Raw genomic sequence first — 225,882 nt, forward strand, 5'->3', positions numbered from 1 at the left:
TGCTGGCGACGTTCAAGACTCTCGAGGACATCGACAAGCAGCGCGGCAAGCTTGCCGGCAAGATCGTGCTGCTGGATGAGGCGCGCGCCTACAAGCCGGCCGACAAGCCCGATTTCCGCCGCTACACCGAGGAAGACCTCGGCGAGCTACAGACCTTCCCCGTGCCGCAGGACCCGGCCGGCGACGCGCAGGACAAGCGCCTGGAGGAGTACCGCAAGCGCCAGGTGCTCAACCGGGCGCTCAACACGTTCTTCGCCGAGGAAGGGGTGCTGGCGACACTGTCGATCAGCTCCTGGGACAACGGCATCGTCCGGGTGATGGGCGGTGGTGCGCGCAAGGCCGGCGAGCCGGTTGGCGTGCCGGATCTGGTCGTCGCTGCCGAGCACTACAACCAGTTGGTGCGCGCGGTCGAGCGCGGACAGGCGCCGCGGTTGCGGATCGATGTCGATGCGCGCTTCACCAGCGACGGTGACCTGCCGGCCAGCAACACCTTCGCCGACCTGCCGGGCACGTCGAAAGCCGATGAACTGGTGGTCATCGGCGCGCACCTCGACTCCTGGCACACCGGGACTGGCGCGGCCGACAACGGCGCCGGCGTGGTCGTGATGATGGAGGCGATGCGCATCCTCAAGGCGATCGGCGTCCAGCCCCGGCGCACCATCCGGATCGCACTGTGGGGCGGCGAGGAGCAGGGCTTGCACGGCTCGGCCGGTTACGTTTCCAGGCACCTGGCGGCCTATCCCGAGCCGACCGATCCCGAACAGCGGGCGCTGCCGCGGTCATTCCAGCGCGGTACCGGTCCGCTGCAGCGCCAGCGCGGCTATGACCGCTTCTCCACGTACTTCAATTTCGATAACGGCACCGGTCGCATCCGCGGCATCTATGCGCAGGAGAACCACGCCGCGGTGCCGATCTTCCAGGCATGGTTGGCGCCGTTCGCCGATCTGGGCGCAAGTATCGTTACCACGCGTAACACTGGCGGTACCGACCATCTGTCCTTCGATCGCGTCGGCTTGCCGGGCTTCCAGTTCGTGCAGGACCCCGCCGACTACTTCAGCCATGTCCACCACACCCATCTGGACACCTACGACCACGTGGTGCCCGAGGACCTGAAACAGGCGGCGGCGATCATCGCCTCGTTCGCCTATCACGCCGCGATGCGCGAGCAGCGGTTGCCGCGCAAGCCGTTCGTGGAACGCGACGAGTGATGCGGCGACGCGGGCCGGCGTGTGCGCCAGCCCGCGTCTTCGGTCGATCGCGCGGCCGGTCTCTCCCGTCATCCTGCTTTCCGTCATGTCCGTCGGGGCGGACGCCACCGGCGATCGTGGAGGACGCGCGCTTGGCGAGGGCGGCGCAGTCAGTCCGGCGTGCCCGGTGTCTTGTCCTTGAACCGGCACAGATCGCGGATCACGCACTTCGGACAGTCGGGCTTGCGCGCCTTGCAGGTGTAGCGGCCGTGCAGGATCAGCCAGTGGTGCGCACCGAGCAGAAATTCTTCGGGCACCACCCGCAGCAGCCGGTCCTCGACCGCGCGCACGTCCTTGCCCGGCGCCAGGCCCGTGCGGTTGGACACGCGGAAGATGTGCGTGTCGACGGCGATCGCCGGTTCGCCGAACACGGTGTTGAGCACGACGTTGGCGGTCTTGCGGCCGACACCGGGCAAGGCCTCGAGCGCCGCGCGATCGTGCGGGACCTCGCCGCCGTGCTGCTCGACGAGGATCCGGCAGGCGGCGATGACGTTCTTGGCCTTAGCGTTGAACAGCCCGATCGTCGCAATGTGGCGCTTGAGGCCGTCTTCGCCCAGGTCGAGGATCGCCTGGGGGGTGTTAGCGACCGGATACAGCCGCCGCGTGGCCTTGTTGACGCCGACGTCGGTGGCCTGCGCCGACAGGATCACCGCGATCAGCAGCTCGAACGGCGTGGTGTATTCCAGCTCGGTCTTCGGCTCGGGATCGAGCGCGCGCAGGCGCGAGAACAGCTCGTGGATCTCGGCCCGGGTCAGGGTCGGTCCGCGGCGCCGGGACGGGGAGGGCTGGGCGCCGTCGCTCATGCGTTGCCGCCTGCGCGCGCCTTGGCGCGGGCCAGGATGGCCGCGGCGCTGGCCGGCAGCGCCGGCCGTGGCGGGGCGGCTTCCGTTTCAGTGGCAGGCGTGGCAACGGGCGCCGGCGCGCGTGCCGCCTCTCTTGCAGCCGCGCGCCGTGCGCGCCGCGCCTCGCGGTCGCGGTAGCGCGCGCGTGCGTCCCAGGCGATCTGCAGCCGGGCGCGCGTATCGAGCAGTAGCCGGCGCGCCTCGTCGTCGAGCGCGGTCAGCGCCGCGTCCGGCCAAGCGGCCATCAGGCCGGCCTCGATCGCGCCGTCGACATCGTCGCGGCGCAGCAGCGCGACCAGGTGGTGCACAGGGACCGGGCTGGCGATGGGCTGGCCGGGCATCAATGGTTTCCGAACGTGGGCTTGCGTCGTTCCAGGAACGCGCGTGTCCCTTCGCGCATGTCCTGCGTCGAGAACGCCAGGCCGAACTGCGCGGCCTCATAGGCCAGGCCCTCGTCGAGCGCGCTCTCGCCGCCGACGTGGACGCAGTCGAGGATGCCCCGCAGCGCCAGCGGCGCTGCCTGTGCCAGTTGCGTGGCCAGCGCCATCGTCTCGGTTTCCAGCGCATCGGCCGGCACCACACGGTTGACCAGGCCCAGCGCCTGCGCACGGGTCGCGTCGATCGGTGTGCCGGTCAGGCACAGCTCGAGGGTCGCCGCGCGGCCGGCCAGGCGCAGCAGGCGCTGGCTGCCGCCGAAGCCCGGAATCAGGCCGAGATTGATCTCCGGCTGGCCAAGCTTGGCGGTGTCGGCGGCCAGGCGCAGATGACAGGCCATCGCCAGTTCCAACCCGCCGCCGAGTGCGAAACCGTTGACCATCGCGATCACCGGCTTGGGCATCGTTTCGATCCGGCGCATGGTGCGCTGACCGCGCAAGGCGAAATCGCGCCCCTCGACCGGGCGCAGGTCGGCCATCTCGGCGATGTCGGCGCCGGCGACGAAGGCCTTCGGGCCGGCCCCGGTCAGCACCACCACGCGTACTTCGGGCGCCTGCGCGGCGGCCTCGAAGGCCTCGAACAGCGCGTCGAGCGTCGCCGAGTTCAGCGCATTCAGTTTTTCCGGGCGGTGGACGGTGACGACGCGGATGGCGTCGCGATCGTCTATCAGTAGCGGGGAGTCGGACATAGGGGCTCCTGGCGCGGAACGCGGCGCCTGGAACTCGCCGGACCGCGCGCGGTCGAATAAGGAGGTCGTCAGTGGCGGTTAAGCCCTGCGACCGCTATCCTAGCGCGTCAAGAGGGGCGGTTCGACCGCCCTTTCTCGTACAGGCGATATCGAAAAATCTGACCTAGCGGAGAACCAGGGAATGAAGTTGCGTTTTATTGCGGCCGCCGTGGCGGCCATCACGTTCAGCGGTTCCGCGTTCGCACAGCAGCAGGCCGCAGCTCCCGCAGCTCCCGCGGCATCGGCGACCGACAGGACCACGCTGAGCTATGCGCTGGGGTTCGATCTGGGCAATCGCCTGGCCGAGACCGGTGAGTCGGTCGACGTCAACACGATCATCAAGGGTCTGCAGGACGGTCACGGCAAGCGCCAGCCGACCTACACCCCCGAGCAGATGGGCGCGGCCTACAACGCCTTCCAGCAGCGCATGCAGCAGAAGATCGTCGCTGAGCGTCGCGCGGCGCTGACCGAGAACGAAGGCAAGGCCTCGGCGTTCCTGGCCGAGTACAAGGCGCGCGAAGGCGTGGTGTCGCTGCCCAGCGGCGTGATGTACCGCGTCGTCGAGGCCGGCTCGGGCGCCAAGCCGACCGCGTCGAGCCAGGTCGAGATCGCCTACCAGGCGCTGATCGTGCCGGTCGGTATCGGCGTCAGCGCCGAGGACAAGACCGCGCCGTTCCGCGTGTCGGAGGCTCAGATCACCGGTCTGCGCGAAGTGCTGCCGCTGATGCCGCTCAATGCGGTCTACGAGATCGTGCTGCCGCCGGGCAAGTTCGTCACCGGGCAGAACGCGCAGGAGATCGCCAAGCAGCCGGTCGGCGTGATGGTGAAACTGCTCAGCGTTCGCTGATCGTCTCGCAAGCGTGTCCCACGACGCCGACGTGCTCCGCACGTCGGCGTTGTCGTGTCCGGGCTCCGCCTCGCCGAGCACACGCTGCGCGCGCGCCACGTCGCTAGAATGGGGCGATGGATGCTTCCTTCCGCGCCGTGCCGACGCCGTGCACCGGCGTGTGCACGCTCGACGACCAGGGCCGTTGCTACGGCTGCCTGCGCAGCACCGAGGAGATCGGATGCTGGCTGCAGATGAGCGACGACCAGCGCCGGCATCTGATGGAGGTGGTTCTGCCCGCCCGCCAGGCCGCGCGCGCATGACGCCGCCTGTCCTCGCAGCACGCCTGCGCCGGGTCTTGCACCCACTTGATGGCGCGCCGACCGCACGCGGCTGGAACGTCGACGAGCTCGACGGCCTGCTTGGACCGGACGCGACCTTGCGCGAGGCCGCGGTGCTGGTCGGGCTGGTCGAGCGCAAGCACGGCCTGCAGGCGCTGCTGACGCGGCGGACCGACACCCTGCGCCATCACGCCGGCCAGGTCAGCTTCCCCGGCGGGCGGCTCGAGCTCGAGGACCGCGGGCCGCTGCAGGCCGCCCTGCGCGAGGCGAACGAGGAAATCGGACTTGCGCCCACCCAGGCCGTGCCGCTGGGCTTTCTCGATCCGCTGGCGACTGTCACTGGTTACCGCGTGGTGCCGGTGGTGGCGATGCTCGATCCCGACTTTGCGCCCGTGCCCGATCCGGGCGAGGTCGCCGAGGTGTTCGAGGTGCCGCTGGATTTCCTGATGTCGCCGGCGAAGCTACGCCGGGTCGACATCGCGTTCGCCGGACGCACGCGCCATGTGCTCGAGTACGAGACGCTGCCCGATGCGCCGACCCATCGCATCTGGGGCGTGACCGCATCGATCCTGCTGAACCTGCGTCGTCATCTGGAGCGCGCATGAGCACGGACTGGCGCACGCTGGTGTCCGCCGAAGCGCTGGCCGCGGCGCTCGGAGGCGAGGATCTCGTGGTGGTCGATTGCCGGTTCTCGCTCGCGGCCTCGGCCGGGGCCCTCGATGCCGGCGAACGCGCCTGGCGTGCCGGGCACGTGCCCGGCGCGGTGTACGCGCATCTCGATCGCGACCTGTCGGGGCCGCACGGTCCCGGCCGCGGGCGCCATCCCTGGCCGATGGCAGCCGCATTCGCGCAGGTGCTGGGGCGTTGGGGGATCGATGCGGCCACCCAGGTCGTGGCCTACGACGACGGCGACGGCGCATTCGCCGCGCGGCTGTGGTGGCTGCTGCGCAGCTTCGGTCATCGCCAGGTCGCGGTGCTCGACGGCGGCTGGGCACGCTGGATCGCGCTGGGACTGCCGGTCGAGGCGCAGGCGCCGGTGCATCTGCCGCGCGAAGTAGCCGGCGCCTTCGACACCGAAGCGCTGCTGCACGCGGCCGACGACGTCCAGCGCCATGTCGCCGCAGGCGGCCTGCTGGTCGATGCCCGCGCGGCGCCCCGGTTCCGCGGCGAGGTCGAACCAATCGACCCGCGTGCCGGTCATGTGCCCGGTGCGATCAACCGGCCGTACACGGACAACCTGCTCGACGGCCGGTTCAAGGCCGCCGATGTGCTGGCGCGCGAGTTCGGCGCGCTGCTCGACGGTCGTCCGCCGTCGGCGCTGGTTGCGATGTGCGGGTCGGGCGTGACCGCCTGCCATCACCTGTTGGCGATGGCGCATGCCGGGCTCGATGGCGGGCGCCTGTACAGCGGTTCGTGGAGCGGCTGGATCGACGATCCCGCGCGTCCGGTGGCGACCGGGCCGTAGATCATGCAGTCGCGCGATCGCGCGATTCATGCCGTCTGCTGGGCGACCCGTCAGCGCCCCAGCCGCGCCACCAGGGCGCGCAGCCCGGCCTGGGTGTCGGGCGCCTGCCAGGCGGCGAGCTGGCGGTCGAGATCGAGCTGATCGGGTTGCAGGGCGTCGACGAGATCGGCGCGTGCGATCCGCCGCGTCTCGCGCATCGGCGCCTGCGGCAATGCCAGCAGCGAGCGCAGCCAGCCGCAGGCGGCCGGCACTGTCTCCTCGGGCTCGGCCAGGGCGTCGACCAGCCCGAGCCGCAGAGCCTCGTCCGGATCGACCTGTAGGCCGGCGACCAGCAGGCGCTCGGCCTGGCGCTGGCCCACGGTGCGCCGCATCAACTGCTGGATGCCGATGGGCGCGACCAGCCCGACCTGGGTCTCGTTGAGGCCGATCCCGAACGCGCCGCGCGTCATCACCCGGTAGTCGCAGGCCAGCGCCAGCACGCAGCCGCCGGCCGGCGCGTGGCCGGTGATCGCCGCCGCGACCGGGATGGGCGAGGCCGCGACCGCGCGCACGGCATCGAAGAAACCGTCCCAGGCCGCGCGCAGCGCGGCCGCATCGAGCGTCAGCAGATACGGCACGTCGAGCCCCGCGGAGAAGAACCGCGGCTGGCCCGACAGCACCAGGCCGGCGACGCCGTCGTCGGCCGCCACTTCGACGGCCTCGCGCAGCGCCCGGCACAGCGTCGGGTCAAGCGCATTGACCGGCGCGCGTGCGAGCCGCAGCTCGCGAATCGGGCCATGGGCGAGGATCTCGATCAGGGGCGGCATCGCGGACCTTCCGGCGGAACGGGAGCGGCGATGGTAGCCGATGCCGCCTGAGCGGCCGTCTGCGGCACCTCAGCCCGTGCTTGCGTGCTCGGCGTCGGGCGCGCTGGGGCGGCGGCCCCGATCCCCAGGTGGACGCGGCGTTCGACTTAGGCCAGCGCCTTGGCCCGCACCGGTTCGGGCAGCGCCGTCGGCCGTCCGGTCGCGCGGTCGATCCAGACCACGACCACGTGGCCGTCGGCATGCAGCGTGGCGCCGTCTTCGGACACGATGCGGTGGCCGACGGTGACGCTGGTCGTGCCCACGCGCTGCGCCGACAGTTCGACGACGATGCGCGAGGGGTAGGGGATCGGCAGCCGGTAATTCATCTGCACGGCCGCCAGCAGCGGCGCGGTGGCGTCGGTGACCCAGGGCTCGCCGACCGAGTCGAACCAGCGGATGCGTGCTTCCTCCAGGTAGGTCATGAAGGTCGCGTTGTTGACGTGGTCGAACGCGTCGAGGTCGCGCCAGCGCAACTCGATCGGCACGCGGATCAGCACCTTCCCCTCGCTCATGCCTTGGCTCCCTTCGCCTTGCTCGTCTTGCCGGCCCGCTTGGCCGCCGGCTTCGCCTTGGGCTTGGTGTCGGTCTTGCGCAATTCCGCGCGGACCGCAGCATCCGCCTCGGCGGCCTTGGTCGAAGCGCCCTTGCGCGGCAGTGGCTTGGGCAGGTGCGCGGTCGACTTGCGCGCCAGCTTGCGCGCCGCCCGCGGCTCGGCGGCCTCGGCCGGCACGGTCTGCAGCAGGCGCGCGAGGAACTGGCCGGTGTGCGACTGCGGCATCGCGGCGACCTGCTCGGGCGTGCCTTCGGCGATGATCTGCCCGCCGCGGTGGCCGCCCTCCGGGCCGAGATCGATGACCCAGTCGGCGGTCTTGATGACATCGAGGTTGTGCTCGATCACCACGACCGTATTGCCGTCGTCGCGCAGCTTGTGCAGCACGCTGAGCAGGTGCTCGATGTCGTGGAAGTGCAGGCCGGTCGTGGGCTCGTCGAGGATGTAGAGCGTGCGCCCGGTGTCGCGGCGCGAGAGCTCCTTCGACAGTTTGACGCGCTGTGCCTCACCGCCCGACAGCGTGGTCGCGCTCTGTCCGAGCTTCACGTAGCTCAGGCCGACGTCGACCAGCGTCTCGAGCTTGCGCGCGATCGGCGGCAGATGCTCGAACAGTGTCAGGGCGTCCTCGACCGTCATCTCCAGGACGTCGTGGATGCTGTGGCCCTTGTAGAGGATCTCCAGCGTCTCGCGGTTGTAGCGCTTGCCCTGGCACACGTCGCAAGGCACGTAGACGTCGGGCAGGAAGTGCATCTCGACCTTCAGCAGGCCGTCGCCCTGGCAGGCCTCGCAGCGACCGCCGCGCACGTTGAAGCTGAAGCGGCCCGGTGAGTAGCCGCGTGCGCGCGCCTCGGGCACCTGGGCGAACAGTTCGCGCAGTGGCGTGAACAGGCCGGTGTAGGTCGCCGGGTTGGAGCGCGGCGTACGCCCGATCGGCGACTGGTCGATGTCGACGACCTTGTCGAACAGGTCCAGACCCTCGATCTCGCGATAGGGCGCGGCCTTGTGCGAAGCGCCGTTGATCTCGTTGGCGGCCAGCGAGTGCAGGGTGTCGTTGATCAGCGTCGACTTGCCCGAGCCCGAGACGCCGGTGATCGCGGTGAACAGCCCCGAGTGGATCGTCAGGTCGACGTTCTTGAGGTTGTTGCCCGAGGCGCCCAGCAACCGCAGCCGCATCTTCGGGTTGGGCGTGTGGCGCTTGGCCGGGATCTCGATCCGGCGCTTGCCCGACAGGTACTGGCCGGTCAGCGAGCGCGGGGCCTTGAGCACATCGTCGTAGTTGCCTTGGGCGACGACCTCGCCACCGTGCACGCCGGCGCCCGGACCGATGTCGACGATATGGTCGGCCAGGCGGATCGCGTCCTCGTCGTGCTCGACGACGATCACCGTGTTGCCCAGGTCGCGCAGCCGGGTCAGCGTGCCGAGCAGGCGCTCGTTGTCGCGCTGGTGCAGGCCGATCGACGGCTCGTCGAGCACGTACATCACGCCGACCAGACCGGCGCCGATCTGCGAGGCCAGCCGGATGCGCTGCGCCTCGCCGCCCGACAGCGTGTCGGCCTTGCGTTCGAGGGTCAGGTAGTCGAGGCCGACGTCGACCAGGAAGCTCAGCCGCTCGCCGATCTCCTTGACGATCTTGGCGGCGATCTCGCCGCGCCAGCCCGGCAGCTCCAGACTCTCGAAGAACGCCAGCGCCTCGTCGATAGGCAGCACCACCAGCGATTGCAGCGGGCGGTCGGCGACGAACACGTTGCGCGCCGAGCGGTTGAGCCGCGCGCCGCCGCAGTCGGGGCAGGGCCGCTCGCTGATGAACTTGGCCAGCTCCTCGCGCACCGCGGCCGACTCGGTCTCGCGATAGCGCCGCTCCAGGTTCGGCACGATGCCCTCGAACCGGTGCTTGCGCTGGGTGCGCGCCCCCGAGTCGGTGATGTAGGTGAAGGTGATCGTCTCCTCGCCGCTGCCCAGCAGCACCGCATCGCGCGAGACCTGCGGCAGGTCCTGCCACGGCGCGTCGACGTCGAACTTGTAGTGGCGGGCCAGCGACTGGATCAGCTGGAAGTAGTAGGCGTTGCGACGGTCCCAGCCGCGCACCGCGCCGGCGGCCAGCGACAGTTCGGGATGCACGACCACGCGGTCGGGATCGAAGAACTCGCTCATGCCCAGGCCGTCGCAGGTCTGGCAGGCGCCCATCGGCGCGTTGAACGAGAACAGCCGCGGCTCGAGCTCGGGCAGCGCGTAGTCGCAGACCGGGCAGCTGTACTTGGACGAGAACAGCTGCGGCGGGATCGACGCATCGTCGATCGCCTGCACCGAGGCCATGCCCTCGCCGAGCTTGAGCGCGGTCTCGAAGGATTCGGCCAGCCGCTGCTTCATGTCCTCGCGCACTTTGAAGCGGTCGATGACCGCCTCGATGGTGTGCTTCTGGCGCAGCGCCAGCGTCGGCAGCGCGTCGATCTCGTACAGCTCGCCGTCCACGCGCACGCGCACATAGCCCTGGGCACGCAGTTGCTCGAAGACCTGCGCATGCTCGCCCTTGCGGTCGCGCACGACCGGCGCCAGCAGCATCCAGCGCTGCTCCGGGTCCAGGCCCAGCACCTGGTCGACCATCTGGCTGACGGTCTGCGCCTCGAGCGGGTAGCCGTGGTCGGGACAGCGCGGGCTGCCGACGCGCGCATAGAGCAGGCGCAGGTAGTCGTAGATCTCGGTGATCGTGCCGACGGTCGAGCGCGGGTTGTGCGAGGTCGACTTCTGCTCGATCGAGATCGCCGGGCTCAGGCCCTCGATGTGGTCGAGATCGGGCTTCTCCATCACGCTGAGGAACTGCCGCGCGTAGGACGACAGCGACTCGACGTAGCGGCGCTGGCCTTCGGCGTAGATCGTGTCGAACGCCAGCGACGACTTGCCCGAGCCCGACAGGCCGGTGATGACGATCAGCTGGTCGCGCGGCAGGTCGAGATCGATGTTCTTGAGATTGTGGGTACGGGCACCGCGAATGCGGATGGTGTCCATCGCCATCGACGTCAGGTCCGGTTGGAGGGCGGGGGAGGCACGCACGCACCCTTGGGGGTGCGGGAACGGGCAATCGGTCAGACTACCGAGCCGGTCATTTGGGGGCAAATCGGCCGAACGCCAGTGTGACGGGGGCTGGTCGCAGACCGTGAGACGAGGCGGTTCAGGCGTCCGGGGCGGCGGCTTGCCCTGCCGGACGGCCCTCCGGCCGTCCGGTCTGCGGTGGTTTGACCGCAAGCTGCTGATCGCATTACAATTCCGCTTCTGTCCGCCCTCGATGGCGGCAGCGACCACAATAACTACAGAGGAAGTCTGGTCATGAGTTATGCAGTCCTGGTGACGGGCGGCAAGCAGTACCGCGTGATGGCGGGCGAGACGCTGCGCGTCGAGAAGCTCGACGGCGACGTCGGCAGCGAGATCAAGTTCGACAACGTACTGCTGCTCGGCGACGCCGACGGCGTGAAGCTCGGCGATGCGCTCGCCGGCGCCAGCGTCAGCGCGACGATCAAGTCGCACGGCCGCGCCGAGAAGATCCGCATCATCAAGTTCCGCCGCCGCAAGCACCACATGAAGCGGCAGGGGCACCGTCAGTACTACACCGAAATCGAGATCACCGGCATCGCCGGTGGCAGCAAGTAAGGAGCAGCAGGCATGGCACACAAAAAGGGCGTAGGTTCCTCGCGCAACGGCCGCGACTCCAACCCGAAGTACCTCGGCGTCAAGATCTATGGTGGCCAGGCCATCGAAGCCGGCAACATCATCGTGCGTCAGCGCGGCACCCAGTTCCATCCGGGTAGCGGCGTCGGCCTGGGTCGCGACCACACGCTGTACGCGCTGGTCGACGGCAAGGTCGAGTTCACGACCAAGGGTCCGAAGAACCGCCGCACCGTCAACGTCGTCGCTGCGCAGTAATCTCGCGCGACGTTCGTCCGGCACGAAGCCCCGCTCCGGCGGGGTTTCGTCTTTCTGGTGGGCGCTGCCGGCCAGAAAGACGGGATTCGGGAATGGAGATGCGGGCGTCGCATACGCGCGCCGCATGTCCAGGGCCGGTCCACGAGGACGAGGCAGGTAGACTGCCGTCGCCCCGCATTTCCCAATCCCACTTCCGAATTCCCAATCCCATGAAGTTAGTCGACGAAGTCGAAATCACCGTCACTGCCGGCAACGGCGGCAATGGCTGCGTCGGGTTCCGGCGTGAGAAGTTCATTCCGCTCGGCGGCCCGGACGGCGGCGATGGCGGTGACGGCGGCAGCGTCTGGCTGGTTGCTGACGAGAACCTCAATACCCTGGTCGATTTCCGCCACCAGACGATGTACCGCGCGCAGCGCGGCGAGAACGGCATGGGCCGGCAGATGTACGGCAAGGGCGGCGACGATCTGGTGATCGTGGTGCCGGTGGGCACTGTTGTGCACAACGTCACCACCGACGAGGTCATCGGCGATCTGACCGCGCACGGCCAGCGGCTGCTGGTGGCGCGCGGCGGCAAGGGCGGCCTGGGCAACATGCACTTCAAGAGTTCGACCAACCGCTCGCCGCGCCAGTCGACGCCGGGCGAGGGCGGCGAGGAGCGCACGCTGCGGCTCGAGCTCAAACTGCTGGCCGATGTCGGTCTGCTGGGCTTTCCGAACGCCGGCAAGAGCACGCTGATCCGCGCGGTCTCGGCGGCGACGCCGAAGGTGGCCGACTATCCGTTCACCACGCTGTATCCGAACCTGGGCGTGGTCAGCGTCGAGCCGGCGCGCAGCTTCGTGATCGCCGACATCCCGGGCCTGATCGAGGGCGCGGCCGACGGTGCGGGCCTGGGGGCGCTGTTCCTGCGCCACATCCAGCGCACCCGGCTGTTGCTGCATCTGGTGGAGATCGCGCCGCTCGACGGCAGCGATGCGGTCGATCAGGTGCGCGCGATCGAGCACGAGCTCGGCAAGTTCGACGCGGCATTGCTCGACAAGCCGCGCTGGCTGCTGATCAACAAGGCCGACACGCTGCTGCCCGATGAGGCGCAGGCCGAGGCGGCGCGGATCGTCGAAGCGCTGGCGTGGACGGGCCCGTGGTTCCTGATCTCGGGTCTGGCGCACGAGGGCACGCGCGAGGTGATGCTCAAGGTGCAGGCCGCGCTCGACGAGCTCGATCGGCAGGCGCGCGAAGCGGCCGACGCGGTCTGACGATGCGGGGCGCCTTGGCGTGATCACCGGAGCCCGGCCGCAGGCCGGGTTCCGTATTTCTGATGCCCGTACTTCTGATGAGGGGCCCTGGCGCTACAGAAAGTCCACCATCGAGGTGAGGGGTGGGAGTTCCATTTTCGATAGGCAGCGGCCTGCCAGCCGGAAGCCGCTCTCCCCTCGGTCAGGACATCCTGTCCTGACTCGGGCGCGCGCCATCCATGGCGCGCTTGGCGCGGCCACCGACTGTCAGTCCGCTGTCGCAGGTGTCGGCAACTCGGCTTCGGTTGGCTGCAGGGTCGCCCGTAGGTAGAAGCCGGGGGCTGTCGGCCTCAGGGCGTCGTGCTGGTCGGGGTTGCGATGGCGGGCCATGGTGAGCGAAGTCGCCTGCGCGGCACTGCGCGCGATTTCGCAAACGCCCGGCGTGCGTTGCCGTGCTTGCCGAGCCGGGGGAATGGTCCCTGGCCGGCGCGACGTGGGCTCCGACGTGCGCTCCGAAGAAGAGCGCCGTGATGGAGCGAGCAGAAGCAGGATTCTCTGACTTGGCGAAGACCAACAAAAAACCCGGCCGGAGCCGGGTTTTTTTTCGCATCGACCGCCGGGGCGGCCGGGCAGGGCTCAGGCAGCGGCCTTGAGTGCCTTGATGCGGGCCGACAGGCGGCTCTTGTGGCGGGCCGCCTTGTTCTTGTGGATCAGGCCGCGCGAGCTGAAACGGTCGAGGATCGGCTGGGCGACATTGAATGCCTCCTGCGCGCCGGCGGCGTCGTTGGCGTCGAGCGCCTTGAGCACCTTCTTGACGGCGGTGCGGAGCTGCGAGCGCTGGGCGGAGTTGCGCGCGTTGCGCACGACGGTCTGCTTGGCGCGCTTCTTGGCGGACTTGATGTTTGCCACGATGGATTCCTGGAAGCTGGACGTGTGAAAATCCGGCTTGGCCGGACCAATGGAAATTTGAGCAGGAAATTATGGTGCTTTCATATACTTGCGTCAACAGGCCCGGCCTGAACGGACTGCGACGGTGACCGCGCCCGATCCGGCGGCCGTCGCGCCCAAGGCCCGAGGCGGGCTGCTGCGCTCGAGCGCGGTGTTCAGCGCGATGACCCTGCTGTCGCGCATCGCCGGCTTCGCGCGCGACATGCTGCAGGCGACGCTGTTCGGGACCGGCGGAGCGATGAGCGCCTTCATTGTCGCCTATCGCATCCCCAATTTCCTGCGCCGGGTGTTCGCCGAGGGCTCGATGGCGATGGCCTTCGTGCCGGTGCTCAACGAGATCAAGGAGCGCGGCGACCGGGCGGCGCTCAAGTCCTTCGTCGACCACATGGCCGGCGCGTTGTGCGCAGTGGTGCTGGTGGTCTGCGCGGCGGGCATGTTGCTGGCGCCGTTGGTCGCGCGGCTGTTCGCGCCGGGGTGGGCCGACCAGCCTGAACTGCTGGCGCAGACCGCGCAGATGCTGCGGATCACCTTCCCGTACCTGTTGTTCATCTCGCTGATGTCGCTGGCCGCGTCCATCCTCAACAGTCACGGCCGCTTCGGCTTGCCGGCGTTCACGCCGGTGCTGCACAACCTGACGATGATCGCCGCGATGCTGTGGCTGGCGCCGCGCTTCGCGCTGCCGCCGCAGGGCCTGGCCTGGGGCGTGCTGATCGCCGGTTTCCTGCAGTTGGCGCTGCTGTGGCCGGCGTTGGGCCGGCTGGGCCTGCGGCCGCGGCTGCGTCCCGGCTTCGGCCATGCCGAGGTGCGCAAGGTCGGGCGGCTGATGCTGCCGACGCTGTTCTCCTCGTCGGTCGCCCAGGTCAACCTGATCGTGGGCACCGCGTTCGCCTCGCTGCTGGCCAGCGGCAGCGTCGACTGGCTGTACTACTCGGATCGGCTGATCGAGTTCCCGCTCGGCCTGTTCGGCGTCGCGCTGGGCACGGTGATCCTGCCGCACCTCTCGCGTCGGCATGCGGCCCAGGACGCGCAGGGCTACAGCCAGTCGCTGGACTGGGGCCTGCGCATGGCATTGCTGGCTGGCGTGCCGGCTGGTCTGGGCCTGCTGCTGCTGGCCGAGCCGATCACTGCGACCGTCTACAACTACGGCGCATTCGGCGCCTACGACACGCGAATGGCCGCGGTCAGTCTGACCGCGATGAGTCTGGGCGTGCCGGCTTTCATGCTCAGCAAGGTGCTGGCCCCGGCGTTCTACGCCCGCCAGGACACCAGGACGCCGATGCGCGCGGCGATCTGGACGGTCGCGGCCAATGTCGCACTCACCGTCGCGCTGACCACGCCGCTGTGGTTCTACGCGGTGCCCGGCGCGCACGGTGGCATCGCGCTGGCAACAGCGCTGGCGGGCGTGGTCAATGCGGCGCTGCTGTGGCGCTACCTGCGCCAGCGCGCGATCTTCGTGCCCGAGCCGGGTTGGGGGCGCTACCTGCTGCGGCTGGCCGGCGCCTGCGTGGCGATGGCTGCGGCGGTGCTCGCACTGCGCGGCTGGATCGGCGAATGGACCGCGATCAGCGGCTGGCAGCACCGGATCGCCTGGCTGGCGCTGGTGATCGGCGCCGGTGCGGCCGCCTACGGCCTCGCGATGGTGGCGTTGGGGTTGCGGCCGCGGCACCTGCGGCACTGACTGTCGCAGCGGGCGGGTCCTTGCGGTCTGCGGCGTGGCGGCCGCGCCCGCTATAATCTCCGGTCACCTTCCGGAAGGCGGCGCCCGACGCCGCTTCCGCCCCGACGAGACGCCATGAGCAGGCTGTTCCGCGACATCGCCGGCGGGTCCGAGTGTGCCGACGGCAGCGTGGTCTGCATCGGGGCGTTCGACGGCCTGCACCTCGGGCACCAGGCGCTGGTGCGCCACGCGGTGGCGCGCGCGCAGGCCCTGGGCGTCGCGGTCGCGGCATTGAGCTTCGAACCGCTGCCGCGTGAGTTCTTCGCCGCAGACGCACCGCCGCCGCGGTTGGGGCCGGTGCGGGCGAAGATCGAGGGCCTACGCGCACTCGGTGCAGACGTCGTCGGCCTGCTGCGCTTCGATGCGCGGATGGCGGCGATGTCGCCCGAGGCCTTCGTCGAGCAGGTGCTGCTGGCGCGGTTGGGCGCACGCGAGGTCTGGGTCGGGCCGGGCTTCCGGTTCGGGCACCGGCGCGCCGGCGATCTGGCGACGCTGCAGGCGCTGGGGCGCGAGGCCGGCTTCGTCGCCGGCGAGATCGCGCCGCTGGCGATCGACGGCGAGCGGGTGTCGAGCACGCATATCCGGGCCGCGCTCGTGGCCGGCGATTTCATCCACGCTGCCCGCTTGCTCGGACGCCCGTACGCGGTCTCCGGCCGGGTGGTGCGCGGCCAGCAACTCGGCCGCACGCTCGGTTACCCGACCGCGAACCTGCGCTTCGGCGGCAAGGTGCCGGCCCTGCGCGGCATCTACGCCACGCGCGTGCACGGCGTCGGCGATGCCCCGTGGCCTTCGGTCTCGAGTTTCGGCACCCGGCCCACGGTCGGTGGCGTCGAGCCGCTGCTCGAGGCCCATCTGTTCGATTTCGACGGCGACCTGTACGGGCGCAGGATCGAGGTCGAGTTCGTCGCGCGACTGCGCGACGAGGAAAAGTTCGACGACCTGCCCGCCCTGGTCGCGCAGATGGATCTGGACGCCGTGCGCGCCCGGACCCTGCTCGCCGAGGCGACCGCCGGCGCCCCTCCACGACAAGAACCGCAACGACAGGACGACGCGTGAGCGCCCAGGCCGACAACTCTCCAAACCCCTACAAGTCGACGATCCACCTGCCGGCGACCGACTTTCCGATGCGCGGCGACCTGCCCAAGCGCGAGCCGGCGATGCTGGCGCGCTGGGAGGAGACCGACCTGTACGCACAGTTGCGCGAGCATGCGCGCGGCCGTCCGCTGTTCATGCTGCACGACGGCCCGCCGTACGCGAACGGCGCGATCCACCTCGGCCACGCGGTCAACAAGATCCTCAAGGACATCATCGTCAAGTCAAAGGGCATGGCCGGCTTCGATGCGCCCTACATCCCGGGCTGGGACTGCCACGGCCTGCCGATCGAGATCGCGATCGAGAAGAAGTGGGGCAAGGTCGGGGTCAAGCTCGATGCGGTCGAGTTCCGGCGCAAATGCCGCGAGTACGCCAACGAGCAGATCGACATCCAGCGCCGCGACTTCAAGCGCCTTGGCGTGATCGGCGACTGGGACAATCCCTATCGCACGCTGGACTTCCGCTTCGAGGCCGATGAGATCCGCGCATTGGCGAAGATCGTCGACAACGGCCATCTGACCCGCGGGGTCAAGCCGGTGCACTGGTGCTTCGACTGCGGTTCGGCGCTGGCCGAGGCCGAGATCGAATACGCCGACAAGGTCTCGCCGGCGCTCGACGTCGCCTATGTCGCCCGCGATGCCGCGGCGTTCGCGCGCGCGTTCGGCGCCACGCTGCCGGCCGGTGTCGAGGTCGCGCTGCCGATCTGGACCACGACGCCGTGGACACTGCCGGCGTCGCTGGCGGTGTCGCTGGGCGCCGAGCTCGAGTACGCGCTGGTCGAAGGCCCGCCGGCGCAGGATGGTCACCGCCGCTGGCTGGTGCTGGCCGATGCGCTGGCCGAGAACGCGCTGCGCCGCTACGGCATCGAAGGCGACATCGTCGTGCACGGCCGCGTGGCCGGCAGCGCGCTCGAGCACCTGGTGCTTGGCCATCCCTTCTATGCCGAGCGCGATATCCCGGTGATCCTCGGCGATCACGTCTCGGCCGAGGACGGCACCGGCGCGGTCCACACCGCGCCCGGCCACGGCCAGGAGGACTACCTCGTCGGCAAGGCCTACGGCCTGCTCGAGCGCTACAGCGCCGCGCAGCTCAACCCGGTCGACGGCCGCGGCGTCTACCTGCCGTCGACGCCGCCGATCGGCGACACCGCACTGGCCGGCCTGCACATCTGGAAGGCCAACGACATCATCGTCGACGCGCTGCGCGCGCAGGGCAGCCTGCTGGCGTTCGCGAAGCTCGAACACAGCTATCCGCACTGCTGGCGCCACAAGACGCCGATCGCGTTCCGCGCCACGCCGCAGTGGTTCATCTCGATGGAGCAGGGCGGGCTGCGCGCCGATGCGCTCGCCGCGATCGAGGGCGTGACCTGGTACCCGGCCTGGGGGCAGGCGCGCATCGCCGGCATGGTCGAGGGCCGCCCGGACTGGACGATCTCGCGCCAGCGCACCTGGGGCGTGCCGATCGCGCTGTTCGTGCACCGCGAAACCGGCGAGCCGCATCCGCGCACGGTCGAACTGATGCGCGCGGTCGCCGACCGCGTCGAACAGCACGGCGTCGACATCTGGTACACGCTCGATGCGACCGAGCTGCTCGGCAGTGATGCGGCCGACTACGACAGGATCACCGACATCCTCGATGTCTGGTTCGACTCGGGCGTCACCCACGAAGCGGTGCTGCGCGCGCGCGGGTACCCGAAGCCGGCCGACCTCTACCTCGAGGGCTCCGACCAGCACCGCGGCTGGTTCCAGTCCTCGCTGCTGACCGGCGTGGCGATCGACAAAGCGGCGCCGTACCGGCAGTGCCTGACGCACGGCTTCACCGTCGATGAGCACGGCCGCAAGATGTCCAAGTCGCTGGGCAACGGCATCGAGCCCCAGGACATCATGAAGACGCTGGGCGCCGACATCCTGCGCCTGTGGATCGCCTCGGCCGACTACAGCAACGAGATGTCGCTGTCGCAGGAGATCCTCAAGCGCACCGCCGACGCCTACCGCCGCATCCGCAACACCGCGCGCTTCCTGCTCGGCAACCTCGCCGGGTTCACGCCGGCGAGCGATCTCGTCGCGCCGCAGGACATGGTCGCGCTCGACCGCTGGATCGTGCATCGCGCCGCCCAGTTGCAGGCGCGCGTCGAGGACGCGTACGCGCGCTACGACTTCGCCGAGATCGTCCAGGCGCTGTCGAACTTCTGCAGCGTCGACCTGGGCTCGCTGTACCTCGACGTGACCAAGGACCGCCTGTACACGATGCCCGAGCATTCGGTCGGGCGGCGCAGCGCGCAGACCGCGATGTACCACATCGCCGAAGCCTTCGTGCGCTGGGTCGCGCCGGTGCTCAGCTTCACCGCCGATGAGATGTGGGGCTATCTGCCCGCACCGGCGCAGGGCACGCGCGAGGCCAATGTGCAGTTCGCGACCTGGTATACCGGACTGACCTTGCTCGATGGCGACGCCGATTGGGGGCCGCAGGATTTCGAGCGCGTGCTGGAGCTGCGCGAGCGTGTGGCCAAGGTGCTCGAACCGATGCGCGCCAGCGGCGAGATCGGCGCCGCACTCGATGCCGAGATCGAACTGCGCTGCGGCGTTGCCGACGCCAACTGGCTCTCGCCGGTGGTCGACGAATTGCGTTTCCTGCTGATCAGCGGCGACGTGACCCTGGTCGACGACCCCAGCGCGACGGCGATCGGCGTGTCCGCACGCGCCACCGACAAGCCCAAGTGCGTGCGCTGCTGGCAGCGCCGCGCCGATGTCGGCGCGCACGCCGAGCACGCGGGGCTGTGCGGCCGTTGCGTGGAGAACATCGCGAGCGACGGCCGCGATGGCGGCGGCGAGACCCGGAGGTGGTTCTGATGGCCCGTCCCGTCCCCAACGCGCTGCCGTGGCTGACGCTCTCGGTGGTGGTGATCGCGCTCGACCAGCTGACCAAGTGGTGGGTGCTGACCTCGCTGCCCGAATACACCGCGATCCCGGTCATTGAAGGATTCTGGAACTGGTACCGCACCTACAACACCGGCGCGGCGTTCAGCTTCCTGGCCGATGCTGGCGGCTGGCAGAAGTGGTTCTTCACGATCCTGGCGATCGTCATCAGCGGGGTCCTGGCCGTCTGGCTGGCCAGGACCCCGCGGCGCGACTGGCGCACCGCGCTGCCGTTCGCGCTGGTGATCGGCGGCGCACTGGGCAATGTCATCGACCGTCAGATCCACGGCCACGTCGTCGATTTCATCCAGTGGCACTGGCGCGACCACTACTGGCCGGCGTTCAACCTCGCTGATGCGGCGATCGTCGGCGGCGCGATCGGGATCGCCCTGTTCGGCTTCTTCCCGGCGAAAAAGAAGTAGCTTCCGCCGCCAAGCCATGTGATCAGCGCTCTTACGCGGGATCTGACAGGCCGCGATTGCCGCCCCTTCTCCCGCAGGCGGGGCATTGCACCCGTTACGGGTGGAAGGCTGGGATGGGGGCGCGCTTGGTTCGCATCGCTCCGGGAGGTCGCCAGCGCAGCCAACCGCCCGGGCGGGGGGAGGCGCTAACCGCGTCACGCGAGCGTTCAGCGTCGCGCAGAAGACACGCCGTCCTGCCGCCGTTCCGCTTCGGAACCGCCGCCTCCGGTAGACTGCGCATCTCATGGATATCGTCCTCGCCAACCCCCGCGGCTTCTGCGCCGGCGTCGACCGCGCGATCGAGATCGTCAAGCGCGCGATCGAGACGCTGGGCGCGCCGATCTACGTGCGCCACGAAGTCGTGCACAACCGGTTCGTGGTCGAGGACCTCAAGCGCCGCGGCGCGATCTTCGTCGAGGAGCTCGATGAAGTGCCCGACGGCGTGACCGTGATCTTCAGCGCACACGGCGTCTCGCAGGCCGTGCGCGAGGAAGCCGCTCGGCGCCGACTCAAGGTCTTCGACGCGACCTGTCCGCTGGTGACCAAGGTGCACTTCGAGGTCGCGCGCCATTGCCGCGCCGGCCGCGACGTGGTGCTGATCGGCCACCAGGGCCATCCCGAAGTCGAAGGCACGATGGGCCAGTGGCGCGCCGAGGCCGGCGCCGGCAGCATCTACCTCGTCGAGGATGAGGCCGATGTGGTCGCACTCGACGTCGGCCAGCCCGAGAACCTGGCCTACACGACCCAGACCACGCTGTCGGTCGACGACACCCGCGGCGTCATCGCCGCGCTGCGCGAGAAGTACCCGGCGATCCAGGGCCCGAAGAACGATGACATCTGCTACGCCACCCAGAACCGCCAGGACGCCGTGCGCGACCTGGCGAAGGAATGCGACCTGGTGCTGGTCGTCGGCTCGCCCAACAGCTCCAACTCCAACCGCCTGCGCGAACTTGCCGAGCGCGACGGGGTGGAGGCCTACCTGATCGACGGCGCCGACGAGATCGACCCGCGCTGGGTCGAAGGCCGCCACCACATCGGTGTGACCGCCGGCGCCTCGGCCCCGGACGTACTGGTGCAGGGCGTGCTCGACCGACTGCGCGAACTGGGCGCCAACGGCATGCGCGAGCTCGCCGGCGAGCCCGAGAGCATGGTCTTCGCCCTGCCCAAGGAACTGCGCCTGCGCCTGGTCGATTGACGGCCGGTCCCCCGCTCCCTAGAATTCGCGTCCCATGCCGGAATAGCTCAGTTGGTAGAGCGGCGCATTCGTAATGCGTAGGTCGTAGGTTCGATTCCTATTTCCGGCACCATGTTTATCAAGCACTTAGGCCGCCTTCGGGCGGCCTAAGTGCTTTTCGGGAAGGCGTCCGAACACGGTTCGAACACGAACCGTCAGTGCCTTGAGCATTCATGCGGTTTGAATCGGAAAGATGGCAGCGCCGCCTCGCGAGACTTGGCCAACCCAGAGTGGTCCTTTCCGAGCCCTTCCGTCTCACCTCGCGAGAGAGCGACCCATCACAGTAGACAACCTAGACCTGCACGAGGCTTCCCTCCCGAGCTGCAATGGATACAATCTGGATACACGCTGTGTATCCAGGTGCGGCAATGCACAATCCATCAAGTGGTCTAAGGATTCGGGTCGATCTGAAGCTGAGGCAGGAGTTCCTAGATGCCTGTCGTAGCCAGGATCGAGTCGCCGCTCAGGTCCTCAGAGACTTCATGAGGAGCTATGTGGCCGAGTACTACGAGGGCGCGCAGGCAACTCTCTTTGAAATCGCAGCAAATAAGAATGGAAAGAAGGCTCTATGAGTGCCCATAAGAAAATTAAGACGCTTAGCTTGTTCTCCGGCGCGGGTGGCTTGGACATTGGCTTCCACAACGCCGGGTTTGAGATCGTCGGCTGCGTTGAGCTTGAGTCTGCTTACTGCAAGACGCTCGAGGCGAACTCGGGGACGGGCAAGTTCTTCGGTGGTCAGACGAAGGTGTATTGCACTGACATTCGCGAGTTCGATCCAAAGCCTTACGCGAACTCGGATATCGAATGCGTCATCGGTGGCCCTCCTTGTCAGACCTTCTCAGCGGCGGGGCGTAGGTCCGGAGGAGTGTTGGGTACCATTGATGCACGCGGACGCCTCTTCGAGTCCTACTGCCGCATCTTGCGAGTGATAAAACCGAAAGTCTTCGTTTTCGAGAACGTTTACGGTCTGCCGGGCGCCAATGGTGGTGGTCCCTGGCGGGAGATCTGCAAGGCATTCTCTGCGCTTGGTTATGAGCTGAAGGCCGAAGTTGTCGACTCGGCAGACTATGGCGTGCCACAGCATCGAGAGCGCCTAATCATCGTCGGCTACAAGCATGATGAGTTGGATTTCGCTTTCCCTGAGCCGACGCACGGACCCGATTCCAGTTCTGGAAAGGGGCTTATCACTGTGCTGGATGCAATCTCTGATCTGCAAGATGATGACGAGCCATATCACGAGTTCGATGGCTTGTATGGCCATCTTTTGCCTCTTGTGCCTGAGGGGTTGAACTACTCATTCTTCACGCGGGAGATGGGGTACCCGAAGCCATTCTTTGCGTGGCGCTCCAAGTTCCATGATTTTTTGTACAAGGTTGACCGTGGTTCTCCCTCACGCACCATAAAAGCCCAGCCCGGGAAGTTCACTGGTCCGTTCCATTGGAAAAACCGACATTTCAATGTCGCCGAGCTAAAGCGGCTGCAGTCGTTCCCGGACAACTACGAGATTGCTGGCTCCTACGGAAAGGTAGTGGAGCAGATCGGAAATTCCGTGCCTCCGAAGCTAGCGGAAGTGGTGGCGATTTCGGTGCGTGAGCAGCTGCTGCGGCCACGCCGTACTCTCACTTACCCAGTGAGGACGCCTGGTTTTGAGTCAACTTTCAGGCAGCGACAGCGAGAGAGGACTAACCATTTCAAGAAGGTCGCCGCAGACGAGATTGCTAAGCGGTTCCCGAATGTTTTGAAGTTCGAAACGCCAAAAGCGGAAGCTATCGAGAATTACTTCGTGGGTTATGAGAACAACTTCACGAAGCACACGCTTCCGGCCATGCAGGACATGGAGTTGGGACGAACATACTACTGTGTCAACGAGCGGCGTAATGGCGAATTAATTACGCTGGACGTGAGTCCAGTGGGCGGACAGAAGCGTGGCGCCAAGAAGGTCACTATCGAGATTTTGGGGCTTTCAAAGTACTTGCTTGATGTGGATAGGCTTGAGTGTACGGCTCAGCTCAATAGTTTCGAGGACCTCTTTAGGGTTTGGAGCATTGTTGAGGGAGCGCTAACAAAGGGGAGTCAGTTCTACACGCTGATTGACATTTACGGGCACTACGCAAACCGCGGAGACACAGTCAGGGTGAAGACCGCCTTTGCAGGTCGAAAGAAATCGCTGCTAGAAAGCGCCATCGAGTTCTTTGGCTGTTCGGAGAACTCGGGAGCCTTCATGACTCAGAAGGCCGTTGCGGACATTCTTGGGGCCAAGAAATCTGAGATGTCGGACTTGATTTCTCAACTCCGTGCCATGCGCTGGGATGTGCGGTCTCCAAAAACTCATCCAACCATCCAGCATGATTCCATTCTTTGCACCTACCCGTTCCCCCTCCTATCGGGGAAGGCTCAGCTTGAAAGAAAGGTCAGCTTGAGCTAGTTCATCGGCGCCGGATGGGAGTTTCCGCCGGCGCCTATTCTGCCCATGCGTATTTGCCTTCATAGTGCGCATAGCGGTTTTCGAACATTTCACGCCGAGGCCTATGGGTCGGTTGCGTGGGAGGCTCCAGTCGCTCGCGGGTTGACTCGACGAAATGCCTCGTGCCCACGTTCGTGCGGGCCTCCTCCAGAAGCGAGGGGTGAAGTCGAATCGCCTTTGTTGCAGGATCAACCCAGATAAGGTGCTGGTCGAAGGCGCCGTGATGGTTGTGGCATAAGCTCAGGCCGTTCCAGACCTCATCCGTGGAACCAGGCGCTTCCACCGGGAAGATGTGCGCTCCTTCGAGCAGGTTGGAACCAATGCCGCACATCGCGCAGGTGTAGGCATAGGCTGAACGGATCTTTCGCCCAGCACCTGCTTTCCGGACCAGGATCTTGACTGCCTTCGTAGCGCGCGCCGCAGCGGCAGCCATTGCCGCCGGTTGATCCTGTGGTGTGTCTGCTGCACCGGATGCAGATGCGGCTTCAACCATCTGCACAACAGACAGCATCTCGCCTGCACGAACCTGTTCTATAAATGCAGGGAACAGAGCTGGAAGGAAGGCGTATATCTTTTCGCCAGTGTTGGACTCGTATACGGCCCAGCCGTTCGCCCTAGCCTCTGCAAGAATTCTCTCGTGAAACAGAATCGAGAAACGAGTAGTTCTACCTAGACGGGTACCCCCATCTATGGCGACAAACACACTTGGCTGAGCTGAGTGGTCTAGTCCGAGCAGGATGGGAGTTGCTGTTCCATTGAGGTCTGAGACAGCGGGGCGCGGCTCGCTGGCGGGGTTCTGAAACCTCTTCTCGTATGGCTTTCTAGCGTGCGAAGAGACGCTAGATACATGCAGGGCGACGTTTACGTTGCCAGCTTGCGTCTGAATAATCAGGCTGCCAGGCCAGCCGTTGCCGGGGTCTGCATTGCCAATGACAAGCGGGCCAAGCAGGTCGGCAGCCGTTCGGAATTTCTTAGTTCGTTGGGTCATTCCCAAAGAATGAACCACGAATAGGGAGGCACACAAGTAGCGCTTCGAGGTGGGTCACACGGCCTCGCCAGGCAGCCCGTGTCGCGTCCGGGTCCGCACGGCCTGATACCGAGCAGCCCGGACGAAACCGGACGACCCGGACTCATCGGGGAGTCCGGGTGCAATGCTGGTATCAACGCGCAAGCACCTCTGGCAGTTTTGATTCGTCGGCGCCACCAGCCGCCGACGCCAGGCTTTCGGCGGCCTACATGAGTCGAGACCCGCCCCCGACTGAGGGGAGCAAACGGGCCCATCTCTGCGACGCAAAGCAGGTAGTCCCCGCACGGCACGTCGCCGGGCGGGGATCGCACCTGCACGGAGTCCAGAAGATGTCCTACGAACCGAAGAAGTTCTCCCACGCTGAACTCGCCGAGCTGCACGCACTCCCCGACGACTTGCTGCTGACCGCCCAGGAGGCGGCGGCCTTGTTGCGCCTGAAGTACGGCACGTTGGCCTGGTATCGCTGCCAGGGCGGCGGCCCGGCGTTCACCCGAGTCGCGACGTACCCACGCTTTCAGTAGCGGAGCTGTTTGGAGTCCGTGTTCATCGTAGCGGCTTTGCCGCAAGTTGTTTCGCATAGGCGGCGGGCGTCAGCCCGCCGATGCCTTTCTTGGGTCGCTCCTCGTTGTACTCCCGGCGCCAGCGCTCGATCTCCGTGCGGGCATGTAGCAGCGTCGGGAACCAGTGTTCGTTGAGGCACTCGTCTCGCAGACGCCCATTGAGCGATTCGACGTAGGCATTCTGGTTCGGCTTGCCTGGCTGGATCAACCGCAGCGTCACGCCTCGTTCGTGCACCCACGCCACCATCGCCCTGCCGCAGAACTCCTTGCCGTTGTCGGTCCGGATCACTTGCGCGAGACCATGGTTGAGCGCCAGACGGTCAAGGCATGCCCACGCCGTAGCGTTTGTGACGGTGCGCCAGCGCCTGGATCTGTTCCCGCAACTCGACGTTACGATCCGCACGCGGTGTGTAGCGAAGCGCGCTCGCACTCATGCCAACGACCCGCAAGGCGCGCCGCTCGCACAATCCCTTGCTTGCCGTGTAGCGCACCTGCTCGCGGCGGGCCGGTGCGCTCACCATTTTTTTTGCAGCACGTCCTTGATCACTTCGTTTTCAAGCACCTGCTCGGCCAACAGCTTCTTCAGCCGGGAATTCTCCGTCTCCAGCTCCTTCAACCGTTTGGCCCCGGACACGTTCATGCCGCCGAACTTGCTGCGCCACAGGTAGTACGACGCCTCGCTGAAGCCATGCCGACGGCGCAGCTCCTAGACCGGCAGGCCGGCCTCGGCCTCACGCAGGAAGCCGATGATCTGTTCTTCGCTGAAACGCTTCTTCATGTCCAATCTCCGGATCGTTGGGGATTGGACTCCAAACCAGGCTGCTACTCAATTGCGGGGGACGTCGGTCGTCCCCGCCCGAGATGCCCCCACAATGATCCGCTCCCCTATACTTCGCCGGACCCGATGTGTTCCGGCCCGATGCCCGCGCGAGCGACCGCGACGATCAAGTAGCAACGCACGGACGCGCTAGGCACGCCCGTTGCGGTGACCAACGCATCCAACGCCTTGTCGAGAGCAGCGAGTACGAGCCCTATGAGCAGCTAGTGGAGCTGCTAGTTTTGGTCTAACACCCAGCTTGCACTAGTGGTCAAATCCCGCCGGCAGGCCGTGATCTCCGCGAGTCAGGGCTCTTCCAAAGTCACCGCCAGCCCGTCATCAGTGCCACCAGCGGCATGCCGGCACGCTTTGGACCCCTCGAATGCGGAGACGCTGGGTGCTAACGTCGGTCAGGTGCTTGCTCAGATCAACACTGCAGTAAATGCTCTTTGCGCGGCAGCATTTGGTTTGTCGCGCGTATGGAAGGCGAGGGCAGGCTTGGATTGTAGGAGGTAGGCTTGGAGACAGACGATGGGCGCGGTGCGCGCCGTGACGATGCCGCCGCGGGCACGCGACGTGTGCTGATCCACACCGTGGAAGGCGATTTCCATGCGGCCGTGACCGGGCATGCGCTGCGGTTGCGAGGGCATGAGGTGGTGCGCTGGCGCGGTGATCACTATCCCGAGTTCAGCGCCAGCACGGTGCGCTTCGGACGCGACGGCATGCAGGGAACGCTGGTCTGCGACGGGCGCACGGTGTCGTCGGATGCGGTCGATGTGGTCTGGTATCGCCGGCGGCGTCTGGTGTCGTCGCCGGATTACGTGGATCCGCGCGACCAGGCGTTCTGCACCGAGGAGCTGCGGATGGCGGAGCGCTCGCATCCCGAGGCCTTCGCCGATGCCTTCTGGATCAACCCGCCGGCCGCGTCCCTGCTGTGCGAGGTCAAGGCGCACCAGTTCCGTCATGCGCTGGCGGCCGGGCTCGCGGTGCCGCGCACATTGATCAGCAACGACCCGGCGACGATCCGGAACTTCATCCTCGAGGTCGAGGACTGCATCTACAAGCCGCTCGGCGGCTATATCTGGAAGGAAGACGGGGCGAGCCTGAAGACTTACACCGCGAAGGTTGCGATGGACGATCTCCCGTCCGACGCGCTGTTGCGCGCGACGCCGGGCATCTTCCAGGAGAAGGTCGCCAAGGCGTACGAGGTGCGGGCGCAGTTCTTCGGGCACAGTTGCTTCGCGATCAGGATCGACTCCAACACGCTCGAAGGCGGCGATCTGGACTGGCGGCTCGACCAGAGATCGATCCGGCGTTGCGAGCCGGCGCCGTTGCCGGCCAAGGTCGAGGCGGCCTGCATCGCGCTGATGGCGCGGCTGGGGATCGTGAGCGGGGGATTCGATTTCATCGTGACCCCGGAGGGCAACTGGCAGTTCCTGGAGGTCAACGAGGCGGGCCAGTTCTTCTTCATCGAGTCCTGGTGCCCGGACCTGCCGGTACTCGATGCGTTCTGCCAATTCATCGAAGCCGCGCGTGCGGATTTCAGGTATTCGGCGCCCGGGACGCCGATAACTTTGACGCAGGCCACGGTTTCGGCCTATGAGCACGGGCTAATCTCGAAGTGATGCGCGAAGTGCAAGGAATCGCAAGGGCCGCCGAGCGCGGCATCTTTCGACGTCGCGGCGGTGTGCCGCGATCGTGATGTGGTGGTGTCCCATCCAACCAGAGGAGTGGTTATGTCCATCAAGTCTGAAGCTCGTACGGCGGTGGCTGCGGAAGGCCGGGTGTTGGCGCGTGTGCTGTCCCGCGAGGAGATCGCGCACGTCAGTGGCGGGGCTGGTGCGTTGGCCGAACCGACCGATTCGTGGGTCGACAACGGCACCTGCACGCCCAAGAGCGATCCGCCGCTCGTGTCGGATCCGCATCTCTGAACCATCGTGCGTCCGCGTCTGACGATCACGCGGGCGCCGATCCTGGCGGCGATTCCATCGCCGCCAGGACGTCTTCGTTGGGAGTGATCGCATGCAGGCGCGTCTTGCGGGGGCGTTGCTGGTGCTGGTCTGCGATGCCGCACTGGCCGTGACGGGGACGCCATCCCCGTCCGATCCCTATATCGAATTTCTGTGGTCCAAGACGCCCGAGGGCGCGTTGGCCAGACAGGAGACGCGGTCGTTCGTGCTCGGCGAGCGCTTCGGGCATCAGGTCTGCGTCGCGGTACTCGATGCAGACGCCACAACATCGGGGCTGACGATCGAGATGCGTGACACGGCGGGGCGGGTGGTCGCGCAGCAGGCGCATCCGGATTTCGATGGCAGCAAACGCTGCTTTCCCGCGCAACTGCCCGCGGACGCGACGCCGGGGACCTGGCGCGTGGTCGTCTATCTGGATGGCGCAGCGGCGCCGGCCGGCAGCCGCGAGGTCGAGGTGTATCCGACACTCGATGCGCTGATCGCCGCCACGCCACAGGACATGCCCTATGTGCTGGGGCGTCCGAACTACGACGCGGCAATCGCGCCCGAAGCGTTTGTCGGTGAGCTGGCCTGGGTCATGCACATCGCACCCGACGGCAGCGTGGATCGGGTGGAGATCGAACGTGCCGAGGGCATCGGCCTGAAGATTCAGGACCGCGCGATTCGCGCCGGTGAGATTTCGCTGTTCCCGCCGCGCTCGGGACCCGAATCGACCTCCACCTTCCGCCGGCAGCTGTCGTTCCGGAACGACGAGTAGCCACGGCATCACGGGCACCTGGCAGGTGCCTGGGCGGCCTCGCCGCGTCTGCCATCTGTTCGCGAAGCGCGACAGCTGCAGCGGTCCCGCCGTCAGCCAACACCAGCCCAAAGACAGCGGCATCGGGTCGCATTCCCGGTGTCGGCCGGCGCCGCGACAATGCGGTCCCTGCCGTCGTACTCGCCGCGATGATCCGTTCCCTGTACCTCGCCGGACCCGATGTGTTCCGGCCCGATGCCCGCGCGCGCGGGACTGAGTTCAAAGCGCTGTGCGCGCGCTTCGGGATCGAGGGCTTGTATCCGCTCGACCAGGACGTGCCGTCGGCGCTCGTCGATCCGGGCGATCAGGCGCGGTGGATCTACCGCGCCAACATCGGCCTGATCGAGCGCGCCGACGCGGTGCTCGCCAATCTGGATTTCTTCCGCGGGCCGGAGCCAGACAGCGGCACCTGTTTCGAGGTCGGCTATGCGGTCGCGCGCGGCAAACCGGTGTACGGCTACATCCCCGAGGGCGGCACGCTGGCCCAGCGCATCCGCCAGCGACATCCGCACGCGATCGGCCCCGACGGCGTGCTCGACGCGCACGGCTGGAACATCGAGGCGTTCGGCTTGCCGCTGAACCTGATGCTGTCGGTGCCGGCACCGCTGGTGGTCGGCGATGCAGCGATGGTATTGGTGCAGTTGATGCGTTGCGGCGAGACGCCGCTGCCGGCGGAGATGCCTCGCGCGTCCGAATGTCGGATTGACGTCGCAGGTGTCTAGGCGAGTGCGCCGGGCTCAGGCCACCGCCACGCAATTGCGCCCGGCGGCCTTGGCGCGGTAGAGCGCGCCGTCGGCATCGCGCAGCCAATCCGCTGGCGAGACGAACTCCGGACGGGTCGTCGAGACGCCGATGCTGGCCGTGCACGCCAGCGTTGGATGGCCGTCGAAGGACAGTGCGGCGATGCCGGCGCGGACGTATTCGGCAACCGCGCACGCGCGCGCCGGCCCGGCAGGGGCGAGCAGGATCGCGAATTCGTCGCCGCCGATCCGGGCCGGCGTGTCGGTGGCGCCGGCGGCGGTCCGCAGCACATCGGCCACCCGTCGCAGCACGAGATCGCCGACGCCGTGGCCATAGTGGTCGTTGATCGATTTGAAGGCGTCGATGTCGATCATCAGCAGTGTGGCTGGATCGCCGTTGTGATCGAAGCGCGACAAGGCGTCGCGCACCCGGATATCGAAATGCCGCCGGTTGGGCAGGTCGCTGCCCGAATCCGTCCGGCTGCTGCGTTCGAGCTCGCGGTTCTGCCGGGCAATCGTTCTGCCCAGGCGATAGGTCACCAGGCTCAGCGCGATGTGGTAGCCGAACATCAGCGGCAGGCAGGCGAGCAGGGTGCGTGTCGAGGTCGATGGCGCGAACGGAAAGCCGGCAAGTGCCCAGCCGGCCGCGAAGGCGAGTACGAACAGGGCGGCCGCGCGCCGGAACAGGCGCCAGCCGCCGGCGGCGAGCCGGTCGGAGGCCAGCACCGTCGCCATGACCGTGGTCGGCAGCAGGCTGAGTGCGATCGCCGCGACCCACAGGCCGCCGGCCACCGCGTCGACGAGCAGGTTGCGATATTCGGTGGCTACCGGATCGCGTGCGCGTCGCGACAGCATCCAGGCGACCTGCGGCCACACCAAGGCATTGACCGCGAGTGCGGCCCAGAGCCAGGCCGGGGCCCCGCGCTCGGCCAGCACCGATGCGATCGGCAGCGCGCACAGCGCCGCGCCGAGCATCCGCATCCGGAGGATGCGCGACGGGAACAACAGGGCGGCAAGACGGGCCCGGTCGTGGTGGTCGTCGCGGTCGGGCATCGGGGGCGACCCTCCGGGCCGGTCTGTCCGAAGCGATTGTAACGGTGCCTCGTGGGGACGCGCGTGCATGGGCACCACGCGGCAACCGCGTCTCCTTGGGTGCGACTGCTCTCGGCTATCCTGCCGATCCCTGCAACGGACCGATCGTCGATGGCCAAGCCCGCCGCCAAAGCCCGAACCGCCTTCGTGTGCAGCGAGTGCGGCGCCGACTACAACAAGTGGCAGGGGCAGTGCAGCGCCTGCGGTGCCTGGGACACGATCGCCGAGATCGTGCTTGAGAGCGCGGCGTCGGTCCGCTCGCCCGCGGCGCGCCGATCGGGCTGGGCCGGCAAGGTCGATGCGCCCAAGGTCATGGCGCTCAAGGATGTGCAGCAGGGCGAGGACGTGCGGGTGTCGACCGGCATCGGCGAGTTCGACCGGGTGCTGGGCGGCGGTCTGGTCGAAGGCGCGGTGGTGCTGGTCGGCGGCGATCCTGGCATCGGCAAATCCACGCTGCTGCTGCAGGCGCTGGCACGGATGGCGCACACGTTGCCGGGGCTGTACGTCACCGGCGAGGAATCGCTGGCCCAAGTCGCCGGGCGCGCGGTCCGGTTGGGCCTGTCGCTCGACGGTCTGCACGCGCTGGCCGAGACCGGGATCGAGCGCATTCTCGAGCACGCCTCCAAACTCAAGCCCGGGCTGATCATCGCCGACTCGATCCAGACCCTGTGGACCGAGTCGCTGACCGCGGCACCCGGCTCGGTGAGCCAGGTCCGCGAGTCGGCCGCGCGGCTGGTGCGCTATGCCAAGGAGACCGGCACCGCGGTGTTCCTGGTCGGCCACGTCACCAAGGAGGGCGGCATCGCCGGCCCGCGCGTGCTCGAGCACATGGTCGACGCGGTGCTGTATTTCGAGGGCGACAGCGGCAGCCGCTTCCGGGTGATGCGCGCATTCAAGAACCGCTTCGGCGCGGTCAACGAACTGGGCGTGTTCGCGATGGGTGAAAAAGGCCTCAAGGAGGTCGCCAACCCGTCGGCGATCTTCCTGTCGGGGGCGGGCGCGCAGCAGCCGGGCAGTTGCATCATGGTCACCCGCGAGGGCACCCGGCCGTTGCTGGTCGAGGTGCAGGCGCTGGTCGACGCCTCGCCGCTCTCGAACCCGCGACGCGTCGCGGTCGGCATGGAGGGCAACCGGCTGGCGATGCTGCTGGCGGTGCTGCATCGGCACGGTGGCATCATGACCGGGGACCAGGACGTGTTCGTCAACGTCGTCGGCGGCATCCGCGTGCAGGAGACCGCGGCCGACCTGCCGGTGCTGCTGTCGGTGCTGTCGTCGTTGCGCGACATCCCGCTGCCGGACAAGACCATCGCCTTCGGCGAGGTCGGCCTGGCCGGCGAGATCCGGCCGGTGCCCAACGGCGAGGAGCGCCTGAAGGAGGCCGCCACGCACGGCTTCGTGCGCGCGATCGTGCCGCGCGCCAACGCGCCCAAGGCCGGTGCCTACAAGGGCATGGAGGTCATCGCGGTCGAACGGCTGGCCGAGGCGCTCGAGCATGTCTGAGTGCCGGGCTGTTCGCCCGGACAAGCCGGCCTGAGCGGTGATGCCGATCGCACGCATCGTCTCGATCGCGCTGCATCCATTCGTCGTGTTCGCGGCGCTCGCGTTGCTGGCCGCCTGGCGTGTCGACCCCGCCTCGCTCGGGCGGACCGTGCTGGGGCTCGTCGCGGGGGTCGCGATCGTCGCGGTCTTCATCTGGCAGCGGCGTCGGGGTGGGCACTGGGAAACAGTCGATGCGTCGCGACGGCAGGAGCGGCCGCTGCTCTATGCGCTGCTGTTGGTCATCGCCGGTGGCTACTGGCTGTGGATGGGCGGAAGCGGCTCGGCGACCTCCACCGGCGTGCTCGCGGGCGCGCTGATGCTGTGCGCGGCCGGCCTCGCCAACCGCTGGATCAAGCTGTCGCTGCACATGGCGAGCCTGGCGTTTGCGGGTGTGGCGATCTGGCCGTTGTCGCCCGTGGCTTCGGTCGCAGCGCTGCTGGCCCTGCCGGTGCTGGGCTGGTCACGGCTGCGTCTGGCGCGGCATACGTGGCCCGAGACGATCGCCGGCACCGCGCTCGGGCTGGTCACGGGCCTGGTGCTGCTGGCCGTGGGCTGACAACGCGCGCCCAGACGGCGCGCGTCGCCGCTCAGTGGCCGCCGGAAGCCGCGCCCCCGATTTTCGCCGCGAACGGGGGCCGCGCCATCCAGACGAACGCGATCACCAGCAGGAACAGGAGGCCCAGCAGATGGAAGATCTCGTTGAAGCCGATCTGGGTCGCCTGCTGGGCGATCATCTGATCGAGCACCATCGCGCCGCGTTGCACATCGCCCTGGCCGAGCGCGGCGACCGTCTGCTGGATCGCAGGATCGTGCGCGGGGATATGCTCGGTCAGCTGCGCATGGTGGATCGTGCTGCGCTGGTTCCAGGCCCAGGTGGTCAAGGATGCGGCGAAGCTGCCGCCGAGCGTGCGTACGAAGGTTGCCAGGCCTGAGCCGGCGGCGATCTCGTGCGGTTCGAGATCCGATAGCAGGATGGTGAGCACCGGCATGAAGAACAACGCCACGCCCAGGCCCTGCCACAGCTGCACCATCGCGACATGCTGGAAGTCGACCTCGAGATTGAAGCCCGAGCGGATGAAGCTGGTGAAGGCCATCACCATGAACGCGAACGTCGCCAGGATGCGCAGGTCGAAGCGGGTGGCGTACTTGCCCACCAGCGGGGTGAGCAGCACCGGCAGGATGCCGATCGGCGCGGTCGCAAAGCCCGCCCAGATCGGCGTGTAGCCCAGGTTGCGCTGCAGCCACAGCGGCACCAGCAGGCCGACCGCGAAGAACGCCGAGTAGCCGAGCACCATCGCGAGCGTGCCGAAGGCGAAGTTGCGATGGCGGAATAGCCGCAGGTTGACGATCGGGTCTTTCTCGGTGAGCTCCCAGATCAGGAACACCGCCAGGCCCAGTACCGAGGTGATCGCCAGCCACACGATCTTGTTCGACTCGAACCAGTCTTCCTCGTTGCCCAGGTCGAGCAGCGTCTGCAGTGCGCCGACGCCGATGATCAGCGTGATCAGACCGACGTAGTCCATCTTCGGTTTCTCGAGCTTCTCCGGGCGCCCGCGCAACTGGCTGGCGACGACGAGGCTGGCGAAGATGCCGATCGGCACGTTGATGAAGAAGATCCATTCCCAGCTGTAGTTGTCGGTGATCCAGCCGCCGAGGATCGGGCCGCAGATCGGTGCGACCACGGTGACCATCGCCAGCAGCGCGATCGCCTGCCCGCGTTTGGCCGGGGGATAGATCGAGATCAGCAGGGCCTGGGTCACCGGATACATCGGGCCGGCGACGAAGCCCTGCAGCGCGCGGGCAGCGACCAGGAACCCCATGCTCGACGCCAGGCCGCACAGCAGCGAGGCGATCACGAACGCGAAGGTCGCCCACACGAACAGCTTGCGCTCGCCGAAGCGGCGGGTCATGAAGCCGGTCAACGGCAGCGCGATCGCATTGCTGACCGCGAACGAGGTGATGACCCAGGTCGCCTGGTTCGAGCTCGCGCCGAGGTTGCCGGCGATCGTCGGCAACGAGACGTTGGCGATCGTGATGTCGAGCACCTGCATGAACGACGCCAGCGCAAGGCCGATCGTCGTCAGCGCCAGATTCGGCGGACGGAAGGCGGATGCAGCGGCCGGGGCGGGGGCGCCCGGCGCGTCGGCGGTGGTCGTGGACATGGCGGGCTCGATGCCGGAAGGCGGCTCAGCGGCGGGCGGTGATCTGGGGCAGGTTGGCCTCGATCGTGCGCGTGATCAGCGCATCGGCCTGGGCCTGCTGCTCGGCGTAGGCATCGGTCGACAGCAGCGGCGCGGCGCGCTTGGCCTGCGAGGTGGCCAGCACCGGGCCGTCCTGGTCGCGCACCGCGACATCGACGTGCATGCTCAGGCCCAGACGCAGCGGATGCTCGGCCAGCTGCGCGGGATCGAGTTCGATGCGCACCGGCACGCGCTGGACGATCTTGATCCAGTTGCCGCTGGCGTTCTGCGCCGGCAGCAGCGAAAACGCGCTGCCGGTGCCCATGCCGAGGCTGGCGACCTTGCCGTTGTACCGCACCTTGCCGCCGTAGAGGTCGGCGCGCACGTCGACCGGCTGGCCGATGCGCATGCCGGTGAGCTGGGTCTCCTTGAAGTTGGCCTCCACCCAGACCTGCTCCAGCGGCACGATCGTCATCAGCGTGTTGCCCGGCTGCACCCGTTGGCCGAGCTGCACCTCGCGGCGGGCGACGTAGCCCGACACCGGCGCGACGATGGCCATGCGCTGCAGGTCGAGCCAGGCCTGGCGCAGCTGCGCGGCGGCGGCCTGGACCTGCGGCTGGCTCGCGACCTCGGTCGCGTCGACCAGCGCGCGACTGCGAGAGAGTTGACCTTGCGAGGCCGACAGCGCGGCCTCGGCGCCGGCCAGCACGTCGCGGGCGTGCGCCAGTTCCTCGCGCGAGACCGCACCGCTGGCGACCAGGCCTTCGCGGCGCCGCACGTCTTCGCGGGCCTGACGCACGGCGACCTGTCGCGCCGCCAGTTCGGCCTGGCCGGATTCGACGCTGCTGTAGAGGCCGCGCACCTCGCGGACCGTGCCAGCCAGATTCGCGGCCGCCTGGTCGTAGGCGACCTGCGCGTCGTTGGGGTCGAGATGCACCAGCGCCTGACCGGCCTCGACGCGCATGCCTTCGTCGGCATCGATCGAGACCACCGTGCCCATGGTCTGCGGGACGATGCTCACGACATTGCCCTGCACATAGGCATCATCGGTGTCCTGGTGCCAACGCGCGACGAGCAGATACCAGGCCGCCCAGCCGACGCCGGCCAGGATGGCGACGGTGGCGAGGATCGTGAGGGCGCGGCGGCGCTTGCCATTCTTCTGCGGCGGGGTGGCGGTGTTGGATTCGGAGGTCATGGCGTGGTCGCCCCGGCTTGGGTCTGCGTGAAAGGGATGGGCGCGGCGAGGGTCAGGCCACCGCCGAGCGCGCGGTCGAGATCGACCGCGGCGCCGAAGCGTTGCGCGCGCAGCGTCGCGAGTTGCTGTTCGAGCTGGAACAGTGGTCGCTGCGCGGCGAGGACATCGAGCTGGTTGCCGATCCCGGCGCGGTAGCGGGTGTCGGCGAGCACGAACGCCTGGCGGGCGGCCTCGGTCGCGCCGGCGACGGTGTCGATCTGCGCGTCGAGCGCGCGCGCCGCCTGCAAGGCGTCGGTGACCTCGCGCAGCGCGCCGACCAGCGTCTGGTCATAGCTGGCGACCGCGGTGTCGTAGTCGGCATCGCGCTGGGCCAGGCCGGCGCGCAGCCGGCCGCCGTCGAAGATCGGCAGGCTCAGCGCCGGGCCGCCGAAGCCGAGCACCGCGTCGCTGCCGAACAGGTCCGAGAGGCTGCCCGCCGCCAGGCCGACGAGGGCGCTGAGGTTGACGCTGGGCTTGAAGGCAGCCTTGCCGGCGTCGACGCCGCGGGCGGCGGCCTCGACGCGCCAACGCGCGGCGACGACATCGGCGCGATGGCCCAGCAGTTCGCTCGGCAGCACCGTGGGCACCGCTGGCGGCGGTGCTTGCAGCAGCTGCGGGCGGGCGATGTCGAGGCCGCGGTCGGGTCCCTTGCCCAGCAACGCGGCCAGCGCATTGCGCGCCGCATCGATCTGCTGTTGCGCGGCCTGCGCCTGCTGGCGCGCGATGCCGATCGCGGTGTCGGCATTGCGCAGCTGCAACTGGTTGTCCAGACCGGCCTCCACGCGCTGCTGCGCAAGGTCGCGCAACCGGCTGGCGCGGTCGATCTCGCGCTGCGCCACGTCCTGCGCGTCGAAGGCCTGCGCCAGCGCGATATAGCCGCGGGCGACATTCGATGACAGTGTCAGGCGCGCGGCCTGGGCGTCGACCTCGGCGGCGCGCGCCTGCCCGGCTGCCGCCTCGAAAGCCGCGCGCTGGCCGCCCCACAGGTCGGGCGCCCACGCGAAGTCGAGCATCAGCACGTCGCTGGCCTTGAAGTCGCCGCCGATCGGGTCGGGCGCCAGGGTCTCCGGCAACTGCACGCCGCTGACGCGCGCGCTGGCGCCGAGGGTCGGCCGACGCTGCGCATCGGCGAGCCCGGCCTGCGCCTGCGCGCTGCGGGTGCGGGCGTCGGCGGCGGCCAAGGACGGGCTGTCGCGCAGCGCCTCTTGGATCAGCGCGTCGAGTTGAGGGTCGCCGAACGCGGTCCACCAGTCGCTGCGCGGAAAGTCGGCAGCGCTGAGCGGGGCGCCGGCCAGGCTGCGGCCTGCGGCGAGCGTGTCGGCATCGCTGGGCGTGAGTTGCGGTGCCAGGCCGCGACTGCTGGCGCAACCCGCCAGCAGCAGCGCGGCGACGATCGGCAACACCGCAGCCGGCACCCGTTGCCGGGCGCGTGTCGTGGGAGAAGGCATGGTCACTGTCCCGGGAAGGAGAGGTTATCGCGAACCTGTTCGAGAAGCTGGATCAACTGCTGTCGCTGGGCGTCGTCAATGCCCGACATCGCACGCTCGCGCACGCGGTTGCCGCATTGGTCGATGTCGCGCCAGATCGCCTCGCCTTGTGCGCTGAGCCGGATGCGCACCACGCGGCGGTCATCGGGATCGGCGTGGCGTTCGACCAGGCCGCGGTCGATCAGCTTGTCGATCAGACGGGTCATGGCGCCGGGGTTGAGTTCGGCCGCGCGGGCCAGATCGGTGGCGTTGCTGGTGCCCATCGCCAGCTTCTTGATGGTGATGTACTGGCTGAAGCTCAGGTCATGCCCGGCCTGGGCGAGCTCGTCGGCCATGCGCGCCCACATCCCGTCGCGGACCTGCCGGAAGAGCAGACCCAGCGACGAACCGCTGGCGGAGGCACAAGGGCGGGGAGGCGACGACATGGCGGCGCATATTCCCCGCCTCTGCAATTGTTGTCAATGCAAGTATTGCCGCGACAAACGCCGTTCAGGCAGGCGGCTGGGATCGGTTCAGGCGCCGGCCCGACCGTTCAGGGAACAGGTCGGATGTCGTAAGGCTGCCGGAACTGGCGCAGCGGCTTGGCCGGGTCGGGTCCGATGCGGTAGAGCCGGGCGGCCGCTTGGCCCGCGGTCCGCAACCGCGTCGCGGCCAGTCCTTCTGCGACTTCGGTCTGGACGTCCACGACGTGGCCGTCCGGCCCGAAGCCCAGAACCCAGACGAGCCGGCCCACATAGTCGACCGGCGCGAGGTCGTCTGGATAATTGGTACGTCCGTGGACGTACATGCGGTCGCCTCGTGCGAACGCAGCCGAGGCCAGGGACTCGGCCACCTCGATCGTCGTCTGCGCCGCGATCTGCCCATCGAAACGCAGGACGATGCGACGCAGGCCGGGTGTCACGCCCAGCGCGGCGAGGTCGATCGTGCCGCAGCGGACGAACTTCGATTCGGTTCCAGGTTCGGTGCCTGACCACAGCGTGTGGCGGCCGGCGCTGTCGTCGATCTCCAGCCGAATATCGACCGCGCGCTGCGGGAAGCCCTGCGTCTTCCAGCAGGCCAGGTGCGGTGTCTCGGGATGGCGCAACAGGCCCTGGGCGACCGGGCGGGCGCCGGACCCCGCCACCGGCGCGTTCCAGAGAAACTCGATGTGGCCGAAGATCGGCGACTGCGCCTCGTCGTCCGCGGTGGCGTTCGACATCGACGCGGCGAGTACCAGGGCGAACATCCATGCGCGCATGCGGATCGTCCCGATCAGCGAGATTAGCTCGGGCGCTTGAGCACCAGCTCAAGCACGAACTTGCTGCCGAAGAACGCCAGCACCAGCAGCGCCATCGCCGCCAGTGTCCAGCCGACCGCGCGGGGGCCACGCCAGCCGTGGCGCCAGCGGCCCAGCAGCAGGGCGCCGAAGGCCAGCCACGACAGCACGCTCAGCACGGTCTTGTGGATCAGGTGCTGGGCGAAGAAGTCGTCGACGAACAACACGCCGGTGACCAGCGTCGCGGTCAGCAGCGCGAACCCGACCCCGATCGTGCGAAACAGCAGCGATTCGAGTTCGGTCAGCGGCGGCAGTGCGCGCAGCCAGCGATGGAACTCGCGTCGGCGCAGCGCGCGTTCCTGCGCCCACAGCAGCAGCGCGAGCAGCGCGGCGATCGCGAGCGTGGCGTAGGACAGCAAGGCGCATGCGGCATGCAGCTGCAGGCGCCAGTCCGGCACGCTGGACGCGACATGCGCGCCCCGGCCGTAGGAGATCAGCGCCGCGGCGGCGATTGGAAACACGATCACGCCCAGCGCGGCGACGCGCCCGCGGATGTCGTAGAGCATGGTCAGCACCGCCATTCCCAGGCCGACCAGCGACAGCGCGGCGTAGAAATGCAGCTCGGTGCCCACGTCGCGCCAGACCAGCATGTGCGCGGCGGCATGCAGCGCGACGGCCGCGCCGGCCGGCACCGCCCACCACGCGTTGCCGGGCGCAGGGTCGCGCCCGACGCCGTGCACAAGCGCCACGGCCGCGGCTACGTAGAGCAGGGCTGCGATGAGAACCATTGTCATCGCGGAAGTGTCGCACAGGAACGCCCTGAACGCGCCTGTCGCCCATTGGCGTGGGCCGGAGCGCCGGGGCGTGCGGGCTATAATCGTCGACCGTTTGCAAGCCAGCCCGAGTCCCGCATGTTCGAGTCCCTGACCCAGCGCCTGTCCGGCACCATCGAGCGCCTGCGCGGGCGCGGCCGTCTGACCGAGGAGAACATCCGCGAGGCGACCCGCGAGGTGCGCATCGCGCTGCTCGAAGCCGATGTCGCGCTGCCGGTGGTGCAGGCGTTGATCGAGCGGATCAAGGTCCGCGCGGTCGGCCAGGAAGTGCTCAAGTCGCTGACCCCGGGCCAGGCGCTGATCAAGGTCGTGCGCGATGAGCTGACCGCGGTCATGGGCGCGCAGGCGACCGAGCTCAATCTCGCCGTGCCGGCGCCGGCGGTCGTGCTGATGGCCGGCCTGCAGGGCGCGGGCAAGACGACCACCGTCGGCAAGCTTGCCAAGCTGCTGAAGGAAAAGCGCAAGAAGAAGGTCATGGTCGTCAGCGCCGACGTCTACCGTCCGGCCGCGATCGAGCAGCTGCGCACGCTGGCCGAGCAGGTCGATGTGCGGTTCTTTCCGTCCGAGGCTTCGCAGCAGCCGGTCGACATCGTGCGCGCGGCGATCGCCGATGCGCGCAAGTCGTTCATCGACGTGCTGCTGGTCGACACCGCCGGCCGTCTGGCGATCGACGAGGCCATGATGGCCGAGATCAAGGCGCTGCATGCCGCGGTCAATCCGGTCGAGACGCTGTTCGTCGTCGACTCGATGACCGGCCAGGACGCGGCCAACACCGCCAAGGCCTTCGGCGAGGCGCTGCCATTGACCGGCGTGGTGCTGACCAAGACCGACGGCGATGCCCGCGGCGGCGCGGCGCTGAGCGTGCGCTACATCACCGGCAAGCCGATCAAGTTCGTCGGTACCGGCGAGAAGGTCGACGGCCTCGATGTCTTCCATCCCGAACGCGTTGCCAGCCGCATCCTCGACATGGGCGACGTGCTGTCGCTGGTCGAGCAGGTCGAGCACCAGGTCGACAAGGACAAGGCGGCCAAGCTCGCGCAGAAGGTCGCCAAGGGCAAGAAGTTCGACCTCAACGACATGAAGGACCAGCTCGAACAGATGCAGAACATGGGCGGCATCGGCAGCCTGATGGAGAAGCTGCCGGGCCTGGGCCAGGTGCCCGAGCACCTCAAGCAGCAGGTCCAGCAGAACAAGGAAGTGCCGCGGATGATCGCGATCATCGACTCGATGACCAAGAAGGAACGGCGCAATCCGACCCTGCTCAACGGCTCGCGCCGCGCGCGCATCGCCGCCGGCTCGGGCACCACGCCAGCCGACGTCAACAAGTTGATGAAGCAGTACATGCAGATGGAAAAGATGATGGGCAAGATGGCCCGCGGCGGCATGAAGGGCATGATGCGCGGCCTGCAGGGCATGATGGGCGGCATGGGCCGCATGCCGTTCCGGTGAGCGTGGGCGCGCACCCGGCGCGCCAGCGGGCCGACGCGTTCTGTGCGCGTTTCGGCCTGCGGATTCCGGTCCTGATGGGGCCCATGGCCGGCGCCTGTCCGCCGGCGCTGGCGGCGGCGGTCGCCGAGGCGGGCGGCCTGGGGGCGATGGGCGCGGTGCTGTCGCAGCCGGCCGATATCGACACGTGGATGCGTGCGTTCCGTGATCGCACCGCGGGCCCGGCGCAGATCAACCTGTGGATTCCAGATCCGCCGCCGTCGCGCGACGCAGACGCCGAAGCGGCGACCCGGGTGTTCCTCGAGCGCTGGGGGCCGGCGGTGCCGGCGTCCGCCAGCGACGCCACGCCGGCCGATTTCGATGCCCAGTTCGACGCCTTGCTGGCGGCGCGGCCGACCGTGGCCTCGAGCATCATGGGGGTGTTTTCTGCGGTGCAGGTCGAACGCCTGAAGACGGCCGGCATCGCCTGGTTCGCGACCGTCACCACGCTCGATGAGGCGCGCCAGGCGCAGGCCGCGGGCGCCGATGCGGTGGTCGCACAGGGCGCCGAGGCGGGTGGACACCGCGGCGCCTTCGAGGCCGCCGAGGCCGAACACCGAATCGTCGGGCTGTTCTCGCTGCTGCCACGGCTTGTCGACGCCCTCGAGGTGCCGGTGATCGCCGCCGGCGGCATCGCCGATGGGCGCGGCATCGCGGCGGCCTTGTTGCTGGGGGCGAGCGCGGTGCAGGTCGGCACCGGCCTGTTGCGCACGCCCGAGGCGGCCATCACGCCGGTCTGGGCGGACGCGTTGGCGACCGCCGAGCCGGAGGCCTGCTGGCCGACCCGGGCGTTCAGTGGCCGGCTCGGCCGCGCGCTGGCGACCGACTACGTGCGCGCAGCCGCGGCCGACGACGCGCCACCGCCGCGGCCGTACCCGGTCCAGCGCGGACTCACCGCGCCGATGCGCGCGGCCGCGGTCCGCGAGGGCCGGCTCGACGCGATGCAGGCCTGGGCGGGCCAATCGGCCTGGCAGGCGCAGGCACGGCCGGCGGGTGAGCTCGTGCAGGACTGGTGGCGCGACGCGCAGGCGTTGCTGTGACACGCGCTGCGCTTGCTCTCAGTCACTGGATCGACGGCCGGCCGGCCGAGGCGGTCGACCTTGCCGCCGCCCTGGTCAACTACGGGCATTTCTCGACATTGCAGGTGCGCGGACGCGCGGTGCAGGGGCTGGACTTGCATGTGGCGCGGTTGCAGGCCGCCAATCTGGAATTGTTCGACAGCCCGCTGGCATCGGATGCCCTCCTGGCTGCGATGGCCTCGGCCCTCGCGGCTGCTGGCGTCGACGATGCGACGTTGCGCATCGCGGCGTTCGCGCGCGATGTGCCGGCGGTCGAGCGCGGCGAGGCGGTGCCGGTGGTCCTGCTGGTCGCGTTGTCGCCCCCGCGCGAGCCACCGGCCGCGCCATTGCGGCTGGCCTCGCATGTCCACGTCCGCGCGCTGGCCCATCTCAAGCACGCCGCGACGTTGCCGCTGCTGCATGCGCGCCGGCAGGCGGCGCTGGCCGGCTACGACGATGCGCTGCTGGTCGATGCCGATGGCACGATCGGCGAGGGTGCGCTGTGGAACGTCGGCTTCGTCACTGGCGATGCGGTGGTGTGGCCGATCGCGCCGGCGTTGCGGGGGACGAGCGAGCGGCTGCTGCAGCGCGCGCTCGAGGCGGCGGGCATCGCGCAGCGCCACGCCCGTGTCGGCTTGGCCGATTGCGCGGACTTCGATGCCGCATTCGCCTGCAACAGCGGCGGGCTGCGTGCGGTGGCCTCGATCGACGGCTGGCGCTTTGCGGCCGACGCGGCGATGCCCGGGCGCTTGCGCGCGCTGCTCGCCGCCCAGCCCTGGATGCCGCTCGCGGGCGCGCGCTGACCGGTGCTTGCGCCGGCGGCCGCCGCTTCCGCTATAATCGCCGGCTTACCTCGCCACCCTGGCGACTGGGCAACACAGGAAGCAAAGCAATGGTCAAGATCCGACTGACGCGCGGCGGCGCCAAGAAGCGTCCGTTCTACCACATCATCGTGACCGACTCGCGCAGCGCGCGCGACGGCCGCAACATCGAGCGCGTGGGGTACTACAACCCGGTCGCGACCGGCGGTGAGCAGCGTGTCGTCCTCGACACCGAGCGCGTCGACCACTGGGTCAAGAACGGCGCCCAGATGAGCGACAAGGTCCGCGCCCTGTACAAGGAAGCGGGCAAGGCTGCGGTCGCCGCTGCCTGATCCATGGGCCGCGCCTGCGGGCGCGGCCATGCCGATATGAACGACCCGACGCGCCAGCCTCCCCAGCGGATGATCCAGCTGGGCAAGGTCCATGGCGCGTTCGGCGTGCGCGGCGAAGTGAAACTCGAATCGTTCACCGATCCGCGCAGCGCGATCTTCCGCTACCAGCCCTGGGTGCTGCGCGATGGCCGCGGGGGCGAGCGCATGCTGTCGGGCGCGCGCGGTCGCGAGACGCCCAAGGGCGTGGTCGCCACGCTGCCCGACATCGCCGACCGCGATGCCGCCGAGGCCGCACGCGGGCTCGAGGTCTGGGTGCCGCGCGAGGCGCTGCCGCCGCCCGCGCCGGGCGAGTACTACTGGGTCGACCTCGAGGGCCTGCGCGTGCGCAATCTCGACGGCGTGGACCTGGGGACGGTGTCCCATCTGTTTTCGACCGGCGCCAATGACGTGCTGGTCGCCCAGGGCGAACGCGAACGCATGATCCCGTTCGTCGTGCCCGACTATGTCGTCTCGATCGACTTCGACGCCGGCCTGGTGACGGTCGATTGGGATGCGGACTTTTGAACGCCGCGAGACGCGATTGCTGATCGGACGCTGCGGGTCGTGGCCTGCGAAGCTGCGCCACCCCCGGGATCGGCCATCGCAGCCGTCTCGTCGTTCGTGACCGGGAAGGACCGCCATGTCGTCCGAAGCTCAAACGCAGCACGCATCCCAAACCGGCGATCACGCTGCCATCCGCATCGATGTCGTCAGCCTGTTTCCCGAGTTCATCGACCAGGCGGCCGCGGTCGGGGTGGTCGGGCGTGCGCGTGAGCGCGGACTCGTCGCGCTGCAGGGCTGGAATCCGCGCGACTACGCGCAGGGCAATTACCGCCGGGTCGACGACCGGCCGTTCGGTGGCGGGCCGGGCATGGTGATGCTGATTGAGCCGCTGCGGGCCGCGCTCGCCGCTGCGCGTGCGGCCGATCCGGCACCGGCGCGGACGATCTACATGAGCCCCCAGGGGCGGCCGCTGAGCCAGGCCAAGGTGCGCGAGCTGGCCGCGCTGCCGCGGCTGATCCTGCTGTGCGGCCGCTACGAGGGCGTCGACGAGCGGCTGCTCGAGGCCGAGGTCGATGAGGAGCTGTCGATCGGCGACTACGTGCTGTCGGGCGGGGAACTGGCCGCGGCGGTCGTCGTCGACGCGGTGGCCCGGTTGCAGGATGGCGCGTTGAACGACGCCGATTCGGCGGTCCAGGACAGCTTCGAGGGCGATGGCCTGCTCGATTGCCCGCACTACACGCGGCCGGTCGACCATGCGCTGGGACGGGTGCCCGATGTGCTGTTGTCGGGCAATCACGCCCAGATCGCGGCCTGGCGCCGGCAGCAGTCGCTGGGCCGTACTGCCGAGCGGCGCCCGGATCTGCTCGACGAGTCCGCGCTGGGCAAGGTCGACCGGCGGCTGCTCGCGGCCTGGCGGGCCGAGCGAGGCGAGGATTCAGACGCCTGAGCGCCGCCGCGCCGGCAGTGGCATTCGCCGGGCGGCTGGGCCTATAATGCGCGGCTAACCAAAACAACGGGCCATCGCGCCCGCCATGCCAGAGCGTGCGTCCACGTGCACCACGCCTACAACGACTCCAACAGGCCAAGACCATGACCACCAAGCCCTCCCTGAACACCCTGCTGCAGGAATTCGAAAGCGCCCAGACCGCGCGCGAGCTTCCCGACTTCGGCCCCGGCGACACCGTCGTCGTCAACGTCAAGGTCAAGGAAGGCAACCGCGAGCGCGTGCAGGCCTACGAAGGCGTGGTCATCGGCAAGAAGAACGCCGGTCTGAACTCCGCGTTCACCGTCCGCAAGATCTCGCACGGCTACGGCGTCGAGCGCGTGTTCCAGAGCCACAGCGCGCAGATCGAGTCGGTCGAAGTCAAGCGCCGCGGCAAGGTCCGCGCCGGCAAGCTGTACTACCTGCGCGGCCTGGAAGGCAAGAAGGCGCGCATCAAGGAAGACCTGTCGGCTTCGGCGAAGGCCAAGAACGAGAAGGCACGTGCCGACAAGGCTGCTGCCGCCGCCGCACCGGCGCCGGCTGCCGAGTAATCGGCCCCCGGTTCCGTAGTCGCACGACGGCCGCCGCAAGGCGGCCGTCTGCGTTTAGGCGTCGTGGGACCGGGATGTCCCGACATGCCGCCCGCTCCCTGATCGCCGCGCTTGATTTGCCGGCCGGCGCACCGATATCGGACCAATGAACCAAGCCCCTGGCGCCCATGCCGCCGACGGCGTCCGCCTCGACCTCTGGTTGTGGGCGGCGCGCTTCTTCAAGACCCGCGCATTGGCCAAGCAGGCGATCGAGACCGGCAAGGTCGACGTCGGCGGCCAGCGGGCCAAGCCCGCGCGTGCGGTGCGCCTGGGCGATGCGTTGCGTGTGGCCCGGGGCGAGGAAGTGTTCGAGGTCGTCGTGGCCGGGCTGTCCGACAAGCGCGGATCGGCCAGCGTGGCGCAAGGGCTGTACACCGAATCCGAGGACTCGCGCGCTGCACGCCTGGCGCGTGTCGCCGAGCAGCGCGCGCAGCGCGCCGGTTATCGCGCGCCCGAGCATAAGCCCGACAAGCGCGCCCGGCGGTTGATCCGGGCCCTGGGCGATATCGACGCGCTGTAGCATCAGCGCAGTTGGAGGGCTGGAATCATGTCCGAACGCGCGACACGGCTGCTGCGCCTGCTCGATGACCTGCGCCGCCGGCGCCGGCCTGTCCCCGGCCGCGAACTGGCCGACCGGTTGGGCATCAGCCTGCGCACCCTGTATCGCGACATCGAGGCCTTGCGCGGGCAGGGCGCCGAGATCCAGGGCGATCCCGGGCTGGGCTATCTGCTGCGCCCCGGATTCCTGCTGCCCGCGATGATGTTCTCCGATGAGGAGCTCGAAGCGTTGGTGCTCGGCGCGCGCTGGGTCGGGAGCCACGCCGATCCGGAACTGGCGGCCGCGGCCACCCGTGCACTCGACCGCCTGGTCGGCGTCCTGCCTGGTGCATTGCGCTTGCAGGTCGAGACCAGCGGTCTGTTCGCCCCACACTGGGCGCCATCGGAGCCCGAGCCCTGGCTGCCGATCCTGCGGCGCGCGATCCGGGGCGAACGTGCGCTGCGCATGCAGTATGCCGACGCCGCGGGGCGCGGCAGCGAGCGCACGATCTGGCCGTTCGCGATGGCCTTCCTGTCCGATACCCGCCTGCTCGCCGCCTGGTGCGAGGCGCGCGGCGATTTCCGTCATTTCCGTGCCGACCGGGTCGTGGCGTTGGAGGACACCGGGGTGCGGTATACCGTGCGTCGCCACGAACTGCTGCGCAGGTGGCACGCGCAGCGACGGACCGAGCAACATGCGGCGCTGGCCGGCGACGACGCTGCTGACAGCCACTGACAGCGGGGCCGCGGAGACTGGGCGCTCCTTCCTGACCGAGCAAGCCCGATGACCGAGACGCTGACCTTCTACACCCATCCGATGTCCCGTGGCCGGGTGGCCCGCTGGATGCTGGAGGAAACGGGATTGCCCTACGAGGAAGTGCTGCTGAGCTACGACGGCAGCATGAAGTCGCCGGCGTACCTGGCGATCAATCCGATGGGCAAGGTGCCGGCGATCCGCCATGGCGATACGGTCGTGACCGAGAATGCGGCGGTGTGCGCCTACCTCGCCGAACTGGTCCCCGACAGGCAACTGGCGCCCCCGCCCGGTTCGCCCGAGCGGGGCAGTTACTACCGGTGGCTGTTCTTTCTGGCCGGGCCGCTCGAATCGCTGCTCACCGCGCAAGAAACCGGCGCCCTCGCGCCGGCGCGTACGGCCGGCTACGGCAATGCGGACGATGTGATGCGGACCTTGGAGCAGGCGGTGACGGGCAGAACGTTCCTGGCCGGCGAGCGGTTCAGTGCGGCGGATCTGTACATGGCCGCGGTGCTGGGCTACTACATGCAGATCGGCGCGCTCCAAGCGCGGCCGGCCTTCGTCGAGTTCGCGCGCATCCACGCCGCACGCCCGGCGGCGCGGGCGGCTGCGAAGCGTGACGATGCCCTGGCTGCGCAGGCCTCGGCAGGCAGCTGACGTCCGATCGCGGACGGCGCATTGCGCAGCCGTCCGCGTTGCCTGCAGTGAGACAGCTCAGCGCAGGTCGAACCGGTCGAGCTGCATCACCTTCGCCCAGGCCGCGACGAAGTCATCGACGAATTTGTCCTGGGCATCGTCGCTGGCATAGACCTCGGCCAGTGCGCGCAGCACGGCATTGGACCCGAACACCAGGTCGACGCGGGTGCCGGTCCACTTCACCGCACCGCTTCGACGATCGCGTCCCTCGAACACGTCGCGCGCCTTGGAGCGGGGCGACCAGGCGGTGTCCATGTCGAGCAGGTGGACGAAGAAGTCGTTGCTCAGCACGCCGGGGCGGTCGGTGAACACGCCGTGCCGGGCATCGTCGACGCCGATGTCGAGCACACGCAGGCCGCCGATGAGCACGGTCAGTTCGGGCGCGGTCAGCGTCAGCAGTTGCGCCCGGTCGATCAGCAGCGCTTCGGAGGGAATCGCTGAAGCGCCGGCCAGATAATTGCGGAAGCCGTCGGCGTGCGGCTCGAGCACCGAGAATGCGTCGACATCGGTCTGCGCCTGGGACGCGTCGGTGCGACCGGGCGAGAACGGCACGGTCACCTCGTGCCCACCGGCCTTCGCTGCCTCCTCGATGCCGGCATTGCCTGCGAGCACGATCAGATCGGCGAGCGAGATCTGCTTGCCGCCCGGCGCGTCGAGATTGAACGCGCGCTGGAGGCGCTGCAGCACGTCGAGCACCCGCGCCAGTTGGTCGGGGCGATTGACCGGCCAGTCCTTCTGCGGCGCCAGGCGGATGCGTGCACCATTGGCGCCGCCGCGCTTGTCGCTGCCCCGGAACGTGGACGCCGAGGCCCACGCAGTGCCGACCAGCTCGGACACCGTCAAGCCAGACGCCAGCACCTGGGCCTTGAGCGTGGCGACGTCGGCCGCGTCGATCAACGGGTGCTCGGCCTCGGGCAGCGGGTCCTGCCAGAGCAGCGTTTCCTTCGGGACCTCGGGGCCGAGGTAGCGCGCGCGCGGGCCCATGTCGCGGTGGGTCAGCTTGAACCAGGCGCGGGCGAAGGCGTCGGCGAACGCCTGTGGGTTCTCGAGAAAGCGGCGCGAGATCTTGCCGTACGCGGGATCGAAGCGCAGTGCAAGGTCGGTGGTCAGCATGCGCGGCCGGTGCTTCTTCACTGGGTCATGCGCATCGGGGACGATGTCGCCAGCATCGCGGGCCACCCACTGGTGCGCACCGGCGGGGGATTTCTCCAGTTCCCATTCGAAGCCGAAGAGGTTTTCGAAGAAGTTGTTGCTCCACAGTGCCGGCGTCGTCGTCCAGGTCACTTCCAGGCCACTGGTGATCGTGTCGCCGCCCTTGCCCGAGCCGAAGCTGCTGCGCCAACCCAGCCCCTGTTCCTCCAGCTCGGCCGCTTCGGTTTCCGCGCCGACATGCTCGGCGGGGCCCGCGCCGTGGGTCTTGCCGAAGGTGTGGCCGCCGGCGATCAATGCGACCGTCTCCTCATCGTCCATCGCCATGCGGCCGAAGGTGTCGCGGATATCTTGCGCGGCGAGCAGCGGGTCGGGGTTGCCGTCCGGACCTTCGGGATTGACGTAGATCAGGCCCATCTGCACCGCGGCCAGCGGGCGTTCGAGCCGGCGGGTGTGGACGTCGCCGTCGGCATCGTCGTCGGACACCAGGACCGCCGTGTCGCCCGGCTTCTCGACGCCTTCCGAACCATGCGCGTAGCGCACGTCGCCGGCGAGCCAGGTCGTTTCGCGGCCCCAGTACACGTCCTGGTCGGGTTCCCAGGTGTCCTCGCGCCCGGCGGCGAAGCCGAAGGTGCGAAAGCCCATCGTCTCTAGCGCCACGTTGCCGGTGAGGATCAGCAGGTCCGCCCACGAGATCCGCCGACCGTACTTGCGCTTGATCGGCCACAGCAGGCGGCGGGCCTTGTCGAGATTGACGTTGTCGGGCCAGCTGTTGAGCGGGGCGAAGCGCTGTTGGCCCCGGCCGCCGCCGCCGCGGCCGTCGCCGGTGCGGTAAGTCCCGGCTGCGTGCCAGGCCATGCGGATGAACAAGGGGCCGTAGTGGCCGAAATCGGCCGGCCACCAGTCCTGGGAGTCGGTCATCAGTGCGCGCAGGTCGCGCTTGAGGCCGTGGTAGTCGAGTTTTTCGAACTCGGCCGCGTAATCGAAATCCGGGCCCATGGGGTCGGACTTGGCGGAGTGCTGGCTGAGCAGATCGACACGCAACTGGTTGGGCCACCAGTCGCGGTTGCTCGTGCCCTGGACCGCGGCGTCGTGATGGAAGGGGCATTTCGCTTCGGTGGACATGCGGGCGTTCTCCTCGGGTCGTCGGCTGGAGATCGCGACGGATCCACGGGCCGGTGCAACGGTGGGCATCGACGACGCACGGCCGGGGCGGGCGTCGGGTGCAGGCAGTGGCAATGCCGGCGACGCATCCACAGCGGCGATGTGTGCTGGCGTCGACGAGATTGGCGCCACCGTGCATGAAAGGGAAATTGATTGTTCGCCCCTATTCGATAGGGCATTGCTATCGGCGTGTCCTTGCGCTCGATCGCCTGCGGCGAGCCGGCGAGGCGACATGTCGATACCCGCGGTGGTGGAAGATCGATGGCGCACACGAAAATCTTAGATAAGTAATTGATATTGAAGGAATAGCCTGCAATCAAAAGATACTCACATTCTAGTGAGTGAGTATTGACGGCGGCTGTCGGCGGGCGTACTGTCGGCTCGGAAACAACGTGCTGATAGCAGTATCTCTTGGGAGGGAGAGCCTGTATGAGAAGTCGTTTGTTCGCTGCCGCGTCCGTGGCGGCATTTTTGGCTGTACCCGTCTCCGCGCTGGCACAAGCCACCGCCGATGCGCTCGAGGTCGACAATTCCCGGCGCGATGCCCGGGATCCGGCCAAGCAACTGGACACGGTTGTCGTCACCGCCACGCGCCGCAGCGAACCGCTGCAGGACGTGCCGATCAGCGTCACCGCAATGTCGCAGGACGAACTGGATGCGAAGGGCATCGTCGGCTACGAGGGGCTGGCGCATGAAACGCCCGGCGTGGTGTTGAACCGGGCCAGTGCGAACTTCAACAACTTCACCGCGCGCGGTATCGCCACCAACGGCTACAACGCCAACTTGCAGAGCACGGTGGCGATCTATGTCGACGAGCTGCCGATTTCGGCCAACGGCAACTCGACCATCCTCGATCCGAGCCTGTACGACGTGGAGCGCGTCGAATTCCTGCGCGGGCCACAGGGCACGCTGTTCGGGTCGGGCTCGCTGGCAGGCGCACTGCGCATCCTGACCCACGCGCCGGATCCCAACGTGTTCGAGGGCTCGGTCCTGGCCGACGTCGGCATCACCGGCTCGAGCTCGCTGCGCCAGCGCTACAACGCGATGCTGAACGTGCCGCTGGTCGAGGACCGGCTGGCCCTGCGCGTCGTTGGTTTCTCGCGCGACGAGGAAGGCTACATCGACAACGCGGGCACCGGGATCGACAAGGCCAATGCGCTGGAGAGCTGGGGCGGCCGGGCCACGCTGCTATGGGAACCCACCGACCGCATGTCGTTGCAGTTCCGGCTCTCGCGCGAGGAGAGCACGCCGAAGGATTCGTCACTGGTCAATCCCGATCGCGGCGAAGACACGCGCTATTCCGATCGTCCGGATCTGTTCTCGGGGGTGATGACGACCCAGAACGTGACGCTCGGCTACCAGTTCGACAGCGCGAAGCTGACCAGTTCGTCGACATGGTCCGACTACAAGGCGCTGTTCAACGTCGATCTGGCCGGCACCTACGGTCAGGCGTTCGCCTTCGCATTGGACGCCCCTGGCGAGGTCGAGACCTTCGTGCAGGAAGTGCGCCTGGTGTCGGACACCAGCGGACCGCTCGACTGGGTGCTGGGCGGCTTCTACTACAAGCGCGACCGCGATGTGCATTACGGCTACCGCTCCAACGAAGCGTATCTGGCCGAAAGTGGCATCACCGGCCTGTCCGACGTGTACTACCTGCGCTACGACACCTTCGACCGGTTGACCGAACGTGCGCTGTTCGGCCAGTTGACCTATCGCTTCACCGACGATGTCTGGACGACGGTCGGCCTGCGCTACGGCAGCACCGAGGCGCAGGGCTTCACGCGGGCGGGCGGCTACGGCAGCGACTACCTGACGCTGGCCTACGCCTGCAGCTTTCTCGGCGTCTGCGGCCAACCGGTGACGATCGCGCCCGTCCCGGCGGCCGAGGGTGCCAAGGCCAAGGAAAGCGGTCCGTCCTATCGAGTGAGTGCGTCGTGGCGGCCGACGCCGTCGATCACCACGTACGCCGCGGTAGCGACCGGCTTCCGCGCACCGGTGGTCAATGCTCGCGCCGGCAGCATCAGCGTGCTCGATCCAGGTGATCTGGTGATTCCGGCCGGTGCCGATTCCGACGAGCTGATCAGCTACGAGCTGGGCATGAAGGGACGCTGGCTGGGCGGTCGCCTGACGGCGAACCTCGCGCTGTTCCAGATCGACTGGAACGATATCCAGGTCCAAGCCAACCGCGTCTCCGATCAGGTGCAGTTCGCCACCAACATCGGCGGTGCCTACAGTCGTGGACTCGAGTTCGAGTTCATGACGATGCCGAACGCGAACTGGACGATCGCGCTCAACGGAGCGTTCAACCGGGCCCGGGTGGACACGCTGTCGAGCGAAGAAGCGGCGGTCTCGGGTGCGGTGATGGGGGCGCGTCTGTCGGGTCCCGAATTCAGCGGATCATTGACGGTCAACTATGGATTCGACGCCTTCGGCGGTGCGGCCGGCAACGCCTCGCTGGCCGTGGTGCACGTGGGCGGCTTTCCCGCGTCGTTCCCGAACGTGCCCGGCCGGCCCGGCGTGATCAGCCCCACGTTCGACAGCACCGATGACTACACCCTGGTCAACGCCAGCGTGGCCGCGGCGTTCGACCGCATCACCATCGGGCTCTACGCGGAGAACCTGTTCGACGACCGCTCGGTCACCTACGTGCACCCCGAGGCCTTCATCGACAGCCGCTACGGTGTGGTCCGGCCGCGGACGGTCGGCGTGCGGCTGGGGTACCGGTTCTGATGGCCGGCATTCCGCTGTCACCGGTGGTGCCGGCGTCCGCTGTGACGCGTCCGGGCGCGCGCGCCTGGGCCGTTCTGGCGATCCTGTGCTTCGTCTACGTGCTGAACTTCCTCGATCGCCAGTTGCTGTCGATCCTGGCCAAGCCGATCCAGGACGAGTTGGGCGTCACCGACGGCCAGCTCGGGCTGCTGGGCGGGCTGTACTTCGCGATGTTCTACTGCATCCTCGCGATCCCGGTCGGCTGGCTGGCCGACCGCACCAACCGGGTCAAGGTGCTGGCGTTGTCGTGCGGGCTGTGGAGCGCGGCCACCGCCGCCTGCGGTGTGGCGGCGAGCTATCCGCAGCTTGCCGCGGCGCGCATGGCCGTGGGGGTCGGGGAGGCGGGCGGCGTCCCGCCGTCGTACGCGATCATCTCGGACTATTTCCCCTCTGGCACGCGCGGCATGGCGTTGAGCCTATTCAACCTGGGGCCGCCGATCGGGCAGGCGTTGGGCGTGGCCTTCGGCGCGTCGATCGCGGCGGCGTACTCGTGGCGATCGGCGTTCGTCTGGGTCGGTGTGGTCGGCGTGGTCACCGCGCTGATCATCTGGTGCTTCGTGCGCGAGCCCAGGCGCGGCGGCCTCGACGCCAAACCCGCGGCACCGGTCGTTCCCCGGGCGGCCGCTGCGAACGCACCGGGCAAGCCGGGCTTCTGGGGCACCTGCCGGATGTTCTTCACCCATCCGGTGCTGCTGCGGGTCGCCCTGGCCTGCGCGGCGACCCAGTTCATCACCTACGGCTCGATGAACTTCACCGTGCTGTTCCTGATGCGCGAGAAGGGCATGGCGCTGGGCGACGTGGCGGTCTGGTACGCGCTGCTGGTGCTGCTGGGCGTCAGCGCGGGCATGCTGACGTCCGGGCGCCTGATCGATCGCCTGGTGCCGCGCAACAAGGCGGCCTACGCCTATGTGCCGGCCGCCGGTCTGGCGCTGGCGGTGCCGTTGTTCGTCGGCTTTGTCTGGGCACCGGGCTGGCCGTTGGCACTGGTGTTTCTGCTGCTGCCGATGGGGCTGAACTACTTCTACCTGTCGCCGGCGGTCACGCTGGTCCAGGAGGAGGTGCGGCCCGACCAGCGCGTGCTCGCGGGCGCGCTGCTGCTGCTGGTGATGAATCTGGTCGGGCTCGGTCTGGGGCCGACCTATCTGGGCTTTGCCAGCGACCACTTCCGCGCGACTCATCCCGACAATTCGCTGCAGATGGCCTTCTACACGCTGGCGCCGTTCTACGGCGTGGCGATCGGCCTGTTCCTGTGGCTGGCCCGGGCGCTGAAACAGCAATCCAAGGAGGCTGCATCATGATCCGATCGATCTTGTCCATGCTCGTGGGCGCGGCTGCGCTGTGGCTGGCCGCGCCGGTGACCGCTGCGCAGGCGCCGGTTGCCAGGACGCCGGATGGCGCCCTGCGCGGCGAGGCTCTGGAGACGGTGGATGTTTACCGGGGCATCCGCTATGCGCAGGCGCCGACCGGTCGCCTGCGCTGGCGGCCGCCGGTGGCGGCGACGCCGTGGCGCGACACGCGCGATGCGACCCGCTTCGGGCCGGCATGCCACCAGCCGCCCTCGATGCCGGGCAGCCTCTACGCACCGGCGGCGCCACCGGCCATGAGCGAGGACTGCTTGTCGCTGAACATCTGGGCGCCGCGTGATGCCGGCAAAGCACCGGTGTTCGTCTGGATTCACGGCGGGTCGCTGACCGGCGGGGCAGGCAGCGAACCGATGTACGACGGCGCGCGCCTGGCCGCGCACGGTGTGGTGGTCGTGACGTTCAACTACCGGCTCGGCGCGCTGGGCTACCTGGCCCATCCGCAGCTCAGTGAAGAATCGCCGGACGGCGTGTCGGGCAACTACGGTCTGCTGGATCAGATCGAGGCGTTGCGCTGGGTCGAACGCAATATCGCGGCGTTCGGGGGCGATCCGGGCAACGTCACCATCGCCGGCGAATCGGCCGGTGCGCTCAGCGTGATGTACCTGATGGCCGCACCCGCCGCGCGAGGGCTGTTCCACAAAGCAATTGCGCAGAGCGCCTACATGATTTCGACCCCGGCCTTGCGCGAGACCGCGCACGGCACGCCGTCGGCCGAGGACGCCGGATTGGCGCTCAGCCGCAAGATCGGGGTGCGCGGGCTCGCACGCCTGCGCGGCATGGACGCGCAGGCGCTGACCGTGCAGGCGGCGCTGGCCGGCTTCCTCCCGCTGGGCACGGTCGATGGCAACGTCCTGCCCGACCAGATCGTCGACATCTTCGACAGCGGCCGGCAGGCACCGGTGCCGATCCTGGCTGGGTTCAACGCGGGCGAGATCCGCTCGCTGCGCTTCCTGTTGCCGCCCAAACCGGCCGACGCCGCCGCCTATGAGAAGACGATCCGCGCCAGCTACGGCGATCTGGCCGACGCGATGCTCGCACGCTACCCGGCCTCGGATCTGGAGGAGGCCATGCTGGCGACGACCCGCGACGCGATGTACGGCTGGACCGCCGAACGTCTGGTGCGCAAGCAGACGGCGCTCGGCCAGTCGGGGTTCCTGTACTTCTACGACCACGGATATCCCGCGACCGATACCGCCGGGCTGCACGCGTTCCACGCCAGCGAACTGCCGTATGTCTTCGGCACCCTGGATCGCACTTCGCCCAATTGGCCCCGGATTCCCGACACCGCGGGCGAGCGCGCGCTGTCGGACGCGATGGTGGGGTACTGGGCCGCCTTCGCGCGCGACGGCCGGCCGGCCGCCGACGGTGCGCCGGCGTGGCGGGCCTACGGCGACGCGCGCGCCTACATGGCCTTCAAGGCCGAGCCGCGTCCGGGCGAACACCTCATGCCGGGCATGTACGAGCTGGTCGAAACCGTCGTGTGCCGGCGCCGCGCCAAGGGTGATCTGCCCTGGCACTGGAACGTCGGCCTGGCCGCGCCGCCGTTGCCCGCCGGAGTGACTGGATGTCCGTGATCCACGGGGAGATGCAGCGCTATGCGCTGACCCTCGACAAGTTCCTGGCGCATGCGGCCAAGTGGCATCCCGACGCGGAGGTGGTCAGTGCCCGCGATGGTGATGGCGCCGATCGGATCGGCTATGCGCAGTTGCAGCAGCGCAGCCAACAGGTGTCGGCGGTACTGGCCGGTCTGGGCGTGGGCCACGGCGACGTGGTCGCGACCCTGGCATGGAACACGCGCGCTCATGTCGAGGTTTGGTATGCGGTGATGGGCATGGGGGCGGTCTGCCACACCCTCAATCCGCGCCTGGGCGACGCGCAGCTGGTCGAAATGCTGGACAAATCCCAGGCACGGGTGCTGATCGTCGCCCACGATCTCGCACCGGTGGCGCATCGCCTCGCCGCGCAGGCGCGTGCGATCGAGCGCGTGCTGTCGATCGACGGCGCGGCGGGCGAGGGCGGCGATGCGCCGGCGATCACGCCGCTGTACGCGCTGCTCGAGGCGGCGGGCGGGGCGTACGCATGGGGCAATTTCGACGAGCACGCGCCCTGCGGCCTGTGCTTCACCTCGGGCACGACCGGTGCCCCCAAAGGCGTCACCTACACCCATCGCGGCAATTTCCTGCATACGCTGCGCACGCTGCAGGCCGATGCGATGGCGCTTTCGAACCGGGACAGTGTGCTGCTCGCGGTGCCGATGTTCCATGCCAATGGTTGGGGCGTGCCATTCGCCACGCCTGCTGTGGGCGCGCGCTTGGTCCTGCCCGGGCGGCATCTGGATGGCGCCCGCCTGGCCGCGCTGATCAACGCCGAGTCGGTGACCGTGGCGGTGGGGATCGCCACGGTCTGGCTGGCGCTGGTCGAGCACCTGGAAGCGACCGGTGGGCAGACGCCTTCGCTGCAGCGGGTCGTCGTCGGGGGGGCGCCCTTGGCGCCGGCGCTGATGCAGCGGATCGAGCAGCGGCTGGGCGCGACGGTGCAGACCAGTTGGGGCATGACCGAGTTGTCGCCGACGGGCACCGTGGCCGCGCCGGATGACCCGGCACGCGCGGCGCATCGCGCCGGGCGGCCGGCGATCGGCATGGACCTGCTGCTGACCGACGCCGATGGCGTCGCGCTGCCCGAACAGCGCGACACCGAGGGGCACCTGCGCGTGCGCGGTGCGAGCGCGATTCAGCGTTACTTCGGCGACACCCGGCCGGCGGTCGACGAGGCCGGCTGGTTCCCGACCGGCGATCTGGCGCGGATCGATCGCGCGGGCCACCTGATGATCACCGGACGCGCCAAGAACCTGATCAAGTCCGGCGGCGAATGGATCAATCCTGCCGAGATCGAAGAGATCGTCGGCGCGTTCCCGGACGTCTCGCTCGCGGCGGTCATCGGGCGCGAACACCCGAAATGGGGCGAGCGCCCCGTGCTGCTGGTGGAGATGCGCGAAGGCAGCGCGACCACCGACGCGGCGCTGCTCGCGTCGCTGCGCGCCCGCGTGGTCTCGTGGTGGGTGCCCGATTCGGTGATCCGGTTGGCACGCATGCCTTTGGCAGCGACCGGTAAAATTGACAGAATGCGCTTGAGAGCCGAATTCGGCGGCGCAGGCGGAGACCCCGGGGCATGAGGCCCCGACGCGGCGCACGCCGGGCGACGAGTTGGAGACGGCAACGTGCAGAAGGACGCGATTTCCCCGCCCGGGAAAGCGAGCAAGGCCAAGCGGGGCAGATCGGGAGCGAAGCGTCCGACCAAGGCCGAGCAGCGCGCGGAGATGACCGAGCAGATTCTCGATGTGGCCGAGCACCTGTTCTCCCGGGATGGCTTCTACGGCGTGACGCTCAAGGACGTGGCCAAGCGCGTCGGCGTGCACCACACCCTGCTCAACTACTACTTCAACGACAAGCAGACGCTGTTCGATGCGGTCATCGCGCGCCGGGCGGGTGTGACCAGCAGCGCGCGCATGCGTGCGCTCGATGCCTACGAGGCGACCTGCGGCGACACGCCGACGCTCGAGGGCGCGTTGCACGCCTTCCTCGACACCGACCTGGATCTCTACAGCCAGGGCGGCGAGAACTGGAAGAGCTACGGCGCGCTCGGTGCGCTGATGTCCAACACCCCGCACGGTGGCGAGTTGATGGACAAGCATTTCGATCCGGTGGTGTTGCGCCTGATCGCGTTGCTCAAGAGGGCGATGCCCGAGTGCGCCGAAGAGGATCTGTTCTGGGGCTATCACTTCGTGACCGGCGCGCTGATGTTGACGCTGGCACGCACCGGCCGCATCGACCGGCTCTCGGGCGGCCTGTGTCGATCGGACGACTACGAAGCGGTCAAGGCGCGCATGGCGACGTTCATGGCCGCCGGCTTCCGGGCGATCGGCGAGCGACGGGACAACGACGCGGCGGGCTGAGTCCGCACACCGCCCCGTCGGTTCTTTCATACAGACGGGGAATGCAGCAATGCCATTGAAGCAACGTGTCGCCATCATCACCGGCGCCGGCGGCGGACTGGGCCGCCAGCACGCGCTCTACCTGGCGCGCAAGGGCGCGCGGGTGCTGATCAACGATCTGGTGGCCGAGCCGGCCGACGCGGTGGCTGACGAGATCCGCGCGGCGGGTGGCGAGGCCATCGCTGTCGCCACCTCCGTGACCGACGCGGCTGGTGTCGAGGCGATGGCGGCACGCGCCATCGAGGCCTGGGGGCGTATCGATATTCTGGTGAACAACGCCGGCATCCTGCGCGACAAAAGCTTCGCCAAGATGACGATCGACGACTTCCGCCGGGTCGTGGACGTGCACCTGATCGGCACGGCGATCTGCTGCAAGGCGGTCTGGGACACGATGCGCGCGCAGCAGTACGGCCGCATCGTCATGACGACCTCCTCATCGGGTCTGTACGGCAACTTCGGCCAGGCCAACTACGGCGCGGCCAAGATGGCGCTGGTCGGGCTGATGCAGACCCTGGCCATCGAAGGGGCCAAGTGCGGCATCCGCGTCAACAGCCTGGCGCCGACGGCCGCCACCGGCATGACCGCGGGTGTGCTGCCCGATGACAGCCTGCGCGCGCTGGACCCGGCGCTCGTCAGCCCGGCGCTGCTGCCGCTGGTCGTCGAGGACGCGCCGACGCGCGCCATCGTTTGTGCCGGCGCCGGGCATTTCGCCCGCGCCTACGTGACGCTGACCCAAGGGCGCCAGTTGGGCGCGAACGCGGGTGAGCGCCTGATCGCCGAATGGGACGCGATGTCCGATCCGACCGGGCAGATCGTCCCGGACTACGGATTCGTCCAGGCCGAACGCGAGGTGGCCAGCGCGCGCCCGGCGGACGCTGTCTCGACGTGACCTCTGCCCGGCGTCCGCGTGCGGCGGTGACGCCGTCGCCGCCCGTTCCCCTGTCCTCCAAGCACTGTCGGAGAGCGCCATGCCCATCCTGACGACCCGGCACGACGCGTGCGTCGTACTTGAGTTCTCCTCGCCCCCGGTCAATGCCCTCGGGCGTGAGCTGGCCGAGGCGCTGGCCCGCGACATCGTGAACGTCGGGTCCGAACCGGGGACGCGCGCCATCGTCCTGACCGGGGCGGGCAGGCTGTTCTGCGCGGGTGCGGATGTCGCCGAACTCGGTCGTCAGCCCGGTCCGGCAGCGGCGATCCGCGCGTTGATCGAGACCGTGGAGGCCTCTCCGGTGCCGGTCGTCGCCGCCATCCACGGCTTGGCCTATGGCGGCGGCCTCGAACTGGCGCTGGCCTGTCATGCCCGCGTGGCGACGCCCGATGCGCGTTTCGCATTTCCCGAGGTGACGCTGGGTCTGCTGCCGGGGGCTGGTGGCACCCAGCGCACGCCACGCCTGACGGGTGTGGCGGCGGCGCTGTCGCTGTTGATGGACGGCAAGCCGATCGCGGCGGACCGAGCCTTGGCCATCGGCTTGATCGATGCGATCGCCGATGGCGACCTGCGCCTGTGTGCGGCCGGGTATGCGCGCACGCTGGGCGAGGAATGGGGGCGGGTCCGCGATCGCAGTGTGCCGTTGGACGGCGCGAAGGCGGCGATCGCGTCGGCGCGCGAAGCGGCGGGCCGGCGCCGCGATGGTGGTGCGGCCGCGGCCATCGTCGATTGCGTCGAAGCGGCGATCGCGCACACCTTCGATGCCGGCCTCGCCTTCGAACGCCGCCTGTTCGAGACCTTGCTCGCCGATCCCGCATCGCGCGGCTTGCGGCATGTCTTTCTGGCCGAGCGCGCAGCGGCGCGGCTGCCCGCGCCCTTGGCCGGCGGTGCCGCGCGACCGGTCGGCAAGGTCGCGGTCATCGGCGCCGGCGTGATGGGATCGGGAATCACCACGGCCCTGCTGGCCGCGGGCCTGCCGGTCGCGCTGGTCGACCCCGAACCCGCGGCGCTGGAACGGGCCATCTCCCGGGTCGGCGAGGCGTTTCGCCGTGACGAACAGAAAGGGCGCATGTCCGGCGAGGTCGTGCAGGCGCGGCTGGCCGCGTTGGCGACGACCACTGAGATCGAAGCCGCGGTCGCCGATGCGGACCTGGTGATCGAGGCGGTGTTCGAAGACATGGCGGTCAAGCGCGAGGTGTTCGCAGTGCTCGATCGCGCGGCGAAACCCGGCGCGATCCTCGCCAGCAACACCTCGACCCTGGACGTCGACGCCCTTGCCGATGGGGTCCGCGATCCCGGACGTGTGCTGGGGCTGCACTTCTTCAGCCCCGCCAATGTGATGCGCCTGGTCGAGATCGTGCGCGGCGCCCGCACGCGCCCCGAGGTGCTGGGCACGGCGATGGCGTTCGTGCGCAGGATCGGCAAAGTCGGTGTGGTCGCCGGGGTCTGCGACGGCTTCATCGGCAACCGGATGTTCGAGGAACTGCTGCGGCAGGCCTACTTCCTGCTCGAGGCGGGTGCGCTGCCGCAGCAGGTGGATCGTGCGATGGAGGACTTCGGTTTTGCGATGGGACCGTTTCGAGTCATGGACCTGGCCGGTCAGGATATCGGCTGGCGGATCCGCCAGCGTCGCGCGATCGAGCAGCCCGAACGTCCGTATTCGGTGATTCCCGACCGGATCTGCGAGCTTGGGCGCTTCGGTCAAAAAACCGGGGCTGGTTTCTATCGCTATCCCGACGGACGCAAGGCCGTGGTGGACCCGGACATCGATGCCCTGGTGATCGCGTACTCGCGCGAGATCGGCATCGAACGTCGCACGATTGCCGACAACGAGATCGTCGAGCGCTGCGTGTTGGCGCTGGTCAACGAGGGCGCGCGCCTGCTGGATGAGGGGATCGCCTGGCGCGCGGCCGACATTGACGTGGTGTGGACGGCGGGCTATGGCTTTCCGGCGACGCGCGGTGGCCCGATGTTCTATGCCGAGCAGATCGGTTTGTCGCAGGTGTTGGCATCGATCGAGCGCTTCGCCGCCGGCGATCACAGCTGGGCCTGGCAACCGGCCGATCTGCTGCGGCGACTGGCACGCACGCACCGTGGTTTCGGAGACGCCGATGACTAATCTTCCATCCCGATCGCTCGCCGCGTTGTTCGATCTCGGCGGCCAGGTCGCCCTCGTCACCGGCGGGTCGCGCGGGCTCGGCCTGCAGATTGCCGAAGCGTTGGGCGAGTACGGCGCGCGGATCGTGCTTGCGGCGCGCAGGACCGCCGATCTCGATGCTGCGGTGACGCACCTGGGCGCGCTCGGCATCGCCGTGGACGCGATCGCCTGCGACCTTGCAACGCCGGACGCCGCAGACGCACTGGTCGCGCAGGTCATGCAGCAATGGGGCCGGCTCGACATCCTGGTCAACAATGCCGGCACCAGTTGGGGCGCGCCGATGGAGGACTACCCTCTGGCGGGCTGGCAGAAGGTCATCGACCTGAACCTGACCGGCCTGTTCCTGTTGACCCAGGCCGCCGGTCGCCGCGCGTTCCTGCCGCAAGGGCACGGCAAGGTGCTCAACATCGCCTCGGTCGCAGGGCTGCAGGGCAACTACCCCGGAATGATCGGGACCATCGCCTACAACACCGCCAAGGGTGGGGTGATCAACTTCACCCGCGCGCTCGCCGCCGAGTGGGGGCCCAGGCACATCAACGTCAACGCGATCGCGCCGGGCTACTTTCCCAGCAGACTGGCCGACGCGATGATCGAAGCGCACGGGGATATGATCATCGCGCACACCCCGCTGGGCAGGCTGGGCGGCGAGGACGATCTCAAGGGCGCGGCATTGCTGCTGGTGTCGGCGGCCGGACGGCACATCACCGGCCAGGTGCTGGTGATCGACGGCGGCGCGGCGGTGATCTGAGCATGGCCGTCCCGTTGCTTGACCGTCGCGATCTCGACTTCCTGCTGTTCGACTGGCTGCGGATCGAGTCGCTGCTCGCGTGTCCGTACTATGCCGGACACACGCGCGACACCGTGACCGCCGTGCTCGACCTCAGCGAACGGCTGGCCACCGGCGCCTTCCTGCCTGCACTCAAGCCCAGTGATCGGTACGAGCCGAGACTGACGCCCGATGGGGTCGAACTGGCGCCGGAGGTCGTGGCTGCGGTCCGCCAGTATGCGCAGGCCGGGCTGCTGGCGGGTCCGTTCGCGCAGTCGGTCGAGGGCATGCAGTTGCCACACCTGCTGCATGATGCCTCGCTTGCTTATTGCATGGCGGCCAGCCTCGCGACGGCTGCCTATCCGATGCTCACGATTGCCAATGCGCGTCTGCTGGTCGCGTTCGGCAGCGCAGCGCAAGTGGCGGCATTCGCGCTGCCGCAGATTCGCGGCGAGGCCCTGGGCACGATGTGCCTGTCCGAGCCGCAGGCCGGCTCGTCGCTGGCCGACATCCGCACGCTGGCGGTGCCCGATGGCGAGGACGCGCTGGGGGCGCGTTATCGGTTGCACGGTCACAAAATGTGGATCTCGGCGGGTGACCACGACATCACTCGGGACATCGTGCATCTGGTGCTGGCCAGAACGCCCGATGCGAGCGGCGTGCCGCTGCCGGGCATCGGCGGCATCTCCCTGTTCGTGGTGCCCAAGTGGCTCCCGGACGGCACCCGCAACGACATCGCGGTGGCCGGGCTGAACCACAAGATGGGCTATCGCGGCACGTCCAACTGTCTGCTCAATTTCGGCGAAGGCCTGCACGCGCCGTCGGGGGCGGCAGGCGCGCTCGGATGGCGCGTCGGGAACGCGGGCGAAGGCCTGGCGCAGATGTTCCACATGATGAACGAGGCGCGCACCGGTGTCGGACTCGGGGCCGCCGCGGCCGGCTGCCGTGGGCACTTGCTGTCGGTGGACTACGCGCGCAGTCGGGTGCAGGGGCGCGTGACCTGTGGCGACGGCACCCAGCGGCCGGCCGCGATCATCGAGCATGCGGACGTCAAACGCATGTTGCTGGCGCAGAAGGCCTATGCGGAAGGCGCGCTGGCACTGGTGCTGTACGCCGCGCGCCTGCTGGACGAGCAACAGACAGGTGATGCGAAGCAAGCCGCATATACGGGCCGGCTGCTCGACCTGCTCACGCCCGCGGTCAAGACCTGGCCGTCCGAGTACGGCCTGGCGGCCAACGACCTCGCGATCCAGATCCACGGCGGCTACGGCTACACCCGGGACTACGACGTCGAGCAGCTCTACCGTGACAACCGGCTCAATCCGATCCACGAGGGCACCACCGGCATCCAGGCGCTCGACCTGCTGGGCCGCAAGCTGCTGCGCGACCGCGGCGCGGCATTGGCCGATCTGCGCATACGGGTCGACGCCACCGTGGCCGCGAGCCGCCTGCAGCCGGCGCTGGCGGTGCATGCGGCGCAGTTGGACGCCACATGGGCGCATGTCGGGCAGGTGGTCGAAGCCCTGACGGCATCGGACGGGCCGGACATCCTCGACGATGCGACGCTCGTCCTGTGGTCGTTCGGTCACGCCGTGGTCGCCTGGCTCTGGCTCGACATGGCCTGCCTGTGCACCGAGGGCACGCCGTTCCATCGCGGTAAACGGGCCGCCGCCCGCTATTTCTTCGAGTACGAGCTGCCGAAGGTCGCCGCCTGGCTCGATCAGGCCGCGGCCCGCAGCGATTTGCTGGCGTCGACCACGCCCGACGACTTCCATCCCTGACGAGTCCGCTTCATGACCGACATTTTCATCGTCTCCGGCGTCCGCACTGCGATCGGGACCTTCGGCGGCGCACTCAAGGACACGCCGCCTTCGGTGCTCGGCGTCACCACCGCGCGGGAGGCGATCGCGCGTGCCGGCGTGCCCGTCGATGCCATCGGCCATGCCGTCTATGGCCAGGTGTTGCCGAGCGAGCCGCGCGATGCCTACATGGCGCGCATCGTCGCCATCGAGTCCGGCCTGCCGGTGGAAACGCCCGCGCTGACCGTCAACCGCCTGTGCGGCTCAGGCCTGCAGGCTATCGTGTCGGCGGCACAGGCACTGTGGCTCGGCGACTGTTCGGTGGCACTGGCCGGTGGCGCGGAATCGATGAGCCGCACGCCGTTCTACCTGCACACGCATCGCTGGGGACGCAAGCTCGGCGACGCGGCGCTGGTGGACGGTCTGAACGAAGGCCTGAAGGACCCGTTCGACCACGTGTTGATGGGCGTTACCGCCGAGCATGTCGCGCGACGTCACGGGATCGACCGCGCCCGGCAGGACGCCCTCGCGCTGGAGAGCCACCGGCGCGCCGCGGTCGCCATCGCCGAAGGACGCTTTGACAGCCAGATCGTGCCCGTGCGGGTGGGGCGGCGCGGCCGCGAAACCGACTTTCGCAACGATGAGCACGTGCGCACCGATCTTCGCGCCGACGACCTCGCCGGCCTGCGCCCGGTGTTCCAGGCCGACGGCACGGTGACCGCCGGCAATGCATCGGGCATCAACGACGGCGCCGCCTCGCTGGTGCTGGCCACGGGCGAGGCGGTTCGGCGCCACGACCTCAAACCGCTCGCGCGCCTGGTCGCCTATGCCCATGCCGGCGTCGAGCCGTTGTCCATGGGCATGGGACCGGTGCCGGCCACGCGTGCGGTGCTGGCGCGTGCCGGGCTCGCGGTCGACGCACTGGACGTAATCGAATCCAATGAAGCCTTCGCAGCGCAGGCCTGCGCGGTGTCAGACGCGCTTGCGCTGGATACGGCCAAGGTCAATCCCAACGGCAGCGGCATCGCGCTGGGCCATCCGGTTGGCGCGACCGGCGCGATCATCACCGTGAAGCTGGTGCACGAGTTGCAACGCACGGGCGGCCGTTACGGACTGGCGACCATGTGCATCGGCGGCGGGCAGGGCATTGCCGCGATCTTCGAGCGGACCTGATCGCGGACGCCCTGGCGCGACACGAAGCAGCGGCCCGCGGTGTTCGTCGGCACGCCCGCTCACGCCGATCGCGCATCGCGTGCCGGCAGTCGTCGTCTCAGGCGAGCGCTTTCAGGCGATAGAGCGCTTCCAGCGCCTGCTTGGGCGTCAGTTCGTCGGGGTCGATCCCGGCCAGCGCTTCGACCGCGGCCGAGGGCGGCGCGAACAGGCCGATCTGCTGCGGCGCGCCGAGCGCATCGGCCGACATCGGCGGGGCGGGCGCGTCCTGGCGCCGCTGTTCGAGCTCGGCCAGCCGCGCCCGGGCGTCGCGCACGACTTGTTTGGGCAGGCCGGCCAGCGCCGCGACCTGCAGACCGAAGCTGCGGTCGGCTGGACCGTCCTTGACCGCGTGCATGAACACCAGCGTCTCGTTGCCCTGCTGGTCGCGATGCTCGACTGCGTCCAGATGCACGTTGGCGATGCCACTGCCGGGCTGCGCCAGCGCGGTGAGTTCGAAGTAGTGGGTCGCAAACAGCGTGTAGCTGCGGTTGCGACCGGCGAGGTGACGCGCGCAGGCGTCGGCCAGCGCGAGTCCGTCGTAGGTCGACGTCCCGCGGCCGATCTCGTCCATCAGCACCAGCGACGCGTCGGTGGCGTGGTGGAGGATATAGCTGGTTTCGGCCATCTCGACCATGAAGGTCGACTGGCCCTTGGCGAGATCGTCGCCGGCGCCGATGCGGGTGAGGATGCGGTCGATCGGGCCGATCGTCGCGCGGGCCGCCGGCACGAAGCTGCCGATGTGTGCGAGCAACACAATCAGCGCGTTCTGGCGCATGTAGGTGCTCTTGCCGCCCATGTTCGGGCCGGTGATGACCAGCATCCGCCGGTCGCCGAACTCGGGGCCGTCGCCGAGCACCAGGTCGTTGGGCTCGAACGGCTCGCGCCGCACCGCCTCGACCACCGGATGACGGCCGCGCTCGATGCGCACGCCAGGCTGGGCATCGAGCTGCGGACGCGACCAGTCCAGGGCCTGCGCGCGCTCGGCGAAGCAGGCGAGCACGTCGAGTTCGCTGAGCGCGCCCGCACACTGCTTGAGGGTCTCGAGGCTGGCATTGAGCGCGTCGAGCAACTGTTCGTAGAGCAGGCGTTCTCGGGCCAGCGCGCGCTCGCGCGCCGACAGCACCTTGTCCTCGAACTGTTTGAGTTCCTCGGTGATGTAGCGCTCGGCATTGGTCAGCGTCTGCCGCCGCGTGTAGTGCGCGGGGGCCTTGGCCGAGTGCGCCTTGCCGATCTCGATAAAGTAGCCATGCACGCGGTTGTAGCCGACCTTGAGCGTGGCGATGCCGCTGGCCTCGCGCTCGCGCGCTTCGAGGTCGACGAGGAACTGGTCGGCGTTGGTGCTCAACCGGCGCAGCTCGGCCAACTCGGCATCGTAGTCGTCGGCGAACACGCCGCCGTCGCGCGCGAGCACCGGCGGTTGCTCGACCAGCGCCGTGGTCAGTAGGTGGGCCTGCTCGCCGTGTTCGCCGAGGGCGTCGTGCAATGCGCGCAGGCGCGGCGAATCGATCGCCTGCAACGTGGTGCGCAGGTCGGGTAGCAGCGCCAGGCCGTCGCGCAGCGTAGACAGGTCGCGCGGTCGCGCCGAGCGCAGCGCGATGCGTGTGAGCACGCGCTCCAGGTCGCCGAGCGCGCGGAAGCGCTCGCGCAGGGCGACATCGGCGCCGCCTTCGATCAACGCCTCGACCGCGTGCAGGCGCTCGCCCAGCACGCCGCGATCGCGCAGCGGCCGGTGCAGCCAGCGGCGCAACAGGCGCCCGCCCATCGGCGTGACTGTGCTGTCGAGCACACCGAGCAGGGTGTTGCGCGTGTCGCCGTCGACGCGGGTGTCGAGTTCGAGATGCCGGCGCGTGGCGGCGTTCATCGCGATCGCGCCATCGCCGCTTTCGACTGCGATCGAAGTCAGGTGCGGCAGCCGCTGCTTCTGGGTCTCTTCGACGTAGCCCAGCAACGCGCCGGCTGCCGCGATCGCCAGCGGCCGGTCGTCGATGCCGAAGCCGGTGAGGTCGTGCAGGCCGAAGAACTGCAGCAGCTGGCGGCGGCCCGAATCGGCGTCGAACAGCCACGGCGGTCGCCGGCGCATGCCGCTGCGCTCGCTCAGGAATGCCGGCCAGCCGTCCTCGTCGGGCACCAGCAGCTCGGCCGGGTCGAGCCGCGCCAGCTCGGCCTCCAGCGTGTCCTCGTTGGCGCATTCGCAGACCAGAAAGCGCCCGCCGGCCAGATCCGCCCAGGCCAGGCCGTAATGACCGGCGCGATTGCGCGCGACCGCCATCAACAATGTGTCGCGACGCTCCTGCAACAGCGCCTCGTCAGTCACCGTGCCCGGGGTCACGATGCGCACCACCTTGCGCTCGACCAGCCCCTTGCTCGCGGCCGGGTCGCCGATCTGCTCGCAGATCGCCACCGACTCGCCGAGCGCGACCAGCCGCGCCAGATAGCCTTCGGCCGAATGGTGCGGCACCCCGGCCATCGGGATCGGCGCGCCGGCCGAATTGCCGCGCTGGGTCAGCGTGATGTCGAGCAACCGCGCCGCCTTGCGGGCGTCGTCGTAGAACAGCTCGTAGAAATCGCCCATGCGGAAGAACAACAGCACGTCCGGGTGCTCCGCCTTGGCGGCGAAGAACTGCTGCATCAGGGGCGTGTGTTGGGGGGCGGTCATCGCGTCTCGAAAGGGGCCTGCCGGCCGGCCATTTTGCCTCAACGCCCGATTCCTCGCCGCCGGCCGCTAGAGCTGCTCGAGGAAATCGACGATCGCCTCGATCTCCTCGCGCTGCAGCCCGAGTGGTCGCAGCAGCGGGTCGGGGCGCGGAAACGTCGGATCGTCGCGCTGGGCGGGCGATGGACGCGGCGCCGGCATGCCGGCATCGTACGCGCGCACCACGCCGAGCAGATGCGGGAACAGACCGTTGTGCATGTACGGCGAGGTCCGGGCGACACCGCGCAGCGACGGGGTGCGGAACTTCCCCGCGTCCGCCGGATCGCCGGTGACCTCGTAGCGGCCCAGGTCCTGGCGGCGGCGGCCGTGGAAGTGCAGCCCGAGATTGTGGAACGCGTGGTCGGTCATCTCCGGGCCGCTGTGGCAGTTCATGCAGCGTGCCTTCGTGCGGAAAAGGTGCAGGCCCCACAGCTGGCGATCGTCGAGCTGGTCCGTGCGGCCTGCGAGGAACCGATCCAGCCGTCCGGTGCGCGGTGCGAGGCTGCGCTGGAACGTCGCCAGCGATTTGGCGATCAACTGCGCGTCAATGCGATCGCTGCCGTAGGCGTCCGCGAAGGCAGCGCGATACGCCGGATCGCGCCGCACGCGCCGGATGGCCGTGGCCAGCGACCGGTTCGCCATCTCGCGCCCGTCGACCAGCGGGTGCAGCGCCTGCGCTTCGAGCGATGCCGCCCGACCGTCCCAGAACAGCGTACGCATCCAGGCACTGGTCGCCACCGAGATCGCATTGCGGCGCCCGGTCTGGCGGTCGTGCCCGAACGACACACTGCGCCCGTCGGCCCAGCCCAACTGGGGATCGTGGCAGTTCGCGCACGCGATTTGGCCCGAGCGCGACAGTCTCGGGTCCTCGAACAGACGCTTGCCGAGCGCGATGCGCTGGGGTGTGGACGGATTGTCGGCCGGCGTCGGCGGCGTGCGCGGCAGCGGTGCCAACTCTCGCCAGGCCACGCCCGGATCGACGTGCGGCGCTGGCCAGCGTTCGCTGGGCTGCGTGTAGGCGGCACGCAGGCAGGCCGGCTCGGGCGACGTAAGGATCGCTTGGAGTTGCGCGCGGCAGCGCGGATGCACGTCCGGGTCCGTGCCGCTGTCCGCACCGTTGAAGGCTACGATTGCCAGCGGCCACGCGAGCAGGACGCTCAACACGCCCCCAACAAACGACCGTGGAGCGCGCGACGCTTCGCCGTGGCCCATGTCGCACCTGCGATTCATCAGAACCGGTAGCCGAGTTCGAGCCAGTAGCTGCGGCCGGGCTCATAGTAGGTGCCCGTGGCGGTCGTACCCACGATCCGGTTCATGCGGTTGAACACGTTGGTTGCCTCGACCCTGACGTACGCATCGATGCGAGGGATCGGCAGGTCGTACTCGATTGTGGAATCCCAGGTCCAGCTACGCGGGTAGTCGACATCGTCGTAGACATCAAGAGCGGCACCATCGACCTCCGCCTCGTCGACGATTCCGATGTCGCGGTATCCCGCCCGATAGCGAAAGAAGTTGCTCCAGGAAAGACCCAGTGCCTCAAAGCGGGTCTGTGTGGAAAGGCGCGCGGTCCAAGGACGATTGAAGTTCGTTGCCGGGATGTCGTACCTGGAGATCACATCACCCTTGTAGACGATCAGTTCGTTGAATGCATCTTCATTCCAGACCGTGTCGTAGTCGTTGTAGTTTCGGCGGACATCGCTCTGGTCGAGCGCAAGCGTGAAACCGGTGCTCGAGCCGAAAGCGTTCAAACGTACGGTCGGCGTGACAGTCAGAGAATAGATTCCGCTGGCACTGCGTCCGTTGTTGTTGTACTCGTAGACGTTGGTCTTGTAATAGCCGGTCGAGTCGTCGCTGCGGACGCTCTGGCGAAGCACCTGTCTACGGCTTTCGCGGTTCACATACTTGAGATTGAAGTCAAAGCCGGACAACTGCTGGCGAATGCCGATTGTCCACTCGTCGGTGTAGGGAATGTCCAGGTCTGAGATTCGGTTGTCTGTGGCCTGGACGGTTCCGACGACCTCGTCCCACCGCTGCGCGGCACTGGTCCGCCTCTTTTCCGTCGCGAGCTTGCCACGTGCTTCACGCATCAGATACGTAAAGAAATTCCTGCCGTAGTAACGATTCACACCGCCTGTCAGTATGGTCCTGCCGTCGTCGAGGACGTCCCATGACGCGGACAGGCGCGGTGCGACAGATGGACGGCCCCAGATACTGTCGTCGTCGAATCGCAGGCCTGGCCGGACGCTCCAGTTACCCATCCGGATATCGTCTTGGACCCACGCGTTCCACTCGTCACCTTCGACCTCGATGCTGCCGGCGCGGTAGAGGACCGCGCGTGCGAGGTATTGGCCTTGACCGATGACGACCTGAGCGCGCGACTCCGTAACTGGAGCCAGTGAACAGGTATCGAGGTCGATTGCGCCGTCGGAGAGCGTGCAGCTGGTCGTGGCGGTGGGGGTGTAGTAATAGCTGTGGACGTTCGGACGCTCGTAGAACGCCTTGCGTTGCTGATAACCGAAACCAGCGCTGAGCGTGTGCTCGACCCCGCCGAGCATGAAGCTGTCACGCATGGCACTGAACTTGTAAGCGATCTTTCGGTCGTGCTGATTGATGGCGCCGCCGCTGCCTTCGTCGTTGCTACTTGCCGAATTCCAGTACTTGTCCTCCGAGTGGGCCCACGACTTCCAGTAGTCCACGGGCGTCGCGCGCGAACTCTCGACGTCGCTGTAGCTGATGGCGTTGCCGAAGCGCCAGGCGCCGTGCTCGAAATCCGCTCGGAACGACATCACCGGCCCCCCTGATTCCAGGTCCATCCAGGAGTCCTTCTGGTTGACGATGAAGTACCGATCGTCGCTCGGCGCGTGTTGCAGCGAAGCATTGAGTGACACGCCATCGTTATTGGCCCAGTCGATGTTGAGCGAGATTGCGGTGTTTTTGCGCGTTTGCTCCTTGCTATTCGCGTCTGCAATGCTTTCGGTAGTGCTGTAGGCCTTGAGCGGGATTGTCGAGCGGGTCTGGGTGATCGTGCCGATGATGCCGAGACCCTGCTCGGTGCGGCCTTCGAGTCGCAGACCGAACTTCTGCTTGTCGTAGTTCGGTTGCCGAATATAGGTTGTGGAATCGGCAAATGCGGCTTCATTGCCCTCGGCGACCAGGATTTTGTCCCAGGCAGAACGGGCCATGCGGAACCAGGCCTTGCCGGAAAACGTATCGCGTGCCCGTCGTGTACGCGCGTCGACCACGCCACCGGTGAATCCGCCGAAACTGGCCGGTACGTTACTGTCGTAAACGTCGAGCCCTTCGATGAGCTCGGTGTCGAGCGCGATGCCTTGGCCGGTGCTGGGAACATCGAAGAAGTGGTTCACCACTACACTGCTCGAACCGTAGATAGTGTTCCCCGGGTCGATGTCGTTGTTGAAGCTGGCACCATCGACAATGAACAGGTTTTGGTAGTACGGAGCGCCATTGATGCTGATGTCTGTAGGGCGGATCTCGCCGCCATTGCGCGAAGTACGCGCGTTATCAGCGAACTGCACGGCGGGGTTGATCCGCAGCAGCGTTGCCAGGTCGCCATCGGCGGTGTTCGTGTTGCGAATGTAGTCCTCGCCCAGCGCCATCCCCTCCTGGTAGCGGAACACCCGCTGGCCGGGCACACGCAGCGGGCCGAAGCGCAGGGACGTGGTCGGGAGGACATCGTCGCCGGTTGCGGCTGGAGCGGCGTCGGAACGATCGGGTGGAGCGGGGATGACGTCGGTGGACTGTCCGGCAGCGTGCGCGGACATGGCGAAAAGGCCGATCGAAACGGCCAGCGCGAGGCGGTGCATGCAAGGTCCTGTCAGCGAAAAGACGGGCGAAGTGCCCATGTGCTGGCGAGGAAACCTGGAACGGCCCTGATGCTGGCGGCGCGGCATGATCGCGCGATGGCGGCGACGGGTCAATTCCCTGAATGCGCGACGCGCGCGTGCGAATGCGGTAAAACAGGCCTTTGAACAGGCATGCAGGACGATGAGCGCAACTCCCGACGACGCGACCTTGCAGGCGATGGCCGCCCGACTGGGTGGCCTGCTGCACGACCGCCACCATCGCCTGGTCACCGCCGAGAGCTGCACCGGCGGCTGGATCGCCAAGGCGATGACCGACATCGCCGGTTGCTCGGACTGGTTCGATTGCGGCTTGGCGGCCTACAGCTACGAAGCCAAGCAGGCATTACTGGGCGTTAGCCTGCAGACGCTGGAGACGCATGGCGCCGTCAGCCGCGAGACCGCGATCGAAATGGTCTCCGGCGCACTGGTCAATTCGGGCGCCAGCATCGCGGTCGCGGTGACCGGGATCGCCGGGCCCGGCGGCGGCAGCGACGACAAACCGGTCGGCACAGTGTGGATCGCGTGGAAGCGCCGCGGCGACTATGCGCGCGCGCAGATCCATCATTTCGTCGGCGACCGCGAGGCGGTGCGGCGACAGACCGTCGCAGCGGCGCTGCATGGGCTCGAAGCGACGCTCGACTGATGTGGGAGACGCTCGCCACCGTCCGCGATCTGGGCCGCATCCAGGAGATCGCATCGGTCCTGGTGCGCTACGGCTTCGGCGATGTCGTGCAGCGCATTGGTATGGCTGGGGCGCTGGAGCGTGCCGGTCGCCTGTTGCATCTCCACGCGGCCGACACCGCGCGCATGACCCAACCCGAGCGGGTCCGCCATGCGCTGCAGGACCTGGGGCCGACGTTCGTCAAGCTCGGGCAGATCCTCGCCACGCGCGTCGATCTGCTGCCGCCGGACTGGATAGAAGAACTGGGCCGGCTGCAGAGCCGTGTACCGCCGGTGCCGTATGCGGCGATCCACGCCCAGTTGCTCGAAGACCTGGGCGAGGCGCCGGACACCGCGTTCGCGCGGTTCGAGCCCGAGCCGATCGCCGCCGCCTCGCTCGCGCAGGCGCATCTGGCCTGGCTGCACGACGGCACGCCGGTCGTGCTGAAGGTGCGGCGCCCCGGGATCCGCGAGATCGTCGAGGCCGATCTGCGCCTGCTCGCGCGATTGGCCGAGATCGTCGAGTCGCAGGCGCCGGACCTGCGCCGCTACCGACCGGTGGAGGTCGTGCGCCAGTTCGATGCCTCGCTGCGGCGCGAGCTCGACTTCGCGGCCGAGTGCCGCAACGCCGAGCGCATCGCAGCGAATTTTGTCGACGATCCGGCCGTGCTCGTGCCCCGGGTGCACTGGCAATGGACCTGCGAGCGGCTCAATGTGCAGGATCGCGTGGTCGGCATTCCCGGCGGCGATCTGGCCGGCATCGACGCCGCAGGCCTCGACCGCCACGCGCTTGCGCTTGCGGGCAGTGCCATCGTCATGAAGATGGTGTTCGAGGATGGCCTGTTCCATGCTGACCCGCATCCGGGCAACCTGTTCTTCCTGCCCGATGGTCGCATCGCATTGATCGACTTCGGCATGGTTGGCCGCGTGCCGCCGGAACTGCGCTACCAGGTCGCGCGACTGCTCCACGGGCTGGTCTCCCAGCAGCCGCAGAGCGTGTGCGACGTGCTGCTGGACTGGACGACGAGCGATGTCGAAGTCGACGAGGGCCGATTGCAGAGCGAGATCGACGGTTTCGTCGACCAATATCGAGGGCTGCCGCTGCGGGATTTGCGGATGGGCGCGATGCTCGCCGACATCACCGGCCTGCTGCGCCGGCACGGATTGATGTTGCCGCCCGATCTTGCGCTCTTGATCAAGGCGTTCCTGACACTCGAGGGGCTGGGCCGCCAACTCGATCCCGGGTTCGACATGACCAGTACCGCGCAGCCGTGGCTGGAGCGGGTGATGCTGCAGCGTTACTCGCCGCGCGCGCTGGCGCGGCGCGGGCAACGCACGCTGTCGAGCACGATTGATCTTCTGGCCGATCTGCCGCGCGATCTGCGCCGTCTGCTGCAGACCGCGCGTCGTGGTCGCTTGCGCGCGCAGATCGAGGTGACCTCGCTCAAGTCGTTCGGCGATCAGGTCAACGCGGCGGCCAACCGGCTCACGGTCGGCGTCGTCACCGCTGCGCTGATCATCGGCTCGTCGATCGTCATGAACAGCGTCAGCGGCGGCGCGACGCACCGCTGGCTGATGGCGCTGGGCGTGCTCGGTTTCGTCGGCGCGGGCCTGAGCGGCGTGTGGATCCTGCTGTCGATCTGGCGCAGTGGCCGCAAGTAACGCGTAGCTCGCTTGGGCGGCGCAGCACGCCGCCCGATCGCACGATCAGCGCACCGGCATGCCCGGTTGCGCACCGTCATCAGCCGCCAGCAGTGCGAGCGCACCGCCGTCGAATCCGGCCGACAGGATCATGCCTTCGCTCAGGCCGAAACGCATCTTGCGCGGCGCGAGATTGGCAATGAACACCACGTTGCGGCCGACCAGTGCTTCTGGCTCGCTGTAGCTGGCACGGATGCCGGAGAAGATCTGGCGCTTGCCCAGTTCGCCGGCGTCGAGCTCGAAGCGAAGCAGCTTGTCCGAACCCTCGACGGCCTCGCAGACCAGGACCTTGCCGATCCGCAGGTCGAGCTTGGCGAAATCGTCGATGCCGATATAGGCGGCGTCGGCGGCCGCGGGCGCGGAGGTTGCGGCCGCCTTCGCCTCGGTCGTCTTCGGGGCGACTGGGGCAGGGGCGGCGAGCGTGTCCTTGGAGGCTTCGGTCATGGCGGTGAGCAGCGTCGGGTCGATACGGGTGAACAGCGGCACATAGGCCTGGATCGTCCGGCCGGTCAGCGGCTGGTCGAGATCCTGCCAGTGGGCGACGGGCGCGGCGAGGAACGCCGCGGCCTGCGTACTGGTGCGCGGCAGGATCGGCTGCAGCGCGCCGGCGAGGATGCGGAACAGGTTCAGACCCTGGGTGCAGACGGCCTGCAGTTCGGCGTCGGCGCCCGCCTGCTTGGCGATCACCCAGGGCTTGCGATCGTCGATGTAGCGGTTGGCCTCATCGGCGAGCGCCATGATCTGGCGGATCGCACTGGCCGGGTCGTTGCGCGCATAGGCCTCGCGCACGCCCGACAGCGCCGCGACGAAACGCGCGTACTGCGCCGGATCGGGCAGTGCGTCGGCCAGCCGCGCGTCGAAGCGCTTGTGGATGAAGCCGGCGCAGCGGCTGGCCAGGTTGACGAACTTGCCGACCAGGTCGGCGTTGACGCGTGCGACGAAGTCCTCGAGGTTGAGATCGAGGTCGTCGACGCCGCCCGAGGATTTCGCCGCGAAGTAGTAGCGCAGCGCTTCGGGGTCCAGACCCTGGTCGAGATAGGTGCGGGCCATGACGAATGTGCCGCGCGATTTGGACATCTTCGCGCCATCGACCATCAAATAGCCGTTGACGTGCAGCCGCGTCGGCACGCGCAGGCCGGCACCGTGCAACATCGCCGGCCAGAACAGGCCGTGGAAGTTCACGATGTCCTTGCCGATGAAATGGTGCAGCTCGACACCGCCGTCGGGCGACAGCCAGGCGTCGAAATCGATGTTCTCGCGCGCGCACAGCGTCTTGAAGCTGCTCAGATAGCCGATCGGCGCATCGAGCCAGACATAGAAGAACTTGCCCGGGTGGCCCGGGATCTCGAAGCCGAAGTAGGGCGCGTCGCGCGAGATGTCCCAGGCGCGCAGGCCGCCCTCGCCATCGAGCCATTCGGCGAGCTTGGCCTTGACGCCGGGCACTGCGACGTCGCCCGCGAGCCAGTCGCGCAGGAAGGCCTCGAAGTGCCCGAGCTCGAAGAAGAAGTGCTCCGACTCGCGGATCTCGGGGGTTGCCCCGCTGACCACCGACCTTGGGTCGATCAGATCGCTGGGCGCATAGGTCGCGCCGCAGTGCTCGCAGTTGTCGCCGTACTGGTCGGGCGTGCCGCACTTCGGGCAGATGCCTTTGACGTAGCGGTCGGGCAGGAACATGCCGCGCACGGGATCGTAGAGCTGCGCGACGGCGCGACGCGCGATATGGTCGCCGCGTTCCAGACGCGCGTAGATCGTCTCCACCATGGCGCGGTTGGCCGCCGAGTGGGTGGAGTCGTAATGGTCGAATGCGACGCCGAACGCGGCGAAGTCGCGCACATGCCCGGCATGGATCTCGGCGATGAACGCCTCGGCCGTCGTGCCGGCCTTCTCGGCCGCCAACATGATCGGCGTGCCGTGGGTGTCGTCGGCGCAGACGAAGTGCGCGATGTCGCCCGCCATGCGCTGGGCCCGGACCCAAATGTCGGCCTGGATGTACCCGACCAGGTGGCCCAGGTGCAGCGGGCCGTTGGCGTAGGGCAGGGCGGCGGTGACGAGCAGCTTGCGCGACATGGCGATGGCGACGGCAGGAACGGGGCCGGATTATCGCACGCCGCTCCGGCGCCCGGTCTTCGGCAAAAAAAGAGCCCGGCCTAAGCCGGGCTCCTTCATGACGCAATAAGCTGATTAGAACTTGTAGGTCGCACCGAGGTACACGAACCGGCCGACGCTGTCGTAGAACGCGTGGCTGGCTTCAGCACCGAAGTAGTTCGCCGGCGGGTCCTTGTCGAACAGGTTGTCCGCGCCGATGTACACCTTGATGCCCGAGTCCGGGAACGTATAGCCGACCTGGGCGTTGTGATAGGTGTACGAACCATTGCGGATCGGGCTGGTTTGGCCCGGGTTGCTCTGGTAGGACGCCGGCTCGACACGCAGGTTGTGGTGCATATAGCGAGCCGTCCACGAGACGTCCCAGTCGCCGCGCTGGTAGGCGGCTTCCAGGTTGCCGCGGAAGCGCGGGTCGGAGACCGCGGTCACCCACTCCTTGTACTCGTTCGGGAAGTCCTGGAACTCCCACTCGCGAGACTGGATCAAGCGGGTACCGACCATGCGCGTGACCATGTTGCCGCCCATGAACTCGAAGCGGTAATCGACTTCGAAATCAACGCCGACACGGCGGGACTTGGCCAGGTTTTCGTTCAACGCGCGCCAGCTGTAGATACTGTACGGATAGAAAAAACGGCCTTGATCGTTGGTATAACCGTCCGGACCGGCGCGCAGGATCTGGTCGCAGAAGAGGTTGTCGGTCACTCCGCCAGGGGAGTCCACGCAACGGGTTGCATTGGTCTGCGCCGACACCGCACCGATGGCGTCGTCGAGCGTAACGCGCCAGTAGTCGACCGAAATACCCAGTCCCTTGACGAATTCGGGTTGCCAGACGGCACCGAACGAGACCGTTTCCGCGGACTCTGGACGAAGATCCGGATTGCCGCCGCTCACGCCAGGGCGGTTTCCGGTGGTGCTGTCCTGCCAGTTGACCGGGATGCCCAAGGCGGTGCAGTTGGCCTGGCGCAGCGCCTGGTCTGCAGCAGTGCCCGGACGATTCGGGTTCGTCCCCGAGTAGTTGCAAGGATCGTTGATCGTCGCAAAGTTCTGCGACTGCGGATTGAACAGTTCGCCGATACCCGGCGCACGTACGGCCTTGGCGGTCGTGCCGCGCAGACGCAGCGACGGGAACATTTGCCAGTCCAGACCGATGTTCCAGGTCTTGGTCGAGCCGATGGTGTCGTAATGCGAGTAACGGCCGGCCAGATCGAGCGACAGACGCTCCACGCCCGGCAGATCGGCCAACAACGGGATCGTCGTTTCGAGGAACGCTTCGCTTACCTTGTACTCACCGCCGCGGCTGGCGATTGCGTTCAGGAAGGTCAGGCCCTGCGCGGCCAGCGGATCGGTGTTCTCCTGGCTGCGCTCCTGCCGATGCTCGACGCCCGCGGCGAAGCCGACGTCACCGGCCGGCATCGAGAACAGCGCGTTGTTGGCGACCGAGGCACTGTAGACCGTCTGTTTGAGTTTGGAGCGGTTGAGCGAGTCGACATTGAACCAGGCTGCCGCGGCGGGATTGGCCGCGACCGCGCCGTTGCCGAAGACCGAGAACGGGACGCAACCGGCCACGAGATCGGCGCGGTACTTCTGGAGGGTGTGGATGTTGAACGCGTTCGGATCGACCGTGCTGCGGCAAGCGAGGTTGCCATTGGCATCCAGAACCGTATCCAGGCCCGCATGCCAACGCTCGTTGATGCGGTTGTTGAGGTTCAGGCGGGAGATCGACGACTCGCCATAGTTGAACGAGGTCTCGTAGGTCCAGTTCTCGCCCAAGAAGCCTTCCAGGCCGATCACGATGCGCTTGGTATCGCGTTCGATCTGTTCGCCACGACGACCTGCATCGACGTTCATGCGGCCGATCTCGAAGTACTCGGCCGGTGCGCCGTCGAGCGTCGTGGTCCGCAGCAGGCCGGGGTTGGCAGCCATCAGCGCGCGGAGCTCGGGCGTGATGTAGGCATTGTCGGTGCGGATGCGCAACTGCGAGTCGAACGCCGACTGGCCGTAGAAGTGCGCTTCGGTCTTGCTGTACTTCGCCTCGGCGAACACGCGATGGTTGTCGTTGATGTCGAAACCGAAGATCGCGTTGACGCTGGTGCGGTCGAACTCCGGCTCGAGGTCAGCTAGCGAGTTGAGGTCGGTGAAGTCGCAATCGACGCACGACGTGCCGGCCGCGTTGTACCAGCCGTCGTAGCGGTTGCGCGAGATGCTGCCGTCGGGATTGAAGTGATAGCGCTGCGTGGGATTGAACGGGTTGCTTCTGGGATCAATCACGCCGCCGGTGTATAACGAGCCACCGAAGGAAATCGAGTGGTTGCCACCCGGACCGGCGAGGATGTTCTGCGGATTTGACTCGCTGGACGGCTTGGAGGGATCGTAGTTCGGGTTGGGGGTAGTGACCAGGTAGCGACGGCCGATCTCACGACTGGTGCGGCTGAAGCGGTCCTGCTCGCTGCGCTCAACCGAGAAGGCGACATTGCCGCGGCCGTCGGAGAAGTTGCTGCCGGCCGAGAAGCTGAGGAACTGCCGGCCGAAGCCGCCCTCGCTGGCCGCGCCCTTCTGGCCGCGCAGCTCGAAGCCCTCAAAGGACTTCTTGGTAATGAAGTTCACGACACCCGCAACCGCGTCGGCACCGTAGACGGCCGAGGCGCCACCGGTGATGACCTCGACGCGCTCGATCCATTCGACCGGGATGGTGTTGGTGTCGACCGCGGTCGAGCCCGGGGTCGCGCCGACATGGCGGCGGCCGTTGACCAGGACCAGCGTGCGCGAGGTGCCCATGCCGCGCAGGTCGAGCAGGCCGACGCCGGCGGTACCGATGAAGCGGGTCGAGTTGCCCAGCGTGTAGGTTGCGCTCAGCGCCGGCAGCTTGGTCATCAGGTCGCCGATCGTGATCGCACCGGTGGCGCGGATCTCTTCGGCAGTGATCGCTGTGACCGGCGAGGGGGTCACGAAGCCCGCACGCGCGATGCGCGAGCCAGTGACGTTCACCCGATCCAGGGTCTGGGTGTCCGTGTTGGGCGCCGCATCCTGGGCATGGGCAGCTGCCGTGGCCAGCAGCGACAACGCAATGGCCGCACACAGCGGTGCGGTCTTGTTAGAAATCATCAACATACATCCCCTTGGTAAAAAAAAGCCCGCCAGAGGTCGACCTTGGAGGGCGCTCGAAATTAACTCCGAGTTAACCTATTTTCCATAGGTTCGTAACGAAATCAAGATTTGTGGCCTCGTTCAACGACCGCGCTTGTCGTGATCCGGAATAGGGGATGACACTGACTGCGCTGACTGCGGACAGCGACTTCTTGCTGAATACGCCATGCATACGTATGCGCTTTCCCCCGATGCGCGAGCGATCAGGGGGCGGGAAGACATAGGACCCAAGCCTCTCGGCGGGATCCGAGGACGGCTTACTCTCGCTGCCAGACCTGTTCGCGGCAGATGAAGGCGATACAGCCCGACACCCCCAGCCGGTTGGCATCGATCAACTTGGCCTTCGATCGGTAGGTCTTGCCATTGGCGGGGTCGAGGATCGTGCCGCCGGACCATTCATTGCCGTCCGGCTTCAGGTCCCAGAGGATCGTCATACCGGCGATCGGCTGGTTGCGGCGTTCGCCACTGCACTTATCGCAGGTCGGGTTCGGCCCGCGATCGGAATGCAGCACCTCCAGGACCTTGCCACTCAGCGTGCCGTTCGCGGCCTGGCTGATCTCGACGATCGACTTCACCCGGCCGGTCTCGTCGTCGATGGTCTTCCAGCGGCCGGCCGGCGATTGTGCCGATGCCGAGAACGATGCGACGACGAGCGGCAGTGCCGCGAGTGCGAGCAGTGCGACCTTCTTGTTCATCTTCATTGCGCTCCCTCCCTCGGTGTCGGCGCGATGCCGACGCAGTTGGCGACGTTATAGCCGATCTGCTGGCCGCGCGCGTGTCGTCGTCGTGCGTGCGCGGCGGTCGAGCCGCAGATGCGACATCCTGACCATCGGGCAGCGTCGCGCGGCATGGGACAATGACGGCCCCAGCTCGAGCATTCGTCAGCCCATGCAACTCCCAAAGGCAGCACGCGCCGTCCAGGGCGCCCTCCACCCGCACCCGCGGATCCGCAACATCATCGCCGTCGGCTCGGGCAAGGGGGGGGTCGGCAAATCGACGACGGCGGTGAACCTCGCGCTCGCGCTGGCAGCCGACGGCGCCCGGGTCGGGGTGCTGGATGCGGACGTCTACGGGCCGAGCATCCCGACGATGCTGGGCCTGTCGGGCAAGCCGGATAGTCCCGACGGCAAGTCGATCCTGCCGCTGCAGGCGCACGGCATAGAGGCGATGTCGATCGGCCTGCTGGTCGACCAGGACACACCAATGATCTGGCGTGGGCCGATGGCGACGTCGGCCTTGCAGCAATTGCTCAACGACACGCGCTGGGGCGGCGAGGAAGGCCTGGACTACCTGCTGGTCGATCTGCCGCCGGGCACTGGCGACATCCAGCTCACCCTGGCGCAGAAGATCCCGGTTGCCGGGGCGGTGATCGTGACCACGCCGCAGGAAGTCGCGACGCTCGATGCCCGCAAGGCGCTGAAGATGTTCGAAAAGGTCGAGGTCGCCGTGCTCGGGCTGGTCGAGAACATGGCCCAGCACGTGTGCTCCAATTGCGGGCACGTCGAGCACCTGTTCGGGTCGGGCGGTGGCGAGCGCATGGCCGAACGCTACGGCGTGCCGCTGCTCGGGTCGCTGCCGCTGGAGATCGGGATCCGTGAGCAGGGTGATGCCGGCGCGCCGATCGTCGCCTCCGCGCCGGATTCGGCGGCAGCCGCGGCCTATCGGGCGGTCGCGCGCGCCATGGTCGCCGAACTCGAGAAGCGTCCGCGCGCCCCGATGTCGATCTCCGCGTCGCTGGTGTGATCGCGGCGGGGTGCGGCCGGCCGGTGCCGGCCCTACAATGCGTATTCACTGCCGCATCCGTCCCGGGAACACCGTATGAGCATCAAGAGCGACCGCTGGATCCGCCGTATGTCCGAGCAGCCGGGGGGCATGATCGAGCCGTTCGAGGCCGGGCAGGTCAAGCACGTCGACGGCCAGCGCATCGTCAGCTACGGCACCTCGAGCTACGGCTACGACGTGCGCTGTTCGCGTGAGTTCAAGGTGTTCACCAATATCAACTCGACGATCGTCGATCCCAAGCGGTTCGATCCCAAGAGCTTTGTCGACGTGGTCGGCGACGAGTGCATCATCCCGCCCAATTCGTTCGCGCTGGCACGCACCGTTGAGTACTTCCGCATTCCGCGCGACGTGCTGGTGGTGTGCCTGGGCAAGAGCACCTATGCGCGCTGCGGCATCATCGTCAACGTGACGCCGCTCGAGCCGGAATGGGAAGGCCACGTGACGCTGGAGTTCAGCAATACCACGCCGCTGCCAGCCCGCATCTATGCCAACGAGGGCGTCGCGCAGATGCTGTTCTTCCAGTCCGATGCCGACGACGTCTGCGAGACGTCATACAAGGATCGCGGCGGCAAGTACCAGGGCCAGACCGGGGTGACGCTGCCGCGCACCTGATCGGCCCGTCGCTTTGTTTTCATTGACGCGCGGTCAGCCGGGCAACACGGCCTGCAGGCGGGTGATGCGCTCGACCAGCAGGTCGGGCGAGTAGGGGCGGGCTGCGACGCGGCCCCAGACCGGGGCGGGCCATGCGGGATCGCCTTGGTCGCGACCGATCACATGCACGTGCAGCTGCGGCACCTGGTTGCCCAGCGCCGCGATATTGAGCTTGAACGGCCGGAACGCATCGCGGATCGCGCGCGCTGCGATGTCGATCTCCTCGGTCAGCAGGCTGCGCTGTTCGCGGCTCAGGTCGATCAATTCGCGGGCGTCGGGCAGGCGCGGGACCAGGATCAGCCACGGATAGTTGGCATCGTCCATCAACCGCATCTCGCTCAGGGCAAGGGTGGCGACGGGGTGGGTGTCGTCGGCCAACTGCGGGTGCAGGACGTAGCGGGGAGGGGCGGCGGTGTGCGGCATGGTCGACGTCCGGTCAGCGCAGCGCCGCGGCAAAGAACTTCATCGTCTGCCGGCGGGCTTCGGCGGCGCTTTCGGGGTGGTAGTGGGTCGGGTCGACGTCGCGGTTGAAGGCGTGACCGCCCGGATGAACATGGATCTCGGCGTCCGGCTGCCGTGCGCGGTGGGCGGCGATGTCGGCTTCGGAAATGCTGGCGTCGTCGGCGCCGAAGTGGAACAGCATCGGTGCCTGCAGCGGTTCGTCGAGAAACGGCACAGTGCGCGCGCCGTAGTAGCTGACTGCCGGCAGGCCCAGCCGGGTGTTGGCGAGGAAGGCGAGGCTGCCGCCCCAGCAGAAGCCGACAACGCCGATCTGGCGATGGCCTTCGCCGCGCAACAGGTCGCGGGTGGCGCGGACGATGCCGACCGCGCGGTCGATGCCGAGTTCCGCGACGAGCGCGCGTCCGCGCTCGAAATCGGCGGCTTCATAAGTCAGCTCGACATGCCGCGCGACCGGGTCGAACAGCGCCGGCGCGATCGCGACATAGCCGGCGGCCGCATAGCCGTCGGCGACGCTGCGGATGTGGGCGTTGACGCCGAAGATCTCCTGCAGCACCACGATCGCGCCCTTGGCGGCGGCGCCATACGGCGGATCGGCCCGCCAGGCGTTGATCGGTCCCGACGCAGTGACGACGACGATGTCCCGGCCCATGGCGGCGTCCTGTTCAGGTGACGCCCCGAGTCTACCCCAGGCCGGTGGCCGCAGGACCGCCCCGGCCGCCGCCGCTATACTGCGCGGCCCCTCGTGCCCGCACCCACGGACCGGCCCATGCCGGCCGGCGGCGCGCGTGGGCTCCTCCCTCCTGCACCCGCCACGGTTCCCATGTCCGCAGCCAGTCCCAAGGTCGGTTTCGTCAGTCTCGGTTGTCCGAAAGACATTGTTCGTAAACTTTGAGCGCGCGTTAGGCGGGGAAGCAATGTCAAGACGACCTGACCTCAAGCGACGACGCGGCCTGCGCCAAGGACCCTAAAGCACGGCTCGTACTGGTCTGGCAGCTCGCCCTTTCGGCTGGCCGCGCGGCGATTGCGCACTAACGCGCCAGCAGCGGGTGGCATCGCCTGCGGCACCATTCGACTTGCGGTGCGCTGAGCAAGTCGCGGCCATACGGAAAACGAATGGAAGACTGATCTCTGCAACCGGTATTGATAATCAATATCGTTTGGGCTAAGTTCATGGTGCATCCATTTGAGCGCCGAAGATGAGATCTGGATCCAAAAATGCTATGCGCCCGCTTCCGTTGGCCATCGCAGCATTTGCCGCGTTGGCTGCGTCTTTCACTGTCCGAGGGCCCATTGCACCTATCTCCCTGATCATATGCATTCTTCTAGCCATCCCATTGATGCTTGTGAAGATTAGGCCCTACCCGGCGATTGGGGTAACTGTGCTTGCTGTAGCCATTGGAAGGGGTCTTGTCTATTTCATTTATTAAAGGAGTAATTTATGTGTAGAATAGGACTGGCCGCATTCTTGCTTTTATTTGCTGGTCTAGTGGTTGCAGATGCGCAGGCTCAACAAAGAGGTGGATTGTATGCCGTGCCTTGCGAAGGCTGCTCGGTACAGCAGATGAGAGAAGTGGCTGATGCTGAGCTCGATATTGGAGGTGTGATCGTTTACAACCTCGCCAACGCGCAGATGATCAGCATCATTAAAACGCCATATGGCGTAATGCATGACGGCCCAATCAGCGCTGAGCTGCAGTACTACTTCGATGATTTGGTGGGGCTGTATCAGGCGAACGGTAATTCCCTGGATTACATCGTCGAATTGACGGATTTTCAGGGGGGCTTGAGTTTCCAGGTTGCGAGCCAGCCGGATAATCTGCCTTTGAGTGCTACAGAGGCGTTGGCGAGCTCGTCTCGGATGAACAATCTTCGCAACTATCTTTACAGTACATATGTCGGCTACATTGCTGGTGCGCATACATTCTTGCGTCCATTTAACCCGGTGACATGGCTAAATCCCGACTACGGGTTGATCCGCACGCAAGTAATTTTTCCTGACGGTTCTAGCATAGTTCTCTACTTTGACCCTGGTAGCAATGATGTTTCTCAGTGGACCTACTCTCCGGGAACGGCGCGTGACGCGAACAATAATTCGATACCACAAAATGCGGAGGAGTTCGCTGGAGGCGGCTATCGAGAGTATGACTTCAGTGGACTTCCGCAATCGAGTATCAACGACTGGGTGAATTGGGCTGCGATGAACGGCATTCCTGTCACGGGAGGCCAAACCGGAAGAATGGGATGCACGTCAGCTGGTGGAAGTACGGTGTGCACGTGGATTGCGTTCTGAATCTAGATGGGTGATTTGCGCGCACGTTTAGTTCGATTCGCTAACGAGAAGGGCTGCCGTTGGCAGCCCTTCAACGTGGGGCTTCGCGCCGAATGAGCCGTAAATCAGTCAGTTGGTCGAGGTTTTACAGGTCAGCCGAGTCAGTCGCTCAGCGTGGTCATCCAACGCATGCGCTGAGGATCAGGCAACATCGTAGTCGCCTCCCAGCGGTAAGTAGATGACATAGTCGTTGTTGAACAGGGCCGGGGCAATCGCGACATAGCCGGCGGCCGCGTAGCCGTCGGCGACGCTGCGGATGTGGGCGTTGACGCCGAAGATCTCCTGCAGCACCACGATCGCGCCTTTGGCGGCGGCGCCATGCGGCGGATCGGCCCGCCAGGCATTGATCGGTCCCGACGCAGTGGCGACGACGATGTCCCGGCCCATGGCGGCGTCCTGTTCAGGTGACGCCCCGAGTCTACCCCAGGCCGGTGGCCGCAGGACCGCCCCGGCCGCCGCCGCTATACTGCGCGGCCCCTCGTGCCCGCACCCACGGACCGGCCCATGCCGGCCGGCGGCGCGCGTGGGCTCCTCCCTCCTGCACCCGCCACGGTTCCCATGTCCGCAGCCAGTCCCAAGGTCGGTTTCGTCAGTCTCGGCTGTCCGAAGGCCCTCGTCGATTCCGAACGCATCCTCACCCAGTTGCGGGTCGAGGGCTACGACATCGTGCAGACCTACGACGATGCCGACGTGGTGGTCGTCAACACCTGCGGGTTCATCGATTCGGCGGTCGCCGAGTCGCTCGACGCCATCGGCGAGGCGATGGCCGAGAACGGCAAGGTGATCGTGACCGGGTGCCTGGGCAAGCGCCAGGAGATGATCCGTGACGCGCATCCGGGCGTGCTGTCGATCAGCGGGCCGCAGGACTACGGTTCGGTGATGGGCGCGGTGCACGCGGCCTTGCCGCCGCGGCACGATCCCTTCGTCGACCTGGTGCCCGATACCGGCGTCAAGCTGACGCCGCGGCACTATGCGTATCTGAAGATCTCCGAGGGCTGTAACCACCGCTGCAGCTTCTGCATCATTCCTTCGATGCGTGGCGACCTGGTGTCGCGCCCGGTCGACGACGTGTTGCGCGAGGCCGAGCGGCTGGTGCGCGGCGGCGTGCGCGAACTGCTGGTGATCTCCCAGGACACCTCGGCCTACGGCGTGGACGTGCGCTATGCCGAGCGGACGTGGCGGGATCGCGCGTACCAGACGCGGATGAAGGCGCTGTGCGAAGGCCTGTCGGAACTGGGCGTGTGGACGCGGCTGCACTATGTGTATCCCTACCCGCACGTCGACGACATCATCCCGCTGATGACCGAGCGCCATGCCGACGGCAGCCGCAAGCTGCTGCCGTATCTCGACGTGCCGTTGCAGCATGCCAGCCCGCGCATCCTCAAGCTGATGAAGCGGCCCGGCGCGATCGAGCGCACCCGCGAACGCATCGCGCGCTGGCGCGAGATCTGTCCGGACCTGACGATCCGCAGCACCTTCATCGTCGGCTTCCCCGGCGAGACCGAAGACGATTTCCAGCAACTGTTGGACTTTCTCGACGAGGCCCAGCTCGATCGCGTCGGCGCGTTCGCTTATTCACCTGTCGAGGGCGCGACCGCGAACCTGTTGCCCGATGCGGTGCCTGAGGCGGTGAAGCAGGAGCGGCTGGCGCGGTTCATGGACAAGCAGGCGGAGATTTCCGCAGCCCGGCTGGAGGCCAAGGTCGGCAGCGTGCAGTCCTGCCTGGTCGACGTCGTCGACGGCGACCTGGCGATCGCGCGCACGATGGGCGATGCACCCGAGATCGACGGCGTGGTGCAGATCCAGAATGGCCGCGAAGCCGGCCTGTGTCCCGGCGATTTCGTCGAGGTGGCGATCATGGGCAGCGACGAGCATGATCTCTACGGCGAAGTCGTGGAGACGGATGCATGAAACGATGGGCGAGCGGGATAGCGACGGGGCTGGTGCTGGCGTTCGTGGCCGGCACCGCAGGCGCGGCGGACGGGTTGAGCGGGACCTATCGCCCGGTGGACGAGGATCCGGCGACGGCGCCGGCCGACGCGCAGCTGACGTTGCGGGCCGAGGGGCGCGGCTGGCTGGCGATGTTCCGGGGCGAGGGGCTGGCGATGCTGCCGCTCAGCGAGCGCGAGCAGGCCGGGCTGTTTCCCGGTGTCCCGCCCGAGGCCGGGCTGCAGTGCGCGTCGTCGAGCGCGTTCCTGATGTGCCGCGTCGCACCGGGCACCGTGTTCCCGGACCAGAAGTTCACGTCGACGACCGGGTACTTCAGCGCGTTTTCGGACACGCAGATCCACGAGCTGCAGCGCATCGACTGAGCGTCCGGCGAGGCGCGGGTCCGGCGCGCGCGCCCTAGGCGTATCTACAGTGCGGGCGCTGCCTGCAAGGCCGTCTCGACATAGGCCCAGGTCGCCGCTTCGATCGCGTCGATCGCCGCGATCGCGCCGGGCAACAAGGCCCGTCCACCGTCGCCGCCATCGTCACGCATCCGCCCCGAGGCGTTGTAGTCGACCAGGGCCTGCCAGGCCGGCAAGCGCGCGTCGACGGTCGCAAGCAGCCGTCGCAGCGCTGCGTCCGCGGCCGCGTGCCCGGCACCATTCTCGTGCGCCGCCAGTGCGGCCTGCGCCCGCGCGCGGAACGCGGCGTCGAAATGGTGGGTGTCGGTCCGGGCCTCCCAGAACGTGCCGAGCCGGAAGCGCTCGTCGTCGGCAGCGCGCGCGCTGCGCCCGGAGGAGCTTGCGCTACGTTCGATCAGAAACGGCCGCAGCCGCGCGGCGAGCGCGGCATGGGCGTCGGTCGCCGCGTCAGCAGAAACCGGGACGGGCGCGGCCGCCGGCGACGTGGCGGTGGGGGCGGGGCCTGGACTGCAGGCGGCGAGGGCGCCGGCCAGCAAGCCGAGGCCGGCGCGGGTCCCGCCCGCGCGGTTCCGTCCGTTCGCAGCCGCGGCCGCCTGGCCACCGTGTCGGCGATTGCGGCGCATGTTAGTCCGCGACGTAGTCGACCGAGACGATCGCAAATGTGGATGGCCCGCCCGGCAGTTCGACCGCGACCTCGTCGTCGACGCGCTTCTTGAGCAATGCGCGCGCCAGCGGCGAGTCGATACTGATCCAGCCTTCGCGCGCGTCGGTTTCATCGGGGCCGACGATGCGGTAGCGGTTGCACTGCCCGTTGTCGAGGTCTTCCAGTTCGATCCAGGCGCCGAAGAACACCGCCTCAGGATCGGTCGGTACGGTGTCGACCACGCGCAGTGCTTCGAGCCGTTTGCCGAGGTAGCGCACGCGGCGGTCGATCTCGCCCAGCTGTTTCTTGCGGTAGGTGTACTCGGCGTTTTCCGAGCGGTCGCCCTCGGCCGCCGCGGCCGACAGCGCGCGCACGACCTCGGGCCGGCGCACCCGCCACAGATCGTCGAGCTCGGCTTTGAGCCGGGCGTGGCCACCCGGGGTGATCAGCGCGGTGCTCTTCTCCGGTGGCGGGCGCCAGCGGCTCATCGGCGTCCGATCCCGCCCAGCAGGTTGCGCACGATCCGGTTGGTGATCGAGCGCACCGCCTGCTTGCCGGCGGCTTGGACCGCCCCCTGGCGTCGCTTGGTGCCGAACAGGAACTCGTTGACCTTCTGGCCCAGCCCGCCCTCGGCCGCATCGGCGTCGCGGGACTTCGCCGGGGCGGCATCGCCGGCCGCAGTCGCGGCTTGCGCACGCTGGGCCAGCAGTTCGGCGGCCGATTCGCGATTGACCGGGGTGTCGTACTTGGCACCGACCGGGCTGCCGGCGCGCACCCGCGCGCGCTCGGCCTCGCTGATCGCGCCCATCCGGCAGCGCGGCGGTGCGATCAGAGTGCGCTCGACCGGTGCCGGCGCGCCGCCGGCCTGCAGCATCGAGACCAGCGCCTCGCCGGTCTTGAGCGTGGCGATCGTGGCGGCGACGTCGAGTGCGGGGTTGGGGACGAATGTCTGCGCGGCGGTGCGCACCGCCTTCTGGTCGCGCGGCGTGTAGGCACGCAGCGCGTGCTGCACGCGATTGCCGAGCTGGCCGAGCACGGCCTGCGGCACGTCGTCGGGGAACTGCGAGCAGAAATAGACGCCCACGCCCTTGGAGCGGACCAGGCGCACCACCTGTTCGATGCGTTGTTGCAGCGACGCCGGGGCGTCGCCGAACAGCAGATGCGCCTCGTCGAACACGAACACCAGCCGCGGCTTGTCGAGGTCGCCGACTTCGGGCAGCGTCTCGAATAACTGCGACAACAGCCACAACAGGAAGGTCGCATACAGCCGCGGCTTGAGGATCAGCCGGTCGGCGGCCAGGATACCGATCACACCGCGGCCGTCGCTGCGGGTGCGCATCAGGTCGTCCAGCGCCAGCGCCGGTTCGCCGAAGAACGGCGCACCGCCGTCCTGTTCCAGCCGCAGCACCGCGCGCTGGATCGCCGCGACCGACGGTGCCGAAACCAGGCCGTACTCGGACGAGACCGCCTTGCGCTCTTCGGCGACCAGCCCCAGCAACGCGCGCAGGTCGTCGAGGTCGAGCAGCAACAGGCCGCGGTCGTCGGCGAGCTTGAACACGATGTCGAGCACGCCAGCCTGGGTGTCGTTGAGCTCGAGGATGCGCGCCAGCAGCGTCGGGCCCATCTCGCTGACCGTCGTGCGCACCGGATGGCCGGACACGCCGAACAGGTCCCAGAACACCACCGGGCTGGCCTCGCCTGCGTAGTCGGGCACGCCGATGTGCGCGGCACGCTCGCGCAGCGCCTCGCCGATCTCGCCCGGCACCGCCAGGCCCGCGACGTCGCCCTTCACGTCGGCCATGAACACCGGCACGCCGATGCGCGAGAACCCCTCGGCCAGCGTGGTCAGCGTGACGGTCTTGCCGGTGCCGGTCGCGCCGGCGACCAGGCCGTGGCGGTTGCCCAGCGCGGGCAGCAGGTGCACGGGGCCGCCGTCGGGCGTGGTGACGGCCTTGCCGATGAGGATCGGTTCCATGGATTCGCAATGCTTGGAGGAAGTCGCGATTCTAGGACCTCGTCGCTGCCGGTGCCGTGCCGTCGTCGCGGTGCGTGGCGCGCGCACAATGGATGCCTGTTCCCTCGGATCGTCGCCATGCCCTCTCGACTCCCGTCGCGGCTGGTCTGCTTGATTGCCGCGACCTTGCCTGCACTGGCCTTTGCCTGCGCGCTGCCTGCCCCGGACGGGCCGCTGCCGGTGGGCCTGCAACGCTTCGAACTGGCCGACCCGGCACGGCGTGACGGGTCGGGCGATGCGTCCGAGGCGGTGCGGACACTGCCCGTCGTCACCTGGTACCCCGCCGCGCAGGCCGCGCCGCCACGCCCGTATCTGCCGCAGGACGAGGCGGCGCGGCTATTGCCGGCGCTGGCGCGCAATCTGGGCTACGCCGTCGACGACACCCGCGCGATCGACGCCTGCACCGCCGCAGGCGCCGGGACGGGCATGGCGCCGCGGCCTGAGGACGGCTTCCCGGTGGTGATCCTCAGTCACGGCTTCTTCCTGTATCCGGCGCAGAACACCGCGCTGGCGCAATCGTTGGCCAGTCACGGCTATGTGGTGGTGGCGCTGGGGCATCCCGGCGACGCGGTGGATCTCGCGCTGTCCGATGGACGGGTGGTGCCGACCGACATGCGCGCCGAGACGCCGGCGCTGCTGGAATGGCGCCGGCGTTTCCATGCCGCTGACGATCACGCCACGCGCGCCGCGTTGATCGACGGCTACGCACAGGCGCTGGCCGGCAGCCGGCTGGGGGCCAGCCAGGCGACCTGGCGCGAGGACGTGCTGTTCGCGGTGCGCGCGCTGCAGGCAGGGCAGGTGCCGCCGGCGTTCGCGCCGGTGCTCGCCGCGACCGACCCGCAGCGGCTGGCGATCGCCGGCATGTCCTTCGGCGGTTCGACCGCGGCGACCGCCTGCCAGCGATTGCCGACCTGCCGCGCGGCGGTGAGTCTGGACGGGTTGAATTTCGACCCCGGACTCTACGATGCCGACCTCGGTCGGCCGCTGCTGGCGCTGGCCAGTGACTGGGTGCGGTTTCCGCTCTACGACAGCACGCCCGCCGACCCTGCGTTTCACCACAACGACTATGCCTACGCGCGCTGGACACAGGTCGGGCTGGCGCCGGAGGTAATCCGGCTGCGCGTGCCCGGGACCCGGCACATGGCCTTCAGCGACCTGCCGCTGCTGATGACCGGACCGTCGTACGAAGCGCGCTTCGGCGATGCGGATGCCGCCGCGACCGCGCGCGGGATCGCCGCGGTGACGCGTGCGTTCCTGGCCCACCATCTCGACGTCGCGCCCGCGGCCGACCTCGATGCGGCGATCGACGCAGCCGGCTTCGCCCGCCATGACCCGGCACAGACCCGCGACTGGGCCCGCTCGCAGGCCGGGGCCGGGCAGCCGGACGGCTGAGCCCGGCGACCGTCGGTCGCCTTGCCGCGGCGCGATGGCCGGGGCTACCCTGCCGGCCCCTCAGAGCGAAGTCCCGCATGCCCGAGTCCCGGTTCTCCCGTCGTTTTCCGCTCGCGCACCTGGGTGCGCTGGCGCTGGCGCTGGTTCTGTCCAGTCACGCCACCGATGCGCAGGCCCAGTCGCGCCGCGACCGCGAGGCGGCCGAGGCGTTGAATCAGCGCATGCTCGATGCCGAGGGGCGCTACCGCGAAGCGCTGGTGCGCATCGCCAACGACGACCCGGCGGGCGTCGAGGCGAGCAATGCCGCGCTCGAGGACATGGAAGACGTGATGGTGGCCTGCGAGAAGCAGCGCGGCTGCAGCGTCCCGCAGCTGTTGACCAGCTACAAGCGCCTGCTCAAGGCCGATGCCGACGCGCAGGCCGGGCAGGGCGAGGACGACGCGCCGGTCGATGCGCCCGACGGCAGCCTGCCGACCGCCGATGTGCCCGCCGCTGCCAGCGCTTCGGCGCTGCTGAGCGAGGACGAGCGGTTCAAGCGCATGGTCGAGCTCAATCCCGCCGTCCAGGCCGGCATCCGCCGCTGGCTCACCGACATGCGCGTGTCGCTGATCACCAGCCACGAGAACTACCAGTACATGCGGCATCTGATGTCGCCGGCCTTCAAGCGCAGCGGCCTGCCCGAGGCGCTGCTGTTCGGCATCATGGCCAAGGAATCCAACGGCCGGGTACACGCGCGTTCCCGTGCCGGCGCCGCCGGGCCGCTGCAGTTCATGCCGGCGACCGGGCGCCGGTTCGGCCTGGGCCCCGACGGCAGCGGCTTCGACACGCGCTACGACCCGCGCCAGGCGGCCGATGCGGCGGCGGTGTATCTCAACGAGCGGTTCGCGCAGCACGGCAACGAGATCGAGTACTGGCTGGCCGCCTACAACGGTGGCGAGGGGCGCGCGCTGCGCGTCTATCGCGAGGCCGCGGGCCGGCGCTTCTGGGACCCGGACGTCTACAACCAGTTCCCGCCCGAGACCCGCGACTACGTGCCGATGGTGATTGCCGCGGCGTGGCTGTACCTGCACCCGCAGGAGTACGGACTGACCTTCCCCAAGGTCGATGCGCGGCCGGCGACGTTCCGTCTCGAGCGGCCGGCGTCGATCTACGAGTTGACGATCTGCCTGGGCAACGGCAATACCCGCGACGGCTACATGCGCGCGCTGCGCAACCTCAACCCCAGCTTTGAGGCCGAGAGCCTGCTGCCGGTGGGCACCGTGCTCAACGGCACCGTGCGCATGGCTGGGCTGTATCGCCAGTGGTGCGTGCGCGGTGCGCGCGCCGACCTCGCGGCCGAGCTGGTGAACAGCGACCCGCGCGCGGCGATCGTGCGCACCGGTGCGATCGAGGTGTTGCCAGACGCGAACGCTGACGTGCCGGCGGCGCTGCCGGCCGCGCCCGCCGCTCCGCGGCCGCCGCAGGTCACCCCTGCGCCGGCGCCCGCGCGCAGCCATCGCGTCGCCCGCGGCGACACGCTGGGCAAGATCGCGCAGCGCTATGGCTGCAACATCTCGACGCTGGCGCGCGCCAACGGCCTGCGCGCGCCGGCATACGCGCTCAAGCCGGGTCAGACACTGACGCTGCAGGGCTGCGCGCGCTGAACGCTGTGCGCGTCCTCTCCCGCATGCGGGGAGGGCGCGATGGTCACGCGCCCAGGCGCGTGGCCAGCCGTTCGCCCAGGCGCACCGGCGACTCGGCGTGCAGCGCCGGTGCCAGTTCGGCCACGCCAGGCGGCAGCAGCACGATCACCGTCGAGCCGTAGTTGAAGCGCGCCATCTCGGCGAAGCGCTCAAGCACGATGCCGCGCCCGCGGTAGTCCTTGCGCTGGATGCGGTCGCCGTAGGCGGGGATCTCTTCGCCGGCCCAGACCGTTTCCACGCCGGAAACCAGCAGCGCACCGACCATTACCTGGACCATTGGCCCGAAGTCGGTATCGAAGTGGCACACCAGCCGCTCGTTGCGCGCGAACAGCCGCGGCACATTGGCGACCGCGTCGGTGCCGACGCTGAACAGCCGGCCCGGAACGTGCACGGTCTCGCGCAGCGTGCCGGTCCAGGCCATATGCACGCGGTGGTAGTCGCGCGGCGACAGGTACACGGTGGCGTAGCGGCCGTCGAGGTAGGGCGCTGCGTCGTCGGCATCGCCGAGCAGTTCGGCGACGGTGAACGACTGCCCCTTGGCCTGGAAGATGCGATCACCGTCGATTGCGCCGCACTGGCTGATGTGGCCGTCGGCCGGCATCAGCAATGCGCGCGGGTCGGGGTCGGGGCTGCGCGCGCCCTCGCGCAGGGCGCGGGTGAAGAACGCATTGAAGCTGGCGTAGGACGCCGGGTCGGGATTGGCCGCCTCCGACAGGTCGACGCCGAAGCGGCGTACGACCGTGTCGATCAGCCAGCGTCGTGTGCCCGGATGGGTCGAGTAGGCCAGTCGGCGCGCCATCGACGACAGCAGACGGTGCGGCAGCGCATAGGTCAGCGTGGTCGTCAGGCTCATGGGCGCGCGTCCGGGGTCAGGCGCAGCAGGTCGTCGGCGATGGCCTCGGGCTGGGGTGTCTCGCCGTTGAGGACGCTGCCCGAGACCACGCCGGCCATGCGGCCCTGGGGGTCGAGCACTGCCATCGAGGCGCTGTGATCGATCGTGTAGGCGCCGGCTGGCGCGTCGCCGCGCAGCGGCACCTTGGCGAACACCATCGACAGCGCGCGCGTGAAGCGCTCGAGCGTCGGCAGGTCGGCGGTCGCGGCCAGGGTGTCGCGGTGGAAGGCATGTGCGTAGTCGCCGAGTCGCTGTGGCGTGTCGCGCTCGGGGTCCACCGACACGAACAGCACCCGCGGCCGGGTCGCCTCGGGTAGTGCTTCCCAGCGCCGCTGGGCTTGCGCCAACTGGGTCAGCGTCATCGGGCACACATCGGGACACTGAGTGAAGCCGATGAACACCAGGGTCCAATGTCCGGCCAGCGCACTGGTCGGCAGCGGGGTGCCGTCAGCCTGCTGCAGCGTGATCTGCGGCAGCGCGCGCGGCTGGGGATAGAGCTGCACGACCTGCAGCGGCGGGCGATCAGCGCCGCCGTCGGTGAAGTAGCGCTGCGCTGCGAGCAGGCCCAGCCCGCCGGCGAGTGCGATGCACAGGATCACGAGGGTGGTGCGGTTGAACATCCGTCTGGGGCCGCCGAGTCGAGGGATCGGCCATCATAGCCCGCCGCGTGCGCCCGTCCGGCTGCACGCGGGAGTGCGGCGGCGGCTGACCTATAATCGCCGGCCATCAGCCGTCCCCCGAGCCGCGCGCGCCATGACCGAAGAACTGCAGACGATCGTCGACCTGATCCGCTATGGCGCCAGTCGCTTCAACGCCGCCGGGCTGACCTTCGGCCACAGCTACGATAACGCGATCGACGAGGCCACCCAGCTCACGCTCCACGCGCTGCACCTGCCGCACGACCTGAGCCCGGTCTATGGGCAGTCTCGGGTCACGTTGGCCGAGAAGGAAGACGTGCTGGGCCTGTTCCTGCGCCGTATCGAGGAGCGGATCCCGGCGGCCTACCTGACCGGCGAGGCGTGGTTCGCCGGTCTGAGCTTCAAGTCCGACCGCCGCGCCCTGGTGCCGCGCTCGCCGATCGCCGAACTGATCCTGTCCGGCTTCGAGCCGTGGCTGGGCGGCCGCGAGGTGCGTCGCGCGCTGGACTTGTGCACCGGTTCTGGCTGCATCGCGATCGCGATGGCGCACCACAATCCCGATTGGCACGTCGACGGCGTCGATCTCAGCGACGAGGCGCTGTCGCTGGCGGCCGAGAACGAGGCCCGGCTGGAGGTGCGCAACACGCGCTTCCTCAAGTCCGATCTGTTCGAGGGCCTGCAGGGCGAGCATTACGACCTGATCGTGACCAATCCGCCGTATGTGACCAACGACGAGACCGACGCGTTGCCGCGCGAGTACGGCTACGAGCCCGAGATGGGCCTGCGCGCCGGCGACGACGGCCTGGACTTGGTGCTGAAGATCCTGCGCGACGCGCCGCTGCACCTGACCGAGGACGGGCTGCTGATCTGCGAAGTTGGCGAGTCCGAGCAGCATCTGATCAAGCTGCTGCCCGAGTTGCCGTTGCTGTGGGTCGAGTTCCAGGTCGGGCAGATGGGCGTGTTCGTCGTCGAGCGCCGCGACCTGGTCGCGCACAACGCACGTATCGCCGAGCTTGCAGCCGCGCGCGCATCAGTGTCGGGTGCGGCGTCCAGCACTGCCGCTGGCCCGGCCAGCGACCTGTTCTGACGCACCGCACCACGGGCCGGCCCAGCGCGTTAAGCTTGGCGGCCCTCCTGTTTCGACGGCGCACTGGCGCCGCGGTGCCATGTCCAGCAATCGTTTCGGTCAGATGTTCAGTGTCACGACCTTCGGCGAGAGCCACGGACCGGCGATCGGCTGCGTGGTCGACGGCTGCCCGCCCGGGATCGCGCTCGCGCCGGAGGACTTCACCCATGATCTGACGCGGCGGGCGACCGGCAAGAGCCGGCACACCTCGGCGCGCCGCGAGGCCGATGCGGTCGAGATCCTCAGCGGCGTGTATGAAGGGGTCACCACCGGCACGCCGATCGCGCTGCTGATCCGCAATACCGACCAGCGCAGCAAGGACTACGCGAACATCGCCGCGCAGTTCCGCCCCGGCCATGCCGACTACGTCTATTGGCAGAAGTACGGCATCCGCGACCCGCGCGGCGGTGGGCGTTCGTCGGCCCGCGAGACGACGATGCGCGTGGCCGCCGGCACGATCGCCAAGAAGTGGCTCGCGCAGCGCCATGGCGTCCAGGTGCACGGCTGGCTGTCGCAATTGGGCGAGCTCGTGCCGTCGGTGTCCGACCCGCAGGCGATCGACTGGGCCACGGTCGAAGCCAACGCGTTCTTCTGGCCGGATGCGGCGCAGGTGCCCGAACTGGAGGCCTACATGGACGCGCTGCGCAAGTCCGGCGATTCGGTCGGCGCGCGCGTGACCGTGGTCGCCGATGGCGTGCCGCCGGGCTGGGGCGCGCCGATCTACGGCAAGCTCGACGGCGACCTGGCAGCGGCGATGATGTCGATCAACGCGGTCAAAGGCGTCGAGGTCGGCGACGGCTTCGCATCGGTCGCCCAGCGCGGCAGCACGCACCGCGATCTGATGACGCCGGCCGGTTTCGCCTCCAACCATGCCGGCGGTGTGCTCGGCGGCATCAGCACCGGCCAGCAGATCGTGGTCTCGACCGCGTTCAAGCCGACCTCGAGCCTGCGTCTGCCGGCCGACGGCGTCGATGTCGACGGCAACGTTGTCGAGGTCATCACCACCGGCCGCCACGATCCCTGCGTGGGTATCCGCGCCACGCCGATCTGCGAGGCGATGCTGGCGCTGGTGCTGATGGACCAGGCGCTTCGCCATCGCGCGCAGTGTGGCGATGTCGGCGAGGTGGGGCCGCGGATCCCGGGGCGCATCGATGGCTGAGCCGCGTCCGCGGGTCTGGGTCGCGCAGCCGCTGTTCGACGACATCGTCGCGCGGCTGCACGCGCACTTCGACGTCGTGCAGGTGCCCTCGGTCGTCGAGCACGATGCGGCCGCCGTCGCCGCCGCGTTGCGCGACGCCGACGGCGCGCTGGTGACGCTCAACGAGCGCATCGGCCAGGCCGAGATCGCCGCGGCCCCGCGCCTGCGTGCGATCGCCAATGTCGGGGTGGGCTACAACAACCTCGATATCGCCGCGCTGCACGCGCGCGGCATCGTCGCGACCAATACACCTGACGTGCTCACCGAGACCACCGCCGACTTCGGTTTCGCGATGCTGATGGCCGCTGCGCGCCGCATCACCGAGGCCGAACGCCATCTGCGCGCGGGGCGCTGGCAGGGCTGGAACTTCAAGGGCCTGCTCGGCGCCGATCTGCACGGCAGCACGCTGGGCATCCTGGGCATGGGGCGGATCGGGCAGGGCATCGCCCGGCGCGCCGCCGGTTTCGACATGCGCGTGCTGTATCACAATCGTAGCCGCCTGCCCGCGGAGACCGAGCGCAGCTGCAACGCGCACTACGTCGAGTTCGAGGCGCTGTTCGCGCAGGCCGACCACCTGGTGCTGGTACTGCCGTACTCGGCCGCCACCCACCATATCGTCGATGCCGCCGCGCTGGCGCGGATGAAACCGACGGCGACGCTGACCAACATCGCCCGCGGCGGCATCGTCGATGAGGGCGCGCTGGCCGACGCGCTGGCGCATGGGCGTCTGGCATCGGCGGCGCTCGACGTGTTCGAGGGCGAGCCCGATGTCGACCCGCGCCTGCTCGCGCTCGACAACGTGGTGCTGACCCCGCACATCGCCAGCGGCAGCCTGGCCACGCGCCGGGCGATGGTCACGCTGGCGGTCGACAACCTGATCGCCGCGCTGGGCGCCGGTCCCGATGCTGGCCGCCCGCCGAGCCCGATCGCACCGGTCGGCCAGGATGCGAAACGACCGGGAACCGCCTGAGCTTCCGGGCGGGCGGTTCCCCGAGCCCCCTTCAGCGCCTGCGTTTCCCATGTTCCCCTTTTTCGAGAGTGCCCCTCATGTCCCAGTCCCCCTCCCGCGCCTTCCGCGTCGCTGTCGTCGGTGCCACCGGCGCCGTCGGCGACACCATGTTGTCGATCCTCGCCGAACGCGACTTCCCGGTGTCCGAACTCATCGCCCTGGCGAGCGAGCGCTCGGCCGGCACTACCGTCAAGTTCGGCGACGAGGACATCGTCGTGCAGGACCTGGCCACGTTCGATCCGAGCGGCGTCGACATCGCGCTGTTCTCGGCCGGCGGCGACACCAGTAAGACCTACGCGCCGAAGTTCGCCGCGGCCGGCGCGGTGGTCATCGACAACAGTTCGGCATTCCGCTACGACGACGACGTGCCGCTGGTGGTCAGCGAGGTCAATCCCGAAGCCGCACGCAACCGGCCGCGCGGCATCATCGCCAATCCCAACTGCTCGACGATGCAGATGCTGGTCGCCTTGGCGCCGTTGCACCGGCAGGCGGGGATCGTGCGGATCAATGTCGCGACCTATCAGTCGGTCTCGGGCGCGGGACGTTCGGCGATGGAGGAGCTCGGCCGCCAGACCGGCGACCTGCTGAACTTCCGCGATCTCGACCCGCAGAAGTTCCCGGTGCAGATCGCCTTCAACCTGATCCCGCACATCGACGACTTCCTGGACAACGGCTTCACCAAGGAGGAGATGAAGCTGGTCTGGGAAACGCGCAAGATCCTCGGCGACGACAGCATCCTGGTGAATCCGACCGCGGTCCGCGTGCCGGTGTTCTACGGACACTCCGAAGCGGTGGCGGTGGAAACGCGCGACAAGCTCACCGTCGAGGCGGCGCGCGCGCTGCTGGCGCAGGCGCCGGGCGTGGAAGTCGTCGACGAGCGACGCGCGGGCGGCTATCCGACGCCGGTCACCCACGCCTCGGGCCGCGACGCGGTGTTCGTGGGCCGCATCCGCGAGGATCTCTCGCATCCCAACGGCCTGAACCTGTGGATCGTCTCGGACAACATCCGCAAGGGCGCTGCGCTCAATGCGGTGCAGGTGGCCGAGCTGGTCGCGGCGGAGCGCTGAGCCATGCACGCTGGCCGGCTGCCGGACGCGGCGGCGTCGACGTTGCGGAGCGCGGCGGCCGGCCGCTACAGTCGGCCGATGGATCCGGGGAAGATCGTGTCGCGCATCGTGCAGCCCCTGCTGGTGGCAGGCGTCCTGCTGGGCGTCGCCGGACCGGCCTTGGCGCTGGGACTGGGGCGCATCGAGGTCCGCTCGCAGCAGGGCGAGCCGTTGCTGGCCGAGATTCCGGTGATCTCCAGCGATCCGGCCGAACTGCGTCAGCTGCAGGCCAGACTGGCGTCACCAGAGACCTTCGCCCGTATCGGTCTGGCGCCGCCGCGCGGCGTGGTCTCGGATCTGCGCTTTGGCGTCGCGCTCGATGCGCGCGGTCGGCCGGTGATCCGGGTCACCAGCGCCGCACCGGTGCAGCAGCCGGCGCTTGCCTTCCTGGTCGAGGTCGATTGGGGGCAGGGCCGGCTGGTGCGCGAGTACTCGGCGCTGCTCGCTGTGCCCGACACCGTCGCGGCCGAAGCGCAGCCCGCCATCCAGGCGCCGATCGCCGCGCCGGCCGATGCGATCGTGCGGCCGCCGGTCGTCCCCGCCACCGAGACACCCGCTGCACCTGTGCCGTTGCAGGCGCAAGCGCCGACCGCGACCCAACCGCCGCAGGCGCCGCCGCCCGCGGCGCCGGTGCGTGCAGCGCCCAGGCCTGCGCCCGCAGCACCGCCCGCGCCGCCCACGGCCACCGCCGCCCAGCCGGCCACCACCGATCGCGCGCAGACGCTGCCGGCCGTCCGGTCCGGCCAGACCCTGTCGACGATCGCCGCACCCTTGGCGCGCGAGGCCGGCATCAGCGTCAACCAGGCGATGGTGCTGCTGCTGCGGCACAACCCTGATGCCTTCATCGGCGGCAATCTCAACCTGATCCGCCAGGGCGCCGTGCTGCGCGTGCCGCCGCGCGACGACTGGGCCGAGGCCGGCGCCGCCGAGGCCGATGCGCTGGTGCGCCAGCAGGTGGGGCAGTGGCGCGACATGCGCCGGCCTGCCTCGGAGCCGGCGCAGGCCGCGCCGCCGGTCGCGACTGCGCCGCCCGCCACCACGACGCCACCACCGTCTGCAACTCGCGCCGCACCCGCCGCGCCCACTGCGGTCGCCGCGCCATCGGCCCGGCTCGAGATCACCCCGCCGGCCGGCGACGCTGCGCCGGCGGCGACACAGTCGGGCATCGCTGCCGGCGCTGGAGGAGACATGCTGCGTCAGGACTCGCACCAGGCCGAAGAGGCCGCGATCTCGCGTGATGCGGAACTGGCCGAACTGCGGTCCCGGCTCGACGACCTGGAGCAGTTGCAACGCCAGCAGCAGCGGCTGATCGAAATGAAGGACGCCGACCTTGCGGCTGCGCAGCAGCGTCTGGATGCGGCCCATGCATCGCCGGGCGGGCCCTGGTCCTGGCTGTGGCTGGCCCCGGCGCTGCTGGTGGTCGGCGCGATCGCCTTCTTGCTCGGTCGCCGTAGCCGCCGTGCCGCACCGGCGAAGGCCACCGCGAACACCGCGGACGGAGCGCCGGCCGCTGCGCAGTCGGCCGATGCCGTGCCCGCCTTTGCGCGCTCGGCGCCGCCTGCCGCAGCACCGGTCGCTGCGCCGATCGCACCGACGACCGGCGGGCCGACCTGGCATGTCGGCGATGCCCCCCCGGCGTCCGACACCGCGCCGGCGCCCACACCCGCACCGGTCCAGACGCCGGTCGAGCTCGATCGCGTCGATGCGGTCGAACCGCCACCCGTCATCGAGCGTCTGGAACTCGCCCGCGCCTACATCGACCTGGGCGATGTCGATACCGCGCGCAGCTTGTTGCAGGACGTGGCCGGTGGCGGCGACCCGATCGCCGCGGCCGAGGCCGCGCGCCTGCTGCGCACGCTGGGCTGAACGCGCGATGCGATTCGCGCTGGGCGTCGAGTACGACGGCAATGGCTTTCTGGGATGGCAACGGCTGAGCAAGGCCGGCGAGGGCGGGCAGGAGTCGGTGCAGGCCGCGCTGGAGACGGCGCTGTCGAAGATCGCCGCGCATCCGGTGGCCACGGTCTGCGCCGGGCGCACCGATGCCGGCGTCCATGCGCAATGCCAGGTCGTGCATTTCGATACCGAGGCCGCGCGCGCGCCGCGCGCCTGGATGCTCGGCGCGACCACACTGATGCCGCCGCAGGTCAGCGTGCGCTGGTGCCAGCCGGTGCCCGATACGTTCAATGCGCGATTCTCCGCGCGCGCACGCCATTACCGCTACCGCATCCTCAACCGCCAGGTACGCCCGGCGTTGCACCGGCAGTACCTGTCGTGGGAACTGCGGCCGCTCGACGCGGCCGCGATGCATCGTGCGGCCCAGGCACTGGTCGGTGAGCAGGATTTCTCCGCGTTCCGCACCGTGCACTGCCAGGCGCCGCACGCGCGCCGCGACCTGCAGCGCATCGCGGTCCGCCGCGATGGCGACGAGGTCGTCGTCGAGGTGCAGGCCAATGCGTTTCTGCACCACATGGTCCGCAACATCGTCGGCTCGCTGCTCGAGGTCGGCGCCGGGGCGCAGCCGGAAAGCTGGATCGCCGAGGTGCTGGCCGGCCGCGATCGCCGTCTCGCCGGCCCGACCGCGCCTGCCGCCGGCCTGGTCTTTCTCGGCCCGTTGTACCCGCCGGAATGGAACCTGCCGGCGGAGGTCACGCTGCCGGCATGAGCGCGGTCCGGATCAAATTCTGCGGGCTGACCCGGCGCGAGGACGTCGAAACTGCGGTCGCGCTCGGCGTCGACGATGTCGGTTTCGTGTTCGCGGCGCGCAGCCCGCGCCGGCTTGATCTCGACCAAGCACGGGCGTTGCGCGCGGCGGTTCCGCCGCAGGTGCAAGTGGTCGCGTTGACGATGGACAACGACGCCGCCGAGGTCGCGGCGATCATCGAGCAACTCGCGCCCGACGTGCTGCAGTTCCACGGCCACGAGGACGCCGCGTTCTGTCGGAGTTTCGGGCGTCCTTATTGGAAGGCGATCGCGATGGGCGGCGATCCGATCGCCGCGCTGCGCACGCTCGGCGATTGGCCCGATGCCGCAGCGTTCCTGTTCGACGGCCATGCTGCCGGCGAGCCCGGCGGCGGCGGTACGCGCTTCGATTGGGCCGCGTTGCCCGCGGCGCTCGACCGGCCGTTCTGGCTGGCGGGCGGCCTGGAGGCCGGCAACGTGGCGCAGGCGATCGCCACCGTGCGGCCGGCGGGCGTCGACGTATCGAGCGGGATCGAATCGGCACCGGGCCGCAAGGACGCCGCGCGCATGCGCGCGTTCGTGGCGGCGGTGCGGGGGATCGGGGCCTAGCGGGGAGCGGTGCTGCGCTGCCGTATAGCGATCAAGCCAGTTCCCGCGACAGCCAGTTCGCCAGCCCGTCGGCGCGGGCATCGTCGGCATCGCGCGGGCTGGCGAGCACCCAGTGGGCGCCGGTGGCGGCAAAGCCCCAGGGGGCGAGCAGGCGACCGGCAGCGAGATCGTCCGCGACGAGTTCCTGCGGCGCGATTGCGACGCCGAGTCCGGCGACCGCGGCTTCGAGCAGGAAGTAGAGATGCTCGAAGCCCGTGCCCAGGGCCTGGGGCGGCGCTGCACCGGTGGCCGCCGCCCAGGCGGGCCAAGCCTGCGGCCGCGACAGCGTGTGCAGCAGCGGCTCGCGCAGCAGAGCGTCGGGCGCGAGCGTCCGCAGCCGTGCGACTTCGGGATGCCGGGGGCTGACGACCGGTCCGATGCGTTCGGGCGCCAATGGGCGCACGCGCCAGGTGGCGGGCCAGGGCGCCTGGCCGATCAGCAACGCGGCGTCGAAGCCGGCCAGTGACTGCGGGAACGCGCCCTCGTGCGGCGACAGGTGCAAGCGCAGTTCGGGTAACGTCTCGGCCAGCCGCGGCAGGCGCGGGATCACCCAGCGTGCGACGAGGCTGCCCGGGCAGCCGAGCACCAAGGCCTCGTCGCCCTGCGTGCGCCGGATCGTCGCGACCGCGCCGCGCAGGCGCGCGAAGGCATCGCCGGCCGCATCGCGCAGGCGTTCCCCGGCCGGCGTCAGCCGCAGGCCGCGGCCGGCGCGGACGAACAGTGGCGTGCCCAGTGTGTCCTCGAGCAGCCGCACCTGGCGGCTGACCGCGCCGTGGGTCACATGCAGAGCCTCGGCGGCCCGGGTGAGGCTGCCCAGTCGGGCGGCGGCCTCGAAGGCACGCACGGCGTTGAGCGACGGCAGATCGGCATCGGTCATCTGTGAGATTTTCTGGTAGAACGGTCAGATCTTATCGGTTCCGGGGCCGGGACGTGTGCGCTAGAGTGCAAGGCATTCTCTCTGCCGTCTCTTTCGATGTCCGACGTTCCGATCACCGATTTCCACGCCTATCCCGATGCCGCCGGCCATTTCGGTCGCTACGGGGGCCGCTTCGTCGCCGAGACGCTGGTCGGGCCGGTCGCCGAACTCGCCGCCGCCTACGACGCCGCGAAGGTCGATCCCGCGTTCCAGCAGGCGTTCGACGCTGACCTGGCGCATTACGTCGGTCGGCCCAGCCCGATCTATCACGCGCAGCGGCTCAGCGACGCGGTCGGCGGGGCGCGCATCCTGCTCAAGCGCGAGGACCTCAATCACACCGGCGCGCACAAGATCAACAACACCATCGGCCAGGCGTTGCTCGCCAGCCGCATGGGCAAGACCCGGATCATCGCCGAGACCGGCGCCGGCCAGCATGGCGTGGCCTCGGCGACCGTCGCCGCGCGACTGGGGCTCGAGTGCGTGGTCTACATGGGCGCGACCGACATCGAGCGGCAGAAGATCAACGTCTACCGCATGCGCCTGCTCGGCGCGCAGGTGGTGCCGGTGACCTCGGGCTCGGCGACGCTCAAGGATGCGCTCAACGAGGCGATGCGCGACTGGGTGACCAACATCGCCGATACCTTCTACATCATCGGCACCGTCGCCGGGCCCGACCCGTATCCGCGCATGGTCCGCGACTTCAACGCCATCGTCGGTCGTGAGGCGCGGGCACAGATGCTCGCCGAGTACGGACGGCTGCCCGACGCGATCACCGCCTGCGTGGGCGGCGGCAGCAATGCGATCGGCCTGTTCCACGCCTTCCTCAACGACCCGGATGTGCGCATCGTCGGCGCCGAGGCCGCCGGCGACGGCATCGCGACCGGTCGCCACGCCGCGTCGATCGCGGCCGGCCGGCCGGGCGTGCTGCACGGCAACCGCACCTATGTGATCTGCGACGACGACGGTCAGATCACCGAGACGCACTCGGTCTCCGCCGGTCTCGACTATCCGGGCGTCGGCCCCGAGCATGCGTTCCTGGCCGATGCCGGCCGCGCGCAGTATGTCGGTGTCACCGACGACGAAGCGCTGGCCGCGTTCCACCAACTCGCCCGGACCGAGGGCATTCTTGCGGCACTCGAATCCAGTCACGCCATCGCCCAGGCGATCAAGCTTGCACGCGACCTGCCCAAGGACGCGATCGTGCTGGCGAACCTGTCGGGCCGCGGCGACAAGGACGTGCACACGATCGCCGGGCGCGAGGGGTTCACGCTGTGAGCGCGGCCACCGGATCTGCAACGTCCCGACTCGAGGCCTGTTTCGCCGCCTTGCGCGCCAGCGGCCGCAAGGCGCTGATCCCGTTCGTCACCGCCGGCGATCCGTCGCTGGAGGCCACGGTGCCGGTGATGCATGCGCTGGTCGAGGCGGGCGCGGACATCCTCGAACTCGGCGTGCCGTTCTCCGACCCGATGGCCGACGGCCCGACGATCCAGCGCAGCTCCGAACGCGCGCTCGCACGCGGCGCCGGCATGGCCTGGGTGCTCGATACGGTGCGGGCGTTCCGGGCGAGAGATGCCGCGACCCCGGTCGTGCTGATGGGCTATCTCAACCCGATCGATATCCGTGGCCCGGCGGCCTTCGCCGCGCAGGCGCGCGAGGCCGGCGTCGATGGCGTGCTGCTGGTGGACCTGCCGCCCGAGGAGGCCGGGGAGTACCGCGCCGCATTCGATGCCCAGGGCCTGGCGCTGATCCTGCTGGCGTCGCCGACGACCGATGCCGCCCGCATCGAGACCTTGTGCGCGCAGGCGCAGGGCTACCTGTACTACGTCAGCTTCGCCGGGGTCACCGGCGCCTCCGATCGGCTCGACCCGACGCAGGCCTCGGCCAGATTGCGGACGCTGCGACAGGCCAGCCGTGCGCCGGTCGTTGCCGGCTTCGGCATCCGCGACGCCGCCGGGGCCGCGGCGATGGCGGCCGACGCCGATGGCGTGGTCGTGGGAAGCGCCCTGGTCGCCGAGATGGCCGAGGCTGCCGATCCGGGCGAGGCCGCGCGCCGCGCCGGGGCGTTCCTGGCGCCGCTGCGGGCCGCGCTCGACGCTGCCTGAACGGCGCGGCCCGGCCCCGGCCGTCGGTTACACTTCCGCGCTTCGCGGCCCCGTACGGGCCGGCGGGAGTACACGAGCCATGTCCTGGTTGCAGAAGATCATGCCGCCGCGCATCCGCACCGATGCCGCCGCGGTCCGCAAGCGCAGCGTTCCCGAGGGCCTGTGGGAGAAGTGCGAGCGCTGCAGCGCCGTGCTCTACGGCCCCGAGCTGGAAGAGAATCTCGAGGTCTGCCCCAAGTGCGGGTTTCACCGCCCGATCCGCGCGCGCGCGCGCCTGAAAGCGTTCCTGGACCCGGGCAGCGTGCAGGAGATCGCGGCCGACCTCGGCCCGACCGACGTCCTGAAGTTCAAGGACCAGAAGAAGTATTCCGACCGCATCAAGGCCGCGCAGCGCTCGACCGGCGAGCGCGACACGCTGGTCGCGATGCAGGGCACGTTGATGCAGCGCCCGATCGTCGCCAGTGCAATGGACTTCGCCTACATGGGCGGCTCGATGGGCTCGGTCGGCGGCGAGAAGTTCGCGCGCGCCGCCGAGCAGGCGCTGGCTGCCGGCACCCCGTTCGTCAGCTTCGCCGCCAGCGGCGGCATGCGCATGCAGGAGAGCATGTTCTCGCTGATGCAGATGGCCAAGACCTCGGCCGCGCTCGGCCGCCTGCGCGAGGCCGGCCTGCCGTACATCTCGGTGCTCACCAACCCGACCTTCGGCGGCGCCTCGGCCTCGTTCGCCATGCTCGGCGACATCAACATGGCCGAGCCCGAGGCGTTGATCGGCTTCGCTGGCCCGCGCGTGATCGAGCAGACCGTGCGCGAGACCCTGCCCGAAGGCTTCCAGCGCAGCGAGTTCCTGCTCGAACACGGCGCGATCGACCAGATCTGTGACCGCCGCGAACTGCGTCCGCGCATCGCGCGCCTGCTGGCGCTGCTGAGCCGGCAGGACGCGCCTTCCGAGGCTGCCGCGTGAGCCGCAGGTACTTCGGTACCGACGGTATCCGCGGTCGGGTGGGCGAGGGGTCGATCTCAGCCGATTTCGTGCTGCGCCTGGGCAACGCCTATGGCCATTCGCTGCGCGCGCGCGGCGCCGACTGGCGACGGCCGCAGGTGGTGATCGGCAAGGACACGCGGATCTCCAACTACATGTTCGAGGCCGCGCTCGAAGCCGGCCTGGTCGCGGCCGGGGTCGACGTGCAGCTGATGGGCCCGATGCCCACGCCTGCGGTCGCGCACCTTACGCGCTCGCTCGGCGCGGACGGCGGCATCGTGATTTCCGCCTCGCATAACCCGCACCACGACAACGGCATCAAGTTCTTCAGTGCGCAGGGCGAGAAACTCGACGACGCCACCGAACTGGCGATCGAGGCCGCGCTCGACCAGCCGTTCCGCACCGTGCCGTCGGAGCGGTTGGGCAAGGCGGTGCGCACGCGCGATGCGGTCGGCCGCTACGTCGAGGCCTGCAAGGCCTCGGTGCCGCGCGGCTTCGACCTCGACGGCATGCGCATCGTCGTCGACTGCGCCAACGGCGCGACCTACCAGGTCGGGCCGATCGTGCTGCGCGAGTTGGGCGCCCAGGTCGAGGTGATCGGCGCCGAGCCCAACGGCGTCAATATCAACGACGGCGTCGGCTCGACCCATCCTGAAGGCCTGGCTGCACGCGTCAGCCACAGCGGTGCCAACCTCGGCATCGCTTTCGACGGCGACGGCGACCGCGTGTTGTTCGTCGACAGCAACGGGACCGTGCGCGACGGCGACGACCTGCTGTACGTGCTGGCCCTCGACTGGCAGCAGCAGGGGCGCCTGCAAGGCCCGGTCGTCGGCACGCTGATGAGCAACTATGGGCTGGAGCGTGCCTTCGCCGAAGCTGGCGTCGGCTTCCTGCGCGCCAAGGTCGGCGATCGCTATGTACACCAGGCGCTGATCGAACACGACGGCGTGCTCGGTGGTGAGACATCCGGTCACCTGCTGTGTCTGGATCGCGCCAGCACCGGCGACGGCATCATCAGTGCGCTGCAGGTGCTCGAAGTGCTGCGCCGCCGGGGCGTGTCGCTGCAACAGGCGCTGCATGGGCTGGCGAAAGTGCCGCAGCGCACCGTCAATGTGCGCTACGCGGGCGATGCCAAACCGGCCCAGGCACCGTCGGTGCAGGCCGCGCTGACGCAGGCGCAGGCGGCGGTCGAGGGCCGCGGCCGCGCCTTCCTGCGTCCGTCGGGCACCGAGCCGGTCGTGCGCGTGACCGTCGAGGCCGACGACGCTGCGCTGATGCAAACCACGCTCGATCGACTGGCCGACGCCGTGCGCGCGGCCGCTGCCTGACTTCTGGAGGACCTGACATGACCGCCCGCATTCCGACGCTCGACATCCGGCGATTCGACACTGACCGAGACGCCTTCGTCGCCGAACTCGGCGCCGCCTACCGGCAGTGGGGCTTTGCGGGCATCAAGGGCCACGGCATTGCGCAGGCGCAGATCGATGCTGCCTACGATGTCTTCAAGGCGTTCTTCGCGCTGCCCGAGGCGACCAAGCGGAAGTATCACGTCCCCGGCGGCGGCGGCGCGCGCGGCTACACCGCGTTCGGGGTCGAGACCGCCAAGGGCGCCCAGCACTTCGACCTCAAGGAGTTCTGGCACATCGGCCGCGAGATCGCGGACGATTCGAAGTATCGCGACGTGATGCCGCCGAACCTGTGGCCGTCCGAGGTGCCGGGCTTCCGCGAGCACGGCTACGCGCTGTACCAGGCGCTCGACGCGCTGGGCGCGCGGGTGCTGTCGGCGCTCGCGCTGCACATCGGCCTGCCCGAGCACTGGTTCGCCGACAAGACCGACAGCGGCAATTCGATCCTGCGCCCGATCCACTATCCGCCGATCACCGCCGACGATATCCCCAACGTGCGCGCCGGTGCGCACGAGGACATCAACCTGATCACGCTGCTGGTCGGCGCCAGTGCGGCCGGGCTGGAGGTGCGTTCGCACGAGGGCGAATGGGTGCCGTTCACGTCGGACGCCGACACCATCGTGGTCAACATCGGCGACATGCTGCAGCGCCTGACCAATCATGTGTATCCGTCGACGACGCACCGGGTGACCAACCCGCCGGGCGAGGCCGCGCGCCAGCCGCGCTACTCGGTCCCGTTCTTTCTGCACCCCAATCCGGACTTCCTGATCGACGTGCTGCCCTCGACGGTGACCGCCGACAACCCGAGCCGCTATCCCGAGCCGATCACCGCTCAGGGCTATCTCGAGGAACGACTGCGCGAGATCAAGCTCAAGTAACGAGATTCGCGATGCGTACTAGCTGATTTGGAAACGGCGCCCTTGGGCGCCGTTTCTTCTGATTCCTCGCCGAAGTCCGAAGGGCTCGCTTCTATCTCGATCAGACGCGCGTCTTCGGAACGCGCGTCGCGCCGGCCGGGGGCTGCTCCTCGGCTCGGTCAGCCATCCTGGCTGACTCGCCGCCGCGGGCCATCCACGGCCCGTTATCGCAACCCCCGACCAGCACGACGCACCGCGTCCGACGGTGCGCAACTTCTCCCAGTATGCGGTGCTGCGTTATCCGAAGTCGGATTGCCTGCGTCCGCAGCAGCGGACTGGCAGCCGGAGGCCGCGTCGAGCGCGCCATGGATGGCGCGCGCCCGAGTCAAGGCAGGATGCCTTGACCGAGGGGGGAGCGGCTTCCGGCTGGCAGGGCGCTGCCCCTCCGAAGTGGAACCCGATTCCCGTACTTCAGAGAAGAACCGTTCTTTGGCGCGTTACGGCCTCTTCGGATCGCCTTCCACCCTTCGCCGCCTCTCAGAACCCGTACACCACGTTCACCGTCGTCAGCCGATCGGTGCGCTGGCGGTCGTCGGTGACCTCGGTGTTGTGGCGGACTTCGAAGCCGGCCTTGAGGGCGAGGGCGTCGGTCATCTTCACCTGCACGCCCAGTTCGTTGCGGGCGAAGGTGTTGTCGCTGCCCGATTCGATCAGCAGCGTGTCGTAGAGGCGGGTGCTGTCGTTGAGCTGATGGCTGAAGTCCATGAAGCCGCGGACGATCGCCTCGTTGTTGTGGACGCGCACGTCCTGCTCCTTGGCCCAGCGATAACCGGGGCCGATCTCGAACACCAGTTTGGTGCGCTCGTCCATGAAGGCCTCGAAGCCGTAGCCGCCGGCCACCGTGGTCTGGTACTCGTTGGTGCTGAAATGGTCGCGCTCACTGCGTGCCGAGCCGAACAGGTAGTGCCGCTCGCCGAGCCGATAGCCGGACGAACCGAACAGTTCGTAGCGGCGTGCGTTCTCGACCTCGTCGGCGGTGCCGTAGAGGAAAGACGCATTCACCGCATGCTTCCAAAGTGCGGTCTCGTGAGCGAGCGCGAGCTTGCCGACGATCGTTTCGCTGTCGGTGTTGCCCTTGGAAATCGCCACGCCAAGCTCGCCGGTGCCGGTCCAGCCGTCGGCGGCCAGGGCGAGCGTGGGGGCCAGCGCGAATGCGCAGGCGAGGGCGGTGCGGGCAGGGAAAGAACGCATGCGGGAACTCCGGGTCATCGTGGGGCAAAGCGCGTCACAGGCCGCGCAACAAAAAGCCGGCGAGGGCCGGCTGCGGCTATTTTGCGATGTGAAGACCGGCCTTTGAAGGCCTGGCCGATTCCCCAGCTATGCCCCGTTGGGGTGCAGCGCCTAGAATCTGCGTTCCGCATTCATGAGGATGGCCAATGCGTCCACGCATCGTCGCCGGCAACTGGAAGCTGCACGGCAGCCGTGAATTCGCCAATGCGCTGGTATCGCGGATCGCCGCGACGCCGACCCCGACGCCAGGGGTCGAGGTGGTGGTCCTGCCGCCGCTGCCTTATCTGGGCCACCTGGCCGAAACCTTCGCCGGTGCCCAGGGCCTCGCCTTCGGCGCCCAGGATGTCAGCAGCAACCAGGAGGGCGCCTATACCGGCGAGGTGTCGGCGACGATGCTCATCGATGTCGGCGCGCGTTTCGGGTTGGTGGGCCATTCCGAGCGTCGGCAGTACCACAACGAAAGCAGCGAGCACGTGGCGCGCAAGTTCCTGGCAGCGGTCAACGCCGGGCTGCGGCCGATCCTGTGCGTCGGCGAATCGCTGCAGCACCGCGACGCCGGCCTCACCGAGGACGCCATTGCCGCCCAGCTGCGCCCGGTGCTTGATCTGGTCAGCGCGGCGGCCTTCGCTGACGCGGTGGTCGCCTATGAGCCGGTCTGGGCGATCGGCACCGGCCGGACCGCGTCCCCGGACCAGGCCCAGGCCGTCCACGCCTTCATCCGTAGCGAAATCGCGGCACGGGATGCTAAGATCGCCGATTCGTTGCCGATCCTGTATGGCGGCAGCGTCAAGCCCGCCAACGCGGCCGAGCTGTTCGCGCAGCCGGACGTCGACGGCGGGTTGATCGGCGGAGCCTCGCTGTCGGCCGCCGATTTCCTGGCCATCGTCGCTGCAGCCGCGCGCTGAGCGGCCCCTCGTACCACACGTTCTGCGAGCGCCCACGCAATGCTGTTCGTCTTCAACCTCCTGTTCGTCATCATCGCGATCGCGATGATCATCCTGGTTCTGATGCAGCGCGGCGCCGGTGCGTCGGCCGGTTCGGGCTTCGGCGGCGGCGCCTCGGCCACGGTCTTCGGCGCGCGCGGTTCGTCGAACTTCCTGTCCAAGGCCACCAAATGGCTGGCGATCTCGTTCTTCTCGATCACCCTGTTCATGGCCTGGTACGCGATGCATCGTGCCAACCCCAATGCGCTGGACATGGATCTGGGTGTGATGGGGGCGCAGCAGCAGGCGCCGGCCGCGCCGGCAGCGCCGCAGGGCGATGCCGCCGTGCCTGCAGCGCCTGCGGCCTCGGGCGCTGTCCCGCAGGCGCCGGCGGATGCGGCGACCGTGCCGTCGGCACCGGCGCAGGACCCTGCGCCGCAGGCTCCCCAGTCGGAATAATTCGCGCTACAATGCGCGGCTACCGAGCGGTGTTGCAATGCGCTCGGGCGGTTTCAGGTTTGCCCAGGTGGCGGAATTGGTAGACGCACTACCTTGAGGTGGTAGCGGCTTAGGTCGTGGGGGTTCGAGTCCCCCCTTGGGCACCAGAAAATACGGACGTCGGCACGCGATGCCACGCCGGCGAAAAGCCCCCGCGAAAGCGGGGGCTTTTCGTTTTCAGGCGCGGCGTTTGAGGCGGTTGGGACGCGTTCTCACCGCCTGGATCCGGTCGGCGCCTGGGCGGCCTTGTGCGGGCTGTCGAAATCGCGTGTTCGCCCGGGGGTAATCGTTTACTCGCCAGTTCTGAAAACGGTACAATTAGGGGGATCGGTGGAGGCGTCGCCAAGGCGGCGGTCCCCGATATGCGTGAGGCGCCCAGGCGCCTCGTGAGTGCGACGTCACGACGTCGAGCCAAGGCCGCGATCGTGCGGCTGTAGCCGAGAGAACAATCCAGTGCTGGCCGAATATCTGCCGACCCTGCTGTTCCTGATCGTTGCCACGGGGATCGGCATCGCCTTGCTGGTCGTTGGCAACCTGCTCGGGCCCAAGCGCCCGTCGCTGGAGAAGCTGTCGCCCTACGAGTGCGGATTCGAGGCATTCGAGGACGCGCGCATGCAATTCGATGTGCGCTACTACCTGATCGCGATCCAGTTCATCGTCTTCGACCTGGAAATCATCTTCATCGTGCCCTGGGCCACCGTGTTCCGCGAACTCGGCATGCTCGGCCTGATCGAAATGGGCATCTTCGCCGGCATGCTGCTGCTCGGCTTCATCTACGTGTGGAAGAAGGGAGCGCTGGAATGGGAGTGAGCCAGACCGTTGCGCGCCTGATGAACAACCCGCTGCCGGAAGGCCGGGTCGATGACATCCTGCGCCCCGAAGGCGAGAACCCGCTGCTCGAGCGCGGTTTCGTCACCACCAGTTCCGACGCGCTGCTCAACTGGGCGCGGACCGGCTCGATGTGGCCGATGACCTTCGGTCTGGCCTGCTGCGCGGTGGAGATGATGCATGCCGGCGCGGCGCGTCTGGACCTGGACCGCTACGGCGTGGTGTTCCGCCCCAGCCCGCGCCAGTCCGACGTGATGATCGTGGCCGGCACCCTGGTCAACAAGATGGCCCCGGCGCTGCGCAAGGTCTACGACCAGATGCCCGATCCGAAGTGGGTGATCTCGATGGGCAGCTGCGCCAATGGCGGCGGCTACTACCACTATTCGTATTCCGTGGTGCGCGGCTGCGACCGCATCGTGCCCGTCGACGTCTATGTGCCGGGCTGTCCGCCGACGGCCGAGGCGCTGGTCTACGGCATCCTGCAGCTGCAGAAGAAGATCCGCCGCGCCACCAATTTCGGCGACGAGAAGACGGGGCTGCGCGATGCGTGACCAACCTGTTCGGGAATCGGCGAGCGCATTCGCCGCGCGCCTGCGCACCCGCTTCGCAGAGGCCGAGGTCAGCGTCGCGCTGCCGCGCGGCGAGGTGGCGATCACCACCGCCGGCGACTGGCTCGACACCTGCCGTGCGTTGCGCGATGAGTTCGGTTTCGAATCGCTGATCGACCTGTGCGGCGTCGACTACCTGGGCTACGGCAGCGACGAGTGGGACACCGAGGTGTCCTCCGAGGGTTTCAGTCGCGGTGTTGAAGGCCGCGGCCCGGGCCGCTTCCGCTTCGGCGAAGCCCCGAGCCGCCAGGTCGGCCAGCCCGATGCGACCGCCGAGATCCCGGTCCCGCAGCGCCGCTTCGTGGTGGTCGCGCAGTTGCTGTCGATCCGCCACAACCGCCGCCTGACGGTGCGCTGCTTCGCGCCGAGCGACGACCTGCCGGTGGTCTCCTCGCTGACCGGACTGTGGCCGGTCGCCGACTGGTTCGAGCGCGAGGCGTTCGACCTGTTCGGCGTGATCTTCGAAGGCCATCCCGACCTGCGCCGGATCCTGACCGACTACGGGTTCGTCGGCCATCCGTTCCGCAAGGATTTCCCGTTGATCGGCAACGTCGAAGTGCGTTACGACGCCGAGCGCAAGCGCGTGGTCTACGAGCCGGTGACCTCGGTCGAGCCGCGCGTCGGCGTGCCGCGTGTGATCCGCGACGATGCCCGCTATGCGACCGCCAGCGGCGAGCAGATGGCCCGCCGCGCGGAGGACACCAAATGAGCGCCGTGCCGACCACCTCCCTGCACCAGGCGAACACCACGCCGAGCTCGGACGTCCTCAAGCAGGAGATCCGCAATTACACGTTCAACTTCGGTCCGCAGCATCCGGCCGCGCACGGCGTGCTGCGCCTGATCCTGGAAATGGACGGCGAGACGGTGATGCGCGCCGATCCGCATATCGGCCTGCTGCATCGCGGAACCGAGAAGCTGGCCGAGTCCAAGCCGTTCAACCAGTCGATCGGCTACATGGACCGTCTCGACTACGTGTCGATGATGTGCAACGAACACGCCTACGTACGCGCCATCGAGACACTGATGGGCGTCGAGGCACCCGAGCGCGCGCAGTGGATCCGCACGCTGTTCGACGAGATCACGCGGATCCTCAACCACCTGATGTGGGTCGGCTCCAACGCGCTCGATCTGGGCGCGATGGCGGTGATGCTCTACGCGTTCCGCGAGCGCGAAGAGCTGATGGACGTCTATGAGGCGGTCTCGGGCGCGCGCATGCACGCGGCCTACTACCGGCCCGGCGGCGTCTACCGCGACCTGCCTGAGCGCATGCCGCAGTACAAGGAGTCGCGCTGGCGCAAGGGCGAGAAGCTCAAGCGCTTCAATGCCTGGCGCGAAGGCTCGATGCTCGACTACCTGGAGGCGTTTGCCAAGGACTTCCCCAGCCGCGTCGACGAGTACGAGACCCTGCTCACCGACAACCGCATCTGGAAGCAGCGCACGGTCGGCATCGGCGTCATCCCGCCCGAAAAGGCGATGGCCTGGGGCATGACCGGTCCGATGTTGCGCGGGTCGGGCATCGAATGGGATCTGCGCAAGACCCAGCCGTATGCGCGCTATGCCGATGTCGATTTCGATATCGCGGTCGGCGTCAACGGTGACTGCTACGACCGCTACCTGGTCCGCATCTTCGAGATGCGCCAGTCGGCACGGATCATCGCCCAGTGCGTGGCGTGGCTGAAGGCCAATCCCGGCCCGGTCATGCTCGACAACTACAAGGTGTCGCCGCCCTCCCGCGCGGAGATGAAGGACGACATGGAAGCGCTGATCCACCACTTCAAGCTGTTCACCGAGGGCTATTGCGTGCCCGCGGGCGAGACCTACAGCGCGGTCGAGGCGCCCAAGGGCGAGTTCGGCTGCTATCTGGTCTCCGACGGCGCGAACAAGCCGTTCCGCGTGCATCTGCGCGCGCCCGGCTTTGCGCATCTCTCGTCGATGGACGCGATCACCAAGGGCCACATGCTCTCGGACGTCGTCGCGATGATCGGCACCTACGACATCGTGTTCGGAGAAGTCGACCGATGAAGGCGACCGGAAATTTCGAGAACGCCCGCAACGTCGACCCGATGGTCGTGCTCAGCGATGACACGCGCGCGCACATCGACCACTGGTTGACCAAGTTCCCGCCCGACCGCAAGCGTTCGGCGGTGCTGCAGGGCTTGTTTGCGGCACAGGAACAGAACGGCGGTTATCTCACCGACGAGCTCATCGCCGGCGTGGCCAAGTACCTGGACCTGCCGCCGGTGTGGGCCTACGAGGTCGCGACGTTCTACTCGATGTTCGAAACCGAGAAGGTCGGCCGCAACAACGTCGCTTTCTGCACCAACATCAGCTGCTGGCTCAACGGCGCCGAGGATCTGGTCGCGCACGCCGAGAAGAAGCTCGGCTGCAAGCTGGGCGAGTCCACGGCCGACGGTCGCGTCTTCCTCAAGCGCGAGGAAGAATGCGTCGCCGCGTGCTGCGGCGCGCCGGTCGTGGTCATCAACGGTCACTACCACGAGAAGCTCTCGCCCGAAAAGGTCGACGAGCTGCTCGATGGTCTGAAGTAGGGCAACGCGCGGACATGGCACATCACCATCCCAAGTCTTCCGAAGGCTACGGGCCCGTCGGGCCTGCGCCCAAGGAACACCAGGCGGTCTACACCACGCTGCATTTCGACAAGCCGTGGAGCTACGAGAACTACCTCAAGACGGGCGGCTACAGCGCGCTGCGCAAGATCCTCGAAGAGAAGATCCCGCCGGCCGACGTCATCGAGATGGTCAAGCAGTCGGGCCTGCGCGGCCGCGGCGGCGCGGGCTTCCCGACCGGCCTGAAGTGGAGCTTCATGCCCAAGGGCGAGATGCAGAAGTACATCCTCTGCAACTCCGACGAGTCGGAGCCGGGCACCGCCAAGGACCGCGACATCCTGCGCTACAACCCGCATGCGGTCATCGAGGGCATGGCGATCGCCTGCTACGCGACCGGTTCGAGCGTGGCCTACAACTATCTGCGCGGCGAGTTCCACCACGAGCCGTTCGAACATCTCGAAGAAGCCACTGCCGAGGCCTACGCCAACGGCTGGCTGGGCAAGAACGTGCTCGGTTCGGGCGTCGACATCGACATCTACAACGCGCTGGGCGCGGGCGCCTACATCTGCGGTGAGGAAACCGCGCTGATGGAATCGCTCGAAGGCAAGAAGGGCCAGCCGCGCTTCAAGCCGCCGTTCCCGGCGAACTTCGGCCTGTACGGCAAGCCGACCACGATCAACAACACCGAGACCTACGCCTCGGTGCCGGCGATCGTGCGTAACGGCCCGGAGTGGTTCCTGAATCTGGGCAAGCCCAACAACGGCGGCTGCAAGATCTTCTCGGTCTCCGGCCACGTCGCGCGTCCGGGCAATCATGAGATCCGTCTGGGCACGCCGTTCTCCGAGCTGCTCGATCTGTGCGGCGGCATGCGCAACGGGCACCGCATCAAGGCGGTGATCCCGGGTGGCTCGTCGATGCCGGTGCTGCCGGGCGAGACGATGATGGGCCTGACGATGGACTACGACGCGATCCAGAAGGCCGGGTCGGGCCTGGGGTCGGGCGCGGTCATCGTGATGGACGAGACCACCTGCATGGTGCGCGCCTGCCAGCGCATCGCCCGTTTCTACTTCAAGGAGTCCTGCGGCCAGTGCACGCCCTGCCGCGAGGGCACCGGCTGGATGTACCGCATGCTCACCCGCATCGCCGAACACAAGGCGACCGTCGACGACCTGCAGATGCTGCGGGCGGCTGCCGGCCAGATCGAGGGACACACCATCTGCGCGTTCGGTGAGGCCGCCGCGTGGCCGGTGCAGGGCTTCCTGCGCCACTTCTGGGACGAGTTCGAGTACGCGATCGTCAACCGTCGCTTCCTGGTCGACGACCAGCGTAACGGTACGGTGGTGTCGAAGGCGGTGGCCGCATGAGCGCAGCACGTCTCCAACTCCCCGGCCGCATTCGCGCCTTGCGCGAACGCGTCCAGCCCCTCGACTCGAGAGGCGTTGTCGCTATGACGAAGAGTGTCACCGCATGAGCGCGCAGCCTGTAAACCCGAACCTGCCGCCCGACCACGTCACCGTCTTCATCGACGGCGTCGAGCTGGCCGCGCCCAAGGGCTCGATGATCATCCAGGCCGCCGACAAGGCCGGCATCGCGATCCCGCGCTTCTGCTACCACGACAAGCTGGCGATCGCGGCGAACTGCCGCATGTGCCTGGTCGAGGTCGAGAAGAGCCCGAAGCCCGCGCCGGCCTGTGCCACGCCGGTGATGGACGGCATGAAGGTCGCCACGCGCAGCGAGAAGGCGCTCAAGTCGCAGCGCAACGTGATGGAGTTCCTGCTGATCAATCATCCGCTCGACTGCCCGATCTGTGATCAGGGCGGCGAGTGCGAGTTGCAGGACCTGTCGCTGGGCTACGGCCGCTCGGTCAGCCGCTTTTCCGAGCGCAAGCGCGTGGTGCCCGACGAGGACCTCGGCCCGCTGGTCGCCACCGAGATGACGCGTTGCATCCAGTGCACGCGCTGCATCCGCTTCACCGCCGAGATCGCCGGCACCTACGAGCTGGGCGGCATGCAGCGCGGTGAGAACCTGCAGATCGGGACCTACGACGGTAAGCCGTTGACGACCGAACTGTCGGGCAACGTCATCGACGTGTGCCCGGTCGGCGCGCTGACCAACAAGGTCTTCCGCTTCCGTGCGCGGCCGTGGGAACTGATCGCGCGCGAGTCGCTCGGCGCCCACGACGCGCTGGGCAGCAATCTGTTCCTGCACCTGCGCCGCGGCGAAGTGATGCGCGCGGTCCCGCGCGACAACGAGGCGGTCAACGAGTGCTGGCTGTCGGACCGCGACCGCTATTCGCATCAGGGCCTGGCGGCCGAGGACCGTGCGCTGCACCCGCAGATCAAGGACGGCGGCCAGTGGCGCGAGGCGACCTGGGACGAGGCGCTCACGCGCGCGGCCCGGATCCTGCGCGACAACCCGGCCGACGAACTCGGCATGCTGGTGCACCCGGCCACATCGAACGAGGAGGGCGCGCTGCTGGCGCGTTTGGCCGATGCCCTGGGCTCGGGCAACCTCGACCACCGCATCGCCCAGCGCGACCTGTCCGACGGCGCCGTCGCGCAAGCCTTCGCGATGCCCGTCGCCGAGCTCGACAAGGCCGACGCGGTGCTGATCGTCGGGTCCAACCTGCGCCATGAAGTGCCGCTGCTGCACCATCGCGTGCGCCAGGCATGGAAGCGCGGCGCGAAGGTCTACGTCGTCAACCCGGTCGATTTCGAGTTCACCTTCGACATCGCTGACAAGGCCATCGTGCCGCCGTCGCGCATCGCCGAGACGTTGCAGGTCACCGAGCTCGCCGACGCGCTGCGCGGTGCCAAGCATGCGGCGATCATCGTCGGCGCACAGGCAGAGACCAGCGCGCACGCTGCCGACATCCGCAAGGCCGCGGCCGCGCTGGCGCAGTCGACCGGCGCCGCGCTGTGCCGGATCCCTCAGGGGGCGAATGCGGTTGGCCTGACGCGTGCCGGCGTGCTGCCGACCACGCGCGATGCCAACGCGATGCTCGCCGAGCGTCGCGGCGCCTATGTGGTCTACGGCATCGAGCCGGGCCTTGACTTCGCCGATCCGGCGCAGGCGATGCAGGCACTGGGTGCGGCGCAGGTCGTGGCGTTCAGCCAGTTCGCGTGCGACTCCACGCGCAGCGTCGCCGATGTGATCCTGCCGATCGGCGCGCTCGCCGAGATCGACGCCACGCTGACCAACCTCGACGGACGCGAGCAGTATGCGACCGCCGCCGGCAAGCTGCCGGGCGATGCCCGGGCGGGCTGGCGGGTCCTGCGTGCGCTCGGCGGCGAGTTGGCGGTGCCGGGCTTCGAGTTCACCGATCTGGCCGGCCTGCGCGCCGGGCTGCAGCCGCGGACCGTGACGGTGGCGGCCTCTGTGGTCCCGATGGTTGACGGCGACGGGCTCGAACTGGCGGTGACCCAGGCGATCTATCGGGTCGATGCGCTGACCCGTCGCGCCGCGGCGCTACAGTCCCATCCGCTGACCCAGGGTCCGCGTATCGCGCTGCATCCCGATGACGCCTCGGCGCACGGTGTGGCCGACGGCAGCATGGCCAAGGTCAGCAACGCGGTGGGTACCGGCACGCTGCAGGTCGCCGTCGACGACCGCGTCGCGCCCGGCGCGGCATGGGTGGAATCGGGCTACGGCGCCACCGCGGCGCTGGTGGCCGGCAAGGTCAAGGTGGTGGCGGCATGAGCATGTCCACAGCAAGCTCTCTGCAAGCCGGCGTCACGAACACCGCCACGCTGCTCGGCGATCTGACCGCGCCGCTGCACGACGCGCTGCTGTCGCTGGGCGGCATCGGCTTGGTGCTGTGGATCGTGCTCAAGATCCTCGTGATCGCGATGCCGGTGATCATCGCCGTGGCGTTCTACGTGGTCTGGGAGCGCAAGCTGATCGGCTGGATGCACGTGCGTCACGGGCCGATGTACGTCGGCATGGGCATCTTCCAGGCCTTCGCGGACGTCTTCAAACTGCTGTTCAAGGAAGTCATCCAGCCGACCAACGCGCAGCGCGTGCTGTACGTGCTGGCGCCGCTGATCACCCTCGCGCCGGCGTTCGCGGCCTGGGCGGTGGTGCCGTTCGACGCGCAGCTGGTGCTGTCGAACGCGAACGCGGGCCTGCTGTATCTGCTGGCGATGACCAGCCTGGGCATCTACGGGATCATCCTGGCCGGCTGGGCGTCGAACTCCAAGTACGCGTTCCTGGGTGCGATGCGCGCCTCGGCGCAGATGATCAGCTACGAGATCGCGATGGGTTTCGCGCTGGTCGGCGTGATGGTCGGCGCCGGGAGCCTGAATCTCAGCGAGATCGTCATGGCGCAGTCCGGCGGCAAGGGCCTGTTCGACTGGTTCTGGCTGCCGATGCTGCCGCTGTTCGTGATCTATTTCGTGTCCGGTGTGGCCGAGACCAACCGCGCGCCGTTCGACGTCGTCGAAGGCGAATCGGAGATCGTCGCCGGCCACATGGTCGAGTACTCGGGGTCGGCGTTCGCGCTGTTCTTCCTCGCCGAGTACGCGAACATGATCCTGATCAGCTTCCTGACCTCGACGTTCTTCCTCGGCGGCTGGCTGTCGCCGTTCCAGGGCTGGTTCGACGGCGTGCCGGTGCTCGAATGGCTGGCGGTCGACGGCTGGTGGTGGCTGTTTGCGAAGGTGTTCTTCTTCGCCAGCTGCTTCATCTGGTTCCGTGCGTCGTTCCCGCGCTACCGCTATGACCAGATCATGCGGCTGGGCTGGAAGGTGTTCATCCCGATCAGCATCGGCTGGATCGTGGTCACCGCGTTGATGGCGTACTTCGGCGTATTCGAGGCAGGGCAGTGATGGGCAAGTTCGTTGCATGGTTCAGGAGCCTGCTGCTGCTCGAATTGCTCGGCGGCATGGCACTGACGTTCCGGTATCTGTTCCGGGACAAGTACACGCTGATGTATCCGATGGAGAAGGCGCCGCAGTCGCCGCGCTTCCGCGGGCTGCACGCGCTGCGCCGCTATCCCAACGGCGAGGAGCGCTGCATCGCGTGCAAGTTGTGCGAGGCGGTGTGCCCGGCGCTGGCGATCACGATCGATTCGGAGCAGCGCGCCGACGGCACCCGCCGCACCACGCGCTACGACATCGACCTGTTCAAGTGCATCTACTGCGGGTTCTGCGAGGAATCGTGCCCGGTGGATTCGATCGTCGAGACGCACATCCACGAGTACCACTTCGAGAACCGCGGCGAGAACATCGTGACCAAGCCGCAGTTGCTGGCCATCGGCGACCGTCTCGAGTCCGAGATCGCCGAACGCCGCGCCGCCGACTCCGCGTACAGGTAAGCCATGGACCTCGCCCTGATCTTCTTCCTCGTCTTCGCCGCGACGACCGTGATGTCCGCGGTTGCGGTGATCAGTGCCCGCAACCCGGTGCATGCGGCGCTGTTCCTGGTGCTGACGTTCTTCTCCACCGCCTGCACCTGGCTGCTGGTCGGCGCCGAGTTCCTCGGCATCGCGCTGGTGCTGGTCTACGTCGGTGCGGTGATGGTGCTGTTCCTGTTCGTGGTGATGATGCTCGACATCGATGTCGCACCGCTGCGGGAAGGCTATGTGCGCTACCTGCCGGTCGGCCTGATCGTGGCGGTGGTGATGCTGCTCGAAATCCTCGCGTTGATCGGCGTGCGCAGTCGCATGACGCCGTTCGCGGTCGATGCGGTCGACGCGGCCGGAGTTTCGAACACGGTGTGGCTGGCCCGGCGGCTGTTCACCGACTTTCTGCTGCCGTTTGAGGTCGCTGCGGTGATCCTCACCGTCGCGGTGATTGCTGCGGTGACGCTGACGCTGCGCCGCCGGCCGGGCGCCAAGCACCAGAACCCGGGCGAGCAGGCGCGGGTGCGTGCCAAGGACCGCATGCGCGTGGTGAAGATGGACGCCGTGCGTCCGGTGGTCGAGGCCCCGGCCGATGCCGGCGACCTGCCGACCGAGGGAGAAGCGAAATGACCGAGTTGTTCGGAACCGGCCTGTCGCTGGGCCACTACCTGTCGCTGGGCGCCGTGCTGTTCTGCATCTCGGTGGCGGGCATCTTCCTCAACCGGAAGAACGTGATCATCCTGCTGATGTCGATCGAGCTGATGCTGCTCGCGGTCAACGTCAACTTCGTTGCGTTCTCGCGCGAGTACGGCGACGCCGCCGGTCAGATCTTCGTGTTCTTCATCCTGACCGTGGCCGCGGCCGAGGCCGCGATCGGCCTGGCGATCCTGGTCACGCTGTTCCGCAACCGGCGCACGATCAACGTCGCCGAACTCGACACGCTGAAGGGCTGAGCCGGGCATGGAGTACACCATTTCAAAGGGCATCCTGGTCGCGATCGTTCTGGCTCCGCTGCTGGGCTCGATCATTGCCGGCCTGTTCGGACGCCAGGTCGGGCGCACCGGCGCGCACGTGGCGACGATCGCCGGCGTGGCGATCAGCTGCGCACTGTCGGTCTACACGCTGTGGCAACTGCTGCAGGGCGCCGCGCCGTTCAATGAGAACGTCTACACGTTCTTCGAGGTCGGCAACTACTCGGCGCATGTCGGCTTCCTGGTCGACAACCTGACGGCGATGATGATGGTCGTGGTGACCTTTGTGTCGCTGCTCGTGCACCTGTACACGATCGGCTACATGGCCGAAGACCCGGGCTACCAGCGCTTCTTCAGCTACATCTCGCTGTTCACCTTCTCGATGCTGATGCTGGTGATGGGCAACAACTTCCTGCAGCTGTTTTTCGGCTGGGAAGCGGTGGGTCTGGTGTCGTACCTGCTGATCGGCTTCTGGTTCAAGAAGCCCAGCGCGGTGTTCGCCAACATGAAGGCGTTTCTGGTCAACCGTGTGGGCGACTTCGGCTTCCTGCTCGGCATCGCCGGCGTGCTGTACTGGTTCGGCAGCCTCGACTATGCGACCGTGTTCGCGGCCGCCGACACCACGATCGGCGGCGGCCAGACGGTCGAGATCATCAGCGGCTTCGAGTGGTCGGTGGCGACGCTGGTCTGCATCTGCCTGTTCATCGGCGCGATGGGCAAGTCGGCCCAGGTCCCGCTGCACGTGTGGCTGCCCGACTCGATGGAAGGCCCGACCCCGATCTCGGCGCTGATACACGCCGCCACAATGGTCACCGCCGGCATCTTCATGGTGGCGCGCATGTCGCCGCTGTTCGAGCTGTCGGAGACCGCGCTGCAGTTCATTCTGTTCATCGGTGCGACCACGGCGTTCTTCACCGGCCTGATCGGCATCGTGCAGAACGACATCAAGCGGGTCGTCGCGTACTCCACGCTGTCGCAGCTGGGCTATATGACGGTCGCACTGGGCGTGTCGGCGTACTCGGCCGCGGTGTTCCACCTGATGACGCACGCGTTCTTCAAGGCGCTGCTGTTCCTGGCGGCCGGCTCGGTGATCATCGGCATGCACCACGAGCAGGACATGCGCAAGATGGGCGGCCTGCGCAAGTACATGCCGATCACGTTCTGGACCAGCGTCATCGGTACGCTGGCCCTGGTGGGCACGCCGTTCTTCAGCGGCTTCTACTCCAAGGACACGATCATCGAGGCGGCCAAGCACGCCGGCGACGGCGGCTGGGTGTACCAGTACGCGTACTGGTCGGTGCTGCTGGGCGCATTCGTGACCTCGTTCTACAGCTTCCGCCTGCTGTACATGACGTACTTCGGCAAGGAGCGCTTCCGCGAGGCGCACGCCTCCGATGCGCATGCTGCCCACGATGCGCACGGCCAGGAGACGCACCACGAGCCGCTGGACGACGACGGGCACGGCCACGCGGTCGCCCACGCGCACGACGACGACCACGGTCATGGCGCGCATGAACCGCACGAGTCGCCGTGGGTGGTCACGCTGCCGCTGATCCTGCTGGCGATCCCGTCGATCCTGATCGGCTACTTCACCGCCGGGCCGATGCTCTTCGGCACCGACTGGAGCGGCCACCATGCGGGCAACGGGTTCTTCGACGGCGTGATCCACGTGCTGGCGTCCAACGACGTGCTGGCGACGCTGAAGGAAGAGCTCTGGCACGGCCCGGTCGGGTTCGCGCTGCACGGCTTCCTCGCCCCGGCGTTCTGGCTGGTCGTGGCCGGCTTCGTGCTCGCCACGGTGATGTACTGGTGGAAGCCCGAGCTGCCGGCCAAGGCCGCGCGCGTGTTCGCGCTGCCGATTCGGGTGCTCGAGCGCAAGTACTTCGCCGACGACCTGTGGATCGGCGGTTTTGCCGGTGGCGGCGTCGCGCTGGGCAAGCTCTCGCGCGTGTTCGACACCAAGGTCATCGACGGCCTGTTCGTGAACGGCTCGGCGCGCGTCGTCGACCTGGTCTCGGGCCTCGTCCGCCGGCTGCAGTCCGGCGCTCTCTACCACTACGCATTCGCGATGATCGTCGGCCTGATCGTGCTCCTGGCCGTCCTCATCAAGTACTGGCGCTGACGGAAATACCCACGTGTCGAACTGGCCTCTTCTCAGTCTATTGATCTGGCTGCCGATCCTCGGCGGCGCCTGCGTGCTCGCCTTGGGCGATCGCCGCGCCGATGCCGTGCGCTGGGTGTCGCTCGCGGTCGCCGTGGCGGTGTTCGTGCTCAGCCTGCCGCTGTTCACCGGCTTCGATTACGCGAATGCGGGGATGCAGTTCCTCGAGCGCCGCGAGTGGATTCCGTCGCTGGGTATCGAGTACCACCTGGGGGCGGACGGCATCTCGGTGGCGCTGATCATCCTGACCACGCTGACCACCGCGCTGGTGCTGATCGGCGCCTGGACCTCGGTCAGCAAGCGCGTGCACCAGTACTACGCCGCGATGCTGATCCTCGAGGGCATGATGATCGGCGTGTTCTGCGCCGTGGACGCGATGCTGTTCTACGTGTTCTTCGAGGCGATGCTGATCCCGATGTTCATCATCATCGGCGTGTGGGGCGGTCCGCGGCGCGTCTATGCCTCGGTCAAGTTCTTCCTCTACACCTTCCTCGGCTCGGTGTTCATGCTGGTCGGGTTGATCTACCTGTACCTGCAGGCCGGCAGCTGGCAGCTGCCCGACCTGTATGCGGTGCGGTTGTCGGCGACCGAGCAGACCTGGCTGTTCTTCGCGTTCCTCGCCGCGTTCGCGGTCAAGGTGCCGATGTTCCCGGTGCACACCTGGCTGCCCGATGCGCACGTCGAGGCGCCGACCGGCGGCTCGGTGATCCTAGCGGCGATCATGCTCAAGATCGGCGGCTACGGCTTCCTGCGCTTCAATTTGCCAATCACCCCCGACGCCGGCCACGAGTGGGCGTGGCTGGTGATCGCGCTGTCGCTGATCGCGGTGGTCTACGTCGGCCTGGTGGCTCTGGTCCAGCAGGACATGAAGAAGCTGGTCGCGTATTCCTCGGTTTCGCACATGGGCTTCGTGACCCTGGGCGTGTTCATCGCTTTCGCGCTGGTGCGCGACGTCGACGCCGGCGATGCAGCCCGCCTGGGCCTGCAGGGCGCGATGGTGCAGATGGTCTCGCACGGCTTCGTCTCGGGCGCGATGTTCTCGTGCATCGGCATCCTGTACGACCGCATGCACACCCGAATGATCAAGGACTACGGCGGCGTCGCCAACGTGATGCCCTGGTTCGCGGCCTTCTACGTGCTGTTCGCGATGGCCAACTCGGGCCTGCCGGGCACCTCTGGCTTCGTCGGCGAGTTCATGGTGATCCTGGCCGCGTTCCAGAACCATCCGCTGATCGGCTTCTTCGCTGCGATGACGCTGATCATCGGCGCCGCCTACACCCTGTGGCTGGTCAAGCGCGTGCTCTACGGCGAGGTCGCCAATGCGCACGTCGCCGCGCTCAAGGACATCAATGGCCGCGAGGCGCTGGTGCTGGGTGTGTTCGCCGCGGGCACGCTGCTGATCGGTGTCTACCCCAAGCCGCTGATCGACCTGATGGAGCCGTCCATCGCGCAACTGGCGAACGTGATCGCCGCCAGCAAGCTGTGAGTCCATATTCAATGAGAGCCGTGCCGCGATGATTTCCGCTCCGATGACGCCCCCCGTCCGCACGCTGGCCGAGCTCGGCCCGATCGTGCCCGAGCTCGTCGTGATCCTGGGCGCGTTCGCGCTGCTGATGCTCGACCTGTTCCTCGACCCACGCCGCCGTATCGTCACCCATGCGCTGGCGGTGGCCACGATGCTTGGCGCGGCCGCGCTGATCGCTGCCGGCATCGGCGGCCACGGCACAATCCTGGCCGACATGTTCGTCCGCGATGCCGGCGCCGATGTGCTCAAGGTCGCCGGTCTGATCGTCGGTGCGATCGCGCTGGGCTACGCATGGCCCTACCTGCGTGAGCGGGGCCTGTACCAGGGCGAGATCCCGGTGCTGTTCCTGTTCACCAGCGCCGGCATGATGCTGCTGGTCTCGGCCAACAACATGACGATGGTCTACGTCGGCCTGGAGCTGTTGGCCCTGTGTTCGTACGCGCTGGTGGCCTGCGACCGCGACAACCCGCTGTCGTCGGAAGCGGCGATGAAGTACTTCGTCCTCGGCGCACTGGCCTCGGGCATGCTGCTGTTCGGCATGTCGCTGATTTACGGTGCGACCGGCACGCTGTCGCTGACCGGCATCGACCAGGCGGTCGGTGGGCTGGTGGGCGAGGGGCGCGTGCTGTTGCTGACCGGCATGGTGTTCGTGCTGGTGGGCATCGCGTTCAAGTTCGGCGCCGCGCCGTTCCACATGTGGCTGCCCGACACCTACCACGGTGCCCCGACCCCGATCGTCGCGTTCATCAGCTCGGTGCCCAAGCTGGCCGCGTTCGGCATGGCCTGGCGCCTGCTCGACACCGCGCTGGGTCAGGTGCACGACCAGTCGCAGCTGCTGCTGGCGCTGCTCGCGGCGCTGTCGCTGGCGGTCGGCAACCTGTTCGCGATCGCGCAGACCAATCTCAAGCGCATGCTCGCCTACTCGACGATCTCGCACGTCGGCTTCCTGTTTCTCGGCCTGGCTGGTGGCGGTGAGACCGGACATGCGGCGGCGATGTTCTACGCGATCAGCTACGCGATCATGTCGGTCGCCTCGTTCGGCGCGATCGTCATGCTCTCCCGCGCCGGCTTCGAGGCCGATCGGATCGACGACTACAAGGGGCTGAACCAGCGCAGCCCGTGGATGGCCGGCCTGGTGCTGTGCATCATGGCCTCGCTGGCCGGCGTGCCGCCGTTCCTCGGCTTCTGGGCCAAGCTGGTGGTGCTGCAGGGCGCACTGGAAGGCGACCTGCTGTGGCTGGCGATCGTCGGCATCGTGTTCGCGGTCATCGGCGCGTTCTACTACCTGCGCGTGATCAAGGTCATGTACTTCGATGCGCCCAACGCCGCGCCGGTCGCGCAGCGCCCGGGCCCGCTGCTGCGCATCGTGTTCGCGATCAATGCGCTGGCGCTGCTGGGCCTGGGGCTGTTCTGGAGCCCGTTGATGGCGTGGTGCCAGCAAGCGTTCGCCTGATCGCGGTGCTTGATTGCCAGGGCCGCGCCTGCGCGGACCATCGAAGTGTTCAATGCCGGCCGGGTCTTCGACCCGGCCGGCGTCGTTTGTGCACCTGCTCGCGTGGGGACGGTCGCAGACCCGCACCTGGGCGATGCGGAGGCGAAAGGGTGGGGGTGTGACCGCTGTCATGGGTCGCGCATGTGTGCGGCGCATTCATTTGCATGGCTTCGCTGCGCCGTGTTACCCCGGAACCGCCCGTCGATGACGGCGGGCCGGTGCGACTCGACTCGCCGGATCCGCCGGTGATCGCAAGGACGCGCCGGGCTGTCACCCAACCGAGCACAGGAGACGATCATGGACAAGGTCAAGGCACGCAAGGATCAGGGGACCCGTTGCAATCCGGCTGTCGATGCGAGGTCCAGCCTCGATCGGCTGATCGGGCAGATGCAAAAGCAGGCGCCAAAGGGCACCGCACTCGACAACGCGGGTATCGCGCCGCAGTCGACCTGCTTCCGGACGATTTACTGCTTCTGAGCGCCGCCGCCGTTACCTCGATGACGGCCCGTCACAGACGGCTGGCGAACTGTCATCCCCAACCGCGAAGGAGACGAGCATGAACAAGGTCAGCGCAAGCAAGGAGCGGGACGCCGCCCACGATCGGGCAGGCGATGCGAAGTCGGCCCTCGATCATCTGATTGGGCAGATGCAGAAGTCGGCACCCAAGGGCACCGCACTCGACAACGCCGGCGTCGCGCCGCAGGCCAGCTGTTCGCGCACGATCTACTGCGTCTGAGTGCAGCCGCCGCACCCGGCGGGCGACGCCCGCCGCGTGCGGCTCTCGCATCGGCCATGGAGACGGCAGCGGCGCGGGCGCAGCCTGCCCAACTGGACTGGAGTCGTCTGGCGTCTTGCCATCGCAGCGAGACGCCCGGCTTGTTTCGCGTGGTCGCGCCCTGGTCGGCCGACGCGGCCTATCGCCTGGCGATCGCAATTTGCAGGCCATCGCGCGCGGGCATCCGCTTTTTCACGCTGCCCGCCGTGCGCTTCTTCGTCGGCCAGGCAGAGATCCGCGCGCCGGGCGCGCTGTTGCCCGACGAGCGGGATGTGTCGGGCGAAGACTATCTGCGTCGACTGCAGGCCTGGGCACCTGACGAGGCGGTATCGCTGGAGATCGAGGCGCCGCTGATCGCCGATGTCGCGGCGTGGATGCGCGTCCGGAACTTCCTGTGGGCCTGGTGTGCGCATCTCGGCTGTCCTGCACGGCCGATCGTGGCGCACCTGCTGCTGGGCCGGTATCGCCGGGAGGCGATCGCGCATCGGGACGCGGCGCTGATCTTTCCGTTGTCGGGTCAGGTGGCGTTGACCTGTGCGCGCAGCGGACACCAAGTCGCGGTCGCGGGTGCCGGCGCGCTGCTGTATCGCCCGTGCGGCGAGGCTTGGCAGGAGACCGGCGACGCGGGCTGCATCGCGCTTCGTTTGACCATGCCCCGGCACCGCGTCGGCGCGACTCGCGAACTGCTCGATCTGTTCGCGTCCCTGGTGCCGACCGAACGCCCGGACGGGGACGCCGTGCCGTCGTTGCCGGTCCGCGGCACAGGCGCCGATGGCGCGCTCGAGTTGCCTGCCATGCTCGCGCGCAATGCAGACGCGCTGGGCGCATGGGTGGCCGGCGCGTCGGCCGACCTGGCCGATTCTGTGCATCGTCTGGCCCGGGCCAGTGCGTGCGCACTGGAGCCGGTCCCCGGTCGTCTGGCGTCGCCCACACTGGCATCAGGTGATCGTGTTCGCACAGTGCCTGGCGCGCGGATTCTCGAAGTCCCGGCCGGCGCGGGTGCGCGGCTGTGGGCGGTCAACGGCCACACGCTGGCCGTTGACGACACCCCCGCCAGTGGCGCATTGCGGGAAACGCTTGCCCGCGGTGGCGCCTGGTCGGTCGACGCCCTGTGCGGCGCCGATGCCGTGCTGCGCACAGTGCTGGCGCAACTCCAGAGCGTGCGTGGCGTCGTGCCGGATGGCCCGGCCGCCGTCGGCAATCGTGACGGGGAGCCCTGAGGCCTTGGCCGGTCGGACGGGCGCGCGCGCCAGGCGCATTCGCGACGCGGTCCATCGCGCCGCGCCACGGGACGTCCTGGTATCGCTGCCACGGTCGGCACGTCCGGTCCGACTGCCGCCCGAGACCCGGGCCTTCGTGCGCAGGCTCGCCCGCGGCGACGCAGGCGCGCTGTTGCCGCCGGTCGCGCGCCAGCGTGCCGACGGACTGATCGAACCGCTGCGCACGTTGCGGGGGGGCGATGATGCGCGATCGCTGGCGGTGGTGCTGGCGAGGCCCGCATTCGCGGCATTCGTCGAGATGCTCGAGACGCTGGGCCCCTGGTGCCGGGCATTGGGACGGACCCATGCCGATCTGTTCGGCGCTCGCGTGTTCGGCCTCGGCAATGCGGCCTTGTTCGCGCCGTTGGTCAGCGAGGCCTTCGTCCGTTGCGCGATCGGCGGTGTCGGCCATCGTGACGAGGTTGCCGAGCGCTGTCGCCTGTTCCGGGCCTTCCTCATACGGTTTGCCGCGCGCCTGCGCCGCGATCTGCAGGCCGGCGTCTTCGGCGATGCGCTGCGCGGCCCCGTCGTCGGGCTGTGGGCCAGCCCCTCGGAAACGCACAATGGCGGCCAGCGGGTGCTGTGCCTGCGCCTGCGCGATGGCACGCGCATCGCCTACAAACCCAGGCCGGTCGATGGCGAGCGGATCTTCCTGGCGGACGCGCCTGTCGACGGGCGCGTGTCGATCTTCGCCTGGCTCAATGGCCTGGCGCCGGTGTCCGGGCCGGTCCGCCTGCCCACGTTGCGCGTATGGCGCGGCGTCGGCCGCGATCGCTGGACCTACAGTTGGCAGGACTGGGTGGAGCGGCCGCGCGACTGGGGCCTGCTGGACCCGCAGGCGCGTCCGGCGATCGAAGGGGCGCGGTTGTCGCCACGCGCAGTGCGCGCGTACTGGCGCTCGGCCGGTGCCTTGGGTGTGGCCTGCCAGGTGGTCGGCGCGACCGACCTGGGGGAGAGCAACGTGCTGTGCGGGGTGCGGTCGGGTGCGCGCGATCCCATGCCGCATGTCGTCGATCTGGAAGTGTTCGGGTGCCGGATGCAGCGAATGACCGGCACCGGATTGGTCGCCTCGCCCGCGCACCGCTGCGGGGGCCACCCGGCGTTCGCGTCCCGGCTGCGGCCCGACGACGTCGAAGGGCCGGCCGCAGCGTTCTTCGTCGCGCCGGGCGGGACGTTGCGGTTGCGGCGCCCGACGGCTGCATGGGCGCGCCGCGAGAGCCGTGCCGCGGTGGCCGATGCCGTCGGCAACATCGGGCCGGCGCGCCAGCTGCCGGCGATGCTGCGCGGCATGTTCGACACGTGGACCTGCCTGTTGCAGCATCGCCAGGCGCTGCACGCGCGCCTGCGCGCCTCGCTGCAGGGTGGCTGGGTCCGTGTCCTGCCCAAACTCACGTCGACCTATGCGCGCGCACTCGAGAACGGCGCCGACGACGGGAACCCCGCCAACGTGGGGGTGCCGCTCTGCGAGGAGGAGCGCACGCAGCTGGCGCGTGGCGACGTGCCGTACTTCTTCGCCCCCCTCGACGGTGGCGCCCCGCGCGCACTGGCGGCGCCATCGTTCTCACGCGCGCGGCGGGTCGGGCCGTTGTCGGTCGAGGTGTCGTCGCTGTTGCCCGACCTAGACGGATTGCTGGCCCAAGAGCTCGACTTCGTCGATCTGGCGACGTTGATCCACGATGTTGTCGCGCACGCGTTCCCCGAGCTGGGGCGCGATGCGCCCGACACATGGCGCGACGGCGCCGGCTGGCGGCTGCGCGACCCTGCGCTCGGCGTGGACCTGCGCATCCGCAGCATCCACGCCGGCAGCGCGCATTTCGACTGGGCCCAGGCCGGTTGCCGGGTGGCCTACCGCTGGAATCGCCAGCGGATCGAAGTGCGGGCGCTGCCGTTGCCCGCCGACCCGCCACGCCTGCGCGCGGTCGGCCGGCGCTTGCTGGCGATCCAGCGACTCGATGGCGCGCTGCGCCGGCAATGGGCGGTCGACGGGTTCCGCGATCGCGAGACCGCGGCGCGTCTGCGGACACTGACGCAGACCGCCTTGGCCTGGCTCGAGTCCGTGCTCGACGCGCACGGCTGGCCGACGGTGGCCCGGGTCGGCCCCCGTGCCTGCGAGGCCGCGGTGACGCTCGCCCAGCATGCCGATCGCCGTGACGCGACGCTGCAGCGGCGATGCCTGGCGCTAGTGCACGCCGCCGCGGTCGAAGGCGACGTGCCGCTGCGTCACCTCGCCTATCTGACCGACGCGGTCTGCGTGAACGCGGGCCACAGGCAACGCTATGGGACGAAGTTCAGGCGGCGACAGGGGACGCTTGTGCCGTATCCGCTCCAGTCGCCGACGCAGGTCGATACCTGGCGGCGACAGATGGGCCTGCCGCCGCTCGCCGAGTATCGGGCGCTGCTGCACCGTGTCTACGGGGGAGGAGGGGAATGAAGGCCATGCCCTATCTGCAAGCGCAGGGACCGGTCGACTGGGCGCAGTTCGTCGCGACGTGCTGGGACCGCCGGCCGGTGGTATTCCGGGGGCACGGCGCGGCGCCGTATCCGTTGGACGCGGCGCTCGCGGCAGCGGCGTCTGCCGCGCGCACGGCCGACGGCGACGAGCGGGCCTGCCGGTTCGTGCTCGACGATCGTCAGTTCCGGCAGCCCGGGGGCTGGTTGCCACAGCCCGAGGACGCCACGTTCGAACGGTATGCGCAGCGGATACTGCGCGAGGGCGGCGGGCGCGGCTATGCGCTGATCGTCAACGAGTTCCACCGACACGATCCGCACATCTGGGAGGGCGGGCGGCGTTTCTTCCAGGGCTTGTTCGCGCAGGTCGGGCTGCCGTCGACCGGTGCGATCACCACGCTGTTCCACGGCAACTACGAACGCACGCCGGTGGGGGTGCATAAGGACCGGTTCGCGACCTTCGTATTCATGCTGCAGGGGCGCAAACGCATGCGGTTCTGGCCGACGCGTCCCTGGCAGGACGCGGTGGCGACGCGGGTCGATTACGCCGAGCATCTGGCCGACTCCTTCGCGATCGAGGTCGGGCCGGGCGATCTGCTCTACTGGCCCGCGGCGTACTACCACGTCGGCGAAACCCTCGGCGCTGAGGTGGCGACCAGTGTCAACGTCGGGATCCCGCGTGAAGGTCATGCGCTGCTCTACGACTTCGATGCGATCGTGCGCGCGGCCGATGCGGTGGATGCGCAGGCCACCGCCGCGGGTGATCCGTGCGAAGACGATACGGGATCGACCGACGAAGTCGCCGGGGCCCTGGCGACGGTCCGGCGCCTGGCCACGCCGGCGGCGCTGCGCAGCGCCGCCTCGGCCGGCTATCTGGCGTTGCGTACGGGCGGCGGTTTCGTGCCGCCACCGCCGGTGTCGCCTGTGGCGCCGTTGCGCGCGCAGGGGCGATGGCGGCTTGCCGACCCGGCGTTTCCGCTTGCCTGGATGCATGACGGCGACAGTGCATTGTGCGGCGCGGCCGGGCATGTGCGCCGCGTCGAGGGCTTCGACGACAGGGCTGCGGCGCTGCTGCGCCGCTTCGATTCGGGGGGCGGCGTCAGCGTCGCCGACCTGCTCGCGCCCTTCGCCGGCACCGCGTCCGAGGCATCGACGGCTGGCGCCACGCTGCAGCAGACGCAGGCGCGGGCATTGCTCGAATGGCTGGTATCCACGCGCGCGCTCGCCTGCGTATCGGCGCTCTAGTGCAAGACGATGGCGTGGGCCCCAGTGCTTGCGTTATGATGCGCCCGCGGTTGGTCGTGACCTGGGTTCGCCCACACGATCGAGCGATGCGAAGCGGGATCTGCCAGGGTGTTCTGGCTTGCAATTCCGCACCGCTCGCTTCATAATCGCTCTCCTGATGCGGGGTGGAGCAGTCTGGCAGCTCGTCGGGCTCATAACCCGAAGGTCGCAGGTTCAAATCCTGCCCCCGCTACCAAATTTTTCGCGTCGATGATGGGTGTCCGCAAGGGGCCCGAAAGCGAAAAGTCTGGGCTTGCCGAAGCTCCTGCTTCGCTTCGGCGCCGACATCCAGTGGTATCGGACAAGGGGCCCGTCGGGCCCCTTGTCGTTTTCCACGACCGCAAAACCGACGCGCGCGTCGGCAGGTCGTCGAAGTGCAGGCGATCGGACGCGATACCGGACAACGCGAGGGACGAGTGGCGGACAAGGCGACACAACTCAAGACGATGCTGGCGGCGACGGTCGAGTCTCTCGACCTCGAACTGCTGGGCATCGAATACCTGCCGGCGCCTGGTGGCGCGCTGGTGCGGCTGTATATCGATGTGCCGGCCACCGACACGGACGCCGCCCAAGGCGAGGCGGCCGACGGCGAGGCCGGGCAGGGCGTGACCATCGAGCATTGCGAGGCGGTCAGCCGCGAGGTGTCGGCCCAGCTCGACGTCGAGGACCCGATCAGCGGCAACTACACGCTCGAGGTGTCCTCGCCCGGCGTCGACCGGCCGCTGTTCGAGGCCGCGCATTTCGCGCGCTTCGCCGGCCAGACCGCGAAGGTCGGCCTGAAGCTGCCGCAGGACGGACGCCGCCGCCTGACCGGCCGCATCGACGCGGTCGAGGGCGAGACCATCACGTTCGACGTCGACGGCACGCCGTTGACGGTGCGCATGGACAACATCGACAAGGCGCGGCTGGTCCCCGACTGGGCCGCGCTGGGCCTGGCGCCGTCGAAGGACAAGAAGGGACGCGCCGCCGGTGCGGCCCGCAACGCAGACAACACATCACGTGACAACAAGCGGCCGCGCAAGCCGGCCGGTGCGGAGTGAATGAAAAGATGAGCAAGGAACTGTTGCTGGTCGTCGATGCGGTCGCCAGCGAGAAAGGCGTCCCCGAGACCGTGATCCTGGAGGCCATCGAGGCCGCGCTGGCGACTGCGGCCAAGAAGCGCTACGTCGATCAGGACGTGCTGACCCGCGTGGCGATCGATCCCAAGGACGGCAGCTACGAGACCTTCCGCCGCTGGGAGGTCGTGGCCGACGACGTGGTGATGGAATCGCCGGATCGCCAGATCCGCCTGATGGACGCGGTCGACGAGGCCGACGGCGTCGAGGTCGGCGACTACATCGAAGAGCAGATCGAGAACGTCGATTTCGGCCGCATCGCAGCCCAGGCCGCCAAGCAGGTGATCGTGCAGCGCGTGCGCGAGGCCGAGCGCCAGCAGGTCGTCGATGCCTGGAAGGACCGCGTGGGCGAGTTGGTGACCGGCGTGGTCAAGCGCGTGGAGCGCGGCAACGTCTACGTCGACCTGGGTGGCAACGCCGAGGCGCTGATCCAGAAAGACAAGGCCATTCCGCGCGATGTCGTGCGTGCCGGCGACCGCGTACGCGGCTACCTGTACGACGTGCGCAGCGAGCCCCGGGGCCCGCAGCTGTTCATCAGCCGCGCCGCGCCCGAATTCATGATGGAACTGTTCAAGCTCGAGGTGCCGGAAGTCGGCCAGGGCCTGGTCGAGATCAAGGCCTGCGCCCGCGACCCGGGTGACCGCGCCAAGATCGCCGTCGTCGCCTATGACACCCGCACCGATCCCATCGGCGCGTGCATCGGCATGCGCGGTTCGCGCGTGCAGGCGGTGTCCAACGAGCTCAACGGCGAGCGCGTGGACATCGTGCTGTGGTCCGACAATCCGGCGCAGTTCGTCATCAATGCGATGGCCCCGGCCGAGGTGCAGTCGATCGTCGTCGACGAGGACAAGCACTCGATGGACCTGGCGGTCGCCGAGGACAAGCTGGCGCAGGCGATCGGCAAGGGCGGGCAGAACGTGCGCCTGGCCAGCCGCCTGGCGGGCTGGCAGCTCAATGTGATGACCCAGGACCAGGTGACCGCGAAGTCGGAGGCCGAACAGGCCGCCGCGCGCCAGCTGTTCATGGACAAGCTGGAGGTCGACGAGGAAATCGCCGGCATCCTGGTCTCCGAGGGCTTCGGCACCGTCGAGGAGATCGCCTACGTGCCGGTCGGCGAGCTGCTCGCGGTCGAGGGCTTCGACGAGGACATCGTCGAGGAACTGCGCTCGCGCGCCCGCGATGCGCTGCTCAACGACGCGCTCGCGGTCGAGGAAGAAGCCGACGAGAACGCGCCGGCCCAGGACCTGCTGGCGCTCGAGGGCATGGATGAGGACACCGCGTTCGCGCTCGCCGCGCACGGCGTGCGCACCAGCGAGGAGCTCTCCGACCTGGGCGCCGACGAGGTGTTGGAGTTCGGTATCGAGGGCCTCGACGAGGCGCGTGCCGCGGCGCTGATCCTGGCCGCGCGTGCCGAGGAGATCGCACGTCTGGAACGGGAGGGGTGATCTGCCGTCCGGTCGTGTGAAGGCCGGGCAGGACGACCCGAAGTCGTAGTCGGACCGTCGGGACGGCCGCAGTGATGGCGCAGGGCCATGCCGCTCCAGGGGCGCGGTCCTGCCGTCGCCCGGTCCCCCGCTGGCGGTCGCGTTCGGAATGCACCCCATGCAGCGCTAGAATGACAAATCCACTGCGCCGCCCCTGCGGCGGCGCGCAAGGAATCGGAATCACGAATGTCGCAACAAACCACCATCCGTAAGCTGGCCGCACTGGTGAACACGCCGGTCGAGAAACTGCTCGAACAGCTGTCCGAAGCGGGCATGCAGTTCAGCAACCCCGACCAGGTCGTGACCAGTGCCGAGAAGCTCAAGCTGCTCGGCTTCCTCAAGCGCGCCCACGGCAAGGGCGACGCCCCTGTCGAGGAAGTCTCCGCGCCGAAGAAGATCACGCTCAGCCGCAGCCGCAAGCAGGAGCTGACGGTCGGCGGCGGCAAAAACCGTCAGACGGTCGACGTGGTCGTGCGCAAGAAGGTCACACTCAGCCGGCCCGCCGATGGCGGGGCGCCGGTCGATCCGGACGCCGAGCGCGCCGAGATCCTGCGCAAGCTCGAGGAGTCGCGCCAGCGCAATCTCTCCGAGCAGCAGCGCCTGGCCGAGGAAGACAAGCGTCGCGCCGACGAGGCCGAGCAGCGCAAGCGCGAAGCCGAGGCCGAAGCCGAGCGGCTGCGCCAGGCGGCCGCGGCCGCTGCCGCAGTCCCGGACGCCGGCGAGAGCGCGACCGCCCGCAAGCCGGCCGGTGGCCACGCTCATGCGCACAAGGCGCCGGCGGCGCCGCGCAGCGACGACCGCAATGCCAACGCCAATGCCAAGAAGGGCAACCGCGGTTCGCACGCGATGGTGTCGGGCGTCGAGGACGACGACAGCACCGCGCGCTTTGCCGGTCAGTTGCACCTCAGTGCGTCCGACCGGGCGCGCCGCAGCACCAGCACGCGTGGCCGGCCGGCCCGTGGTGGCCCGCAGCGCCGCGGCAGCGCGCCTGCCCGCAGCGGCGCCGGTCCGCATGGCTTCGAGCGTCCGACCGCACCGGTCGTGCGCGAAGTCGCGATCGGCGAGGCGATCACCGTGGCCGATCTCGCCCAGAAGCTGGCGATGAAGGGCGGCGATGTGGTCAAGGCGCTGTTCAAGATGGGGGTCATGGCGACGATCACCCAGTCGATCGATCACGACACAGCGGTGCTGGTGGTCGAGGAACTGGGCCACTCCGCCGTGCGCGCTGATGCCGACGATGCCGAGAGCGAGCTGATCGCCCACGTCGGCGAGTCGCAGGGCGAGCTGACCACGCGTCCGCCGGTGGTCACGATCATGGGCCACGTCGACCACGGCAAGACCTCGCTGCTGGACTACATCCGGCGCACCAAGGTCGCCTCGGGCGAGGCCGGTGGCATCACCCAGCACATCGGTGCCTACCACGTCGAAACCGACAAGGGCGTCATCAGCTTCCTCGACACCCCGGGCCACGCGGCCTTCACCTCGATGCGCGCTCGCGGCGCCAAACTCACCGACCTGGTGGTGCTGGTGGTCGCGGCCGACGATGGCGTCATGCCGCAGACGGTCGAGGCGGTGAAGCACGCGAAGGCGGCGAAGGTGCCGTTGATCGTGGCGATCAACAAGATCGACAAGTCCGACGCCGATCCGAACCGGGTCAAGAACGAGCTGCTCGAACATGAGGTCGTGGCCGAGGACTTCGGCGGCGACACGCAGATGGTCGAGCTGTCGGCCAAGACCGGCGACGGTGTCGACGACCTGCTCGACGCGATCTCGCTGCAGGCCGAAATCCTGGAACTGCGTGCGGTCGCCGAAGGCCGCGCCAGCGGTACGGTCATCGAGTCCTCGCTCGACAAGGGCCGCGGTCCGGTGGCGACGGTGCTCGTGCAGCAGGGCCTGCTGGCCCGTGGCGACTACCTGGTCTGCGGCGTGCAGTACGGCCGCGTGCGTGCGTTGTTCGACGAGACCGGGACCCAGGTGCAGACCGCGGGTCCGTCGATCCCGGTGCAGGTGCTCGGCTTGTCGGGCGTGCCCGATGCCGGCGACGATTTCGTCGTCGTCGCCGACGAGCGCCTGGCCAAGGACGTCGCCCAGCAGCGCGAGACCAAGCGCCGCGAGACGCGCCTGGTGCAGGCTGCGGGCAACCGCATGGAAGACATCATGGCGCAGATGGGCCAGGCCGAGCAGCAGCTGTCGCTCAACCTGGTCGTCAAGGCGGACGTGCAGGGTTCGGTCGAGGCGCTCAAGCAGGCCCTGACCGCGCTGTCGAACGATCAGATCCGCGTCAACATCATCGTCTCGGGCGTGGGCGGCATCACCGAGTCGGACGCCAACTCGGCGGCGGCGGCGAAGGCGACGATCATCGGCTTCAATGTCCGCGCCGACGCCTCGGCGCGCAAGGTCATCGAAGGCAATGGTCTGGACCTGCGCTACTTCTCGGTGATCTACGACGTGATCGACCAGGTCAAGCAGGTCGCGTCCGGCATCCTGGGCATGGAGATCCGCGAGGAGATCATCGGTATTGCCGAGGTCCGCGACGTCTTCCGCAGCTCCAAGTTCGGTGCCGTGGCCGGCTGTATGGTGGTGGAAGGCGTGGTCAAGCGCTCCAAGCCGATCCGCGTGCTGCGCGACAACACCGTGGTGTTCGAAGGCGAACTCGAATCGCTGCGCCGCTTCAAGGAGAACGTCGACGAGGTGCGCAATGGCACCGAGTGCGGCATCGGCGTGAAGGCCTACAACGATGTCAAGGCCGGCGACCAGATCGAATGCTTTGAGCGCATCGAGGTGCAGCGGACGCTATAAGCGTCCGCGACGATCGGTGATGGGGAGTCGTGGTCCGCGAACGCGGATCACGGGTCCGCGCTCCATCACAGGATCGAGCAAGGCCTTCGCACCACCCAAGACGAATTACGAATCACGTGCCGACCAAATCCTTCCATCGCACCGACCGCGTCTCCGCCCAGCTTCGCCGCGAACTCGGCACCCTGGTCCGTGAGGCCGTGTCCGAGCATGGCCTGCCGTCGGTGAGCGTGTCCGACGTCGAGGTCACACGCGACATGGCCCACGCCAAGGTGTTCGTGACGGCGCTGCAGTCCGAGCGCGCGGCCGAGGCGCTGAAGGGGCTCAAGGCGGTCGCGCCCGAGATCCGCTTCCGTCTCGCGCGGGCGGTCAAGCTGCGCCACGTGCCCGAACTGCATTTCCACTACGACGATTCGGTCGATCGCGGCGAGCGCATCGACCATCTGCTGCGCGATCTCGACGACGGCGGCGAGCGGGCCTGACCGCCCGCGGCATGCCCGGCGGCCCGGCGTCGCCGCGGCGGCAGGGCCACGTGGTTCGGGACCAAGCCCATGCGCTGGGCGCCTGACGCCGCCCGCGTCCCGCGGGACGTCACTCCTCCCTTCGTCCGCCGATCCTCAGATGAGCCGTCCCCAGTCCCGCCCGCGTACGAAGTTCCGCAAGCTCGACGGCATCTTGCTGCTCGACAAGCCGGGCGGGTTGAGCTCCAACCAGGCCCTGCAGCGCGTGCGCCACCTGTTCCGCGCCGAGAAGGGCGGCCATACCGGCAGCCTCGATCCGCTGGCGACCGGGCTGTTGCCGGTCTGTTTCGGCGAGGCGACCAAGATCGCCGGCGGATTGCTGGGCGCGCGCAAGGCCTACACCACCGTCGCCCGGCTCGGCCAGGTCACCGATACCGACGATGCGGCCGGCCAGTTGCTGCGCGAGCGGCCGGTGCCGCCGCTCGATCTGGCCACGATCGATACCGCGCTGCGGCGGCTGACCGGGCGCATCGACCAGCGCCCGCCGATCTACTCGGCGCTCAAGCGTGGCGGCGAACCGCTGTATGCCAAGGCCCGCCGCGGCGAGACGGTGGAGGTCGAGTCGCGGCCGGTCGATGTGCACGCCTTCGAACTGCAGTCGGCAGCCGACTTGCTCGACGGCGTGCTCGACCCGGGCGGGGCGCCGCAACTGCGCCTGCATGTGGAGTGCGGCTCGGGGACCTATGTGCGCAGCCTGGTCCGCGACCTCGGCGAGCTGCTGGGCTGCGGCGCGCACGTCGCGCAGTTGCGTCGGCTTTGGGTCGATCCGTTTCGCGATCCCAGAATGTGGACGCTCGACGAGCTCCAGGCGCTCGCCGCGCGCGGCGAACACCAGCTCGAGGCCTGCCTGCTGGACCTGGAGGCGGGGATGCTGGCCTGGCCGGCCGTCCACGTCGACGCCCGCCAGGCGGCCCGGCTGCAGAACGGGCAGTCGCTGCCCGGTCCGTTCGCGGCGACCGGGGAGGTCGCGGTCTTCGGGCCGAACGGGCGGGCCGAGGGGCTGGCGCAGGTGCAGGGCGACGGGAGCCTGTGGCCGCGGCGCATGTTCCGGCGCGCGGCCGCCTCGGACTGAACGCGCCGGTCTGCGCGCATCGGAATGAATACGTCGCCTTGTTCGGCCAGGCCACAGGCGATACAATCTTGGCCGCCTTTTTCCAGGCGAAAAGCACTCTCCATCCACAGGCGGTCCGGGCGGTACGTGACGGTTGATCCGTCGCTGTCTCTGCGGGACGCGCGTCAAGAGCGAAACACATGACCACGATCGACAACAGCAAGATCATCGAAGAACACAAGCGCGGCGACAACGACACTGGCTCGCCGGAAGTCCAGGTCGCCCTGCTGACCGCACGCATCGTGCACCTGACCGAGCACTTCAAGACGCACAAGAAGGACCACCACAGCCGCCGCGGCCTGCTGATGATGGTCAACCGCCGTCGCAGTCTGCTCGACTACCTGCACCGCAAGGATGCAGACCGCTACAAGGCGCTGATCGAGAAGCTCGGCCTGCGTCGCTAAACCCGTCTCCCCCCGCGGCGCAGAAATGCGCCGCGGTCGTTTTTTGGGCGCGCGCAGCGCCCACCCGGCCGGGGCAAGGGTTCCGTCCGGTCCATCGCAAGAGTCATCAAGGGAATTCAACGTGGCAAAAGTGACAAAGAGCTTCCAGTTCGGTAACCAGACGGTGACGCTCGAAACCGGCGAGATCGCCCGCCAGGCCGGCGGTGCGGTCATGGTCTCGTGCGACGGCACGCAGGTGCTGGTCACCGCAGTGGCCAACAAGACCGCGCGCGAAGGGCAGGATTTCTTCCCGCTGACCGTCGATTACCAGGAGAAGTTCTACGCAGGCGGCCGGATCCCGGGCGGCTTCTTCAAGCGCGAAGGCCGCGCGACCGAGAAGGAAACGCTGACCGCTCGCCTGATCGACCGTCCGATCCGTCCGCTGTTCCCCGAAGGGTTCCGCAACGAGGTCCAGGTCATCGCCACGGTGATGTCGCTCAACCCCGAGGTCGACGGCGACATCCTTGCCCTGATCGGCGCCTCGGCTGCCCTGTCGCTGTCGGGCGCGCCGTTCGACGGTCCGATCGGCGCGGCGAAGGTTGGCTACAAGAACGGCCAGTACCTGCTCAACCCCACGACCAGCGAGCTGGTCGACTCCGAGCTCGAGCTCGTCGTCGCCGGTACCGCCAAGGCGGTGCTTATGGTCGAGTCCGAGGCCAAGGAGCTGTCGGAAGACGTAATGCTCGGTGCGGTGGTGTTCGGTCACCAGCAGCAGCAGGTCGCGATCGCCGCGATCAACGAGCTCGTCGCCGAAGCCGGCAAGCCGAAGTGGGAGTGGCAGGCGCCGGCCACCGATGAAGGCCTGATCTCGACCCTGCGCACCGCCATCGGCGAGCAGCTCGCGGGTGCGTTCCAGGTGCGCGACAAGCTCGAGCGCAAGGACGCCATCTCCAAGCTCAAGAAGGCCATCCTCGAAACCATCGCGCCGCACGCCGAGGCCAATGCCTGGTCGCATGGCGACCTGTCGAAGGAGTTCGGCGAGCAGGAATACCAGACCATGCGCAACTCGGTCCTCAAGACCAAGAAGCGCATCGACGGCCGCGGCCCGGCGGACGTGCGTCCGATCAGCTCGAAGGTCAGCGTGCTGCCGCGCGTCCACGGCTCGGCGTTGTTCACCCGCGGCGAGACCCAGGCGATCGTCGCCGTCACGCTGGGCACCGCCCGCGACGGCCAGATCATCGATTCGGTCGCCGGCGAGTACAAGGAACACTTCCTGTTCCACTACAACTTCCCGCCCTACTCGGTGGGTGAGGCCGGTCGCATGATGGGGCCGAAGCGTCGCGAGATCGGGCACGGCCGCCTCGCCAAGCGCGGCGTGCTCGCCGTGATGCCGACGATGGAAGAGTTCCCGTACACGATCCGCGTCGTGTCGGAGATCACCGAGTCGAACGGGTCGTCGTCGATGGCCTCGGTCTGCGGTTCGTCGCTGGCGCTGATGGACGCCGGCGTGCCGGTCAAGTCGCCGGTCGCGGGCATCGCGATGGGCCTGATCAAGGAAGGCGACGACTTCGTCGTCCTGTCCGACATCCTGGGCGACGAGGATCACCTCGGCGACATGGACTTCAAGGTTGCCGGCACCACGAACGGCATCTCGGCGCTGCAGATGGACATCAAGATCCAGGGCATCACCGAGGAGATCATGAAGGTCGCGCTGGCCCAGGCGAAGGAAGGCCGTCTGCACATCCTCAACGAGATGAGCAGCGCGCTGACCACGCCGCGTTCCGAGCTCAGCGAGTTCGCGCCGCGCCTGATCACGATGAAGATTCACCCCGACAAGATCCGCGAGGTCATCGGCAAGGGCGGTTCGGTCATCCAGGCGATCACCAAGGAAACCGGCACCCAGATCGACATCCAGGACGACGGCACGATCACGATCGCGTCGGTCAACGGCGCTGCCGGCCAGGCCGCGAAGTCGCGCATCGAGCAGATCACCTCCGACGTCGAGCCGGGCCGCATCTACGAGGGCAAGGTCGTCAAGCTGATGGACTTCGGTGCGTTCGTGACGATCTCCCCCGGCAAGGATGGTCTGGTCCACGTGTCGCAGATCTCCAACGAGCGCGTCGAGAAGGTCGGCGACGTGCTCAAGGAAGGCGACGTGGTCAAGGTCAAGGTGCTGGAAGTCGACAAGCAGGGCCGCATCCGCCTGTCGATGAAGGCCGTCGCCGAAGGCGAGGGCACGCCGGCCGAGTAAGGTCTGGTGTCATGAGACGTTAGAAAAAGCGGGCCGAAAGGCCCGCTTTTTTTCTTTGCGAAGTTACGGTCATCTTGCTTCTGCGCGCTCTGATCGGGCAGTTCGTCTCCGGAGCGCGCGTCGCGCCGGTCGGGGACTGCTCACCGGCTCGGTCAGCCCGCTCCGCGAAGCGGAGCGGGCGCGCGCCCGAGTCAGGACAGGGTGAGCATGGATGGCATGCGCGGCACTGCCGCGCGTCCATGCGAACGCCACGCGTGCTTCGCGTGGCCGGACCGCGAAGCGGTCCTGCCGAGGGGGGAGCGGCTTCCGGCCGGCATGCCGCTGCCCATCCGAAATACACCCCCCCAGTCGCGGGGGATAAGCACCGTGTGTTCTTTTCGACGTGCCAGAAAGTGCGGGTGCGCAGCTCAGGCTTCGAGGCTGACGCCTGGCGGCACGGTACCGGCGGTGTGCAGGCGCGGTGCGACCTCGGCCCACCAGTCGGCGTAGACCTCGCTATCGAGATAAACCGCGAAGCCGACATCGTCCGGCATCGCGTCCGGATCGCAATCCAGCCGTCCCTGCGCGAGCAATGCGCACAGCGTGCGCAACAGTGGAAGATCCGGCAGCGCCTGCTCCAGGAACAGAAACTGGCCCGCCTGGTTGACCTCGATGAAATGCAACGCGCCGCTGCGATCGACGACGAGGTCGACGCAGCCAAGCGCGAGATCGAGCTTGCGATGCAGCGCGAGCAGACCGTCGCGCCAGATGTCTGGCAGTGCGTAGGCGGACGTCTCCACCGCACCGGCGATCGAGGCTGACCGCCAATCGACCACGTCGTCATCATGCGGCGCATCGAGGCGCGCGGCGAACACGTGCGTGCCGATCACCGTCACCCGCAGATCGCAGACCTTGTCGATCGCCTGCTGATAGATGCCCGGACACAGTTGCAGGCTCGCATCGGAGGCGAGCATGTCGGCATCAACGACCCGCGCGTAGGTACTGAACAACCGACCGTCCGCATCCTGCCAACTGTGCGTCTGGAAGGGTTTGTAGACGACCCGACCGTGACGCGCGACGAACGCGCGGATGCGCGCCGGGTCGCTGGACATCAGCGTGGCGGGGAACGGCAGGCCGAGTTGCGCGGCGGCCTGCAACTGGATGAATTTGTGCTCGGCGCGCAGCGCCGACGCCGGCGGGTTGACCCACAGCGGTCCGGCAACGTCGCCTGCCACCGCGTGCAGATTGCCGGCGAAGCGGCGCCACTCGTCGCCGACGAAACGCTGGTCGGGCTCGGCCACGTTCGGCAATTGCGCCGGCGGCATCGGGCGTCGGAACCACACGCTGCGCGGCGTGCCTTCAGGTCCCCAGCCGTCGATGGTCGGTGTGCTTTCCGACGCAATCTCGAGCGTTGGCGCACCGGCGTGCCAGCCGGCGATCCAGCGTGGGGCAAGGCCGGCGCGGCGCAACCCCCAACACGCGGCGGCGGCATGGATGTCGTGCGCGAGCGACGACACGATCAGAGGCGCGGTCATGGGATTGGTGGCATCGGTAATGCAATGCGGCCGACCGTCGGTGGACGGCCGGCCGCGCGTGGATCACAGCGGATCAGACGACGCCCGGATCGCCCGGATCGTCGCCGTTGGGGCCGGTGGCGTGCGTGTGGTCGGGCTTGCCGCCGGCGACCGCGGCGACCTCGTCCTCGGTCAGCTCGCGGGCGGCGAGGCGTGCGATGGGGCGGACATGCTGCGCGTCTTGATGGCTCATGTTTCCTCCAGTGGCTTGTCCGGATAGAAAGGGGCCGGTCCGGATCCGGCGTCTTGGATGCTAGTCGCCCGCAGGCACGATGCGAACCCCCGGATTCCGGACCTGCGTCGTGTTTCCGGACTTTCGATGCGGCCGGTCAGGTGCCGTTTGCATCGTCCGCACCCTCGCCTTCGGCAACGCGCCCATTCACCAGCCGCACAACGCGATCGGCGCTGCGCACGGTCTCGGTACGGTGGGCGATGATGATGCGGGTCGCGTGCAGGTCGGCGATCAACGCATTGACCGCGCGCTCGCGCGGCACGTCGAGATGGCTGGTGGCCTCGTCGAGCAGCAGCAGATCGGGCTGGCGGTACACCGCGCGGGCGATAATCACGCGCTGCTTCTGGCCGCCCGACAACGCCGAGCCCATGTCGCCGACCAACGACTCGTAGCCCATCGGCATCGCGGCGATGTCGTCGTGGATCTGCGCGATCCGGGCCGCCGTCTCGATCCGGTCCAGCGTCGCATCGGGATCGAACACGCTGATGTTGTCGGCGATCGAACCGGCGAACAGCACATCGTCCTGCATCACCACGCCGAAGCGGGCGCGGTAGCGCGCCAGACCCAGGTGCCGGATGTCGATGCCGTCGATCAGGATCCGACCCTCACTGGGCGCCAGCAGGCCCAGGATCAGTTTGGCGAGCGTGGTCTTGCCCGAGCCCGAGGCGCCGGTGATCGCCACCGACTCGCCGGCTTTGATCCGCAGTGAGCAGTCGCGCAGCACCCAGGGGCCGCTCTCGTCGTAGCGGAACGACACGCCCTCGATCATGAGCTCGGGCGCGGGATCGGGGCCGGAGTGCACGGCCTCCACATCGGCCTCGGGCGCGGCCAGCGCGACATCGGCGATGCGCTCGCCGTGCATGCCCAGCAGGCGGAACTCAACCAGCTTGTCGACCAGCGCGCCGCCGCGCATCGCCAGCAGGTCGGCGTAGGTGACGAAGACCACCATCATGCCCGCGGTGAACCGGCCGTCGAGCACCAGCAGCGCCCCCAGCCAGATCAGGCCCACCCGCAGCAGGCCGAAGATCAGCTTGGAGAGCGCGCCAAAGGTCGCGGTGGTGCGCGCGATCGCGGCCTCGCGCGAGGCGACCTCCAACGTCGCGTTGCGCAGTCGCGCCAGGCGGGCGGCTTCCAGGCCTGCGAGCTTGATGGTCTGGATACCGCCGATTGACTCGATCATCTGGCTCTGCTGCCGCCCCAGGTGGACCAGCTGGGTCTCCTTGAGGTCGCGCAGGCGGCGGTAGGCGAGCCAGCGCAGCAGCGCATACAGCGCGAAGGCCAGCAGCACCAGGGCGGTCAGCGGCCCGCTGTAGAACAGCAGCAGTGCGAACACCAGCAGCACGGTCAGCCCGTCGAGCACCGCTTCGACGAAGCTGCCGGTCAGCGTCTGCTGCACCGACTGCACCGACAAAAAGCGCGACAGCACGCCGCCGACGCTGCGCTTTTCGAAGTAGTCCAGCGGTAGCCGCAACAGGTGCGCGAACAGGTTGCCGATCCATTGCGCATTGAGCGAGGCGCCCAGGTCGGCCACCAGCCAGCCGCGCACCGCCGCGATCGTCGCCTGGAACGCGACCACGCCGATGAAGCCCAGCCCGATCAGTGTCAGCAGGCTGGTGTCGGCGGTGACCAGCACGCCGTCGATCGTCCATTGCAGCGCGAGCGGCAGCAGCAGCGTGAACAGTTCCAGCGACAGCGCCAGCAGCAGGATCTGCGTGGCCGCCGGGCCGATGCCGGAGATCCGGCCGAACAGCGCGCGCAGCGGCACCCGGGTGCGGTCGGAGACCGGGGCGAAATCGGCCGCGGGCGTGAGTTCCAGCGCCACGCCGGTGAAGTGCCGGCCGAGTTCGGCCAGCGGCATCGTCACCGCGCCGCGTGCCGGGTCGTGGATCAGCGCCTGCCCGCGCGACACGCGCACCAGAACGACGAAATGGTTGAGGTCCCAGTGCAGCACGCACGGCGCCTGGAGCGTATGCAGATGCTCGGGTTCGGTGCGCAATGGGCGCGCTTCGAGGCCGAGCTCGCGGGCGATCGCCATCAGCCGCGACAGGCTCGCGCCCTGGATCGGAATCGGAAATCGCCGGCGCATCGCCGCCAGGTCGAGGTCGTGGCCGTGATGCACCGCGACCATCGCCAGGCAGGCCAGCCCGCATTCGGCGATCTCGTTCTGCTGTACGACGGGCACGCGTCGACGGGAAGACAGGGGCATCAGTCGGCTCGGGCGACGGTGGGACGGGCGAAGCGATCGCCGAACAGGCGCTGGTACAGTCGCTGGCGTTCGAGGATCAGGTCGGCATCGACGCCGATGTCGGTGCGCAGCGCAGCGTCGGCGCCCGGCACGTCCTGGCGATCGGGCCGCACCAGCACGCGGTACAGCGGCACGCCGGGCTCGGCGCCTGTGCGCGCATGCGCCGGAGCGGGTTGCGCGGCGCGCGCGACGCTGATCACCACGCCGGGCTGCTGACCATAGCGGCGGTGCGGGAAGGCGTCGTAGCGCATCTTCACGCGCTGCCCCGGCGCCAGATGCGCCACCGCCTGCGCGGGCACCCACAACTCGGCGACGAAGCGCGCATCGTCCGGCACGATGGTCAGCAACGACTCGCCGGCCGCCATCGGGCTGCCGGTCGATAGCCCCGACATGCTGACCACGCCCGGACGCTGGGCACGCAGCCGGATCGTGCCGCGTGCGCGGTTCTCGGCATCGCCGCGGTCCAGGTCGGCCAGCGCCTGGGCCAGTGTGCCGCGCTCGGTGGCCCGGGCCAGCGCCTGCTCGCGCAGGCTGCGGCGTCCATCGGCGAGCCGGCGCTCGGCCTCCAGGCCCGCACGCCGGGCGGCGCCAAGCGCGGCGCGCGCGTCGAGGGCCTGGTTCTCGTACTGTTGGACCTGGACCTCGCTGACGATCCGCGCCTCGCGCAGCGGCTGCAGCCGGGCGAAGACGTCTTCGGCATTGGCAGCCTGGCGCTCGCGCAGCGCGATCTCGTCGCGTGCCGAGCCGACCTCGTCTACCAGCGTCGCCAGCCGTGCCTGCAGGTCCGCTTCGCGGGCCGGCTGTGCGACGTCGAAGGCCTGCAGCGCCGCGCGCAGGCGTGTGCGTTCGGCCTCCAGGCCCTCGGCCACCCGCGCCGACAGCGGCGCGCCGCCATCGGCGAGGTCGCGATCGACCGCGATGTCGAGCAAGGGATCTCCGGCTGCGACGGTCGCGCCGTCGGCTACGTGGACGCGGACGACGACACCGGCCTCAGGCGCCTGCACGCGCTGCAGGCCGTCGGCGGGTTGCAGCGTGCCCGAAGCGCGCACGGTCCGGTGCAGGCTGCCGAACGCCAGCGTTGCGGCGATTGCCAGCAGCGCGGCGCCACCGAGTGCGGCGAGCAGCCAGCCACGGCGCGGCACCGGCAGGCTCACGGTGCCGAGCCACGCCTCACGGCGCGCGCGCAGCACTTCGTCGCGGAACAGCCCCTCGCTCATCGGGCGCAGGACTCGTGCTGGCAGGGCGGGGCGGCAGGTGGCATCCCCCGATGGTGCACGGGCGGCGCGCCGATCGCCAGCATGAGGGCGACGGTCACAGTCCCTCTATCGCCGGCCGACACCCTGCCGGGACACCAGGGCGTCAGCCGCCGTCGGTCACATCCACCCAGACCAGCCGATGGTCGCTGCCGTCGACGATGTCGGCGTGCGGCGCTTGCGTGGACGGCCAGAACACGCCGCTGGCGACCGGCACGTGGCCGACCGACGGCAGCACGTAGTCGAGCCGCAGATTGCCGACGCGCGGGCCGAAGCTGCCGGTGTCGTGCGCGGCCGCGCCGCGGTGCTCGAGATTGGCGCCGCCATCGCGCGCCGCCGCCTCGACCGCGCCTTCGCTGCGCGGCGTGGCCATGCGCAACACGCGCGGGTGTTCCAGCAGGCCGACGATCGCCTCGTGCGCCCCGGCACCATCGACCGGATCGTTGTTGAGGTCGCCCAGGATCACGAACCGGGCATCGGCGGCCAGCCCGCCGCAGCGCCCGGCGTCGTCGCACAGCCAGTCGTGTGCGCCCGGCGACAGATAGTCGTGCCAGAAGCGGATCTCGTCGTGGTTGCGCGCGACGTTGCGCTTCTCCGGCCCGTCGAACGCCGGCGGCGTGGGATGGGAGGCGAGCACGTGCAATACGCCCGCGGGCGTGCGTACCGGCACGTCCCAGTGCGACTTGGACGACAGCCGCAGCTGCGCCCACACCGCGTCGGGATGAAACGGTGTGCCGGTCGCCGGGTCACGAGGGCGCTGCGCATCGGGCATCGCACTCCAACTGAGCCACTGGAACGTGCGCGCGGCCTCGGCGTCGATGGGATACCGCGAGAGCAGCAGCATGCCGTACTGGCCCGGATGCAGGCCGTAGCCCCAGGCGTCGTTGCCGCGGTCGCGGCCCTCGCCGCCGACCGTGCCGTTGCCGTCGAGGTCCAGCCCGCTCTGCACGCCGGTGTTGACCGGTGCCAGGTAGCGGTAGGGGTAGTGCAGCGGCGCGCCGCCACCGGGCTGCGCGCGCTCAAGCCAACGGGTCTGGAACAGCGTGGCCGCGCTGCCGTCGGCCACGTAGTCGAATTCGTTGAGCAGCACGATGTCCGGACGCACCCGTTGCAGCACCGCGGCGACCTTGCGCGCGCCTGTGTCGTCGCCCTGCAGGCGCTGCAGCAGGCCACCGGGTTCGTCACTGTTGAGCGAGGTGTTGTAGGTGGCGATGCGCAGCGCCCCTGCGGCCGGCGCGGGCGGTGAGGCCGTGGTTGGGTGATCGCCGTGCACATGGACACGGACGCAGGCGGCCAGCACCAGCGCGACGACGGTGAGCAGCAGCCAGAGCATGCCGCGCCTCATCGCGCCCACGCCGTCATCGGACGCCATTCGCGTCCATCGAAGCCTTCGAGCGGTTGGAAATTGCGTTTGTAGTCCATCTTGCGGTGTCCTTCGATCCAATAGCCAAGATACAGATACGCGCGTCCCTCGCGGCGGGCCCAGGCGATCTGCTGCAGGATTGCCAGTGTGCCCAGGCCGCGTGTCGATGCATCGGGGTCGAAGAACGTGTACACCGCCGAGAGCGCGTCGTCGGCCAGGTCGGTGACCGCAACCGCGACCAGCCGGCCGTGCAGCCGCAGTTCCAGCAGACGCCCCTCGTTCCAGCGCCCGATCAGGAACTGGTCGAACTCCGCCGCGCCATGATCGTCCATGCCGCCGTCGACGTGACGCGCGCGCAGGTAGCGCCGGTACAGCGCCAGGCGCTCGTCGTTGCGTTCGAGCGGCAGTACGCGCGTCTCGATGTCGGCATTGCGCGCCAGCGTCCGGCGCTGGCTGCGATTGGGCACGAAGTCGGCGACCGGGATGCGCACCGCGACGCAGGCCCGGCACGCCGCGCAGTGCGGCCGGTAGAGCAGGTCGCCGGACCGGCGGAAGCCCCAGCGCAGTGCCTGCGGATAGGCCAGCGCGAGGCGGGGATCCTCGGGATCGAGCACGAGATCGCGGGCCACGCGCTCGGGCCAGTAGCCGCAGGCATGGGCGCCGCTGTGGAACAGGCGCAGTTCGTCCGCGACCGCGGCATCCTTTGGGCTGGGGCGGGGCGGTGACGGCATCGGGCCAGGATAGCGCCGGTCGTCGCAACGGATGCGACAGCGCCTGCCGTCTGCCGTCTGCCGTCTGCCGGCTGAACCGGCCCGGTGCGGCGTCAACGTCAGGCGCGGCGGGCGCGTTGATCGATGCACAAGGCGGCGCCGTGCCGTCCGTAACGGGAACCCCACATGCACAAGACCCTGCTCTCGGCGGCGCTGCTCGCCGCACTGACCTTCGCTGCCGGCACCGCGTCGGCCCGTTCGCCGGCGGTGGCCGAGGGCGCCACGTCCACCGGGACCGAGGCGCCGGCACACCGCGGCCACGGCCGGCCTGGCCTGCCCCGCGATCCGGTCGACGCGTTGGCGCGCCTGGACACCGATGGCGATGGCCGCATCAGCCGGGCCGAGGCCGAAGCGGGGCAGCAGGCCTGGCAGGCGCGACGCGAGGCCCGATTGGCCGCGCATGCAGCGCGCGATGGCGCACGCAAGCCGCATGGCGGCCCGCACGGCCCGCATGCGCGTGGCGGGCGCGGTTTCGATCTGGTGGCCGACTTCGCGTCGATCGACCGCGATGGCGATGGCTATTTGACCCGGAGCGAGCTGCGGCGTTGGCATGACGCCAAGCAAGCCGAACGTCGCACCGAGGGCGAGCGTCGTTTCGACGCGATGTTCCGCGCCGCCGACCTCAACGGCGATGGCCGGCTGAGCCGGGTCGAGGTCGACGAGGCGATGCCGTGGCTGGCGCCGCGCTTCGCCTGGTTCGACGAGAACCGCGACGGCACGCTGAGCCGCGAGGAACTGCGGGCAGCTCGGCCGCAGCGTTGAGGAAACCGGGCCGAAGGCGTTGCATCACGCGCCGCCTTCGGCGCTGCACGTCGGCGCGCGTGCGTCGGCCATGCGCGTTTTAGCGGCGCGCCATCGAACGCGGCCGCCAAGTGCGGCCGCTGCGGTCAATGCCCGCGCAGGCCGACGATCACCAGCAGGCCGATCACCAACAGGCTGCTCAGCAGCATGCCGGCGCGGCCGAAGGTTAGCTCATAGATCCGCGCGCGACGCCGCGCCCCGACCGGATCGCGGGCGGCGTCGCGGGCGAGCAGGGGATTCATCAACCGCGGCAGATGGGTCAAGGCCGGCAACGTCATCGCGACCAGCAGGGTCACGGTCGCGATGCAGAACGCGGTGTAGCTGTTGTCCGAGACCGCATACGCCAGGCCCACGAATGCACCGCCGATCACCGAGGCCAGCATCCAGCGATCGTAGAAGCGCAGCAGCGCGCGCCGCTCGTCGTCGGTGTCGGTGTACTGCAGCAGCAGCTTGCGGCACAGCCACCAGGTCAACGCCCCGAACACCAGGCTGGCGCCCGCGGCACCGGCCGAGCCGAACAGCGCCTTGCCGGCGACGCCGCTGCCGATCGTGCCGCCGGCCGCACCGGCCGCTATCGCCGGCTTGGTGAACGTCGCGAGCCCGCCGACGACGAGCACGGTGAACGCGGTGCCGGGCGCGGAGCCTTCGGCGAAGTCGCGGAACCGCTCGATCAGATCCTCGCGCAGGCTGCGGCGCGCGCGCGACAGGCGTTTGCGCACAGCCGCGTCCGACAGGCCGAGCAGCGCGGCGACCTGCCGGGAGTTGCCCCCCTCGCGGTAATACAGCAGCAGCACTTCGCGGCTGTCGTCAGGCAGTTCAGAGATCAGGTCGGCGGCCACGCGCCCGCTCTCGTCGTCGATGATCCGCTGCATCGGACAGCTATCGGGATCGGCGGCCTGCGCAATCGCAAGGTCTGCGACCTCGCCGGCGACCAGCCGGTCGCGGCGCGCGCGCAGATGGTCGCGCGCGAGGTTGCGGGTGATCTGGCGCAGCCACGGCAGGAAGCTGGTGGGGTTCTGCAGCCGCCCGAGCTGCTGCCAGGCCTTGAGATAAGCCTCCTGCGCGATGTCCTGGCTGGCCTGCATGTCGCGGGTGATCGCCAGCGCGATCGCGGTCGTGGCGTTCTGGCTCAGCCGCACGATGCGGCCGTAGGCGGCCTGGTCGCCATCGCGCGCGGCGGGCAGCTCCTGGTGGATCCGGTCTTCGAGGCTCGGGTCGGCGGCAATCGCGGACATCGGTCGCTTCCAGCTGAGGATCTGACCAGGACGCATCCGGGCCGCCGGATGTGACCGGCCAGCCGATCATGCCGCATCCGTGCAGCCGCGCGCAGCGAGACGTTCCGGCTACTTGGCCGGCGCGAAGCGCCAGTCGCGGCCTTGCCGCTGGACGTCGAAGGTGTGGGTAATCATGCCCTGGGCAGCGTCGCTGCCGCCGCTCGACAACTCGACCGTGCCCCGGCCCGAGCCGTCGGTGCGGTAGTTGTGGATCTCCAGCCATGCGGCCTGGCCGTCGCCGCCCGTGCAGGCCGACGCCGGCAGCACCTGCGGATAGCCGGCCTCGAGCTCGGCCAGCAGCGGGGCGGTCGGGGTGTCGCCATCGACCGCCACGCAGACCGGCCCCGATTGCGCGCGCAGAGCATCGGCGAACACGCTGGCGGCCAGCGCCTGCGGCACCGGGATGCGGTGGACGCCGGCCTCGACCGTCTGCGGCAGCATGTCCAGCGACGGTCCCTGCGCGGCGACCGGCGCGGTGGTGGGCGCAGGGGCCGGCGCATCGGGCGAGGGCCGCGACCACCAGGACAGCCCGATCACCACGACCGCACCACCCAGCAGCGCATAGCGGATCTTCGCCGCCCGGCTCAGGCCCCGGCGCGGTGGCGGCGTATTGTCGGCCGCGAACGTCAGCTCGCCCTGCGCCAGGTAGCTGCGCGTCGAAGGTTGAGTCTGCAGCAGGCCGGTGTCGCGCAGCAGCGCGCGGGCGCGCGGCTGGTCCTCCGAGCGCGTCACCCAGACTGCGGGCCGCGGACCGGCGGCCTGGTCGCGATAGCTGAAGGTGCCGCGCCGGTTGCCCTTGTAGGAGCGGCCGTTGCTGATCTGCACCTCGATGCCTTCGGCGCGCAGCATGTCGGCGACGCGCTCGACGTTTTCCAGGCGCGCGCTGGAGAAAACCTGGCGCATGTCAGTCGGCCGCCGGCGGGGTGTCGGGACGCACGCGGATCATGCCTTCCTGCGCACTGCTGGCAACCAGGCGCCCGGTGCGGTCGAAGATCTGGCCGCGGGCCAGGCCCCGCGCATCCTGCGCGCTCGGGCTGTCGAGCGAGTACAGCAGCCAATCGTCGACCCGGAACGGACGATGGAACCACAGCGCGTGGTCGAGCGAGGCCATCTGCACGTTCGGCTGGTAGTAGCTGATGCCGTGCGGGAAGGTGGCGGTGCCGAGCAGATGGAAATCGGAGGCGTAGGCGAGCAGCGCGCGGTGCAGCGACGGCGCGTCGCCGACGCGCTCCGACAGCCGGAACCATACCTGCTGGAACGGTGGGCGCTTGGGCGGCTGCAGTTCGTCGCGCGGATAGACGTGGCGGAACTCGAACGGGCCGCTGCGGTCGAGCCAGCGCTGGACCTTGACCGGCAGCCGGGCCAGCACCTCGGCCGGCAGCGGGTCCTGCGGAGCGATGTCTTCGGGCGCCGGCACTTCGGGCATCGTCAGCTGGTGCGTGGCGCCGGCTTCGGCCTCCTGGAACGAGGCCGCACAGAAGAAGATCACCTTGCCGTGCTGGATCGCGGTGACGCGGCGCACCGAGAAGCTGCCGCCGTCGCGGGTGCGGTCGACGTCGTAGACGATCGGCGCGTCGACATCGCCGGCGCGCAGGAAGTAGGCATGCAGCGAATGCGCCGGGCGTGGCGCGGTCATCGTCGCCTGTGCGGCCGACAGCGCCTGGCCGAGCACCTGGCCGCCGAACACGTACTTGGTGCCGATGTCGCGGCTCTGGCCACGGAACAGATTGTCCTCGAGGCGCTCGAGCGAAAGCAGGTCGATCAGTTCCGAAACGGGCGGGGTCATCGCGGCAGAGTCGTGGCGGGCAGCACCGGGCGGACGATTATAGGGGGCGCCCGGCGCCCGGCCCCGATCGCGACATTCAGGCGACGATGCGGCGCAATGGCACCTGCGCCAGCACCGCGTCCCAGGGGAAGCGCGGGCCGGGGTCGCGCTTGCGCGGCACGCGCAGTTGCGGATCGTCGCTGGCCGGGACCTGCTCGACATCGAGGTCCTCGTGGCCGGCGATCGCGCGCAGCGACGGCAAGGTGTCGCACAGCTGTCGCAGCAGCACGATCAGTGCCTCGATCTGCGCATCGGGGTAGGGCTCGTCCATCGCCTGGTGACGCGAGTCGAGCCAGTGCGGGAAGCGCCCGCGGTTGACCAGTTCGATGCCCACCGATTCGGCGTTACGGCCGCGCACATGGTGGGCGACATGTTCGGCGGGCACGTACTCGACGATCGTGCCGTCGCGGTCGATGTACCAATGCCCGCTGTTGCCGGTGCCGGCGGCATAGAGCACGCGCTCGCCATAGCTGCGCGCGGTCGCCAGGTCCGGCAGTTCGGTGCAGTGGATCACCACCAGCGCGATGTCGGCGCGCGCGCGGCGCGGCAGCCGGTCCACGTAGGGAAGCGGCTGCTGCACGAGGGTCGGAATGGGCGCGGCAACGGGCATGGCGCGGATGGTAGCCCGGATCGCGCAGCGCGGCCGCGCCGTCAGCCCAGGCACGCGCGCGTGTCCAAGGGATGTTCCGGGCTACCATTGCGCGGATGAGACTTCCGCCGCCCGATTCCCCGCTGCACGCCTTGATGACGCAGTTTCCTCGCACCGGCCGGCTCGACTGGATCGGCCTGCGTCCGGCGCGCGATGTCCCGATGACGGTCGTGGAGACCGCGCAGGCGCACACCGGCGCAGGACTGGCCGGCGACCGCTACACCGGCGGCAGCGGCAAGCGCGGCGCGACGCTGATTCAGGCCGAACACCTGCCGGCGATCGCCGCGTTCAGTGGCCGGGACACGGTCGCGCCGGCGACCTTGCGCCGCAATCTGGTCGTTTCGGGCATTCCGCTGATCGCGTTCAAGGGCCGGCGCTTCCGCATCGGCGAGGTCGTGTTCGAAGGCACCGATCCCTGCGATCCGTGTTCGCGCATGGAGACCGCGCTCGGCGCCGGCGGTTACAACGCGATGCGCGGCATGGGCGGGCTGTGCGCGCGGATCCTGCACGGCGGCACCTTGCGCGTCGGCGACGCCGTGCACTGGGAGGCCGCGGCATGAGCGCGCGGCGCACGCCGATGCGAGGCCATTGCATCCTCTCGCACGGCTTCGAAAGCGGGCCGGACGCGACCAAGGTGACCGCGCTGGCACAGGCGGCCGAGGCGCTGGGCTGGACCCATGAGCGCCCCGACTACACCGACCTGGACGCGCGGCGCGAGGTGAGCCCGCTGGGCGATGTCGGTGCGCGTATCGAGCGTTTGATGCAGGCCGCGACGGCCGCGGCTGCGCGCGGCCCGGTGGTGCTGGCCGGCTCGAGCCTGGGCGCCTGGATCGCCGGACACGTCTCGCAACGGGTGCCGGTCGCGGCGCTGTTCCTGATGGCGCCGCCGGTCCGGCTCGATGCCGCGCATCCGTTGCAGGCCGCCGAGGTCCCGCTGTCGGTGATCCACGGCTGGCACGACGAACTGATCCCGGCCGCCGATGTCGTCGAGTGGACCCGCGCGCGGCGCGGCCGGCTGCTGCTGGTCGACGACGACCACCGCCTGGGCGCGCATGTCGCCGCCTCGGCGCAGGCCTTTGCCGAATTGCTGGTGCGGTTGTAGGGCGGCATCGGCAGAACGCGCGCGCAAGGCCCGACCGAGGCCGCGGTGGCGACAACCAGGCGCGCCCCTAGCCGTCCGTCGATCGGGTCAGCGTCTCCCAGGCGGCGAGTTCGGCCTCCAGGGCGGCGAGTTTTCCGCGCACCAGCTCGAGCGCATCGCTGCCCAGCAGCAGGTGCGCGGGCGGATGCGGGGCGTCGAGCAGGGTCAGGATGGCGCGTGCGGCCTTGGCCGGGTCGCCCGGCTGGTGGCCGCTCCTGGACTGGCGCGCCTCGCGGATCGGGTCGAACAGCGCGTCGTAGTCGGCGATGCTGCGCGGGGTGCGGACCATTGAACGGCCGGCCCAATCGGTGCGGAACGAGCCGGGCGCCACCGCGGTGACGTGGATGCCCAGCGGCGCGACTTCCTTGCCCAGGGTCTCGGAAATGCCTTCCAGCGCGAACTTGCTGCCGCAGTAATACGCGATTCCGGGCATCGTGATGAAGCCGCCCATCGAGGTGATGTTGACGATGTGCCCGCGCCGCCGCCGGCGCATTCCGGGCAGCACGGCCTTGATCATGGCAACCGCGCCGAACACGTTGACGTCGAACTGCCGGCGTAGCTCATCCAAGGCGGATTCCTCCAGCACGCCCTCGTGGCCGTAGCCGGCGTTGTTGACCAGCACGTCCAGCGGTCCGACGTCGGCCTCGATCGCATCGATGACGCCGGGGATGGCGTCGAAGTCGGTCACATCCAGCAGCCGACCCATCGCGCCGGCACCCAGCGCCTCGAACGTCTGCTGCGCCTGCGGGCTGCGGACCGTGCCGACGACGCGATGGCCGGCGGCCAGCGCCGCTTGGGCGAGCGCTTGGCCGAAGCCGCTGCTGACGCCGGTGATGAGCAGGGTTTTAGGCTGTGTCATGGCACGCTCCGGAGTTCAAAGAAGAGGTGTAGGATGCTCTAGACACTCGGTGGAAACGACGCCGAAACGTCTACTTTGATTGCCTATTTCTATGAATCCTTCGCTCGATTCCATCGCATTGCTGCGCGCACTGGCGCCGCGGGAGGGCTACAACCTGACCGCCTTGCCGGACGTGCGGGTGCTGCGCTCGGACCGGTCGCTGACGCTCACGCCGGTGCTCTACGACCCCGGCATCGTGTTCGTATGCCAGGGCGCCAAGCGGGGGTACTTCGGCGATGCGGTGTTCGTCTATGACGAGCAGCATTACCTCGCGGTCTCGGTGCCGGTGCCTTTCACCATGCAGTCGGAGGGCAGCGCGGAGCGGCCATTACTGGCGCTGTACCTGCATCTGGACGTGCCGCTCGCTGCAGGCTTGATGCTCGAGATCGAGCACGCCGGCGGCGTGCCCCCCGCGCAGGCGCCCAAAAGCCTGATGTCGAGCCCGATGGACGACACATTGCGCCAGACCGTACAGCGTCTGCTGCAAGCGCTGAGCCAACCGCTGGACGCGGCGATCCTCGGCCGCGCGCTCGTACGCGAACTGTACTTCCGCGTGCTGACTGGACCGCAGGGACAGACGCTGCGCGCGGCGCTGGCCCAGCAGGGCCGGTTCGGCCGCATCGGCCGCGCGCTGCAGCGTATCCACCGCGATCACGCCCGGCGACTCGATGTCGCGCAACTCGCTCAAGAAGCTGGGATGAGTGCGCCGTCGTTCCACGTCCATTTCAAGGCCGTGACCCAGGTCGCGCCGATGCAGTACCTGAAGTCGATCCGCCTGCACCAGGCGCGTGTGCTGATGGCGCGCGACGGGATGACCGCCACGGCCGCCTGTCATGCGGTGGGGTACGAGAGCGCGTCGCAGTTCAACCGCGAGTTCAAACGGCTGTTCGGCCGGTCGCCGCGGGCGGAGGTCGCGCGGATGCGCGCCGATTTCGCGGTGCCGCCGGCTGCACCCGGCGGTGGTTTCGTCGCCTCGCATTGAGCGGCGCCGCGCGCGCCATCGTGGTGGGGGTGCCGCGATCGGGGCGCGCTCGCGCAGGTCATCGGCGGACGCGTCGGCGCGAGGCGGTCGGTTGCGTGACTGCCCTGCGGTCTCCCATTGCGGTGTCGCGGCCGTCATCGAGTTGGTTGGCGACCAACGTGTCGTCGCCCTGCAGCCGGTGCGAGCAGGCCCCTGTGGTATTTTGCGCGCCATCTTCGTGCCGTGCGTTGCGCGCCATTGCCGATCCGTGGCCGCGCCTGCGGCCATCCAGGATCCGGCGTGGCCGCTGGCGATGCGTAACGCGTACGGCGTGCGCCGCGCCTTCCTTTCCCTTGAGTGGTCCGCCTGTCTGTGAAATTTTTCGTCTCCTGCGCCAAGGGCCTGGAATACCTGCTCGTCGATGAGGTGCTCGCGCTGGGCGCGGCTCAGGCCACGGCCACCGTCGCCGGGGTCAATGCCGAGGGCACGCTGCAGGACGCGCAGCGCGCGGTGCTGTGGTCGCGGCTCGCCAGCCGGGTGCTGTGGCCGATCGCCGATTACGCCTGCGAGCACGAGGACGCACTGTACGCCGGCGCGCGCGCGGTCGACTGGGCGGCCCATCTCGATCCGTCGATAACCCTGGCGATCGATGCCCACGTTTCCGGCAGCGCGATCACCCACGCGCGCTACGCCGCGCAACGGGTCAAGGATGCGATCGTCGACACCCTGCGCGAGGCCACCGGCGCGCGCCCGGATGTCGATGTCGAGGCGCCGGACCTGCGGCTGAGTCTGGTGGTGCGCAAGGGGCGCGCGTTGCTCTCGGTGGACCTGGGCGGCGGGCCGCTGCACCGCCGCGGCTGGCGCCGCGCCCAGGGCGAGGCGCCGCTGAAGGAAAACCTTGCCGCGGCGGTGTTGATGCGCGGCGGCTGGCCGACGCTGTACGCCGCGGGCGGCGCGCTGCTCGACCCGATGTGCGGCAGCGGCACGCTGCTGATCGAGGGCGCGTTGATGGCCGCCGATGTCGCGCCGGGCCTGGCCCGCGACGGCGGCGCGGCGACCGCCGGCCGGGCGCCGAGCCGCTGGCACGGCTTCGATGCAGCGCATTGGCGGACGCTGTGCGACGAGGCCTTGGCGCGCGAGCGCAGCGGCCGCGAGCGCCTGCGGACCGCATTCTTCGGCCGCGACCTCGACCCGCACGCGGTGCATGCCGCGCGCGAGAACGCCACCGCGGCCGGGCTGCGCGACGCGATCGACTGGCAGGTCGGCGACGTCGTCGCCTTGCAGGCGCCGCCGTCGTCCCTGCCGTCTGATGCCGCATCGAACGACGCCGCGCCGAGCGGCCTGGTCGTCTGCAATCCGCCCTACGACGCCCGTCTGGCCGCCGATGCCGCGCTCTACCGCAGTCTCGGCAATGCGCTGGCGCGCGCGGTGCCGGACTGGCGCGCGAGTCTGCTGTGCGGCGATCCCGAACTCGCGCACGCGACCGGACTGCGCGCGAAGAAGAAGTACCAAGTGTTCAATGGCGCGCTCGAGTGCAGCCTGATCGTCTGCGATCCGGTGCGCCCGCCGCAGCGCGAGGTCGACGACGCGCCGCAGGCGCTGAGCGAGGGCGCGACGATGGTCGCCAACCGCCTGCGCAAGAACCTGCGCCGGTTCAAGGCGTGGCGCGAGCGCGAAGGCGTGACCTGCTACCGCGTCTACGACGCCGACCTGCCGGAGTACGCGGCCGCGATCGACGTCTACATCCAGTCCGAATCCGACCCGACCGCCGATGGCGCGCCGCTGTGGCTGCATATCCAGGAGTATGCCGCGCCGGCCGAGATTCCCGAAGCCACGACCCGGCGCCGTTTCGGCGACGTGCTGAGCGCGGCTCGTGAGGTGTTCCGCATTCCGCGCGAGCGCATCGCGATCAAGACCCGCAGCCGCGGCAAGGGCGGCAGCAAGTACGGGCGTCTCGACGCGCGCCATGCGTTCATGCTGGTCGAAGAGGGCCAGGTACGCCTGCGCGTGAATCTGTTCGACTATCTCGACACCGGCCTGTTCCTCGACCATCGCCCGATACGCCTGCGCATCGCGGAAGAGGCGGCCGACACGCGCTTCCTCAACCTGTTCGGCTACACCGGGGCCGCGACCGTGCATGCCGCGGCCGGCGGTGCGCGGACGACCACGACCGTCGACCTGTCGGCGACCTACCTGCAGTGGTGCGCGGACAATCTCGCCGCCAACGGCATGGGCGGCGCGCGGCATCGGCTGGTGCAGGCCGATGCGCTGCAGTGGCTGGAGGCCGAGACCGCGCAGTACGATCTGATCTTCTGCGACCCGCCGACGTTCTCCAACTCCGCGCGGGCCAAGGATTTCGACATCCAGCGCGAGCACGTGCGCCTGTTGCGTGCGGCCGTTGCGCGGCTGGCGCCCGGTGGCGCGCTGTATTTCTCCAATAACTTCCGTCGGTTCCGACTCGACACCGAGGCGGTGGCCGCGTTCGCCCACTGCGAGGACATCACGCCGGCGACGATCGCGCCCGATTTCGAGCGCAACCCGCGTATCCATCGCGCCTGGCGGCTGACCGCGCGCTGAGGGCCGCGAGCGGGCGTGCGATCGCGCCCGGTCTGCGGCCGCAGCAATGTGGGCCGGATGCGGTCGGTGCGAGCAGGGGGACCGTGCGGACACGATGTGGCGCGCCGCGCCGCGTGCCGGCGGAAACCTTGCGTTCCATCCACGCCGGTGGAATTGGCCCGCCGCACCCGCATCGTGTGCGCTCAGATCCTGTTCGGAGCTTCCCGATGACCGCCTCCCAGACCGCCCGCGTCGTGCGCACCGTGCGCGGCATGCCCGCCAGCGACGGTGCCGGCGTCAAGCTCACCCGCGTCATCGGCACGCCGCAGCTGCCTGATCTCGATCCGTTTCTGATGCTCGACGAGTTCGGCACCGATCGCGCCGAGGACTACCTGGCCGGCTTTCCCGACCACCCGCACCGTGGCTTCGAGACCGTGACCTACATGCTCGACGGTCGCATGCGCCATCGCGATAACCACGGCAACGAGGGCCTGCTGGTCCCCGGCAGCGTGCAGTGGATGACCGCCGGGCGCGGCCTGGTGCACTCGGAAATGCCTGAACAGCAGGCCGGGCGGATGCGCGGCTTCCAGCTGTGGGTGAACCTGCCCGCGCGCGAGAAGATGACCGCGCCGCGCTACCAGGAGTTCGCGCCCGAGCGGCTGCCGGTGGTCGAGCCCGCGCCGGGCGTGACCGTCAAGCTCATCGCCGGCAGCGTGGACGGCACCGCCGGCCCGATCGCGCAGCCGGCGACCGACCCGCTGTATCTGGACATCACGCTGGCGCCGGGCAGCGACTGGGCGCTCGATCTGCCTGAAGGCCACAACGTCTTCGCCTATGTCTACGAAGGCCAGACGACGGTGGGGGAGGGCGAGGAGATGCGCCCGCTCGCGTCGCAGGACCTCGGGGTGCTCGGCGGCGGCGCGCGGCTGCAACTGCATGCCGGTGAACAAGGCGCGAAGCTGATCGTCGTCGGCGGCCGTCCGCTGCGCGAGCCGGTGGCCCGCCATGGTCCGTTTGTTATGAATACTCGCGAAGAACTCATGCAGGCCTTTGTGGATTTTCAGGAGGGCCGGTTCTAGAAAAGACCGGTTCTAGAAAAGACCGGTTCTAGAAAAGACCGGTCTAGAACTGGCCCCGCACACGTCCGCCTCAGTTGCCGAGGCGGACGTCGGCGAACTCCAGTTGTTCAACCTGACGCAATGTGCGCGCCAGCTGCGCCGGGTCATCGGCGCGCACGATGATGTGGGCGTAGTCGCCCGAGGTCAGCTCCAGCAGCGTCTCGCGCACGATGGCGCTGGTCAGGTCGTTCTGCGGTGCATGCCACCAGGCCGAGAGTCCGTCGATGCGGACCGGAGCGCCGATCCGCTCGCCCCGGCGCGGTTGGAACGTTGGCGTGCGCCCGATCGCGACCGCGAACGGCTGGCGCTGGGTGTCGAACTCGATCGCGCGGCAGAACACGAAATCGTCGCTCTCCTGCACGCTCCACTGCACGTTGGCGATGACCGGCAACTGCGGACAGGCGCTGACAGTGTCGGCCTGCGCGGCGGCGCCGCAGCACAATGCGCCAAGCAACGTCAGCGTTCGAATGCGATGCATCATCGGCTCCCTGTATGACCTGGGCAGACCATAACGCAGGGCCCGGCGGGTGGGTGTCGGAAACGAAGAGAACGCGGTTCGGACTGCGGCGCATTCGCGGCTCGGAGACGTGCGCATCTGCCGACAGCCTGTCTCGACTCATTGCATCGCGGTGGTCATGGCCGTGCGTTGGCGGCAGGCCTGCGTCGCCGATCGCCAGTCACTCGTCGCACAGGCCGGCGCGCCAGGCCGCGAGCTTGTCGTCGAACCGAAGCGCCGCATGCGCCGGGCTCGTCGAGGGCAGCCGCGCCAGGTCCGGGACGTGCGGCAGTGTCGGCAGCACGTGTCGACGGAACAGGGTCTGCGCGGCGCTGCCGTTGAAACGGATGCGGTCGATGCCCGGATGGGCCGCCAGCAGACCGGCGATGTCGTTGGCGACGACGCTGCCGGCCTCGATCCGGGCATCCAGGCTGCCGGGACGCACGCATTCGCCAGCGACATCCCACAAGGCGATCCCGGCTGTTCGCAGGCGTGCCAGCCGCTGCGCATAAGGCAGGTCGGGCCCGGCGTCGAACAGGGCGCCCATGATCGGCCAGAACAGGTTGCGCGGATGCGCGTAGTAGCGGCCCGCATCCAGCGAGGCCACGCCCGGCATGCTGCCGAGCACCAGCACGCGGGCGCCGGGGCCGACGACGGGGGCGAAGCTGCGGAGCACCGAGTCTGACATCGAGAGGGACGTGGGGCGGGGCCCGCATGCTGCCATGTCTGCGATGACGTCTGGGCACCTGGGGGCGACCCGGACTGGGTCGGCTCCGGATTGCTCCGGCCGACATCGTCGCCGGAGGGGCGCGATCGCTCGATGCGAGCCCGCTGCCGCGGTCAACGCGGTCTCATCGCGCTCCAGCCACGCAACCAATCGTGCCGGGTCGAAGATGGCGTCGCGACGCGTCAGGTGGATGCGTTGCAACTGTTTGCTGCCGAAACCGCGCACCACTACACCGCACTGCTGATCCAAGTTGCCGACAGCGCCCCTCGGATGTCTGTACGCGCGCCAGCGAAGACGCCGCGCTTTGCCTGGCGGGCCACTTCGACACGGGTGCCCGGGGTTCCGCGATGCGCTGGCGCGGCGCCGAACCGGCGGATCGCGCCTGGCGTCGACGCCCAGGCGCGCGTTGGCGCGCGCTGGCGTTCGCATGCGAGGCCGGGTGCTGGCGTCGGGTGGAGTACTACCGGCAGTAACATCGCGGGAAAGCGGCGGGCGGGTGTAGCCGCAGGTGGAGAGGGGCGGCCAGCCGCCCTTGCGCGTGTGATCGGATGCGGCGATTCCCGACCTCCGGGTGCGCAGTCGCCGGACTGTGCGAGCCCGCGTCGCGCTGCAGGCTGTCGGCAGGCCAGTGCAGGACGCGCGGGATGGAACAGGGCGAAGGTGCGATTGCCGGGCGGGGGGGCCGCATCGGCGATAGCGACTGCAGCGGTGGCAGATCGGGCGGGGCCGAGGTCGAGGCGATGCGCCCGTCGCTCGCGTTGTTCGGCATCGCGACCGGCGCGGCGCTGGTGCTCGGCGCAACCGCCTGCCTCGCGTTGCCGGCGCTGCCGCCGGTGTGGGCGCTGGGGCTGTTGCTCGCGTTGGGGGCGGGCGCCTGGGGCTTGGGGCGCGGGGCGCTGCGCGTGCTGGGTGCGGGCATTTTCGGCCTCGCGCTGTGCGGACTGCATGCAGCGCACGCGCTGTCGCTGCAGTGGCCGGCCACGATGGCGCGCAGCGACGTCGTCGTGTCGGGGCGCCTGGTCGGACTGCCCGTGCACGAGGCGCAGCGGACCTGGTTCGAGTTCCGGGTCGACGCCGATGCGGCGCCCGCGGCCTTGCGCGGTCGGTTGCTGCGGCTGTCGTGGTTCGATACCCGCGACGCGGCGCCCGATCCTCGGCGGCTGGCGCTCGAACCCGGCGACCGCTGGCGCTTCACCGCGCGTATCCGCGCGCCGCGCGGGCTGCGCAACCCCGGCTGGATCGACAGCGAAAAACACGCGATGGCGCGGCGCGTGACCGCGGTGGGCTATCTGCGTACCGGCGAGCCGATGACGCGGCTCGAGGCGACCGGTGGCATGGACCGCTGGCGGCATCGCACCGCCGAGCGGATCGAGCGCGTGGTCGACGGGGACGCCGCGCGCTTCGTCCGTGCGCTGGCGGTGGGCGACACGCGCGGCCTCGGTGAGCTCGACTGGGAAGGGTTGCGCGCCACTGGCCTGACCCACCTGATCGCGATTTCGGGCTTCCACGTCGGCATGGTTGGCGGCGCGTTCGCGTTGTTGGCGGCCGCAGTGTGGTGGTGTCTGCCGTCGCTGGGCCGCTTGTTGCCCCGGCCGCAGGCGGCGGCGCTGGCCGCGTTGGCGGCCGCCAGCGTCTATGCCGCCGCAGCCGGCTGGGAGCTGCCGACGGTGCGCACGGTGCTGATGATCGCGGTCGCCGTCGTCGCCCGCCTGGTGCGCCGCCGGTTGCGCATTGCCGATGCCCTGGCCTATGCCGCGATCGCCGTGGTGCTGGTCGACCCGATGGCGGTGCTGTCGGCCGGCTTCTGGCTGAGTTTCGCCGGCGTCGCCTGGCTGGTGTGGTGCTTGCCCGATGCCCGCGCGCTGTCGCTGGCGCGGGGGCTGCTGGCCTCGCAATGGGTGGCGACGCTCGGGTTATTACCGCTGACCGTGACCTTGTTCGGCCAGGCATCGCTGGCTGGTCCGCTGGCCAATCTGGTCGCGATTCCCTGGTGGAGCTTGGTGGTGGTGCCGCTGGCGGTGCTCGGCACCGGCCTGGAAGCGCTGCATGCCGGCGCCGGGGACTGGGCCTGGCGGCTGGCCGCGTGGGCGTTCGCGCCGAGCTGGCGGCTGTTCGACCGGCTCGCGGCCGCGCCGTTCGCGTTGTGGTGGCTGCCGACCCCACATCGACTCGCGCTGCCTTTGGCGCTGCTGGCCGCGTTCTGGCTGCTGCTGCCGCGCGGCGTGCCGGGCAAGGGGTTGGCTGCGCTGCTGTGGCTGCCGTTGCTGTGGCCGGACCGGGACCTGCCCGGGCCGGGCGAAGCCGAGCTGGTGGTACTCGATGTCGGCCAGGGGCTGGCGGTGCTGATCCGCACCGCGGGCCACGCCGTGCTCTACGACACCGGCCCGGCGATGCCCGATGGCTACGACGCCGGCGAACGGGTGGTGGTGCCGGCGCTGCACGCCCTGGGGGTGCGCCGGCTCGATGCGATCGTCGTCAGTCATGGCGATGCCGACCACGCCGGAGGCCTGGGCGCGGTGCAGCGGCGCTTCGCCGCGCCGGTGGTGTTCGCGCCGCAATGGGACCGCGTGCCCGACGCCTCGCCGTGTCTGATGGGATCGGCCTGGCGCACCGACGGCGTCGTGTTCCGGTTCCTGCATCCGGACCTGCATTTCCCGCCGTTCCGCAATCCGTCCAGCTGCGTGCTGCGCGTGGAGACCGCGCATGGCGCGGCGCTGCTGCCAGGCGACATCGACACGGTCGTGGAGCGGCTGCTGGCGCATCGCGACCCCGAGGCGCTGGCGGCGGAGGTCGTGGTCGCCGCGCATCACGGCAGCGGCGGCTCGTCGGATCCGGTCTTCGTGGCCGCGACCGGCGCCGGGCAGGCACTGGTCTCGGCTGGACACGGCAACCGGTTCGGCCATCCGCATGCCCCGGCGCTCGCGCGTTGGACCCAGCAGGGCGCCGCCACGCCGGGCACGGCCGAGGCCGGTGCGCTGCGGGTGCGTCTGGGGCCCGGCGGCGTCCGCGTGGCCGGTGAGCGTGCGCGTATGCCGCGGCTCTGGGACGCCGCGCGCCGCAGTGAGCGCGCCGCCGGGGACTGAGTCGCGCTACGTTATCCTAGTCGCCCGAGTGGACCGGCCCCGTGGCCGAAGGGGTTTGCGTGCTCGAACTGGTGAAGGCCGGCGGCTGGCCGATGATACCGCTGCTGCTGCTGTCGGCGTTCGCGCTGGCGATCATCGTCGAGCGCTTCTGGGCCCTGCGTCGGCGTGCGGTGCTGCCGCCCGGCCTGGGCGGGGAGGTCCGGGCCTGGGCCACACGCGGCGCGCTCGACCCGGCGCATATCGCCTCGCTGCGCGCGACCGCGCCACTGGGCGCGTTGCTGGCGGCGGCGCTCGATGTCCGCGACCGGCCGCGCGAGGAGATCCGCGAGCGCGTCGAGGATGTCGGCCGCCATGTCGCCTTCCAGATGGAGCGCCATCTCAACGCGCTGGGCACGATCGCCGCGGCCGGGCCGCTGCTGGGCTTGTTCGGCACGGTGGTGGGCATGATCCAGATGTTCCTGGGCGTGATGGACCATGGCATTGGCGATGTCGACCAGCTTGCCGGCGGCATCGGCAAAGCGCTGGTGTGCGCGGCGACGGGCATGATCGTCGCGGTGCCGGCGCTGATGTTCCACCGGCATTTCCGCGCGCGGATCGACGGCTACATCGTGGCGATGGAGCACGAGGCGATCCTGCTGATGGATGCGATCGACCCGCGCACGGCGCGCCGCCCGCCTGCCGCCGTTCCGGGACGGGGCTGAGCGATGCGCATCCGCGACCGGCGCGCACGCGACGAGCCCGAGATCAACCTCGTGCCCTTGATCGACGTGATCCTGGTATTGATCATCTTCTTCGTGATCACCACCACGTTCGACGCGCGCTCGGTGCTCAAGCTCGAGTTGCCGCAGGCCACGGGCGAGCGCAACGACGCCCGGAGCGATACGCTGACGCTGCTGATCAATGCCGACGGCCGCTACTTCGTCGAGGACCGCGAAGCGCTGCGCACCGATGTCGACGCGCTCAAGCGCACGATCGTCGAGGTCGCCGGCGACGATCGCGAGCGCGTGGTGCTGCTGCGCGCCGACGCCCGCACGCCCTGGCAGGCGGTCGTCACCGCCTACGATGCGCTCGGCCAGTTGGGCTTTACCCGCATCGCCAATGCGACCGCGCCGCAGACGGCCGGACGCGTGGGCGATCCCGCTTCACAGGAACGTTGACGTCATGGCTTCTCCCCCCCAAGGCGCGACACGCGCCGATCGCGCCTGGCCGGTCTACCGCCGGCTGCTGACCTTCGCCGGCGCCTACCGCGGCCTGCTGTCGGTCGCGCTGGTCGGCATGCTGATCGAGGCCGCCGCCGGCGGCGCCTTCACCAAGATGATGGAGCCGATCATCGATGAGACGTTCGTGTCGGCCAATGCCGGCGTGAACCTCTGGTTGCCCGCGGCGATCATCGCGCTGTTCGTGGTCCGCGGCCTGGCCGGCTACCTGGCCGACTACAACATGGCCAAGTCCGGGCGCGGCATCGCGCGGGATCTGCGCGTGCGCGTGCTCGCCAAGTACCTCGGGCTGCCGGGCATGCGCTTCGATGCCGAGCCGGTGCCGTCGATGCTGGTCCGGCTGGGCTCGGACAGCGACCAGGTTTCGCAGGCCGCGATCGACGCGGCCAAGGTGATGCTGCAGCAGTCGTTGCAGATCATCGCCTCGCTGATCGTGATGCTGATGACCAGTTGGCAGGTCACGCTGACCATCCTGGCGATCGCGCCGCCGTTGTCGTGGATCATGGGCAAGGTCGCGCGCCGCTATCGCCGCGTCAGCCACAGCATCCAGGACAGCGCCGCGATGCTGATGCAGACCGCCGACCAGTCGCTGAGCAACCAGCAGGAAGTGAAGATCTACGGCGCCCAGGCGGCCGAGAACGCGCGCTATGCGGAGGTCGCCGAGCGGCACATGCGGCTCAACCTCAAGGTCGAGGCGACCCGCGCGATCTCCTCGGGCGTGGTCCAGCTGATGGGGTCGATCGGCCTGGCGTTGCTGCTGTTGATCGCCGGCTACGAGGCCTCGCAGGGCCGGCTGACCGCGGGTGGCTTCGTCGCGCTGATGATCGCGATGATGGCGATCATCCCCGCGCTCAAGCAATTGACCAACGTGCAGAACATGCTCCAGCGCGGCGTCGCCTCGGCCGAGCGCTTGTTCGAGATCCTCGATGCGCCCGACGAGCACGACCCGGGCGTGCGGCCGCTGGCGCGCGCGCGCGGCGAGATCGAGTTCCGCCACGTCGGCGCGCGCTATCCGGGGCAGGCCGAACCGGCGCTGGAGGATGTGAGCTTCGTCGCGCGCCCGGGCACCGTCACCGCGATCGTCGGCCGCTCGGGCAGTGGCAAGTCGACGCTGATCAAGCTGCTGCCGCGCTTCTACGAACACGAGACCGGCGAGATCCTGCTCGACGGCCATCCGCTGGAGGAGTACCGGCTGGCCGACGTGCGCCGGCAGATCGCGCTGGTCGGCCAGCAGGTGATGCTGTTCGACGACACCGTCGCGGCCAATGTCGCCTATGGCGAGATGGCAGGCGCGCCGATCGCCGCGCTCGAGGGGGCGATCCGCGGCGCGAATGCGATGGAGTTCGTCGACAAGCTGCCCGACCGGCTGCAGAGCGGGATCGGCAATCGTGGCGGCCGCCTGTCGGGCGGTCAGCGGCAGCGCCTGGCGATCGCCCGCGCGATGCTCAAGGACGCGCCGATTCTGATTCTCGACGAGGCGACCGCGGCGCTGGATGCCGAATCCGAACGCCTGGTGCAGGACGCACTCGAGCACCTGATGCCCGACCGCACCACGCTGGTCATCGCCCACCGGCTGGCGACGATCGAGCATGCCGACCAGGTCCTGGTGCTCGACCACGGCAGGCTGGTCGAGCACGGCACCCACCGCGAACTGCTCGCGCGTGGCGGCCTGTATGCGCACCTGCATCGCATGCAATTCCGCGAGGCCGAACCGTCGGCGGAGCAAGACGCGTGAAGGCGCCGGGCTACTGGTTCGACGGCAGCCGACCGCCGCTGCACGCGCGGTTGCTCGCCCACGTGTACGCGCGCGCCAGCGCCTGGCGACGCAAGTGGCTGCGCACCCGCAAGGTCGCGCGTCCGGTGCTGGTCATTGGCAACCTAATCGCCGGCGGCAGCGGCAAGACGCCGTTGACGATCGCGATCGTCGAGCGCCTGCAGGCCGCCGGTTGGACGCCCGGCGTCGCCAGCCGCGGCTACGGCCGCGACGAGGCGGGGACGCCGCGCTGGGTGGAACCGGTCAGCGATCCGCGCTGGTCTGGCGACGAGCCGGTGCTGATCGCAGCCCGCACCGGCGCCAAGGTCCGCGTCGACGCTGATCGGGTCGCGGCTGCGAACGCGCTGATCGCCGCGGGCTGCGACATCGTGGTCTGCGACGACGGCCTGCAGCATTACCGCCTGCAGCGCGACGTCGAGATCGAGGTCATCGACGGCCGCCGTCGCTACGGCAACGGCGCACTGATCCCGGCCGGGCCACTGCGCGAGCCGGTCGAGCGTGGCGCGCGCTGCGATTTCCGCGTGCTCAATGCCGGTATGGACGACAGCCTCGAACCGGATTTTGGCGAGTGGCCGATGCGCCTGGAGACCGCGCACGCCCTGCCGCTGGCCGGCGGGCGTGCGCGTCCGTTGTCGGCCTTCGCCGGACAGCGCGTGCATGCGGTGGCCGGCATCGGCGATCCGGAGCGCTTCTTCGACACGCTGCGCCGCCAGCGCATCGCCGTGGTGCCGCATGCGTTCGCCGATCACCATCGCTACACGCCCGAGGACCTGCATTTCGGCAGCGACCTGCCGGTGCTGATGACCGAGAAGGACGCGGTCAAGTGCATGCGTTTCGCCGGCGAGCGGCACTACAGCGTGCCGATCGCCGCGCGGCTGCCCGAAGCGTTCTGGATCGCGTTGTTCGATCGCCTCGAGGCGATCCGCAACCCAGCCGGTAAGGGCTGAGTGTGCTTGCAGGCCGCAGCGTCGGTCAGGACGCGCGCTTGACCGCGGCCATCGCACGCGCCCGCTCGGGCGGCGCGAAACTGTCGGCGCGCGCCACCGGCCAGAACGTCCGGAACACCGCGTGCTCGGGCACGCCGGTCAGCAGTTCGCCCGGCTCCAGGAACCGGTAGAGCGCGGCGAGTGAGCGGACCTCGGTCGGCGAGACCCGGCGCAGGATGTGCTCCGGACCGATTTGCATCGGATGCTCGAGCCCGGCGGCGCCAAGCATGTCGCGCAGCCCGCGCAGGGTGTTCTGATGGAAATGGAACACGCGCTCGGCCTTGTCGGGTACATCGAGCAGGCGCCAGCGGCGCGGGTCCTGGGTCGCCACGCCGGTCGGGCAGCGGTCGTTGTGGCAATTGCGCGACTGGATGCAGCCCAGCGCGAACATGAAACCGCGGCCGGCATTGCACCAGTCCGCGCCCATCGCCAGTTGCCGGGCGATGTCGAAGCCGCTGGTGATCTTGCCCGCCGCGGCGACCCGGATGCGCTCGCGCAGCCCGATGCCCACCAGGGTGTTGTGCACCAGCATCAGCGCTTCCTGCAGCGGCAGGCCGACATGGTTGATGAACTCCGACGGTGCCGCGCCGGTGCCGCCTTCGGCGCCGTCGACGACGATGAAGTCGGGCAGGATGCCGCTATCGAGCATCGCCTTGGCGATGCCGAACCATTCCCAGGGATGGCCGATCGCCAGCTTGAAGCCCACCGGCTTGCCGTCCGACAACGTCCGCAGCCGTGCGACAAACTCCAACAGTCCCAGCGGCGTGGAGAACGTCGAATGCGCCGCAGGCGATTCGCAATCGATCCCGACCGGGATGCCGCGGGTCTGGGCGATCTCAGGCGTCACTTTCGCGCCGGGCAATAGCCCGCCGTGGCCCGGCTTGGCGCCCTGCGAGAGCTTGATCTCGATCATCTTGACCTGCGCCTCGGCCGCGTGCCGGGCGAAGCGGTCCTCGTTGAAGCGGCCCTGCTCATCGCGGCAGCCGAAGTAGCCCGAGGCGATCTCCCAGACCAGGTCGCCGCCGTGTTCGCGGTGGTAGGGCGAGATCGCGCCTTCGCCGGTGTCGTGATAGAAGCCGCCGCGCTGCGCGCCCAGGTTCAGCGCGCGGATCGCGTTGGCCGACAGCGAACCGAAGCTCATCGCCGAAATGTTGAACACACTGGCGGCATAGGGCTGCGCGCTTTCCTCGCCGACCGGGATGCGGAAATCGTGCGACTGGGCATGCGCGGGCACCAGAGAATGGTTGATCCATTCGTACTGCGTGCCGTACATGGGCAGCTCGCTGCCGAACGGCACGACGTCGCTGACGTTCTTCGCGCGCTGGTAGACCAGCGCACGCTGCTGGCGCGAGAACGGTACTTCGTCCTGGTCGTCCTCGATGAAGTACTGGCGGATCTCGGGCCGGAAGGACTCCAGGCCGTAACGGAAATGCGCGGTCAGCGGATAGAGCCGACGCAGAGTCGCCCGGCGCTGCAGCAGGTCCAACGTGCCCAGGCACGCAAGCGCGAAGAACACCGTGGCTGCGATTGCCCAACCGCCCGAGTCCAGTGTCCATGCGCAGGCCAACGCGACGACCGCCATCAGGACCGAGACGCCATATGTCAGGTAACGAACCATCCGACTCCTTCGTGCGTCCCGGCCGGTGCCGATCGCGATGCGGATCGCCATGGTAGGAGAGGGTGCAACCGGCCGGCCAGCCTGGATCTGAACGGTTCGCCGACGGGACGACGACTTCACGGCGGATTGGCGCTTGGCTGCCTAGCCTGATCCCACACGTCCGAAGGCCTCCCCGCCATGCCCCGCGCCGCTTCTTTCACCCCCACCGCCCAGCATCAGGTCATCCTCGCCGAACTGGCGCGTGCGACCCGGGCCGGACATCCGGACGCGGACTGGCACGAGGTGGAGCCATTGATGCGCGAGGTCTGGGAATCGGCGTCGCGTGGCGCGAGTTGGGAGCAGGTGCGGCCACAAGCCGCCACGCATTGGCGATCCGGCGACCAGTACCCGTGCCCGGCGGTGGTGTTGTCGCCGTCGACGCAGCAGGCCGCCGATATCGCAGCCTGGACGGTCGGAGACGATCACCGCGCACAGCATTCGGCGACCGGGTATGTGCCCGCCTCGCCACTGCCGCGCGCGGCCGACGAGGAGACCTACTGATGCCTGCACGTGCCATCTGGCGGGTCCTCGTTCTGCCGGCCTATGTGGTGCTGGCCGGTGCGGTGTTCGCATTCGCGCTGGCCCGTACCCAGGGCTCGATCATCGGCGGGCTCGCGGCGCTCGCGCCGTGGGCGCTGGCGCTGTCGGGCGTATTGGCCGCATTGCTGGTCGTGGCCGGGCTGCTGCGCTGGCGCCAGCGGATGGTGACCATGCGCCGGGCGGTGCGGCACGCGCGGATCCGCGCGGCCGATGGCCGGCGCACGTCGGCCGGACAGGCGCTGTGGACGCAGATGCGGACCGACACGGTGGGCGGGATCACGCACGAGGCGTAGCGTCCGGGCCTGCAGGCAGCCGGCATGCGCTTCTGAGCCCGGCGCAGTATGCGTTCTGCGGCGTGTGCGTGTGGGGCGCGATTCGCGCCGTTTGCTTCGATCGCACTGTCGCAATGCATGCCGGACGCCCCGCGGTCAGGCCTGAATCATATGGGCGCGCTGCAACGCGCCGGTTCGATGCGTGATGCCAGCGCTGCGCGCCGGTCTCCATGCGAGAATTGCGCGATGGACGTCCCCGTTGATTTCATCGTCGCCATCCCGGCCCGATATGCCTCGACCCGCCTGCCTGGCAAGCCCTTGCAGCCGCTGGGCGATGCCCCGCTGGTGCTGCACGTGGCGCAGCGTGCGCTCGAGGCCGGCGCGGCCGAAGTCTGGGTAGCCACCGACGACGCCCGGGTCCGCGATGCGCTGGCGGGAACCGCGGTCCGCGTGGCGATGACCTCTCCCGCGCATCCGTCCGGCACCGACCGGCTGGCCGAATGCGCGGCGCTCGCGGGCTGGTCGGACGAGCGGGTGGTCGTGAACCTGCAGGGCGACGAACCGTTCGCGCCGACTGCCGGCATCCGTGCGGTCGCGGCGCTCGCGGCGCAGCCGGACGTCGCCTTGGCCACGCTGGCCGCGCCGATCGACGATGTCGAGACGCTGCTCGATCCGAACGCCGTCAAGGTCGTGCTCGGCGCGGGCGGCAATGCGCTCTATTTCAGCCGGGCGCCGGTGCCGTGGCCGCGCGATGCGTTCGCCCGGGACCGGACGACGATGCCGGCCGGTGCGTGGTGGCGGCATATCGGGATCTACGGCTATCGCGCCGGCTTTCTGCGCCGCTTCGCCGCGATGGCGCCCGGGCACCTGGAACAGATCGAGATGCTCGAGCAACTGCGCGTGCTCGAAGCCGGGCTTCGGGTCGCGGTCGGGCCGACCCCCGCGCCGTTCCCGCCCGGCGTCGACACGCCTGAGGACCTGGCGCGCGCCCGGGCGCGGTTGTCGGGTGCCGATGTCCGGAGTGCGCCCGTTTCCAGCCCTCGCGCCTGAGCGCGACCGCGCTGCGGTGCTGCCAGCGTTCTCGACAGGGCGGCGTGGCCGCATCCCGCATAATCGCGTCATGAACGACGCCGTCGCAGCGCCCGAGTTTCCCGCCGGCCTGGCGTGGCTGAACCTGCGCGACCCGCTGCGCATGGCGCGGTTGCGCGGGCGGGTCTGCGCGCTGGCGCTCGTCAATCTGGGGTCGGGCTGGTGCCAGCAACGTCTGGCCGATCTGGGCCACCTGCGCGCGCGTCATCGCGACCGCCTGCAGGTGGTTGTCGTCCACGTCCCGCGTTTCGATGCCGAACGCGACGCCAAGCGCAGTGCGCACCGCGTCGACCTGCAGCAGTACGACTTCCCGGTCGCGCACGATGGCGACTGGACGGCGTGGCAGCACTTCGGCCTTGATGCCTGGCCGACGGTGCTGCTGATCGACGGCGACGGGCAGGTGCGCGAGCGCGTCATCGGAGAGAGCGGCATCCGCGACCTCGATGCGCGGATCGGCACGTTGCTCGAGGGGCTGACGCCGCAACCGCTTGCCGGCGATCCGATCCGCCTGCGCCGGGACAGCGAACCCGCGCTGCCGCTGCGGTTTCCCGCAGGCCTGGCGGTGTCGGGTGATCTGCTCTACATCGCCGACTGCGGCCATCACCGCGTGCTCGAATGCGATGCCCGCGGGCGCATCCTGCGCCAGTTCGGCAGCGGAAGGGCCGGCTTCATCGACGGTCCGATGGCGCTGTCCGCGCTGACCCGGCCGCATGGCCTGTGCCTGGTCCGCGGCGCGCTCTACGTCGCCGATACCGGCAATCACGCGGTCCGCCGGATCGACCTGCGCAGCGGCGAGGTGTCCACCGTGTGCGGCGCGGGGCGGCCCGGGCGGACCGCGGTGGGGTCGCTGGCCGACCCGCGCGCCATCGCGCTGTCGGGCGACCGGCTGTATGTCGCGACTGCCGGCGACAACCGCATCGGGCAACTCGACCTGGGCCAGACCCGGGTCGCGCCGCTGTGCGACAGTGGCGCGCTCGGCACCCGCGACGGCGTGGGGGCGGAGGCCGCATTCGCCGAGCCGGTGGCGCTGGCCTGCGTGCAGTACACGCCCGACGTCTGCGATGCCGCGGGCTCCGCGATCCGCAGCGTGCACCTGCCGACCGGACAGGTCACCACGCTGGTCGGTGGTGGGCCGTGGCAGTTCGGCGCGGTCGGCGGCGCGCGCGACGATACGCAGTTGCAGGCGCCCCAGGCGCTGGCGCTCGATCCGGAGGCGCCGGTGCTGTGGACCGCCGACAGCGGCAACGACACCTTGCGCCAGCTGCGTCTGGGCGGCGGTGCGCTGTCGACAGCCGCGTTGCCCCAGCGGCTGCATGGGTCCGCAGCCCTGGCCATCGCGAACGGGCGGCTGTGGAACGCCGACACCGATGCCCATGCCGTGCTGCGGCTGGACCCGAGTACCGGCGCGCTGCGCCAGGTCGCGGTGGGCGAATGACCGGCACGACGAAAGCGCGCGGCGCGCGACCGACATTCGATGGCAAGGCATTCGTCGCAGGCCTGAGCACCGCGCCGGGCGTCTATCGCATGATCGCGGCCGACGATGCGGTGCTGTACGTCGGCAAGGCGGCGGATCTGCGCAAGCGCGTGGCGAGCTACTTCAACGCAACGCCCAAGGCGACGCGGACGATGGCGATGATCGCGCAGATCGCGCGCATGGAAGTCACCGTCACCCGCACCGAGGCCGAGGCGCTGCTGCTGGAGAACCAGCTGATCAAGTCGCTCAAGCCGCGTTACAACGTCTCGCTGCGCGACGACAAGAGCTATCCCTACGTGCTGGTCACCCGCGACACCTGGCCGCGGATCGCCGTCCATCGCGGTCCGCGCAATGTGCCCGGGCGCTACTTCGGGCCGTATCCCGGTGTGACCGCGGTGCGCGAAACGCTGAACCTGATGCAGAAGCTGTTCAAGCTGCGCAACTGCGAGGACAGCGTGTTCCGCAACCGCTCGCGGCCCTGTCTGCAGCATCAGATCGGCCGCTGCACCGCGCCGTGCGTCGGGCTGGTGTCGGAGCGCGAATACGCCGATGCGGTCCGGCGCGCGTCGATGTTCCTCGAAGGTCGCAGCGATGCGCTGACCGACGAGGTCACGCGCGACATGGAGGCGGCCGCCGAGCGCCTGGATTTCGAAGAGGCCGCGCGGTTGCGCGATCTGCTGGGCAACATGCGCGGCATGCAAGCGCGCCAGTACGTCGACGGCAAGGTCGCCGAGCTCGATGTGCTCGCCTGCGCGATGCGCGGCAGTCATGCCTGCGTGTTGCTGCTGTCGTTCCGCGACGGCCGCAACCTCGGCACGCGCGCATTCCATCCGCGCACCAACGGCAGCGAAGACCCGGCCGAGGTGCTCGCCGCGTTCGTGTCCCAGCACTATGCCGAGCAGGCGCCGCCGCGCGAGATCGTGCTCGATCGTGCGATCGAGGATGTCGCGTTGCTCGAACAGGCCTTCAGCGAAGCCGCCGGGCGCCGCGTGCAGCTCAAGTGCAACGTGCGCGGCGACCGTGCGCGCTACGTCGACCTGGCGCGGCGCAATGCCGAGATCGCGCTGGCCAGCGAGCTCGGCAGCCAGGCCGCGCAGCAGGCGCGCGCCGAGTCGCTGCGCGACATGCTGGGCCTGGCCGAACCGGCGCAGCGGATCGAGTGCTTCGACATCAGCCACACGATGGGCGAGGCCACCGTGGCCTCGTGCGTGGTATTCGACGCGCAAGGGCCGGTGCGCAGCCAATACCGTCGCTACAACATCGCCGGCATCGAGCCGGGCGACGACTATGCCGCCATGCACCAGGCGCTCACCCGGCGCTTCCGCAAGGTGGCCGAGGAGGGCGGCGTGATGCCCGACGTGCTGCTGATCGACGGCGGTGCCGGCCAGGTCGCCCAAGCGCGCGCGGTGCTCGACGGCTACGGCATCACCGGCATCTGCCTGGTCGGCGTGGCCAAGGGCGAGGCGCGCAAGCCGGGCGATGAGACCTTGCTGTTGCCCGCCACCGACGGGCAGCCGGCACGCGAACTCAAGCCCGGCGCCGCCTCGCCCGGTCTCCAGCTGGTGCAGCAGGTGCGCGACGAGGCCCACCGCTTCGCGATCACCGGCCATCGCGGCCGGCGCCAGAAGGCGCGCAACACCAGCCGGCTGGAGGACATCCCGGGCATCGGCCCCCGCCGCCGCGCGAGCCTGCTCAAGCATTTCGGCGGACTCGGCGGTCTCAAGGCGGCCGGCGCGGAGCAGATCGCCCAGGTCGAGGGCGTCAACGCAGCGCTTGCGCAGCGCATCTATGCGACCCTACACGGGCTCGATGCCGGCGCGTCCGGTGCCGGCCAGGACTGATTGCCACGAGTTTGCGATGAAATTGACCATTCCCACCTGGCTCACGCTGCTGCGGATCCTGATGATCCCGGTGCTGGTGCTGGTGTTCTACCTGCCGTTCAAATGGACCAACTTCGCCGCCGCGTTCGTGTTCGGGCTGGCGGCGCTCACCGACTGGCTCGACGGCTGGATCGCGCGTCGCTACGGCCTGTCTTCGCCGTTCGGTGCCTTCCTCGATCCGGTCGCCGACAAGCTGATGGTCGCCGTGGCGCTGTTTCTGATCGTGCAGGGGCACCCGTCGCCGTGGATGGCGATCTGGGCGGCGGTGATCGTCGGGCGTGAGATTGCGGTCTCGGCGCTGCGCGAGTGGATGGCCGAGCTGGGGCAGCGGGCGATGGTCAAGGTCGCGGCGATCGGCAAGATCAAGACGATCGCGCAGATGGTCGCGCTGCTGTGCCTGCTGTACTCGGTCTCGCCCGAGCGGCCTGCGCCGCCGCTGCCGTGGCTGGGGAGCGAAATCTTCGTCATCGGCGACTGGCTGCTGGCGCTTGCCGCGCTGCTCACGCTGTGGTCGGGGCTGGCGTATCTGCGCGCGGCCTGGCCGATCATGCGCGCGGCCGAACGCAGCAAGTATTGACACCCCGCCGGCGAACGGTAGAATTTCGCCTCCCAAGCGGGAATAGCTCAGTTGGTAGAGCACGACCTTGCCAAGGTCGGGGTCGCGAGTTCGAGTCTCGTTTCCCGCTCCAGTTTCAAACGCGAAACCCCGGGTGGCACGCGGGGTTTCGTTTTGTCGGCAGGATCTTTCGGATCCGACGACGGGTCACCGGCCTGGTGGCAGAGTGGTTATGCAGCGGATTGCAAATCCGTGTACGCCGGTTCGATTCCGACCCAGGCCTCCAGCCGGCGCACCACGACAGGTCGCAGGCAGGGTACAATTGAAGTCATGCGGGAATAGCTCAGTTGGTAGAGCACGACCTTGCCAAGGTCGGGGTCGCGAGTTCGAGTCTCGTTTCCCGCTCCAGTTCAAAGAACGACCCCGCGCAAGCGGGGTTTTTCGTATGTGCGACAGGCGGTGTCGCCGGTGGGCCACGCTTGGGTTTCAATTCCCGAGGCGCTCAGGCACCCTTGGCGCCGCATGCCCGGATGGCGAAACTGGTAGACGCACCGGACTTAAAATCCGTTGGCCGCAAGGCCGTGCCGGTTCGATTCCGGCTCCGGGCACCACCGCAAGCACAGTAGGCGACTGCCGCGTGAACACGCGGCGCGCCCGTGCATCGTGTCATGCCTCCTTCACTCGGCGGTCCCTAGATTCCTGGTCGACGTTCACAGGGGATCGAGGCGCATCGCGACCGCGGATGCGATGCAACGTATGGCCGCCTCCAGAGTCCGCGACGATTTCCAGCTCGCGATCGTGTCCCTGCTTGGACTCACGACGCTGCTGATGCTGTCGGGCTTCATGCTCTGGCGCAGCCTACGCGGAGAATGGACGCTGGCTGCGTTCGACGCGCTGGTGACCGTGGCGATCGGCTTGGTCGTGGAGCGCGCCTGGCGGACCGGTCGGACCGATGCGGCCGGCGCGCTGATGGCGCTGCTGAACTCCGGCTTCTGCGTCGTGGCCTGCGTGCTGATCGGCGATGCCGCCGGCGGCTGGGTCTACGTGGTGCTGATGACCAACTTCTACATCGCGCGTCCCCACATCGCCGCGTGGTGCGGGGCGCTGCTGATCGTGGCTGCGACGATGCTCCTGATCGTGCCCGATGCCAACCTCGGGCGATTGGCGACCGCCATCACCTGGTCGCTGGTGTATGCGTTCTCGTTCGCCTTCTCGCGCCGCCTGCGCGACTACAGCGATTCTCTGGAGCGTCGGGCCATGCTCGATCCGCTGACCCGTCTGCCCAACCGCGGCGCGATGGAAGCGCATCTGCGCAGCCTGGTCGACGATCGTCGGCAGCCCGGGATCGGCCTGCTGGTGCTGGACCTTGACCGCTTCAAGACGGTGAACGACACCTTTGGCCATGCGGTCGGCGATGCGGTGCTGGTCGAGCTGGGCACGATCCTGCGCGACACCCTGCGCGAGGGCGACGCGGTCTATCGGTTCGGCGGCGAGGAGTTCGTCCTCGTGCTGCCTGCAGACGACGATGTGGGCCTCCTGGCCGCGGCCGAGCGCGTACGCGGCGAAGTCGAGCAACGCCTGCGCAGCCCCGCCGGCCCGATCACAGTGTCGATCGGTGGCGCCATGCTGGCCACCGAGCAGGACTGGCAGGACTGGTTCGGGCGAGCCGATACCTCGCTCTACCTCGCCAAGCGCGCAGGCCGCAACTGCACGCACATCGCCCAGGGACTGGAGTGACGCGGCATCGCCCGACGGGCCGTCGATGCTGCGAGGTCAGGGCAGGAGGTCGAGCAGGCGCTCGGTGGGGCGGCCGACAACCGCGCGGTCGCCATGCACCAGGATCGGGCGTTCGATCAGCTTCGGATGGGCCACCATGGCCGCGATGATCGCTGCGTCGTCGAGCGTTGGGTCGGCCAGACCCAGTTCGGCATAGGCCGGCTCACCGGTGCGCAGCAGCGCACGCGGGCCGAGGCCCAGGTGCTGCAACAGGTCGCGCAGCGCTGCGGCATCGGGCGGGGTCTCCAGATAGAGCACCACCCGCGGCGCGATGCCGCGTGCCTGCAGCAGCTCGAGCGCGGCGCGCGATTTCGAGCAGCGGGGGTTGTGATAGAGAACGAAGTCATCGGTCATGGCGCAGTGGGGTCGCGATCGGAAGCGGAGGGACGTGCACCGCTGCGCCGCGCGACCACGCCGGTCGCGGTGACGTCGGCGGTGGTGTTGGTGACGGTCGCGAACACATCGGGCAGGGTGTCCACCGCCAGCAGCACGCCCAGCGGTTCGACCGGCAGGCCGACGGCCTGGGTGACCGGCAGGTTGTTGGTCATGAAGCTGACCTGCCCGGGCAGGCCGACCGAGCCCATGCTGATCACGACGGCGAGTGCGACGGCGATCGCCAACTGGCCGGCGCCCAACTCGATGCCGTAGATCCAGGCGATGAAGCTCACCACGCTCAGGTACTGCACGGGGCTGGCGATGCGGAACAGCGACACCGCCATCGGCAACACCAGTGAGGTCACCGCCAGCGGATAGCCCAGGCGGCTGCGCGCGCTGTCGACCATCACCGGCAGCGCGGCCAGCGACGACTGGGTGCTCGCCGCGATCGCCTGCACCGGCAGCAAGGCCGCGGCAAAGCGCGCCGGCCGCTCGCCGGCGACGACGACCGCGATGACGTACATCAGCAGCGTGATCGCTACATACAGCACGCATTGCAGCGCGATGTAGGTGCCCAGCGCGGCGAACACGCCCAGGCCCACATGCGCGCAGACTGACAGCACCAGGGCGAACACGCCCAGGGGCGCTGCAACCAGGACCCAGCGCACGACCACGATCATCGCATCGGCGATCGCGCCCACTAGTTCGAGCATGCGTTCGCGGCGTGCGGCCTCCAGGCGGGTCAGCGCGAAGCCGAAGAACATCGAGAACACCACCAGCGGCAGCATCGCGCTGGCGGCCGCGGCGGCGATCGCGTTGCTGGGAATCAGGCTGGTGATCCACAGGCCGAACGCCGGAGCCTGCGGCAGCACATCGGGCGCGCCGATCGCGGCGCGAAACAGCGCGGCCTGGGTCTCGTCGCGTGGTACCAGCGACAGCAGCGCGGGCGCGGCGAGTGCGGCGAAGGTCGCCGACAGCGTCAGCATCACGACGAAGGTGGCCATCGCCAAGCGTGCGGTGCGCCCGGATGCGGCGGCATCGGACGCGGCGTTGACGCCCACGACCACGAGCGCCGCGACCAGCGGAACCACGGTCATCTGCAACGCATGCAGCCACAGGGTGCCGATCGGCTGGGCGATATCGGCGGTGCGCACCGCAACGTCGCTGTCCCAGGTCGCGAGCCCCAGGCCGACGACGGCGCCGGCCAGCAGCGCGAGCAGCACGCGCGCGGGCATCGACAGGCGGAAGCGGGAGGGCGCGGAAGGGCTGGGCGTCATCGGTCGGGTCGGCAGGGGCGGGCCCGGCGAGCATGCCATGCCGACGGCCGTGTGCGATGCCGCTCGGTCATCGCATCGCGGGCGCGTCCAGCGGCAGCGTCAGCATGTCCCGATGGCCGTCGACGAAGCCCGCCCGAAGGTACAGCGCCTTGGCGCGCGGGTTGTGGTGATGCACCTCCAGGCGCAGCATCGCCACGCCCCAGGCGCGGCCGCGTTCGGCCGCCAGGGCCAGCGCCTGCGCGCCCAGGCCGCGGCCACGCGCCTGCGGCGCGACATAGAGCTCGTCGAGCAGCGCGAACGCACCGCCCTGTTCGAGGCTGAAGCCCCGCGTGAGCACCAGATAGCCGTCGTCGCCGCCATCGCCAAGCAGCAGCACCGCGCCGTGCACGGGGTCGGCCAGCAGCGCATCGAGCCCGGCGCCGACACGGACCGGATCAAACACCAGGCGGTCCTCCGCATAGAACGCACGCATCATCGCCAGCACATGCGCGCGATCGGCGGTGGTCGCGTCGCGCGCACAGGGCGCCGGATCGACAGGAAGCACCATCGGACAACTCCAGACAACGACAGGGTCCCCATTGTCGCCCGAGGGCGCACGGGGTTCAGCCCGGAAGCGGGGCGAGATCGCGGATCGACACGATGCCCAGGCCCGGCGCATCACCGATGCGGATGGTTGGGCCGTCGAACTGGACACCGCCCTCGACCGGGTCGTAGGCACACAGCGACGGGCCGTCGAGGTCGACCTTGGTGATCGCGTCGGCCTTGGCGACCGCCAGGTGCACCGCCGCTGCGACACTGATGCTGCTTTCGAGCATGCAGCCGATCATGCAATCGATACCGTGCAGGGCGGCGATGTCGGCCAGCCGGATCGCGTTCGACAGCCCACCGGTCTTCATCAGCTTGATGTTGACGATATCGGCCGCGCGCATCCGGATCAGTTCGATCAGCTCGACCGGGCCGAACACACTTTCGTCGGCCATGACCGGGACCGCGACGCGGTCGGTGACGAACTTCAGGCCCTGCAGGTCGTGCGCCGGCACCGGTTGCTCCAGCAGTTCGGGCTGGATGCCGGCGTCCTCGAGCCGGCGCATCGTCTGCACGGCCTGCTTGGGCGTCCAGCCCTGGTTGGCGTCGAGCCGCAGCGTGGCGCGGCCCTCGACCGCGGCGTGGACCGCGCGGATGCGCTCGAGGTCCAAGGCGGTGTCCTGGCCGACCTTGACCTTCAGCGCGCGGAAACCGCGTGCGAGCGCGGCCTGCGCGTCGGCGACCATCGTGTCGACGTCGCCGACGCTGATCGTGAGGTCGGTCGCGAGCACCGGCTCGCCGCCGCCGCCGAGGATGCGGTACAGCGGCGCGCCGTGCAGCTGTGCGAACAGATCGTAGAGCGCGATCTCGACCGCGGCCTTGGCACTGGTGTTGCGCACCAGAGCGGTCTGCACCAGGCGCACGAGGCGGTTGAGGTCGCCGACCTCCTGGCCGAGCAGACGCGGCGCGATGACCTGCGCGATCGCCGCGACGATCGCGCCATGCGTGTCGCCGGTGATCACCGCGGTCGCGGCCGCTTCACCATGGCCGACATGACCGGTGTCGGTGTGGATCGTGACGACGACATCCTCGACTCGTTCGACCGTGCGCAGTGCGGTCTTGAATGGCGTCCTGAGCGGCACGCGCAGCATGTGCAGGCGGATGTCGGTGATCTTCATGGCGACAGGTCCGGGCAGGGCGGTCAGCGCACGCGCTGAATGCTGGTGATGCGGTCGATGGTCGGCCGGCCGTCGCCGCTTAGCAGCGGCAGCAGCGGGGTCACCACGACGCCATTGAGCGCCAGTTGCGACAGCTGACCGTCGGCGCCGCGCAGCGCGGTGCCGGCGGTGTCGTGGATCACGTAGGGATCGCCATCGACATGGCCGATCACCATCATCACGTGGCCCGGGATGAACACCAGGTCGCCGACATCGGTCTGCCGCAGCAGACGCAGGCGCGCCTCGCGCGATGTCGTCGGCGCGAACGCGACCCGGTCCAGGGCGGGGCTGGTGGCCTGTGCGCTGGTGTTGCGCGGCAGCAGGAGTCCGAGGCTGCGGTAGATCTCCGAGACGAAGCCGCTGCAGTCGCGTGCGTTGTAAGAGTGCCCCCAGCCGTAGCGCTCGCCGAGAAACTTGAAGGCCTGCCGGATCAGCTGGGCGCGGGTGTACGCAAGCGCGTCGTCGGCGACGTCGGCCGCCTGCGGCAGCATTGCAGGCGCGAACGCCAGGCCGCCGGTCGCGCTGCGCACCGGCAGCTCCACGACGCGGCCGTACCAGGGAATCTGGCCGTTGAGCACGCGGTCGCCGGGCCAGTCGAGTGCAGGTACACGCACGCCCATTTCCAACTGCACCTCGGAGACCTCGGGCGCCTGCGGCGTGTAGACGGTATGCGCGGTCGCGCCGGTCACGATCGGCCCGCGCGCCGCACGCGCGACGTAGTCGGCAACCGTGGCGCGCGTGCCCAGCGCGACATGCGCGGCGTCGATCCAGGCCGCGTAGCGCTCGCTGACGACGAAGTACCAGGCGCCGTCGCGGCTCGCGTGCACCACCGCAACCGGCGTGCCCGGAAACAGGGCGTCCTCCTGGAAGCGGTCGATGTCGGTGTCGTCGGGCCGACTGAACACGCGCATGCGGGTCGGGAACGCACGCAGGTCGGCGCGGCGCACGACCAGACCGAAGCGGGGCGATGGCGCGGCGGGCAGGGCGGCCAGGTCGACATCGGCGGCCAGGCGGTCGAGCGCCGCTGCATCCAGCACATGGCCTTCGAGGGTGTAGCGCGGCTGCGACGGGCGCGTCGACACCGCCCCGATCCAACCGGCGACCGTGGCGCGGTCGAGCGTGTCGGGCAATCCGAGCACGTCGTGGATCGAGGGATCGTCGCGCCGCATCGCGGCGTTCTGGGCCGCGATCGCCTCGCGGTCGAGCAGGCGCGCATCGGGCGCGTCGAGCCGGTCGATCCAGTACTGCGGATCGAGCTGCGCGCGGGTCATGCCGGGGATCGCCGGCGTCGTCGCCGACGCGCTCGCCGCCAGCAGCGATGCCAGCACCGCGCCGGCCACCCGCCGCCATGCACCGCGGCGCGCGGGCGGGACGTCGCGGTGCGTCCGCGTCGTGGCCGTTGTCGTCTGCATCGGAGCTCCTGCGTGGCGGCCGCACCGGCCGTGGGGACGCAGTGGAGCATAGGTGTTTTGGCGCAGCCGACAAGCCGCTCGACGCGATTGACACGGCCCGAGGGCGCGGTGTAATCACCATGGCATCGTGTCGCGCCGCATGGGGAGCGGGCACACATGGGACGCCGGCAGCGATGCGCGAACGCGCGCGTGGCCGCCGGCTGCGCCCGCCATGCCATCGCCAGGGGAACGCCGCATGCCCGTATCGTCCAGACACCTCCGCTCGAGCCGCTGTCCGCTCGCCGTCGCGTTGTTCGCGGCCATCGCGATGCCAGCCGCGGCGCAGTCCACCGACGCCCGCGTCAACACCCTCGACCAGGTGCAGGTCACCGGTTCGCGCATTGCCCGGACCGAAATCGAAGGTCCGTCGCCGGTTACGGTGATCACTGCCGAGGACATCCAGAAGCAGGGCTTCAGCACGGTCTGGGAGTCGCTGGGCACATTGACCCAGTTCACCGGCAACACGCTCAACGAATCCGATCAGACCGGCAATGCGCCCAACGGCCAGTTCATGAACCTGCGCGGCCTGGGCCCCGGCTACCAGCTGATCCTGCTCAACGGTCAGCGCCTGGCCGACTATCCGCAACCCTACGGCTCCAACGGCACCGCGGTGAGCCTGGGCAGCATTCCCGCCGCGGCGATCGAGCGCATCGAAGTCATGAGCGGTGGCGCGTCGGCGATCTACGGTTCCGATGCGGTCGCCGGCGTGGTCAACATCATCACCAAGGAGAACTTCAGCGGCGACACCATCCGCCTGCGCGGCGGCACCACGTCCGGGGGCGGTGGCGATACTGGGCTGTTCCAGTGGACCGGTGGGCGGACCGGTGATCGCTGGAGCCTGACCTATGCACTCGAGCGGCTGGACCGCGAGGAGATCGTCGCCTCGCAGCGCGATCTGACCTATCTGGCGCATCCGCAGTACCGCACGAACCCCGAGCGTCCGACGGCATCGATCAGCGGTGTGTACTTCCGGGCCGGGCAGAACTATCTGTGGCGGGACGACGGGGGCGCGTTGTCGCCGTCCTATCAGGCGATGCTGGAGGCCTGCGAGGCGACCAACCCGGACTTCGTGCCTTTCCATTCAGCATCGAGCGTCGCCGTGCCCAATCGCTGCGGTGCACTCGACTACTACAACGCGCGTTCGATCCAGAACGCCTACGGCAAGACGTCCGGCTACCTGTCGGGCAGCTTCGATTTCAGTGGCACGCTGACCGGCTACGTGCAACTGCTGGGCAGCGATTCCAACGACAAGAGCTCGAGCCAGACGCACTATTACATCGGCGAAGGGCCGTTCACCGTGCAGGACCCGACGCGTGGCCTGGTGACTGCGCAACGCATCTTCCTGCCCGACGAAGTCGGTGGCACCAAGTACATCGAATACGACGAGCGCGCCTGGTCCATCAACGCCGGCCTGCGCGGCACCCTCGGCGATGGCCGCTTCGATTGGGATGCCAGTGTCACCTCGTCGCGCTTCGAGATCACCACCACGCGTCCCCGCTTCCTGACCCGCGCGGTGCGCGATCATTACATGGGGCCGGTGCTCGGCCACACCGCCGACGGCACCGAGATCCGCGAGTTCTACACCGACCGGCTGTTCGCGCCCGGCTCGGCCGCGCTGTACGACCAGCTCACCACCACCGTGGTCAGCAGCGGCGTGTCCAAGTCCGATCAGGCCCAATTTGTCTTCAGTGGCCCGCTGTTCGATCTGCCCGCCGGCCCGCTGCAGATGGCGGCCGTTGTCGAAGCGGCGAAGCAGTCGTATTCGCTCACGCCCGACCCGCGCACCACGGTCGACTACACCGGTCCGGACCGTGTCTACAATCTGACCAGCACGCCAGGCGGCGGACCGCGCAACCGCTACGCGGCCGGCCTCGAACTCCGCGTGCCGGTCTTCTCGCGATTGGAGGCCACGCTCGCCGGTCGTTACGACAAGTACGACGACATCACCTCGGTCGACGACGCCATCACTTGGCAAGCCGGCCTGGAGTGGCGTCCCTTCAAGACGCTGCTGCTGCGCGGCGCGCACGCAACGAGCTTCCGCGCCCCCGATCTGCTCTGGGTCTATGCCGGCACCACCGGCTCCAATCCCTTTGTGGACGACGAATACCTGTGTCGGCTCAACGGCATCGCGCCCGAAACACCCGAGTGCACGTCCGCATACAACTACCAGACCTACATGACCCAATCCTCCAATCCGTTGCTTGAGGAGGAGAAGGGCAAATCCACGACGTTGGGGGTGGTCTGGGACGCGCTGCCGAATCTGTCACTCAGTGTCGACTGGTATCGCATCGAACTCGAAGGGCGGGTGCAGGCACTGTCCAACAGCTACTACCTGGAGCAGGAGGCCAACTGCCGGCTCGGCCGGGACCGCAACGGCAACCCTGTCGACACCGGGTCGCAGTCGTGCCAGTTCTATGCCGGCGCGGTGGAGCGCGTGGTCTCCGACCTCAACCCGGACGGCCATATCACACGCTTTGCGACCTATCCGATCAATGCCGCGCTGATGCGCACCGAAGGGCTCGATGCGTCGCTCCGCTACGGGCTCGATCTTGGCGGATGGGGCGATCTGAACCTGCAGGCCGGTTATACCCACGTGCTCGAATTCGAGGTCGCGCAGTTCGGCGACGAGGCGCCGCGCGATGTGCGCAGCACGGTCGAGTACAACAGCCAGCGCAGTCGCGCAAACTGGCGCGCAGCCTGGTCGAATGCGGACTGGAACGCGAGTCTCTACGGCTACCGTTACGGCAGCCGTCCGAACTACAACGGCACCGCGATTCCGGGCAGGACCTCGGCCTACGTGATCTGGAACGCCGATGTGTCGCATGCGATCACCGACAACGTGACGCTCGGCGTGAGCGTGCTGAACCTGCTCGACGAGATGCCACCGCGCGACGATTCGCACACCGCGTGGCCGTACTTCGCCAGTGTCTACAGCGCGATCGGTCGCCAGGTGTTCGCCAACATCACCTTCGACTTCTAAGACATGCGCGCCGCTCGCCTGGCCTGGGCGCTGGTGGGCGGGCTGGTCGCCGGCCTGCCCACAGTCGCCGCCGCTTCCGCCGATCCCATCGCGCCTGCGCACCTGGCGGCGCTGGTCGACGCTGCGGCCGAGCGTTACGCGCTGCCCGGCATCGCGGTCGGCGTGGTCGTCGATGGTGAGGTCGTGCTGCGGCACACGCGCGGCGAGCTGCGTGCGGGCGAGGGCGAGGCCGTCGATGCCGAAACGCTGTTCAAGATCGCCTCCAACAGCAAGGCGATGACGGCCGCCGTGCTCGCACGGCTGGTCGATGCCGGGCGGCTGCGCTGGGACGACCCGGTGGTGCGGTATCTGCCGGGTTTCCGTATGTACGACGACTGGGTCACGCGCGAGCTCCAGGTCCGCGACCTGCTGATCCACAACAGCGGCCTGGGCCCGGGTGCCGGCGACCTGATGCTGTGGCCGTCGCCGAATGCCTTCACCCGCGCGCAGGTGATCGAGGGGTTGCGTCACCTGCGGCCGCGCTGGAGTTTCCGCGCGCGCTACGCCTACGACAACACGCTCTATATCGTCGCCGGTGAAGTCGCGGCCGCGGCCGGCGGCGCTCCGTACGACACGTTGGTGCGCCGCGAGGTCTTCGAACCGCTCGGCATGACCCGGTGTCAGGCCGGCGCCTGGCAGCGCGATGCGGTCGGCAACGTCGCCCAGCCGCATGCCCGCGTCGAGGGCCGCAATACCGTCGTGCGCGGCGACGACGCGACGATTCCCGACGAACCAATGATGGCGGCCGGCGGCCTGCGCTGCGGCCTGGACGACATGCTGCGTTGGGCGCAGGCCTGGCTCGATCCCGAGGTCGGCGCGCCGGGCCGACCCTGGCTGTCGGCCGCGCAGCGTGAGGCCGCCTGGACCGCGCACATGCCGATGCCGCTGACCGCACGCATGCGGGCCTGGGATCGCAGCCATTTCTCGGCCTATGGCTACGGCTGGCGGCTGACCGATGTCGACGGCACCGCGAAGGTGTCGCACACCGGCACGCTGTCGGGCATGGTGTCCTCGCTGGTGCTGCTGCCCGAGCAGCGCGTCGGCATCGTGGTGCTGATCAACGGCGATGCCGACGAGGCGCGTACCGTGCTGACTCAGGCGCTGGTCAAACAGTTCGTGGCCACCGACGGCGGCGCGCACGACATCGACGACTATGCCGGCCGGCTGGAGGCGGAGCGGGGCGCGGCGGACCAAGCAGCGCAGCCGGAAACCGACGATGCGGTCGCCGTCGCGCCGGCAGCCGCCGCCGTGCTTGCCGGGCGCTACCGCGATCCGTGGTTCGGCGACGTCGCGCTGTGTCCGCGCGACGGTGGTCTGCGCTGGATATCGATGCGTTCGCCGAAACTCGATGGCGACGTCGTCGCGGTCGATGGCGGGTTCCAGGTGCGCTGGCGCGCGCCCGATGTCGACGTCGATGCCTGGTTGCGGCCGACGCCGGAGGACGGCCGCACGGTCTCACTGCAGATGGCCAAGGTCAACCCGGACGCGGACTTCAGCTACGACTTCGAAGACCTGGCGCTGGCGCGCGTCGGCGACTGCGATTGAGCGATACGCGACATCGCCGTTGCAGGCGACGAGCGCATGCATGGACCAGAACGAAAAAACCCCTGCATTGCTGCAGGGGTTTTTCGTAACACTGGCGGAGCGGACGGGACTCGAACCCGCGACCTCCGGCGTGACAGGCCAGCATTCTAACCAGCTGAACTACCGCTCCGAGCCGCGAGATTCTACGCGAATCCGCGCGCTTGGGAAGGGGGTGCGCAATCTTTTTTTCATCGTGTCTGCGTCGATGCGTGCGCGGCCCGAATCGGGGCGTCTGCAAGGCACATGATCTGCGTCGATCGATGTGCGTGGCCGCGTGATGCGTCGACAGTCCGCTGCGTCGAACAGGGTGTGCGATGAGCGATGTCACTGCATATGTGGATCGTCGATCCGTGTGTCGAGGTCGCCGCGGTAGCGTGGTCGCTGCACCGGCACGCGCATCGAGAGTGACGTCAGGCGAGTGCAAGTCTTGAATCTGCCACGGCGCCAAAAGCCCACGCCCCCACCCGACGCCTCCGGCGTCGGCCTCCGCCCGCAAGCGGGGGAGGTGTGTTTGCGCTATTCGACACTCGCGTCCTCTGATCGAGATCGCGAAAGCCCTCCCCCGCATGCGGGGGAGGGTTGGGTGGGGGCAGGGCGCGCGAAGTCGGATTCGACGCCCATCTTCAACATCGCGCCATACCCGCACCACAAACCAAACACGCAAAAAAAACCCCGCCAAGGCGGGGTTTTTCTTCAACCAGTGGCGGAGCGGACGGGACTCGAACCCGCGACCTCCGGCGTGACAGGCCAGCATTCTAACCAGCTGAACTACCGCTCCACATTGGAAACCTGTTGCTTGGTGGGTGCTGAGGGTTTCGAACCCCCGACCCTCTCCTTGTAAGGGAGACGCTCTACCGCTGAGCTAAGCACCCATGCGGAACAGCCTAGCCGCTTACTTTACCGCATCCTTGAGCGCCTTGCCAGCCTTGAATGCCGGGACGGTCGACGCGGGGATCTGGATCGTTTCCTTGGTCTGCGGGTTCAAGCCGGTGCGCGCGGCGCGCGGACGGGCGACGAACGAACCGAAGCCGACGAAGTTCACCGCGTCGCCGTTCTTCAGCGCTTCGGTGATGGTGTCGAGCAGCGCGTCGACCGCACGGCCAGCGTCGGCGCGGGACAGGCCCGCCTTCTCGGCGACGGAAGCCAGGACATCGTTCTTGCTAAGGGCCATCAGTGAATTCCTCTTTTTAATTATTAGACGTTGAGCGTCTGGACGCTGAGCCGGCATGCACGGCGCCGCCGGCCGGGCGGCGCCGGTCGGACGCGCATGGTACGCGATCCCCCGGTCGATTACGACCTTGCGGGTCCGGGCCTGAATGGCTGCCCGACGGGACCGTCGAAGGTCCGGCGGGAGCCCAGTCCTGCGCGGGTCCTTGCTTGCGGGTAAACTGCCCGGCTCGCCCATCCTGTGCCCCGACTCATGCTGCAAGCGCTTCGAGAAAAGACCAGTGGTTGGATCGCCATCGCCATCGTTGCGTTGTTGGCGGTGCCGTTCGCGTTCTTCGGGATGGAGCACTACCTGTTCCAAAACAATGCCGAGTATGCGGCCAAGGTCGAGGCGCCGCCGACCTGGTGGCGTTCGGCACCCGACATGTGGCTGGTGCGCAAGCTGGTATGGACTTCGACCGAAGTCACGCCCGAGGAGTTCCGCCAGACGTTCGACTCGGTCCGCGAGCAGCGCCGTCAGGCCGAAGGCGAGAATTTCGATGCGCGCGCATTCGAGACGCTGGACAGCAAGCGCGAAGTGCTCGAGCAGTTGATCGACCGCGCGGTGCTGGGGCTGGCCGCCGAGCGCGCCGACATCGTCGTCGGCGATGCGCAGGTGCGCGAGATCATTGCGTCGATCCCTGCATTCCAGGTCGACGGCCGTTTCGATGCGCAGCGCTACCAGATGACCCTGCAGTCCGGACAGCCGCCGCGCACCCCGGCCGAGTTCCAGGCGTCGATCCGCCTCGACCTGCAGCGCGCGCTGGTGCCGCAGGCGATCGCAGAATCGGCATTCGTCACCCCGTCGGAAGCCGAACGCATGATGCGTCTGCTGGACGAGCGCCGCGACGTCGCCTTCGTCGTCGTGCCGCCGCCGGCGGCCGATGAGGCGCCGGTCGCCGATGCGGATCTGCAAGCGTGGTTCGAGAAGAACGCCAGCCGCTACCGCGAGCCGGAGAAGGTCGCGCTGGAGTACATCGAAGTCCTCGCCCAACCGCAGGCCGGTGCCGGCGACGTCGACGAAGCCGAGGCGCGTGCGCATTTCGAGCAGGTCAAGTCGCGGTTTGCGGCCACCGAGCGCCGCCTGGCCTCGCATATCCTGATCGAAGTGCCGGCCAATGCCGATGTGGCCGCGCAGCAGGCGGCGCAGAAGGAAGCCGCGGACCTCGCCGCGCAGGCAGCCCAGCCGGGCGCCGACTTCGCCGCGCTGGCACGTGCGCATTCCGACGACCCGGGCTCGCGCGACAACGGCGGTGATCTGGGCTGGGTCGAGAAGGGCATGATGACCGGCCCGTTCGAGGACACGCTGTTCGGCATGCAGGCCGGCGCGGTCAGCCAGCCGGTGAAGACCGACTTCGGTTGGCATGTGCTGCAGCTGCGCGAGATCGAGGCTGGCAAGCCGGTCGCGTTCGAGGACGTGCGCGAAGAGATGGAGCGCGAAGTCCGTGACGGCGAAGGCGCGCGTGCCTACAACGAGCAGATCGGTCGGATCGTCGACGAGATCAATCGCCATCCGATGTCGCTCGAGCAGGCCGCGGCCGCGGGGCAGCTCGAGGTGCGCACGATCGCGCCGTTCGCGCGCGGCGCCGGTACCGGCATCGCCGCGAACCGGGCGGTGGAGCAGGCCGCGTTCTCCGAGGCGCTGACCCAGGACGGCACGGTCAGCGACCCGATCGAGATCGCGCCCAACCACACGGTCTTCATCCGCGTGACCGCGCATACCCCCGAGCGCGCGCAGACACTGGACGAGGTTCGCGACCGCGTGAATGCCGAAGTCCGTGCCGATCGCATGCGCCAGCAGGCCGAACAGGCCGCCGATGCGATGGTCGCAGAGCTGAAGGCCGGCAAGACCTTGCAGGCGGTCGCGCAGGCACACGGGCTGGAGCCGCAGTCGGTGCCGGGCATCCCGCGCGGCGCGCCGGTCCCCGACCCGGCATCGAATACGGCCTACTTCCAGACGATGCCGCCCGCCGAGGGCAAGACCGCGCCCGGCCGCACGCTGCGGCCCGACGGCAGTGCGGTGGTGTTCGTCGTCGAGCGCGTGGTGCCGGGCGATCCGACCCAGGCGCCGCCGGAGCAGCAGGCGATGCTGAAGCAGCAGCTCGGCGCATTGCTCGGCAACGAGGATGCCGATGTGCTGCAGCGGGCCCTGCGCCGGCAGATGAAGATCACGGTCAACGAAGAGCGGCTCTGACGCCGCCCTTTGGGTCCGGCGGCGCGTGCGCCGCCGAGGCCTCCGCGATCCAACACAACGCCCGGCGATGCCGGGCGTTGTGTTGTCCGCGTCGCAGGCGCAGGCAGGTGCGCCTGCGCATCACGGTGCTGCATCGCCGCGAGCAGAGCGGCATCCGGCGGGCAGGCGGACGCCTGGAGCCGAAATGGACTGCGCCGCAGTTGCCTAAAGATGGGCGCATTGCACTGCGCGCCGCGTCTCGCGGCATGCCTCGCGCGCGTAAGCCGCGCGCGTTCGCGCATCGATGTCGGGGGTGTGCGCACACCTGCGCGCATCGGAGCCGGCCGACCTGAGGGCCGGCCGCGCGCGTTGGCGCCTAGTGCGCCTCGCCGATGTGCAGTTCCATCCCCGGACGCAGGACGCTGCGGGGATCGAGGCCGTTGCGGCGGAGCAGTTCCTGACTGCTGACGCCGTAACGGCGCGCGATCGACCAGATCGACTCGCCGCGCGTCACCGTATGCACCGATGGCGCGGCGCTGCGCGTCGGAGCGGCGTGTGACGCACCTCCGGCCGGCGGCAATGGTTCGAATTCCGGCGGCGCTTCGGCCAGGAATACCGGCGGTGTCGCCGCGGCCTGCGGTACCAGGACCTGGGTCGGCTGTCCGATGCGCGCGATCCGGCCATCGGTGTGCGCCGGGTTGAGTCGCTTGAGCTGGGCGGCATCAGTCTCGTGCCGCGATGCGAGCCCGTCGAGGTCGCGGATGCCGTCGGGCACGGTGATCGCCTGCAGGATCGGCACCTCGCGATCGAGCGCGGCCATCCAGTCCTCGCGCGTCTCGGCTTCCTTGATCAGGCACGACAGCGCATGGAGCTTGCGCACGTAGGCCTGGGTGAGCGCGGGCATCGGCAACGCCTGCGGATCGGCATTGGCCGCGACTTGGCCGGCACGCTCGAGCGCGCCGAAAACACGATACTCGCCGGCGTTGTAGGCCATCACCGCCAGCCGCCAGTCGCCGGCAAACATGCCGTGCAGGGTCTTGAGGTAGCGCACCGCCGCGCGCGTGGAGTCGGCGGGCGAGAGCCGGCCGTCGTAGCCGGCGCGGATCGGGATTTTGTGATTGCGTGCGGTGACCGCGATGAACTGCCACAGCCCGGCCGGTCCCGCCGCGCTGCGGGCGCCGGGCCGGTAGCCGCTCTCGACGAACGGAATCAGCGCGTACTCGGTCGGCAGGTGCGCCTCGCGCACCGCATCGACCACGTAGCCGAACAGCGGTAGCACATCGGTGTTGCGCGAGACCAACTGGCGCGGGACATGCGCGAAATGCGAGCGCCAGCGTTCGCTGGCATCGTCGCTGCAGTCCTGCTCGGCCAGCCCGTCGCGGAAGCGCAGGTAGATCTCCCGGCCGGTGCGGGTCGCCGCCGGGGCCGGCGTCGGGGCGTGGGAGGCGGCGGGCGGTGCGAGGTGCGGCAGGGCACCGGCGGGGGCGGCGGACGGCGGCTGGGCGGGAGTGGGCGCGGGCGCGTTGCCGGCCTGGCACAGCGTCGAGACCGCGGCGGCCAGCAGGCCCGCCGCTAGCCGGAGACGAGGGCCCCGCCTCATGCGCGGAAACCGTCCTTCCAGTGCCGCAGCGCGGCGAACACGTCGGCGCGCCCGGCGCCCGGGGCGAGGCCGGCATGCGCGCTGGCCGCGGCCCGGACGGCCGGGGCGTCGACGCGCAGGAACGGATTGCAGACGAGCTCCGCCTGCAGGGGAACGGGAAGCGTGGGCCGGTGGGCACTGCGCATCGAGACGATCTCCTGTTCGCGGCGTCGCAGCGCCGCGTTGTCCGGATCGACAACACGGGCGAATGCCGCGTTGGACCGGGTGTATTCATGGCCGCAACAGACCAGCGTATCGGCGGGCAGGGCCGCCAGGCGGTCGAGTGAGGCCAGCATCTGGACCGCGCTACCTTCGAACATTCGCCCACAGCCGAGGCTGAACAGCGTGTCGCCGCAGAACAGATGGCCGTGGCCGACGAAGGCGATATGGCTGCGGGTATGGCCCGGCACCGCCAGCACGTCGAAGGCCCAGGGGCCGATTTCAAGCCGGTCGCCGTCGCCGATCCGGTGGGTCGCCAGCGGGATGCGAGCGTCATCCGGCGCGACGATGTCCAGCGACGGCCAGCGCTCGCGCAGGGCGGGGACGCCGCCGATGTGGTCGTCGTGGTGATGGGTCAGCAGCACCAGCGCCGGGCGCAGGCCTTGATCCGCAGCCGCCAGCACCGGCTCGGCGTCGCCCGGGTCCACGACCACCGCGGCGCCATCGTCGGCCGCCAGCGTCCAGATGTAGTTGTCCTCGAACGCACGCAGCGCCTGCAGTCGCATCGGTCGGGAGGGGCGGTGACGGCCGAAGGCCTTACAATGCGGACCATGCCCGCGATTTCTCCATCCGGTCAACCCGGCAGCGTCGGCGACTGGTTCCAGACCCCGGCCGGACGCGCGGTGCTCGACAGCGAACACGCCCTGGTGGCCGAGGCACTGGGCGGGCATCCCGGGCTGCCCTGGCTGTGGCTGACCCCGGTCGCGCCCGAGATCGAGATTGACGGGCGCGGCCTGTGTCTGGTGCGTGGCGGCCGCAGCCTGCACGGCCCGGTGCGCTGCGCCTGGCCGTTGCCGCTGCCCAGCGAGGCTTTCGGCGCGGTGCTGCTGCAGCACGTGGTCGGCCCGCATGGCGAGGATCGCGGCCTGCTCGAAGAGGCCGCACGCGTACTCGCCCCGGGCGGCTACCTGTGGCTGCTGCTGCTCAACCCGCTCACACCCTATCGCTGGCGCTGGCGCGGCAGTGGCATTGCCAGTGCCGAGCCGCTGGCCTGGCGCCGGCGCCTGCGCGAAGCGGGACTGGCGCCCGATGCCGTCTCGCGCGGCGTCGGCCCGAGCTGGCGGCCGGTGGCGGCGCCGACCCCCCAACACGGGCCGGGCTTTCGCGCCGCCTATGCGATGCGTTGCCAGAAGCGGCATCTGCCGCTGACCCCGGTCCGCCAGCCGCGCACGCTGGCCCTGCCGGCCGCCGCGCCGGCCGCCTGACCCTTCCGCAACAGGACATTGATGAAGTCGATCGAGATCTACACCGATGGCGCCTGCCTCGGAAATCCCGGCCCCGGCGGCTGGGGCGCGCTGTTGCGCTACCGCGGCACCGAGCGCGAACTGAGCGGCGGTGAGCCGCAGACCACCAACAATCGCATGGAGCTGATGGCCGCCATCGCCGCGCTCGAGGCGCTGACCGAGCCCTGCCGGGTCGACCTGCATACCGATTCGCAATACGTGCGCCAGGGCATCACCGAATGGCTGGCCAACTGGGTGCGGCGCGGCTGGAAGACCGCCGGCGGCGGCGCGGTCAAGAATCAGGACCTGTGGCAGCGCCTGCAGCAGGCCTGCCAGCGCCACGAGATCGCCTGGCACTGGGTGAAGGGCCACGCCGGCCATCCGGAGAACGAGCGCGCTGACGCGCTCGCCACCGCCGCCGCGCGCGCCCAGCGCGCCGCGATCGCCTGACCGACGACAAGAGGAATTCCGACCGATGCGACAGATCGTGCTCGACACCGAGACCACGGGCCTGGAATGGAAGAAGGGCAACCGGGTCGTCGAGATCGGCTGCGTGGAACTGGTCGAGCGCCGCCCGACCGGCCGCACCTACCACCAGTACATCCGGCCCGATGTGGATTTCGAGCAGGGCGCGGCTGAGGTCACCGGCCTGAGCCTGGAGTTCCTGGCCGACAAGCCGCCGTTCGAGGCGATCGCCGACGCCTTCCTGGCCTTCATCGACGGCGCCGAACTGGTCATCCACAACGCCGCGTTCGACATCGGCTTTTTGGACTACGAACTGTCCCGACTGGGGCCGCACTACGGCGATATCCGCAGCCGGGTGACAGTCGAGGACTCCCTGCTACTCGCGCGCCAGCGCTATCCGGGCCAGCGCAACTCGCTCGATGCACTGTGCAAGCGGCTGGGCGTGGACAACACCCATCGCCAGCTCCACGGCGCACTGCTCGATGCGCAACTACTGGCCGAGGTCTACCTGGCGCTGACCGCGGGCCAGCACGAAATCGGCTTCGCGGCGCCGGTCGAGACCCGGGCCACGGTGCAGGTGACCACGGTGCAGCCCACGGGCGTGCGGCCGGCGCTGACGGTGCCCGAGGCCGACCTCGCGCTGCATGCGGCGCGGGTGGAGGCGATCCGCCGCAAGGCCGGCCAGTGCCTGTGGGACGCGCCTGCCGTGGCCGAGGCCGTCTAAGGCTGCGACCGGGGGTCGGCCGCGCCGCTCAGTGGCAGCGGATCAGGATCGCGGTGATGTTGTCCGAGCCGCCGCCGTCGAGCGCGGCGGCCACCAGGCCGTCGACGCATTCCTGCGCGCTGCATTCGGCATGCGCCAGCACTTGCGCGATCGCCCGGTCGTCGACTTCCTCGGTCAACCCGTCGCTGCACAGCAGCAACTGGTTACCGGGCGCGAGTTCGCCGGCCAGCGTTTCGACATTGAGCGCCTGCGGGTCGGTGACCCCCAGTGCCTGGGTGACCACATTGCGCTGCGGATGGGTCCGCGCCTGGTCCACGCTCAGCGCGCCCTGGGCAATCAGCGCCTGCACGTAGCTGTGATCCTGCGACAACTGTGCCAGCTGGCCGTCGCGCCACAGATACACCCGGCTGTCGCCGACCCAGGCGACCTCGAAGCGGCTGCCGGTGATGCGCGCCGCGACCACGGTGGTGCCCATCGGCAGGGTGTCGTTGCGCCGCCGCGACGCGCGGATAATCTCCTCGTCCGCCAACCGGATCGCCTGGGGCAGTGAGCGCCCCTGGCGGATCTCGCGCACGATCGCCTCGCGGGCCAGCGCGCTGGCGACCTCGCCGTACTCGTGCCCGCCCATGCCGTCGGCGACCAGCCAGAGCCCGAGCTCGCTGTCGCCGTAGTACGTGTCTTCGTTGAGCTCGCGGCGCAGGCCGGCGTGGGTCAGGTGTCCGAATTCGATCATGCAGGGTCTCCGCGCCGGCGGGCCGGGCGCGGACCGGGGCGGGCAGGGGCTCGGGCGGCAAGGCTGGGAGGCGGGGTAGGGACGCGCATGGGGCATTGTGGCGCCGGTCGGCCTGCCAGCATAGGCCGGCACCTGTACCGATGCCATGTAGGCGGGCTTGCGGGTGCAGCCGGCTGCCGTATCGTGAGGGCCTTGTCTGTCCCCGACCCCGCAATGCAAGCACCCGATGGCCCGTGGCACTGGAATGATGGCGAGATGGCGGCGCGCATCCGCGCATTCGACTGGCGGTCGACGCCGATCGGGAGCATTGAGCGCTGGCCCGCGGCGCTGCGCCAAGCGGTCGCGACCATGCTCGACTCGCCGGCACCGATGGCGATCGCCTGGGGCCCGAGCGGACTGCTGTTCTACAACGATGCCCATCGCGATGTGGCCGGCACCCGCCATCCCCGTCAGCTCGGCCTGCCTCTGATCGAGGCCTGGCCGGAGGCGGAGGCCTTCGTGGACCACATCCTGGCCGAGACCCTGGCCGGGCGCTCGCTGCAACTGCGGGGCCACCCGCTGGAGCTCATGCGCAACGGCGTACCCGAGCGTGTGCTGTTCGACGCGGACTACTCGCCGCTGCGCGACGAGCAGGGCCGGTCGGTCGGCATGCTGGCGATCATTCGCGAGTTGACCCGCGAGTCGATGCTGGCTGCCGCGCGCGAGGCGGGCCGGCATGAGGCCTTTCTGCTGGCGCTGGGCGACGAACTGCGCAGTCTGTCTGTACCGGCCGAGATCCTGCGCGTGGCCTCGCGCAGGATCGGCGAGCATCTCGGCCTCGATCATGTGGGGCTGGCGACTGACGATCCGGTGGGCGGCCTGCGCGTGCGCGAAGGCTGGAGCCGCGATCCCCGCGCACCGGCGCTGCGTCTGCCCGACTGGGTGGCCGAACACGGCGATGTGGTGAGCCACGACGTCGAACGCGATACCGCGTTCGATGCGGCCTCGCGCTCGGCGCTGCGGATGCAGGAGGTCGCCGCGCTCGTGATGAGCGTGCGCGCCGGGCGTGGGCAACAGGGCGCATCGTTGTTCGTCGCGGCTGCACGCACGCCGCGGCACTGGTCCACCGCGGAGCTGAACCTGCTGCGTGAAGTCGGCGAGCGCGCGGGCGCTGCCTCCGAACGGGCTGCTGCCGAGATCGCGCTGACGTCCAGCGAGCAGCGCTATCGTGCGGTCGTCGAGCAGGCGGGTATTGGCGTGGCGATCGCCGATCGCGACTCGCGGCTGGTCTACGTCAACGAACAGTACTGCCGGACCGTGGGCGCCCCGCGCGAAGCGCTGGTCGGCAAACGGATCGAGGAGCTCACGCATCCCGAGGACAGGCCCGAAAGCGCCGCGTTGCTGCAGCGCGTCCTGGAGGAGGGCGTGGCGAACACCGTGGAAAAGCGCATCGTCGTCGATGGCGAGCCACACTGGCTGCGGCTGTCGGTGGTGCCGTGGCGCGATGCCGACGGCGAGATCGTCGGCAGCCTGGCGGTCAGCGTGGACATCACCGGCCGGCGCCAGGCCGAACTGTCGCTGCGCGAAAGCGAAGCGCGGTTCCGGCAGTTCAGCGACGCCTCGTCCGATGTGCTGTGGATCCGCAACGCCGACACGCTGGCGCTCGAGTATCTGAGCCCGGCATTCGAGGCGATCTACGGCGTCGCGTGCGAGGCTGCCATCCGCGATCCGGGGCTGTGGATGACGACGGTGCATGCCGACGATCTGGCCGACGTGCGCGCGCGGATGCGCAAGGTGCGTCACGGCGGCCGCGCCGACTTCGAGTTCCGCGTGCAGCGCCCCAGTGACGGCCGGGCGATCTGGGTGCGCAACACCGCCTTCCCGTTGTTCGACGATGCCGGCCGCGTGCAGCGGATCGCGGGCATCGGCCGCGACATCACCGCCGAGCGCGAGCACGCCGTGCTGCTCGAAACGCTTGTCGCCGAGCTGCAACACCGCACCCGCAACCTGATCGCGGTGGTGCAGTCGCTGGCGCGCCGCACGCTGCAGGGCAGCCCCGACCTGGCCTCGTTCGCGAGCCGGTTTCGCGCCCGGCTCGATGCGCTGGGGCGGGTCCAGGGGCTGCTGTCGCAGGGCGCCGCCCGGGACCGGGTCACGTTCGATGCACTGCTGCGCCAGGAGCTCGAGGCCCACGGCGTGGGTGAGGATGATGCCCGGGTCACGCTCGACGGGCCGGCAGGGGTGCCGTTGCGCTCGCGTGTGGTGCAGACGCTTGCCCTCGCATTGCACGAACTCACGACCAATACCTTCAAACACGGCGCGCTGTCGGACGCGGGCGGGCAGTTGGAGATCCGCTGGGAGATCGTGCCGGGCGAGGCGCAGCAGGCGACCGAGCTGCGGCTGACCTGGCATGAACATGGGGTGGCCGGCATGGCAGCCACCGACAGCGTTGCCGGCTACGGACGCGAGTTGATCGAGCACGCGTTGCCCTACCAGCTCGGCGCGCGGACGACCCACAGCCTGCTGGCGGACGGCATCCTGTGCCGCATCGATGTTCCGCTCGACGGCACGCGCGCGGTGCTGCGGGAGCGCGCGGCATGACGGCGCTGCGGATCCTGGTGGTCGAAGACGAGTACATGCTGGCGATGCACTTGCACGACGGCCTGTGCGCGCGCGGGTGCGCGGTCGTCGGCCCGGTGGCCACGCTCGGCGCGGCGCTGGCGCTGCTTGAGCCCGAGCCCGACTTCGATGCGGCCATCCTCGACGTCAACCTCGACGGCGAGAAGAGCTACCCGCTGGCGCAACGCCTGCAGCGCGCGGGGATTCCGTTCGTGTTCGCCTCCGGTTACGACCGGACCATGCTGCCGAGCGAATTCGCCGGGGCCGCGCATTGCCTCAAGCCGGTGGACCTCGACCAGGCGCTTCAGCAGTTGGGCCTCTGAGCGTTGCGGCGCGCGTGTGACGTGGTCTCAGGCGCTGCGTGCGGGCGGGGTCAGCAGCGTGCGCAGGCGTCGGCACGCCGCGTCGGCCTCGTCGAGGAACTGGGACGCGCGCGCCGGGTCGCCCGCCTCCAGCGCGCTGCGCACCGCGGCCGCGGCGATCGTCGCACCGTTGGCGGCATTGCGCAGCGCGTGCAGCCATTCGGGATCGATCTTTTCCGGCTCGAGTAGGGCCGCGCTCACGGGGCAGCCTTGCGCGCGTCCGCATCCTGCCCGGCCAGGCGCGCCAACTGGTTGTGGACGGTGCGCACGCTGATGCCGAGCGCACGGGCTGTGGCGGTCTTGTCGTTGTTGAAATGTGCCAGCGTCTTGAGCAGCGCGCGCCGCTCAAGCTCGGCCAGGGTCGTGCCGACCGAGAACATGATTGAGGTCTCCGACTCCTTGAGCACGGTTTCGCTGGGCAGGGTGGGGCGGATGTACAGGTCGTCGTCCTGCTGCAGCAGGTAGGCGCGCTGCACCGCACTGCGCAACTCGCGCACGTTGCCCGGCCAATCATGGCGCAGCAGGGTGGACTCGGCCCCGGCGGCCAGCCGTTTGCTGCGGCTGTAGTGCGCGTTGAGCTTGTCGAGAAACACCTGGGCGAGCACCGTCGCGTCCTCGCCGCGGTCGCGCAGCGGCGGCAGCGGCAGCGGCGCCAGCACGTGATAGAGATCGTCGCGCAGCGTGCCGTCGCGCATCGCCTCGTGCGGATCGCGATCGGTGCTGACGATCAACCGCGTCTGTGGACTGGCCAATTCAGGGCCGGCTTCGAGCACCCGGAGCAGCCGGGCCTGCAACGCCATCGGGACCGCCGTGAGGTCGGTCAGCAGCAAGGTGCCGCCGCGCGCGCGCACAAAGGCATCGCCCAGACCGCCTGCCTTGTCGAACAGCTCGGCGGCGAGCTGGTCGGGGTCGGTCGCACCGCAGTCCACCGTCACCAGCGGTCCCTGTCGCCCGCTGGCGGTGTGCAGGGCACGCGCGACGAGCGTCTTGCCCGTGCCACGCTCGCCCCACACCAGTACCGGCGCGTCGGTGGCCCCGATGCGCAGCACCTGGTCCACGACCCGGCGGATCTGCGGCGAGTTGCCCGCGATGTCGCTGATCGCGCCCGGCACCTCGGATGAGGGCGGCGGCTGATAACGCGCGACGACGCGCTCCATCAACCGTCGCAGTTGCGCCGGATCCAAGGGCTTGACCAGATATTCGATCACCGGCGAGGCGACCGCGCGGGCGGCCGACTCCACCGTCGGCCGGCCCGTGACGATCGCGATCTGGCCATGCTCGGCCAAGTCGATGTCGTCGAGCAGATCGAGGCCCGAGCCGTCCGGTAACTGCAGGTCCAGCAGCATCAGGTCGGCGCGCGCGCGGGAAAGATAACCGCGCGCCTCGCAGAGCGTCTCGGCCAGTTGGACGCGCAGCCCTGCGGCGAACGCGAGTTGGCCAGCGGCCCGGGAAAACGTGCCGTCGTCGTCGAGGATCAGCACGGTGGGTTGCGGCATGGCAGGGGTCCGTACTGGAAAATGCCGACTGTAGTCAGCGGGCGGTCAATGAGGTGTGCAGGCATCCGGGCGACACTTGGCGCCGGCCCAACAGCGGCGGCTTGTCGGCTGCCCACCGCCCCCGTATGATTGCGCCCCCGGGTTCTGCGCGCAGGCCCGGGACCACCGGAGAGGTGGCAGAGTGGTTGAATGTACCTGACTCGAAATCAGGCAGGCGTTTATAGCGCCTCGGGGGTTCGAATCCCCCCCTCTCCGCCAGAATCGACAAGGGCTGCGTCCTCGACGCAGCCCTTTTTCGTTGCGGCCCTTGCCGCACGCGGGGGAGGGCTGGGTGGGGGCATCGCCTGCCGTTGGCCCATCCGCAGCAGCGGTACACTGGCCGGCCCGTTCGTTCCGGCAGTCCCCATGTCCGAGATTTCCGTGCCCGTGTCCTTTGGCGAACTGCTCGACAAGATCTCGATCCTGCAGATCAAGTCCGAGCGCATGACCGATGCCGCCAAGCTCGCCAATGTGCGCCGTGAGCTGACCGCGCTCGAGCAGACCTGGATGGCGCATCCCGGCGCCGGGCACGACATTGCGCGCCTGCGCGCCGACCTCAAGGCAGTCAACGAGCGGCTGTGGGACATCGAGGACGAGATCCGGCTCAAGGAGAAGGCCCAGGCGTTCGACGCCGATTTCGTGCGGCTGGCGCGCAGCGTCTACATCCAGAACGACGAGCGTGCGCGGATCAAGAAGGCGATCAACCTTGCACTGGGCTCGGCCTATGTCGAAGAAAAGTCCTACGCCGATTACCGCACGGGCGACAGCGCGCCCTGACCGCATCTGCGCCGTCGCGGCCGGCGCTCAGGCCTGCCCGAGGTCGGCGCGCCGGCGCTCGAACGCTTTGATCGCGTCCTCGACGGTCACCAACGCCATGACATCGTCGAACTCGATCTTGGTGCCCCACTTGAGCGCAGCCGCCGGCTTGCCGAGGAAGCGGCGCGCAGCGTCGTCGTAGCGGTCCACGCAGAACCGGCGATCCGAATACGGGCCGCTGCGCACCGGATTGCTGGCCGCGTGCAGGCCCAGCACCTTGGTGCCCATGGCATTGGCGATGTGCATCGGCCCCGAATCGGGCGTGACCAGCAACTGCGCGCGCGCCAGCAGGGCCGGCAACTGCTTGAGCGTGTCCTTGCCGACCAGGTCCAGCGCCTCGTGCCGCATCGCGGCGAGGATCGCATCGGCGGTACTGCGCTCGAGCGCGCTGCGCCCGCCGCACAGCACCACCCGCCAGCCGGCATCCGCGGCATGGTCGGCCAGCGCGGCATGGCGATCGGGATACCAGTTGCGGCGCACGTGGCTCGAGCACGGCGAGATCATCAGCACCGGCCGGCCGTCGTCGTCCCACTGCGCCCGCGCCCAGGCGTGCGCGTCGTCGGGCACCGGCATGTCCCAGGTCACGGTGTCCTGGCGCAGCCCGAGTGGCTCGCAAAAGCTGCCGATCGCGTCGAGCACGTGGATGCCCGGCCGGTCGGGAATGCGCTCGTTGACGAACAGGCCGTGCAGGTCCTTGGACCGGGCGCGGTCATAGCCCACCCGCCGGCGCGCGGGCACGAAGCCAGAGAGTAGGTTGGCGCGCGCGGCGACCTGCATCTGCAGCAGCGCGTCGAACCGGCGTGCATCGCCCAGCCGCGCTCGCAATTCGCGCCGCATCGCGCGCATGCCGGCCAGCCCGCTCTTCTTGTCGTAGACGACGAAATCGACGCCGGGCAGGCCCTCGAGCAAGCGATGCTCGCCCTTGCCGATGACCCAACTCAGCGCCACATCGTGCCAGGCCCGGCGCAACGTGGCGATCAACGGCAGCACATGGGTCACATCGCCGAGCGCCGACAGGCGCAGCAGACACACCGAACGGGGCCTGAAAGCAGGCGCCTGGCCGGCGGGCACGGGGGAAACGACGGTCGGGGCAGGGGCCAAGGCTTGATAGACTCGCTGGATGAACAGATTCGACCCCAGCGAGAGCCTGACGCCGATTCCGGCGGACGGTCGCACGGGCGAGTACGGCGCCATTTTGTTCGACGGCACGCAACTGCGGCAAGCCGACCCCCGCTGGTTCGATCCGGCGCTGTGGGGCGATCGCGCGCAGCGGGTCTCGGGCAGCGGGCGCGGCGGCGCATGGTTCATCGACGCCTCGCACGGCCCCTGCGTGCTGCGGCAGTACCTGCGCGGCGGGCTGGTCGGCCGCGTCAACCACGATCTGCACCTGTGGCGCGGCGGGCCGCGCGTGCGCAGCTTCGTCGAGTTCCGGCTGCTGCGCGAGCTGATGCGCCGCGACCTGCCGGTGCCTCAGCCCATCGCCGCGAGCTATTTGCGGCGCGGGCTAGCCTACCGCGCCTGGATCCTGATGGAGCGGCTGGTGGACGTGCGGTCGCTGGCCGACCTGGTCGCGCAATCGCCGGAAGACGCCCCGTGGGAGCAGACCGGCCGCCTGATCGCGCGTTTCCACCGCGCCGGGCTGGACCACGCCGACCTCAATGCCCACAACATTCTGTTCGACGGCCTGGGCAAGGGCTGGTTGATCGACCTCGACCGCGGCCGCCTGCGCATTCCCGAGACCCGCTGGCGCGCGGGCAATCTCGCGCGCCTGGAGCGCTCGCTGCAGAAACTGCGCGGCGCGCGCAGCGAGGACGCGGTGGCGGCGGACTTCGCACGCCTGCGCCGCTCCTATGACGTGCTCTGGAGCCGGGGCATCTGATGGACTGGGCGCTGCGGTTTCTGGGGGTCGGCAACGCCTCGGCGGTGGCGCTGGGCTCGCCTATGGCGACGATCGAGCGCGATGGCGCGCCGTGGCTGACGATCGACTGCGGCAACGAGGGCCTGACCGCGCATCTGGAGCGCTATGGTGAGGCGCCGCGCGCGCTGTTCGTCACCCATGTGCACCTCGACCACGTCGGCGGCTTCGAGCGCCTTTTCGTCGACCGCTACTTCGACCCCGCACGCCGCGGCGTGATGCCGCTGTACGTGCCGGCGCCGGTGGTGCCGCTGTTGCATCGGCGCGTGGGCGACTATCCCAACGTGCTCGCCGAAGGCGGCGCGAACTTCTGGGACGCGTTCCGGCTGATCCCGGTCGGCGATGCGTTCTGGCACGACGGCGTGCGCCTGGAGGTGTTCCCGGTGCGCCACCACTGGCCGGAGACCGCCTACGGCCTGCGCCTGCCCCGCAGCCTGGTCTGGAGCGGCGACACCCGGCCCATTCCCGAGATGCTGGCCCGGTATGCCGACCGCGACGAGCTGATCGCCCACGACTGCGGCCTGCACGGCAATCCTTCGCATAGCGGCGTCGACGATCTCGAGCGCGAGTACCCACCGGCGCTGCTCGCGCGTTGCGTGCTCTATCACTACGCCTCCGACGCCGATGGCGAGGCGCTGCGCGCACGCGGCCATCGCGTGGCCCGTCCGGGCGAGCGGTTCGCACTGCGTGCACCGGCGCCAGTGCAGGATGTCGGCGCATGAGCGCCTTGCCGCAACTGCCCCAGGCCCCGCTGGACCGGCTCGGCCGCCCGCTGCACGACCTGCGGTTGTCGGTGATCGAGGCCTGCAACTTCCGCTGCGGCTACTGCATGCCGGCCGACCGCGTGCCCGACGACTACGGTTTCGACCAGGCCGGACGGCTGTCGTTCGACGAAATCGAGACCCTGGTGCGCGGCTTCGCGCGGCTGGGCATGCGCAAGCTGCGCATCACCGGCGGCGAGCCGCTGCTGCGCAAGCACCTGCCCACGCTGATCGCGCGGCTGGCCAAGATCCCCGGCATCGACGACCTGGCGATGACCACCAACGGCGCGCTGCTCGCGCGCCAGGCGCAGGCGCTCCGTGATGCCGGCCTGCGGCGGCTGACGATCAGCCTCGATGCGTTGGATCCTGAGTTGTTCCATCAGCTGTCGGGCGGGCGCGGCGACATCGCGGCGGTGCTCGACGGCGTGGCGGCGGCCGAGCGCGCGGGCTTTTCGTCGATCAAGTTCAACTGCGTCGTCCAGCGCGGCGTCAACGACCACGAAGTCGAACGCATGGCCGCGCACTTCCGCGGCACCGGCCACGTCCTGCGCTTCATCGAATACATGGACGTGGGCACCTGCAATGGCTGGGACCGCGCGCGGGTGGTGCCCTCGCGCGAGCTGCATGCGCGCATTGCCGCCCGCTGGCCGCTGCGCGCGCTCGATGCCGACTACCGCGGCGAGGTGGCCGAGCGCCATGCCTATGCCGATGGCGCCGGCGAGATCGGCTTCATCAGTTCGGTGACCGCGCCGTTCTGCGGCGACTGCCACCGCGCCCGCGTCTCGGCCGACGGCAGCCTCTACACCTGCCTGTTCTCCGGCCAGGGGCAGCCGCTGCGCGGCTGGCTGGCCGAGGGCGAGGCTGCCTTCGCGTCGCGGCTCGGCGACCTGTGGTCGCGCCGTGCCGACCGCTACAGCGAACTGCGCGGCAGCACCCGCGCGCCGCGCCGGCATGTCGAGATGTTCCTGGTCGGCGGTTGAGCGTGACCTCCGACGTCGCCGCACTGCTCGAATCGCTGGAGCGCGCGCTGCTCGATCCGGCCGTGCGCGCCGATCGCGCGCGTCTCGACGCCCTGATCGCTGACGACTTCACCGAGATCGGCGCCTCGGGCGCGGTGTTCGGCAAGGGGGACGTCCTCGACCGGCTGCCTGAACAGGTCGGCCCCGTGCTCGAGGCCGGACCAATGCGCATCCACGCGGTGACCGACGACGTGGCCCGTGTGGCGTACTGCATCACGCGCCGCGATGGCACCGATGTGCGGCGCTCGCTGCGCGCCTCGTGGTGGCGCCGCGACGCCGAGGGTGCCTGGCGGATGGTCTTCCATCAGGGGACGCCGGACACGGGGGCCGGTACCATCTGAGGTCCGCAGTCACCACGCAGGCACCATGGCCCGCACGAAATCTCAGTCGTCCCCTGCGCTGACCCATATCGATCCCGATGGCCGGCCGACGATGGTCGACGTCTCGGCCAAGACCGTGACCGCCCGCGTCGCCAGCGCCGAATGCCGCGTCCGCTTCCCGGCGCCGGTCGCTGCGCAACTGCGCGCCAGTGGTCTGCGCAGTGCCAAGGGCGGGATCGTCGATACTGCGATCGTCGCCGGCACGATGGCGGTCAAGCGCACCTTTGAGCTGATCCCGTTCTGCCATCCGCTGCCGATCGACGGCGTGCGGATCGCGATCGACTGGAACGGCGAGCGCGAACTGCGCATCGATTGCACCGTCAAGACCACCCACCGCACCGGCGTGGAGATGGAAGCGCTGACCGGCGCCACCGTCGCCGCGCTGACCGTCTACGACATGTGCAAGGCGCTCTCGCACGCCATCGTGCTCGGACCGGCGAAGCTGGTCGGCAAGCGCGGCGGCAAGCGCGACGTCGGCACCATCGAAGGAGGCGCCACGCCATGACCGACGTCCGACTGCTGTACTTCGCCAGCCTGCGCGACGCCGCCGGCCGCAGCGAGGAAACCTGGCAGACCACCGCGCCCGACCTGCGCGCGCTCTACGCCGAAGTGCGCGCCCAGCACGGTTTCGCGCTGCCGGCCGAGCGCCTGCGAGTCGCGGTCGACGGCGCGTTCGCGCGCTGGGACGATGCGGTCCGCGGCGACAGCGAGATCGCCTTCATTCCCCCGGTCAGCGGAGGCTGAAGATGGACAAGCGCGACTTCTGGCTGGCCGACGCGCCACTCGACCTGGCGCCGCTGCGCGCGCGCCTGCAACACGACCGCGCCGGCGCCTTCGCCAGCTTCGAGGGCTGGGTGCGCGACCACAACGACGGCCGCCCGGTACTCGGCCTGCGCTACGAGTCCTACGTCGAACTGGCGCAGGCCGAAGGCGCGAAGGTGATCGCCGAGGCCCGCGAACGCTTCGCGCTGTGCGCGGCCGTCTGCGTGCATCGCATCGGCGACCTGGCGATCGGCGACATGGCGGTGTGGGTGGGGGTGTCCGCCCCGCACCGCGGCGCCGCGTTCGATGCCTGCCGCTACATCATCGACGAGATCAAAGACCGCGTGCCGATCTGGAAGCACGAGCGCTACGCCGACGGCGATGCCACCTGGTTGCATCCCGAGCCGGCGGAGGGTGGGGCGCCGCGATGAGTCGGAGCGCCGCGGTCGGCACGCTCGCGGTGTTGCTGGCCGCGTGCACCAGCGCACCGGTACCGCCCGAACCGGCACCCGCGCCGCCTGCACGCGGCGAAGTCGGCGCGGCCCTGCTTGCACCCGACGGCGACAGCAACCGGATGGCGCTTGGCCGTCACCAGCGCTTCGTCTATCCCACGCTCGAACAACCCGCCGCCTTGCCCGACTATCCGGCAGACCTGCTCCCGCTGCGCCTGCCGCCGGTCGAGGTTTGCGTGGATGTCGTTGTCGGCACGGACGGGCGGGTCGTCGCCGCGGCCGAGCGCCCGGATGCGCGCTGCGCGACACCGGACGGCGTGCCCGATCGCGCGGTGTTTGTGGCGCCCACACTGGCCGCTGCGCGCGCCTGGATCTACTGGCCGGCCGCGCTGTGTACCGCGCCGGACGGCTTCGACGGCAGCGATCCCTGCGCCGCACCGGGGGTGACCGAAACGCCGACCCGGGTCCGGCTCTCGTACGCGATCCGATTCCGCCAGCACGACGGCGTGCCGGTGGTCGAACGCAGCGAGTGACGCCAAGCGGATAGGCGCAAGCGCGCCCGCCCTGCTAGAATCGCCGTCCCGCTGCTGCGGGGCCGGCCTTGCCGGTGTGTGTCTCCATGGTGGCCCCGTCGGCCCCTCGCGACGCTAGATCGAAAATCCCGCCAGGGCCGGAAGGCAGCAACGGTATCGGTCGATGCGGGCGCCGAGGTCAGTCGGCGGGGCCATCGCCTTGTCCGGCCCCCTAAGCGGCGCCGGCAGAACCGGCGCCACGCCACGCTCAGGGCGTCAGCACCACCTTGCGGCAGGCATCGCTCTCATCCTTGCCGTCGAAGATCTCGTAACCGCGCGCTGCGTCATCCAGCTTCATCCGGTGCGAAATGATGACGTCCGGCTGCAGATCGCCGTTGCCGATACGCGTCAGCAGTTCGGGCATGTAGCGCTGCACATCGGTCTGGCCCATCTGGAAGGTCAGGCCCTTGTCGAACGCATCGCCCAGCATGAACGCGTGGATGAAGCCCGCATACACGCCCGGAATGCTGACCGTGCCCGCACGCCGCGTCGCCGCGATGCACTGCCGGATCGCAGCGCCGCTGCTGGTCTCGAGCTTGAGCCCGGTCAGCATGGTATCGGCCTTGCTGCCCTTGGCCTCGAAGCCGACCGCATCGATCGACGCATCCACGCCGCGCCCGTCAGTCTGCGAAACGATCACATCGGCCGGATCGTCGATCTGCTCGAAGTTCAGCGGGATCACGCCGTAGGTCGCCTGCGCGAAGTCGAGCCGGTACTGATAACGATCGACCATGAAGATGCGCTCGGCGCCCAGCATCCGGCAGCACGCGGCCGCCATCAGCCCGACCGGGCCCGCGCCAAAGATCGCGACCGTCGAGCCTTTGGTGACCTTCGCATCGATGACCGCCTGGTAGCCGGTGGGCAGGATGTCCGACAGGAACAGCACCTGCTCGTCGCTGAGCACCTCCGGCACCACCAGCGGGCCGACGTTGGCCTTGGGCACGCGCACGAACTCCGCCTGGCCGCCGGAGATGCCGCCGTACAGATGGCTGTAGCCGAACAGCGCCGCCGGCGGCCGGATGCCCTTGCGGTTGAGTGCCGCGCCCTGGCCGGTGTTGGTGGTTTCGCAGGACGCGAACTCCGACAGCCGGCAATGGAAACAGTCGCCGCAGGCGATGACGAAGGGGATCACCACCCGGTCGCCCTTGCGCACCGAGGTCACATCGGCGCCGACGTCCTCGACCACGCCCATGAACTCATGGCCCAGGATGTCGCCGTCGTGGAGCTCGGGGATCTTGCCGCGATACAGATGCAGATCCGAACCGCAAATCGCGGTCGCGGTCACGCGCAACAGGATGTCGTCGCGCTCGCGCAGAACGGGATCGGGCACCGTCTCGACCCGAACGTCCCGCGTGCCGTGATAGGTCAGGGCTTTCATCGCATCTCCTTGGCGGTAAAGCCCGGATGCAACCAAGCGCTGCCGCAATGCGGTGTGAGCGGGCAGGGCGTACAGACGGCACGGCCGGCAAGAACGCCCCCCTTGTTCTGGGCATCGGACCGTCTCGCATTGAGCCGCAGTCAAACGGGTTCATAACGCCGGCAAAATACGCAGTGGATGAATGCAGCGCCCTCGCACGCGGATAACACCCGGCGGCGCAGCGTCGCCACCGTGGCGAATGTCCGCCGCTAGGAGACGATCATGAGTCCGAGCAATCAGAACCCGCGCGAAGGCCAGAATCAGCACCCCCAGCAGGGCGGCCGCGAGCAGCGCCAGGACGACAACCAGCGCGAGCCCGGCCGTCCGGAGCAGAGCGAAGAAGAAGAGTAAGCGCCGAGCGTGACCGGACGCCCAAGGAGGGGCGTTCGGTGGGGCATCGGGAGCTTGGATGCGCCCATCAGCACAGCAGCGGGCGGATAAAGCTTGTCCCACGACGACGAACAGCGGTCACATGCATGGTTCGAAGGGGAGATCGCTTGTCGATTGTCACATGCGTGCACGTAGGACTATCCCTACGGGCACATGAGGAGTTATCTGATTCTCCTTCTCCATTTGGCCTACCAGATTGGGCCGTGCGGCTCTTGCCGCATCACACCAACGCATGGAGAAAGCAGATGAAGGCATTGACGAAGATGCTGGGCACCCTTGCCGTCGGGTTGTCGCTCACGATCGGAACCGCATCGTCTCAGTCATTCGAGACGCCACCTGCAAGCGAATGCACCGCCAACGGCGTGATCGGATCTGTTGATCTGTTGAACGGGCAGCGCGTCTTCATGTGTCAGAACGGCGAATGGCGCTTTCTGTACGAGTGCAGGTTCGACGCCAGTGGATATTGCGTCATTCCCTGAGTAATCGATTCGCCAAGTCGGCGATCTGCGGACCGCTCGCGAAACATCGCGGGCGGTTCGTTGTTCGCTTGGGGAATGGCAGGCGGTGCGTTTGCCGAGCCGCACGTCGCCTGAATTCGGGTTCCTCATACACCAGTATCCGGCTGTGGTAAAACGCCTCAGCGGCGGCATGACGCCGCCGATCAGGGGGCAACACGAAAGCGATCACGGCTGTGGTTGTTGACAGGCGGTAGCTAGCACCACTTCCTGATCTAGGCGGATATCTTCCCGGGTGCGGTCAGAGGCGCTAGGCGCGTGAGGCAAAGAGTCGCGCATTGGAATGTCAAACGATATTAAGTGCGAAATTATAATTATTTCCGCAGCTATTATTTACAATTTCAGAATTCAAGCGTTAGCTGGACGCCATATCGTAGCTTATGTTAGTATGTAAAAGTAATCTATGATTATTACATGGAGAGTTGATCTTGAAATATTCAGCAGTCGGAGCGCTGGTAGGCGTCTTGGCCTTTTTCTCGGCCGGGAATGTTGACGCATCAAATGGCTTCTACAAGCCAATTCGATGCGACACATGCGTCACGGAAAATGACTTCTACGCCCAGGCCATCAACGCAGGCAATGGCCATTTTTTGGTGTACAACTTGCCCGCCGGAACGATGCAGTACTGGCATATTCCCTCTGATCCCACCCCAGGCAATCCTGGGAGGCCTGATCGTCCGATGTCTATCGGCGTGCTGAGCGGCCAAAGTGGTACGAAACGCATACCGCCCGCAGAGGCGACTCAAGAGCTTCGCATAGCGACACAGGCTTACTCATACGGGAAGAACACCCTACGACCCATCTATGTGGTGCCGGTCGAGCGCCTGACTCAGTATCCGCATGTTCGGGATAGCACGGTGCATGACTTGGTACGCGACAAGAACATGCAGAGGATGTTGGAGACAGCGACCGGGGATACCGCAACCCTGGCCGCTGCTGTTGATCCGAACTTCCTGGAACGCTTGGTAGAAATGGGGCAGGTGGCTGTCTCCTATCTCAAGCTAAAGGAGCAGACTGCTGCAATCATCAAGGTCGTGTTTAAGGATGGTAGCTACGCGTACTTCAAGGCGACTGTTAACAATCCGAATGGGGAGTACCAAGCCGACAGTCCGCGCACGGCTGGGGATCAGTATGTTCCAAGCGATATTGCAGAAGTCGAAGGAACTTGGTCCAGCCATGGGGGGGACAACCTTGATCGGATGGCCCAGCACTTTCGCGACTTGGGAGCGCAAATCGTCAACCTAGGTCCTCAGACAGGGAGTGCTAACACGATTTCTTGCACCGGCGCTGGACAGAACAGGACTTGCAGGGTGGTCCGGGTTATCTGGTGACCCTTCCTGCCATAGGTTGACACCTTTGGGAGAATGGTTCGGCCGCCGTCAGGCGGCCAAGGAAGCCCGATGCATCGCATCGGGCGTTTGCATTCTAGAAACAGGGGAGGGCGCTCCACATTATGGATCGCCGCCGTCTCAGGCACCATCTGACGGGCCTGCCTCAGATCCTGCAGGCGATGGAGCAAGAGTTCGCATCTGAGGATTCCGGTGATGCCTTCGGCCAACGCGTTCTGGTAGCAGCCGCAACCATCGGTCATCGAGTATGTCAGACTGAATCCCCCCAGGAGCGGACGCCAGCTAGCGATACTTTGATCGCAACTGGCGGTTCCAATGCAGCGCATTACCCGTCGTCGCTACCCGGATTGCTTCAAGGCCCAGGGTGTGGCGTAAGTTGAGTTGGTCAGGCCGTCCAAGGCTGCCCGGCAACGGGGCATGTCGGCCAAGGCGCTGGTCAACTGGCTGGGTGCCTCCGGCCAGCCAGCCGCTGAGCTCGCCCGGCCGCACGCCGGTCAGTGAGATGGAGAGCGAGCTGGCCCGGCTGTGGGTCGCGAGCGCCACGTTCACGATGGAGCGCGAGATCCTAAAAGTAGCGGCGGTGCGTTCTTCGCTAGAGGGTCCAAGTGAGGTGTGCCTTCGTCGCTGATGAATGGACTCGCTATCCACTGCAGATGCTGTGCCGCCTGCTGGCGGTATCGGTGTCCGGCTTCCACGACTGGTGGCACCATTGGGATCGCCTAGACCCGATGCGGCGATGCGGGCTGGCCTGTGCACATTCCTCGCCGGCACAGCCGCGGTGCCTATGGGCGGTCGCGCCTGATGCGCGTGCTGCGCGCCTGTGCCAACGCGGTGGCCACAAGCACGTGTTCCGGAATGGCAGACGATGCGTCTGCCGACTCCCGCACCGCCTGAATTCGGGCTCCTCATACACCAGTATCCGGCTGTGGTAAAACGCCTCAGCGGTGGCATGACGCTGCCGGTCAGGGGGCAACATGAAAGCGATCACGGCTGTGGTTGTTGTTGCGATAGCGAGTGCGGGATGCTCGACCCTCAAAAGCGAGTCGATCGTTCAGCGTGACGGCAAGAGTGAGAAGACGATCGGCACAGTCACGACCTGGAGTCCTGATAAGGCCGCCGCAGTCGTACTGGGCGACAAAGCATGTCTGCAGTTGCCAACGCGTCTGGTTAACGTGGGCACGTCTGGGCGCGGCGCGGCTGCTGTCAATGTGGCGGGGCAGGGCAACGCCGGGGGCGGTGGCGCAGGCGACTTCAGATCAGATTCAACGTCAGCACTTGTTGCGACAGAGCGGACGACATTCCTGTCGTTCGGGCTGTTCTACATGTGCCAAATGGCGATGAATAAATCGATCAACGATGCGACGCTGAAGGACATGCTGACCATGGTGGTGGCAACATCAGCCACCTTGAAGCCGCCGCCGGTTCAACCGCCAGCATTCGTGGTGGCAGAGCACTTCACGATGCATGCGCCTCCGCCAGAGAAGCCGGTAGAGGTGGGTCAGGAGGAGCAGGCGAACCGGGTTACACCGGGCACTGAATTCAGCATTGAGGAGTAGCGCTCGGATTCGCTTGAATCGACGAGGGCGCAGGAAAGCGAGTTGCGACATCGATTGGAATGCGAGTGATCTCCGGGCCGCCCGCACCACATTGTGCGGGCGGCTCGTTCGCTGTTGCGGTCTATGGGCAACTTGATGCGCCGCGGAAGATCAGAGACGCTGAGCGACGGCGGTCCAAAGAAGGAGGGCGGGTGCGCCAGCCGGAAAGACGACGCACTGCGACGGCGAACCCGCCCCCCACTACTCAGCTAGTGCAGGGAAAGACGCGTTGCCTGCTTCGGTACCGGGCCATAGACCGCCCGTTCCTCACGCACGCTGCAACGCGATGTCGTTGCAGGCTGAATCAACTGTTCCTGCACTTGGTCGAGGATCTCCCGCACCGCATCCGCACCTTCCGAGATCGCCAGCCCCAGTGCCGGCACGGTGTCATCCGCAAGGTCGTCCTCATGGCCGGATGCGATGACGTCGCCATGCGCCATCAGCATCTGGACCAGGCGGTCGAGCGCGTCCGCCTGATCGATCGTGACGCCGAAGACGTAGGCCTCCGGCACGCTGGCTGCAGGCGTCGGCTGTGCGGCTGATGCCTCCTGCCTCGTGTGCTGAGCCTCGTCGGGGTCAATCGCCGGGTCGTCTGCTTCGGCGGCTGTCCGCGTCTTAGGCCGCGCGTTCGGCGACGGCCGCCACGCCATCGCCTCCAGCACCAGCTCCGCCTGCTCGGCCAACATGGCCAGGCACGTGGCCAGATCGCCGTGGCTGACTTCGGGCGGATCGTCCTGCTCCTCATCGTAGGTGCGCGGCTGCGCCAGGCGCGACAGGAATTCCATGTGGTCGCGCAGCTTTGTCAGCCGAGTCCTGTCGTCTTCCGGCAGGAAGTAGCCAGCGCGTTCAGTGTCGTTCGATTCGCGGTTCGACATGATGTTGCCTCCTTCATTCCATCGAAGTGACCCGCCCACCGGATGGCGGACGGGAAGTCGGGAGGTTAGAAACCGCAGACAGACGGCGGGCGTATTTCCCCGAAGGGTGTTGTATTAGCCGCCCTCCCGACGCAGGCATCGCGTCGGTTGTACCCGCAAAGCGCCGGGCACAAAAAACCCACCAGGTTGTTGGTCTCCTCTTTATCCGCGACGATAGGCGGCACTCAGAAAAAGCAAAGTGAGAGCTTGCTGTTCCGGGGCAGGTCGCCCGCTCTACCAAATTGAGTGACTTCGCACGCGATTACGCCGTGCCTATGTAAGCAGTCTTTCCTAGCGACTCACAAGGAACTCAGGCACATAGCACCAATTGAGAGCACAGCTCAAGGTGCTCACGGGTTCAATGGAGGGAGAACAAGAACCACCCGGAAGGGGGGCTTTTGATTCGATCACTTACAAGTACATCTGGCGGAGAGGGGGGGGCCTCTAGAGATCCGGCCTAACCCGCTGAATTGCTTGACAAGCCAGCAGCCGGAACGTGTCCCAGAAAGTGTCCCTGCCCCCCTAAGGTAGTTCCAGGCGTTCTCCAGGGCTTCGGTACGACGCGTGCGGCCTGAATACTAATGCTAGGCTACGAAAATATCTGTCACCATCGGCGCAAGGGTCCAGAGTGGGGCGCCGCTGCGTTGCAAAGGGTTTGCCTCGGGAGCTGCTGGTGGGTGCGTGTGAGCGCATCGAGGGTCAAAGGGAGCTTGATTGATGGGAATCTATCTGCGTAAAAGCGTGCGGGTGGGTCTGTTCAGATTCAACCTCTCCAAGAGTGGGGTCGGTGTGTCCGTCGGCGTCAAGGGTCTTCGTGTCGGGGCCGGCCCAAGAGGCAACTACGTCCACATGGGGCGGGGCGGCATCTATTATCGCGCGACGCTTCCAGCGGTTTCGGGTCCAAAAAGCACGTCCAGGGTGCCCATGCCGCCGTCCGCTCCGCTCGATTGGAGCGATGTGCCATCAGGCACGCACGGTCCTATGGTCGACATCGATTCCGCGCTCGCAACCACAATCGTTGATTCGTCATCGGCGGAACTGCTTGATGAACTGAGCGAGAAGCAGCGGCGAGTCCGCTTTTGGCCGTGGGCTCTCACGGCGCTAATCACCGCCTTGCTAATACTGTTCATGCAAGGCGCTCCGGTCTGGGCATTCTGGGTCGCCCTCCTTGTCGGCGGGATCGGCGTTGCATGGGCCTACTACGCCGATCTCATGCGCAAATCTATCGTGCTCCTTTACGAGCTCGATAGGGATATTGAGAAAGCGCTAGAAGCATTCCACAGGGCAGCCGATGGGATCGCGGGAGCATCTCGCGTGTGGCACATTTCGGCGCGCGCACATGTGCATGATGCGAAGTATCATGCGGGCGCCAGTGGCCTCGTAAAACGTCGGAGAACGCTCGTATCTCGCGCTGCACCGCCTTTCGTGAAGACGAATGTCGAAACGATTGCAGTGGAGGTCGGTGCTCAGACGCTCCACTTCTTTCCAGATCGCGTCTTGATCTACGACAGCTCTGGCGTGGGTGGTGCGTCATTCGGATCCCTGCGCCTTGAAGCGGGCCCGACAAGCTTTATTGAGGATGAGGGCGTGCCTTCTGACGCGACGATTACGGGCTACACCTGGCGGTTCGTGAACAAGCGCGGCGGACCTGACAAGCGATTTAAGAACAATCATCAGATTCCGATCTGCGCCTACGATCGCCTCGGCATCATTAGTGCGACAGGGATCGACGAGCTGCTGCACGTCTCCAAAGGGGGCGCCGCTATCGCATTCGCGACGCAGCTGCAGGCCCTCTCTCGCGTTGTGAAATCCTAGGTGGCAGCTACCGTGCGCATTTGCTATAGCGCGCAAGCTTCGCTTGGGCTCAATCTGAGGTCCGTGCGTAGTTTGAGTTGCAAAATGTCGACATCGGCGATAAAGGGTGGCTTGTGGTGTTCGCCTTGGGATCAGTGGCAGGGTCGGGAATCGAATTTCCTGGCTCGAACGGCACTTACGAAATTGCGTTAGGCGGCACCGCGAGTAATTACTCTTCATCAATCGAAAAGGAGGCTCTTTATGCCAATCAAACCGGGTCCAAAGCCAATCGCTCCCTCGACAGGCGAGCCTGATAAAAGAAGGCGAGACAACAAAGAAACACCTGGAAATACGCCTTCGCTCAAGCCTCACAAGCACAAGCCAAACAAGTAGTCCGCCTAAAGCGTAGCGCGCAGGACACGGTGTCGCCTAACGATCATGCCGTGTTGCCAGCTCATCAGGGCGTAATAGATACCGCATGATATCTCCATCGGAGAAAAATGGACTTTGCAGCCCTTGATGTTGAAACGGTCAACGCTGATCTTGGCAGCATTTGCCAGGTTGGCGTTGCTTTTTTTTGAGATGGGCGACATGTCGATTCGTATTCGGCGCTCGTCGATCCGGAGGACGAATTCGATGCTGTCAATGTCAACATCCACGGGATCACCCAAGCAGATCCCCGCGGCGCGCCCACAGGGCCGCAGATTGTCGAAGCACTTAGGCAGCGCTTGGACGCGAGTATCGTTGCTTGTCATGCCCCGTTCGATCAGGGGGGGGCGGCTCGCCGTGCTTGTGAGCGCTATTGCCTGAGCGTGCCCGTCTGGCAGTGGCTTGACACCGCGCGCGTTGTCCGGCGGGCATGGCTGGATCGCTTTGGCGCGCGTGGACATGGCCGGCGTCCGGTGTCTGCGTTTCTTGGTCTTCGCTTCGAGCGACACGATGCGCTCGAAGACGCGCGCGCAGCGCGGGAGGTGCTCTGCCGCGCGAGCGAGGCGACAGGGCTAACGCTCACTGACTGGAAGAGGCGCGTGCGGCCCCTGATCGATCTGAGTAAAGAGGGGCACGTAACGCGCCTCGGGAACTGTGAGGGGCCGCTCTTTGGGTAGATCGCGGTGTTCACAGGGTCGTTGAATATCCCGCGGCGTCATGCCCCTGATCTGGCGGCGAAGGCAGGCTGCGACGTCGCTGCTAGGGTCAGCAAGAAGACGACGTTTTTGATCGTTAGAGATCAGGACGCGCGCAAGCTCGCTGGGAAGACCAAGAGCGCCAAACATTTGAAGGCGGAGGCGCTCATCGCGGAGGGATACGCAATCGGTGTGCTGCGCGAGTCCAACTTCAAGCAGATCGTGGAAACCCAAGCGATCTGCTGAGCCCAGCGGTGCCCCTAGCGAAGGATCAGTTGATCGCCTAGCGCCAGATGCGCGAGCGTGCCCGCGCCGCCCATCAGTTTTACGCCATGAGGCTCTTCAAGCTCGATCGCTGCCAAGCGTGAAGCAGATACGCCGCTTCTGTCGTAGGCGATCGCGACAAGCCCTGACTCGATAAATACAAGCACAGACGCGCCAATCGGCACGCAGCGTTCGCCACTGCGCTCGACACCTGCGTCCACAAGGACGAGCTGGTAGCCGGCTCGATGCAGGTCAGCGCTCACGTGCCAGCCCGCTTTTAGGGCTGCAGCTGCGGCAGGCGAGGGGAGGTGGGGCTGTGAGCGAGGGCAGCCGCCTACGGACGCTAACGGGCTTTTTTGCGAAGGAAGGGCATTCGTTGCGACAAGCCGGATGGAGCCCCGGTTGCCACTTCGCACGCTCGGGGGCGCTGCTCGGAGCGCGAGCGCCTCGGCCGGAGCCACGGCGACTTCCTGCGGAGTCGACGCGGAGGAGGGTAGCTCGGGATATGATTGATCACCAAGCGCAAGGGTGAGCAAAAGCCCTGTAAGCACCGCGCCCGAGGCGACGAGTGGCGCCAAATCGGCGGCGCCGCGGGGCTTCCAGGAAGCGGTGGCGGTGGGAAGCGCGGTCAGCATGCTCGGATGCTAAGCCCGCCTCGCTCAGGCGCCAAGCTTTTGGACTAGAATTCTGCCCAGGACAGGGAGATCCGATATGACGAGCGAATTTGAGCAGATGCCCTTCGGCGCACACACCTTCGCGGAGAACCCGGAGAACCGGTGCGCGTGCCTCTTGCTCCTCGACACCTCGATGTCGATGAACGGCCCGGCAATTCAGCAGCTCAACGAAGGGCTGATGCAGTTTCGCGAAGAGCTTACCGCCGATTCTCTTGCCGCCAAGCGCGTTGAGGTAGGGATCGTAACTTTTGGCCCCGTTCAGACGATGACGGAGTTCGTGACCGCCGACAGCTTCTATCCGCCAACGCTTGCGTGCACTGGAGATACCCCGATGGGCGCTGCGATCGAGCAGGGGCTTGAGATGCTTCGCCAGCGCAAAGAGATCTACAAGGCCAACGGCGTGTCTTACTACCGCCCGTGGATCTTTCTGATCACCGACGGCGCGCCGACCGATAACTGGAAGCGCGCAGCCGAGCTCGTGCGTGACGGCGAGGCAACCAAAAATTTTCAGTTCTTCGCCGTGGGCGTGCAGGGCGCAGACATGGGGACGCTGCGTCAGATCTCCGTGCGCGCGCCGCTGAGCCTGCGGGGACTGCAGTTCCGCGAGCTCTTTAGCTGGTTATCCAACTCCATGAGCGCCGTCTCGCGGTCCACGCCTGGGGACGCTGTGCCATTGCAGAATCCGGCCGTTCCCGAAGGATGGGCGACGGTTTAATGGATCTCCAGGCGTGGCGGCTGGCAGCCGCATCTGCGCTCGGAACTTCGCACTGGAAGACAGGTGCTCCCTGTCAGGACGCGCATGCCTGGGCGCTCTTAGGTGAGGACCCTGTCTTGGTGCTGGTGGCCGCTGATGGCGCCGGTAGCGCTTCTCGGTCCGACAGCGGCGCGCAGCTTGCAACCGCAGAGCTTCTCGACTCGGTGCGCGGTTTTCTTAACGATGGCAATGAGCTGAGTGCGCTCACGCGCGAAACCGCACAGGCATGGATTCGCAATGTCGTGGCCAGGATCAGCCATCGCGCAGATCAGGACGGGATGGCGGTTCGCGAGTACGCCTGCACGCTGCTTGCGGCGATCGTATCCCCAGATCATGCGTGCTTCTTGCAGATTGGAGATGGCGCGATGGTCGTGCGTCCGCGTGGGGACGATTGGGCCTATATCTTCTGGCCACAGCATGGCGAGTTCATCAATCAGACGGTGTTCGTAACCGACCCGGCCGCGATTGACAACGTCGAGTTTTCATCGCAAGCCGGCCCAATCGATGAAGTTGCCGCATTTACAGACGGTATTGAGGCGCTTGTGCTGCACTACGCGTCCCAGACGGTTCACGGCCCGTTCTTTGACCGGATGTTTCAGGCTGTGCGGGCTTTGCCGATGGGCGGCATTGACCAAGAGTTGTCTGAGAAGCTCGATCAATATCTGTCATCGCCTGTCGTATGCGAGCGGACGGATGACGACAAGACGCTCATCTTAGCAAGTCGCTTGCCGCCGTATCAGCCGACTGCGCTGTCTGCCGAGGCGCCCTGAGTGAGCGCGCCCGATGTCCGCGGCAGCGCGGGCCGGGTGGTCCTCGGCGCGCTCCTCGGGAAGGGTGGCGAGGGTTCAGTCTACGAAGTGAGTGGGCGGCCCGAGCTCGCAGCCAAGATCTACCTGGCGCCTGCAAACGCGGAGCGGAGCGCAAAGCTTGCAGTAATGCCGAGCCTGCGCACATCTGTGATCAGTCAGCTCACTGCGTGGCCCATCGATGTACTCCGCCAGCCAGATGGGAAGGTGCGCGGGTTCTTGATGGAGAACCTGCGCGGCTCCAAGGACATCCATAGGCTCTACAGCCCCAAGAGTCGCCTCGCGGATTTCCCAAACGCTGACTGGCGCATGGTGGTGCGTGCCGCGCTCAACACGGCGCGTGCCTTTGCGGCGCTTCATCAGGCCGGGCACCTCGTTGGAGACGTCAATCATGGCGGCGTTCGCGTCGCATCAGATGCAACTGTGCGACTGATCGACACCGACAGCTTTCAGGTGTCGCATCAGGGGCGCGTGTTTCGTTGCGAAGTCGGTGTCCAAGACTTCACTCCTCCAGAGCTCCAGGGCAAGGCCTTCGCATCGATCACGCGCACTGCTAATCACGACAACTTCGGTCTAGCGGTCCTGATTTTTCAAATGCTGCTCAACGGGCGGCACCCATTTGCAGGGCGCTACAGCGGCCCGGGAGACATGACGATCGAGAAGGCGATCCCGGAATTTCGATACGCGTACACCGCAAACGGCGCTGCGCTGCGCATGCAGCCGCCTCCATTTAGCGCGCCAGCATCTGCGGCCTCTGCGTCGGTGGCGCAGCTTTGGGAGCGTGCGTTTGGGCAAGCGGGCACGGCTCCGGGCGCGCGTCCGGCCGCGCAGGAGTGGATCAAAGCGCTTGAGTTGGTCGAGAGAAAGTTCGCTCGGTGCTCCGCCCGTCCCGCGCATTACTACTACGGCGCGCTCAGCGCGTGCCCATGGTGCCCAATCGAGCGGGCCGGCATTACGCTCTTTGGAATGCCCCTTGGATCGGCGCCGCCAGTGCAAAGCGGCCCCGCGAATGCTGACGCGATCTGGCGCGACATCGTGTCAATCGCGCTCCCTGCTTGGCCCGCGCCGCCACAGGTGCCGACGGTCCTAGCCTCTCCTGCGATCGCGGCCTTAGGGCAACGTAAAGGCGTATGGCAGGCGGTGGCATGGGCGGTCGCGCTCAGCGTTGTTCTTCTCGGCGTGCTGGTCAGCGTTGATCTGATCCTTCTGTGGGGACTTTTGGGCGCAGGTCTCGGCGTTTGGATAAACAGCCGTGGACGCAGCGACATAGCACCGATCGAGAATCGATTTCGCCAGGCAAAGAATCATTTCGAGGGTCTCTGCGTGCGATGGCGCGAAGATCATGCGGATGCCCAGTTCCGCGCCAAGCGTCAAGGCTTGGACGCGCTGAAAGCTGAGCTGGGCCAGCTGCAACAAAAGCGCGATGCGCGCTACAGCCGGCTTGTCCAGGATCGCCAGACGCACGCGCTGCGCGCCTACTTGGATCAGTTCGAGATTGAGCGAGCCCTGATCCCTGGGATCGGCGCCGCGAAGAAGGCAATGCTTGAGTCTTTCGGCATCGAGACGGCGGCTGATGTCGACAAGCACGCTGTCATGAATGTGCCTGGATTTGGGCCGGCGCTTACGGAGCGGCTATTGAAGTGGCGGCGCGGGCTAGAGGGGAAATTTCGGTTCAATGCGAGCGGCGGAGTTGATCCGGCGCTTGTTGCCGACCTTGACCGCAGCATTGCGGTTCGCCGGGCAGAAATTCTCAAGGGACTTCAGGCTGGCAGGGCGGATTTGCAGCAGATGCGACAGGTGGCCACCGCTCAGCGTCAAGCGCTTGAGGGTGCGATGCGCGATGCGGTTGGGCGATACGCTCAGGCACGTGCCGACGCGCGGGCTATTGGCGTTCGCGGCGCCTGATTGCTCTCTGAGCACGTGGGTGCTGGTTTTCCAAGGAGGCGCTTGCTTGCAGCCGAACAAGCTAGGCGGAATGGATTCCAAAGCGGCCTGCTGCTCATTGCCACAACTTGACAGCATGACCGTACCAAAGAAGCCGCGAGCTCGTGGCATCGATGCCTGTGCCCTCGCCACTACGGATCATTCGAGTTTTCCCGCTCATCTTTCGAACTGATCGGATGTCGCGGAGAGAGTTCACGGGAAATTTAGAATAGGACGTTAAGCGCGTCGCTATGCAGTTCTTGCAGCGTTGATGCATGTGCGAATGGCGGCAGTGTGCCCTGTTCACGTTTTCATCTTCGCGAGTCGTTAACAAACACGTCGGCACGGTCCCTTCATCAAGGACGGGTGGAGAGGTCGCATGGGCAAGTCGCACGTCGCTATCAGCCGCCGCATCTGGGTGGCTGTTGCCGCGGTCGCAGTGCTTCTCACGTCGTGTTCGCAACGCAACGATATTGCTGCTCCGGCGGCCGGAGATGTTTCAGCAAGAGACATTGCCGCACTTGCAGCTGGTGCGGATATGATCGCTGATGCGCGCCTCGAGCAGGTTAGTGTAGCCAGTCGCGCCGACGGCATGGATGGCGCATTGGTCTGGACGATCGAGCGTTGCCATATAGGGACGTGCAAGGCGGGAAACCGCGTCACCACCCCATATGCGATGCCGTTTTCGACCAGTGGGCTCTTTTGCAGCTACGCAGCTGGATGCATCGACCGTCCCTCGCTTGAGGCTTACGTTGGCGAGCGATTTCTTATCACGCTCTCAAAAGACGCCTACGAAGAGCAAGTGAGTGCGCTATCGGGAACGCCCCAAGTAGGGGCATCTAGCCTTAATCGGGGCTTCTACTTGATTGAGGCCGGCCGGCTCTATTCGAACAATCAACATCGTGCAATTTACGCCTCCTACACGGAGGTGCTGGAGCAACTGTGAGGTTGGAAAAAAGGAGAATGACATGTCCAGAAACGGATTGGGTGTATTGGTAGCAGCGCTTAGCGTGATGGGTGGGGTGGTTCCCTTACAAGCGTCGGACGCAAAGCAGGAGGTGTTCGATCATCGGCCGGCGGCTTATCAGGATCCGGTCGAAACTTACCTCGCGATGAAGAACCAAGAGTTGAGCGAGAACTTTGCGGCCCTCAAAGCGGCCGGGCTCGAGCGGGACATCGATGCAATTTACAACGCGATTGTTCGAGAAGACCGATTCAGCACCTACAACGTCGTCGGCGAGACGCCCCAGCAGAAGTCTGACGTCGTTCAAATGCTGGCGCTGACCGCTGCACACTACTTGGCGTCTGTCGGAATGACGCCTCAGAAGATGGAAGCGCTGAGCAATGTTGGCATCGACGTGGCTGCATCTGCAGTTCGAGTTACGGCAGGCCGCGCAAGCTTTGATGACTTGATGGCGGTGAGCGAAACGGCGGTGTTGGGAATTGTAACCGGGGTGGAGAAGGGAAATTCCAATGAAACCGTACGCGTTCAAGTTGTCGACGCGTCGCAGAAGAGCGCGCCCAGGTTCCTCTCGGTCAGTTCGATGCGGGCCAACTTCGAGGAGGGGGTCGAGTGCGTTTTCTTCCTCTCTAGCTCTCTTGGGCAGTTCCGCAACGCTTTGGGCAATGCAACGTCCCCAGGTGCTGTCGCGCAACAGTTTGAGCCGTTTTGCAAAAGCGAGGGTGGCTATGCGGCGACGAGTGCCTACATCGGCGCCACGATCGAGGTGAGCGAGGTGCATGCGTCCATGGGCGCGAAGAAAATCGCCTCAGCAAACTGAAGGATCAGGAGACACTTATGAACGCATTGAAGACATGCTCGCTCGTTGCCGCGTTGTTGGCCGCGCCGGCCCTGTCCCAAGCTCAGAACTACGAATGGAAGCTTGTCAACAACGCATACCCTTACCAGATCGGACTCAACCTGCCGGCGGCCTGCGATCAGAAGGTACTAAGTGGGTTTGCGCACTGGAACGGCGCGTCAAGGTTCAGCACGACACAATCAGGGCGTTTCTTCTCAGGGTTCCTCAACCCGGCGAGCACGGACATCCAGATTCAGATGGAACCAGCGTCCAGAATGGTGTCAGGCGCTATCAACCTCGCCGAGGCACCTCCGGGAACATTCATCCGCTGGATTACGGTTGACGGGGCTTCGGTCAGGGAGCTGCGCTCGGCGCATGTTCGCGTCAACGCCGATTACTGGGCGTCTGGTGAGTTCCATTGTGGTCCCAACCCGGTTCCGTTCAACACGTTCGATTTCGCTTACGTGGTGGCGCACGAGGTGGGTCATGTTCTCGGCGTTGGCCATGGAACACCGACGCTGCCACAGTCTTGCGTGATGGGGATACCGTTGGCTCGGAGTGTGCCTCTGCCAGCAAGATGTGCGCTGGAAAGCACAAGGGCGCGAAACCTTTACGGGACTCCCTAATGCGAGCGCGTTGATTGACGGCGGCGAGCCCTATAGGCCACCGCTTTCGCGCACGCGTTTTTGCGCTATCACCGGCGTGGTGGGGAGAGATCGGCATTTGGTATGTGAACGAATGACTCTGAAGGGCTGGCAATTTCGTCAGAAAGTAGCCCTACCAGTCTCCCGCACTTTGCGGATTCGCTCTAGGCGAAACCCTCGAACCGAGTGGCTCGTCAAGTCTTCGCAGGCCTCCCTCGAAAACGCAAAACGCCCCTTGCGGGGCGCTTTGCATTTCTGGCGGAGAGAGGGGGATTCGAACCCCCGAAGCGCGGTTTAGACGCTTACACACTTTCCAGGCGTGCTCCTTCAACCACTCGGACACCTCTCCGGATCTGTCCCGCGCGGGCCGCGGGGCGGCACGCTGCGACGGCTGGACCGCCGCGGGCCGGCCATTCTAGCCGGGCCGGGGCCCGGTCACAAGGAAGGGGGACGGCCGTGGCAGAATAGCGGCATGTCCTATCTCGTCCTCGCCCGGAAGTGGCGTCCGAAGCGGTTTGCCGAGCTGGTCGGGCAGGAGCACGTCGTGCGTGCGCTGACCAACGCGCTGGAGACCGGCCGCGTCCACCACGCCTTCCTGTTCACCGGCACCCGCGGCGTCGGCAAGACGACGATCGCGCGCATCTTCGCCAAGAGCCTGAACTGTGAGCGCGGCACCTCGCCCGACCCGTGCGGGGCGTGCGAGACGTGCCTGGCGATCGACGCGGGGCGCTACATCGACCTTTTGGAGATCGACGCGGCCAGCAACACCGGCGTCGACGATGTGCGCGAGCTCATCGACAACGCGCAGTACATGCCCTCGCGCGGCCGGGTGAAGGTCTACCTGATCGACGAAGTGCACATGCTCTCGAAGTCGGCGTTCAACGCGCTGCTCAAGACGTTGGAAGAGCCGCCGGGGCATGTGAAGTTCCTGCTGGCGACGACCGATCCGCAGAAGCTGCCGGTCACCGTGCTCTCGCGTTGCCTGCAGTTCAACCTCAAGCGGCTGGACGAGGACCAGATCCAGGGCCAGATGACGCGGATCCTCGAGGCCGAGGGCATCGCTGCGGACGCGGCGGCGATCCGGCAACTCTCCAAGGCCGCCGATGGCAGCCTGCGCGACGGACTGTCGTTGCTCGACCAGGCGATTGCCTACACCGGTGCGGGCGGCGAGGGCGGTGCGCTGGCCGATGCGGCGGTGGCGACGATGCTCGGCAGTGTCGACCGCACGCGGGTCGGCAACCTGTTGTCGGCGCTGGCGCAGGCCGATGGCGCGAGGCTGATGGCCGAGGTCGCGGCGTTGGCCGAGTTCTCGCCTGACTGGTCGGGCGTGCTCGATGCGCTGTCCGAAGCGTTGCACCGCATCCAGGTCCGCCAGTTGGTGCCCGAGGTCGGCATCGAGGCCGATGGTCTCGATCTGGATACGCTGGCGTCGTCGGTGCGGCCGGAGGTCGTGCAGCTGTGGTACCAGATGGCGCTCAACGGCCGCCGTGATCTCGGCTTGGCGCCGAGTCCGCGTGCGGGCTTCGAGATGACCGTGCTGCGCATGTATGCGTTCCGGCCGGCCGAAGGCGGCAACGCCGGGGCGCCGGCGGGCAGCGGTGCCGGGCAGGGCCGGGCATCGGGGCCGGTTGCGGCACGGGCCGCGCTGGGCGATGCGTCTGCGGCGGCGCCGCGGGCCGCTGCGCCGGCGCTCGAGCCCGCAACGCTGGCGCGTCCGGTGCCGCGCGCGCCGGTCGATGCGGTGCCGATGGCGGCCGCGGGCCAGGGCATCGACATGCCGCGCAAGGCGCCGCCGACCCCTCCGCCTGCACCGGTCCCCGAAGCTATCCCTGCGACCCGTGCCGAGCCGCCCGCGACTCCCGCGCCGCGCGCCGAACCGGCGCCGCCGGCCGTGCAGCCGTCGATGACGCTCGATGCCGACGGCTGGCTGGATCTCGTGGCCGATCTGCCGCTGCGCGGCCCGGTGCGCGAGTTGGCGGCCAGCGCGGCTTTCGTCAGGCTCGAGGGTGAGGTGCTGACGCTGGCGCTGCCCGAGTCCGACGAACACCTGAAGGCGCCGATCATGGTCCATCAGCTGGCGTCCGCGCTGGCCGGGCCGCTGGGCGCGACGCCGCAGATTCGCTTCGAGACCGCGGCCGCGCGCACGGCGCCGACGCTGCACGAACGCAATGCGCAGCAGCGCGATGCGTTGCAGGCGGCGGCCGAGCAGAATTTCCTCTCCGATCCGGACGTGCAGCGCCTGATGTCGCAACAGGGCGCGCGCCTAGTGCCCGATTCCATTCGCCCCTACGACGAACAAGGACTTTGATGATGCGTGGAAATATCGGCCAGCTGATGCAGCAGGCCCAGAAGATGCAGGAAAACATGCAGCGCGTGCAGGAAGAGCTGGCCAACCTCGAGGTCGAGGGCAGCGCCGGCGGCGGCATGGTCAGCGTCACGCTGACCGGTGCCAAGGCCTGCCGCAAGGTGCGCATCGATCCGTCGGTGTTGTCGGACCCGGAGATGGCCGAAGACCTGATCGCGGCCGCGTTCAACGACGCATCGAACAAGGTCGATGAGGAGTCGAAGGCGCGCATGGCCGGTGCCACCGCCGGCATGCCGCTGCCGCCGGGCATGAAGCTGCCGTTCTAAGGCCCACGGTATCCAGGGCGGGGCGCCTCGCCGCCCCGTTCGCCGAGACGCACCGCGGTTCACTGCGGCGCGCGCGTCGTGGCCCCTCCTTCTGACTGACCTCCGTCCGCGCATGTCCGCATTGCTGGAACAACTGATCGATGCGTTGCGCGTGCTGCCCGGGGTCGGGCAGAAGTCTGCGCAGCGCATGGCCTATCACGTGCTCGAACGCGGGCGTGACGGCGGCGCGCGGCTGGCGGCGGCACTGGCCGAGGCGGTCGAGAAGATCGGTCACTGCGCGCGCTGCCGCGATTTCAGCGAGACGCCGGTGTGTGCGACATGCGCCAGTGCGTCGCGCGATGCGCAGACCCTGTGCGCGGTCGAGACGCCGGCCGACCGGCTGGCGATCGAGCAGGCCACCGGCTACCGCGGGTTCTACTTCGTGCTGCAGGGCCGGCTGAGTCCGCTCGACGGCATCGGCCCACGCGAGCTGGGCCTGGACCTGCTGGCCGCGCGGCTGGCCGAGGGCGAAGTGCGCGAGCTGATCATCGCCACCAATCCCACGGTCGAGGGCGAGGCCACTGCGCACTACCTGGCGCAGATCGCGCGCCAGCACGGCGTGCGGCCCAGCCGCCCGGCGCACGGCCTGCCGCTGGGCGGCGAACTGGAGTTCGTCGATCGAGGCACGCTGTCGCATGCGTTCGGCAGCCGCAGCGAAATCGGCGATTCGTGATCCAGGCCCGGTGACGTGCGCTGCGCGTCGACGGGGCGGCAGCGCGACCGGCGGCAGCGGTATGCTCTGGGCCATCGCGAATCACCAGTGACGCTTCCATGACCATCTTCCACAAGATCATCCGCCGCGAGATCCCGGCCGACATCGTCTATGAAGACGAGCACCTGATCGCATTCCGCGACATCGGCCCGCAGGCGCCGGTGCATGTGCTGTTCGTGCCCAAGCAGGATTACGCCACGCTCAATGATGTGCCCGAGGATGCGCCGGAGGTCATCGGCCGACTTGCGCTGGCCGCCGCGCGCTATGCGAAGGCGCAGGGCTTCGACAAGGATGGCTATCGCATCGTCATGAACTGCAACGACCACGGCGGGCAGACGGTGTACCAGATCCATCTGCACCTGCTCGCCGGTGCGCCGCTCGGGCGCTTCGGTACGCCCGCGTAAGCGTGCCGGCGCGGGCTTACCAGTAGCCCCACCACGGCCAGGGCGCCGGGCGGGTCAGCACGTCGACCGTCTCGCGCACCGGCCACAGGTAGACCACGTCGGCATCGAGGCGCGGGAAGCGGTAGTCGTACTCGCCGATCCGGCGGGTGTCGTAGCCGGCGATGCGGCCGGTGAAGGTGACTTCGCGGTTCTTCTCGAACACGGCCGGGTCGTAGAAGCCGGCGCGGCAGGCGATGAAGCGGCCGTTGGTGTCGTCGCTGGCCCAGTACGGGCGCCCGGTCGCGGTGAGCCGGGTGGCGATCATCTCGAAACACGTGGCGTCGGGCCGCGGCTCGACCTGGACGATACGCCCGCCCCAGCGCACTGCGGTGCCGGTGTAGTCGCCCTGCACGGCGGCATGCGGCGTGGGCGATTCGGCGAAGCCGCCCTGCA

The 225,882-nt window shown here is 68.4% G+C and carries 203 protein-coding genes, 12 tRNA genes, 1 other RNA gene and 3 pseudogenes (2 of these 219 only partly in view); 150 read left to right on the top strand and 69 right to left on the bottom strand.

Going from position 1 to position 225,882, the window contains the following annotated elements; genetic code table 11:
• Positions 1-1,208, top strand: the 3' portion of a protein-coding gene (locus tag MNO14_RS05670; RefSeq protein ID WP_241945763.1) for a M20/M25/M40 family metallo-hydrolase. It extends 379 nt beyond the left edge of the window; 1,208 of the gene's 1,587 nt are visible here — the last part of the coding sequence; the start codon falls outside the window, past its left edge; the stop codon is at positions 1,206-1,208.
• A gap of 149 nt (positions 1,209-1,357) precedes the next feature.
• Here MNO14_RS05670 and nth read toward each other — a convergent pair whose 3' ends face one another.
• The 3 genes from nth to MNO14_RS05685 are packed head-to-tail and all read right to left on the bottom strand — an operon-like array spanning position 1,358 to position 3,212.
• Positions 1,358-2,050 (bottom strand): endonuclease III, encoded by a 693-nt coding sequence (gene nth, locus MNO14_RS05675; RefSeq protein ID WP_241945764.1) that lies wholly within the window; start codon positions 2,048-2,050, stop codon positions 1,358-1,360.
• Positions 2,047-2,430, bottom strand: coding sequence for a hypothetical protein (locus tag MNO14_RS05680; RefSeq protein ID WP_241945765.1), 384 nt, complete (start codon positions 2,428-2,430; stop codon positions 2,047-2,049). Before MNO14_RS05680 ends, nth begins: the two co-directional genes overlap by 4 nt.
• Positions 2,430-3,212, bottom strand: coding sequence for an enoyl-CoA hydratase-related protein (locus MNO14_RS05685; protein WP_241945766.1), 783 nt, complete (start codon positions 3,210-3,212; stop codon positions 2,430-2,432). Before MNO14_RS05685 ends, MNO14_RS05680 begins: the two co-directional genes overlap by 1 nt.
• A 181-nt stretch (positions 3,213-3,393) precedes the next feature.
• Between MNO14_RS05685 and MNO14_RS05690 the strand changes: the two genes are divergently transcribed.
• The 3 genes and pseudogenes from MNO14_RS05690 (at position 3,394) to MNO14_RS05700 (ending at position 5,883) form a co-directional block, all read left to right on the top strand.
• A complete protein-coding gene (locus tag MNO14_RS05690) occupies positions 3,394-4,098 on the top strand; it encodes an FKBP-type peptidyl-prolyl cis-trans isomerase N-terminal domain-containing protein (RefSeq protein WP_241945767.1) in 705 nt (234 codons plus the stop codon).
• Between the two features lie 116 nt (positions 4,099-4,214).
• Positions 4,215-5,023, top strand: a pseudogene (locus tag MNO14_RS05695) (DUF1289 domain-containing protein).
• Positions 5,020-5,883 carry a sulfurtransferase gene (locus tag MNO14_RS05700; RefSeq protein WP_241945768.1) on the top strand — a complete coding sequence of 288 codons (864 nt, stop codon included), beginning with the start codon at positions 5,020-5,022 and terminating at the stop codon, positions 5,881-5,883. The pseudogene MNO14_RS05695 and the gene MNO14_RS05700 overlap by 4 nt, the downstream one beginning before the upstream one ends.
• Positions 5,884-5,933: 50 nt before the next feature.
• On the opposite strand, the gene MNO14_RS05705 is transcribed toward MNO14_RS05700, so the two are convergent.
• From MNO14_RS05705 to uvrA, 3 genes are all read right to left on the bottom strand, one after another.
• Entirely contained in the window at positions 5,934-6,689 is a 756-nt protein-coding gene (locus MNO14_RS05705) for an enoyl-CoA hydratase/isomerase family protein (RefSeq protein ID WP_241945769.1), read from the bottom strand.
• Between the two features lie 146 nt (positions 6,690-6,835).
• Positions 6,836-7,240 (bottom strand): thioesterase family protein, encoded by a 405-nt coding sequence (locus tag MNO14_RS05710; protein WP_241945770.1) that lies wholly within the window; start codon positions 7,238-7,240, stop codon positions 6,836-6,838.
• Complete coding sequence (uvrA, locus tag MNO14_RS05715) at positions 7,237-10,287, bottom strand: excinuclease ABC subunit UvrA (RefSeq protein WP_241945771.1); 3,051 nt, start codon at positions 10,285-10,287, stop codon at positions 7,237-7,239. Before uvrA ends, MNO14_RS05710 begins: the two co-directional genes overlap by 4 nt.
• A 312-nt stretch (positions 10,288-10,599) precedes the next feature.
• On the opposite strand from uvrA, the gene rplU reads away from it, so the two are divergent.
• From rplU to cgtA, 3 genes are all read left to right on the top strand, one after another.
• On the top strand, positions 10,600-10,920 hold the full coding sequence (rplU, locus tag MNO14_RS05720) for a 50S ribosomal protein L21 (protein ID WP_241945772.1): 321 nt from the start codon (positions 10,600-10,602) through the stop codon (positions 10,918-10,920).
• Positions 10,921-10,932: 12 nt separating this feature from the next.
• Positions 10,933-11,193: a 50S ribosomal protein L27 gene (gene rpmA / locus MNO14_RS05725; protein WP_047136307.1), complete on the top strand. Its 261-nt coding sequence runs from the start codon at positions 10,933-10,935 to the stop codon at positions 11,191-11,193.
• A gap of 209 nt (positions 11,194-11,402) precedes the next feature.
• Positions 11,403-12,443 carry an Obg family GTPase CgtA gene (gene cgtA / locus MNO14_RS05730; RefSeq protein ID WP_241945773.1) on the top strand — a complete coding sequence of 347 codons (1,041 nt, stop codon included), beginning with the start codon at positions 11,403-11,405 and terminating at the stop codon, positions 12,441-12,443.
• 615 nt (positions 12,444-13,058) lie between these two features.
• On the opposite strand, the gene rpsT is transcribed toward cgtA, so the two are convergent.
• Positions 13,059-13,331, bottom strand: a complete 273-nt coding sequence (gene rpsT, locus MNO14_RS05735; protein ID WP_047136305.1) for a 30S ribosomal protein S20 — start codon at positions 13,329-13,331, stop codon at positions 13,059-13,061.
• Between the two features lie 202 nt (positions 13,332-13,533).
• On the opposite strand from rpsT, the gene murJ reads away from it, so the two are divergent.
• From murJ to MNO14_RS05775, 8 genes are all read left to right on the top strand, one after another.
• On the top strand, positions 13,534-15,048 hold the full coding sequence (gene murJ, locus MNO14_RS05740; protein ID WP_241946272.1) for a murein biosynthesis integral membrane protein MurJ: 1,515 nt from the start codon (positions 13,534-13,536) through the stop codon (positions 15,046-15,048).
• A 114-nt stretch (positions 15,049-15,162) separates the two neighbouring features.
• Complete coding sequence (locus MNO14_RS05745) at positions 15,163-16,143, top strand: bifunctional riboflavin kinase/FAD synthetase (protein ID WP_241945774.1); 981 nt, start codon at positions 15,163-15,165, stop codon at positions 16,141-16,143.
• Positions 16,144-16,211: 68 nt separating this feature from the next.
• Positions 16,212-19,028 carry an isoleucine--tRNA ligase gene (gene ileS, locus MNO14_RS05750; RefSeq protein ID WP_241946273.1) on the top strand — a complete coding sequence of 939 codons (2,817 nt, stop codon included), beginning with the start codon at positions 16,212-16,214 and terminating at the stop codon, positions 19,026-19,028.
• Positions 19,025-19,516 carry a signal peptidase II gene (gene lspA, locus MNO14_RS05755; protein WP_241946274.1) on the top strand — a complete coding sequence of 164 codons (492 nt, stop codon included), beginning with the start codon at positions 19,025-19,027 and terminating at the stop codon, positions 19,514-19,516. The genes ileS and lspA overlap by 4 nt, the downstream gene beginning before the upstream one ends.
• A gap of 283 nt (positions 19,517-19,799) precedes the next feature.
• Entirely contained in the window at positions 19,800-20,750 is a 951-nt protein-coding gene (ispH, locus tag MNO14_RS05760; RefSeq protein ID WP_241945775.1) for a 4-hydroxy-3-methylbut-2-enyl diphosphate reductase, read from the top strand.
• A gap of 36 nt (positions 20,751-20,786) precedes the next feature.
• Positions 20,787-20,862, top strand: a tRNA-Thr gene (locus MNO14_RS05765).
• Positions 20,863-21,115: 253 nt separating this feature from the next.
• Positions 21,116-21,361: a hypothetical protein gene (locus MNO14_RS05770; RefSeq protein WP_241945776.1), complete on the top strand. Its 246-nt coding sequence runs from the start codon at positions 21,116-21,118 to the stop codon at positions 21,359-21,361.
• On the top strand, positions 21,358-23,214 hold the full coding sequence (locus MNO14_RS05775; protein ID WP_241945777.1) for a DNA cytosine methyltransferase: 1,857 nt from the start codon (positions 21,358-21,360) through the stop codon (positions 23,212-23,214). Before MNO14_RS05770 ends, MNO14_RS05775 begins: the two co-directional genes overlap by 4 nt.
• A 34-nt stretch (positions 23,215-23,248) precedes the next feature.
• Here the strand turns inward: MNO14_RS05775 and MNO14_RS05780 are convergent, their stop codons facing one another.
• Positions 23,249-24,241: an HNH endonuclease signature motif containing protein gene (locus tag MNO14_RS05780; protein WP_241945778.1), complete on the bottom strand. Its 993-nt coding sequence runs from the start codon at positions 24,239-24,241 to the stop codon at positions 23,249-23,251.
• Between the two features lie 368 nt (positions 24,242-24,609).
• Between MNO14_RS05780 and MNO14_RS05785 the strand changes: the two genes are divergently transcribed.
• A complete protein-coding gene (locus MNO14_RS05785; RefSeq protein WP_241945779.1) occupies positions 24,610-24,801 on the top strand; it encodes a helix-turn-helix domain-containing protein in 192 nt (63 codons plus the stop codon).
• A gap of 22 nt (positions 24,802-24,823) precedes the next feature.
• On the opposite strand, the pseudogene MNO14_RS05790 reads toward MNO14_RS05785, so the two are convergent.
• Positions 24,824-25,618: pseudogene (locus MNO14_RS05790) on the bottom strand (integrase core domain-containing protein).
• 557 nt (positions 25,619-26,175) lie between these two features.
• On the opposite strand from MNO14_RS05790, the gene MNO14_RS05795 reads away from it, so the two are divergent.
• The 4 genes from MNO14_RS05795 to MNO14_RS05810 all read left to right on the top strand — a co-directional run bounded on the left by MNO14_RS05795 (position 26,176) and on the right by MNO14_RS05810 (position 29,145).
• Positions 26,176-27,282, top strand: a complete 1,107-nt coding sequence (locus MNO14_RS05795) for an MvdC/MvdD family ATP grasp protein (RefSeq protein ID WP_241945780.1) — start codon at positions 26,176-26,178, stop codon at positions 27,280-27,282.
• 111 nt (positions 27,283-27,393) lie between these two features.
• Positions 27,394-27,588, top strand: coding sequence for a hypothetical protein (locus MNO14_RS05800; protein WP_241945781.1), 195 nt, complete (start codon positions 27,394-27,396; stop codon positions 27,586-27,588).
• 91 nt (positions 27,589-27,679) lie between these two features.
• The gene (locus tag MNO14_RS05805; RefSeq protein WP_241945782.1) at positions 27,680-28,384 is read left to right on the top strand and encodes a hypothetical protein; all 705 of its coding nucleotides are present in this window, start codon (positions 27,680-27,682) and stop codon (positions 28,382-28,384) included.
• Positions 28,385-28,572: 188 nt separating this feature from the next.
• Complete coding sequence (locus MNO14_RS05810; RefSeq protein WP_241945783.1) at positions 28,573-29,145, top strand: nucleoside 2-deoxyribosyltransferase; 573 nt, start codon at positions 28,573-28,575, stop codon at positions 29,143-29,145.
• A 15-nt stretch (positions 29,146-29,160) separates the two neighbouring features.
• Here the strand turns inward: MNO14_RS05810 and MNO14_RS05815 are convergent, their stop codons facing one another.
• On the bottom strand, positions 29,161-30,285 hold the full coding sequence (locus MNO14_RS05815; protein WP_241945784.1) for a diguanylate cyclase: 1,125 nt from the start codon (positions 30,283-30,285) through the stop codon (positions 29,161-29,163).
• A gap of 81 nt (positions 30,286-30,366) precedes the next feature.
• On the opposite strand from MNO14_RS05815, the gene radA reads away from it, so the two are divergent.
• Both radA and MNO14_RS05825 read left to right on the top strand, forming a co-directional pair.
• Positions 30,367-31,755 carry a DNA repair protein RadA gene (gene radA / locus MNO14_RS05820; RefSeq protein WP_241945785.1) on the top strand — a complete coding sequence of 463 codons (1,389 nt, stop codon included), beginning with the start codon at positions 30,367-30,369 and terminating at the stop codon, positions 31,753-31,755.
• Between the two features lie 40 nt (positions 31,756-31,795).
• On the top strand, positions 31,796-32,350 hold the full coding sequence (locus MNO14_RS05825) for a hypothetical protein (protein ID WP_241945786.1): 555 nt from the start codon (positions 31,796-31,798) through the stop codon (positions 32,348-32,350).
• 31 nt (positions 32,351-32,381) lie between these two features.
• Here the strand turns inward: MNO14_RS05825 and MNO14_RS05830 are convergent, their stop codons facing one another.
• The 6 genes from MNO14_RS05830 to ccsA all read right to left on the bottom strand — a co-directional run bounded on the left by MNO14_RS05830 (position 32,382) and on the right by ccsA (position 38,744).
• Complete coding sequence (locus MNO14_RS05830) at positions 32,382-33,956, bottom strand: DHA2 family efflux MFS transporter permease subunit (protein ID WP_241945787.1); 1,575 nt, start codon at positions 33,954-33,956, stop codon at positions 32,382-32,384.
• Between the two features lie 25 nt (positions 33,957-33,981).
• On the bottom strand, positions 33,982-35,169 hold the full coding sequence (locus MNO14_RS05835) for an efflux RND transporter periplasmic adaptor subunit (protein WP_241945788.1): 1,188 nt from the start codon (positions 35,167-35,169) through the stop codon (positions 33,982-33,984).
• Positions 35,166-36,656, bottom strand: coding sequence for an efflux transporter outer membrane subunit (locus MNO14_RS05840; protein ID WP_241945789.1), 1,491 nt, complete (start codon positions 36,654-36,656; stop codon positions 35,166-35,168). Before MNO14_RS05840 ends, MNO14_RS05835 begins: the two co-directional genes overlap by 4 nt.
• 2 nt (positions 36,657-36,658) lie before the next feature.
• Entirely contained in the window at positions 36,659-37,030 is a 372-nt protein-coding gene (locus MNO14_RS05845; RefSeq protein ID WP_241945790.1) for a MarR family transcriptional regulator, read from the bottom strand.
• Positions 37,031-37,227: 197 nt separating this feature from the next.
• Positions 37,228-37,932 carry a hypothetical protein gene (locus MNO14_RS05850; RefSeq protein WP_241945791.1) on the bottom strand — a complete coding sequence of 235 codons (705 nt, stop codon included), beginning with the start codon at positions 37,930-37,932 and terminating at the stop codon, positions 37,228-37,230.
• A 23-nt stretch (positions 37,933-37,955) separates the two neighbouring features.
• The gene (ccsA, locus tag MNO14_RS05855) at positions 37,956-38,744 is read right to left on the bottom strand and encodes a cytochrome c biogenesis protein CcsA (RefSeq protein ID WP_241945792.1); all 789 of its coding nucleotides are present in this window, start codon (positions 38,742-38,744) and stop codon (positions 37,956-37,958) included.
• A gap of 117 nt (positions 38,745-38,861) precedes the next feature.
• Here ccsA and ffh point away from each other — a divergent pair, with 117 nt between their 5' ends.
• From ffh to MNO14_RS05905, 10 genes are all read left to right on the top strand, one after another.
• A complete protein-coding gene (gene ffh, locus MNO14_RS05860) occupies positions 38,862-40,232 on the top strand; it encodes a signal recognition particle protein (protein WP_241945793.1) in 1,371 nt (456 codons plus the stop codon).
• A gap of 2 nt (positions 40,233-40,234) precedes the next feature.
• Positions 40,235-41,308, top strand: a complete 1,074-nt coding sequence (locus tag MNO14_RS05865; RefSeq protein ID WP_241946275.1) for a nitronate monooxygenase — start codon at positions 40,235-40,237, stop codon at positions 41,306-41,308.
• Complete coding sequence (locus MNO14_RS05870; protein WP_241945794.1) at positions 41,305-42,129, top strand: aminotransferase class IV; 825 nt, start codon at positions 41,305-41,307, stop codon at positions 42,127-42,129. The genes MNO14_RS05865 and MNO14_RS05870 overlap by 4 nt, the downstream gene beginning before the upstream one ends.
• An 89-nt stretch (positions 42,130-42,218) precedes the next feature.
• Entirely contained in the window at positions 42,219-42,479 is a 261-nt protein-coding gene (gene rpsP, locus MNO14_RS05875; protein WP_047136289.1) for a 30S ribosomal protein S16, read from the top strand.
• Between the two features lie 36 nt (positions 42,480-42,515).
• Complete coding sequence (rimM, locus tag MNO14_RS05880; RefSeq protein ID WP_241945795.1) at positions 42,516-43,043, top strand: ribosome maturation factor RimM; 528 nt, start codon at positions 42,516-42,518, stop codon at positions 43,041-43,043.
• 169 nt (positions 43,044-43,212) lie between these two features.
• Complete coding sequence (trmD, locus tag MNO14_RS05885) at positions 43,213-43,968, top strand: tRNA (guanosine(37)-N1)-methyltransferase TrmD (RefSeq protein WP_241946276.1); 756 nt, start codon at positions 43,213-43,215, stop codon at positions 43,966-43,968.
• 143 nt (positions 43,969-44,111) lie between these two features.
• Positions 44,112-44,555, top strand: coding sequence for a 50S ribosomal protein L19 (gene rplS / locus MNO14_RS05890; RefSeq protein WP_183426030.1), 444 nt, complete (start codon positions 44,112-44,114; stop codon positions 44,553-44,555).
• Between the two features lie 145 nt (positions 44,556-44,700).
• Complete coding sequence (locus tag MNO14_RS05895) at positions 44,701-45,114, top strand: S4 domain-containing protein (protein WP_241945796.1); 414 nt, start codon at positions 44,701-44,703, stop codon at positions 45,112-45,114.
• Between the two features lie 27 nt (positions 45,115-45,141).
• On the top strand, positions 45,142-45,867 hold the full coding sequence (locus MNO14_RS05900; protein WP_241945797.1) for a YafY family protein: 726 nt from the start codon (positions 45,142-45,144) through the stop codon (positions 45,865-45,867).
• Positions 45,868-45,915: 48 nt separating this feature from the next.
• Positions 45,916-46,542, top strand: coding sequence for a glutathione S-transferase family protein (locus tag MNO14_RS05905; RefSeq protein ID WP_241945798.1), 627 nt, complete (start codon positions 45,916-45,918; stop codon positions 46,540-46,542).
• 57 nt (positions 46,543-46,599) lie between these two features.
• Here the strand turns inward: MNO14_RS05905 and katG are convergent, their stop codons facing one another.
• Positions 46,600-48,855, bottom strand: a complete 2,256-nt coding sequence (gene katG, locus MNO14_RS05910) for a catalase/peroxidase HPI (protein WP_241945799.1) — start codon at positions 48,853-48,855, stop codon at positions 46,600-46,602.
• A 510-nt stretch (positions 48,856-49,365) separates the two neighbouring features.
• Between katG and MNO14_RS05915 the strand changes: the two genes are divergently transcribed.
• From MNO14_RS05915 to bktB, 10 genes are all read left to right on the top strand, one after another.
• Positions 49,366-51,624: a TonB-dependent receptor gene (locus MNO14_RS05915; RefSeq protein ID WP_241945800.1), complete on the top strand. Its 2,259-nt coding sequence runs from the start codon at positions 49,366-49,368 to the stop codon at positions 51,622-51,624.
• Complete coding sequence (locus MNO14_RS05920) at positions 51,624-52,961, top strand: MFS transporter (RefSeq protein WP_241945801.1); 1,338 nt, start codon at positions 51,624-51,626, stop codon at positions 52,959-52,961. Before MNO14_RS05915 ends, MNO14_RS05920 begins: the two co-directional genes overlap by 1 nt.
• Positions 52,958-54,601 (top strand): carboxylesterase family protein, encoded by a 1,644-nt coding sequence (locus MNO14_RS05925; protein ID WP_241945802.1) that lies wholly within the window; start codon positions 52,958-52,960, stop codon positions 54,599-54,601. Before MNO14_RS05920 ends, MNO14_RS05925 begins: the two co-directional genes overlap by 4 nt.
• Positions 54,592-56,199 carry an AMP-binding protein gene (locus MNO14_RS05930; RefSeq protein WP_241945803.1) on the top strand — a complete coding sequence of 536 codons (1,608 nt, stop codon included), beginning with the start codon at positions 54,592-54,594 and terminating at the stop codon, positions 56,197-56,199. Before MNO14_RS05925 ends, MNO14_RS05930 begins: the two co-directional genes overlap by 10 nt.
• A 144-nt stretch (positions 56,200-56,343) precedes the next feature.
• On the top strand, positions 56,344-56,979 hold the full coding sequence (locus MNO14_RS05935) for a TetR/AcrR family transcriptional regulator (protein WP_241945804.1): 636 nt from the start codon (positions 56,344-56,346) through the stop codon (positions 56,977-56,979).
• A 49-nt stretch (positions 56,980-57,028) separates the two neighbouring features.
• Positions 57,029-57,907: an SDR family NAD(P)-dependent oxidoreductase gene (locus tag MNO14_RS05940; RefSeq protein WP_241945805.1), complete on the top strand. Its 879-nt coding sequence runs from the start codon at positions 57,029-57,031 to the stop codon at positions 57,905-57,907.
• Between the two features lie 79 nt (positions 57,908-57,986).
• On the top strand, positions 57,987-60,065 hold the full coding sequence (locus MNO14_RS05945; RefSeq protein ID WP_241945806.1) for a 3-hydroxyacyl-CoA dehydrogenase NAD-binding domain-containing protein: 2,079 nt from the start codon (positions 57,987-57,989) through the stop codon (positions 60,063-60,065).
• Positions 60,058-60,852, top strand: a complete 795-nt coding sequence (locus MNO14_RS05950) for an SDR family oxidoreductase (protein ID WP_241945807.1) — start codon at positions 60,058-60,060, stop codon at positions 60,850-60,852. Before MNO14_RS05945 ends, MNO14_RS05950 begins: the two co-directional genes overlap by 8 nt.
• Before the next feature lie 2 nt (positions 60,853-60,854).
• On the top strand, positions 60,855-62,651 hold the full coding sequence (locus MNO14_RS05955) for an acyl-CoA dehydrogenase (protein WP_241945808.1): 1,797 nt from the start codon (positions 60,855-60,857) through the stop codon (positions 62,649-62,651).
• A 12-nt stretch (positions 62,652-62,663) separates the two neighbouring features.
• Positions 62,664-63,842 (top strand): beta-ketothiolase BktB, encoded by a 1,179-nt coding sequence (bktB, locus tag MNO14_RS05960; protein ID WP_241945809.1) that lies wholly within the window; start codon positions 62,664-62,666, stop codon positions 63,840-63,842.
• Positions 63,843-63,939: 97 nt separating this feature from the next.
• Here bktB and mutS read toward each other — a convergent pair whose 3' ends face one another.
• From mutS to MNO14_RS05975, 3 genes are all read right to left on the bottom strand, one after another.
• Positions 63,940-66,537 carry a DNA mismatch repair protein MutS gene (mutS, locus tag MNO14_RS05965; protein WP_241945810.1) on the bottom strand — a complete coding sequence of 866 codons (2,598 nt, stop codon included), beginning with the start codon at positions 66,535-66,537 and terminating at the stop codon, positions 63,940-63,942.
• 66 nt (positions 66,538-66,603) lie between these two features.
• Positions 66,604-67,734, bottom strand: a complete 1,131-nt coding sequence (locus MNO14_RS05970; RefSeq protein WP_241945811.1) for a cytochrome c peroxidase — start codon at positions 67,732-67,734, stop codon at positions 66,604-66,606.
• A 68-nt stretch (positions 67,735-67,802) separates the two neighbouring features.
• Positions 67,803-70,397: a TonB-dependent receptor plug domain-containing protein gene (locus tag MNO14_RS05975; RefSeq protein ID WP_241945812.1), complete on the bottom strand. Its 2,595-nt coding sequence runs from the start codon at positions 70,395-70,397 to the stop codon at positions 67,803-67,805.
• A 181-nt stretch (positions 70,398-70,578) separates the two neighbouring features.
• On the opposite strand from MNO14_RS05975, the gene MNO14_RS05980 reads away from it, so the two are divergent.
• Together MNO14_RS05980 and MNO14_RS05985 are read left to right on the top strand one after the other, a co-directional pair.
• Complete coding sequence (locus MNO14_RS05980; protein WP_241945813.1) at positions 70,579-71,079, top strand: CinA family protein; 501 nt, start codon at positions 70,579-70,581, stop codon at positions 71,077-71,079.
• Positions 71,079-72,758, top strand: a complete 1,680-nt coding sequence (locus tag MNO14_RS05985) for an AarF/UbiB family protein (RefSeq protein WP_241945814.1) — start codon at positions 71,079-71,081, stop codon at positions 72,756-72,758. Before MNO14_RS05980 ends, MNO14_RS05985 begins: the two co-directional genes overlap by 1 nt.
• A gap of 45 nt (positions 72,759-72,803) precedes the next feature.
• Here MNO14_RS05985 and metG read toward each other — a convergent pair whose 3' ends face one another.
• The 3 genes from metG to MNO14_RS06000 form a co-directional block, all read right to left on the bottom strand.
• Positions 72,804-74,864 carry a methionine--tRNA ligase gene (gene metG, locus MNO14_RS05990; RefSeq protein ID WP_241945815.1) on the bottom strand — a complete coding sequence of 687 codons (2,061 nt, stop codon included), beginning with the start codon at positions 74,862-74,864 and terminating at the stop codon, positions 72,804-72,806.
• A gap of 114 nt (positions 74,865-74,978) precedes the next feature.
• Positions 74,979-78,002, bottom strand: coding sequence for a TonB-dependent receptor (locus MNO14_RS05995; RefSeq protein ID WP_241945816.1), 3,024 nt, complete (start codon positions 78,000-78,002; stop codon positions 74,979-74,981).
• A 299-nt stretch (positions 78,003-78,301) separates the two neighbouring features.
• The gene (locus MNO14_RS06000) at positions 78,302-78,739 is read right to left on the bottom strand and encodes a DUF2147 domain-containing protein (RefSeq protein ID WP_241946277.1); all 438 of its coding nucleotides are present in this window, start codon (positions 78,737-78,739) and stop codon (positions 78,302-78,304) included.
• A 193-nt stretch (positions 78,740-78,932) separates the two neighbouring features.
• Here MNO14_RS06000 and apbC point away from each other — a divergent pair, with 193 nt between their 5' ends.
• Both apbC and dcd read left to right on the top strand, forming a co-directional pair.
• Positions 78,933-79,787, top strand: coding sequence for an iron-sulfur cluster carrier protein ApbC (gene apbC / locus MNO14_RS06005; RefSeq protein ID WP_241946278.1), 855 nt, complete (start codon positions 78,933-78,935; stop codon positions 79,785-79,787).
• Between the two features lie 75 nt (positions 79,788-79,862).
• Positions 79,863-80,438, top strand: coding sequence for a dCTP deaminase (dcd, locus tag MNO14_RS06010; protein ID WP_183426014.1), 576 nt, complete (start codon positions 79,863-79,865; stop codon positions 80,436-80,438).
• 33 nt (positions 80,439-80,471) lie between these two features.
• Here dcd and MNO14_RS06015 read toward each other — a convergent pair whose 3' ends face one another.
• A complete protein-coding gene (locus MNO14_RS06015) occupies positions 80,472-80,900 on the bottom strand; it encodes an HIT family protein (protein WP_241945817.1) in 429 nt (142 codons plus the stop codon).
• A 13-nt stretch (positions 80,901-80,913) separates the two neighbouring features.
• Positions 80,914-81,588 carry a dienelactone hydrolase family protein gene (locus MNO14_RS06020; protein WP_241945818.1) on the bottom strand — a complete coding sequence of 225 codons (675 nt, stop codon included), beginning with the start codon at positions 81,586-81,588 and terminating at the stop codon, positions 80,914-80,916.
• 816 nt (positions 81,589-82,404) lie between these two features.
• Here MNO14_RS06020 and MNO14_RS06025 point away from each other — a divergent pair.
• On the top strand, positions 82,405-83,229 hold the full coding sequence (locus MNO14_RS06025) for a hypothetical protein (RefSeq protein WP_241945819.1): 825 nt from the start codon (positions 82,405-82,407) through the stop codon (positions 83,227-83,229).
• Between the two features lie 180 nt (positions 83,230-83,409).
• On the opposite strand, the gene MNO14_RS06030 is transcribed toward MNO14_RS06025, so the two are convergent.
• Positions 83,410-83,655 carry a dienelactone hydrolase family protein gene (locus tag MNO14_RS06030; RefSeq protein WP_241945820.1) on the bottom strand — a complete coding sequence of 82 codons (246 nt, stop codon included), beginning with the start codon at positions 83,653-83,655 and terminating at the stop codon, positions 83,410-83,412.
• Positions 83,656-83,826: 171 nt separating this feature from the next.
• On the opposite strand from MNO14_RS06030, the gene rimO reads away from it, so the two are divergent.
• Positions 83,827-85,179 carry a 30S ribosomal protein S12 methylthiotransferase RimO gene (gene rimO, locus MNO14_RS06035; protein WP_241945821.1) on the top strand — a complete coding sequence of 451 codons (1,353 nt, stop codon included), beginning with the start codon at positions 83,827-83,829 and terminating at the stop codon, positions 85,177-85,179.
• A complete protein-coding gene (locus MNO14_RS06040) occupies positions 85,176-85,580 on the top strand; it encodes a hypothetical protein (protein WP_241945822.1) in 405 nt (134 codons plus the stop codon). The genes rimO and MNO14_RS06040 overlap by 4 nt, the downstream gene beginning before the upstream one ends.
• Positions 85,581-85,624: 44 nt before the next feature.
• On the opposite strand, the gene MNO14_RS06045 is transcribed toward MNO14_RS06040, so the two are convergent.
• The 3 genes from MNO14_RS06045 to MNO14_RS06055 form a co-directional block, all read right to left on the bottom strand.
• Complete coding sequence (locus MNO14_RS06045) at positions 85,625-86,155, bottom strand: hypothetical protein (RefSeq protein ID WP_241945823.1); 531 nt, start codon at positions 86,153-86,155, stop codon at positions 85,625-85,627.
• Between the two features lie 88 nt (positions 86,156-86,243).
• Positions 86,244-86,750 (bottom strand): transcription elongation factor GreB, encoded by a 507-nt coding sequence (gene greB, locus MNO14_RS06050; RefSeq protein ID WP_241945824.1) that lies wholly within the window; start codon positions 86,748-86,750, stop codon positions 86,244-86,246.
• On the bottom strand, positions 86,747-88,237 hold the full coding sequence (locus tag MNO14_RS06055) for a helicase HerA-like domain-containing protein (protein WP_241945825.1): 1,491 nt from the start codon (positions 88,235-88,237) through the stop codon (positions 86,747-86,749). The genes greB and MNO14_RS06055 overlap by 4 nt, the downstream gene beginning before the upstream one ends.
• Before the next feature lie 117 nt (positions 88,238-88,354).
• On the opposite strand from MNO14_RS06055, the gene MNO14_RS06060 reads away from it, so the two are divergent.
• Both MNO14_RS06060 and MNO14_RS06065 read left to right on the top strand, forming a co-directional pair.
• A complete protein-coding gene (locus MNO14_RS06060) occupies positions 88,355-89,668 on the top strand; it encodes a hypothetical protein (protein ID WP_241945826.1) in 1,314 nt (437 codons plus the stop codon).
• Positions 89,669-89,745: 77 nt separating this feature from the next.
• Positions 89,746-91,311 (top strand): transglycosylase SLT domain-containing protein, encoded by a 1,566-nt coding sequence (locus tag MNO14_RS06065; RefSeq protein WP_241945827.1) that lies wholly within the window; start codon positions 89,746-89,748, stop codon positions 91,309-91,311.
• Positions 91,312-91,354: 43 nt separating this feature from the next.
• Here MNO14_RS06065 and asd read toward each other — a convergent pair whose 3' ends face one another.
• Together asd and MNO14_RS06075 are read right to left on the bottom strand one after the other, a co-directional pair.
• Entirely contained in the window at positions 91,355-92,203 is an 849-nt protein-coding gene (gene asd / locus MNO14_RS06070) for an archaetidylserine decarboxylase (RefSeq protein ID WP_241945828.1), read from the bottom strand.
• Positions 92,200-92,862, bottom strand: a complete 663-nt coding sequence (locus MNO14_RS06075; RefSeq protein ID WP_343226415.1) for an SCO family protein — start codon at positions 92,860-92,862, stop codon at positions 92,200-92,202. Before MNO14_RS06075 ends, asd begins: the two co-directional genes overlap by 4 nt.
• 133 nt (positions 92,863-92,995) lie before the next feature.
• Here MNO14_RS06075 and prmB point away from each other — a divergent pair, with 133 nt between their 5' ends.
• From prmB to MNO14_RS06110, 7 genes are all read left to right on the top strand, one after another.
• Positions 92,996-93,967, top strand: coding sequence for a 50S ribosomal protein L3 N(5)-glutamine methyltransferase (gene prmB, locus MNO14_RS06080; protein ID WP_241945829.1), 972 nt, complete (start codon positions 92,996-92,998; stop codon positions 93,965-93,967).
• 79 nt (positions 93,968-94,046) lie between these two features.
• Positions 94,047-95,165, top strand: coding sequence for a chorismate synthase (gene aroC / locus MNO14_RS06085; RefSeq protein ID WP_241945830.1), 1,119 nt, complete (start codon positions 94,047-94,049; stop codon positions 95,163-95,165).
• Positions 95,158-96,174, top strand: a complete 1,017-nt coding sequence (locus MNO14_RS06090; protein ID WP_241945831.1) for a D-glycerate dehydrogenase — start codon at positions 95,158-95,160, stop codon at positions 96,172-96,174. Before aroC ends, MNO14_RS06090 begins: the two co-directional genes overlap by 8 nt.
• A 77-nt stretch (positions 96,175-96,251) precedes the next feature.
• Positions 96,252-97,280, top strand: coding sequence for an aspartate-semialdehyde dehydrogenase (locus tag MNO14_RS06095; protein WP_241945832.1), 1,029 nt, complete (start codon positions 96,252-96,254; stop codon positions 97,278-97,280).
• A 78-nt stretch (positions 97,281-97,358) separates the two neighbouring features.
• Entirely contained in the window at positions 97,359-99,185 is a 1,827-nt protein-coding gene (locus MNO14_RS06100) for a FimV/HubP family polar landmark protein (RefSeq protein ID WP_241945833.1), read from the top strand.
• 7 nt (positions 99,186-99,192) lie between these two features.
• Positions 99,193-99,981 (top strand): tRNA pseudouridine(38-40) synthase TruA, encoded by a 789-nt coding sequence (gene truA, locus MNO14_RS06105; RefSeq protein ID WP_241945834.1) that lies wholly within the window; start codon positions 99,193-99,195, stop codon positions 99,979-99,981.
• Positions 99,978-100,607: a phosphoribosylanthranilate isomerase gene (locus MNO14_RS06110; RefSeq protein WP_241945835.1), complete on the top strand. Its 630-nt coding sequence runs from the start codon at positions 99,978-99,980 to the stop codon at positions 100,605-100,607. Before truA ends, MNO14_RS06110 begins: the two co-directional genes overlap by 4 nt.
• A 31-nt stretch (positions 100,608-100,638) precedes the next feature.
• On the opposite strand, the gene MNO14_RS06115 is transcribed toward MNO14_RS06110, so the two are convergent.
• The gene (locus MNO14_RS06115) at positions 100,639-101,523 is read right to left on the bottom strand and encodes a LysR family transcriptional regulator (protein ID WP_241945836.1); all 885 of its coding nucleotides are present in this window, start codon (positions 101,521-101,523) and stop codon (positions 100,639-100,641) included.
• 96 nt (positions 101,524-101,619) lie between these two features.
• Between MNO14_RS06115 and trpB the strand changes: the two genes are divergently transcribed.
• The 5 genes from trpB to MNO14_RS06140 all read left to right on the top strand — a co-directional run bounded on the left by trpB (position 101,620) and on the right by MNO14_RS06140 (position 106,927).
• A complete protein-coding gene (trpB, locus tag MNO14_RS06120) occupies positions 101,620-102,837 on the top strand; it encodes a tryptophan synthase subunit beta (RefSeq protein ID WP_241945837.1) in 1,218 nt (405 codons plus the stop codon).
• Positions 102,834-103,664, top strand: a complete 831-nt coding sequence (trpA, locus tag MNO14_RS06125) for a tryptophan synthase subunit alpha (protein WP_241945838.1) — start codon at positions 102,834-102,836, stop codon at positions 103,662-103,664. Before trpB ends, trpA begins: the two co-directional genes overlap by 4 nt.
• A 79-nt stretch (positions 103,665-103,743) precedes the next feature.
• The gene (accD, locus tag MNO14_RS06130; protein WP_241945839.1) at positions 103,744-104,625 is read left to right on the top strand and encodes an acetyl-CoA carboxylase, carboxyltransferase subunit beta; all 882 of its coding nucleotides are present in this window, start codon (positions 103,744-103,746) and stop codon (positions 104,623-104,625) included.
• Positions 104,622-105,971, top strand: a complete 1,350-nt coding sequence (gene glmM, locus MNO14_RS06135; RefSeq protein WP_241945840.1) for a phosphoglucosamine mutase — start codon at positions 104,622-104,624, stop codon at positions 105,969-105,971. Before accD ends, glmM begins: the two co-directional genes overlap by 4 nt.
• A 17-nt stretch (positions 105,972-105,988) precedes the next feature.
• Complete coding sequence (locus MNO14_RS06140; RefSeq protein WP_241945841.1) at positions 105,989-106,927, top strand: 2-oxoglutarate and iron-dependent oxygenase domain-containing protein; 939 nt, start codon at positions 105,989-105,991, stop codon at positions 106,925-106,927.
• 516 nt (positions 106,928-107,443) lie between these two features.
• Here the strand turns inward: MNO14_RS06140 and MNO14_RS06145 are convergent.
• Positions 107,444-108,157, bottom strand: coding sequence for a DUF481 domain-containing protein (locus MNO14_RS06145; RefSeq protein WP_241945842.1), 714 nt, complete (start codon positions 108,155-108,157; stop codon positions 107,444-107,446).
• A 185-nt stretch (positions 108,158-108,342) separates the two neighbouring features.
• Here MNO14_RS06145 and tpiA point away from each other — a divergent pair, with 185 nt between their 5' ends.
• From tpiA to pnp, 30 genes are all read left to right on the top strand, one after another.
• Complete coding sequence (gene tpiA, locus MNO14_RS06150) at positions 108,343-109,101, top strand: triose-phosphate isomerase (protein ID WP_241945843.1); 759 nt, start codon at positions 108,343-108,345, stop codon at positions 109,099-109,101.
• A gap of 39 nt (positions 109,102-109,140) precedes the next feature.
• Complete coding sequence (gene secG / locus MNO14_RS06155) at positions 109,141-109,578, top strand: preprotein translocase subunit SecG (protein WP_241945844.1); 438 nt, start codon at positions 109,141-109,143, stop codon at positions 109,576-109,578.
• A 61-nt stretch (positions 109,579-109,639) separates the two neighbouring features.
• Positions 109,640-109,724, top strand: a tRNA-Leu gene (locus MNO14_RS06160).
• Positions 109,725-110,070: 346 nt separating this feature from the next.
• Positions 110,071-110,427 carry an NADH-quinone oxidoreductase subunit A gene (locus MNO14_RS06165; protein WP_183426507.1) on the top strand — a complete coding sequence of 119 codons (357 nt, stop codon included), beginning with the start codon at positions 110,071-110,073 and terminating at the stop codon, positions 110,425-110,427.
• Entirely contained in the window at positions 110,418-110,996 is a 579-nt protein-coding gene (locus MNO14_RS06170) for an NADH-quinone oxidoreductase subunit B (RefSeq protein ID WP_183426506.1), read from the top strand. The genes MNO14_RS06165 and MNO14_RS06170 overlap by 10 nt, the downstream gene beginning before the upstream one ends.
• On the top strand, positions 110,989-111,762 hold the full coding sequence (locus tag MNO14_RS06175; protein ID WP_241945845.1) for an NADH-quinone oxidoreductase subunit C: 774 nt from the start codon (positions 110,989-110,991) through the stop codon (positions 111,760-111,762). Before MNO14_RS06170 ends, MNO14_RS06175 begins: the two co-directional genes overlap by 8 nt.
• Positions 111,759-113,075 carry an NADH-quinone oxidoreductase subunit D gene (locus MNO14_RS06180; RefSeq protein WP_241945846.1) on the top strand — a complete coding sequence of 439 codons (1,317 nt, stop codon included), beginning with the start codon at positions 111,759-111,761 and terminating at the stop codon, positions 113,073-113,075. The genes MNO14_RS06175 and MNO14_RS06180 overlap by 4 nt, the downstream gene beginning before the upstream one ends.
• Complete coding sequence (gene nuoE / locus MNO14_RS06185; protein ID WP_241945847.1) at positions 113,072-113,599, top strand: NADH-quinone oxidoreductase subunit NuoE; 528 nt, start codon at positions 113,072-113,074, stop codon at positions 113,597-113,599. The genes MNO14_RS06180 and nuoE overlap by 4 nt, the downstream gene beginning before the upstream one ends.
• Before the next feature lie 14 nt (positions 113,600-113,613).
• The gene (nuoF, locus tag MNO14_RS06190) at positions 113,614-114,981 is read left to right on the top strand and encodes an NADH-quinone oxidoreductase subunit NuoF (protein WP_241945848.1); all 1,368 of its coding nucleotides are present in this window, start codon (positions 113,614-113,616) and stop codon (positions 114,979-114,981) included.
• A gap of 103 nt (positions 114,982-115,084) precedes the next feature.
• Complete coding sequence (nuoG, locus tag MNO14_RS06195) at positions 115,085-117,316, top strand: NADH-quinone oxidoreductase subunit NuoG (protein WP_241945849.1); 2,232 nt, start codon at positions 115,085-115,087, stop codon at positions 117,314-117,316.
• Positions 117,313-118,443, top strand: coding sequence for an NADH-quinone oxidoreductase subunit NuoH (gene nuoH / locus MNO14_RS06200; protein WP_241945850.1), 1,131 nt, complete (start codon positions 117,313-117,315; stop codon positions 118,441-118,443). Before nuoG ends, nuoH begins: the two co-directional genes overlap by 4 nt.
• Positions 118,443-118,931, top strand: a complete 489-nt coding sequence (nuoI, locus tag MNO14_RS06205; RefSeq protein ID WP_183426500.1) for an NADH-quinone oxidoreductase subunit NuoI — start codon at positions 118,443-118,445, stop codon at positions 118,929-118,931. The genes nuoH and nuoI overlap by 1 nt, the downstream gene beginning before the upstream one ends.
• A gap of 3 nt (positions 118,932-118,934) precedes the next feature.
• The gene (locus MNO14_RS06210; RefSeq protein ID WP_183426499.1) at positions 118,935-119,588 is read left to right on the top strand and encodes an NADH-quinone oxidoreductase subunit J; all 654 of its coding nucleotides are present in this window, start codon (positions 118,935-118,937) and stop codon (positions 119,586-119,588) included.
• Positions 119,585-119,911, top strand: coding sequence for an NADH-quinone oxidoreductase subunit NuoK (gene nuoK, locus MNO14_RS06215; protein ID WP_183426498.1), 327 nt, complete (start codon positions 119,585-119,587; stop codon positions 119,909-119,911). Before MNO14_RS06210 ends, nuoK begins: the two co-directional genes overlap by 4 nt.
• A 7-nt stretch (positions 119,912-119,918) precedes the next feature.
• Positions 119,919-122,051, top strand: a complete 2,133-nt coding sequence (gene nuoL, locus MNO14_RS06220; protein WP_241945851.1) for an NADH-quinone oxidoreductase subunit L — start codon at positions 119,919-119,921, stop codon at positions 122,049-122,051.
• A gap of 13 nt (positions 122,052-122,064) precedes the next feature.
• Positions 122,065-123,576 (top strand): NADH-quinone oxidoreductase subunit M, encoded by a 1,512-nt coding sequence (locus tag MNO14_RS06225; protein ID WP_241945852.1) that lies wholly within the window; start codon positions 122,065-122,067, stop codon positions 123,574-123,576.
• Between the two features lie 28 nt (positions 123,577-123,604).
• The gene (gene nuoN, locus MNO14_RS06230) at positions 123,605-125,068 is read left to right on the top strand and encodes an NADH-quinone oxidoreductase subunit NuoN (RefSeq protein ID WP_241945853.1); all 1,464 of its coding nucleotides are present in this window, start codon (positions 123,605-123,607) and stop codon (positions 125,066-125,068) included.
• Between the two features lie 336 nt (positions 125,069-125,404).
• A complete protein-coding gene (locus MNO14_RS06235; RefSeq protein ID WP_241945854.1) occupies positions 125,405-125,584 on the top strand; it encodes a hypothetical protein in 180 nt (59 codons plus the stop codon).
• A gap of 79 nt (positions 125,585-125,663) precedes the next feature.
• A complete protein-coding gene (locus MNO14_RS06240; protein ID WP_241945855.1) occupies positions 125,664-125,843 on the top strand; it encodes a hypothetical protein in 180 nt (59 codons plus the stop codon).
• A 56-nt stretch (positions 125,844-125,899) separates the two neighbouring features.
• Positions 125,900-127,102: a hypothetical protein gene (locus tag MNO14_RS06245; RefSeq protein WP_241945856.1), complete on the top strand. Its 1,203-nt coding sequence runs from the start codon at positions 125,900-125,902 to the stop codon at positions 127,100-127,102.
• 136 nt (positions 127,103-127,238) lie between these two features.
• Positions 127,239-129,572 (top strand): type 2 lantipeptide synthetase LanM, encoded by a 2,334-nt coding sequence (locus MNO14_RS06250; RefSeq protein ID WP_241945857.1) that lies wholly within the window; start codon positions 127,239-127,241, stop codon positions 129,570-129,572.
• Entirely contained in the window at positions 129,569-130,834 is a 1,266-nt protein-coding gene (locus MNO14_RS06255; protein WP_241945858.1) for a cupin domain-containing protein, read from the top strand. The genes MNO14_RS06250 and MNO14_RS06255 overlap by 4 nt, the downstream gene beginning before the upstream one ends.
• 158 nt (positions 130,835-130,992) lie before the next feature.
• A tRNA-Met gene (locus tag MNO14_RS06260) sits at positions 130,993-131,069 on the top strand.
• Between the two features lie 220 nt (positions 131,070-131,289).
• Positions 131,290-131,913: a ribosome maturation factor RimP gene (rimP, locus tag MNO14_RS06265; RefSeq protein ID WP_241945859.1), complete on the top strand. Its 624-nt coding sequence runs from the start codon at positions 131,290-131,292 to the stop codon at positions 131,911-131,913.
• Positions 131,914-131,921: 8 nt separating this feature from the next.
• The gene (nusA, locus tag MNO14_RS06270; protein ID WP_183426489.1) at positions 131,922-133,433 is read left to right on the top strand and encodes a transcription termination factor NusA; all 1,512 of its coding nucleotides are present in this window, start codon (positions 131,922-131,924) and stop codon (positions 133,431-133,433) included.
• A 225-nt stretch (positions 133,434-133,658) separates the two neighbouring features.
• Complete coding sequence (infB, locus tag MNO14_RS06275) at positions 133,659-136,271, top strand: translation initiation factor IF-2 (protein ID WP_241945860.1); 2,613 nt, start codon at positions 133,659-133,661, stop codon at positions 136,269-136,271.
• A 116-nt stretch (positions 136,272-136,387) separates the two neighbouring features.
• Complete coding sequence (gene rbfA, locus MNO14_RS06280) at positions 136,388-136,750, top strand: 30S ribosome-binding factor RbfA (protein WP_241945861.1); 363 nt, start codon at positions 136,388-136,390, stop codon at positions 136,748-136,750.
• A gap of 139 nt (positions 136,751-136,889) precedes the next feature.
• Complete coding sequence (gene truB, locus MNO14_RS06285) at positions 136,890-137,861, top strand: tRNA pseudouridine(55) synthase TruB (RefSeq protein WP_241945862.1); 972 nt, start codon at positions 136,890-136,892, stop codon at positions 137,859-137,861.
• A 179-nt stretch (positions 137,862-138,040) separates the two neighbouring features.
• Positions 138,041-138,304 (top strand): 30S ribosomal protein S15, encoded by a 264-nt coding sequence (rpsO, locus tag MNO14_RS06290; RefSeq protein ID WP_183426485.1) that lies wholly within the window; start codon positions 138,041-138,043, stop codon positions 138,302-138,304.
• A 121-nt stretch (positions 138,305-138,425) separates the two neighbouring features.
• Positions 138,426-140,534 (top strand): polyribonucleotide nucleotidyltransferase, encoded by a 2,109-nt coding sequence (gene pnp, locus MNO14_RS06295; RefSeq protein WP_241945863.1) that lies wholly within the window; start codon positions 138,426-138,428, stop codon positions 140,532-140,534.
• Between the two features lie 407 nt (positions 140,535-140,941).
• Here pnp and MNO14_RS06300 read toward each other — a convergent pair whose 3' ends face one another.
• The 6 genes from MNO14_RS06300 to MNO14_RS06325 all read right to left on the bottom strand — a co-directional run bounded on the left by MNO14_RS06300 (position 140,942) and on the right by MNO14_RS06325 (position 147,911).
• The gene (locus MNO14_RS06300) at positions 140,942-142,048 is read right to left on the bottom strand and encodes a hypothetical protein (protein ID WP_241945864.1); all 1,107 of its coding nucleotides are present in this window, start codon (positions 142,046-142,048) and stop codon (positions 140,942-140,944) included.
• Positions 142,049-142,121: 73 nt separating this feature from the next.
• Positions 142,122-142,280 (bottom strand): hypothetical protein, encoded by a 159-nt coding sequence (locus MNO14_RS06305; RefSeq protein WP_183426482.1) that lies wholly within the window; start codon positions 142,278-142,280, stop codon positions 142,122-142,124.
• A gap of 136 nt (positions 142,281-142,416) precedes the next feature.
• On the bottom strand, positions 142,417-144,525 hold the full coding sequence (locus MNO14_RS06310) for a peptidase domain-containing ABC transporter (RefSeq protein WP_241945865.1): 2,109 nt from the start codon (positions 144,523-144,525) through the stop codon (positions 142,417-142,419).
• Complete coding sequence (locus tag MNO14_RS06315; protein ID WP_241945866.1) at positions 144,525-145,781, bottom strand: HlyD family efflux transporter periplasmic adaptor subunit; 1,257 nt, start codon at positions 145,779-145,781, stop codon at positions 144,525-144,527. Before MNO14_RS06315 ends, MNO14_RS06310 begins: the two co-directional genes overlap by 1 nt.
• Before the next feature lie 142 nt (positions 145,782-145,923).
• A complete protein-coding gene (locus MNO14_RS06320; RefSeq protein ID WP_241945867.1) occupies positions 145,924-147,150 on the bottom strand; it encodes an endonuclease/exonuclease/phosphatase family protein in 1,227 nt (408 codons plus the stop codon).
• Between the two features lie 8 nt (positions 147,151-147,158).
• On the bottom strand, positions 147,159-147,911 hold the full coding sequence (locus tag MNO14_RS06325) for an arginyltransferase (RefSeq protein ID WP_241945868.1): 753 nt from the start codon (positions 147,909-147,911) through the stop codon (positions 147,159-147,161).
• A gap of 165 nt (positions 147,912-148,076) precedes the next feature.
• On the opposite strand from MNO14_RS06325, the gene MNO14_RS06330 reads away from it, so the two are divergent.
• Complete coding sequence (locus MNO14_RS06330) at positions 148,077-148,712, top strand: EF-hand domain-containing protein (RefSeq protein ID WP_241945869.1); 636 nt, start codon at positions 148,077-148,079, stop codon at positions 148,710-148,712.
• A gap of 125 nt (positions 148,713-148,837) precedes the next feature.
• Here the strand turns inward: MNO14_RS06330 and MNO14_RS06335 are convergent, their stop codons facing one another.
• The 4 genes from MNO14_RS06335 to MNO14_RS06350 all read right to left on the bottom strand — a co-directional run bounded on the left by MNO14_RS06335 (position 148,838) and on the right by MNO14_RS06350 (position 152,460).
• Entirely contained in the window at positions 148,838-149,986 is a 1,149-nt protein-coding gene (locus tag MNO14_RS06335) for an RNA polymerase sigma factor (protein WP_241945870.1), read from the bottom strand.
• A 108-nt stretch (positions 149,987-150,094) separates the two neighbouring features.
• Entirely contained in the window at positions 150,095-150,928 is an 834-nt protein-coding gene (locus tag MNO14_RS06340; protein WP_241945871.1) for a hypothetical protein, read from the bottom strand.
• Between the two features lies 1 nt (position 150,929).
• Positions 150,930-151,811: an acyl-CoA thioesterase II gene (gene tesB / locus MNO14_RS06345; RefSeq protein WP_183426474.1), complete on the bottom strand. Its 882-nt coding sequence runs from the start codon at positions 151,809-151,811 to the stop codon at positions 150,930-150,932.
• Positions 151,812-151,887: 76 nt separating this feature from the next.
• Entirely contained in the window at positions 151,888-152,460 is a 573-nt protein-coding gene (locus MNO14_RS06350; RefSeq protein ID WP_241945872.1) for an N-acetylmuramoyl-L-alanine amidase, read from the bottom strand.
• Between the two features lie 95 nt (positions 152,461-152,555).
• On the opposite strand from MNO14_RS06350, the gene MNO14_RS06355 reads away from it, so the two are divergent.
• Positions 152,556-153,059, top strand: coding sequence for an MOSC domain-containing protein (locus MNO14_RS06355; protein WP_241945873.1), 504 nt, complete (start codon positions 152,556-152,558; stop codon positions 153,057-153,059).
• Between the two features lie 17 nt (positions 153,060-153,076).
• Entirely contained in the window at positions 153,077-153,601 is a 525-nt protein-coding gene (locus tag MNO14_RS06360; RefSeq protein ID WP_241946279.1) for a YqiA/YcfP family alpha/beta fold hydrolase, read from the top strand.
• A 67-nt stretch (positions 153,602-153,668) separates the two neighbouring features.
• Here MNO14_RS06360 and MNO14_RS06365 read toward each other — a convergent pair whose 3' ends face one another.
• Positions 153,669-154,499 carry an oxidoreductase gene (locus MNO14_RS06365; protein WP_241945874.1) on the bottom strand — a complete coding sequence of 277 codons (831 nt, stop codon included), beginning with the start codon at positions 154,497-154,499 and terminating at the stop codon, positions 153,669-153,671.
• A 91-nt stretch (positions 154,500-154,590) separates the two neighbouring features.
• On the opposite strand from MNO14_RS06365, the gene MNO14_RS06370 reads away from it, so the two are divergent.
• The 3 genes from MNO14_RS06370 (at position 154,591) to MNO14_RS06380 (ending at position 159,134) form a co-directional block, all read left to right on the top strand.
• Positions 154,591-155,520: an AraC family transcriptional regulator gene (locus tag MNO14_RS06370; RefSeq protein ID WP_241945875.1), complete on the top strand. Its 930-nt coding sequence runs from the start codon at positions 154,591-154,593 to the stop codon at positions 155,518-155,520.
• A gap of 351 nt (positions 155,521-155,871) precedes the next feature.
• Positions 155,872-158,076: a bifunctional 23S rRNA (guanine(2069)-N(7))-methyltransferase RlmK/23S rRNA (guanine(2445)-N(2))-methyltransferase RlmL gene (gene rlmKL, locus MNO14_RS06375; RefSeq protein WP_241945876.1), complete on the top strand. Its 2,205-nt coding sequence runs from the start codon at positions 155,872-155,874 to the stop codon at positions 158,074-158,076.
• A gap of 206 nt (positions 158,077-158,282) precedes the next feature.
• Complete coding sequence (locus tag MNO14_RS06380) at positions 158,283-159,134, top strand: pirin family protein (protein WP_241945877.1); 852 nt, start codon at positions 158,283-158,285, stop codon at positions 159,132-159,134.
• 70 nt (positions 159,135-159,204) lie between these two features.
• On the opposite strand, the gene MNO14_RS06385 is transcribed toward MNO14_RS06380, so the two are convergent.
• The gene (locus MNO14_RS06385; protein WP_241945878.1) at positions 159,205-159,651 is read right to left on the bottom strand and encodes a hypothetical protein; all 447 of its coding nucleotides are present in this window, start codon (positions 159,649-159,651) and stop codon (positions 159,205-159,207) included.
• A 199-nt stretch (positions 159,652-159,850) separates the two neighbouring features.
• Positions 159,851-160,357, bottom strand: a complete 507-nt coding sequence (locus tag MNO14_RS06390) for a DNA-deoxyinosine glycosylase (protein ID WP_241945879.1) — start codon at positions 160,355-160,357, stop codon at positions 159,851-159,853.
• Between the two features lie 779 nt (positions 160,358-161,136).
• On the opposite strand from MNO14_RS06390, the gene MNO14_RS06395 reads away from it, so the two are divergent.
• From MNO14_RS06395 to lpxK, 5 genes are read left to right on the top strand one after another with little or no spacing between them, the layout of a single operon-like run.
• Positions 161,137-163,479: a DNA internalization-related competence protein ComEC/Rec2 gene (locus tag MNO14_RS06395; RefSeq protein WP_241945880.1), complete on the top strand. Its 2,343-nt coding sequence runs from the start codon at positions 161,137-161,139 to the stop codon at positions 163,477-163,479.
• Positions 163,480-163,538: 59 nt separating this feature from the next.
• Positions 163,539-164,180, top strand: a complete 642-nt coding sequence (locus MNO14_RS06400; protein WP_241946280.1) for a MotA/TolQ/ExbB proton channel family protein — start codon at positions 163,539-163,541, stop codon at positions 164,178-164,180.
• Between the two features lie 3 nt (positions 164,181-164,183).
• The gene (locus MNO14_RS06405; protein WP_241945881.1) at positions 164,184-164,636 is read left to right on the top strand and encodes a biopolymer transporter ExbD; all 453 of its coding nucleotides are present in this window, start codon (positions 164,184-164,186) and stop codon (positions 164,634-164,636) included.
• A gap of 4 nt (positions 164,637-164,640) precedes the next feature.
• On the top strand, positions 164,641-166,431 hold the full coding sequence (gene msbA / locus MNO14_RS06410) for a lipid A export permease/ATP-binding protein MsbA (RefSeq protein WP_241945882.1): 1,791 nt from the start codon (positions 164,641-164,643) through the stop codon (positions 166,429-166,431).
• Positions 166,428-167,417, top strand: a complete 990-nt coding sequence (gene lpxK, locus MNO14_RS06415; protein WP_241945883.1) for a tetraacyldisaccharide 4'-kinase — start codon at positions 166,428-166,430, stop codon at positions 167,415-167,417. The genes msbA and lpxK overlap by 4 nt, the downstream gene beginning before the upstream one ends.
• Before the next feature lie 25 nt (positions 167,418-167,442).
• Here the strand turns inward: lpxK and MNO14_RS06420 are convergent, their stop codons facing one another.
• The gene (locus tag MNO14_RS06420) at positions 167,443-169,074 is read right to left on the bottom strand and encodes an FMN-binding glutamate synthase family protein (protein WP_241945884.1); all 1,632 of its coding nucleotides are present in this window, start codon (positions 169,072-169,074) and stop codon (positions 167,443-167,445) included.
• Between the two features lie 177 nt (positions 169,075-169,251).
• Between MNO14_RS06420 and MNO14_RS06425 the strand changes: the two genes are divergently transcribed.
• From MNO14_RS06425 to MNO14_RS06475, 11 genes are all read left to right on the top strand, one after another.
• The gene (locus MNO14_RS06425; protein WP_241945885.1) at positions 169,252-169,614 is read left to right on the top strand and encodes a hypothetical protein; all 363 of its coding nucleotides are present in this window, start codon (positions 169,252-169,254) and stop codon (positions 169,612-169,614) included.
• Positions 169,614-169,946 carry a hypothetical protein gene (locus MNO14_RS06430; protein ID WP_241945886.1) on the top strand — a complete coding sequence of 111 codons (333 nt, stop codon included), beginning with the start codon at positions 169,614-169,616 and terminating at the stop codon, positions 169,944-169,946. Before MNO14_RS06425 ends, MNO14_RS06430 begins: the two co-directional genes overlap by 1 nt.
• A gap of 225 nt (positions 169,947-170,171) precedes the next feature.
• Complete coding sequence (gene kdsB / locus MNO14_RS06435; RefSeq protein WP_241945887.1) at positions 170,172-170,975, top strand: 3-deoxy-manno-octulosonate cytidylyltransferase; 804 nt, start codon at positions 170,172-170,174, stop codon at positions 170,973-170,975.
• Positions 170,976-171,045: 70 nt separating this feature from the next.
• Entirely contained in the window at positions 171,046-172,449 is a 1,404-nt protein-coding gene (locus MNO14_RS06440; protein WP_241945888.1) for a hypothetical protein, read from the top strand.
• Positions 172,446-174,329, top strand: a complete 1,884-nt coding sequence (gene uvrC, locus MNO14_RS06445) for an excinuclease ABC subunit UvrC (RefSeq protein WP_241945889.1) — start codon at positions 172,446-172,448, stop codon at positions 174,327-174,329. Before MNO14_RS06440 ends, uvrC begins: the two co-directional genes overlap by 4 nt.
• A gap of 16 nt (positions 174,330-174,345) precedes the next feature.
• On the top strand, positions 174,346-174,945 hold the full coding sequence (pgsA, locus tag MNO14_RS06450; RefSeq protein ID WP_241945890.1) for a CDP-diacylglycerol--glycerol-3-phosphate 3-phosphatidyltransferase: 600 nt from the start codon (positions 174,346-174,348) through the stop codon (positions 174,943-174,945).
• A gap of 36 nt (positions 174,946-174,981) precedes the next feature.
• Positions 174,982-175,057 (top strand) — tRNA-Gly (locus MNO14_RS06455).
• A 79-nt stretch (positions 175,058-175,136) separates the two neighbouring features.
• Positions 175,137-175,210 (top strand) — tRNA-Cys (locus MNO14_RS06460).
• Between the two features lie 46 nt (positions 175,211-175,256).
• Positions 175,257-175,332, top strand: a tRNA-Gly gene (locus tag MNO14_RS06465).
• A gap of 116 nt (positions 175,333-175,448) precedes the next feature.
• Positions 175,449-175,535, top strand: a tRNA-Leu gene (locus MNO14_RS06470).
• Between the two features lie 145 nt (positions 175,536-175,680).
• Positions 175,681-176,661, top strand: a complete 981-nt coding sequence (locus MNO14_RS06475) for a GGDEF domain-containing protein (RefSeq protein ID WP_241945891.1) — start codon at positions 175,681-175,683, stop codon at positions 176,659-176,661.
• Positions 176,662-176,697: 36 nt separating this feature from the next.
• On the opposite strand, the gene arsC is transcribed toward MNO14_RS06475, so the two are convergent.
• The 5 genes from arsC to MNO14_RS06500 form a co-directional block, all read right to left on the bottom strand.
• Complete coding sequence (gene arsC, locus MNO14_RS06480) at positions 176,698-177,054, bottom strand: arsenate reductase (glutaredoxin) (RefSeq protein WP_241945892.1); 357 nt, start codon at positions 177,052-177,054, stop codon at positions 176,698-176,700.
• Complete coding sequence (locus MNO14_RS06485) at positions 177,051-178,352, bottom strand: cation:dicarboxylase symporter family transporter (RefSeq protein WP_241945893.1); 1,302 nt, start codon at positions 178,350-178,352, stop codon at positions 177,051-177,053. Before MNO14_RS06485 ends, arsC begins: the two co-directional genes overlap by 4 nt.
• A gap of 67 nt (positions 178,353-178,419) precedes the next feature.
• Positions 178,420-178,899, bottom strand: a complete 480-nt coding sequence (locus MNO14_RS06490) for a GNAT family N-acetyltransferase (protein ID WP_241945894.1) — start codon at positions 178,897-178,899, stop codon at positions 178,420-178,422.
• 55 nt (positions 178,900-178,954) lie between these two features.
• Positions 178,955-180,055: a dipeptide epimerase gene (locus MNO14_RS06495; RefSeq protein WP_241945895.1), complete on the bottom strand. Its 1,101-nt coding sequence runs from the start codon at positions 180,053-180,055 to the stop codon at positions 178,955-178,957.
• Positions 180,056-180,078: 23 nt separating this feature from the next.
• Positions 180,079-181,506 (bottom strand): SH3 domain-containing protein, encoded by a 1,428-nt coding sequence (locus MNO14_RS06500; RefSeq protein ID WP_241945896.1) that lies wholly within the window; start codon positions 181,504-181,506, stop codon positions 180,079-180,081.
• A 289-nt stretch (positions 181,507-181,795) separates the two neighbouring features.
• Between MNO14_RS06500 and MNO14_RS06505 the strand changes: the two genes are divergently transcribed.
• Together MNO14_RS06505 and MNO14_RS06510 are read left to right on the top strand one after the other, a co-directional pair.
• The gene (locus MNO14_RS06505) at positions 181,796-184,525 is read left to right on the top strand and encodes a TonB-dependent receptor (protein WP_343226416.1); all 2,730 of its coding nucleotides are present in this window, start codon (positions 181,796-181,798) and stop codon (positions 184,523-184,525) included.
• Positions 184,526-184,528: 3 nt separating this feature from the next.
• On the top strand, positions 184,529-186,109 hold the full coding sequence (locus MNO14_RS06510) for a serine hydrolase domain-containing protein (RefSeq protein WP_241945897.1): 1,581 nt from the start codon (positions 184,529-184,531) through the stop codon (positions 186,107-186,109).
• A gap of 92 nt (positions 186,110-186,201) precedes the next feature.
• On the opposite strand, the gene MNO14_RS06515 is transcribed toward MNO14_RS06510, so the two are convergent.
• The 4 genes from MNO14_RS06515 to MNO14_RS06530 form a co-directional block, all read right to left on the bottom strand.
• Positions 186,202-186,278 (bottom strand) — tRNA-Asp (locus MNO14_RS06515).
• Between the two features lie 571 nt (positions 186,279-186,849).
• Positions 186,850-186,926 (bottom strand) — tRNA-Asp (locus MNO14_RS06520).
• Positions 186,927-186,945: 19 nt separating this feature from the next.
• Positions 186,946-187,020, bottom strand: a tRNA-Val gene (locus tag MNO14_RS06525).
• A gap of 20 nt (positions 187,021-187,040) precedes the next feature.
• A complete protein-coding gene (locus tag MNO14_RS06530) occupies positions 187,041-187,319 on the bottom strand; it encodes an HU family DNA-binding protein (RefSeq protein ID WP_047136197.1) in 279 nt (92 codons plus the stop codon).
• 249 nt (positions 187,320-187,568) lie between these two features.
• On the opposite strand from MNO14_RS06530, the gene MNO14_RS06535 reads away from it, so the two are divergent.
• On the top strand, positions 187,569-189,548 hold the full coding sequence (locus MNO14_RS06535; protein ID WP_241945898.1) for a SurA N-terminal domain-containing protein: 1,980 nt from the start codon (positions 187,569-187,571) through the stop codon (positions 189,546-189,548).
• A 355-nt stretch (positions 189,549-189,903) separates the two neighbouring features.
• Here the strand turns inward: MNO14_RS06535 and MNO14_RS06540 are convergent, their stop codons facing one another.
• Together MNO14_RS06540 and gloB are read right to left on the bottom strand one after the other, a co-directional pair.
• The gene (locus tag MNO14_RS06540; protein WP_241945899.1) at positions 189,904-191,127 is read right to left on the bottom strand and encodes a lytic transglycosylase domain-containing protein; all 1,224 of its coding nucleotides are present in this window, start codon (positions 191,125-191,127) and stop codon (positions 189,904-189,906) included.
• A complete protein-coding gene (gloB, locus tag MNO14_RS06545; RefSeq protein ID WP_241945900.1) occupies positions 191,124-191,891 on the bottom strand; it encodes a hydroxyacylglutathione hydrolase in 768 nt (255 codons plus the stop codon). Before gloB ends, MNO14_RS06540 begins: the two co-directional genes overlap by 4 nt.
• A gap of 45 nt (positions 191,892-191,936) precedes the next feature.
• Between gloB and MNO14_RS06550 the strand changes: the two genes are divergently transcribed.
• Genes MNO14_RS06550 through dnaQ form a run of 3 tightly spaced genes read left to right on the top strand, consistent with a single transcriptional unit; the run spans position 191,937 to position 193,797 of the window.
• Positions 191,937-192,590, top strand: a complete 654-nt coding sequence (locus tag MNO14_RS06550; RefSeq protein ID WP_241945901.1) for a methyltransferase domain-containing protein — start codon at positions 191,937-191,939, stop codon at positions 192,588-192,590.
• Between the two features lie 21 nt (positions 192,591-192,611).
• Positions 192,612-193,058 (top strand): ribonuclease HI, encoded by a 447-nt coding sequence (gene rnhA / locus MNO14_RS06555; protein WP_241945902.1) that lies wholly within the window; start codon positions 192,612-192,614, stop codon positions 193,056-193,058.
• A gap of 25 nt (positions 193,059-193,083) precedes the next feature.
• The gene (dnaQ, locus tag MNO14_RS06560) at positions 193,084-193,797 is read left to right on the top strand and encodes a DNA polymerase III subunit epsilon (protein WP_241945903.1); all 714 of its coding nucleotides are present in this window, start codon (positions 193,084-193,086) and stop codon (positions 193,795-193,797) included.
• 28 nt (positions 193,798-193,825) lie between these two features.
• Here the strand turns inward: dnaQ and MNO14_RS06565 are convergent, their stop codons facing one another.
• The gene (locus MNO14_RS06565; RefSeq protein WP_241945904.1) at positions 193,826-194,530 is read right to left on the bottom strand and encodes a protein phosphatase 2C domain-containing protein; all 705 of its coding nucleotides are present in this window, start codon (positions 194,528-194,530) and stop codon (positions 193,826-193,828) included.
• Between the two features lie 213 nt (positions 194,531-194,743).
• On the opposite strand from MNO14_RS06565, the gene MNO14_RS06570 reads away from it, so the two are divergent.
• Together MNO14_RS06570 and MNO14_RS06575 are read left to right on the top strand one after the other, a co-directional pair.
• Positions 194,744-197,110: a PAS domain S-box protein gene (locus MNO14_RS06570; RefSeq protein ID WP_241945905.1), complete on the top strand. Its 2,367-nt coding sequence runs from the start codon at positions 194,744-194,746 to the stop codon at positions 197,108-197,110.
• Positions 197,107-197,451 carry a response regulator gene (locus MNO14_RS06575; protein WP_241945906.1) on the top strand — a complete coding sequence of 115 codons (345 nt, stop codon included), beginning with the start codon at positions 197,107-197,109 and terminating at the stop codon, positions 197,449-197,451. Before MNO14_RS06570 ends, MNO14_RS06575 begins: the two co-directional genes overlap by 4 nt.
• Positions 197,452-197,478: 27 nt before the next feature.
• Here MNO14_RS06575 and MNO14_RS06580 read toward each other — a convergent pair whose 3' ends face one another.
• Positions 197,479-197,691: a hypothetical protein gene (locus MNO14_RS06580; protein WP_241945907.1), complete on the bottom strand. Its 213-nt coding sequence runs from the start codon at positions 197,689-197,691 to the stop codon at positions 197,479-197,481.
• Positions 197,688-198,986 (bottom strand): sigma 54-interacting transcriptional regulator, encoded by a 1,299-nt coding sequence (locus MNO14_RS06585; protein ID WP_241945908.1) that lies wholly within the window; start codon positions 198,984-198,986, stop codon positions 197,688-197,690. The genes MNO14_RS06580 and MNO14_RS06585 overlap by 4 nt, the downstream gene beginning before the upstream one ends.
• Before the next feature lie 167 nt (positions 198,987-199,153).
• Here MNO14_RS06585 and MNO14_RS06590 point away from each other — a divergent pair.
• Positions 199,154-199,244 (top strand) — tRNA-Ser (locus MNO14_RS06590).
• Positions 199,245-199,391: 147 nt separating this feature from the next.
• Positions 199,392-199,802, top strand: coding sequence for a DUF6165 family protein (locus MNO14_RS06595; RefSeq protein ID WP_241945909.1), 411 nt, complete (start codon positions 199,392-199,394; stop codon positions 199,800-199,802).
• A 27-nt stretch (positions 199,803-199,829) separates the two neighbouring features.
• Here the strand turns inward: MNO14_RS06595 and MNO14_RS06600 are convergent, their stop codons facing one another.
• A complete protein-coding gene (locus MNO14_RS06600) occupies positions 199,830-200,912 on the bottom strand; it encodes a glycosyltransferase family 9 protein (RefSeq protein WP_241945910.1) in 1,083 nt (360 codons plus the stop codon).
• A 49-nt stretch (positions 200,913-200,961) separates the two neighbouring features.
• Between MNO14_RS06600 and MNO14_RS06605 the strand changes: the two genes are divergently transcribed.
• From MNO14_RS06605 to ffs, 9 genes are all read left to right on the top strand, one after another.
• Positions 200,962-201,720 carry a 3-deoxy-D-manno-octulosonic acid kinase gene (locus MNO14_RS06605; protein ID WP_241945911.1) on the top strand — a complete coding sequence of 253 codons (759 nt, stop codon included), beginning with the start codon at positions 200,962-200,964 and terminating at the stop codon, positions 201,718-201,720.
• Positions 201,720-202,478: an MBL fold metallo-hydrolase gene (locus tag MNO14_RS06610; RefSeq protein WP_241945912.1), complete on the top strand. Its 759-nt coding sequence runs from the start codon at positions 201,720-201,722 to the stop codon at positions 202,476-202,478. Before MNO14_RS06605 ends, MNO14_RS06610 begins: the two co-directional genes overlap by 1 nt.
• A complete protein-coding gene (moaA, locus tag MNO14_RS06615) occupies positions 202,475-203,497 on the top strand; it encodes a GTP 3',8-cyclase MoaA (protein WP_241945913.1) in 1,023 nt (340 codons plus the stop codon). The genes MNO14_RS06610 and moaA overlap by 4 nt, the downstream gene beginning before the upstream one ends.
• Positions 203,498-203,499: 2 nt before the next feature.
• Positions 203,500-203,877 carry a DUF4440 domain-containing protein gene (locus MNO14_RS06620; RefSeq protein ID WP_241945914.1) on the top strand — a complete coding sequence of 126 codons (378 nt, stop codon included), beginning with the start codon at positions 203,500-203,502 and terminating at the stop codon, positions 203,875-203,877.
• 25 nt (positions 203,878-203,902) lie between these two features.
• A complete protein-coding gene (moaC, locus tag MNO14_RS06625) occupies positions 203,903-204,421 on the top strand; it encodes a cyclic pyranopterin monophosphate synthase MoaC (protein ID WP_241945915.1) in 519 nt (172 codons plus the stop codon).
• Entirely contained in the window at positions 204,418-204,660 is a 243-nt protein-coding gene (locus MNO14_RS06630) for a MoaD/ThiS family protein (RefSeq protein ID WP_047136182.1), read from the top strand. The genes moaC and MNO14_RS06630 overlap by 4 nt, the downstream gene beginning before the upstream one ends.
• 2 nt (positions 204,661-204,662) lie before the next feature.
• On the top strand, positions 204,663-205,109 hold the full coding sequence (locus tag MNO14_RS06635; protein WP_241945916.1) for a molybdenum cofactor biosynthesis protein MoaE: 447 nt from the start codon (positions 204,663-204,665) through the stop codon (positions 205,107-205,109).
• Positions 205,106-205,663, top strand: a complete 558-nt coding sequence (locus tag MNO14_RS06640; RefSeq protein ID WP_241945917.1) for a hypothetical protein — start codon at positions 205,106-205,108, stop codon at positions 205,661-205,663. The genes MNO14_RS06635 and MNO14_RS06640 overlap by 4 nt, the downstream gene beginning before the upstream one ends.
• A 95-nt stretch (positions 205,664-205,758) precedes the next feature.
• An RNA gene (ffs, locus tag MNO14_RS06645) (signal recognition particle sRNA small type) lies at positions 205,759-205,855 on the top strand.
• Positions 205,856-205,910: 55 nt separating this feature from the next.
• On the opposite strand, the gene MNO14_RS06650 is transcribed toward ffs, so the two are convergent.
• Positions 205,911-207,080: a zinc-dependent alcohol dehydrogenase gene (locus MNO14_RS06650; RefSeq protein ID WP_241945918.1), complete on the bottom strand. Its 1,170-nt coding sequence runs from the start codon at positions 207,078-207,080 to the stop codon at positions 205,911-205,913.
• A gap of 261 nt (positions 207,081-207,341) precedes the next feature.
• Between MNO14_RS06650 and MNO14_RS16635 the strand changes: the two genes are divergently transcribed.
• The 3 genes from MNO14_RS16635 (at position 207,342) to MNO14_RS06660 (ending at position 209,355) form a co-directional block, all read left to right on the top strand.
• Entirely contained in the window at positions 207,342-207,470 is a 129-nt protein-coding gene (locus MNO14_RS16635) for a hypothetical protein (RefSeq protein ID WP_256451829.1), read from the top strand.
• Between the two features lie 284 nt (positions 207,471-207,754).
• Positions 207,755-207,988 (top strand): hypothetical protein, encoded by a 234-nt coding sequence (locus MNO14_RS06655; protein ID WP_241945919.1) that lies wholly within the window; start codon positions 207,755-207,757, stop codon positions 207,986-207,988.
• Positions 207,989-208,452: 464 nt separating this feature from the next.
• Positions 208,453-209,355, top strand: coding sequence for a hypothetical protein (locus tag MNO14_RS06660; RefSeq protein WP_241945920.1), 903 nt, complete (start codon positions 208,453-208,455; stop codon positions 209,353-209,355).
• Positions 209,356-209,403: 48 nt separating this feature from the next.
• Here MNO14_RS06660 and MNO14_RS06665 read toward each other — a convergent pair.
• A pseudogene (locus MNO14_RS06665) lies at positions 209,404-209,618 on the bottom strand (IS3 family transposase); the annotation flags it as partial.
• A gap of 729 nt (positions 209,619-210,347) precedes the next feature.
• On the opposite strand from MNO14_RS06665, the gene MNO14_RS06670 reads away from it, so the two are divergent.
• Positions 210,348-210,929, top strand: coding sequence for a hypothetical protein (locus tag MNO14_RS06670; protein WP_241945921.1), 582 nt, complete (start codon positions 210,348-210,350; stop codon positions 210,927-210,929).
• A gap of 248 nt (positions 210,930-211,177) precedes the next feature.
• On the opposite strand, the gene MNO14_RS06675 is transcribed toward MNO14_RS06670, so the two are convergent.
• The gene (locus MNO14_RS06675) at positions 211,178-211,843 is read right to left on the bottom strand and encodes a hypothetical protein (RefSeq protein ID WP_241945922.1); all 666 of its coding nucleotides are present in this window, start codon (positions 211,841-211,843) and stop codon (positions 211,178-211,180) included.
• Between the two features lie 756 nt (positions 211,844-212,599).
• Here MNO14_RS06675 and MNO14_RS06680 point away from each other — a divergent pair.
• Positions 212,600-213,697, top strand: coding sequence for a DUF4236 domain-containing protein (locus MNO14_RS06680; RefSeq protein WP_241945923.1), 1,098 nt, complete (start codon positions 212,600-212,602; stop codon positions 213,695-213,697).
• 377 nt (positions 213,698-214,074) lie between these two features.
• Here the strand turns inward: MNO14_RS06680 and MNO14_RS06685 are convergent, their stop codons facing one another.
• Positions 214,075-214,566, bottom strand: a complete 492-nt coding sequence (locus tag MNO14_RS06685; protein WP_241945924.1) for a hypothetical protein — start codon at positions 214,564-214,566, stop codon at positions 214,075-214,077.
• Between the two features lie 222 nt (positions 214,567-214,788).
• Here MNO14_RS06685 and MNO14_RS06690 point away from each other — a divergent pair, with 222 nt between their 5' ends.
• The gene (locus MNO14_RS06690) at positions 214,789-215,046 is read left to right on the top strand and encodes a hypothetical protein (RefSeq protein WP_241945925.1); all 258 of its coding nucleotides are present in this window, start codon (positions 214,789-214,791) and stop codon (positions 215,044-215,046) included.
• 14 nt (positions 215,047-215,060) lie between these two features.
• On the opposite strand, the gene MNO14_RS06695 is transcribed toward MNO14_RS06690, so the two are convergent.
• A complete protein-coding gene (locus tag MNO14_RS06695) occupies positions 215,061-215,327 on the bottom strand; it encodes a hypothetical protein (protein WP_241945926.1) in 267 nt (88 codons plus the stop codon).
• A 448-nt stretch (positions 215,328-215,775) separates the two neighbouring features.
• Between MNO14_RS06695 and MNO14_RS06700 the strand changes: the two genes are divergently transcribed.
• The 6 genes from MNO14_RS06700 (at position 215,776) to MNO14_RS06725 (ending at position 221,646) form a co-directional block, all read left to right on the top strand.
• Entirely contained in the window at positions 215,776-216,453 is a 678-nt protein-coding gene (locus tag MNO14_RS06700) for a VWA domain-containing protein (protein WP_241945927.1), read from the top strand.
• Positions 216,453-217,262, top strand: a complete 810-nt coding sequence (locus tag MNO14_RS06705; protein WP_241945928.1) for a PP2C family serine/threonine-protein phosphatase — start codon at positions 216,453-216,455, stop codon at positions 217,260-217,262. The genes MNO14_RS06700 and MNO14_RS06705 overlap by 1 nt, the downstream gene beginning before the upstream one ends.
• Positions 217,263-219,203, top strand: coding sequence for a hypothetical protein (locus MNO14_RS06710; protein ID WP_241945929.1), 1,941 nt, complete (start codon positions 217,263-217,265; stop codon positions 219,201-219,203).
• Between the two features lie 397 nt (positions 219,204-219,600).
• Positions 219,601-220,167, top strand: a complete 567-nt coding sequence (locus MNO14_RS06715) for a hypothetical protein (RefSeq protein ID WP_241945930.1) — start codon at positions 219,601-219,603, stop codon at positions 220,165-220,167.
• 22 nt (positions 220,168-220,189) lie between these two features.
• Positions 220,190-221,002, top strand: coding sequence for a hypothetical protein (locus MNO14_RS06720; protein ID WP_241945931.1), 813 nt, complete (start codon positions 220,190-220,192; stop codon positions 221,000-221,002).
• A gap of 17 nt (positions 221,003-221,019) precedes the next feature.
• Complete coding sequence (locus tag MNO14_RS06725) at positions 221,020-221,646, top strand: hypothetical protein (protein ID WP_241945932.1); 627 nt, start codon at positions 221,020-221,022, stop codon at positions 221,644-221,646.
• A 274-nt stretch (positions 221,647-221,920) separates the two neighbouring features.
• Here the strand turns inward: MNO14_RS06725 and MNO14_RS06730 are convergent.
• Positions 221,921-222,013, bottom strand: a tRNA-Ser gene (locus MNO14_RS06730).
• A gap of 123 nt (positions 222,014-222,136) precedes the next feature.
• Between MNO14_RS06730 and dnaX the strand changes: the two genes are divergently transcribed.
• The 4 genes from dnaX (at position 222,137) to MNO14_RS06750 (ending at position 225,450) form a co-directional block, all read left to right on the top strand.
• Positions 222,137-223,972, top strand: a complete 1,836-nt coding sequence (gene dnaX / locus MNO14_RS06735; RefSeq protein ID WP_241945933.1) for a DNA polymerase III subunit gamma/tau — start codon at positions 222,137-222,139, stop codon at positions 223,970-223,972.
• A 2-nt stretch (positions 223,973-223,974) separates the two neighbouring features.
• Positions 223,975-224,295, top strand: a complete 321-nt coding sequence (locus tag MNO14_RS06740; RefSeq protein WP_047136330.1) for a YbaB/EbfC family nucleoid-associated protein — start codon at positions 223,975-223,977, stop codon at positions 224,293-224,295.
• Positions 224,296-224,407: 112 nt separating this feature from the next.
• Positions 224,408-225,007 (top strand): recombination mediator RecR, encoded by a 600-nt coding sequence (gene recR / locus MNO14_RS06745; protein WP_241945934.1) that lies wholly within the window; start codon positions 224,408-224,410, stop codon positions 225,005-225,007.
• A 98-nt stretch (positions 225,008-225,105) separates the two neighbouring features.
• Positions 225,106-225,450 carry a histidine triad nucleotide-binding protein gene (locus MNO14_RS06750; RefSeq protein ID WP_183426418.1) on the top strand — a complete coding sequence of 115 codons (345 nt, stop codon included), beginning with the start codon at positions 225,106-225,108 and terminating at the stop codon, positions 225,448-225,450.
• 16 nt (positions 225,451-225,466) lie between these two features.
• On the opposite strand, the gene MNO14_RS06755 is transcribed toward MNO14_RS06750, so the two are convergent.
• Positions 225,467-225,882, bottom strand: the 3' portion of a protein-coding gene (locus MNO14_RS06755) for a Slp family lipoprotein (RefSeq protein ID WP_183426417.1). Its footprint extends 76 nt past the window's final position; the window shows 416 of its 492 coding nt (coding positions 77-492); its start codon lies beyond the right edge, outside the window; its stop codon occupies positions 225,467-225,469.

This window comes from Luteimonas sp. S4-F44, assembly GCF_022637415.1.
Classification (GTDB): domain Bacteria; phylum Pseudomonadota; class Gammaproteobacteria; order Xanthomonadales; family Xanthomonadaceae; genus Luteimonas.

What these genes read in the sequence shown, in the direction of transcription:
- infB (WP_241945860.1), top strand. Translation starts at nt 133,659, where the DNA reads ATGTCGCAACAAACCACCATCCGTAAGCTGGCCGCACTGGTGAACACG.
- aroC (WP_241945830.1), top strand. Translation starts at nt 94,047, where the DNA reads ATGTCCAGCAATCGTTTCGGTCAGATGTTCAGTGTCACGACCTTCGGC.
- nuoL (WP_241945851.1), top strand. Translation starts at nt 119,919, where the DNA reads ATGGAGTACACCATTTCAAAGGGCATCCTGGTCGCGATCGTTCTGGCT.
- MNO14_RS05935 (WP_241945804.1), top strand. Translation starts at nt 56,344, where the DNA reads ATGACCGAGCAGATTCTCGATGTGGCCGAGCACCTGTTCTCCCGGGAT.
- MNO14_RS05745 (WP_241945774.1), top strand. Translation starts at nt 15,163, where the DNA reads ATGAGCAGGCTGTTCCGCGACATCGCCGGCGGGTCCGAGTGTGCCGAC.
- MNO14_RS06670 (WP_241945921.1), top strand. Translation starts at nt 210,348, where the DNA reads ATGAAAGCGATCACGGCTGTGGTTGTTGTTGCGATAGCGAGTGCGGGA.
- nuoH (WP_241945850.1), top strand. Translation starts at nt 117,313, where the DNA reads ATGAGCATGTCCACAGCAAGCTCTCTGCAAGCCGGCGTCACGAACACC.
- MNO14_RS06180 (WP_241945846.1), top strand. Translation starts at nt 111,759, where the DNA reads ATGAGCGCCGTGCCGACCACCTCCCTGCACCAGGCGAACACCACGCCG.
- rpmA (WP_047136307.1), top strand. Translation starts at nt 10,933, where the DNA reads ATGGCACACAAAAAGGGCGTAGGTTCCTCGCGCAACGGCCGCGACTCC.
- arsC (WP_241945892.1), bottom strand. Translation starts at nt 177,054, where the DNA reads ATGACCGATGACTTCGTTCTCTATCACAACCCCCGCTGCTCGAAATCG.
- rplS (WP_183426030.1), top strand. Translation starts at nt 44,112, where the DNA reads ATGACCACCAAGCCCTCCCTGAACACCCTGCTGCAGGAATTCGAAAGC.
- MNO14_RS05830 (WP_241945787.1), bottom strand. Translation starts at nt 33,956, where the DNA reads ATGTCCACGACCACCGCCGACGCGCCGGGCGCCCCCGCCCCGGCCGCT.
- apbC (WP_241946278.1), top strand. Translation starts at nt 78,933, where the DNA reads ATGCAACTCCCAAAGGCAGCACGCGCCGTCCAGGGCGCCCTCCACCCG.
- MNO14_RS06500 (WP_241945896.1), bottom strand. Translation starts at nt 181,506, where the DNA reads ATGCAGACGACAACGGCCACGACGCGGACGCACCGCGACGTCCCGCCC.
- rnhA (WP_241945902.1), top strand. Translation starts at nt 192,612, where the DNA reads ATGAAGTCGATCGAGATCTACACCGATGGCGCCTGCCTCGGAAATCCC.
- MNO14_RS06000 (WP_241946277.1), bottom strand. Translation starts at nt 78,739, where the DNA reads ATGAACAAGAAGGTCGCACTGCTCGCACTCGCGGCACTGCCGCTCGTC.
- MNO14_RS05700 (WP_241945768.1), top strand. Translation starts at nt 5,020, where the DNA reads ATGAGCACGGACTGGCGCACGCTGGTGTCCGCCGAAGCGCTGGCCGCG.
- MNO14_RS05850 (WP_241945791.1), bottom strand. Translation starts at nt 37,932, where the DNA reads ATGCGCGCATGGATGTTCGCCCTGGTACTCGCCGCGTCGATGTCGAAC.
- MNO14_RS06635 (WP_241945916.1), top strand. Translation starts at nt 204,663, where the DNA reads ATGGACAAGCGCGACTTCTGGCTGGCCGACGCGCCACTCGACCTGGCG.
- MNO14_RS06315 (WP_241945866.1), bottom strand. Translation starts at nt 145,781, where the DNA reads ATGAGCGAGGGGCTGTTCCGCGACGAAGTGCTGCGCGCGCGCCGTGAG.
- MNO14_RS06030 (WP_241945820.1), bottom strand. Translation starts at nt 83,655, where the DNA reads ATGGGCCGGGACATCGTCGTCGCCACTGCGTCGGGACCGATCAATGCC.
- MNO14_RS05985 (WP_241945814.1), top strand. Translation starts at nt 71,079, where the DNA reads ATGTGGGAGACGCTCGCCACCGTCCGCGATCTGGGCCGCATCCAGGAG.
- MNO14_RS05920 (WP_241945801.1), top strand. Translation starts at nt 51,624, where the DNA reads ATGGCCGGCATTCCGCTGTCACCGGTGGTGCCGGCGTCCGCTGTGACG.
- tesB (WP_183426474.1), bottom strand. Translation starts at nt 151,811, where the DNA reads ATGACCCCGCCCGTTTCGGAACTGATCGACCTGCTTTCGCTCGAGCGC.
- moaC (WP_241945915.1), top strand. Translation starts at nt 203,903, where the DNA reads ATGGCCCGCACGAAATCTCAGTCGTCCCCTGCGCTGACCCATATCGAT.
- MNO14_RS05705 (WP_241945769.1), bottom strand. Translation starts at nt 6,689, where the DNA reads ATGCCGCCCCTGATCGAGATCCTCGCCCATGGCCCGATTCGCGAGCTG.
- MNO14_RS06700 (WP_241945927.1), top strand. Translation starts at nt 215,776, where the DNA reads ATGACGAGCGAATTTGAGCAGATGCCCTTCGGCGCACACACCTTCGCG.
- MNO14_RS06725 (WP_241945932.1), top strand. Translation starts at nt 221,020, where the DNA reads ATGAACGCATTGAAGACATGCTCGCTCGTTGCCGCGTTGTTGGCCGCG.
- MNO14_RS05975 (WP_241945812.1), bottom strand. Translation starts at nt 70,397, where the DNA reads ATGCACCGCCTCGCGCTGGCCGTTTCGATCGGCCTTTTCGCCATGTCC.
- nuoE (WP_241945847.1), top strand. Translation starts at nt 113,072, where the DNA reads ATGAAGGCGACCGGAAATTTCGAGAACGCCCGCAACGTCGACCCGATG.
- MNO14_RS06060 (WP_241945826.1), top strand. Translation starts at nt 88,355, where the DNA reads ATGCCCTCTCGACTCCCGTCGCGGCTGGTCTGCTTGATTGCCGCGACC.
- murJ (WP_241946272.1), top strand. Translation starts at nt 13,534, where the DNA reads ATGACCCTGCTGTCGCGCATCGCCGGCTTCGCGCGCGACATGCTGCAG.
- MNO14_RS06100 (WP_241945833.1), top strand. Translation starts at nt 97,359, where the DNA reads ATGGATCCGGGGAAGATCGTGTCGCGCATCGTGCAGCCCCTGCTGGTG.
- katG (WP_241945799.1), bottom strand. Translation starts at nt 48,855, where the DNA reads ATGTCCACCGAAGCGAAATGCCCCTTCCATCACGACGCCGCGGTCCAG.
- rimO (WP_241945821.1), top strand. Translation starts at nt 83,827, where the DNA reads ATGTCCGCAGCCAGTCCCAAGGTCGGTTTCGTCAGTCTCGGCTGTCCG.
- MNO14_RS05825 (WP_241945786.1), top strand. Translation starts at nt 31,796, where the DNA reads ATGCCGATCGCACGCATCGTCTCGATCGCGCTGCATCCATTCGTCGTG.
- MNO14_RS06015 (WP_241945817.1), bottom strand. Translation starts at nt 80,900, where the DNA reads ATGCCGCACACCGCCGCCCCTCCCCGCTACGTCCTGCACCCGCAGTTG.
- MNO14_RS06715 (WP_241945930.1), top strand. Translation starts at nt 219,601, where the DNA reads ATGGGCAAGTCGCACGTCGCTATCAGCCGCCGCATCTGGGTGGCTGTT.
- MNO14_RS05770 (WP_241945776.1), top strand. Translation starts at nt 21,116, where the DNA reads ATGGATACAATCTGGATACACGCTGTGTATCCAGGTGCGGCAATGCAC.
- gloB (WP_241945900.1), bottom strand. Translation starts at nt 191,891, where the DNA reads ATGCGACTGCAGGCGCTGCGTGCGTTCGAGGACAACTACATCTGGACG.
- MNO14_RS06240 (WP_241945855.1), top strand. Translation starts at nt 125,664, where the DNA reads ATGAACAAGGTCAGCGCAAGCAAGGAGCGGGACGCCGCCCACGATCGG.
- MNO14_RS06320 (WP_241945867.1), bottom strand. Translation starts at nt 147,150, where the DNA reads ATGCTCTGGCTGCTGCTCACCGTCGTCGCGCTGGTGCTGGCCGCCTGC.
- MNO14_RS05955 (WP_241945808.1), top strand. Translation starts at nt 60,855, where the DNA reads ATGGCCGTCCCGTTGCTTGACCGTCGCGATCTCGACTTCCTGCTGTTC.
- MNO14_RS06405 (WP_241945881.1), top strand. Translation starts at nt 164,184, where the DNA reads ATGCGCATCCGCGACCGGCGCGCACGCGACGAGCCCGAGATCAACCTC.
- ileS (WP_241946273.1), top strand. Translation starts at nt 16,212, where the DNA reads ATGCGCGGCGACCTGCCCAAGCGCGAGCCGGCGATGCTGGCGCGCTGG.
- cgtA (WP_241945773.1), top strand. Translation starts at nt 11,403, where the DNA reads ATGAAGTTAGTCGACGAAGTCGAAATCACCGTCACTGCCGGCAACGGC.
- MNO14_RS06485 (WP_241945893.1), bottom strand. Translation starts at nt 178,352, where the DNA reads ATGACGCCCAGCCCTTCCGCGCCCTCCCGCTTCCGCCTGTCGATGCCC.
- MNO14_RS06680 (WP_241945923.1), top strand. Translation starts at nt 212,600, where the DNA reads ATGGGAATCTATCTGCGTAAAAGCGTGCGGGTGGGTCTGTTCAGATTC.
- MNO14_RS06325 (WP_241945868.1), bottom strand. Translation starts at nt 147,911, where the DNA reads ATGCCGTCACCGCCCCGCCCCAGCCCAAAGGATGCCGCGGTCGCGGAC.
- MNO14_RS06575 (WP_241945906.1), top strand. Translation starts at nt 197,107, where the DNA reads ATGACGGCGCTGCGGATCCTGGTGGTCGAAGACGAGTACATGCTGGCG.
- metG (WP_241945815.1), bottom strand. Translation starts at nt 74,864, where the DNA reads ATGTCGCGCAAGCTGCTCGTCACCGCCGCCCTGCCCTACGCCAACGGC.
- rpsO (WP_183426485.1), top strand. Translation starts at nt 138,041, where the DNA reads ATGACCACGATCGACAACAGCAAGATCATCGAAGAACACAAGCGCGGC.
- msbA (WP_241945882.1), top strand. Translation starts at nt 164,641, where the DNA reads ATGGCTTCTCCCCCCCAAGGCGCGACACGCGCCGATCGCGCCTGGCCG.
- MNO14_RS06535 (WP_241945898.1), top strand. Translation starts at nt 187,569, where the DNA reads ATGCTGCAAGCGCTTCGAGAAAAGACCAGTGGTTGGATCGCCATCGCC.
- kdsB (WP_241945887.1), top strand. Translation starts at nt 170,172, where the DNA reads ATGGACGTCCCCGTTGATTTCATCGTCGCCATCCCGGCCCGATATGCC.
- tpiA (WP_241945843.1), top strand. Translation starts at nt 108,343, where the DNA reads ATGCGTCCACGCATCGTCGCCGGCAACTGGAAGCTGCACGGCAGCCGT.
- ffh (WP_241945793.1), top strand. Translation starts at nt 38,862, where the DNA reads ATGTTCGAGTCCCTGACCCAGCGCCTGTCCGGCACCATCGAGCGCCTG.
- MNO14_RS06110 (WP_241945835.1), top strand. Translation starts at nt 99,978, where the DNA reads ATGAGCGCGGTCCGGATCAAATTCTGCGGGCTGACCCGGCGCGAGGAC.
- MNO14_RS06510 (WP_241945897.1), top strand. Translation starts at nt 184,529, where the DNA reads ATGCGCGCCGCTCGCCTGGCCTGGGCGCTGGTGGGCGGGCTGGTCGCC.
- MNO14_RS06210 (WP_183426499.1), top strand. Translation starts at nt 118,935, where the DNA reads ATGGACCTCGCCCTGATCTTCTTCCTCGTCTTCGCCGCGACGACCGTG.
- truB (WP_241945862.1), top strand. Translation starts at nt 136,890, where the DNA reads ATGAGCCGTCCCCAGTCCCGCCCGCGTACGAAGTTCCGCAAGCTCGAC.
- MNO14_RS06370 (WP_241945875.1), top strand. Translation starts at nt 154,591, where the DNA reads ATGAATCCTTCGCTCGATTCCATCGCATTGCTGCGCGCACTGGCGCCG.
- MNO14_RS06395 (WP_241945880.1), top strand. Translation starts at nt 161,137, where the DNA reads ATGCGCCCGTCGCTCGCGTTGTTCGGCATCGCGACCGGCGCGGCGCTG.
- MNO14_RS06075 (WP_343226415.1), bottom strand. Translation starts at nt 92,862, where the DNA reads ATGTTCAACCGCACCACCCTCGTGATCCTGTGCATCGCACTCGCCGGC.
- MNO14_RS16635 (WP_256451829.1), top strand. Translation starts at nt 207,342, where the DNA reads ATGAGTCCGAGCAATCAGAACCCGCGCGAAGGCCAGAATCAGCACCCC.
- MNO14_RS06605 (WP_241945911.1), top strand. Translation starts at nt 200,962, where the DNA reads ATGAACAGATTCGACCCCAGCGAGAGCCTGACGCCGATTCCGGCGGAC.
- MNO14_RS06585 (WP_241945908.1), bottom strand. Translation starts at nt 198,986, where the DNA reads ATGCCGCAACCCACCGTGCTGATCCTCGACGACGACGGCACGTTTTCC.
- MNO14_RS06495 (WP_241945895.1), bottom strand. Translation starts at nt 180,055, where the DNA reads ATGAAGATCACCGACATCCGCCTGCACATGCTGCGCGTGCCGCTCAGG.
- MNO14_RS06655 (WP_241945919.1), top strand. Translation starts at nt 207,755, where the DNA reads ATGAAGGCATTGACGAAGATGCTGGGCACCCTTGCCGTCGGGTTGTCG.
- MNO14_RS05805 (WP_241945782.1), top strand. Translation starts at nt 27,680, where the DNA reads ATGCAGGCGCGTCTTGCGGGGGCGTTGCTGGTGCTGGTCTGCGATGCC.
- moaA (WP_241945913.1), top strand. Translation starts at nt 202,475, where the DNA reads ATGAGCGCCTTGCCGCAACTGCCCCAGGCCCCGCTGGACCGGCTCGGC.
- MNO14_RS05815 (WP_241945784.1), bottom strand. Translation starts at nt 30,285, where the DNA reads ATGCACGCGCGTCCCCACGAGGCACCGTTACAATCGCTTCGGACAGAC.
- MNO14_RS05680 (WP_241945765.1), bottom strand. Translation starts at nt 2,430, where the DNA reads ATGCCCGGCCAGCCCATCGCCAGCCCGGTCCCTGTGCACCACCTGGTC.
- nuoN (WP_241945853.1), top strand. Translation starts at nt 123,605, where the DNA reads ATGATTTCCGCTCCGATGACGCCCCCCGTCCGCACGCTGGCCGAGCTC.
- MNO14_RS06630 (WP_047136182.1), top strand. Translation starts at nt 204,418, where the DNA reads ATGACCGACGTCCGACTGCTGTACTTCGCCAGCCTGCGCGACGCCGCC.
- MNO14_RS05940 (WP_241945805.1), top strand. Translation starts at nt 57,029, where the DNA reads ATGCCATTGAAGCAACGTGTCGCCATCATCACCGGCGCCGGCGGCGGA.
- MNO14_RS06020 (WP_241945818.1), bottom strand. Translation starts at nt 81,588, where the DNA reads ATGGGCCGGGACATCGTCGTCGTCACTGCGTCGGGACCGATCAACGCC.
- MNO14_RS05995 (WP_241945816.1), bottom strand. Translation starts at nt 78,002, where the DNA reads ATGATTTCTAACAAGACCGCACCGCTGTGTGCGGCCATTGCGTTGTCG.
- MNO14_RS06390 (WP_241945879.1), bottom strand. Translation starts at nt 160,357, where the DNA reads ATGTCAGACTCGGTGCTCCGCAGCTTCGCCCCCGTCGTCGGCCCCGGC.
- MNO14_RS05945 (WP_241945806.1), top strand. Translation starts at nt 57,987, where the DNA reads ATGCCCATCCTGACGACCCGGCACGACGCGTGCGTCGTACTTGAGTTC.
- MNO14_RS05950 (WP_241945807.1), top strand. Translation starts at nt 60,058, where the DNA reads ATGACTAATCTTCCATCCCGATCGCTCGCCGCGTTGTTCGATCTCGGC.
- MNO14_RS05775 (WP_241945777.1), top strand. Translation starts at nt 21,358, where the DNA reads ATGAGTGCCCATAAGAAAATTAAGACGCTTAGCTTGTTCTCCGGCGCG.
- nuoF (WP_241945848.1), top strand. Translation starts at nt 113,614, where the DNA reads ATGGCACATCACCATCCCAAGTCTTCCGAAGGCTACGGGCCCGTCGGG.
- MNO14_RS06340 (WP_241945871.1), bottom strand. Translation starts at nt 150,928, where the DNA reads ATGCGCCAGGTTTTCTCCAGCGCGCGCCTGGAAAACGTCGAGCGCGTC.
- MNO14_RS06365 (WP_241945874.1), bottom strand. Translation starts at nt 154,499, where the DNA reads ATGACACAGCCTAAAACCCTGCTCATCACCGGCGTCAGCAGCGGCTTC.
- greB (WP_241945824.1), bottom strand. Translation starts at nt 86,750, where the DNA reads ATGAGCCGCTGGCGCCCGCCACCGGAGAAGAGCACCGCGCTGATCACC.
- dnaQ (WP_241945903.1), top strand. Translation starts at nt 193,084, where the DNA reads ATGCGACAGATCGTGCTCGACACCGAGACCACGGGCCTGGAATGGAAG.
- MNO14_RS05710 (WP_241945770.1), bottom strand. Translation starts at nt 7,240, where the DNA reads ATGAGCGAGGGGAAGGTGCTGATCCGCGTGCCGATCGAGTTGCGCTGG.
- uvrC (WP_241945889.1), top strand. Translation starts at nt 172,446, where the DNA reads ATGACCGGCACGACGAAAGCGCGCGGCGCGCGACCGACATTCGATGGC.
- MNO14_RS05685 (WP_241945766.1), bottom strand. Translation starts at nt 3,212, where the DNA reads ATGTCCGACTCCCCGCTACTGATAGACGATCGCGACGCCATCCGCGTC.
- MNO14_RS06355 (WP_241945873.1), top strand. Translation starts at nt 152,556, where the DNA reads ATGAGACTTCCGCCGCCCGATTCCCCGCTGCACGCCTTGATGACGCAG.
- MNO14_RS06115 (WP_241945836.1), bottom strand. Translation starts at nt 101,523, where the DNA reads ATGACCGATGCCGATCTGCCGTCGCTCAACGCCGTGCGTGCCTTCGAG.
- MNO14_RS06530 (WP_047136197.1), bottom strand. Translation starts at nt 187,319, where the DNA reads ATGGCCCTTAGCAAGAACGATGTCCTGGCTTCCGTCGCCGAGAAGGCG.
- MNO14_RS06235 (WP_241945854.1), top strand. Translation starts at nt 125,405, where the DNA reads ATGGACAAGGTCAAGGCACGCAAGGATCAGGGGACCCGTTGCAATCCG.
- MNO14_RS06330 (WP_241945869.1), top strand. Translation starts at nt 148,077, where the DNA reads ATGCACAAGACCCTGCTCTCGGCGGCGCTGCTCGCCGCACTGACCTTC.
- MNO14_RS06750 (WP_183426418.1), top strand. Translation starts at nt 225,106, where the DNA reads ATGACCATCTTCCACAAGATCATCCGCCGCGAGATCCCGGCCGACATC.
- nuoI (WP_183426500.1), top strand. Translation starts at nt 118,443, where the DNA reads ATGGGCAAGTTCGTTGCATGGTTCAGGAGCCTGCTGCTGCTCGAATTG.
- MNO14_RS06610 (WP_241945912.1), top strand. Translation starts at nt 201,720, where the DNA reads ATGGACTGGGCGCTGCGGTTTCTGGGGGTCGGCAACGCCTCGGCGGTG.
- asd (WP_241945828.1), bottom strand. Translation starts at nt 92,203, where the DNA reads ATGAGCCTGACGACCACGCTGACCTATGCGCTGCCGCACCGTCTGCTG.
- MNO14_RS06650 (WP_241945918.1), bottom strand. Translation starts at nt 207,080, where the DNA reads ATGAAAGCCCTGACCTATCACGGCACGCGGGACGTTCGGGTCGAGACG.
- MNO14_RS05845 (WP_241945790.1), bottom strand. Translation starts at nt 37,030, where the DNA reads ATGGCCGACGAGCTCGCCCAGGCCGGGCATGACCTGAGCTTCAGCCAG.
- recR (WP_241945934.1), top strand. Translation starts at nt 224,408, where the DNA reads ATGTCCGCATTGCTGGAACAACTGATCGATGCGTTGCGCGTGCTGCCC.
- MNO14_RS06055 (WP_241945825.1), bottom strand. Translation starts at nt 88,237, where the DNA reads ATGGAACCGATCCTCATCGGCAAGGCCGTCACCACGCCCGACGGCGGC.
- bktB (WP_241945809.1), top strand. Translation starts at nt 62,664, where the DNA reads ATGACCGACATTTTCATCGTCTCCGGCGTCCGCACTGCGATCGGGACC.
- MNO14_RS06540 (WP_241945899.1), bottom strand. Translation starts at nt 191,127, where the DNA reads ATGAGGCGGGGCCCTCGTCTCCGGCTAGCGGCGGGCCTGCTGGCCGCC.
- pgsA (WP_241945890.1), top strand. Translation starts at nt 174,346, where the DNA reads ATGAAATTGACCATTCCCACCTGGCTCACGCTGCTGCGGATCCTGATG.
- rplU (WP_241945772.1), top strand. Translation starts at nt 10,600, where the DNA reads ATGAGTTATGCAGTCCTGGTGACGGGCGGCAAGCAGTACCGCGTGATG.
- MNO14_RS06685 (WP_241945924.1), bottom strand. Translation starts at nt 214,566, where the DNA reads ATGTCCACGCGCGCCAAAGCGATCCAGCCATGCCCGCCGGACAACGCG.
- mutS (WP_241945810.1), bottom strand. Translation starts at nt 66,537, where the DNA reads ATGACCGCCCCCCAACACACGCCCCTGATGCAGCAGTTCTTCGCCGCC.
- MNO14_RS06595 (WP_241945909.1), top strand. Translation starts at nt 199,392, where the DNA reads ATGTCCGAGATTTCCGTGCCCGTGTCCTTTGGCGAACTGCTCGACAAG.
- MNO14_RS05930 (WP_241945803.1), top strand. Translation starts at nt 54,592, where the DNA reads ATGTCCGTGATCCACGGGGAGATGCAGCGCTATGCGCTGACCCTCGAC.
- MNO14_RS06255 (WP_241945858.1), top strand. Translation starts at nt 129,569, where the DNA reads ATGAAGGCCATGCCCTATCTGCAAGCGCAGGGACCGGTCGACTGGGCG.
- MNO14_RS06440 (WP_241945888.1), top strand. Translation starts at nt 171,046, where the DNA reads ATGAACGACGCCGTCGCAGCGCCCGAGTTTCCCGCCGGCCTGGCGTGG.
- MNO14_RS05840 (WP_241945789.1), bottom strand. Translation starts at nt 36,656, where the DNA reads ATGCCTTCTCCCACGACACGCGCCCGGCAACGGGTGCCGGCTGCGGTG.
- MNO14_RS05785 (WP_241945779.1), top strand. Translation starts at nt 24,610, where the DNA reads ATGTCCTACGAACCGAAGAAGTTCTCCCACGCTGAACTCGCCGAGCTG.
- prmB (WP_241945829.1), top strand. Translation starts at nt 92,996, where the DNA reads ATGACCGAAGAACTGCAGACGATCGTCGACCTGATCCGCTATGGCGCC.
- MNO14_RS06475 (WP_241945891.1), top strand. Translation starts at nt 175,681, where the DNA reads ATGGCCGCCTCCAGAGTCCGCGACGATTTCCAGCTCGCGATCGTGTCC.
- rpsP (WP_047136289.1), top strand. Translation starts at nt 42,219, where the DNA reads ATGGTCAAGATCCGACTGACGCGCGGCGGCGCCAAGAAGCGTCCGTTC.
- MNO14_RS06385 (WP_241945878.1), bottom strand. Translation starts at nt 159,651, where the DNA reads ATGCATCGCATTCGAACGCTGACGTTGCTTGGCGCATTGTGCTGCGGC.
- MNO14_RS06720 (WP_241945931.1), top strand. Translation starts at nt 220,190, where the DNA reads ATGTCCAGAAACGGATTGGGTGTATTGGTAGCAGCGCTTAGCGTGATG.
- MNO14_RS05835 (WP_241945788.1), bottom strand. Translation starts at nt 35,169, where the DNA reads ATGACCTCCGAATCCAACACCGCCACCCCGCCGCAGAAGAATGGCAAG.
- MNO14_RS05780 (WP_241945778.1), bottom strand. Translation starts at nt 24,241, where the DNA reads ATGACCCAACGAACTAAGAAATTCCGAACGGCTGCCGACCTGCTTGGC.
- MNO14_RS06430 (WP_241945886.1), top strand. Translation starts at nt 169,614, where the DNA reads ATGCCTGCACGTGCCATCTGGCGGGTCCTCGTTCTGCCGGCCTATGTG.
- MNO14_RS06040 (WP_241945822.1), top strand. Translation starts at nt 85,176, where the DNA reads ATGAAACGATGGGCGAGCGGGATAGCGACGGGGCTGGTGCTGGCGTTC.
- MNO14_RS06350 (WP_241945872.1), bottom strand. Translation starts at nt 152,460, where the DNA reads ATGCCCGTTGCCGCGCCCATTCCGACCCTCGTGCAGCAGCCGCTTCCC.
- MNO14_RS06310 (WP_241945865.1), bottom strand. Translation starts at nt 144,525, where the DNA reads ATGCCCCTGTCTTCCCGTCGACGCGTGCCCGTCGTACAGCAGAACGAG.
- MNO14_RS05905 (WP_241945798.1), top strand. Translation starts at nt 45,916, where the DNA reads ATGACCGAGACGCTGACCTTCTACACCCATCCGATGTCCCGTGGCCGG.
- MNO14_RS05895 (WP_241945796.1), top strand. Translation starts at nt 44,701, where the DNA reads ATGAACCAAGCCCCTGGCGCCCATGCCGCCGACGGCGTCCGCCTCGAC.
- MNO14_RS06175 (WP_241945845.1), top strand. Translation starts at nt 110,989, where the DNA reads ATGCGTGACCAACCTGTTCGGGAATCGGCGAGCGCATTCGCCGCGCGC.
- MNO14_RS06425 (WP_241945885.1), top strand. Translation starts at nt 169,252, where the DNA reads ATGCCCCGCGCCGCTTCTTTCACCCCCACCGCCCAGCATCAGGTCATC.
- MNO14_RS06675 (WP_241945922.1), bottom strand. Translation starts at nt 211,843, where the DNA reads ATGTCGAACCGCGAATCGAACGACACTGAACGCGCTGGCTACTTCCTG.
- MNO14_RS06170 (WP_183426506.1), top strand. Translation starts at nt 110,418, where the DNA reads ATGGGAGTGAGCCAGACCGTTGCGCGCCTGATGAACAACCCGCTGCCG.
- MNO14_RS05800 (WP_241945781.1), top strand. Translation starts at nt 27,394, where the DNA reads ATGTCCATCAAGTCTGAAGCTCGTACGGCGGTGGCTGCGGAAGGCCGG.
- dnaX (WP_241945933.1), top strand. Translation starts at nt 222,137, where the DNA reads ATGTCCTATCTCGTCCTCGCCCGGAAGTGGCGTCCGAAGCGGTTTGCC.
- MNO14_RS06740 (WP_047136330.1), top strand. Translation starts at nt 223,975, where the DNA reads ATGCGTGGAAATATCGGCCAGCTGATGCAGCAGGCCCAGAAGATGCAG.
- MNO14_RS05980 (WP_241945813.1), top strand. Translation starts at nt 70,579, where the DNA reads ATGAGCGCAACTCCCGACGACGCGACCTTGCAGGCGATGGCCGCCCGA.
- nuoK (WP_183426498.1), top strand. Translation starts at nt 119,585, where the DNA reads ATGACCGAGTTGTTCGGAACCGGCCTGTCGCTGGGCCACTACCTGTCG.
- MNO14_RS06565 (WP_241945904.1), bottom strand. Translation starts at nt 194,530, where the DNA reads ATGATCGAATTCGGACACCTGACCCACGCCGGCCTGCGCCGCGAGCTC.
- MNO14_RS06140 (WP_241945841.1), top strand. Translation starts at nt 105,989, where the DNA reads ATGACCGCCCGCATTCCGACGCTCGACATCCGGCGATTCGACACTGAC.
- MNO14_RS05925 (WP_241945802.1), top strand. Translation starts at nt 52,958, where the DNA reads ATGATCCGATCGATCTTGTCCATGCTCGTGGGCGCGGCTGCGCTGTGG.
- MNO14_RS06300 (WP_241945864.1), bottom strand. Translation starts at nt 142,048, where the DNA reads ATGACCGCGCCTCTGATCGTGTCGTCGCTCGCGCACGACATCCATGCC.
- MNO14_RS06095 (WP_241945832.1), top strand. Translation starts at nt 96,252, where the DNA reads ATGTCCCAGTCCCCCTCCCGCGCCTTCCGCGTCGCTGTCGTCGGTGCC.
- MNO14_RS06705 (WP_241945928.1), top strand. Translation starts at nt 216,453, where the DNA reads ATGGATCTCCAGGCGTGGCGGCTGGCAGCCGCATCTGCGCTCGGAACT.
- ccsA (WP_241945792.1), bottom strand. Translation starts at nt 38,744, where the DNA reads ATGACAATGGTTCTCATCGCAGCCCTGCTCTACGTAGCCGCGGCCGTG.
- MNO14_RS06305 (WP_183426482.1), bottom strand. Translation starts at nt 142,280, where the DNA reads ATGAGCCATCAAGACGCGCAGCATGTCCGCCCCATCGCACGCCTCGCC.
- dcd (WP_183426014.1), top strand. Translation starts at nt 79,863, where the DNA reads ATGAGCATCAAGAGCGACCGCTGGATCCGCCGTATGTCCGAGCAGCCG.
- accD (WP_241945839.1), top strand. Translation starts at nt 103,744, where the DNA reads ATGTCCTGGTTGCAGAAGATCATGCCGCCGCGCATCCGCACCGATGCC.
- MNO14_RS06090 (WP_241945831.1), top strand. Translation starts at nt 95,158, where the DNA reads ATGGCTGAGCCGCGTCCGCGGGTCTGGGTCGCGCAGCCGCTGTTCGAC.
- MNO14_RS06420 (WP_241945884.1), bottom strand. Translation starts at nt 169,074, where the DNA reads ATGGTTCGTTACCTGACATATGGCGTCTCGGTCCTGATGGCGGTCGTC.
- MNO14_RS06145 (WP_241945842.1), bottom strand. Translation starts at nt 108,157, where the DNA reads ATGCGTTCTTTCCCTGCCCGCACCGCCCTCGCCTGCGCATTCGCGCTG.
- MNO14_RS06490 (WP_241945894.1), bottom strand. Translation starts at nt 178,899, where the DNA reads ATGGTGCTTCCTGTCGATCCGGCGCCCTGTGCGCGCGACGCGACCACC.
- uvrA (WP_241945771.1), bottom strand. Translation starts at nt 10,287, where the DNA reads ATGGCGATGGACACCATCCGCATTCGCGGTGCCCGTACCCACAATCTC.
- nth (WP_241945764.1), bottom strand. Translation starts at nt 2,050, where the DNA reads ATGAGCGACGGCGCCCAGCCCTCCCCGTCCCGGCGCCGCGGACCGACC.
- MNO14_RS06245 (WP_241945856.1), top strand. Translation starts at nt 125,900, where the DNA reads ATGGAGACGGCAGCGGCGCGGGCGCAGCCTGCCCAACTGGACTGGAGT.
- ispH (WP_241945775.1), top strand. Translation starts at nt 19,800, where the DNA reads ATGGATATCGTCCTCGCCAACCCCCGCGGCTTCTGCGCCGGCGTCGAC.
- MNO14_RS05690 (WP_241945767.1), top strand. Translation starts at nt 3,394, where the DNA reads ATGAAGTTGCGTTTTATTGCGGCCGCCGTGGCGGCCATCACGTTCAGC.
- MNO14_RS06335 (WP_241945870.1), bottom strand. Translation starts at nt 149,986, where the DNA reads ATGTCCGCGATTGCCGCCGACCCGAGCCTCGAAGACCGGATCCACCAG.
- rimM (WP_241945795.1), top strand. Translation starts at nt 42,516, where the DNA reads ATGAACGACCCGACGCGCCAGCCTCCCCAGCGGATGATCCAGCTGGGC.
- MNO14_RS05900 (WP_241945797.1), top strand. Translation starts at nt 45,142, where the DNA reads ATGTCCGAACGCGCGACACGGCTGCTGCGCCTGCTCGATGACCTGCGC.
- nuoG (WP_241945849.1), top strand. Translation starts at nt 115,085, where the DNA reads ATGAGCGCGCAGCCTGTAAACCCGAACCTGCCGCCCGACCACGTCACC.
- radA (WP_241945785.1), top strand. Translation starts at nt 30,367, where the DNA reads ATGGCCAAGCCCGCCGCCAAAGCCCGAACCGCCTTCGTGTGCAGCGAG.
- MNO14_RS06570 (WP_241945905.1), top strand. Translation starts at nt 194,744, where the DNA reads ATGCAAGCACCCGATGGCCCGTGGCACTGGAATGATGGCGAGATGGCG.
- MNO14_RS06360 (WP_241946279.1), top strand. Translation starts at nt 153,077, where the DNA reads ATGCGAGGCCATTGCATCCTCTCGCACGGCTTCGAAAGCGGGCCGGAC.
- MNO14_RS06550 (WP_241945901.1), top strand. Translation starts at nt 191,937, where the DNA reads ATGCCCGCGATTTCTCCATCCGGTCAACCCGGCAGCGTCGGCGACTGG.
- MNO14_RS06640 (WP_241945917.1), top strand. Translation starts at nt 205,106, where the DNA reads ATGAGTCGGAGCGCCGCGGTCGGCACGCTCGCGGTGTTGCTGGCCGCG.
- trpB (WP_241945837.1), top strand. Translation starts at nt 101,620, where the DNA reads ATGTCCGACGTTCCGATCACCGATTTCCACGCCTATCCCGATGCCGCC.
- MNO14_RS06065 (WP_241945827.1), top strand. Translation starts at nt 89,746, where the DNA reads ATGCCCGAGTCCCGGTTCTCCCGTCGTTTTCCGCTCGCGCACCTGGGT.
- truA (WP_241945834.1), top strand. Translation starts at nt 99,193, where the DNA reads ATGCGATTCGCGCTGGGCGTCGAGTACGACGGCAATGGCTTTCTGGGA.
- nusA (WP_183426489.1), top strand. Translation starts at nt 131,922, where the DNA reads ATGAGCAAGGAACTGTTGCTGGTCGTCGATGCGGTCGCCAGCGAGAAA.
- MNO14_RS06380 (WP_241945877.1), top strand. Translation starts at nt 158,283, where the DNA reads ATGACCGCCTCCCAGACCGCCCGCGTCGTGCGCACCGTGCGCGGCATG.
- MNO14_RS05810 (WP_241945783.1), top strand. Translation starts at nt 28,573, where the DNA reads ATGATCCGTTCCCTGTACCTCGCCGGACCCGATGTGTTCCGGCCCGAT.
- secG (WP_241945844.1), top strand. Translation starts at nt 109,141, where the DNA reads ATGCTGTTCGTCTTCAACCTCCTGTTCGTCATCATCGCGATCGCGATG.